Below are 223,208 nucleotides of genomic sequence, written 5' to 3' on the forward strand. Positions count from 1 at the left end.
CGGTCGCCTCCAGCCGCCTCACGCGTTCGCTGGTGGCCGACGCACTCAGTTTGACCCGGCGGCTGAGCTCGGTGATCGGCAGGCGGCCGTCCTTCTGCAGCTCGGTCAGGATCGACCAATCGACGACATCAAGATCCTCGGCCATTCGCCAAAACTACCGGCGGATCCACGGTAGGAGCCATCAAGGTCCGTGAACATGATGTTCACAGCCGGACGCACGCTCACTAGCCTCGAACCTGTGCAGATTGGCGTGAACGTACCGAACTTCGCCCCAGGCACCGACCCCGAGATGCTGCGGCAGTGGGCGCAGACGGTGGAGGGCCTCGGCTTCGACCTGCTGATGGTCTCCGACCACATCGCCGTGACCCCCGACGTGGCCGACCAGTATCCTGCGCCGTTCTACGAGCCGTTCACCACGCTGTCGTGGCTGGCCGGGTTGACCCGCCGGGTCCGGCTGGGCACCACCGTGCTCATCGTCCCGTACCGGCACCCGCTGCTCACCGCCCGGATGGCGGCGAACCTCAACCGGCTCAGCGGGGGCCGGCTCGTCCTCGGCGTCGGCGTCGGCTGGGCCCGGCAGGAGTTCGAGGCGCTCGGCGTGCCGTACCAGCGGCGCGGTGCGCTGACGGACGAGTACCTGCACGCCATGCGGGACGCCTGGCGCAACACCGACGACTACGACACGGAGGCGATCCCGATCTGGGTCGGCGGCAACAGCGACGCCGGCATGCGTCGCGCCGTACGACTCGGTGACGCGTGGCACCCGCTGCGGTTCACGCCCGGATGGCTGACGGAGGCGGTGGGTCGACTCCAGGCCATCGCCGACGAACGGGGGCGCCCGGTGCCCCCGTTGGTGCCGCGTATGGCTCTCCGGCAGACCCGTGAACCGGTCACCGCCCCGGACCGACTCGCCGGTGTCGGCACCATCGAGCAGATCATCGCCGACATCGACCAGATCCGACTGCTCGGCGCGGAGACGGTGGTGCTCGACCCGTTCAACGGCGACCTCACCGAGATCCGCCAGCCCGAACGCGCCTGGCAGACCCTCGCGGCCGTGGCCGCTTACCACACATCCCAGGAGGACCGATGACCCCGGACGACGAGCAGTTTCTCCGCCGTGCCGTGCAGATAGCCGACGAGGCCGGAGCGTCCGGCGAACGGCCGTTCGGCTCGTTGCTCGTCGGCGCGGACGGCACAGTCCTGATCGAGGACCACAACACCGTGGTTTCCGACTCGGACATCACCGCCCACCCGGAACTGAAGCTGGCCCGCTGGGCCGCCCGGGAACTCAGCCCGGACGTGGCGGCCGGCACCACCATGTTCACCAGTTGCCAGCCCTGCCCGATGTGCGCGACCGCGATCGACCGGTCCGGCCTCGGCCGGGTGGTGTACGCCCTGTCCACCGAACAGTTCGAGGAGGTGAAGCCGGCCACTCCGCCGCTGCCCCCGGTGCGGTACGAGGGGCCGGCGCTGTTCGACGAGGCCCGCCGGCCGATCGACAACCACTACTAGTCACCGCAGGCGTCGCCACCGGTGCCGCACAAGATCGAAAAGGCCGTCTCCCACACGGGAAACGGCCTTTTATCTGGGTGGAGCTGAGGGGATTTGAACCCCTGACCCCCTCGATGCGAACGAGGTGCGCTACCAGTCTGCGCCACAGCCCCTCCGCCGGCGAACCGGCTTCGGTCCCACCCGGCTTACACCGGGCGGGCCGGCAGCAAGGCTAACAGGTCGCCGGCCTCCACCGCGAATCCGCCCCCGGCGCGGCGCTCCCCGCGCACGAAGATCCACTCGGCTTCCCGGAAATCGGGGCATCCAGGACGCCGTGACACCCCGAGATCCAGGAAACCGAGTCGATCAAGCGCTGAAGCCGGCAGCGCCGATCAAGCGCCAGCGCCCGCGATCAGGCGCCGCGGCCGGCCTCGTAGGGGCGGCCGCGCAGCCCACCGGACCGCCGGTACGAGACCGACCCGCCGTTGACCGCCGCCGGCAGGTCCCCCGGCCGGTCCAGGCCCATGGCGGCTCGGCGTACCCCCTCGCGCTGGGCTGCCAGGCGGCGCTGTGCCTCCCGGCGGGCCGCTGCCCGGCGGGCCTGCTCGCGGCGGACCTCGGCCTGCCGGGCGGCCAGCCAGGCGGCCTCCCGGGCGCGGGCCCGGCGGCGACGGCGGCCGGCCAGGGCCTGCCCCCGCAGGTGGATCACGTAGACGGCCAGCAGCAGGAAGGTGACCGAGAAGCCGATCCAGAAGCCGGGGCTGACGAACAGCACGCCGATCAGCTCGACGACGTTGAGCAGGAGCAGGGCGGCGAGGACCCGGCGTCGCCGGTACACGGCGGGGGTGTGCTGCCGGCGGGGCGGCGGGCGTCGGCGGGACCGCTTCGGGGCGGGGGGCACGGCGCGCAGGCGGCCGGAGCGGCGGGCTGCCGGGGGTGCGGAGACCGGCGCGGCCAACACCCCGGTAGTCGCGTTCTCGCTGAGCGTGATGGTCAGCGAGCGCGGTGGGTGGACGGGTCGCCGTCCCGGCACAGTGCGGCGTCGCCGGCGGCGCTGGAGCACCCGCGCCGTCGACTGCGCCCGCTCCGCCACCAGCCGCTCGGTGGCGTCGTACCGGCGAACGAGCGCCGGGGCCAGGGCGAGCAGGCCGGCGGCGGCGAGGACGGCGAGGAGCACCGAGGTCGGCACCCTCACCCCTCCCGTCACCGAATTCGGAGCAACCGCCGTCCGACCGCAGGATCTTCCACCGATTGCGCTCGGGTGCGTGGATCGTCCGGACGGGCAGCGCTTGCCGCAGCTTGCAGTTACTTGAGGTTACGGCGCGCCGACCGGGATGCCGCCGCGCCGCGCCGATCCCGTGCGTGGGACGCCTAGCGTGCGGAGGCGCGTACGCGGTGCCACCGGGCCAGCAGGCCACCCTCGGCAGCGATCTCCTCACTGGTCATCGCGTATCCGATGTGGTCCCGCCAGGCACCGTCGATGTGCATGTAGCGCACGTGGTACGACTCCTCGCGGAAGCCCAGCTTCTCCACCACCCGCCGGGACGGCCGGTTCTCCGGCCGGATGTTGACCTCCACGCGGTGCAGCCCGCCCGGACCGAAGGCGTGGTCCACGGCCAGCGCGAGTGCCGTCGGGATCACCCCCTGGCCGGCGACCCGGGCGTCGACCCAGTAGCCGACGTACCCGGAGCAGAACGCCCGCCGCACGATGCTGCCCACGTTGAGGTGCCCGACCAGCCGGTCCCGGTCGGCCTCACGCAGGCAGACGGCGAACGGCATACCCTCACCCTCGCGGGCCGAGCGCCGCTGGTCACGGTGCACCCAGCGGAACGCGGCCGGCGAGTTCAGCTCGTCCCAACTGCCCGGCAGCGACGACTCCCACGGCGCCAGCCAGGCCCGGTTGGCCCGGCGCACCTCCGACCAGGCCGCGGCGTCGGAGCGCCGGTACGGCCGCAGCAGCACCGGACCGTCGACCAGCACCGTCGGCCAGCCGGGTGCCCGGGCGGGTCCGAAGAGGCTCACCCGCACAGTCTCCCGCGCGGGACCGTGTCGTGCGCAAGTGGACCCACCGCACCCATCGCCGGGCGGCTGGACTCTCTGCACGCCCGGGAGGGGACCGACCGGGACAACCTCACCGGCGACGGTCCAGCAGCAGCACGTCCACGGTGGAGCCGGCGGCGGCGGTGGTGACTCGCTCGCCGAGCACGAGCAGCCCGTTCGCCTCGGCGAGCCCCGAGAGGGTGAACGGCCCACCGCTGAGCGGCTGCACCGTGTAACCGCCGCCGCGCCGCTCGGCGACGTGCGCGGGCCGGAACTCGCGCAGCCCGCCCGGGGACGACACGGTCTCCAGCAGGTGTGCCCGCACGCTGGGTCGGAACACCGGCTCGGCGCCGGCGAGCAGTTGGATGGCCGGGCGGGCCAGCACCTCGAAGCCGATCAGCGCGGCGCCGGGATCGCCGGGCAGGCAGACCACCGGCACCTCCTCGGCGCCGACCGTGCCGAACCCGAGCGCGGTGCCGGGGTAGAGCGCCACGTCGGTGAAGGTGACCGGCCCGGCCCGGCCGCCCTCGCGGCGGGACAGGATCCGGCGCACCATGTCGCCGGGGCCGGTGCCGGTCCCCCCGGTGGTGATGATCAGGTCGGCGCGCAGGGTCTGGTCCTCCAGCAGCCCGCGCAGCCCCTCCGGGTCGTCGTCGCAGATGCCCACCCGGTACGCCAGCGCGCCCACCTCGGCCGCGGCGGCGGTCAGCGCGTGCGAGTTCGCGTCCACCACCTGCCCCGGCTGGCTGCCCCGGCCCACGTCGACCAGTTCGTCACCGGTCGCCACGATGACCACCCGCGGGCTGGGCCGGACCACCACGTGCCCGATGCCGGTGGCGGCGAAGACCGCGACCAGCGCCGGTGAGACGTACGTGCCGGCCCGGGCGAGCAGCGTGCCGGCGGGCAGTTCCTCACCGGCGCGGCGGACCCCGTACCCCCGCTTGGGGGTGCGGAAGATCTCCACGGCGGCCATGCCCTGGTCGGTCCACTCGACGGGGACCACCACGTCGGCGGCGACCGGCAGCGGCGCGCCGGCGGCCACCGAGAAGCACGAGCCCGGGGTGAGCCGGACGGGCCGCCAGCTCGCCGCGCCGAGGTCGCCGACCACGTTGAGCCGGATGGTCCGACCACCGGGCGTGCCGGAGGGAGCCGGGACGTAGCTCGGGCCCCGGCCCCCTCCCGAGATGTCCTCCCAGCGGGCCGCGTACCCGTCCACGGCCGCCTGGTCGAAGGCCGGGAAGGCGTGCGGCGCGACGACGTCCTCGGCGAGGACGTTGCCGTGCGCCTGGGTGAGGTCGAGGTCGAGTGGCGGCAGCGCGCGCAACCTGCGCAGCACGCTGCCCAGGTAGTCGGCGAGCGGCGTCAACTCGTTCGCGGCCGCCTCGGCGTCGGCCGTCGCGGTCATGTACCAGATCCGCCTGCCGTGTCGGCGTTGACGAAGTCGGCCAGCCAGGAGCGGAACTCGGCGCCGAGGTCCTCCCGCTCGGCGGCGATCTGCACCACCGTCTGGAGGTAGCCCAGCGGCATCCCGGTGTCGTAGCGGGTGCCCCGGTAGACGATCGCGTGCACGGGGACGCCCTCGGTGCGCAGCAGCTCCATGGCGTCGGTCAGCTGGATCTCGCCGCCGCTGCCCGGCTTCGTGCGCCGGATCGCGTCGAAGATCGCGCCCGGCAGCACGTAGCGGCCGAGCACGGCGAGGTTGCTCGGCGCGTCCTCCGGCTGCGGCTTCTCCACCATGCCGGTCACCTTGACGACCTCACCGATGTCGGTCAGTTCCGACTCGGCGGGCTCGACGGAGGCGATGCCGTAGCGCTTGGTGTCGGCCGGGTCGACCTCGAAGAAGGCGAGCACCACGCCGCCGGTGCGGGCCTGCAGCTCCAGCATCGCCGGCAGCAGCGGCTCGGACGGCTTGACGAACTCGTCGCCGAGCAGCACCGCGAAGGGCTGGTCACCGACGTGCGACTCGGCGTACCCGACGGCGTGGCCGAGCCCGAGCTGCTCCGGCTGCCGCACGGTGTAGATCTCGGCGAGCTCGCTGGGGCGGCGCACGGCGGCGAGCCGCTCGGCGTCACCCTTCTCCTCCAGCCTGGTCTCCAGGTCCGGGCGACGGTCGAAGTGGTCCACCATCGATGTCTTACCCCGACCGGTGATCAGCAACACGTCGCCGATGCCGGCCTGGGTGGCCTCCTCGACGATGTACTGCAACACCGGCCGGTCCACCACCGGCAACAGCTCCTTGGGCACGGCCTTCGTGGCGGGCAGGAACCGGGTGGCGAGTCCGGCGGCCGGGATGACGGCCTTGACCGCCAGGGGACGGCCGGTTGCGGCGACCGTCGATGAGGGGTTCGCTGAGTGCTCCGACATGCCGCGAGACTATCGGCCACGGCTCTGCCGCGGCGGGTGTGGCCCAGAAGACGCGCCGCCGCCCGACCCCGGCGGGGCCGCGTCCGGGCCGGCCCGGGCCGCGTCCGCGGCGGTGTCCGTCGGGTCATCGGCCAGATCGGGCCCGGCCTGCGCCGACCCCGCCGGCGACGATTCCGGTACGCCCACAGCCGGCTCCGACCGGGCGTGCCCGCCCGGCTCCCGGGCGACCTGCACGGGCCGGCCGGCGCGCGGCAGCCCGTCGGGTGGACTCACCGCCCCCGCCGGGACCGGGATCTCCTGCGTGGGCACGTCCGGGCACACCTCGGCTACCCGGTACGTGTCCCGGCCGGCCGCCTTGGCCGCGTAGAGCGCGTCGTCGGCGGCCTCCAGCACCTCCCGCCCGTTGCTGCCGTGGTCCGGGTAGACGGCGATGCCCACCGACACGGTCACCACGATCGGCCCCGCGTACGCCTCGACGGCGATCGGCGTCTCCCGGACCGCGGCGCCCAGCCGCTCCGCCACGATCGCCGCGCCCCGGGCGTCGGTCTCGGGCAGCAGCAGCACGAACTCCTCACCGCCCTGCCGGAAGGCCAGGTCCACCTCACGGATCTCACCGCGCACCCGCCGGGCGAACTCGGCCAGCACGGTGTCTCCCGCCGCGTGCCCGTACGTGTCGTTGACGTCCTTGAACCGGTCCAGGTCGAGGGCGAGGACGCTGAGCATCCGGCCGAAGCGGCTGGCCCGTTCCACCTCCCGCCGGATCGACTCACGCAGGTAGCGGTAGTTCCACAGCCCGGTGAGCGGGTCGGTGAGGGAGAGCCGCTGCGCCTCCTCGTGCACCCGGACGTTGTCCACCGCCACCGCCGCGTGCCCGGCGAAGGTGCGCAGGGTGACCAGGTCGTCGTCGTCGAACTCGTCGGCGCCCAGCCGGTCGTAGAGGGCCAGCACACCGAGCGCGGCCGCCGGCGCGCCAGCCTCGTCGGCGGGACCGGGGGCTGCCCCGACGCCTCCGAGCGGCCCGGCAGGACCGCCCGGGGTGGCCGTCGCGCCACCTGCCGGGGTGGCGAACGGAACGGCGACGTAGGTGTGGCAGCGCGGCTCACCCGTCGGCGCCTCGGTCGGCTCGACGCGCCCCCGCTGAGGCTCCCCGGTGGCGGCCACCGCACCGACCACCCCGACGCCCACCGGTACCCGCAGCTCCTGCGGCCCGTCCGCGTCCCCCTCGGGCCAGCGGCCGTCCAGCCCTTCGCTGCACTGCGCGACGAGCACCCCACCGGCCTCCACCAGCAGCACCGCTCCGGCCCGCGCCCCGGTGGCCGCGATCGCGCTGTGCAGGATCACCCGCAGGATGCGCTGCAGGTCGTGCGTGCTGGCCAGGGTGTCGCCGAGTACCGCGAGGTGCCCCCGGAGCTGGTCCCGGCTGCTGGTCAGCGCCGCGACGTACGAGCCGGTCTCCCGGGTCATCCGGTTGAACGCGGCGGCAAGCCGACCCACCTCGTCGCGGCTGCGCACCGGCACCCGGGCGGTGAGGTCACCGTGCGCCACCCGGTCCACCGCACCGGCCAGCTCCACCAGCGGTCGGGTGGTCACCCGGGCCAGTCGCCAGGCCGTCAGCACGGCGAGCAGCCCGGCCAGCACGACCACGCCGGCCAACGTGGCGTGCAGCCCCGGGGGCCTTTCGCTGGGCACCGAGAGCACCAGTGGCAGCGGCTGCCCGGACGACGGGCCGATCCGCCGCACGTAGCGGCCCTCGCTGGTCTCGGTGACCCGCTCGCTGTCGACGGTGCTGGCGGCGGCCAGCACCGCGTCGCGTACCTCGCGTGATTCGGTGGTGTGGGTGACCCGCGCGGCGCTCGCACCGCCGTCGAGCAGGGTGACCGCCACCCCGGTCACGGCCGCGAGCCGGGCCACGAAGGCCGGGTCGACCAGCTGCGCGGCGGTGACGGTGCCCAGCGGGACGCCGGCCCGGTCGCGCAGGTCGACGCGGGCGGCCAGGGCACGGACCGGGCCGGCCGACGCCGGGGTCGGGCCGGCGCAGTCCCGCCAGGGGGTCGACGGCGCGTCGGGTGAGGCGTAGGTGACCCGGCCGGTCACGTCGGTGATCTGCACCGCGGCGGCCAGCCCCCGACCGACCAGTTGGGCGGCGGCACCGGCCGGGTCGGCGGTGAGGGCCACCGCGTCGGCGGTGGCGCGCAACTGCTGGCAGAGCGCGTCGACCGAGGTACGCACGGTGGACGCCGCCACCGCCAGGCGCTCGGTGGAGCGGCTGCGGTCCACGGCGGTGACGATGGAGGCCACGAAGAACGCGCCGAGCAGGACGGGGCCGAGCACCACCACGAGGAAGGCTGCCGTCAACCGTCCGCGTAGCGTCACTCGGTCCCCCCGGAAGTTCCGCCTCCGTTGCTTGCGATGCTGACACAGAGCGACCGTGGTGGAGGCGTTGCGTCAGGAGTGTTGCGTGCCGGATTTTTCTGATGAAGCGGAAGTGACGCGGGTGGCGAAGCGCGACACCCGCGTTGAGCTGCTCGCCCGCCGCCGGGCGCTGACCGGGCCGGCCCGGGCCGCCGCCGCCGGGCGCGTCCAGGCCGAGCTGGTCGCGCTGGTACGCCGGCTGCGCCCCGGCCGGATGACGGCGTACGTGCCGGTCGGCTCCGAACCGGGCGGGGCTGACCTGCCGGAGGCGCTGCGGGCGGCACTGCCGGCCGACGCCGAGCTGCTGCTGCCGGTGCTCCGCGACGACCTGGATCTGGACTGGGCCGCCTATACCGGGCCGGACGCTTTGATCGCCGCCGGCCGGGGTATCCGGGAGCCGGCCGGGCCGCGACTGGGGGTGGCTGCGGTGACCGGCGCGGAGCTGGTGGTCGTACCGGCCCTGGCCGTCGACCGGCTGGGCCGTCGGCTGGGCCGTGGTGGCGGCTCGTACGACCGGGCGCTGGCCCGGGTGCCCACGGCGACGCTGACCGTGGTGCCGCTGCACGACGGCGAGCTGGTCGAGGCGCTGCCCGCCGAGCCGCACGACCGACCGGTCCGCGCGGTCGTCACCCCCGCCGACGGGATGCGTACGCTTGACGGCGGCCCGGAGGCGGCGCATCGTGTCGCGCCCCACACGTCCGCTGGACGAACCCGGGGCGAATGACGCACCATTGGCACTCGAACAGGTCGAGTGCCAATTGGCCGAGTCCAGATCCGGAGGAGAACGTGCCCACGTACCAGTACGCCTGCACCGCGTGCGGTCACCAGCTCGAGGCGGTCCAGTCCTTCTCTGACGAGCCGTTGACCGAGTGCCCGGCGTGTCAGGGGCGGCTGCGCAAGGTGTTCAACTCCGTCGGCATCGTCTTCAAGGGCTCCGGCTTCTACCGCACCGACTCCCGGGCCTCCGGCTCCGAGACGACGGCCGCCGGCACGGCGACCAAGCCGACCAAGTCCGAGTCGTCCTCGGGTGGGGATTCCGGATCGTCCTCGGGTTCCTCGACCGGTTCCTCCTCGTCGTCGGGGTCGTCGTCCTCGTCGGGATCGTCCTCGTCGGGGTCGTCCTCGTCGGGCGGGTCGAGCGGCGGCAAGGCTCCGGCGGCCAGCTCCGCGTCCTGACCCGCCCGTCCCAGCCCCGCTGGGTCGAGCGTGCCTTGATCCACCCGGCTTCATGGATGTCGGCCTGTCCCCGCTTGGCTGACAGCCCAACATCCTTGACCCCGAGTCGATCAAGGTCGGCGCCATAGCAGGCCGAGCCGACTGGTGGGCGTTGTCCACAGGCCGGCCGGTTGTCCACAGGGCACCGGTCGACGTCCGGCCGGCCAGGCTGGAACGGCCTAACCTGCCGCCACGGGTGTCGCTGCGACGCCCTGGGCGGGAGGCGGCAGACGATGGGTGATCCAGACTCCGCACGGGCGTTGCGTCCGCTGCGCCGGCTCACCCTGCCCGGCGGGCCCACCCTGCTCCGGGCCGGTCTGGTCGCCGTGCTGCTCGGCCTGGCTGCCGCCGTACTGCACATCCCGACCGGCTGCCCGCCGACCACCGCACCATCCGGGGCACCGGCGGGAGCGGCCGGCGAAGGCAGACCGACCGACCCCGACGGGGCCCGCGCCACCGACGGAAGCTCACAGGCCGGGCCGCTGCCCACCGGCGCGGCCGCTGCCCCAGCCGCCACCGACGGAAGCGGCGGGCACGGCACGAACGGAAGAACCACCCCGCTGCCGCTGCCCGCTGGCGCGGTCGGCGTCCCGATCCGACTCGCCGAGCCGGCCGCTCTCGCGGTGGTCCACCCCGGCAGCCGGGTCGACCTGCTCGCGGCACCGCCCGGCGGCACGGGCGCCGAAGCGACGCTGCTCGCACCCCGAGCGCTGGTCCTGGACGTGCTGGGCGCCGACGACGGGTCCGCGGCGCTCTATCTGGCGCTCGACCCCGACCAGGCGCAACGCGCGATCGGCCTCCCCGAGGGCAGCCGGTTCGCCATCGTCGTCCGCGGATGACGGCGGCCACCAGCGAAGTTCGGGACGAACCTGGCGACTCCGCGCCGGGCACTGCCGGTCGCCTCGATCGGGTGCCGGCCGGGCCGATCGGCCGCACGGTTCGAGCCGGGGTCAGTCCCAGTGCGGTGGGCGTTCGGCGAGCAGCCAGTCGTCGTTACCGCCGGGCCGCTCGCCCCAGCCGCGGTCGGTGTCGTCGGCGGTCTGCTCGGGCAGCACCACGAAGTCTTCGCTCAGGTCGACGGTGCGGTCGTCGTCGCCGCGCGCGCCCTGCGTGCCGGGGTCCTCGGTGCTCACGAGCGGCAAGACTAGCGCAGCCGACGGCAGCGGACCGGTCGCGCACGGTGGCGCGCCGGCCAGAAGCGACCGGGCCGCCGGCCGCGTTGGTAGCGTCGGACGGCGTGACGACCCCCAGCGGTGGCAGCACCCCGGACGACTACTGGCGACGACCCGGGACCGGTGGCGACGAGGCGGCGGACCAACCTCCCGCCGCGCCCGGATCCGCCCCGGCCAGCCCGTACGCCGGTCCACCGCCGAGCACGCCACCCCCGGCGGGCTGGCGTCCACCCGTACACCTGCAACCGGCGCCGCCCCGGCGGCTTCCGCCGCAGGACATGGCCGACCTGGACGCGGCCGAGCAGCGCTCGCAGCGGGTCACCTACGGCTTCGGGGCGGTGGCCGCCGTGGTGCTGGTCGTGCTGGTCTGTCTGCTCTGCTCGCGGGTCGTCTTCTGACCCGGGCACGGTCAGAGGGTGGTGCCCCAGACGGTCTCGGCGCCCGAGTGGCCGGTCAGATAGACGTAGACCACCGCGGCGATCGACAGCGCGACGACCGCCACCGACAGCACCGGGGTCACCAGCGCCGGCAGCCGCGGCACCCGGGGATGGCCGCTGGTCGCCACCAGCAGCAGGATCGCCGCGATCCCGAGCGGCCCCACGATCCGGAACAGGATGTCGCCGTAACGGGAGTGCTCGAAGATCTGGTCGAGGATCGGGCCCTGGAAACCCCGGGCGACCAGCGCGTCGGTGAACGCCTCACCCGACTGGACGGCCACGAAGGCGGTCAGTGGCGCGGCCACGGCGAGCAGGCCCAGCGCCCAGTCCAGCCGGTGCCGCCGGCGCGGCAGCCCCACGTACGCGACGGCCACCAGGGCCAGCAGCGGCACGAACATCACCACCGCATGGACCACCAGGACGTGTGCCGGTAGACCCAGGATCTCCTCGAACATCGACACCCTCCAGGTGGATCACGGTCACGGGACCGCCAGCGTACGGCCGGCCGACTGTCCCCAGGCTCTCGACCGGACACACGCAGGCCGCCCCGTTCGGGTTCACCGCGAGGCGGTCCGGGCGCGGTCCTTCCGGCGTGTGTCCGTGGCCACCCCGACCGGACGTCGGTTGTCGGCGCTGGTCGCACGTGCTGTCATTGGCGGCATGTCCGGTGCCGAGGAGCTGCTGCGATCGAGGGGTCTGCGTGTCACGCGACCGCGCCTCGCGGTGCTCGACGTGCTGGCGGGCGGTGGTCACCTGGAGGTCGACGAGATCACCCGGCAGGTCCGCGAACGCCTCGACTCGGTCTCCACCCAGGCCGTCTACGACGTGCTGGGGGCGCTGTCCCGGGCCGGGCTGTCCCGCCGGATCGAGCCTGCCGGCAGTCCCGCCCGCTACGAGGCGCGTACCGGCGACAACCACCACCACGTGGTCTGTCGGGGCTGCGGCGAGATCGCCGACATCGACTGCACGGTGGGCAGCGCACCCTGCCTGGAGCCGAACGTCGCGCACGGCTTCGAGGTGGACGAGGCGGAAGTGACCTTCTGGGGCCTCTGCCCGGGCTGCCAGGCCCGTCGCTCCGCCGACACCTGACCCGGGCCGTGGCACTCTTGGGCGGTGGACTCCGATGACCTCGGTCTCTTCGGTCCGGGTTCGGTCACGTGGAAGGTGCACGACGAGCCGATCCTGATCGTCGCCGGCCTGCGTTCGCTCTACCTCCAGGCGCTGCACCCGCGCGCGATGGCCGGGGTCGCGCAGAACAGCAACTACCGCGCCGACGCCTGGGGCCGCCTGGTCCGCACCGCCACCTACGTGGCGACCACGGTGTACGGCACCACCGCCGAGGCGGAGGCCGCCGGAGCGCGGCTGCGCCGGCTGCACGCCCGGTTGCGGGCCACCGACCCGCTCACCGGCGAGGAGTTCCGGGTCGACGATCCGGACCTGCTGCGCTGGGTGCACGTCACCGAGGTCGAGTCGTTCCTCAGCACGGCCCGGCGGGCGGGCCTGCCGCTCACCGACGACGAGGTGGACGGCTACTACACCGAGCAACGCCGCTCCGCCGCGCTGGTCGGCCTGGACCCGGCCACCGTCCCGGGCACCGCCGCCGAGATCGCCGCCTACTACCGGGCCGTGCGGCCGGAGCTGCGGATGACCCGGGAGGCCGCCGAGACGGCGCTCTTCCTCACCGCCCCGCCGCTGCCGTGGAAGCTCAGCCTGCCGGCCCGGCTGGGGCTCACCCTCGGGCCGCCGCGCTGGGCGTACCTGGGGATCGCCGGGACCGCGCTCGGGCTGCTGCCGGCCTGGGCCCGCCGGATGTACGGCGGGCTCGGGCTGCCCACCACGGCCCTGACGGCGGACCTGACCGTGCGGGCCCTGCGGCTGGCGCTCGCCGCGGTGCCCCGCCGCTACATCGAGGGCCCGCTGTTGCAGGCCGCCAAGCAGCGGGCGGAACGGCTCACCGCCACCCCGCTGGCCGGCTGACCCGACCGGCGTCGAGGGGTCAGCCGTCGGCGGGCCGGTCCACGGCCGCCCACGGCTCCTTGCCCGGCGTCTGCGCGCCCGTCGGGCAGTGGCGCCGGAAGTCGCACCAGCCGCAACGGGGGCCGGGCGCCACCGGGAACGCCTCGTCCGCATCGCCGCCGTCGGCGACCGTCCGCTCGGCCGCCATGATGTCGCGGGCCGTCTCCTCGGCCCGGGTCAACTGCCGGCCCAGCGACTCGACGGTGTGCTCGTGGGCGGCGACGGTGCCGGTCGGCAGGTGGTGCAGCTCCACCCGACGGCATGGTCGGCGGAACACCCGCTCGGCCGCGTACGCGTAGAGCGCCAGCGCCTGCGAACCGCGCGCGTCGTCCGTGTCCAGCCCGGTGCGGCCGGTCTTGTAGTCGACGATGACCAGCTCCGGGCCCTCCGGCCCGGGGCGGGAGTCGATGCGGTCGGTCCGGCCATTGAATGCCAACACCGCCGTCTTGACCGCCACCACCCGCTCCACGCCGAGCGGGTCGGTGTCCGGCTCCAGGGTCTCGACGTACGCCTCCAGCCAGCCCAACGCCCGTCGGTAGGCGGCCCGCTCCTGCTCGTCGTCGCGGTAGCCCTCGCGGACCCAGGTGCCCTTGAGCAGGGCGGCCAGTGCTTCGGGGCGCCGCCGCTCGGTGGGTAGCGCATACCAGTTCTTCAGGGCGGTGTGCACGCTGGCGCCGAGCGAGTTGTGCGCCCACGGCGGGCCCTTGGGCGGGGTCGGCCGGTCGACGTAGGAGTAGCGGTAGCGGCGCGGGCAGTCCGCGTACGCGCCCAGCTTGCTGGGGGTGCAGACGAAGAGACGCTCCGGCATGCCCTCGAAGCCGAGCTGCTCGGCGCCACCGGCGCGCTGCTGGGGGGCCCGGCCGCCAGCGGCGGGTCGTCCGGCTGAAGAGGCTCGTCGCACGCCTGCGATCCTGCCATCCACCCCCGACATCGCGCGTACGCCGGTCAGGTCATGTTCACGTACTGCGTGACGAAGGCGGCCACCGCGTCGGCGATGAGCTGCACGGCGATCGCGGCCAGCAGCAGGCCGGCGATCCGCGTCAGCACCTCGATCCCGCCCGGTCGCAGGATCTTCACGATGCCGCCGGAGAAGCGCAGCACGATCCAGACCGCGACCATCACCGCCAGGATCGCCACGGCGATGGCGCTGAACTCGCCCAGCCCGTCCGCCTGCTGCACGAAGAGCATGGTCGCGACGATGGCGCCGGGGCCGGCCAGCAGCGGGGTGCCCAGCGGCACCAGGGCGATGTTCGAGGTGACCTGCTGGCTGGGGTCGTCGGCCTTGCCGGTCAGCAGTTCCAGGGCGACCAGCACCAGCAGCAGACCACCGGCGGCCTGCAGAGCCGGCAGGTCCACGTGCAGGTAGTCGAGCAGCGTCTGGCCGGCCACCGCGAAGATCACGATCACGCCGAGGGCCAGCGCGACCGCCTGCCAGGCCGCCCGGTTGCGGTCCCGGGCGGGCAGCGGGCCAGTCAGCGCGAGGAAGATCGGCATCATGCCCGGCGGGTCGGTGATCACCAGCAGGGTCACGAAAACCTCGCCGAACAGCTTCAGATCCACGTGATCAACCTAGCCGCGCCACGGCTGGCCGAAATCGGGATCAGCCGGAAGCGACCTCGGTCACCCCGGCGGCGACGATCCGCTCGTACGCCTCGACGCTGGTGCCGAACGCCCCGAGCTGGACGGTCTTGTGGGTGCCGTGGAAGTCCGACGAGCCGGTGACCAGCAGGCCCAGCTCGGCAGCGAGCGCCCGTACGTGCGCCTGCTCGGCCGGGCTGTGGTCCTCGTGGTCGGCCTCCAGGCCGGCCAACCCGGCGGCGGCCAGCTCGGCGATCAGCTCGTCGGGCACCACCCGGCCCCGCCGCGTGGCGCGCGGGTGGGCGAAGACCGGCACGCCGCCGGCCTCCCGCACCAGCCTGATCGCCCGGAACACGTCGATGTCCTCCTTGGGCAGCCGGTACCGCTCGCCCAACCAGTCCGGGCCGAACGCCTCCCGGGTGCTGCGCACCAGGCCGGCCCGGATCAGCGCCTGCGCGATGTGCGGCCGTCCCACGGTGCCGCCGCCCGCCCCGGCCAGGATATCCGGCCAGCTCACGTCGATCCCGTCCGCGCGCAGCAGAGTGACCATCCGTTCGCCCCGCTCCTCGCGGGCGGCCCGCACCCTGGCCAGTTCGGCGACCAGCTCGGGGTGCTCCGGGTCGAACAGGTACGCCAGCAGGTGCAGCGGAATGGCCGGTTGCGCCCCGGACCAGCGACAGGACAGCTCCGCGCCCCGGACGAGGCGCAGCCCGGGCGGCAGTGCTCGCACGGCCGGCGCCCAGCCGGCGGTGGTGTCGTGGTCGGTGATGGCCAGCACGTCCAGCCCGGCGTGCGCGGCGGCGCGGACCAGCTCCGCCGGGCTCAGTGTGCCGTCGCTGGCCGTCGAGTGGGCGTGCAGGTCGATCCGCGGGGAGGGGCCGGTACGCGAGGTCACCGGTCGACGGTATCGAGGGCCACGGGTCCGGGCGCGCCGAGGTCGGCCGGAGCGCGACCGGTGGAGGTCAGCCGGTCACGAGGACCGGCCGGTCGCCGGGCCGCACACCCGGCACCGAGACGGGCTCGGCCACCTTCCCGGTCCGCACCTGGTCGACGTTGACCTGGACCAGCTTGCCGGCGCCGTCGACGTAGGTGGCCTCCGACTCCGTCCTCCAGGCGACCTCGCCGCTCACCGGCGGCCCGGCCGGCACGGCGGTCAGGTCCTGCCCGAGCCGGCGCAGGTCGACCAGCAGGGATCCGCTGGTCTTGCCGACCCATCCGTTCACCAGCAGCCATCGCCCGTCACCGGAGACCGCGCCCGCCCCGTCCGGGCTCAGCTCCGGGCCGCAGCCGGTGAGCACCGGCTTGAGGTCACGCTTCGGGTCAAGCACGGCCAGGCAGGTCTTGGCCGGGTCGTCCGTGGACACCTGACCGACCAGCCGTCCGTCGGGCAGCGCGCCGTAGACGTTCAGCGTGCTCCGGTCGGAACCCGCGGTCAGCTCCCCGACACCCGGCCGCCACAGGGTGTGACCCGGGCCGTCCGGGTCGAGCCGGACCAGCACGTTGTCGCCGATGAACCGGACCGGTTCCGCCTTGCCCGGCACGGGAGTGCGCACCGGCCCGATGAGCTGGGTGCCGACCACCCCCGCCACCAGCAGGCCGGTGCCGTCGCGCCAGGCGACCTGACGGCCGTCGGGTGCCACGACGATCGAGCCCGCACCAGCGAGCAGCACCTGCACCAGCCCGTCATGCTGCGCCACCCAAAGGGAACGGCCGGCGGTGGTCGGCGCGCCGACCACCAACCAACCACCACTGGGAAGCAGGTGCGCGCGCTCGGCCGGACCGACACCGGGCAGTTCCAGCCGCCCACCGCTCACGCCGATCAGCGTCGCGCCGGCGAGCACGTCCACGGGCGTTTCAGAGGTGGGGGCGGCGGCGGTGACGGTGGCCGAGGGGATCGGCCGGCCCGACGGGTTCGGGTCACCGATCACGACGACCGGCTTGCCCTGCCGGCCGGGGTCTCCGCCGAGTTGCGCCATACCGGTGCTGACCAGCACGGTGGCGACCGCCGCGAGCGCGAGGCCGGCACCGGTACGTCGGCGCCGGATCCGCTTCGCCCGGCGGATCGCCTGGCCGGCCGGATCGGCGCTCAGTGGGCGCGCGACAGCGACCTGGTGCGAGAGGGCCTCCCGCACCGCGCCTTCCAACTCGTCACGTCGCACCTGGTAAGGACGCGGCGGGTGGCCCGTCAGGTTGTCGGACCGGTCCGGGAAACCCTTCACCGCTGCTCACCGGAGCCGGTGCCGACGGGCACGGCCGCCGGGGCTGCGGGCAGCTCGACCGGTGGTTCGGCCGGTTGGGGCACGGCCGGCCGGGGCAGCGCGCGCCGGGCCGTCTGGGGGGTCCGACCGGCGGTGGCGCCGCGGGTGACCGGGGCCGACCCGGTCCGGGTGCCCGCGCCGCCGACCCGGTCGGTGCCGGCGGCCGTCCGCGGGTCGGCGCCAGGGGCGGCGGTGGGGCGACCGGCGGCCAGGTCCGGCGCGTCGGCGCCCATCCGCCGGCGCAGCGTGGACAGCGCCCGGGACGCCTGGCTCTTCACCGTGCCCGGCGAGATGTCGAGCATCGCGGCGGTCTGCGCCTCGGACATGTCCTCGTAGTAGCGCAGCACCAGCACCGCCCGCTGCCGGTTGGGCAGCTCCCGCAGGTGCCGCCACAGCAGGTCGCGGTCCAGTTGCTGCTGGATCTCGTCGACACCGGCCCGCTCGGGCAGCACCTCGGTGGGGCGCTCACCGTGCCAGCGGCGCCGCCACCAGCTCGTCGAGGTGTTGACCATCACCCGGCGGGCGTACGGCTCGACGGCCTCGATCCCGCCGAGCCGCTTCCACGCCAGGTACGTCTTGGTCAGGGCCGTCTGGAGCAGGTCCTCGGCCGTGGCCCAGTCGCCGGCGAGGAGGTACGCGGTACGAAGCAGAGCCGCGGAGCGGGCCGCGACGAACTCGCGGAACTCCTCCTCCAACGGGTCCCTGCTCGCCACCATCGCACCTCCGCGCCCCAGCCGTCCTGGCAGAGTGCCACGTCAGAGGCCCTCGGGTCCATGACGAAAGGTGCGCACTTGCTCCGATGTTCGGACGAAAACTTTCACGCCCCGTCGTCGGCCTTGGCCTCGTCGGCCTCCTTGCCCAGCCGGGCCTCGACCGCCTGCGGCTCGTACATCTCCTCGACCACTCGGAGGTAGAGCTCGTTCGGGTTGGGCAGGTTCTTGATCTCGCGCAGCGCCTGCTCCTGGCCGGCGGACTCCAGCACGAAAGTGCCGTAGTTGAGCGCCCGGCCGGTCGGCGTCTGCTCGTACTTCATGTCGGTGACCCGGACCAGCGGCATCATGGCGACCCGGCGGGTGATGATGCCGTTGACCACCATGACCCGCTTGTTGGTCAGGATGAACCGGTCATACCACCAGTCGGCGACCTTCCAGGCCACCCAGCCCATCACCGCGAACCAGAGCAGCACAGCGATGGTGGTCAGCGCGCCAACGTTCTGCCCGGCGAGGAAGCCGGAGAGGTAACCGAGCACGAAGGTCGCCGCGATGCCGATCAACAGCGGGGTGGTGAGGTGGATCCAGTGCCGCTTCCACTCACCCCGGTAGCGCTCGGTGGGGAAGAGGTAGCGGGCGACCAGGGAACTGGGCTCGTCCTCCAGGGGCAGCACCCGTCGGGGAGCCGCTCCGGTGGCGTCGGCGCGCAGCCCGGCCAGCTCGTCCTCGGAGATCTGCGGCGCCTGGTAGCCGGCCTCCGGGTCACGGATCCAGGCACGACCCGAACGACCCTCGCCGGCATAACCGGGCCCGTCGCCGTAGCCGACGTCGTCCGATAGGGACGGACCGTCGGACAGGCCGGGCCCGGCACCGTAGCCCGGGCCGTCATCGGGCCCGATCCGCGGAATCGGCTCGGTGTCGCGCTCCCGGCGGTCCCGGTCAGGATCGTCCGGGTCGAAGGGTGGTCCGGAGGGGCTGCCCATGGACGGTTAGGCGACGAGGCTGGTGAAGAAGTCGCCGAACCCCTGGGCGATGTCGACGATCCCGCCGCCGAGCGACTTGAACACATCCGCCGCCGAGTTTGGCCGGTAGGCGACGAAGAAGATCAAGAATGCGATTCCGGCCCAGGTGAGGACCTTCTTGACCATGGCGGGCCATCCTCTCGCGCGGCGCCGGGTCCCATTACCGCAGCGGCACCCAGAGTATCAGTGTGGTGTCGTACAGTGAATATCTGCGACCGTTCTCCGTCAATCCGGAAGGTTGTCAGCCCTCCCGGGCAGGTACGGGGACGGTGCGCCGTACACGAGTTCGGGTGGAGTCCACTCGGCAAGGTCGTGCAGCACGACTTCTTCCGCGAGCAGGTGACCCGCACTCGCCGGCCAGGCTATCGCATGCAGCCACATTCCCCGAGCCTCGCCGGCGTACGCGCTTCGATCCGTCGGTGAATTCACCAACCACAGTGGAGTGGGGTGCCCGCCGACCCTGATCCGGGCCTGCCCAACGTGCTCGGGATGACCCGGCCCCGGGTCGGTCAACGCGTCGGCCAACTCCGGCCCCGGGTCCGGGCCGGCCAGACCGGCCAGCCGGGTGCCCAGGCCCACGCCCGGTTCCTCGGCCACGAAGACCAGGTCGGCCGGGCCGCCACCGAGCGGCGCCGGGCCCGCGCAGGCCACGGCGGTCGCCCGCACTCCCGTCCGGTCGTCCCCGGCGTACGCCACGCCGGTGAGTGTCCAGCCGGGCGGCAACGGCCACGGGCACCACAGCGGTGTACCCGGTGGGTCAGCGGTCGCGGTGATCCGCTCCACCACGCTCGCCACGATGTCCGCTCCGATGTGTTCGGGCACGTGCAGCGGCGGCACAGGGCCGCACCGCAGGCACCTCGACTCGGTGTGCATCAGATCCGGCGCCCGTACCGGGCCCCCGCATCTCGGACAACTCACCGCGACACTCACATCCCCACCGTCACCCTCGGCCGCCGGCACGTCAAGCCGGACCGTCCGATTCGGCACCGGTCGAGGGTCGGTCCGGCGGCGGGCCGGCGTGGGTACGGATCCAGGCGTGCATGGCGATGCCGCTGGCGACGCCCGCGTTGATGGACCTCGTGGAGCCGTACTGGGCGATCGAGTAGAGCTGGGTGCAGGCGGCACGGGCCGGTTCGGAGAGACCCGGTCCCTCCTGGCCGAACAGCAGCACGCAGTCCCGTGGCAGGGTGCCGGTCTCCAGCGGGCGCGAGCCGGGCAGGTTGTCGATGCCCAGCACCGGCAGCTCCCGCGCGGCCGCCCAGCCGACGAACTCCTCGATCGTCTCGTGGTGACGGACGTGCTGGTACCGATCGGTCACCATGGCGCCACGCCGGTTCCACCGTCGCCGCCCGACGATGTGGACCTCGGCGGCGAGGAAGGCGTTGGCGTTGCGGACGACCGTTCCGATGTTGAAGTCGTGCTGCCAGTTCTCGATGGCGACGTGGAAGCCGTGCCGGTGCAGGTCGAGGTCCGCGACGATCGCCTCGTGCCGCCAGTAGCGGTAGCGGTCGACCACGTTGCGCCGGTCCCCCTCGGCCAGCAGCTGCGGGTCGTAGCGCGGGTCGTCGGGTGGGTGCCCCGGCCAGGGGCCCACGCCCACCTCGAACTGGTCGTCGGTCACGGTCATCAGAGGGTACGGGTCCGCTCGGCACGCGCCACGACGGCCTGCCTGTTCAGCCCAGCCCGAGCGCGCCACCGAGCCGGTCCAGGAAGCGCCGGTCGGCCGGGCTGGTCGACTGGCTTCCCGGATGCCCGCCGGGGCCGGCCGCCGCTCGGCAGACCCGGGCCGCGACCGACTGCACCCACTGCCGGTACGCGGCCGAGTCGGCGGGGTCGGCGCGCCGGTGCAGGACCCGGACCGCCGCCCGGCAGGCTGCCAGGAGGTCCACCAGATCGGTGAGCCGCTCGGTGGGTTCCGGGGTGCCGTCGTGGCGGGCGTAGATGGCGGCGACCACGGCACGCACCAGATCGCTGTCGAACGCCCGGCCGGCGGCCACCGCGTCCAGGCCGGCCAGGCCCGCCTTGACCCCTCGTTGGGGACGGCCGGGCCCGGGTGCGGCGGCGGCCACGAGGACCCGTCCGGGCAGGCTGGTGAGCAGGTCCCACTCGACGGCGGAGTAGACAGCGGTGGTCAAGGGTGCGGCTCGGCGGCCGGCAGAGGGCGGCTCTCCGGCGACGGAGTGGCTCATCGGAACCTCCGGCGCCAGCATATGCCCCGAAACGGGAAGAGGGCCCCTTCCCCATCAGAACCCGATGTGGGGAAGGAGCCCGGGTCGGCGACGGCAGATCCGCCGCCGCGCTCAGCGTGGCTCGGGGAAGCTGGGCCGCTCCGGGTCCACTCCCTCTCCGACGGCGCTGGCCGCGTACTCCCGCTTGGGGACCATGACCTTGCGCCGGAAGACGCAGACCATCGTGCCGTCCTGGTTGTAGCCACGGGTCTCGACCGACACCACGCCCCGGTCGGGCTTGGAACCGGACTCCCGCTTGTCCAGCACGGTGGTCTCGCCGTAGATGGTGTCGCCGTGGAAGGTGGGCGCCACGTGCCGCAGCGACTCGACCTCCAGGTTGGCGATCGCCTTGCCACTGACGTCCGGCACCGACATGCCGAGCAGCAGCGAGTAGATGTAGTTACCGACCACGACATTGCGTTTGAACTGGCTGGCCGTCCCGGCGTAGTGGGCGTCCATGTGCAGCGGGTGGTGGTTCATGGTGAGCAGGCAGAAGAGGTGGTCGTCGTACTCGGTGACGGTCTTGCCCGGCCAGTGCCGGTAGACCGCGCCGACCTCGAACTCCTCGTAGTAACGGCCGAACTGCATCCTGGTCCCCTTCGACGGGCGGCGATGGAGTTCGGCACAGCATGCCTTACCGGTGGTTAAGGCGACCGAGGGGGCGCGACCCCGGCGGAAATGTCACACCGGTCACTCGCACGGGGGGAGACGCAATGAGCGGCGGGGCCCTCCCCGGCACCCGCCGCCCACGCTCTGATGCGGAGAATTCTGCCCTACGCCTACGTAGGTTCGACAGAGACCGGCGTCACATTTATTCTTTTGTAACACTACTCACTGTAATCGGACGCAGGTTGATCAGCGATCTCTGCAGGCCCGATACCTCCTTGTCAAGAGGCAAGTTACCGATTCGTAGTGCTCGATCGCGTGGATCTCCCTGGAAACGCTCCCATCACGGCAGGTTACGCAAGTGCGTCATGCACTTGCGTTCCGCAGCTCGGGACACACAGACGTCAGTCGATGACCGTGGGTGCCACCGGGCAGCCCCGAGCACGTTTCGTGCCCGAGCGCCCGGGAATTCGATACGGTCAGCCCTGGTTCTACGGGACGTAGATAAACCGCGGTGATCGGAGAGTGCAATGGCAACCGTTGAGCTGACCTCGGCGAACTTCGACGAGGTGACCGGCAACGACGGCATCGTCCTGGTCGACTTCTGGGCCGACTGGTGTGGTCCGTGCAAGCGGTTCGCCCCGGTCTACGAGCGCTCCTCGGAGAAGCACCAGAACATCGTCTTCGGCAAGGTCGACACCGAGGCGCAGCAGGAACTGGGCGCCAAGTTCGACATCCGGTCGATCCCGACGATCATGGCGATCCGCGACGGCGTCATCGTCTTCGCCCAGCCGGGCGCCCTTCCCGAGTCCGCGCTGGAGAACCTGATCGAGCAGGTCGAGGCGCTGGACATGGACGACGTCCGCAAGCAGCTGGCCGAGCACAACCACTGAGCCGTCCCACGACGGCACACGAAGGCCGGGCCCCATACGGGCCCGGCCTTCGTCGTACCGGTGGGCGCGCGGAACCCCGGCGGATCCCCGACCCGGGCAACCGGAACTGACCGTCGGAGGGACCCGAGGCGGCCGGTACATCCCGTATCGTCACGACCCGATGGAGAACCTGACCACCCGCGGGCGCGTGACCCGGTTGGGCGCGACCGCACTCGGTCTCGTCCTGCTGCTCGTCGGCACCCTCTGGGGCAACGACGACGACTTTCCGTTCGGCCCGTTCCGGATGTACTCCACCTCCAACCCGCCGAACGCGCCCGCCCCGGACACCCGCGTCGAGGGGGTGAACAGCGACGGCGCCGTCATCGACCTCGACCAGGACGCGACCGGCATCCGCCGCGCCGAGATCGAGGGCCAGCAGGACCGCTACGCCGCCGAGCCGGCGCTGCTCGCCGAGGTCGCCGACGCGTACGCCGAACGCCACCCGGACGCCGCCGCGCTGGTGGAGGTCCGCATCGTCATCCGCTGGCACGGCATCCGCGCCGGCCGGCCGACCGGCCGGCACACCGACGAGACCGTGGTCCGCTGGCAGGCGTCCCGATGATCCGCTGGCTGACCGAAGCGGTGCCGCGAGGCCGGGTGGCCGCCTTCCGGACACTGATCTACCTCTTCGTGGCCGCCGACCTGGTGATCTTCACCCCCTGGGTGCGCACCCGGGTCAGCGTGCCCGGCGATCTGTACCAGCCGCTGCTGATCGGTCGTCTGCTCCCACTGCCGACGCCCACCCCGGCGCTGGTGGCCGCGATCTTCTGGGCACTGCTGCTGCTCGCCCTGCTCGCCGCGACCGGGCGGGCGCCCCGGCTGCTCGGCTGGGCGGTCTGCGCGCTCTACCTCGAGTGGATGATCATCGCGATGAGCTACGGAAAGGTCGACCACGACCGTTTCGGGCTGCTCGTCGCGCTGGCCGTGCTGCCCACCGCCGGTCGGGCCCGGCACGGCGACACGACGCGCACCGAGGCCGGCGGCTGGGCGCTGCGGGTCACCCAGATCGCGGTGATCTGCACGTACTTCCTGGCCGCCTGGGCCAAGCTGCGCTTCGGCGGCCTGGACTGGCTGACCGGCTCGGTGCTGGCCCGGGCCATCATCCGACGCGGCACCGACTTCGCGGACCTGATCGCCCAGGTGCCGTACCTACTGATCGTCGCCCAGTTCGGCATCGTGGCCTTCGAACTGTTCAGCCCGGTGGTCTTCCTGCTGCCGGCCCGCTGGCGGGTGGCCATGGTCGGCTTCTTCTACTCGTTCCACGTGGTCACGATCGCGACCATCACCATCTCGTTCGCCCCGCACCTGGCCGCGATGACCAGCTTCCTCCCCCTGGAGCGGGTCCGCCCGCTGCTCTGGGCACGCCGGCTCGCCGGCCGCCCCACGCCAGGAGGCGGCCCGACCCAGGACCCGCCGGAGCCCGGCGCGGAGCCGGACCCGGTGAGGGCTGTCGACAAGGAATCGGTGCCGCTCGGCGGTCAGCCTCCGGTGGTCGGGCGACCGGCCGGGCCGTAGAGCCGCTCCCGGGCTTCCTGCGGCAGGGCACAGGCCGCCGTGCCGCCGGGGAGCCGGTGCCGGTTGCGCGCCACCCAGCGGTACGCCGGCCACGCGGCGGCGCGCGCCGGCGGGAACCGCAGGCCGGCTCCGGCGACCCGCCAGAGCGGGCCACTCGCGGCGAGCAGTTTCGCGATGGCGTCCGGACCGGCGGCGCGTGACCCGTCCGCACCGACCCACTGCACGGCCTCCTCGCACTCGGCGGCGGTGAGGCCGAGCGCGTCCAGGTCGGCGAACTGCCAGGGCACCACCCGCGCGCCCGTGGGGATGCGGCGTTCGATGAAGTCCGCGCACCGGGTGCAGAACGCGCAGTCCCCGTCGTAGACGAAGGTCGACGTCTCCATGCCGTCCATCCTCCCCCGCACGACCGTCCGACCGGGCACCGGTGTCCGGCGGGTCACTTGCGCTGGGGCTCGTACACGTGTTCGAATAGTGGCCATGCGCTGGGACAACCTCACCGCTCCCCCGGTTGAGGGAGACCCCGAGCGGGCAGCGCCAGCGACGCCACCCCTGCCGCTGGCGCTGCCCGGCGCCGTCGCCCGCACCTTCGACACCCCCGAGTTCGCCGGGATGACCTTCTACGAGGTGCGCGCCAAATCCATCATCAACCGGGTGCCCGGGCAGTCGCGTGTCCCGTTCGAGTGGACCATCAACCCGTACCGGGGCTGCTCCCATGCTTGTGTTTACTGTTTCGCGAGAAATACTCACACTTACTTAGATCTCGACGCCGGGGCGGACTTCGACCGGAAGGTGATCGTCAAGGTCAACGCCGGTGAGCTGGTCCGGCGGGAGCTGGCCGCGCCGAAGTGGCGGGGCGCCCACGTGGCGATGGGCACCAACGTCGACTGCTACCAGCGGGCCGAGGGGCGCTACCGGCTCATGCCGCAGATCATCGCGGCTCTGCGGGACTTCGCCAACCCGTTCTCGATCCTGACCAAGGGCACGCTGATCCTGCGAGACCTGCCCCTGCTGCGCGAGGCCGCCCAGGTGACCAAGGTCGGCATCTCCTACTCGGTGGGCTTCGTCGACGAGCAGCTCTGGCGTGCCGTCGAGCCGGGCACGCCGCACCCGCGTCGCCGGCTGGACGCGGTCCGGGCACTGTCCGACGCCGGTTTCTCCGTCGGGGTGCTGATGGCGCCGATCCTGCCGGGGTTGAGCGACAGCGACGAGTCGATCGACGCGACCGTGTCGGCGATCGCCGCCGCCGGGGCGAGCAGCGTGACGCCGCTGGCCCTGCACCTGCGTCCCGGCGCTCGGGAGTGGTACGCCGGCTGGCTGGCCCGGGAGTACCCGCACCTCGTGCCCCGCTACCAGGAGCTCTACCGGGCCGGCTCCTACGCCCCCCAGGCGTACCAGCGGGAACTGACCGCGCGGGTGCGCATAGCGGCCCGCCGGCACGGGCTGCACCGTGGTGAAGTGGGCGACAACCGCAGCCTGCCCGAGCCGCCGCCACCGCCGGCCAGCGAGCAGCTGACCCTGCTGTGAGGCGGGGGCGGCGCTACAGTCGGCGGGTGCGTACCGCTCAGCAGATCCTCGCCGACTCCGCCGTGATCGCCGTCGTGGGCGCGTCCCGCGACCCGCGCAAGGCCGCCCACGGCGTGCCGTTGCAGATGCAGCAGTACGGCTGGCGGATCATCCCGGTCAACCCGACCGTCGACGAACTCTTCGGCGAGCGGGCGTACGCGACGCTCGCCGACATCCCGCACCCCGTCGACCTGGTGGATGTGTTCCGCCCGGCTGCCGACGCAGTGCAGGTGGTCCGGGACGCGGCGGCGATCGGCGCCCCCGCGGTCTGGTTGCAGCTGGGCATCGTCTCGGCCGAGGCGCGGCGGATCGCCGAGGAGGCGGGAATGGACTACGTCGAGGACCGCTGCCTCATCGTCGAACGTGCTGCCGGCGGCCTGACCCGCCTCGGCTGACCGGCCGAGGGCGTCGCGTTCGCGGCGGTCGAGGGCGATGGTGCGGCGAGCGTGATACCTCAGAGTCATATTCATACCTCTGAGTCATCACGCTCATGACCGACAGGCGGAGGTCAGAGCTTGTACTCCTTGAGCAGGCCACGGGAGATGATGGTCTTCTGGATCTCGGAGGTGCCCTCGCCGATGAGCAGGAACGGGGCCTCCCGCATCAGCCGCTCGATCTCGTACTCCTTGGAGTAGCCGTAGCCGCCGTGGATGCGGAACGCCTCCTGCACGACCTCGGCGCAGTACTCGGAGGCGAGCAGCTTGGCCATGCCGGCCTCGACGTCGTTGCGTTGGCCAGCGTCCTTGAGTCGGGCGGCGTTGACCATGAGGGCGTGCGCGGCCTCGATCTTGGTGCCCATCTCGGCGAGCTTGAACGCGATGGCCTGGTGCTTGGCGAGTGGCTGGCCGAAGGTCTTGCGCTGCTGGGCGTAGCTGACCGCCAATTCGAAGGCGCGGATGGAGATGCCGCAGGCGCGGGCGGCGACGTTGACGCGGCCCACCTCGATGCCGTCCATCATCTGGTAGAAGCCGCGGCCCACCTTGTCGGCGCCACCGAGGATCGCCGAGTCGGGCACGGTCACCCCGTCGAGCACCATCTCGGTGGTCTCGACCCCCTTGTAGCCCATCTTGTCGATCTTGCCCGGGATGGTCAGCCCGGGTGCGGTCTCGCCGAAGCCCGGCTCCTTCTCCAGCAGGAAGGTGCTCATGTTGCCGTACACCGACTCGGCGCCGGTGTCGGTCTTGACGAGGGTGGCCACCACGGAGGAGTACGCGCCGTTGGTCAGCCACATCTTCTGCCCGTTGAGCACGTAGCGGTCGCCGTCACGGACCGCCCGGGACTTGATCGCAGAGACGTCGGAGCCGGTCTCCGGCTCGGACATCGAGAAGGCGCCGCGCACCTCGCCGGTCGCCATCTTCGGCAGCAGCCGGGCCTTCTGCTCGGCGGAGCCGTGCTGGGAGATCAGGTACGCCACGATGAAGTGCGTGTTGACGATGCCGGAGATCGACATCCAGCCCCGGGAGAGCTGCTCCACGACGAGCGCGTAGGTGAGCAGCGACTCGCCGAGCCCGCCGTACTCCTCGTCGATGGTGAGGCCGAACAGCCCCATCTCGCGCATCCCGTCGAGGATGTCGGTGGGGTACTCGTCGGCGTGCTCCAGCCGCTGGGCGTGCGGGATGATCTCCTTGTCGGCGAACTCCCGGACGGTTTCCAGGATCGACCGCTGCACATCGGTGAGGCCGGGCGTCTGGGCGAGTCGGGCCATCTCAGCCTCCGGGGATCAGCGCACTACTCATGGGTAACTGAACGCTGGGTCAGTATCGGTCTCCAGGGCCGGCGAGGCCAAGGTGACCAGTCCACACAACCGCTGTGAAAAGGTTCACCGCTGCGGGTAGCGTCCGGCAAGAGGGACTTTTCCGGCACCGGCAGGAGGAGGACAGCCGTGAGCTACCCGCCGCCGTCGGGACCGCCGGGGGACGAGCAGCCGCCGTCACCCTATGAGCCGCCCGGAGACCAGTCGCCGTACGCGCCGCCACCGCCGGGCCAGTCGCCGTACGGGCCGCCACCGGACCAGTCCTCGTTCGGGCCGCCGGAGCGCTCACCGTACGGGCCACCGGCCGACGACCCATCGCCGTACGAGCAGCAGGGGCCGCACCAACCGGCGCACTGGGGGCAGCAGCCGCCGTACCCGCCGCAGGGCCCCTACGGCCAGTACGGCCCACCGTCCTCGGGACCGGGTCGGGGCACCAACGTGCTGGCGATCCTGTCGCTGGTGTTCGCGTTCGTGTTCCCCCCGGCCGGCGCCGTTCTCGGTCACGTGGCCAAGCGGCAGATCCGCACCAGCGGTGAGGAGGGCGACCAGCTCGCCACCTGGGGGCTGATCCTCGGCTACGTCTTCACCGGGATCACCGTGCTGGCCTGCTGCGGCTGGCTGGCCCTGCTCATCGTCGGCAACAGCGGCGACAGCGGCAGCTACTGACCGGTCCGAGGTGGACCGGTCAGCGGAACCGGGCCTCGCGGACGCTGTTGCCGCCGTCCACCACCAGCATCTGACCGGTGATGTAGGAGGCGGCCGGCGAGCAGAGGAAGCTGATCGCGGCGGCGACCTCGTCCGGAGTGCCCGGTCGACCGACCGGGGTGCCCAGCCCCTGCTTGATCTCCGCCATGGTGGACGCCGCGGTGTAGATGGTGCCCGGTGCCACCGCGTTGACGGTCACTCCGTCGGCGATCATCTCCATGGCCAACGCCCGGGTCAGCCCGACCACGCCGGCCTTGGCCGCCGCGTACGCGGCCTCCGTGGGCAGGGCGTTGACCGGGCCGGCGGTGGCCGCCAGGTTGACGATCCGCCCCCAGCCCCGCTCGGCCATCCCGCTGATGAACGCGCGGCTGCACAGGAAGGCGGTGGTCAGGTTGCGGTCGATCTCACCCTTCCACTCGTCGTAGCTGAGCTGCGCGACCGGCCGCAGGACCTCCGGGCTGGCCCGGCTGGCGAGGCCGGCGTTGTTGACCAGCACCTCGACGTCGCCCAACTGCTCGGCGACCGCGTCGGCCAGCGCGCCGACCTCGGACTCGTCGGTCAGGTCCGCGACGAAACCGGTCACCCCCAGCTCGGTGGCGCGCTCGTGGATGCGCCGGGTCGTGGAGACGATGGCCACCCGGGCTCCCAGATCGGCGAGCCGGCGGGCCGTGGCGTACCCGATGCCGTCCGCGCTGCCCGCCCCCGTCACCAGGGCGACGCGCCCGTCGAGCCGCATGGTCACCGGGTCGGCGAGCGCCACCGGCTCGTCCGGGCCGGGAGTTCCGGCCGGTGTGGCCGCACGGCCGCGTCGGGCCACGCCCGGGCGGCTGGCGTCCCGTCTCGGTCGACTACCGGAACGGTCCGCGGCGCGCGCCTCGATTGCCATGCCTGGATCCTGCCCGTTGCGACCGGCCCGGGCAACGCGGCACCCGGTAGCGGGGGCATCGGGTTTCGCCTGCCCTGACTACCCTGACGGGCGCACCCGACCTGACGGAGAGTTCGCATGACCAATCCCCCACCGCCCGGCGGCTGGACCGATCCCACGTGGTCGGGCCCGCAGTCGAGCCCACCGGTGGACCCGACCCTGGTGGCCGGGTCGCCGGTACCCACCCAACCCGGGCCGCCCGACCCGTACGCGCCTGTCGACCCGTACGCCGGCGGGCAGTTGCCGCCGGGTCAACCCGTGCCCGGATACGCGCCGCACGGGTATGCGCCGCCCGGGTACGCCGCGCCCGGCTATCCGCCGCAGCACCCCGGCTACGGCTACCCGGCGCCGCCGAAGACCAACGGCATGGCCATCGCGGCGTTCGTGCTGTCCCTGATCGGCATCACGTCCTGCATCACCGCGCCGGTCGGCGCGATCCTCGGCCACGTGGCCCGCAAGCAGATCCGGGCCACCGGCGAGAGCGGCGAGGGCATGGCGAAGGCAGCCATCATCATCGGCTGGATCTTCACCGGACTACTGGTGCTGCTGATCGCCTTCTACGTCGCCGCGATCGTCTTCGCGATCGCGACGGGCGACAGCAGCACCAGCACCAGCAGCTACTGATCGGTGGGCGAGCCGGCGTGGCGCCGGTTGTCGGGGCGGGACGACGGCCGGCGGCGGTCGTCGTCCCGGCCGGCCGCGCTCACTCCGCCGGTGGGGTGAACGACGAGGTACGGGTCATCCCGGCCGCCCGGCCCTTGGCGGCGATCACCAGCGCCATCTTGCGGGACGCCTCGTCGATCATCTCGTCGCCGAGCATCACGGCGCCGAGCCGGCCGCCGGCCTCCGAGGTGTAGTGCTGGTAGGCGTCGAGGATCAGCTCGGCGTGGTCGTAGTCGGCCTGCGCCGGCTGGTAGACCTCGTTGGCGGCGTCGATCTGGCCCGGGTGCAGCACCCACTTGCCGTCGAAGCCCAGCGCCGCCGAACGCTTGGCCACCTCGCGGAAGCCGTCCACGTCCCGGATCTGCAGGAACGGGCCGTCGATGGCCTGCTTGTCGTGCATCCGCGCGGCCATCAGGATCCGCATCAGGATGTAGTGGTACGGGTCGCCCGGGTAGTCCGGGATCAGCGCGCCGACGACCAGCGACCTCATGTTGATCGAGGCCATGAAGTCGGCCGGCCCGAAGATGATGGTCTCCACCCGGGGCGACGCGGCGGCGATCGCGTCCACGTTGACCAGACCGGCGGCGTTCTCGATCTGCGCCTCGATGCCGATGCGGCCGACCTCCAGGCCGAGCGTCTTCTCGATCTGGGTGAGCGTCAGGTCCAGCCACTGCACCTGGGCGGCGGTCTGCACCTTCGGCAGCATGATGCAGTCCAGGTTCGCCCCGGCGCCCTCGACGACCTCGATGACGTCCCGGTAGGTCCACGGGGTGGTCAGGTCGTTGACGCGGACCACCCGGGTCTTGCCGGCCCAGTCACCCTCGTTGAGCGCGGCCACGATGTTCTTGCGCGCGTCCGGCTTGGCCAGCGGGGCGACGGCATCCTCCAGGTCGAGGAAGACCTGGTCGGCCGGGAGCCCCTGCGCCTTGCCGAGCATCTTGACGCTGGAACCCGGTACCGCGAGGCAGGACCGGCGGGGACGACCGACAGCGGCCATGGATGCGCTCCTTCCAGCGTCCGGCGGGCACGCCGACGCCACCTGACGACAGATCCGAGAAACTTAACGATCCCAAAGGGCGTGGTGACGCCACGGTAACCTCGCGCCATGACCGGGGTGAATGGACCTGTGGAAGATGTCACTGGGCGTCGACTCGTGGTGGTGACCGGGGCCAGCTCCGGCATCGGGCTGGCCGCCGCCGTGAACCTGGCCTGCCGTGGTGACCGGGTGGTGCTGGTCGGCCGGGATCCGGCCCGACTGCAGGCTGCGGCGGAACGCGTGCGGGAGAACTCGGGTGAGCGTCCGGAGCTGTTCCGGGCGGACTTCGCGGTGCTCGACGACGTACGCCGGCTCGCCGAACGGCTGCGCGACGCGTACGACCGGATCGACGTGCTGGTCAACAACGCGGGCGCGATCGCGCTGCAACCGCTCACCACCGTCGACGGCTTCGAGCTGTCGATCCAGGCCAACCACCTGGCCCCGTTCCTGCTGACCAACCTGCTCGCCGACCGGGTCGGCCGGATGGTGGTCACGGCCTCCGGCGCGCACCGCAGCGGCATGCTGGACCCGGGCGACCTGAACAAGCCACTGCGCCGCTACCGGCCGATGGTCGCGTACGGCACCAGCAAGCAGGCGAACATCCTGTTCACCGCGGAGGCGGCCCGCCGCTGGCCGGGCGTCCCGGCACACAGTTTCCACCCGGGGGTGGTGCGCACCCGGTTCGCCAACGACAGCCGGCTGGTCGCCCTCGGCATGCGGTTCCTGCCGTTCCGCAGCCCCGAGAAGGGCGCCGAGACCCTGGTGTGGCTCGCCAACCAGGACCCGGTCCGGCTGGTCCAGGGGGGCTACTACGCGGACCGTCGGCTGCGTCGGCCGTACCGGAAGGCCGCCGACCCACAGCTCGCCGCGCGGCTCTGGGCGGCGAGCGCCAAGGCCGTCGGCATCGCCGAATAGCGTGGCCACATGCTGAATCTGGTCGCGGTGGTCGACTATCCCGCCGGAGCCGAGGCTGCCGGGCAGCGGTACGAGGACGAGGTGCTGGCCCTGCTCGGGCGGCACGGTGGCCGGCTGGAGCGCCGGCTGCGCGGCAGCGACGGGCGGGCCGAGGTGCACCTGATCCGGTTCGACGCACGGGCGGGGTACGAATCGTTCCTCGGCGACCCGGAGCGGGTTGCGCTGCGCGCCGCCCTCGGCGAATCCGCCCCGACCACCCGTGTCATCGAGGTGCGCGAGAGCTAGCTGGCTAGCTCGCTCAGTCGGTCAGCGGGGCGGCGTCAGCGGGCAGCGGGGTGGGCGGCGGTGTGGCGCGGCGGCCGGCCCGGGCGCCGCCGAGCACCACCACCGCGACTCCGACCAGCAGCAACGCCAGCCCCAGCAGCGCGTACGGGCGGGGCATCTGACCCAGCCAGGCCCAACCGAGCAGAGCGGCGCCGGGCACCTCCAGCAGGATCAGCACGCTCACGGTTGTCGCCGGGATCCGGTGCAGGGCGTAGTTGAACATCGAGTGGCCGAGCAGTTGGGCGCCGGCCACCAGGGCCAGGATGGCCAGCCAGGTCCGCCCGTCGAAGCCGACGGTCCGGACGCCGCCGAGCAGGCAGATGACCAGCAGGATCAGGGCGCAGATCCCGTAGCAGATGGTGGTGTACGTGGTGGTGCTGATGCTGGCCCGGGCCCGCTCGCCGAAGGCGGTGTAGACGGCGGCGAACAGGCCGCCGGTCACCGCCAGCAGGTCACCGAGGACGGCCCGCCCGGAGATCCCGACGTCCGCGCCGGTGGCGATCGCCGCGCCGACGACCGCCACCGCGATGCCGATCCAGACCACCCGGGGCAGCCGGCGGCCCTGGAAGCGGGCGATCAGCCCCTGCCAGACGGGCTGGGTGGCGACCAGGGCGGTGGCCGTGGCGACCGAGGTGAGCTGCGCGCTCGGCATCCAGGTGGCGAAGTGCGCGGCCAGCGCGACCCCGGAGAGCACGCAGAACAACCCCTCCCGGCGACCCACGCCCACGGTCAGGCGGCGGAACTCGGCGCGGCGCCGGGCCAGCGAGAAGGGTCCCAGGACGACCACCGCGAGCAGGTTGCGCCAGAACGCGATGGCCAGGGCGGGAGCGGCGGCGTAGGCGATCAACGGCGCGGACGACGACACGGCGACCACGGCCAGGCCGACAGCGCCGGTGGTCAGCGGATCCAAAGGCGGGCGGGGTGAAGGAGAGGGCACGGGAAGCAATCCTCACACGGCCGCGAAGCACACGGACCGTCAGCACTCCGTTACGATCACGCGGGTCCGCGCCGGCGACCCTCGACCGCCCGGAGGCGCTCCCCCATGCCCAGCTACCAGGCGGTGCTGTTCGACTTCTTCGGCACGCTGACCCGTTCGGTGCAGCGTGGTGCCGCGCACCTCGGCACCGCCGAGCTGCTCGGCTGCCCCACCGACACGCTGACCGAGGTGCTGAACCGTACGTACTACGAACGGGCCACCGGCCGGCTCGGCAACGCGGAGGCGACCCTGCGCTGGGTGTGCGCCCAGGCCGGCGTACACCCCAGCGACCACGCGCTGCGCGCGGCCGTGGCGTCCCGGCACCGTGCGGTGCGCGCGGACACCCGGCTGCGGGGCGACGCGGTGCCCGTGCTGGCGGCACTGCGCCAGCGTGGTCTGAGCACCGGTGTGATCAGCGACTGTACGCACGAGCTGCCGGCATTCCTGCCGCAGCTCGCGATCGCTCCACTGCTCGACGTGCGGGTCTTCTCCGTGCAGGTCGGACTGTGCAAACCGGATCCGGCGCTCTATCTGACCGCCTGCCAGCGGCTCGGGCTGGCGCCGGATGACTGCCTGTACGTGGGCGACGGCGGCAGCCAGGAGCTGACCGGCGCCGAGCGGGCCGGGATGACCGCCGTCCGGCTCGCCGCGCCCGACCTCGGCGAGCACATGGTGTTCAACGCCGACCGGGACTGGCGTGGCCCGACGCTCGGCACGCTGCGCGAGGTGCTCGACGTCGTCGACGCCCAGGTCGTCGGCGCCGGGGCCGGCTGAGGTGTCGGGCCGGGCGTCGGGTCAGCGGCGGCGAACCCGGTGCAGGCGGAACGGCTTGCGGGTGGCCCGGACCGCCGGAGTGTCCCGGGGCACCTCGGCCTGCGCGTCGGCCGGCAGGTCGGTGCCGGCCAGCGGGTCGCCCGCCGGCGCGAGCCGGTTCACCGCGCAGCCGTCGGCGGCCCACCGGGCCACCAGGTCGGCGGTCGGGCCGGGCGCGTTGAGCCGCTTGCCCGCGACCAGCGGCGCGGTGGTGTCCCACGCCTCGGTGCCCGGCTGGACCCGGGTCACCCGGGCGGGCCAGGTGACGATCCGGCCGCCGTGGTCGCCGCGCAGCGTGACCTGCGCTTCGGTCGCGTCGGCCAGCCCCGGTGCGGCCTGCTCGCCGGGCCCGCTGACCACGTACAACGCGCCCTCCAACGGAGCGCACCAGAGCGCGAGCGCCGGGCCGCCGGGCACGCTGACCCAGGCCACGGCGGCCTTCTTCATCGCCTCGTCGACCAGTGGCGTGCCACGGGGGGCATCGTCGTCCGTCACACCCGCATTCTCCCGCATGGGCACCTCCGCGCCGGTCAGCCCACGAAGGGTGGCACGGCGATCTCGCCCTTGGCCACCGGCACCACCTGGCCGGCGACGGTCGCGCCGACCGCCACGCCGTTCGCCGCGGTGACCGTGCACGACAGCGCCGACGGACGGTTCATCTCCACCCCCTGGCTCACCGCGTAGCGGGACATCCCCTCCCCGGGCAGCAGGCCGCTGGCCACCAACCAGACGCCGAGGCCGAGCGCCGCCGAGCCGGTCGCCGGGTCCTCCGGGACGCCGAGGCCCGGCACGAAGACCCGGGCGTGCGCGGTTTGCGTGGCGCCGTCCCAGGAGAAGACGCTGACGTGCGCCACCCCGTACCGCTCCGCCGCCGCCGGGTTCACCCGTGCCCGGGCCACCGACTCCGGCCGCACCGGCAGGTACGGGAACTCCAGCCCGCAGCCGGCGACCCGTGGCGCGGGCCCGGCGTAGTCGTCCGCGACCAGCCCCGCGATCTCCAGCAGCGGCTCCGGGTCCAGCTCGGGGCCGAGGGTGGCGGCGCCACCGGTCAGTGTCGCGCCGGACTCGGTCACCTCGATCGGCAGCACCCCGGCACCGCACTCCTGGGTGATCTGCCCCACATCGAACATCCCGCGCCGACGGGCGGTGACCGCCGCGCCGACGCTGGGATGCCCGGCGAACGGCAACTCCTCGACCGGGGTGAAGATCCGGGCCCGGTAGGTGGCGCCGAACTGGGTCGGGGGCAGCACGAACACCGTCTCGGAGAGGTTGAACTCCAGCGCGAGCGCCTGCATCTGCTCGGTGGCCAACGCCTCCGCGCCGAACACCACGGCCAGCGGGTTGCCGGCGAACGGGCGGTCGGTGAAGACGTCCACGATCTCGTAGGCCAAGGTCGACATGTTGATAAACACTAGGCGCTTAGGCTGGTGCCCGTGAGCACGCCGACCCGGGTCTACATCGCCCGCCTCGCCGGAGTCGCCGTCTTCGACCCGAACGGTGACCAGGTGGGCCGGGTTCGCGACGCCGTGGCCCGGCTGCGGGCGACCAAACGTCCCCCGGAGGTCGTGGGCCTCGTCGCCGAGATGCCGATGCGTCGGCGGATCTTCCTGTCCATCAACCGGATCACCTCCATCGACGCGGACGCGGTCGTGCTCGGCTCCGGCACCCTCAACCTGCGGCGCTTCGAGAAGCGCCCGAACGAGCTGTTGGTGCTCCAGGAGCTGCTGGATCGACGGGTGCAGCTCGACCCGGGCGGGCAGCCCGGAGCGGTGGTGGACGTCGCCATGGAGTGCAGCCGCGGCGGTGAGTGGTCACTCACCCGGGTCGCGGTCCGCGAGCAGACCGGCCGGCTCACCCGCCGCGGCCACCTGCACCAGGTGGAGTGGGACCGGGTGCGCGGGCTCAGCGGCATCGCCGACAACCGGGGTACGGCCAACCTGCTGGCCGTCCTGGAGGACATGCGCCCGGCCGACCTGGCCAACGCCCTGCAGGACCTGCCCGACGCGCGGCGCAACGAGGTCGCGGCGGCGCTGGACGACGAGCGCCTCGCCGACGTGCTCAGTGAGCTGCCCGAGCACGACCAGGTGGAGATCCTCGCCGCGCTGGACCGGGAACGGGCCGCCGACGTGCTGGAGGAGATGGACCCGGACGACGCCGCGGACCTGCTCAACGAGCTGCCCCCGCCGGAGCAGGACGTGCTGCTGGACCTGATGGAGCCCGACGAGGCCGACCCGGTGCGCCAACTGCTCAAGTACACGCCCGGCACGGCCGGCAGCGTGATGACCTCGGAGCCGGTCATCCTGCCGCCGGACGCCACGGTCGCCGAGGCGCTGGCCCGGATCCGGGAGCCGCAGCTCTCCCCCGCCGTCGCCGCCCAGGTCTTCGTGACCCGAGCCCCGCAGAACACGCCGACCGGCCGCTACCTGGGCATGGTCCACTTCCAGTCGCTGCTGCGCGAGCCCCCTGCCGACCTGCTGGGGAAGGTGGTGGTCAACGACATCGATCCGCTGCGCCCGACCACCCCGCTGCCGGAGATCACCCGCCGCATGGCCACCTACGACCTGGTCGCCATGCCGGTGATCGACCGGAACAACCGGCTGGTCGGCGCCGTCACGGTGGACGACGTGCTGGACCACTCGCTGCCACGGGACTGGCGGGACCGTGACGCCCTGGGAGCGGCGGGCGCCACCGACCAGGTGTTGGACGGCTCGGATGGCTGATCAGCGGCGGACCGAACGGCTCGACCAGCCACGTGAGCCGCGGGGGATCAAGCTGCCCCGGTTCGACGCGGAGGCGTTCGGCAGGTGGTCCGAGGGCATCGCCCGCGGCATGGGCACCGCGAACTTCATCGTCGTCATGACGGTGGTGATCGCGATCTGGTTCGGGTGGAACACGCTCGCCCCCGCACACCTGCGCTTCGACCCGTACACCTTCACGTTCCTCACCCTGGTGCTGTCGTTGCAGGCCAGCTACGCGGCCCCGTTGATCCTGCTGGCGCAGAACCGGCAGGCGGACCGGGACCGGCTGGCGCTGGAGGAGGACCGGCGGCGGGCCACCGCGCAGAAGGCCGACACCGAGTACCTGGCGCGGGAGATCGCCTCGCTGCGGATCGCGCTGGGCGAGGTCGCCACCCGGGACTTCCTCCGCTCCGAGCTGACCCGGCTGGCCGAGGAGCTGGACGAGGCGGGGCAGCGCCGCCAGCGGTTGGAGCGCCGCCAGCAGGAGAAGGACAGCCGGCAGGAGAGGCGCGGCCAGCGGCCGACCGACGGCGCAGGGCTGGGTGAGCCCCGCGACGACCTGGACGGCGACTTCACCCACGGCTCCCGGCCGGACGGAGTCGCACCCCGCCCGCAGGACGGCTGACCGGGGGGCCGCGTCCGGCCATCGATTCGCTCACACCGTTCCCGGGCAACGGCCGGAGCGGATGCCCCGCGACGTAGCATTGCGGGCATGTCAGCACCCGTCAGCACCGTCGAGGACGCGATCCAGGCCGCCCTGGCCACCGTCAACGACCCGGAGATCCGCCGGCCCATCACCGAGCTGGGCATGGTCCGCTCCGCCACGATCGGTGCCAGCGGCGTCGTACGGGTCGAGCTGCTGCTCACCGTCGCCGGCTGCCCGCTCAAGGACAAGCTGCGCACCGACATCACGGCCGCCGTCGCCGCGGTGCCCGGGGTGACCGGGGTGGAGATCGACTTTGGTGTGATGAGCCCGGAGCAGCGGCAGTCGTTGCAGTCGCAGCTGCGCGGCGGGGGCGCCAGCGAGGAGCCGGTCATCCCGTTCGCCCAGCCCGGCTCGCGGACCCGCGTGTACGCGGTGGCCAGCGGCAAGGGCGGCGTCGGCAAGTCCAGCGTGACGGTCAACCTGGCGGCGGCACTGGCCGCCCGCGGGCTCTCCGTGGGCGTGGTCGACGCGGACATCTACGGCCACTCGGTGCCCCGGATGCTCGGCGCGGACGGCCGGCCGACCCGGGTCGAAGACATGATCATGCCGCCGCAGGCGCACGGCGTGAAGGTGATCTCCATCGGCATGTTCACCTCGGGCAACGCCGCCGTGGTGTGGCGCGGCCCGATGCTGCACCGGGCGTTGCAGCAGTTCCTGGCCGACGTCTACTGGGGCGACCTGGACGTGCTCCTGCTCGACCTGCCCCCGGGCACCGGCGATGTGGCCATCTCGCTGGCCCAGTTGCTGCCCAACTCGGAGATCCTGGTGGTCACCACCCCGCAGGCCGCCGCCGCCGAGGTGGCGGAGCGGGCCGGTGCGATCGCCCTGCAGACCCACCAGCGGGTGGTCGGCGTCATCGAGAACATGTCCTGGCTGGAGTTGCCGGACGGCTCCCGCATGGAGATCTTCGGTGCGGGCGGCGGCGCGACGGTCGCCGAGTCGCTGAGCCGGACCATCGGCGCACAGGTGCCGCTGCTGGGGCAGATCCCGCTGGACACCCGCGTCCGGGAGGCCGGCGACGCCGGCAACCCGATCGTGCTGGCCGAGCCGGAGTCGCCGGCTGCGCAGGCGCTCGGCAAGATCGCCGACCGGCTGGCGCTGCGTCGTGAGTCGCTGCTCGGCAAGCCGCTCGGCCTCAAGCCCGCCGGACGCTGAGCACCCGTTCCACCGTTCGCCCGCCGGCCCCTGGGTCGGCGGGCTACGTGCCGGTCAGGTGACGGGCGGGTTCCGACGGGTCGATCAGGTGGCGTCGTCGTAGCTGGCCCGGGGGGCCGGCGCCGATGGGGTGCCGGTGGCCGTGCCGGACCGGGTGCCGTTCGAGCGCGGGTCCGCGGCGTTGGCCACGTCCTTCAGCTCGTCGTGCACACCGCCGACGTCCGCGCGCAGGTTGTCGTAGACGCCCTGCAACGGCTTGCGGATCGCGGCCTCGTCCTCCTCGCTGAGGAGGTGCTTGCGGATGAAGGCCTTCGGGTGCAGATCCTCCAGCTGGATGTCGGTGCCCAACTCCCGGCTCAGGTCACCGGTCGCGTTGCGGGCCATGTTGCGCAGGTTGCGCACCAGCCGCAGGCCGTCCGTGATGACTGCGGGCAGCCGGTCACCGAAGATCAACAGCGCCAGGAGCAGCAGCGCACCGATCTCCCACCAGTTCAGGTTGTCGAGCATCCCGCGGGCCTCCTCTCGGCGTCAGCAGCAAGACTACGCACGCCGAACGGCTTTCGGGCAGGGGGTGACCCGCCGCTCACTTCGCATCGGCGGCCAGTGTGACCGACGTGTTCTGCCGGTCGGCGCCGCGCCGGAACTCCACGGTCACCACCGAGCCGGGCGCGAACTTGCGGACCAGGGCGATCAGGTCCGTCGGTTCGGTCATCGGCCGGCCGTTGAGCTTGGTGATCACATCACCGACCCGCAACCCGGCCCCCGCCGCCGGCCCGGACGGCTCGACCGCGGCCAGCCGTACGCCGCCGCCGGCACCCGCGCCCGGGCCGCCGACCTGCGCGCCGATCACCGTCCGCCGGGCCTTGCCGGTGCCGATGATGTCCTGGGTCACCCGCTTGGCCTGGTTGATGGGGATGGCGAAGGCGAGCCCGATGTTGCCGGCCTCCTGCCCCTCGGCGACCAGCGACTTGATGGTGGAGTTGACCCCGACCACCCGCCCGGCGCCGTCGACCAGCGGGCCACCGGAGTTGCCGTGGTTGACGGCGGCGTCGGTCTGGATCGCCGCGTAGTACCGCACCGGACCGCCCGGCTCCCCGGCCTGCATCGTCCGGTCCAGCGCGCTCACGATGCCGGCCGTGACCGTGTTGGCCAGCGAGAGCGGCGAGCCCATGGCGAGCACCGGATCGCCGACGGCCAGCGCGTCGGAGTCGCCGAACTCGACCGGCCGCAGCCCCGTCCGGCTCACCTTGATCACCGCGATGTCGGACTCCGGGTCCTGACCGACCAGGGTCGCGGGGGCCGAGGTGCCGTCGTTGAAGATCACCGAGGCCTTGCCGCTGCCGCCGGCCACCACATGGTCGTTGGTGATCACGTGACCGTCGGCGCTGGCGATGAAGCCGGAGCCCTCACTCGTCCCGCCGAGGCTGCTCACCCGCACGGTCACCACGCTGGGCAGCACCCGTTCGGCGACCCCGGCCAGCGACTCCGGCTTGCGCTGGGCCAGCGCGGGCGCCTGCGCCGGCTCCCCGCCGAGCACCGTCCCGGCGGCGCCACCGCGTACCGCGAAGGCGTAGCCCAGCGCGCCGCCGAGCGTGCCGGCCAGCAACGCGGTGATCATCGGGATGAGCAGCAGGTGGCGCAGCGTCGGCCGGCCCGGTGCGTCCGGGTCGGTGACCGGCTCGGGCTCGGTGCCGGTGACCACCACCCCGGGCACCACCACCGCGGCCGGTGCCGCCGGGTCCCGCCACGGGTCGGCGAGCGCGTCCGACCACCAGGGCGAGGCCGCGGCCGGGCTCGGCGGCGTGGTCGATGCCGGCCAGGTGGCTGGCTGCTGCGTGGTCGATGCCGGCCAGGTGGCCGGCTGCGCGGCGGTCGGCGGACCGGCCACGGGGGTCGCCCCCGGCAGGCTCCCGGCCGTCGATGCGTTGCCGGGCGACGCCGCAGGCGCGCTGCCGGCCGCCGGCGCGGTCGGCGACCCCGCCGGCGGGGTCCCTGCCCCGGACGGGGCCGCCGGAGTCTCACCGCCCCGGCGCCAGTCCCAGCCGTCGGTCACGTAGGTGCCTCCCAGTCCGTCCCCGGATCCCGCGCCGCGTCGCCCGGCCACGGACCGGCGCGGTCGCGGCTGACGGGATACCGCCTCCAGGATTGCACGGATGCGCGCGGTGGAGTCAGCGGTTGCCTCCGGTGATCACGAGGGCGGAGGCGCGGCTGCGCCCCGCAGCGGTCGCCTCTACGCTCACAGTGCCAACCCGCCCCCGCACCACGCACCGTCCCGGAGGTGCCCCATCGCCACGGTCGCCGGTTCCGGCGGTTCGACGACCCAGGCTCAGCAGTTCGCCGAGTCGTACGTGACCGAGGATCTCGTCCTACGTACCGCCCGCAGCCTGGCCCACGAGGTGGGCCTCGAGGCGGTCACCCCCGGCGCGGGAGCGGCACTGCGGCTGCTGGCCGCGGCCGGCAACGCCCGGGCGGTGGTGGAGATCGGCACCGGCACCGGCGTCAGCGGCGTCTGGCTGCTGCGCGGCATGCGCGCCGACGGCGTGCTCACCACCATCGACGTGGAGGTGGAGCACCAGCGGATCGCCCGGCGGATCTTCACCGAGGCGGGCTTCGCCGCCGGCCGCACCCGGATCATCACCGGTCGCGCGCTGGACGTGCTGCCCCGGCTCGCCGACGGTGCGTACGACCTGGTCTTCGTGGACGCCGAAGCGACCGGCTTCCACGCCTGCGTGGAGGCCGCGCTGCGACTGTTGCGCCCCGGGGGTGTGCTGGCGCTCAACGGCATGCTGGCCGGCGGCCGGATCGCTGACCCGGCCGCCCGCGACGCGGAGACGGTGACCGTCCGCGAGACGATCAAGGCGGTCCGGGAGTCGGAGCACTGGATTCCCGCGCTGCTCCCGGTCGGCCACGGGGTGCTCGCGGCGGTGAAGTGCTGACCCCGGTCAGTTGACGCTGGCCAGCCAACGCAGCAGCGAGCGCACGCCCCAGCCGGTCGCGCCGCGGCTGACCTCGGCGTGGTCGCCGTCCGCCCACGACGGTGCCGACATGTCCAGGTGCAGCCAGCGGTCCCGCAGCTCGCCGGTGAACTCGCGCAGGTAGAGCGCGGCCAGCACCGACCCGGCGCCCTGCGTCGGCGCGCTGTACAGGTCGGCGACCTCGCTGCCCAGGTACTCGACGTAGTCGGTGTGCAGCGGCATCCGCCAGGCCGCCTCGCCGGCCGCCTCGGCCGCGGCCAGCACGTCGGCGGCCAGCCTGTCGTTCTCGCTGTACAGGGCGGCGGTGCGCTTGCCCAGTGCCACCGCGTTGGCACCGGTGAGGGTCGCCAGGTCGAGCAGCAGGTCCGGCGCGAGCTGGTCCACCGCGTACGCCAGCGCGTCGGCGAGGACCAGCCGGCCCTCGGCGTCGGAGTTGGTCGTCTCGCTGGTCGTCCCGCCGTAGTGCCGGATGACGTCGCCGGGACGGAACGCCGACCCGCTCACCATGTTCTCGGCGAGCGGGGCCAGCGTGGTGATCCGGACGGGCAGCCGCAACGCGGCGGCGCCGAGGGTGGCGGCGACGACGGCCGCCGCGCCGGCCATGTCCTTGCGCATCAGCTTCATCGCCGGCACCGGCTTGATCGAGATGCCGCCGGTGTCGAACGTGATGCCCTTACCGATCAGCACCACATGGGTACGCGCGTCGGCCGGACGCCAGTCCAGCTCGACGAGGCGTGGGCCGCTGGCCGAGCCACCGCCCACGGCGAGGATCCCGCCGAAGCCCTCGGCGGCCAGCTCGGCCGGACCACGCACCCGCAGGTGCAGGTCGGGCAGGTCCGCCGCGGCGGAGGCCACCTGGTCGGCGAACCACTCCGGGTTCTTCACCGAGGACGGGGTGTTGGTCAGGTCGCGGGCGAGGTGGGTCATCGCGGCGGTCGTCCGAGCCGTGGCGACGGTGCTCTCCTGCGCGGCCGGGTCGGCAAGCAGCAGATCGACCTCGCTGAGCGCGGGCGCGTCTCCGGCCTCGGTCAGGCGGAACCGGTACGAGGCGAGCAGCAGGCCCTCGGTCAGCCCGCGGACGGCGGCCGGGCTCACGTCGACCGGCAGCGCAATAGTGATGTGCGTCTCATCTGCGGCGGAGCGGGCCAGAGCGGCCCCAGCGGTCCGCCAGGCCGCCTCCCCACCGTCGCCGATGCCGAGCAGCACCAGCCGGCCGGGAGTACGCCCGGGGCGCAACTGGGTGCGGATCTCTCCGGCTCGACCGCTCAGCCGGGCGACCGGCGCCAGCGCCGCGGCCTCCTCGGCGGTGCCGTCCGGAGGCGCCACGGCGGTGGGCACCGTCTCGGCCGGGGCGTCGCCGCCGGCTGCCGGATCGGCGGGACGGACAGGCAGGACGAGGACGTCGAGCCGGTCGGGCTCGGCGATCGGGCGGATGGCGAGCACGCGGAACCGTACCTCCAGAAAAGTGTCGCGGAGCGGGACCCGACCCGCGTGTCCGCAGCGATGAAGACCCTGAGCCACCGGCGATGCCGGTGGCTCAGGGACTGAGGAACGGTCCGGGCGGCGCATACCGCCCGGACCACTCCTCGCTCAGCCGGCGGCTGCCTTCAACGCGTCACCGAGCGCGTTGGCCTCGTCGGGAGTCATCTCGACGACGAGCCGGCCACCGCCCTCCAGCGGGACCCGCATGACGATGCCCCGACCCTCCTTGGTGACTTCCAGCGGACCGTCGCCTGTCCGCGGCTTCATCGCCGCCATGTTGTCTCCCCTCAGACCTACACCAGGGTCGGTGGGTTGCCCCACAGCCACTTCGTCACGACCACCCGCAACGGTCGCGGGGGTGTCGACCAACGATTTTCCCTGATGAACACCGCCGGACCCAAACCGGAGCAGCATTGATGTAACAGCATCTAGCTTATCTTGAGAAGGCCTGTCACAATGTGCGGTCATGCAGGCACGGTCGGCACTCTTCGACCTGTACGGCGACCACCTCCGACCGAGGGGTGGCCGGGCACCGGTCGCCGCCCTGGTCAAGCTGCTGGCGCCGTTGGGAATCGCGCCGCCGGCCGTTCGCACCGCCGTGTCCCGGATGGTGCGTCAGGGCTGGCTCGACCCGCTCCGGTTGGCGTCCGGACCGGGATATTCGATCACACCGAAAGCCGCCCGACGACTGGACGAGGCGGCAGCCCGGATCTACCGCACCGGCCGGGTCAGCTGGGATGGGCGGTTCGATCTGCTCGTCCTGGAGGCGCCGGGCTCCCGGCGGGACCGGCAGCGACTCGCCGCGAACCTCAGCTTCCTCGGCTACGGCACCCTCGACGAGCAGACCTGGGTGGCCACCCGGCCCGCCGAGGACGTCGACCTGCTGCTCGCCGAGGCCGGCGTCCGGTTCGAGCGGTTCACCGCCTCACACTTCTCCGGCACCCCGGGGGCGATGGGCGTGGTCCGCCGGGCCTGGAACCTGACCGAGATCGGTCGCGCCTACGAACGGTTCGTCGCCGACCAGCGCCCGCTGCTCGGCGCGGTCACCGTGCGCAGCACCGACGAGGAGGCGTACGCGGCCCGGTTCCGGCTCGTGCACGCGTGGCGTACCTTCCTGTTCCGGGACCCGCAGCTACCTCCGGCGCTGCTGCCCGAGCGCTGGCCCGGCACCGCCGCGGCCAGTTTCTTCGACCGGCACGCGGCCCGCCTGCGTCCGGCCGCCGACCGTTACGTCGAGCAGTGCCTCGACGCCGGTAGCCGCATCGTCCGACAGAAGGGTCGTTAGAACGTGACCGAACCGTTGCTCGTCGACCGGACCGATGCCGTCGTCACCCTCACGCTGAACCGGCCGAAGGCCATGAACGCGCTCGACGTGGCGCTCAAGGAGGCCCTGCGGGACGCGCTGGCCGAGCTGGAGACCGACCGGTCCTGCCGGGCTGTCGTGCTGGCCGGAGCGGGCGGGTCGTTCAGCGCCGGCCAGGACCTGCGCGAGCACGTGGCGACGCTGGAGAGCACCACGGGCAACCCGCTGGACACGGTGCGGGCGCACTACAACCCGATCGCCGCCCGGCTGGCCAACCTGCCCAAGCCCGTGGTGGCGGCCGTCCGCGGGATGGCCGCCGGGGCGGGCGCGTCGCTGGCCTTCCTCGCCGACATCCGGATCGGCGGACCGACCACGAGCTTCCTGATGGCCTTCGCCAAGGTGGGCCTCGCCGCCGACACCGGCGCCTCCTGGACGCTGCCCCGGCTGGTCGGCCACGCCAAGGCGGTGGAACTGCTGATGCTGGCCGAGCCGGTCCGCGCCGAGGAGGCGTGCCGGCTGGGGCTGCTCAACAAGCTGACGGACGACGACGAGAAGGTGCTGCCGGCCGCGCAGGAACTCGCCGCCCGGCTCGCCGCCGGCCCGACCGTCGCGTACGGCGCGATCAAGCGGCAGCTCTCCATCGCCGACGCCGGCACCCTCGCCGACGCGCTGGCCGCCGAGGCGCAGGCGCAGGCGATCTGCGGTGCGACGACCGACCACCGGGCGGCCACCCTCGCCTTCGTCGGCAAGCAGAAACCGGTCTTCGAGGGACACTGAACGCGATTCACACGCCGTCCTGACCGTCCTCGAACACGGGCCGCCTAGCGTCTGCCCACATGAGCGATCGTGAAGCGGTGGCGCACCTGCTGCGCCGGGCCACCTTCGGGCCCACCGCCGACGAGGTGGACGCGGCCGAACGCGCCGGACCGGCGGCGGCCCTGGACAACCTGCTCACCCCGGTCCGCCCCGACCGGGGTGCGGCGGCCACCCCGCCGCCGGCACTGGGCACGGACCCGTACGCCCGGTTGACCGGCGAGTCCACCCGCGAGCAGCGGCAGCAGGCCAACGCCGAGCGCCGGGAACAGCTCCAGCGGCTGACCCTCTGGTGGCTGGACCGGATGGTGGCCGCCGAGGACGGGCTGACCGAGAAGCTCCTCTTCTTCTGGCACGGACACTGGGCAACCAGCGCGCAGAAGGTCAGATCCGCCCACCTGATGCTGGGTCAGTTGGAGACGCTGCGCCGCCACGGGCGCGGGCCACTGGGGCCGCTGATCGCCGCGATGGTGCGCGACCCGGCCCTGATCCTCTGGCTGGACGGGCAGAAGAACACCCGCAAGGCGCCGAACGAGAACCTGGCCCGCGAGCTGATGGAGCTGTTCACCCTCGGCATCGGCGGATACACCGAGGCCGACGTGAAGGCCGGCGCCCGGGCGCTGACCGGCTGGGTGGTGGACCGGCGCAGCGGCGTCGCCCGCTTCGAGACCCGCCGGCACGACCCCGGGGAGAAGACCATCCTCGGGCGCAGTGGCCGGTTCGACGCCGAGGCGTACGCCGGCCTGCTGGCCACTCAACCCGCCGCGGTGGCGTTCGTGGCACGCCGGCTCTGGTTCCGCTACGCCGGCACCGATGTCCCGGCGCCGGCCGACCTGGCCGGCGCGGACACCGCCACCACCCTGCGCGCGCTCTTCTCGTCGACGGCCTTCGTGGCGACCCGGGGAACCCTCGTCAAGCAACCGGTGGAGTGGATGGTCGGCGCGCTGCGGCAGCTCGGCATCCGACCCTCCGCTCTGAACGAGCAGCAACGGAAACAACTGCTGGGTGGCCTGAACGCGCTGGACCAGGTGCCGCTGCGACCGCCCAGCGTGGGCGGCTGGCCGGCCGGGGCCGCCTGGCTGACCACCTCGTCGTTGCAGGCCCGGCTCCGGATGGCCGGGATGCTGGCCGCCACCACGGCACCGGCGGTGCTGGCCCGGCTGACCGCCGCGCCCACTGCCGGCCGGCCGGACGCCCTGGCCCGCCTGCTGGTCGTCGACGGCTGGGGTGCCCGGACCCGGGCGGCCCTGACGCCCCTGGCCGGCGAGCCCCGCAAGCTCCTGGCCGCCGGCCTGGTCAGCCCCGAGTACACCGTCAGCTGAGCGGAGGAGTCGACCGATGGACACCCTGACCCGACGGAGGTTCCTGCTCACCAGTGGGGTGGTCGGCGCGGGCGCGCTGGCCGCCGGGGCTGGCGCGTACAGCCTGCGGGACCTGCTGGACACCGCCGGTGACCGCGATCCGCAGTCCCGCACGCTGGTGCTGGTCACCCTCTACGGCGGCAACGACGGTCTGAACACCGTCATCCCGGACGGCGACCCGGCCTACCGGGCGGCCCGCCCGGAGCTGGCGTACCCGGATGGCGAGGTGCGGCGGTTGGACGACGACTTCGGCCTCAACCCGGCCCTGGCCGGCCTGCACCAGCGCTGGTCCGGCGGCGGGCTGGCGATCGTGCGCGGGGTCGGCTACCCGAAGCCCGACCGCAGTCACTTCCGGTCGATGGACATCTGGCACACCGCGCAGCCGGACCGGCCGGGCAACACCGGCTGGCTGGGTCGCTGGCTGGACCTGGCGGGCGGGGATCCCCGGCTGGCGGTCTCCTTCGAACCGGCGCTCCCGCCGCTGCTGGCGGGCGCGCGCAGCGCAGGCGCGGCGGTGCCCGTGACGGACCGGAAAGCGGCCAGGGGGTTGCCCGCCGAGACGCTGGCCGCGCTCGCCGCCGCCGAGGCGGGTGAGTCCGCCGCCCGGGGCCGGGCCGCCGCCTGCTTCGCCGACCTGCGATCCGTCGACGAGATGATCCGCCAGGTGCGTGACTCCGCCGACGCGGACGCGGCGGACCCGGACGGCGAGCAGGCACCGGCGACGGCCACCGGCGGAGGCCGGACGCCGTTGGACGCGCAGTTGGATCTGGTCGCGCAGTGTGTGGAGGCCGGCGTGTCCACCCGGGTCTTCTCGGTGTCGCTGGGTGGCTTCGACACGCACGCCGACGAGAAGCAGTTGCAGGCCGTCCTGCTGGGTCAGCTGGACCGGGCGCTGACCGGGTTCGCCGACCGGATGAGCCGGACCGAGGCGGGGCGAAAGGTCGTGGTGGCGGTCTACTCGGAGTTCGGCCGCCGGGTCCGGGCCAACGCCTCGGACGGAACCGACCACGGCACCGCGTCGGACATGCTGCTGCTGGGGGCCGGGGTGCGCGGCGGCTGGCACGGAGCGGCACCCAGCCTCACCGACCTCGACGACGGCGACCTGAAGTACACCACCGACTTCCGGGACGTCTACGCCACGCTGCTGGAGCGGGTGCTGGACACCGATCCGGGCCCGGTGCTCGCCGACTGGCGGGGACGGCTGGCCGGGTTGTTCTAGTCGTCCTCCTCCGGGTCCTGGTTGGCCTCGGCACCCAGGACGAACGCCTGCATGGCCAGCTCGTCCCCGGACGGCGACACGAAGGCGGGCAGCTCGCGCGGCCCCAGCTCCTGCACGTAGGACCAGAACAGCCGGACCGCCTCGGCCGGCGTGCCGGCCTCGATGGGCAGGTCGAGGCTGACCAGCCAGGTGCGCCGCGCCGGGGGCGGGCCGAGCCGGTCGGCCAGCGCCCGGAAGGCGGCCGGATCCAGCGCGGTGACCGGCCCGTCGAGCGTCAGCCGCTCGGCCGGCACCGGCTCGTCGAAGGCCCGCCGGGTGTACGCCACGACGAGCGTCCCGGGCTCGTTCGGGGACTGGGGGTCGTCGGGGTCTTCCCGGTGCCGCCGGCCCGGGGCGGTGACCCGGCCGAGCGCCACCAGCCGCAGCGGTGCGTCGGCCAGCACCGCCACCCGGTCACCGGGGCCCGGCCGGCCGACGTCGGTCAGCCCGGTCAACTCCAGCGCGTCGTGGTGCACGAGCCGCTCGGCCTCGTACCGTTCCGCCGGCAGCAGCACGGCCCAGGTGCCCGTCCCGTCGGCGTGGCCGGCCTCGCCGGCCCGGTGCGCGGTCTCGGTCGTCATGCCCGCAATCCCATCACGCCGCCGCCGGGAGCGTGACGTGGCAGCCGACGATGTGATCGTCGACCATGCCGGTGGCCTGCATGAGCGCGTACGCGGTGGTCGGGCCGACGAACCGGAAGCCGCGCTTCTTGAGCGCCTTGGCCATCGCCGTCGACTCGGGGGTGATCGCCGCGAGCTCGGCGAACGAGGCGGGGCGCGCCGGCCGGGGCGCCGGGGCGAACGACCAGAGCAGCGCGGAGAGCCCGTCGGGCAGGTCCAGCGCCGCGCGGGCGTTGGCGATCGCCGCCTCGATCTTGGCCCGGTTGCGGACGATGCCAGCGTCGGCGAGCAGCCGGGTCACGTCGGCGTCGTCGTAGCCTGCGACGGTCGGGATCCGGAACTCGTCGAAGGCCAGCCGGAACGCCGGACGCTTGCGCAGGATGGTCAGCCAGGACAGGCCGGACTGGAACGCCTCCAGGGTCATCCGCTCGTAGAGCGCGTCGTCGCCGCGCAGCGGCCGCCCCCACTCGGTGTCGTGGTAGACGGCGTAGTCCGGGGTGCTCGCCCCCCAGGCGCAGCGGGGCAGCCCGTCGGCGCCGATCACCAGGTCAGTCACCTCGTACACGCTAGGGCATCCCACCGACACGCCACCGGGGTCAGGGCAGCCGGCCCTGCTCGACGAGACGGGCGAACCTCTTCAGCGCCTGGGTGAGGCTGACCTTGGAACCGGGCCAGAGCACCGGCCACGCCAGCTGACCGGCCCGGCCGCCCGGCAGGTGGAACCACTCGTGCCAGACCACCTGGGTGCGGTCCCGGTCCATCTGGGTGCAGCGCAGCACACCCGGGCCGCGAAGGAGCTGGCCGCAGTGCACCACGCCGATCTCGTACGGCTCGTCGACCCGGACGACCCGCATCTCGTCGCGCAGCACGGCCGGGCCGAGCGTGGTCACCGCCTCGATCCGGCTGCCCTCGCGGCCGTCGCCCTCGACCACCCGCACGCGGGTGAACGGGATCCAGTCGGACTGGCGTTCCCAGGCCAGCAGCGCGGCGAAGACCCGCTGCGCCGGGGCTTCGACGATCACCGTGGCGGTCACCTCGCCGGCACCCGGTTGCGCCGCCTCGTGAAGATCGTCGGAGCCCTCCGGGCCGATCACCCGCTCTCCGACCGCACCACCGCGCCGTGCTGGGCGCCGTCGCCGGCCGGCTCTCCGACGATCGGTGCCACGCCGTCGGAATCCGCGGGAGAGGACGTGGCATCGGGCAGCGGGTCGGTGCCGGCGGAGCCGGCATGGGCCGTGGTGGGCTCGCCGGTGGCCGGCGCCACGCCGTCGGAATCCGCAGGAGACGAGGTGGCGTCGGGAAGGGTGCCGGTGCCGGCCGAGCCGACCGGGGTCGCGTCGTCGCCGGTCGTCGCCGCGCCGGCGGACTGCTCACGGGCCTGGCGCAGCGCCTCGGCGTCGGTGGTGCGTCCCTCGCGCAACGCGGTGACCTCCGCCTCCAGCACGCCGATCAACTCGGCCTTGTAGCCGATGTCGTAGGCGGCTCGGCGCATCGCCTGATCGACCTGGGCCATCCGGTACCCGCGCAGCGCGGTGTCGAAACGAACCTCGCCCACATCGGATTCCCGCAACGGCCGGCTGCCGGGCAGCGGCACGGCCTGCGAGTCCGGCTCGGCCGGCACCAGGCCGGGATCGCGGCCGCTGACCAGCACCGTCACGCCGAAGATCACCGCCGCGACGGTCAATGCCACGACCAGGAGGAGCAGAAGCTGACCCATGCACTGATCGTGGCATGGCGGCCGGCCGTGAGCGAGCCCACCACCCCGATCACGATCGGCCTCGACGCCCGACCGGCACACCTGTCGGCGGACCGGCTAGCGTCGGACCGGCCGGCGCTCGCGGCGACGGTGCGGATTCTCAGGAGGCGGGCATGGCCGGGTCGCTTCGGCTGGGTGGGCGGACGTTCGCCCCCGGCGAGCTGGTGGTGATGGCGATCGTCAACCGCACCCCGGACTCGTTCTTCGACCGGGGCGCCACCTTCGCGGCGGACAGCGCGTTGCGCGCGGTCGAGCGGGCGGTGGACGAGGGCGCGGCGATCATCGACATCGGCGGGGTGAAGGCCGGGCCGGGCGTCGAGGTGGACGCCGCCGAGGAGATCCGGCGCACGGTGGACACCATCGCCGCCGTACGCGACGCGTTTCCGGACGTGGTCATCTCCATCGACACCTGGCGTGCCGAGGTGGCGGTGGAGGCCGTGGCGGCCGGCGCCGACCTGCTCAACGACACCTGGTCGGGTGCCGACCCCGCGCTGGCCCGGGTGGCCGCGCAGACCGGCGCCGGGCTGGTCTGCTCGCACGCCGGCGGATTGGTTCCGCGGACCCGACCGCACCGGGCCGCCTTCGACGACGTGGTCGCCGACGTGGTCGCGACGGTGACCGGGCTCGCCGAGCGCGCGGTGGCGGCGGGGGTACGCCCCGACGGGATCCTCATCGACCCGGCGCACGACTTCGGCAAGAACACCCGGCACTCCCTGGAGATCACCCGTCGGCTGGACGAGCTGACCGGCACGGGTTGGCCGCTGCTGGTGGCGCTCTCCAACAAGGACTTCATCGGCGAGACGCTGGACCTGCCGGTGATCGAGCGGCTGGAGGGGACTCTCGCCGCGACAGCGATCTCCGCCTGGCTGGGCGCCCGGGTGTTCCGGGCCCACCAGGTCGGGCCGACCCGCCGGGTGCTGGACATGGTCGCCTCGATCCGCGGTGACCGGCCGCCCGCGGTGGCCCGACGGGGCCTGGCCTGACCGGTCGTCGCCGCAACGGGCCGCGAACGGCCGGGCGGACCGGCACGATCGCCGGAGGCCGCGCCGGTCACGTCCAGCGCAGGATGTTCCTACGCCAGGCATAGAGGATGCCGAGTGCGAGCACCGCCACGAAGATCGCCATCTCCACCACCGTGACCAGGCCGAATCCCGGCCGGTCGAAGACCACGGCCCAGGGGAAGAGGAACACCGCCTCGACCGCGAACAGGACGTACAGGTAGGCGTAGACGTAGTAGCGGATCTGCATCTGCGCCCAGTCCGCCCCGACCGGGTCGAGCCCGCACTCGTAGCTGGTCCGCTTGCCGACCGGATCAGCCGGACGGGCAGGACGTAACACCCGGTTGGCCGAGAACGCCGTAATGAAGAACAGAACGCTGGCGAGCAGCAGGAGCCCGAGCGTGGCGTACGAGCCCAGGTATCCGGTCACGTCCGGAGCCTACCGCCCGCCCGGAAAGGCCGTCTCAAACACGTTACGGATTTGTTTCCGGCTGGGACTAGTGCACCAGGGCAACTGTTATCGAATATTGGACTCTCACCATGTCACCGGAGGACAGATGGCCCGCGTGAAGGCAACGCCCGGTCACCGGGCGGGGTGGCGTCCCACTCCCCTGCTGGCGACCTCGCTCGCGCTCGGCCTGCTCGCGGCACTCGCCGTGGGGCCGGCCTGGGCCAGCGCCGCGCTGCCCGAGGCCACCCCGGTCGCGGGGGTGACCGACCCGGCGACGGAGCCCGAGCCGGACCCCGAGACAACCCCGGCGGAGGAGCCCACCCCGACCGACGAGCCGGGTGGTGATCCAGAGCCGACCGACCCGGCACCGGAGACCACCGCGCCACCGCCGGAGACGACGCCCCCGGCCCCGGTGACCACCGCGCCGGACGTGCCACCGGCACCGACCACCACCGCTCCCGGCCCGGGCGCCACCAGCCGCCCACCCACCCCCCGGCCGCCGGTGCCCCCGGTCCGCCCACCGGCGCCGGGCCCGGAGGCGCCACCGCCGAACCCGCTCGGCGTGCAGGTCACCACCGAGGACGTCACCGTCACCGGCGCGTACTGGAACGCGGCCAGCACGATCACCACGCTGCGGGTCACGGTGACCAACACCGGCATCGCCGCCCAGCGGATCCGACTGTCGTACCGGCTGCCCGAGGGTCTGACCGACGCCGGGACGAAGGGATGCGCCGCCACCGGCCTCCGCGCGTACCGCTGCGGGGCGTGGACAACCGCTCCGGGCGCCCGGTTCAGCAGCCTGCTCCGGCTGCGGGTCGCCGGCAACGCCTGGCGGCAGATGCCGCTCAGCGGATCCGTGCAGGTGGCCGCGGAAGCGCCGGGAGTGGCCGGCGAGGCGACCGACGACCAGGGCTTCGCGGTGCTCTTCCCGCCCGGGCCGCCGGTTTCGGGGATCTCGCTCGACGCCGACGAGGTGGCCTTCGACATCAGCGGCGCACCGAGCACCCTCACGGTCCGGCTGGGCAACACCGGCGAGGCGGACGCGGCCGGCCAGGTCGAGGTGGTCCTGCCGGCCGGCGTGAGCGTGCCGACCCCACCGGCCGGCTGCGTGGCGGTCGACACCACCCGAACCCGCTGCGACGCCGGCTCCGTGGCGGCGGGCAGGACCGTCGAGCTGCGGCTGCCGGTTGAGGCGACGCCGCAGGCCCAGCGGGAGGCGCCGCTGTCCGGTGCCGTGATCGGCCAGCTCGACCCGCGCAGAGGCTCGACCCGGCAGGTCCAGATGAGCTTCCGGATCACCGCGGCGGCCGCGCTGGCCACCCCGGTCGTCTCACCGCCCGCGCCGACCGGCTCCCAGGGCGTGCTGTCCGGAGGGGGTGCCTCCCACGACGGCCCGATGGCCTCCGTGGAACGCACCGCGGCCATCCTGATCGGGGTCTCCGCCCTGCTGGTGGTGCTGGCCCTGGTGCTGGCCACCACCTCGCTGCGTCGCCGGCTCAGCGACCGGGTGGCCGGGCCGACCGCCGCGCCCACCGACTGACCAGTGCGACACCCGCCAGCCGGCCTACAAGGTGGCCGGCGGGACGTCGACGGTGATCTGGATTACGGCGGGCCGGGTGAAACACCGCAATACAGCCCAATTCCCCGCCGGATCCGGTCCCAGTCGGCGGACCTCCAGGGAGGGTCGGGGGCCCATTCGACGTAGGCTCTCAGGTGAGGAACGACAGCGGACCGGACCGGCCTGGGGCGGTGCGTTGCAGCGTTGCGTCAAGGAGGTCCCGTGGCCGGGCAAGGCGAGGTCACCATGATGTTCAGCCGGCCGCGCGACCGCGCGCAGCGGAGCGAGGTGCAGGCGTGAACGCGAGGAGTGAGCCGGTTTTGCGAGCCCCGCAGTCGCGAACGAAGGTGGCACAGTGACCAAGCAGATCCGTCAACTCGACCGGGTGGTCATCCGGTTCGCCGGTGACTCCGGCGACGGCATGCAGCTGACCGGCGACCGGTTCACCTCGGAGACGGCGCAGCTCGGCAACGACATCTCCACGCTGCCCAACTTCCCCGCCGAGATCCGCGCTCCTGCCGGCACCCTGCCCGGCGTGTCGAGCTTCCAGGTGCACTTCGCCGACTACGACATCCTCACCCCGGGCGACGCGCCCAACGTGCTGGTGGCGATGAACCCGGCGGCACTCAAGGCCAACCTGGCCGACCTGCCGCGCGGCGCGGACATCATCGTCAACACCGACGAGTTCACCAAGCGCAGCCTGGCCAAGGTCGGCTACCAGACCAGCCCGCTCGACGACGGCTCGCTGGCCGGCTACGTCGTGCACCCGGTGGCGCTGACCTCGATGACGGTCGGCGCGCTCGCCACCCACGAGGTGTCCAAGAAGGACGCCGAGCGGTCGAAAAACATGTTCGCCCTCGGCCTGCTCTCCTGGATGTACTCCCGGCCGTACGAGTCGACGCTGCGCTTCCTGGAGCGCAAGTTCGCGGCGCGCCCGGAGCTGGTGGCGGCGAACGTGGCCGCCTTCCGGGCCGGCTGGAACTTCGGCGAGACCACCGAGGACTTCGCGGTCCGCTACGAGGTCAAGCCGGCGAAGATGCAGCCGGGCACCTACCGCAACATCACCGGCAACGCGGCACTCTCGCTGGGCCTGGTCGCCGCCGGGGTCCGCTCCGGGCTGCCGGTCTTCCTCGGGGCGTACCCGATCACGCCGGCGTCGGACATCCTGCACGAGCTGAGCAAGCACAAGCGTTTCGGCGTGCTCACCATGCAGGCGGAGGACGAGATCGCCGCGGTCGGCGCCGCGCTGGGGGCGTCGTACGGCGGTTCGCTCGGTGTGACCACCACCAGCGGTCCGGGTGTGGCGCTCAAGAGCGAGACGATCTCCCTGGCGGTGGCGCTGGAGCTGCCCCTGGTGATCGTGGACGTGCAGCGCGCCGGCCCGTCCACGGGCATGCCGACCAAGACCGAGCAGGCCGACCTCAACATGGCGCTCTACGGCCGGCACGGCGAGGCGCCCGTCGCCGTGATCGCGCCCCGGTCACCGTCGGACTGCTTCTTCGCCGCGCTGGAGGCGGCGCGAATCGCGCTGACCTACCGCACGCCGGTCATCCTGCTATCGGACAACTACGTCGCCAACGGCTCCGAGCCCTGGCTGCTGCCCGACGTCGAGTCCCTGCCGGACCTGCGGGTGGAGTTCGCCTCCGAGCCCAACGGCGAGGACGGCACCACCTTCCTGCCCTACCTCCGCGACCCGGAGACGCTGGCCCGACCGTGGGCGATCCCGGGCACGGCGGGCCTGGAGCACCGGATCGGCGGGCTGGAGAAGGCCGACAAGACCGGCGACATCTCCTACGACCCGGCCAACCACGACTTCATGGTGCGCACCCGGGCTGCCCGGATCGAGACCATCCCGGTGCCGGACATCGAGGTGGAGGACCCGGACGGCGACGCCCGGGTGCTGGTGCTCGGCTGGGGCTCGACGTACGGCCCGATCGGTGCGGCGTGCCGAGGGATCCGCCAGCGTGGCCTGTCCATCGCCCAGGCGCACCTGCGGCACCTGGCCCCGATGCCGGCCAACCTCGGTGAGGTTCTGCGCTCCTACGACCGGGTGGTCATTCCGGAGATGAACCTGGGCCAGCTCGCCCACGTCATCCGGGCCCGCTACCTGGTCGACGCGATCAGCTACAACCAGGTCCGCGGCCTGCCGTTCACGTCCACGGAGCTGGAGACGACGCTGGAAGAGGTGCTGAAGAATGTCTGAGCCCGTCGCCCTCAAGCTGACCGCCAAGGACTTCAAGTCCGACCAGGAGGTCCGCTGGTGCCCCGGCTGCGGTGACTACGCCATCCTGGCCGCCATCCAGCAGTTCATGCCCGAGTTGAACATCCCTCGGGAGCGGACGGTCTTCGTCTCCGGGATCGGCTGCTCGTCCCGCTTCCCGTACTACATGAACACGTACGGGATGCACTCGATCCACGGTCGCGCCCCGGCGATCGCCACCGGCCTCTCGGTGTCCCGGCCCGACCTGTCGGTCTGGGTGGTCACCGGTGACGGTGACGCGCTCTCCATCGGCGGCAACCACCTGATCCACGCGCTGCGGCGCAACGTCAACCTCAAGATCCTGCTGTTCAACAACCGGATCTACGGGCTGACGAAGGGGCAGTACTCGCCCACCTCCGAGGTCGGCAAGATCACCAAGTCGACTCCGGCCGGTTCGGCGGACGCCCCGTTCAACCCGCTCTCCCTCGCCCTCGGCGCGGAGGCCAGCTTCGTCGGCCGGACCATCGACTCCGACCGCAAGCACCTGCAGTCGGTGCTGCGGGCGGCCGCCGAGCACCAGGGTTCGGCGTTCGTGGAGATCTACCAGAACTGCAACATCTTCAACGACGGGGCGTTCGACCAGCTCAAGGATCCGGGCACCCGGGACGACTACCTGATCCGCCTGGAGCACGGGCAGCCGATCACCTTCGGCACCGACGGGCGGTTCTGCGTGGTGCACCCGCCGGGCGGGTTCGGCCTGGAGGTCCGGGAGACCAGTTCGGTCCGCCCGGAGGAGATCGTCGTGCACGACGCGACGGTCGCCGACCCGGCGTACGCCTTCGCGCTGTCCCGGCTGCCCGGTCTGGACCTGCGCAACACCCCGATCGGGGTCTTCCGCTCGGTGGACCGGCCCTCGTACGACAGCGTGGTGCAGAGCCAGCTCGCCGCCGCCAAGGCGAAGGTCACGGAGACTCCCGAGCAGCAGCTCGCCGGCCTGTTGGGCAGCGGCGACACCTGGACGATCATCTGACCCGTACGGCATGACGAGAGCGGCCGTCCCCTGGTGGGGGCGGCCGCTCTCGTCGTGTGTGCTGCTGCTCAGCGCTGGGCGGAGGCGGGCAACCAGAGGTTGTCGATCTCCTTCTCGGCCGCCGCGAGGCTCGCCTCGTGCAGCGGGATCAGGTCGGCCATCGCCGGAACCTCGGGGGCGAGGGTCAGCTCGGTGGTGATGAAGCGCGGCTCCAGGCCGGTCATCGAGAGGCCGTGCGGGAGCCATGGCTCGGCGTGGTCCCAGCCGTTGCGGGGCGCGCCCTCGCCGTAGCCGCCACCTCGGGTGGCCAGCACGACGAACTCCCGTCCGCCGAGCAGGCCCTCCTGGCCGGCCGGGTCGTAGGCCAACCCGGGCAGGATCAGGTGGTCGACCCAGGCCTTGACGCTGCTCGGTGGGCCGTAGTTGTAGAGCGGCAGCCCGAGCAGCACCACGTCGGCCTGCTGCACCTCGCGGACCAGCCGCTCGCTGAGTTCCCACGACTCGCGCTGCGCCGGGGTGTGCTGGTCGGTTGGCGTCATCCGGGCCAGGCCACTCGCCGCGTCCAGGTGCGGCAGCGGCTCGGCGCCCAGGTCACGGTAGGTCACCACGCCGTCCGGGTGGGCGGCCCGCCAGGTGGCGACCGCGCGGGCGGTGAGCCGGCGGCTGACCGACCAGTCGCCGCGGATGCTCGAATCGATATGCAGCAGGTTCATCATTACTCCTCCAAGGATCGTCTGTGTAGCACCAACCATTTATAGCAGGCCGATGTTTCGTCGACTGGGTAGACTGGGTCACATGTCCGCCCAGCCGCTCGTTCCGTCGGAGCACCGCTCGGGCGCGCTACTGGACCATCTGGCCCGGCGCATGCGGCTGCGATCGGAGTCGGTGCTGGCGCCACTCGGCCTGCGGCCACGGCATCTGGTTGCGCTCACCGTGCTGCGAGACGGCGACGGAATCAGCCAACAGGCGCTCGCCAGCACCCTGGAGATGGACAGCACCAACATCGTGGGGCTGCTGAACGACCTGGAGGCGAAGCAGCTGATCGAGCGGCGGCGCTCGCCCGAGGACCGTCGCCGGCACGTCGTCGAGCTGACCGAGGATGGGGCGAAACGCCTCAACGAGGCCGAATGTGCCCTCGCCGGTGCCGAAAACGAGGTTTTGGGAGCACTGGAGCCCGCCGACAGGGAGAGGCTCTACCTACTGCTCCGGCAGGCCGCCACCGGGACGACGGTCATCTGCAGCACGGCGATTCACGAGGACGAGACGTCCTCCGACACCTGCTGACGCCGCCGGGGGGCGGCTCAGACCGTGGCGGCAGACTGGGGGCGGTCGTCGCGGACGTGCACCAGCATGTCGCCGGTCTCGATGATCGCGCCGGCCCGGTCGGCCAGAGTGACCACCTTGCCCCGCCGGACCAGGGCGATCACCAGCGAGTCCAGTTCCCGAGGGGAGCGACCCACCTCGTCCCGCTCCGCCGAACGCATCGCCAGCGCCATTCCCTGACCCGGGGTGAGCAGGTCCTCCACCACGTCGATGAGCGGCGGCGCCGACGTGGAGAGGCCGAGCAGCCGGCCGGCGGTGGCGGAGGAGACGATCACGTGGTGGGCGCCGCTCTGCTTGAGCAGCGGGGCGTTCTCGGCCTCCCGGGCGGCCGCGATGATGCGGACCTGCCCGGCGGTGACCTGCCGCACGGTCAGCGCCACCAGCACCGAGGCGTCGTCGCTGTCGGTCGCGATGATCACGGCCTTCGCAGTCCGGACGTGCGCCTCCTCCAAGACCGACGACCGGGTCGCCGAGCCCTCGATGGCGACCAGCCCGGCGGAGGTGGCCTGCCGCAGGGCGGGGCCGCTGCGTTCCACCACCACGATCCTCGACCGGTCCAGACCGTTCTCCATGAGAGCGGAGACCGCGCTGCGGCCCTTGGTGCCGTAGCCGCAGATGATGACGTGGTCCTTCACGGTTCTCCTCCACCGCGACAGGCGACGGCCGGTCCGGTACTGCTCGGTCAGGACTTCCAGGGTGGTGCCGACCAGGATGATCAGGAAGAGCACCCGGGCCGGGGTGACGAAGAGGACGTTGACCAGACGCGCCGACTGTGCGGCGGGCGTGATGTCACCGTAGCCGGTGGTGGAGAGGGAGACGACCGCGTAGTAGAAGCAGTCGAGCAGGGTGAGGCCGTCCTCGTTGACGTCGCGGTAGCCGTCCCGATCCAGGTAGACCGCGGCTACCACGGCGAAGACCAGACCCAGGGCGGCGGCCAGCCGGAGGCTCAGGGCGCTCAGCGGGCCCCGGCGCTGCGCGGGAAAATGGATCACCGTCGAACCTGCTCCACGACCGTCGCCTGCACGACCACAACATAGCGGGTACGCCGCTCACCGCACGTCCGGGTGGCGCACGGACGTGCGCCCGCCGCGCCAAGTCGCCCCAGGGGTCGGCCCGGACGGCCGCAAGCGGGCATGATGGGGCTGTCCCTGGACGACGACCGCGAGAGTGAGGCCCGCATGTCGTTGCTGCGACGAGTGATCGGCGGGGTGCTGCGCCGCCACCGCCAGCGTCAGGGCCGCACGCTGCGCGAGGTGGCCCAGTCGGCCGACGTCTCCGTGCCCTACCTCTCGGAGGTCGAGCGGGGGCGCAAGGAAGCCTCCTCGGAGGTGCTCGCGGCGATCTGCCGGGCGCTCGGCATCAGCCTCTCCGACCTGCTCGGTGAAGCCCGTGACGACATGCGCCGGGTCGAGCCCCGCCTGCCGGCCGCCCCGCGGGCGATGTTGACCAGGCTGGAGCGGGTCGAGGTGACGCGGCACGACAGCGGTAACGCGACGCTGCTGGTGGGCCCGCGTACCGGTGGGCTGGTCCTGCACCGCGGGCCGGGAATGGGCGAGCCGGTCCTGAGCGCGCGGCAACTGACCGCCGCGTAGCCCGCCTCTTTCTGCCGTCGGCGGATCTGCCGGCGGCAGAACCCCTGGGCCGGGCACCGCCGCCGGACGCACGCTGGAGGGGCCGGTCCACCGGGCGGTCCCGCCGCCCGCCGGCACGGCGAAAGGCGGCGGCGAATGATCGGGTACGGCGTGCGGATGCTGGACGGCGGGCAGCCGTCCTTCGGTGACCAGGTGTTCGAGCGGCTACTGCGGGAGCGGATCGTCTTCCTCGGCACGGAGGTGACCGAGGAGTCGGCCAACCAGATCTGCGCGCAGATCCTGCTGCTCGCCGCCGAGGACGCCGATCGGGACATCCACCTCTACATCAACTCGCCGGGCGGCTCGGTGACCGCCGGGATGGCGGTCTACGACACGATGCGCTACGTCCGCAACGACGTGGCGACGCTGGCGCTCGGGTTCGCCGGCTCGATGGGGCAGTTCCTGCTCTGCGCCGGCGCGGCCGGCAAGCGGTACGCGCTGCCCCACTCGCGGATCATGATGCACCAGCCGTCGGGTGGGATGGGCGGTACCGCCTCGGACATCACCATCCAGGCGGAGAACATGCTGCACGTGAAGCGGACCATGCAGGAGCTGATCGCCCAGCACAGTGGACGGACTCTTGACGAGATCCAGCGGGACTGGGACCGGGACCGCTGGTTCACGGCCGAGCAGGCCCGCGAGTACGGCCTCATCGACCAGGTGCTCAGCCGGGCCGAGCAGCTACCGGCGGTCTGAGCAGCGGTGGCGGCCGGCGTGAAGTCCCACCTGCGGTCCAGCTCAGCGGCCTGACCAGCGTCGAAGGTGACCACCGCGATGTCCTGCGAGTCTGCGGAGTTACCGGGGTAGGCCGGGTTGGTGTGCTCGGTGCCCTCGACGGCGACCGCTGCGGCCACCTGCTCGGGACTGAGCCCGGCGGCCCTGGCCTCGGCGAGAGCGGCCTCCACGTCCTGGTCGAGCGAGACGTAGAACCGCGCGCCCGGCGCCCAGTCGGTGGTGCAGTGCGACGCGGTCAGGAAGACGTCACGGTCGATCATCGTGCCGGAGCAGGACCAGTCGACGACATCCGGCGTGGCGGGGTCACCGTCGCGGTCCCACTGCACGATCAAAGCGCCCACCTCGGTGCGTTCCGGCGCGGGCACAGCGTTGTAGGTGTTGATCGCCGACGCCGGTGTGGCGCCGGCGACCGCCACGGCAAGCGCGACGGTGGTCAGGCTGACGAGCAATGGGGTACGACGCACGACTTCCTCCGACAGGTCCAACGGTGACCCGCGCCGAGGTCGGACGCGACCCCCTCGATCCGCGTCCAACCAGGCACGGACAGGCCGCAGCGGTGCCAGCCCTGGATACGTCGAAGCCTATTCCCGGCGGTGGGAATGCGAAGGGCTGGCGAGGCGCAGCGCATTTCGGCGGATTCTCGTTACAGAGACTGCCGTGAATGCGTGCCGCTCACTGGCAGGCCCCTCGGTTGACTGGCCACTGCGGACTGTCGGCGCACGCAGACAGGCACGACGGACCGGCTCCCGGAGCCGGGTGGCACATCGGTTGGCGGTCGACCGTTAGGGTCACGTCTATGCGTCGACTGATCCCTGCCATTTCGATCGCCCTCGCCGCCGCCCTCGTGGCTGGTTGTGGCACCAACTCCGGCGACTCCGCCCAGAACTCAACCGCTCCCGCGACGTCCGCGGCCGACCCGGTCACGGCCGTCCAGCAGGCCATGGATCGCAGCCTCGCCGGCACGGTCAGCATGGACGCCTCGGTGAAGGCCGGCAACCAGTCCATCACCCTCAACGGAAAGATGGACCCGGCCGCCAAGGCGATCCACGTCACCGGCAACGCCCCCGAGCCGATGGAGGCCCGGCTCATCGGGGACGCCGCGTACATCAAGTCGGACTCGCTGGAAGGCGAGAAGCCGTGGATGAAGATCGACCTCAACAAGCTGCGCCCGAACAGCTCGCTGCGCCAGTCCTTCGACCTCAAGTCGCAGACCGGCCTGATCGGCGGCATCGTGACGGCCGAGGCAACCGGCGAGGGCCGCTACAAGGGCACCGCCGACCTCGAGAAGGCGGCCGCCGCCGCCAGCGCCGACGGTGGAATGCGTGAGGGCATCGAGTCGTCCGCCAAGCTGGCGAAGGACCCCAAGGCCATCCCGTTCGAAGCGACCGTCGATGGCGAGGGCCGGCTCACCGCGCTGTCGTACACGATCGCCACGAAGACCCTCGGCGACCTCGTCACCGACATGAAGATGAGCGAGTTCGGCAAGCCGGTGACGGTGACCGCGCCGCCGGCCAGCGAGACCGAGAGCGCCTCCGAGGAGATGTACAAGTTCTTCTGACCGGTCACGTCGTCAGGGGAGCGCCGTCGGATGTCGCCGACGGCGCTCCCCCCTGTCTCAGCCGGCAGACTGACCCCGTGGACGAGGGTTCCGGGGCAGCGGTCGGCGACAGCTCATATAGTCCTGCGGTGCAGATCGAACACGTCCGGCAGGCATACTCGTCCGTCGCAGAGCTCTACATCGGGCTGTTCGGTACCAGCCAGCAGGTACACGCCGACGACCTCGCCTTCATCGGGCGACATCTGGCGGGCCGACCTGGTGCGGTGCTCGATCTGGGCTGCGGGCCGGGCCACATCACCGGGCACCTTCGCTCGCTTGGCGTCGACGCAAGGGGGATCGACATGGTCCCCGAGTTCATCGCCCATGCGCAGGCGACTCACCCCGACGGTAGCTACCAACTCGGGTCGATAGAGCACCTCGACGTCGCCAACCACTCCATCGCCGGCATCCTGGCCTGGTATTCGTTGATCCATTTCCCGCCGCACCGTCTCGACGGCATGCTCGCTGAGTTCCGGCGGGCAATGGCGCCGGGCGGTGCGCTGGTGCTCGGTCTCTTCGTCGGTGACGAGGTCGCCGCCTTCGACCACAAAGTTGTGACGGCGTATCGCTGGCCCCTCGACGAGGTCTCCGAGCGATTGACTCGAGCCGGCTTCGCGGAGGTTGAGCGCCTGCAGCGGCCCAGCGACGGCACTCATCGACCGCACGCCGCCATCGCGGCAGTCGCAACCGCATGACCTGAGCAGCCATCCCTGCCCGTCGCACCGGGCGTGAGCCTGGTGAGGCTCCGTCGGGTATGTATGGCCCTACGGAGGGCAGTGGCGGCGTGACCCTCGTTGGTACCTTCGGCGGGCATGAGCAGGCGCCCGAGGTCGGGTAGCCGTAACGCGTACCAGAAGATGACCCCAAGGGAGCGCGACGACCTCGCGTCCCGATCCTGGCTGCCGGAGTGACGCCTCTGCGGGCTACCCGTACGAGCTGATGATCGGTGGTGATCGGAACTCTGACCTGGTGCCCCCGGCAGGATTCGAACCTGCGACACACGGTTTAGGAAACCGATGCTCTATCCCCTGAGCTACGAGGGCGCGAGCGCCTAGTCTAACGACCTGGGCGCTCACCTGGGTGGCAGGGAGTGGGCCACGTTCGCCCACGTCACCTGAACCCCTGTTCTCCCAGCCCAGGGCCACACCCCGAGCAGACGACCCGGTGTACGTACGCGGTCGGCCACGCTCAACCACGCTGGCCTGTTGACCCCGATTGGGCATCCGATGGGGAGCACGCACCGCGCACACCACCAAGATCGCGGTGTGCCGGCCGGGTTGTTGACGGCCGACAGGAGGGCGCTGCCTGCGGTGCTGCTGGTGACGGTCCTGTTCGTCCGGATTAAGCGGTTGTGGCCCCGCGCGGGGTCGTCGTCCGGTGCGATGTGACGGTGGACATGAGTCCGGCTTACTTGCTTGACGAAGCAATTTGTTGACGTACCGTTGCCCCGCCAGCAAGGACCTCTACTTCAGCGCAGGAGGAAGTGCCATGACCAGGATCGGAATCATCATCGGCAGCACCCGGCCGGGGCGTAACGGCGCGGCGGTGGGCCAGTGGGTGTACGAGGTGGCCCAGCAGCGCACGGACGCCGAGTTCGAGCTCGTCGACCTGCTCGACTACAAGCTGCCGCACCTGGACGAGGTGTACCCGCCGTCGATGGGCCAGTACCAGCAGACACACACGCTGGAGTGGGCGAGCAAGATCGCTTCGTTCGACGGTTTCATCATCGTGACGCCCGAGTACAACCACTCGACCTCCGGGGCCCTGAAGAACGCCATCGACTTCCTCTACGCCGAGTGGAACAACAAGGCCGTCGGGTTCGTCAGCTACGGCTCTGTCGGCGGTGCCCGCGCGGTCGAGCACCTGCGGCTGATCTCCGGTGAGCTGCAGATGGCCGACGTCCGCTCCCAGGTGGCGCTGTCGCTCTTCACCGACTTCGAGAACTTCAGCGTCTTCAAGCCCAACGACTTCCAGCGGGACGCGCTGAACGCCACCTTCGACCAGGTCGTGACGTGGAGCAAGGCGCTCGCGCCGCTGCGTACCAGGTAACGACCTTACTGAGCCACCTGATCGCCGTCCGGACGCCGGGATGCGCGCTCATCCCGCGGCCGAGGTCGGGGCCACGGCCGCAGCGGTCGGGCCGCCCAGTCCGCGGCCACCTCCTGCGGATCACCGGTACGGAACAGCGGCGGCTCGTGCAGCAGGAAGTCGCGGTGGCTGATGTTCCAGGCGTACGCCCCGGCCATGGCGAAGGCCAGCACGTCTCCCACGCCGATCGGCCCGGCGGTGGCCGAGCGGGACAGCACGTCCTTCGGGGTGCAGAGCTGCCCGACCACGGTGACCGGCCCTCCGTCGGTACGCGGGCCGTCGGCCTGCCGCCGCCGGTGCACGGTGAACGGCTGCGGGTGCCCCTTCGCGGCGGGTGTGCGCAGGTGGTGGGTGCCGCCGGCCACCACCACGAACCACTCGCCGTAGGAGCGCTTCACGTCGACGACCTCCGTCAGGTACGCCCCACAGTAGGCGGTGACCGACCGGCCCGGCTCGATGCGCAGCCGCAGACGGGGGTACGTGTCGAGGACCTTCGCCAGCGCTCGACCGTAGCCCGCCCAGTCGAACCGTGCCGCCGGGTCGGTGTAGTCGACGGCCATGCCCCCGCCCACGTCGACCTCGGCGGCACCGACCTCGGTGACCGACCAGCGGGCCACGGCGGCGGCGACCTCCCCGGCGAGCGGCGCGTCCAGCCCGCTGGCCAGGTGGGCGTGGATCCCGCGTACCTCGATGCCGGCTGGTGGGCGGCGGGCACACTCCACCGCGTCAGCCGGATCCATCCCGAAAGGGCTGGGTCCACCGCCCATGACCAGGCTCGCGCCGGGAGCGTCCACCGGCAGGTTCACGCGCAGCAGCACCCGGGCCGGGCGGCCGGAGGCGACGGCCAGCGCGCCGAGGCGCCGCAGCTCGGCCGGGGACTCGACGTGGATGCGACGCACCCCGGCGTCCAGGGCGGCGGCGAGGTCCTCGTCGGTCTTGCCGGGGCCGGCGTACGCGGCCGGCGCCTGCCCCGGTAGCACCTCGGCCAGTCTGCGCAGCTCACCGCGACTGGCGGCCTCGAAGCCGTCGACGACGGGGGCGAGGGTGCGCAGCACACCCGGGTCGGGGTTCGCCTTGACCGCGTACAGCAACTCGACCCGCCGTGGCAGCGCCGCGCGGATGGTGCGGGCCTGCGCGGCCAGCCCGTCGAGGTCGTGGACGTAGACCGGTCGGGTCATCGTGGCCCGCCCATCGGGTTCGGCACCGGCACGAACGGCGCGGCACGGTCGGCGTCGCGTCGCCACCGAACCAGCAGGTTCGCCTTGGCCACCAGCGGCTCCCCGCTCAGCAGCGCGCGCAGCTCGGCCGGGTCACCGAGGTCGGCGGCCACCGCCGCGACGACGGCACGCAGCTCCTGCCACAGCCGCCGCTCGACCCCCGGCCGCGCGTCGGCGAGCGCACCGCAGATGCCGGCCAGGTGGTTGACGAAGAGGCAGTAGACGATCCGCCGGCGAGCGTCCCGAGGGCCGTAGCCAACCTGCGGTGGGACGCCGTCCGGCCAGGTGGTCCACCGATCGGTGTCCAGCTTGACCCCCTCCAGGTCCCGCAGCAGCATCCGTACCGGATGGCGGTTCCGGTCGAGCACCACGACCACGTTCTGCAGGTGCGCCTCGTGCACGACGCCGTGGCTGAGCCAGGAGCGCAGCACCGCCGGCACCAGCAGTTCGGCGTACGCCCGCCACCAGGCCACCGGATCCGGTACGGCCAGCGGCGCGGCGGCCAGCGCCGCCGCCAGGATCGGGGTGTCCCCCGGTCGCAGGTGCGGGCGGAGCCCGGTGCGCAGGATCGTCCCGTACGCCTCGTCCGCGCCCGGGGCGTCGACGGTCCGGTAGGCGGGCTCGGCGAGCAGCCCGACCCCGGCCGGCATCGGCACCCTGGCCAACAGGTCGGTGAGGGCGACCGCGCCGGTGAGTTCGTACCGCGCGTTCTTGCGCAGGCAGTTGGTGATCCGTACGTGCAGGCTGGCCTTGACGAACAGGTCGGCGTCGGGGGCGTAGAGGGTGCGGACACTCGCCGTCGGCCGGACCGGGACACCGGCCGCGCCCAGGTGGCGCAGTCGTGGGTCGGCGGGCGGAATCAGCGAGAGCTGCCACGGGTGCACCGGCAGCACCCGGTGCCCGGCCGGGGGCCGCGGCGGGTCGAGGGCGGCGATCAGCGGGTCGAACGGCCCGGCGCCGGCGACGAGATCGTCCGGCACGGCGAGCCAGTGCAGTCGGAACGCGGTACGCAGCTCCGGCGCGTACTCCCGCCAGGTGTCCGGATCGCCGCTGCGCCACTTCGGGGCGGGATGGTGCGGGTGACCGAAGACCAGCGACTGTTCCGAGTCGACGTACGCGTCGATGGCCGGCTCACCGGTGGGGGTGGGGTCCTGTGCCGGGCGCTCGGCGAGCAGCCGGGCCATGGTGTCGCGGCTGGCCCGGACCTGCCCGACGAACTCGTCGTTCACCAGGCCGGTACGGGCGGCCAGTTCGGCAGCGACCAGGCCGGCCAGCCCGTCCGCGTCCAGGTCTTCCCACCGGCCGCCGCCGGTCATCCGCTGCACCGGGCCGGTGTAGCGGTGCGCGCCCAGTGGTGAGGTTCGCGCGACGGCGCAGCGCAGCGTCACGTCGAGGTGCCGCAGCAGCAGACGCGCCGTGCCGCCGACCACCGTCGTGTCGCCGTCGGGCAGGGCGATCTCGCGCATCACGCAGCCGAACACGGCATGCGCGGCGGCCAGGTCGGCGGGTTGACCGGTCTCGACGCCCGGCCGGGAGCGCAACTGTGCCCCCGTCATCGTGTCTCCCGGAGGTAGTTCGGGCCGGTGCGCCGGTAGTACTTGTTGATGTCGGCGCAGCCCAGCCGCTGCTTGGGCAGCAGGGTGCCGGCGGTGAGCATCGCCTTGATGGGTAGTCGGGACGCCTGCAGGACATGCTCGGTAAAGGAGCGTGCTGCCGGCCCGTCGCCCCAGCGGTCACGGGCCTCGGCCAGCCGGGGCGCCAGCGCCTCGGCCGGTGACGGCACGCGCAACCCTCGGGCGGCCAGTGCGATCAGGGGCGCCGCCGCGGCCAGGTGCAGGGTGATGGTGATGAACACGTCGGCCAGTTCCTGCGGGTGACGTACCCACATCCGCTCGTCCCGCAGTGGGAGCCCGCCGGGGCCGCCGTGCCGGAGGTCCAGACGGGCGCCGTCGTTGTCCTTGTAGAGCAGGCCGACCGTGCCGTCGGGGTGTACCAGCAGGTGGATGTTCTGCGGGTGCGCCTCAAGGGCGACGCCGTGGCGCAGCCAGAGGTGGACGTGCCAGTCGAGCAGGATGTCCAGGTAGGACCCCAGCAACGCCGCGGGCCGCCCGGCGCTGATCCGTTCGAGGACCGTACCCGCGACCGGGTCGGGTGCGGCGAGGGCCGCGACCGGCACCACGTGGACGGCGGCCAGGTCGCGCGGGAACCGGCGCAGCAGAAAGCTGCGGCGCTCGTCGCCGTCGACGTGGGCGTAGGTGCCCTCGTCGGCGTGCCGGATCCGGCCGGCGAAGGCCGGCTCCCCGGTGGCGATCCGATCGAGCAGCCCGGCGACCGTCGCACCGTCGGCGAGGGAGCCGGGTTGCAGTGTCCGCCGGTTGCGGGCGCCGAGGCTCGCCGTCGGCAACGGCAGCTTCAGATGCAGGTACGGGTCGTGGTCGAGCGCCACCGTCCGCATGGAGAGGGTGGGCCGCGCGGAGAACGTCGGCACGTCCGCCACCGGCAGCGCGTCGCGTGCCGCGATGAGCGGATGCACCGGCATCAGCATCTGGTCCATACGCTGCGCCCGTGGCCACCAGGAGGGAAGGTCACCGGTGAGCCGCACCGCCTCGGCGGGAGCGGCGAACCAGCTCAGCCGGAGACGCGGCGCGTGCTCGGGGGCGTAGCGGAGCAGCTCGTCGTCGCTGAGCCCCTGCCGGGAGCGGTCGGTGGGATAGACGGGATGACCGTGGTGCGCCGCGAGCACGTCGTCCAGGAGTGCTCCCGGCAGGCCCGTGGGGCTGATCGTCCGCTCGGCCGCCACCTGGGCGAACACCCGTGGCCCGGCCGCAGCGGCCAGCCGCCGTGCCCGAAGGTCGGCCCGGCACTCGGCACCGAAGTCCCGCCAGCCCGCCTCGGCCTCGAGGTCTCCGTGCGGACCCAGGACGCTCAGCAGGCCGTCGACGGTGTCCGTCCGACGGGTGACTCCGTCCACGACGACGAGCATCATCGGTGCGGCGCTGCTCAGGGCCTGCTGGAAGCCGTCCGCGCGGACCGGGATCCGCAGCAGCCCGCCGTGGTGCGGCACCTCCCACCAGTCGGGGCCGTCCGGCCGACCCCTGCTGAGCAGACCGAGGTGGTCCTCGCGCAGCAGGGCGTCGAGCACCCGCACGAACACGTCCCGCTCGCAGTCGTCACTCACTCGACGATGGTCCAGTGCAGGTCACGGCGGAAGGCGGCCAGCGACGCCCGGACGCCTTCCCGGTCGGGGCCGATCCCGTGCAGCGCGGCGAGGTAGTCACGGTTGGTGCCGGTGCGCTCGGCGGTGCGACCCACCTCGCGCAGGGGACGGCAGCCCAGCCGGACTCCACCGTCGACAGTGTCCAGTGGGCCGGGTGCGGCGGCGAGCCGGCCCGACCGGTCCGCGCAGACGTACTCCACCCGGGCGTACCGATCGACGCTGGTGGGCAGGCCGAGGGCGGCCAGTGGTTCGCCGAGGTGCAGCCGGATGACGTACTCGAACAGAGGCACACCGAGCAACTCGGCGAGGATCAGGTCCATCCGGTCGCCGATCAGTCGGTAGTTCACCTCGATCAGCCGGATCCGGCCGTCCTGGACGACGTACTCCGTGTGGCAGGCGCCGAAGCTGACCCCGAGGGCGTCGAGGCACGCCCGAAGCTGGGCGCTGGTGTGCCCCGGTGGGGGCGACCAGTCGAGGGACTCCTCGGTGAAGGTCGGTGGCGGGCCGAGGTGGGTACGCCACCCGCCGAGGACGGCCAGCGCCGTACCGTCGCCGAGGGTCTCGTGTGTCCGCAGTTCCCCGGCGAGATACTCCTCGACCACCAGTGCGACCTCCGGCCGCCGGCCGCGGATCTCGGCCACCCGGGCAGCCAACTCCCGGTGGTCGGTGACCAGATAGGCGTCCTCGCTGGCCACCCCCTCGCGGGGTTTGACCACCGCCGGGAACATCTCGGCCGGCACGGCGGGTGGGACACCGGGGTCGACGGCGACGGTGCGGACCAGGTCGAGCCCGGCAGCGGCGATCGCCCGGCGGGCGGCGGCCTTGTCCTTGCAGAGGCGGGCGGCGTCGGGGTCCTTGCCGGGCAGGCCGAGCTTGCGGGCGGCGATCGCGGTGACCTCCTGAAGGTGGTCGCTGTTGGACAGTAGCGCCGCCGGTGGGTCCGCCGCCGCCGCCGCGACCACCGCTGCCGCGTCCCGGATCGCGCACCGCGCCACCGGCAGGCCGGCCGGCCACTGCTCTGGCCGGTCGGTCAGCACGGTGACCGGCAGTCCGAGCGAGGCCGCCGCGGGAAGGAAGCCCTCCAGGACGGCGTCGGTGGGATTGAGCGCGGTCATGTACAGCCGCATACGGCCTCCGTCGACGGCGACGATCGTCGCGATTAGGATAGCCTACCCTTATTGTCAGGATATGTGGCGACTCGGCCGGTTCTCCCTGCCGTTGGCCGCGCACGGATCGACTAACGCACCGCCTCCGAGCGCTGGGCCCGATGCAGCAGGCCCGCGGCGACCAGGCCGCCGACGAGTACCGCCACGGCGCCCACCATCTGTCCGGTTTCCAGCGCAGAGGCGAAGGCCGCGGTGACCGCCTCCCGCTCCGGCCCGTCACCGGCAGCGGCCAGCGCTGCGGGGAACGATCCGGCGCCGGCCAGAGCGGCGGGCAGCAGGGCGGCGAACCGGGCGTTCAACACGGCGCCCAGCACGGCTATGCCGAGACTGCTGCCGACCTCGGTCATGGTGCCGTCGACACCGGCGCCAGCGCCGGCCTTCTCCGCCGGAATCGCGCTCATCACCGCCTCGACGATCGCCGGGTTGGCCAGCGCGCAGCCGACACCCATGACGAGCAACCCGCCCAGCAGCACCCCGTAGCCGTCGGAGGGAACGAGGGTGACCACCGCGAGGCCACCCGCGAGCAGCGTCATGCCGAGGGCGATGGCGGCCGCCAGGCCGAGCCGTCGGATCAGGACGGTGGCGACGCCACTGACGTTCAGCAGCACGATGGACAGGGCGAACGGCGCCATCCGCAGACCGGCCTCCCAGGCGGGGTAGCCGCGAACGAACTGCAGGTGCTGGGTGAGCAGGAACAGCGCGCCGGTGGCGCCGAACGTGATCAGGACGACCCCGGAGATCGCCCCGACGAAGCGCCGGTCCCGGAAGAAGTGCATGTCCAGCATCGGGTCGGCGATGCGTCGCTCCCACTGCACGAACAGCCCGAGCAGGAACGCGCCGACGACTGCCGCGCCCAGCACCTCGACCGACGCCCACCCCCGGTCCGGCCCGGAGATGATCGACCAGACGACCGCGGTCAGGCCGGCGGTGGAGAGCACCGCGCCCGCCACGTCGAGGCGGCCACCGGCAGGATCGCGGGACTCGGGTACCAGGGCACGGCCGGCGAGCAGGCAGACCAGCACGATGGGGACGTTCATCAGGAAGATGGCGCCCCACGGCAGGTGGGCGAGGATGGTGCCACCGATCGGTGGTCCGACGGCGAAGCCCAACGCGCTGGTGGCGGCCCAGATGCCGATCGCTCGGGACCGTTCGGCGCCGTCGAAGACCTGCATGGCGACCGCGAGCGTGGCGGTGACCAGCAGCGCACCGCCGACGCCCATCCCGGCGCGGGCGGCGATCAGCTGCCCGCTGGTGGCGGCGAGCCCGGCGGCCAGCGAGCCGAGCCCGAACAGGACGAGCCCGGCGAGCAGCATGCGGCGGCGCCCGTACCGGTCGGCGGCGCTGCCGGCGGTGAGCAGCAGACCCGACAGCACCAGCGCGTACGCGTTGATCATCCACTGCACGTCGGCGGTGCTGGCGCCCAACTCGGTGGTGAGCACCGGCACCGCCACGGTCAGCACCGTGTTGTCGAGCACCACGACCAGTTGGGCGACGCAGAGCACGGCCAGGATCAGCCACCGTTGCGGGAGCCGCGTCGATACCGGGGTATCGGCCGGTTGGACGGTGGCCGATGGCGTGTCGACGGCCGCTCCGTGCCGGCTATCGGAGGTCACGCCACGGCCTTCACGCCGTCCGACGATGGGCTCTCACTGGCCGGTTGCGCCACGGGACCGGGGGTGCGGGGGAACCGCCGCTGGTGGGTGAGGCCGAGGGCGACCCCGGCGGCCACCAGCAGGATGGCGGCGACCGCGACCGCCGGGTAGCCGACCCGGTCGGCGGCCGCCAGCCCGACGGAGGCGGCCACGAACGAGCAGACCAGCCCGAACGACGACAGGACGGTGAAGTCCGTGCCGCCGGTGCCCGGTCGCGAATAGTCCATGTTGACCGTGTAGAGCACGACGTTGGCGATCGTGTAGGCCACCATGAAACAGCAGAGCGCGGCGACGGTTCCGGCCAGCGGTGCACGGCCGTTCATCAACGGCAGCAGCATCATCGTCGACAACGCGAGAGCCACGCCGCCGGCCACCAGCACGCCACCGCGCCCGAACCGCCCGATCCCGAGACCCGCCACCAGACCAGCCACGATGGCCGGTGCACTGGTCACCACGCCCGTCACCACGCCGATCCGGCCCAACGACCAGCCCGCGTCGACCAGGGCCGGCGTCACCAGGGCGTACGCCATCCCGGCACCGACGTAGACCAACGGCACCACGCCGAAGGTCCACCAGCGGCACCCGGGCTGACCGAACACGGACAGCAGCGCCCGGTATGCCTCGCCGACCCGGGCCACCCGATCGGTACGGGCCGGCTCCCGGAAACGCCAGACCACCAGCAGGCCGACGGCCGTCAGCGCGGCCAGCAGGCCGATCGCCGGCACCCAGCCGAACCGGTCGTAGACCAGCACGCAGGCGCCCCCACCGAGCAGGTTGCCGAGGTAGCTCGCCGCCACCTGGATGCCGTTGCCGGTCCCCCGATCCGAGTCGGTGAGCAGCCGGACGGCGACCGCGTCCACGGCGATGTCCTGTGTGGCGGAGAAGAAGACGTAGACGGCGCAGATGGCGATGACCGGGCCGAGCGCGTCGGCCGGGCGGGAGAACGGCAGCAGCGCCAGCAGGGCCAGCACCAGCGCACCCTGGAGCACGAGCAGCCAGGACCGGTAGTGGCCGCGGTGGCGGGAGCCGTACCTGTCGAGGATCGGCGCCCAGAGGAACTTGATGGGCCAGATCAGGCCGACGATCTGCAGCAACGCCAGGGTGTCCAGCGAGGTGCCGCCGTCACGCAGGATGGCGGTCAGCCCGACGGTGATGAAGCCGATGCCGAGGTACTGGGTGACGTACAGCGCGGTCAGGGTGCCGAGCCGACCCCTCATGGGGCTTTCCAGTAGCCGAGGGAGGTCAGCCTGCCCTTGTCGACGCCCAGGGTTCGGCGGATGTGCCGGGTGATGCCGCGGGTGCTGGCCGCCTCGCAGGCCACCCAGTAGTGGGCGGTGTCGCTGGCCGGCAGGGCGGCGCACACCGTGTCGACCAGGTGTTGACCGGCGTCCTGGCGGGGCACCCAGGTGACGTCGTGGTGGGCGCGGGCGCGCGGAGTGAGCGCCTTTTCGCCCTCGTGGGCGTACTCCAGCCAGACCGTCGCCGGAATGTCGGCGCCGGCGTCGAGCAGGCTGTTCACCGCGGGCAGGGACGCCGCGTCGCCGATGAGGTAGAGGTGCTCGGGCGCGGGGTCGGGCAGTTCGTAGGCGCTGCCCTGGACGGTGGCGCCGATGGTGTCGCCGACCTGTGCGGTGGTGGCCCAGCGGGCGGCGCAGCCGTCGTGGATGGCGAATTCGAGGCTGAACCGACCGGTGGCGGGATCGGGGTCCACCAGCGTGTACGCGCGCTGGTGCGCCCGGCCGTCGTTGTCGAACCACAGCCGGATCCACATGGTGGGGTGGACCCCGCACGCCTCCAGCAGCCCGCCGCCGTCCAGGAGCAGCCGCTGGTAGTGCCCGTCGACCGACTCGGTGCCCAGCACGGTCAACCGAAAGTCCCGGCCTCCCATGGCCTTGAGGACCAGGGCCTCCCAGTTCCGTTTCACGCACCCCTCCAGGTAAGGTCAGCCTTCGTTAGGGGAGGGTAACCTAACTTGGCCGCTCGACGGAACACGCAACCCCCTCACTTTCGCGCCGCAGGCCCACCCACCAATCCGCAGCGAAGGACGGCGCCACATGACATACCAGGAGAAGATCGCGGGCCTCGGCGAGTTGTCGCTGGTGACCGTGGAACCCGACCGGCACGCCGAGCTGCTGCACAGCTGGGTGACCCTGCCCCGCAACTCCTTCTGGGGCATGGGGTCACACACCCTGGAAGAGGTACGCGAGATCTACGCGTTCGTCGACAGCCTGCCGACGCACCACGCGTACCTCATCCTGATCGACGCGGAGCCGGTCGGCCTCTTCCAGACGTACCAGCCCGAGGCGGATCCGGTCGGCGAGCGCTACGCGGTCCAACCCGGTGATGTCGGGATGCACCTGCTGCTCAGCCCGGCCCAGCGCCTCGCCCAGAGCCTCACCACCGCCGTCGGCCCCGCCCTCGCCCGCTTCCTGTTCCGTGATCCCGCCGCCCAGCGGATCGTGGTCGAGCCGGACGTCCGCAATCAGCTCGCGCTTCGTCGGCTGGAGAGGGAGGGCTTCACCTTCGGGTCCGAGATCGACATGCCGGACAAGCGCGCCCAGCTCGCGTTCCTGACGCGCGCCCGGTTCGAGGCGGACCACCCGGCCTGACGCGGTGTCCCGCACTCAGCGGGCGGCCTGGAACGCTCGCCCCACCAGCGTCGCCTTGGTGCCGTCGCTGAACAGCCCGGACCGGTCCCTGTCGGTGGCGGGTAGGCCGAACCAGGCGTAGCGCTGCACGTAGGAGAGCTGGCCCAGCATGGTGGTGGCGGCGGTGAGGAAGGCCGCCTGCTGCTCCTGGCTGGGGAACTGCTGGCTACCGCCGTCGAAGCGGATCAGCGCGAACTCGGTCAGCCAGATCGGTTTCCCGTACCGCTGGTACACGGCCTGCAGGTACTGCCTGAGCTGGGCCACCGCCGTGGCGGTGGTGAAGTCGGCACCGAACCAGTGCAGGGTGATGAAGTCCACCCGGTGGCCGCGGGCCTTGGCCCCCGTCATGAACCTGTCCAGCCAGCCCTGCGCGTCGGCGGCGCCCCAGGCGACCGCTGGGCTGCCCAGCCTGCTGCCGGTCGCCATGAGTTGCGGCCACAGGTCCAGCGCCCGCTCGACCGTCATGTTCGACTGCTCGGGCAGGTCCGGCTCGTTGAAGGTGAGCAGGTACGGCCCGGCCGCCCTGGCCCGGGCCAGATCGGCGGCGGTGACGTTCTCCGCGCCACGGATCATCGGTACGAACGTCGCGCCCTGCGGAGTGGTGATCCCGGAGTGCTGGGTGCCCCAGGTGTAATACCAGCCGGCCTTCGAGTTCGCCAGCGCCTGACTGGCCCCGGCGAAGTTCCACACCCCGACGCCCTTCCGCGCCGAGCTGACCGCCGGCGCGACCGGAGCCCTCGACGAGGGTCGCGCGCTCGGCGACGGTGCTCGGGTCGCCGAGGGGACGGCGGCGGGTGTCGCAGCCGGCGGCACGGCCCACGAGGGTGCGGGGGGATCGTCCGGTCGGACCACCACCAACGCGGTGATGGCGAGGGCAACGGCGGCGACACCGCCGACGAGCGACGGGAGCAGGCCGCGGGGCCGGCTCACCACCAGATCGACAAGCTTGTTTCCGCCACCGGCGTCTGCGGGCACACCGCCGGGAGGGGTGGTCCCGGCGGTGTGCCCGGCCGTCAGGCCCGGGGGCTGGTACCCGACGGCCTGCGAGGCGGCCGGGGGAACGGCCGCGCTCGGGAAGTGGGCGCTGAGGCTGGCCGGCAGCGGCAGCAGTGCCATGCCGGCGAGCAGCCGGTCGATCGGTACGAGGGTGCCCAGGCTGCCGCAGGACGCGCAGTCCCGGACGTGCCGGGCCAGCCGTTTGCGCCACAGCGGATTGGGGGTGCCGTCCCACCCGGCGGCCGCGGCGCGCAGGTCCGGGCAGCCGGGTTGTGCCCGCAGCGCGCGGACGACCGCCCGGGCGCTCTGGATCTGCTCCTTCATCCGGTGGATCCGCACGGCGAGGTGCCCCGGGGAGAGGCCGAGCGCGTCGGCGACCTCGCTCCGCGCGAGCACGCCGGTCTCCTCCAGCCACCAGAGCGAGAGCAGTTCCTGGTCGTCCGGGTCGAGCCAGCGGGTCGCCTCGGCGACCTCACGTCGCTGGTCGGTGAGACCGAGCCGGAGGATGGTGACCCCCGCGAAGTCCGAGGCGGGGTCGGGCACGTTGTGGATGGCGTCGAGCCCGGCGTCGCGGTTGAGCGCGGCGCGTCGGCGCTGTTCCCAGTCACGTACCTGACGGATGGTGATCGCCACCAGCCAGGACCGGTACGCCGCCGGGTCGTTGAGCGCGGGCAGGTACCGGATCACCCGTACCAACGTCTCCTGGACCACGTCGTCGACGTCGGCGTGGCCGCGGAGCGCCCGCCCGACGATGTTGTAGACCAGCGGGAGGGAGGCCGCCACGACATCGTTGAGCGCGCGCTGGTCGCCCTGTCGGGCCGCGACGACCAACCCGACGTCGGGTAGTCCTCGACCGGTTGGCGACATGGGTCTCACTCCCTTTGCACTCATCCTCGGGCGCTCGCGCTGTGCGCCCTGACCGCCTCCTGATCGGAGACCGTTGGCAGCGGAATGGATTACGGAAATCGACGCCGGGTATGGTGCGGCGTGTTGGTGTCGCCGGGCGCTCGCCCGAGATCGGGACACCGTGCTCTGGCGCCAGTGTGAGCGCCGGGACTATCGCGAGGTTGTGCGGCAGGAGTTGCCGACGGCCTGATGCGCCCCTCTGCTCAAGACAGGACTCACGCATGACATCGAACAACAGTGATCGACCGGTGTTGTTTCTCGCCACCGCCACCGCCGACGCGCCCGACGGCCAGGGCGCGACCTTCGACGGCAGCGAGGAGGCCATGCGGCGGCTACGCCACCCGTTCGCGGTGACGGCGTCCAGGCCGACGGCGCAGGACAGCGACAACGGGGATCAGCGCGACTGATCCGGTGGGCCTCCGCACAGCACCCTGGCCCATCCGTGCCGTCACGTCCCGTGCTGCCGCTGCTCGTTCTGCCGAAGGGCTTCCTCGAGCTGGTCTTCGAGGATGATGATCCGGCAGGCGGCCTCCAGGGCGGTGCCCTGGTCGACCATCTCCCGGGCCCGCGCGGCCAGCCGCAGTTGATAGCGGGAGTAGCGGCGGTGCCCGCCCGCTGAGCGGTGCGGGTCGATCAGTTTCGCCTCGTCCACACGGCGCAGGAAGTCCTGCGTGGTGCCGAGCATCTCCGCGGCCTGCCCGATGGTGTAGGCCGGAGTGTCGTCGTCGCCGAACATGTCATCGGGGTTCAGCCCCATGTCACCTCCACGTCGAGGGCCCCGGCGCTTACGCGCCGGGGCCCAGGGCTTACGGGTCAGAACACCATCTGCCGACAGGAACGTCGGCTTGTCGTATCCGCACCGGCCCACAGAACAGGCATCGGGTGCGAGGATCGCATATGCGTGACCGGAGACCACCTCTCGTTCGATGGAGACTGCGGTGTCCGCCCGGCCTGGAATGACGGCCGACGGGCGGGCGATCCAACGGTGTACGGGCCCTCCCTTTCCTCTGCTTGCTGTTTCCTCTGCTGACGTGCGGTCCACCGGCGTCAGGGCCCACGCGACTTCATGGCCCCACGTCTACGGCGAACATCAGGCGAAGCCCTGAAAAATGCTCTGGCCTCACCTGCGGTATCCGTCGCCCGTCGTGACCTCACGGCCGGGCGGTCCGTCTGCGTCTTTGTAGCTCTGTTCTCGACTCGAAGAAGACTAACCCACGCCGCCGAGAATATCTAGGCGAATCGGCAGAGGTTTTCTGGCTGCCCGGTGTTGGGATGTGCCCGACTCAGGCTGCCGGTGCAAGCCGGCACCGTTACGGTCGAATCTGCCGGAAGCGGTTCCCCGACCCGGGTGGCCTCGCAGGCGCGACGAACAGGACAGCCATGACCGTGCACATCGATCTCGCGGGCAGGACCGCGCTGGTCACCGGTTCGACCCAGGGCATCGGCGCCGCCATCGCCGTCGCGCTCGCCCGCGCCGGGGCGCGGGTGGCGGTCAACGGTCGTACCGCCGCCAGCGTGGAGCGGGCGGCGATGGCGTTGCGGAGCGAGGTTCCCGACGCCGAGGTGATCGAGGTCGATGCCGACGTGTCCAGCGACGAGGGCACCGCGCGAACCCTCGACCTGTTGCCCACCGTCGACATTCTGATCAACAATCTCGGCATCTTCGGGCCCACGCCGGCGCTGGAGATCACCGATGACGAGTGGCGTCGCTACTTCGAGGTGAACGTGCTGGCCGGCGTCCGGCTGACCCGCGCCTACCTGCCCGCGATGATGGAACGCGGCTGGGGGCGCGTGCAGTACATCGGTAGCGACTCGGCGGTCGTGACCCCCGCCGAGATGATCCACTACGGCGTCTCCAAGACGGCCCTGCTCGGCGTCTCGCGCGGGTTCGCGAAGGCCGCCGCCGGCACCGGCGTGACCGTCAACTCGGTGCTCGCCGGGCCGACCCACACGGCAGGCATCGAGGACTTCATCTCCGGGCTCATGGGCGACAGCCTGCCGTGGGACGAGGCGCAGCGGGAGTTCATGCGCCTGCACCGGCCGCAGTCCCTGCTTCAGCGGCTGATCGAGCCCGAGGAGATCGCCAACATGGTCACCTACCTCGCCTCTCCCCTCGCCTCCGCCACGACCGGCGCCGCCGTACGAGTCGACGGCGGCTACGTGGACGCGATCGTCCCGTAGCCGGCACGGGCGCCCGTGCCGTAGCGGATCGCTGAATGCGGCGCGTCCGGTTCAGGCGGCCGGACGCCGCTCACCGGGTTCCACCATCGCGGCGATGAGGGCAGGGACCGGCACGGTGGCAAAGCCGACCCGGGCGTCACTGGCCCCGTACGGCAGCCACAGCTCGCCGTCGTGGATGAGCCCCCCGCAGGAGTAGACGACGTTGGGCACGTACCCGTCCCGGTCGGCATCGTCGGGTGACAGGAGCGCACCGGGAAGCCGCCCGATGACCCGTTCCGGTCGGTTCAGGTCGAGCAGGATCGCGCCGATCGCATACCGACGCATCGGACCGACACCGTGGGTGAGCACGAGCCAGCCGGCATCGGTTTCGATGGGGGATCCGCAGTTGCCGACCTGAATCAACTCCCAACTGTCGCCGGGAGCGTGCAGTGGGACCGAGGGCTGCCACCGGTTCTCGCCGTCCAGGGCCGTGAGACCGATGGTCTCGCCGTCGGCGCGGCACAGTGCCAGGTGTCGGCCGCCGACGGTACGAGGAAACAGCGCGATCCCCTTGTTACGGGCGCCCGGGCCGCGCATCGGGGTCATCTCGAAACTGCGCAGGTCGTTGCTGACCAGCGCGCGGGTGGCGATGCTCCGGCCGTCGTAGGCGGTGTACGTGGCCCGGTACACCGGCCCGGACTCGTCCTCGAACCTGACGAACCGGGCGTCCTCCATGCCGTTGCTCTCCGCTGGCGTGGCCGGCCAGAGAACCCGTTGGTGCAGGGCCGTGTCGGCGAGGAACGCGGTGGCGTAGCTGTCGGCGTTGGTGCGACGAAGTTGTTCGAGGGTGCCCATTCCGGTGGTGCGGGAGAGGAGGTCCGCCGGCAGGTTGCCGAGCACCCGCTCGAAGGTGGCCTCGTCGTACCGGTCGGGCAGGGCGTCCAGGACCGTGGCGGTGACCTCGTTGTCGCAGTCCTCCTCGGCCAGGCCGGCGGCGAGCAGGTCCCGGCGGTGCCGTACGCGCGTCCGCTGCCCCACAGCCAGGGGGCCGGACCGGTCGGTGACGGCGAGCCGATGCCCGGGTCCGACAACCGCGGTGGCGAACCCGATCGACGACAGGTGACCCTCACCGATCTGACGCAGGCTGACCGCGACGCGCAACTGCCCGGCGTCCAGGTTGGTCTGGTCGGGGTGGGCCACCATCGACGGGTTGCACAGGGCGGCGGATTCGACCGCGTACTCGTGGCTGAAGTAGGCGCCGACCAGGAGCCGGCTGGTCGGCGAGAGATCCCCGGCCCGGGCGGCACGGTGCCGGACGAGGTCGTAGTGGTGGTGGAACGTGCCGGCCAGGTCGCGGTGCCGGCCGCCGAAACGATCGAAGGTGTCCCGCAGCAGCCGACCGGTCTCGTCGTCGTCGAGGCGCGCGACGCGGTCGATGAGCGCCCGCGCGCGGGTGCGTACCACCGCGGCGTCCTCACCAGGGACGAAGAGCTTGACGATGACCCGGCGTGGATCCGGGGTGAGGGTGACGCTCTGCCGGACGGCCAGGTTCTCGGTCACGACCACCGCCGGGCGTGCTGCAGGGTGGAGATGAGCGCGAGGGTCGATTCGGCGCCCTGGTTGAGGTTCGGTCCGTGCGCGGTCAGCCCGTCGTAGCCGCCGCCGGTCGCCGGATCCCACATCGGCGTGCCGATGTCGTTGTCGCCGAGGAACCACCCGATCGCCTGCCGGATCCCGGTCTCCCAGTCGGCGTCGCCGGTGACCGTGGCGGCCGTCGCGCAGGCATCGGCGAGCGCTGCGACCTCGATCGGCTGCTGGTCGTGGTGGAACCGTACCGTGCCGTGCCGCCATCCCTTGGCGGGCACAACCGACAGCCGTCCGTCGCGGAGCTGGACGTCGCGCAGCCAGGTCAGCATCCGCAGACCGTCGCCGAGGGGCGGGCCGCCGTGGCGCAGCTGACTGGCGACGATGACCACCTCGGCAAGGGCCGCGTTGGCGTAGGTCAGCTGCGCCCGAGGCCAGGGCCACCTCGGGTCGGACGCCGGGACGCCGACGGTGGTGGCCGCGTCCGCCAGCAGCGTGGCCGCGCTGGCGTGGCCCGGGTGGCGGCGCAGCACCTCGGCCGCGCCGAGCCCGGCGAAGGCCATCGCGTGCGGCGCCGGGGACCGCCGGGTGGCGCCCTTGCTGAAGGCCACCAGCGCCTCCTCCCGTATCCAGGCGGCGGGGCTGCGGGCGACAGCCGTACCCAGCCCCCACAGCGCCCGGCCCCACCAGTCGCCGAGCCCCGGCTCGTCGGTCCACCGCCGGTCGTACCCGAGCCGGTTGTGGAAGGCACCGCTGGCGTCCTGTGCGTGGGTCAGGAAGGCGAGGTAGCGCTCCGCGAGCCGGAGCACCTCCTCGGTCGGCTCCGGCTCGCGACTGGTGACGACCAGGCCACGGGCCACGTCGTCGGTGCAGTATCCGTGCTCGCGGCGAACGATGGCGTGCCGAGCGTGCTCGAACAGACCGGTGTCGTCGCTCAGCCGGATCAGGTGCGCGAAGCTCGGGGCGGGTGCCGTCGCCCAACGCGCGCCGGACGGCGTGCGAGGGCGGCCGGTTGTCGCCGTCATACCGACGCCGCGCTGACCGCGGGCGGGCGGACCTCGATGAGCTGCTCGGCGAGCGTGCCGTAGCGGGCGGCGACCGCCGGCCAACGCAGGTGCGCGGCCAGCGGTCGGACTCGGCCGGCCAGCCGGGCGGTCAGCCCCGGTTCGATCAGGATCCGCCGGATCGCCGCGGCCAGCGCCGTCGGATCCCGGTGGGGTACGACGAGACCGGGTCCGCCGGTGAGCAGTTCGACGGCGTGCGGGAACGCCGTGGCCACGACGGGCACTCCGGCGGCCACGGCCTCGATGAGCACACCGGAGGTGACCTGTTCACGGGAGTCGTAGGGCAGGACGACCACGTCGGCGGAGCGGATCAACCGACCGAGTGCGTCATGGTCGTGGTAGACGTCCTGGTAGTCCATGGCGTGCGCGATGCCCAACTGGGCGCCGAGCCGGTGCAGCCCTGACCGGTACGTCTCACCCTGGTGCTCGATCACCTTCGGATGGGTCCGGCCCGCGACGGTGTAGGTGGGTGTCGGTTCCAGGTCCTGCAACCGCGCAAGCGCCCGCAACGACCACTCGATGCCCTTGCCGGGGCCGAGCAGCCCCCAGGTCAGCAGGTGCGGGCGGGCACGTCGGTCGACGGGTACGCCGGCGTGGTCGACGGCGCCGTGCGGGATGACGGTCACCTTGTCCGGCGTCACGGCGTAGCCGACGAGCAGCCGGTCGCGGGCGGTGTCGGTCATCGTGACGACCGCCCCTGCGGTGGCGACGATCTGCTCCAGCAGGGACCTCTGCCGGGCGGAGGGCTGGCGGAGCACGGTGTGCAGGACCACGATGCTCGGCACGGTCAGCCGGCGCATCAATGGCAGGACGTCCTCGCCGTCGTTGCCGGGGTAGATGCCGTACTCGTGCTGGATGATGGCCACGTCGAAGGTGTTCAAAGCCGCGGCGGCGTCCCGCCAGCCGGCCGGGGTCTGCGCCGACCACGTGTGCACGACGCCGGGCCCGGGTCGCGGCTCATCGCCGTGGTCGGTGACCCGCACGATGCCGCCGCGCGTGCCGTCGGCGGTCAGCTGCGCGGCGAGGGCGGAGTTGAAGGTGGCCAGACCGCACCGGGTCGGTGGGTGGGTGCTGAGGAATCCGTAGCTGGGCATGGGTGTGTCGGGCCTTCCGGTTGTCGGCCGCCCATCCAGTACGGGGGCGAACCTCACGCGGTGACGGCGTACGCCGGCCAGCGTGTGTGGCCGGCGGAACGGATCGGGGGCGGTCAGCTACGGACGGGACCTGACCAGGCCTGCCTGGTCAGGAACGGTCAGTCGCTCAGCGGGTTCGGCGTTGCGGCGAATGACCTGGTCGTAGACGGAGAGATAGTCGGTGACCATCCTGTCCGCGCTGAAGCGCTGCCGCGCCCGCGCCCGGCAGCCGGCCCGGTCGAGGCGGGCGACCCGGGTCACCGCTTCGACGGCCTGCTCGACGGTGTGGACGAGGAATCCCGTCACCCCTTCGTCGACGACCTCCGGCATGGACCCCCGCGCGTACGCGACGACCGGCGTGCCGCAGACCATCGACTCCACCACCGACAGTCCGAACGGCTCGTCGAAGGCGATCGGGTGCAGCAGGGCGGTGCTGGCGCCCAACACCTCCGCACGCCGTCGGGGACCCACCGATCCGAGGAACACGACCTGGTCACCATCGATGTGCGGGGCAACCTGCTCGGCGAAGTAGCGCTCGTCCTGCACGATGCCACAGATGGTCAGGGGACGGCCGGCGCGGCGGGCGATCTCGATGGCGGTGTGGGTGCCCTTGTCGGGGTGGATCCGGCCGAACGCGGCCAGTCCGGGGCCGGCGTCGCGGGTGAACGGCAGCCCGGTGAGATCGACGCCGTGCTGCACCGTAGCGAGGTAGTCGAGCTCAGGGGCCCGGTCGGCGTCCGAGATCGACACATAGGACGAGCGGGCTCGGGCGTACGCGGGCAGGATCCCCGCGCCAGAGAAACCGTGGACGGTGGTGAGCAGCGGAGCCTGACAGTGGTCGGCGAAGGCCAGCGGCAGCCAGTCGAGGTGGCTGTGGACCAGGTCGAACTGCGCCGAGCGGGCCAACGCATGGGAGACGTGCATCGCCTCCCACACCCGGCCGTCCATGTTCGGATCTTCCGCGTACCCCCGGGGGCAGATGCCGTCGAGCTGGGCGGAGGTGACGGAGTCCAACGTCGCGAAGAGGGTCACGTCCACGCCGCGACTGACCAGCCCTTCAGCAAGCAGGCCGGTCACCTGCTCCCACGGGCCGTAGTGGTGTGGGGGTGTGCGCCAGGCGACCGGGCCGAGCAGCGCAACCCTCACGGGGACGGCGCGTCGGCGAGCTGCGCAGGATCGAGGTGCAGGGTGGCGAGCAGCCCGCTGTGCTTGGCCGGGTCGACCCGCTCGGGAAGTTCGCGCTCGACCCAGTCGGCCCTGGCGTGCTGACCCCGGTCGCGAAGGGCGTTGGCGATCTTGCTTCGGGCGATCCTCATCTGGCGCTCCCTGATAGTGCCATCCGGAACGATCATGGACGGCGGTGTGAACGCGGGTCGGGTCTCACCACCGGCCATCGCGGCGAACCCGAGTGGGCGGTAGTCGGTGAATCCGACGGCCGGGACGCGGTCGGCGAATCACCGACACGATCAGCACATCGCGGTGATGAGGATCGATAACGCCCCTTGCGGGCTGGCGGCGACGGCATCTGGCGGCCACCGGAGGTCCCGGGCGACACGTCCACCGTACGCCCTCACCGTGTGGGGCTGCACCTGCACCGGTGGTCGGGCTCGTCGGAAACCACCTGCACAGCGGTACCAGCTGCGGGGGCGTACGCTGGGATCGCCCGCCGCCGCACATCCATCGGCCAGGACGCCGACTCTCCGTGGCGCCGATGGCCCGCACTCCCCCGCATCGGCACGCCCGAGCCGCGACGGTCTGTCGCCGGCCCGCCCTCACCCCGCCCCGCGCTGGCGCACACAGAGCCAGCCTTGCCGGGCACCCATCGGAAGGCGGCGGTTCGTCATGACCGCCTCGGCCCGTTCTCGCCACCGCCCAACGCCGTACGAGGTCTGGGACAACGAGGGTGGCAGCAATGGCGTCGCCACGAAGAGCCGGGATCATCGAACCGGCCCGGCGCGCTAGCAGCGATCCGACCGAAAGGGGACAGCCTGCCGGCTTTGCCCTAATCGGAGGTGGTGTTTCACTACGATCAAGAGCCCGGAATCACTAGACGGGCACCTGATGACGATCGAGCGAGCGGTGAGGCCGTCCCGCGAGGATGAGGGGCCCCAGCGGGCAACCCTGCTGGAGCTGTTTCTCGATCTGGTGTTCGTCGCTGCGCTCGCCCTGACGTCCCGAACCCTGGCTCAGCGTCTCGACTGGGTCGGCGCCTTCCAGGCCGTGCTGCTGCTGATGGCGATCTGGTGGGTCTGGTCCGCCACCGCGCTGGCAACCGACCTCTACCGCAAGCAGCGACCCCCCATCTTCGTCACGACGCTCTGGGTCATGCTCGGGACCATCCTGCTGGCCGGATCGCTGCCCGGAGCCTTCGCCGAGCACGCTCTGCTCTTCGCGAGCGCGTACGTGGCGATCCAGGTGGGACGTGGCATCTTTCTCGTCGCCGCGCTGCGCGGCCGCCGTGCGGCGCAACTACCCGCCCGCCGGTTCATCTTCTGGTTCGTGGTGTCCGCCGTGCCGTGGCTGGCCGGCGGTCTCGTGGCAGGCCCGGCGCGGGGCCTGCTGTGGGCCGCTGCGCTCGCGGTCGACTACGGGTCAGCCTGGCTCCGCTACCCGACGCCGCGAGTCGGCCGGCTACCCATGCCCCAGTACGCGGTGGCAGCCGACCACCTGGCGGAGCGCTACCAGCAGTTCTTCACTCTCGCCCTCGGGGATCTCATCCTCGTCACCACGCTGGCCTTCGCGGACAACGAAGTGACGCCCATCCGTACGGCGGCGCTCCTGGTCGGCTTCGCCGCCACCGTGCTGCTGTGGCAGATCTACGTCCACCGCGCCGGCGCCCTGCTGGAGGCCGCCATCGAGGCCTCCCGGGATCCGGGCGGATTCGTGCGGTCTGCGCCCTACACCCACCTGCTCATGGTGGCCGGAGTGGTCGCCACCGCCGCCGGTTTCGAAGTGGTCATCCTCCACCCCACCGAGCAGACGCCGCCCTGGTTGGCCGCCGTCATTCTCGGCGGACCCGCGTTGTTCCTGGTCGGACGCGCCAGATTCGAGTACGAGGTGTTCAGCCGGGTGTCACCGTCCCGGGTGGTCGCACTGCTCGTGCTGGTGCTCGCGGGACCCGCCCTGGTGCTCACGCCCGCGCTGGTGGCCGGTCTCGCCGCCGCCCTCGTACTGGCCGGGGTCGCCGTCTCGGACGGCATCCGCGCCTACGGAAACCCACCCGAGCCGCCAGCGCCCTCCGTGTAGTGACGAGCCCGCCGCACCGCCCGCTCGTCAGGGCGCGATACGCAGGACCCAGATCGAGCTGTCGTCGTAGTCGCTGAAGCGGTACCGGAGCCCGGCGAACGGGCTGCCGGGGAAGTCGCCGGTGATCGTCACGGTCACGATGGTGCCGGCGGCGGTGTCCTCGATGTCGGTGATCTCGTACGACACCAGTGGCACCTCGCGACGCCACCGCCGGATGGCCTCGATGCCGCGGTACTCGGTCGACTCGTCCTCGACGACGGCGTCAGCGGCGAAGAGGGCGAAGTAGTCCTCGTGATCCGGCTGGCCGGCGAGCTCGAAGTAGCGGCGGACGATGGCCGGGGCGCTCTGGCTGACGGTCATGGTGAATGTCCTTTCCGAGGGGGACGGTCAGACGGTCGGGATGGTGCCGCCGTCGATGACGTGTTCCGCGCCGACGATGGCCGAGGCGCGGTCGGAGACCAGGAAGGCCACCAGGTCGGCCACCTCGGCCGGCCGCGCCGGACGCCCCAGCGGGATTCCGCCCAGGGAGTCCATCAACTGCCCGAGGGCGGTGTCGCGGTCGACGCCGTTGCCGGCGGCGAGGCGGTCGACCAGCGCGTCGGCGGCAGCGGTCTGGATGAAGCCCGGCGCGACGCTGTTGACCCGGACGCCGTGCGGTGCGACCTCGTTGGCCAGACCCTTGCTGTACGCGGTCAGCGCCGCCTTGGCGGCCGCGTACCCCAGGGTGGCCCCGTACATCGGCTTGCGGCGCTGGATCGAGGTGACGTGCACGACGATGTCGGCGCCACCCGCGTCGAGCAGCCGTTCCGCCACCGCTTCGGCGCCGTCGGGGGTGGACGTGTTGGCGGCGATGAACCGGTCGGCGGAATCCATACCGTCGGGCGCTGTGCGGGCGCTGACCCACACGTCCCCGCCGGCCTCACGCAGCCGGGCGGCGATCGCCGCACCGGCACCCTTCGTTCCGCCCGTCACAAGGGCACGACGCCCCTGCAGCGAGTCCCGCGCGGACGATGTTCCGGACATCCGTCACCCCTGTCTGGGCAGCACGAAGCGGGCATCGTGAGGACGCCGTATAGTTGCTTCTGAAACAGAACCTACTGACTTCGACACTAGCACCGACTCGGGAGAGGGCAACTCCGTGGCAGGGAAGATCCGGCTGGAGGACCGCGAATGCCCGCTGTCCACGGCACTGGGCTACGTCGGCGAGTGGTGGACGCTGCTGATCTTGCACGACGCTTTCGACGGGTACACCCGGTTCGACCAGTTCCAGGCCAACCTGGGCGTCTCATCCAGCATCCTGACCAGCCGGCTCAAGACCCTCACCACGCAGGGGCTGCTCGAACGGCGCCGCTACCAGACCAGGCCGGACCGCTACGAGTACGTCCTCACCGACCTCGGCCGCAGCCTGCGTCCCGTCGTGGTCGCCCTCGCCGGTTGGGGAAACTCCCGCCTGGACCCGAGCGAGCGCAGCATGATCCTGGTCGACCGGAACACCGGCGTGGAGGCCGACCCGGTCATCGTCGACCGGGTCACCGGGCGTCCGCTCGACGACAGTAACTTCGTCTTCGCCGCCGGCCCGGCCGCCAGCGAGGCGATGCGCAAGCGCTACGAGCACATCCCCACCCACGTCGTCCCGAACCAGCACCAGCCCTGAGCGGTCGCCGACGCGGCACCTCGCCCGACCCGCCGGTGACTGGCCGTGCCACTACCAGGAACACCTCGACCTGCCAGCCGACTGGATGTCGACGCACAGTCGTCAGTGCGCGCTGAACGGGGATCTCCCGGTCAGCCGCATATCCCTCCACAGACTGGATAGAGGACGACATGAGCGAGACTCTTCCCGGCGGCGCCCTGACCCTTGCCGAGGGCCTCACCCTGAGCCGGATGGGCTACGGCGGCATGCAGCTGGCCGGCCCGCACGTCTTCGGCCCGCCCCGTGACCGCGAGCAGGCGCTGGCCGTGCTCCGCGAGGCCGTCGACCTGGGCATCCGGCACATCGACACCAGCGACTTCTACGGCCCGGTAGTGGTCAACGAGCTGATCCGCGAGGCGTTGCACCCGTACCCCGCCGACCTGCACATCGTCACCAAGGTCGGAGCGCGCCGCGGCGACGACGGCTCCTGGATCATGTCGTTGGAGCCGGACGACCTCAAGGCCCAGGTGCGGGAGAACCTCGAGCACCTCGGCCTGGACGTCCTCGACGTGGTCAACCTTCGGGTGGGCTCGGCGCACGGCCCGGACGAGGCGCCCATCGCGGAGCAGTTCGGTGCCCTGGCGGAGCTGCGCGAGGAGGGCCTCATCCGGCACCTCGGGCTCAGCACCGTCACCTCCGAGCAGCTCACCGAGGCTCAGGCCATCGCACCGGTGGTCACGGTGCAGAACCTCTACAACCTCGCCAACCGGCAGGACGACGCTCTGGTCGAACGCTGCGCGGCGGAGAACATCGCGTTCGCCTCGTACTTCCCTCTGGGTGGGTTCACTCCGCTGCAGTCCGACACGCTCAACGCCGTGGCCGACCGGTTGGGTGCCTCGCCCCAGCAGGTCGCGCTCGCCTGGCTGCTCCAGCGCTCGCCCACCACGGTGCTGATCCCCGGCACCTCGACCCTGGCGCACCTGCGGGAGAACGTCGCCGCGGCGGACCTGAAGCTGCCCGCCGACGCGATCGAGGACCTGAACACCATCGGCGGGTGACCCGCCGATCGGTCCGGCTAGTGCTGGTGCGGCCGGTTGCGGACCAGGGCGAGCGCGAGGACGGCGGTGGCGAGGAAGACGATGCCGTTGACCCACAGCCCGGCCTGCACGCCAGCGGTCAGGGCCTCGGCGAGCGCCGACCGCACGGGTTCGGGCAACTGCTGGCCGCCGGTGGCGCCGGCGGCCACCGCCGACTGCACGGCGGTACGGGTGGGTTCGTCCACCTGGTGGGCGGCGAGCCGCTCGGGCAGGTCGGCCAGCATCGTGGTGGTGAGCAGCGTGCCCAGCAGGGACGCGCCGAGCACCGAACCGAGCTGGCGGGCGGCGTTGACCGCGCCGGAGGCCATGCCGGCCTGGGCGGGCGCGACGCTGGCGAGCGCCGCCGCGGTCGCCGGGGCCACCACCAGGGCGCTGGCGGCACCGAACAGCGCGAGCAACGGCCAACGGTGGCCGAACGGGGTGGTCGGGCCCTGAGCGGCGAGACCGAAGCTGGCCAGGGCACCGAGGACGAGACCGGCGGTCAGCGGAGCCTTGAACCCGGTACGCCGGATCGCCCGCCCGGCGGCGAAGGCGACGAGCACGTAGACACCGAAGAGCACGAGCATCCGCCAGCCCGTGTCGAGCGGGCTGAGCGCCTGGGCGCGTTCGTGGAACATGACGAGCAGGATCGCGACGCCGGTGAAGCCGAACAGGGACACCGCGCCGACGACCATGACGGCGCTGAACGACGCGGACCGGAACAGCCGCACGTCGAGCATCGGCGCACCGGTGCGCAGCTCGACCAGCACGAACCCGACCAGCGCGGCGGCGGAGACGAGCCACGTCGTGGCCACCAGCGGGCTGGTGTAGCCGTCCCGGCCGCCCTGGATCAGGGCGTAGACGGCGGCGGCGATCGCGACGGTGCCGAGGAGCAGGCCGGGCACGTCGAGTCGGCCGGCGCTCGGTCGTGACTCGACCACCCCGATCGCGGCGACGACGAGGGTGATCACGCCCAGCACGATCGTGGACACGTAGACGCTGTGCCACTGGTGGTGGCGCAGCAGGGCACCCGCGATGAGCGGGCCGACCGCGAGGCCGATGCCGGAGGCGGCGGACCAGGCGGTGATGACCTCGGTGCGTCGGTGCGGGTCGGTGAAGGTCGCGCCGAGGATCGCCAGGCTGTTCGGCAGGATCAGGGCCCCGCCGAGGCCCGCGAGCAGCTGGCCGACGATGACCCAGGCCACGGTGGGGGCGCCGGCCACGACGGCGCCGCCAACGATCATGGCGACGACGCCGGCGCCGAACATGCGCTTGCGCCCGTACCGGTTGCCGAGTGTGGCGGCGGACAGCACCAGGCTCGCCACCACCAGGGTGTAGGCGCTGGGGATCCAGATGACGGTGGTCGGGTCGACGCGCAGGTCCCGCTGGATGGTGGTCAGGGCGGACACGGTCGCGGTGATCTGGAGGAACGTGATCATCGCTCCCAGGCACATCGCGATCAGGGTCACCGCGGGAGAGCCGCGCAGGGGTGTGCGCGCGGCGGGCACGGGCGCGCCCGCGTGCGGCGGGCGTGCCGGTGTGGTCGGGGCCGTGGTGCGCTGGTTGGTCACGAGGCGTCCTCGGGGTCGGTCCACGCGGGTGCCGGGAGGTCCAGCACCGGCGGCGGGCGGGGAAACGGAGGCATCGGTCGCGGTCACCGCCGGCACCGACAGGCTGACTTGCGGATAGCTAAGTCAGCCGTGCCCCAGTGAAGCACCTGACTAGCCGCCGCGCAAGTCAGGTCGTACGCTGGTGGTCATGGATGACCTCCTGGACGACCGCGACTCCTGGTCACCGGCGAACTGCTCCATCGGCCGCGCGATGGACATCGTGGGCAGCAGGTCGACGATGCTGATCATGCGCGAGGCTCTGCTCGGAACGCGCCGGTTCGACGACTTCGTCCGCCGTGTCGGGGTCGGCGAGCCGGCCATGGCGGCGCGGCTCAAGGAGCTGGTCGGCGCCGGCGTGCTCGAACGGATTCCCTACCGGGAGCCGGGGCAGCGCACCCGCCATGAGTACCAACTCACCCGCAAGGGCCGCGAGCTGTTGCCCGTCGTCACCGCGCTGCGCAACTGGGGTGACACCTGGGCCGCCGACGACGCCGGCCCGTCCCTGCTCGCCACCCACCGTGACTGTGGCCACCCGATCCGGGCCGTACTGCGCTGCGAGGCCGGGCACGACATCAGCGACGGCGAGATCGACATTGCCGCCGGGCCTGGCCTCATCCGGCTCGGCTGACGACCGAGATCACCCCGCGGGCTCGGAGAACCGCAGGTCTGGCGTTCAGCCGGGCTGCTGCCACACGGGTGCCTCCCCTCACTGTTGGCCCAGGTTGGTCACGAGGTTGACGGCGACCGCCAGCACGCCGGTGCCGAAGGCGTAGGAGAGCAACGCGTGCCCCAGGGCCACCCTCCGGATCGCCGTGCAGGTGGGCTCGCTCTCCGACACGGCGAAGGACATGCCGACCGTGAACGCGAGGTACGCGAAGTCGCCGTAGCAGGGCGGCTCCCGCTGCTTGAAGTCGATGCCGCCGTTGACGTCGAGGTAGTACAGGCGGGCGTACTTGAACGCGAAAACGGTGTTGACCAGCGCCCAGGACAGGGCCACGGCGGCGACGCTGAGGACCACGATGGTGACCGCCACCCCGTCGTTGTCCGACGAGCGGACCAGGGCCACGGCCACGGCCACCAGACTGATCACCGAGGCGATCAGGATCTCGGAGTCGGTCGACCGGGTGCCCGGCTCGGCCTCCGCGAGCCGTTCGGTTTCCGCCGGTCCCATCGGCCAGCAGGAGACCCACACCCAGACCAGGAGGACGGTCACGGCGACCGTCCAGGTGATCAGCGGGCTCAGTTCCGGTATCCCCAAACCTGCCACGACGGCGCCGGCCACCGCTCCGATGCCGAGGGACGACAGCGCCCGCCGGGACGAGAGGACCCGCTCCGGTGCTGGCGGTCTGCTCCGGTTCATCCACACAGCCTGCGGTGCCGGTGTCCGGCAGAACGGTGATCACCGCAGCACCACCGGAACGGGTGGGGGTCGCGGCCCGGCTCCTGGTCTGCCGCGACGACGTGATGGCGACGTGCCACGACCGAACGCACCGTCGTGTCGGGAACTCATCCCGGCCTGAGCGGACCCGATGGTGCGGTGGCGGGCCGCCAGCCGGCGGCCCGCCACCTTTGATCACAGGACGATCTGGTGCACCCGGTTGTCCACGCCGCGTACGGCCAGCCAGGCGCTGCCGTTGGCACCGGCGGCAGCGGCCGGCGCGCCCCGGAACGCGTCGGTGGCGAACTCGCCACGGCGGAACCAGCCGCCCCACACCCCGTCGACCAGGTTGCGCTGCCAGAGCCGGTTGTCGGCGGCCAGCGCGAACAGGTAGACCCGGCCGGCGGTGGCGAGCAGGGTCGGGCTGCCGCTGGTGGTGCCGCCCACACTGGTCCAGGCCGACCAGGTGGTGCCGGTGCGGCTGCGCCACCACACCTCGTCGGTCCGGCTGCGGACCGCCACGTGCAGCACGCCGGCGTCATCGACGACCGCGCTCGGCCGACCGTAGAAAGGACGGTCCTCGGGTGCGCCGATCCCGGTCCAGCCGGTGCTCGGGGTCCGCGACCAGAGCTTGCCGTCGGCGCCGCGGACGACGAGCGTCCACTGCGTCGGGCTGGTCCAGGCCACCGTGGGTCCGTCGGTCACCGTGCCGCCGAGGCTGCGCCACGGCCCCCACGCGCCGGCGACGAAACTGCGCTGCCAGGCCGCGTTGTCGGTGCCCCGGACGAAGACGTCGAGACGGCCACCGGGCGAGGCGTAGGCCGCCGGCTGGCCGAGGATCCGGCCGCCGACCGGGCCGCCGAGCGACGTCCAGCCGGTCCCCCACGTCGCGCCGGAGCGGGTGTTGACCGCCAGGGCGCCCTGCGCGTTGCGGACGAAGGCGGCCGCGTGCGTGTCGTCCACCCGGACCAGCGCCGGGCTGGCGCTGGCGGTGCCGCCGAGGCTGGCGCCGGCGACCTGGTCGGTGCCGGTCAGGCCGAGCATGGCCACCCCGTGCGCCGGGACCTCGACGGTGTACGAGCCGGTGAACGGCTGGACACCGGCGGTGGCCGGTGCGGCGTCGACGTCGGTACGGGACCACAGGTCACGGACCCGCACCGACTCGCCGAGCGCGACGTCGGCGAAGTTCACGGTGATCGTCTGCGCGGTGTCGTGGCGGTTGAGCAGCGCGACGGCCCGCCGGCCGGAGCCGGTCAGCACCTTGCTCCAGACCTGAGCGTCGACCCCGGTGTCGGCGACCTTGACGCCCTGACGGACCAGCGGGTCCTGGTTGACCGCGATGATCTCCGGGTTGGTCAGTGCCGAGATCATCTCGCCGGGCAGGCCGCGCGGGTCGGAGCCGATCACCAGCGGTGCGGCCATGATGGACCACATGCCGAGCTGCGTCTTGGACTCCTCGAGGCTCAGCTCGTACCCGCCGCCGGGCAGCGGGCGCATCGGCAGCAGGTAGTCCGGGTCGTTGTAGTGCCCCGGCCCGGTGGCCGCCGGGTGGTACGCGTTGACGTCCATGTTGCGCAGCACCCACGGGAACGCCCACTGCGGCGTCGGGTCGGTGAGCCCCACGTCGGTGTAGGTCCGCCAGGAGTCAGCGATGGTGGGCGCGTAGGTGTAGGTCCAGGTGGAGAGCTGTTCCGGGGTGTACGGCCCGCCGCCCCAGTCGGAGCTGACCGGGTTGCAGATGTTGAGCAGCATCGGTCGGGGCGACTGGCGTACCGCCTCGGCGAGCTGGCGGAAGGTGGCCTCCGGGTCCAGGCCGGCGGCCCGGCCGCAGAGCCAGTCGGCCTTCAGGGCGTCGAAGCCCCAGCCGGCGAACTGGGCCACGTCAGCCTTGTAGTGGCCGTTGCTGCCCAGCCCACACTGGCCCGGCAGGTACGGCCCGGCGTCGGTGTAGATGCCGGCCTTCATCCCCTTGCTGTGGATGTACGCGGCCAGCGCGCCCATCCCGCCGGGGAACCGGGCCGGGTCGGCGACCAGCCGGCCGGCCTCGTCACGCGGGGTGGGCGCGGCCCAGTTGCCGTCGATCCAGACGTAGGTGTAGCCGGCGTCGCGCAGGCCACTGCTGACCATGAAGTCGGTGACCGACCTGACCTCGGCCTCGGTGGGATCGCCACCGAGACCGAAGTAGGTGTTCCAGCCCTGGTAGGGCGTCGGCGCGAGCCCACTGTTGAAGAAGGTCGGCGCGCCCTGGTCCTCCGCGCCGGTGGTGGCCGGGGCGTGACCGGGTCTACCCGGCCCACCATGGCCGGCCGTGGGTGGGTGGGCCTGCGGTGGGCCGGCCATTGCCGGCATCGGGCTGGCCAGGCCCAGGCCGAGAACGGCCAGGGCAGCGGTCAGCGGTCGGATCAGGCGCATGGGGGTACTCCTGTCCCTCGGAGGGTGGGGTGTGGTGGTGCTCCGACCTCAGTCGCGGTGCAGCACGATGAGGTCGGCGTCATGGGTCGGGCTCCACTGCACCGGCAGACCCAACGCGCTGAGGTGGCTGCCGGAGTAGTGCCGGTCGCCGTGCCGGTACCGGGCGGACGGGTCCAGGCCGCGCAGTGGCAGCCGCACCGGGCGGGACGGCAGCAGGCCGGCACCGTCGAGCCGGCCGGTGTGCCAGGCCAGCACGACCACCCGGCGCTGGTCCGGCGCGGTGTACTGCACCGCGCAACGGGCCTGGTCGGGGCCGCCGATCAGGTGCACCTCGCCGTGCGTGACGACGTCCCGGATCTCCTTGTACCGGGCGATCCAGCCGGCCGCCTCGGCCCGCTGCGCCGGTGTCCAGGCCCGGATGTCCGCGCCGATGCCCAGCACCCCGGCCATCGCGAGCACGAACCGGAACGCCAGCGAGCGTGGACGCGGGTCGAACAGGCCGGGCGCGTCGGTGACCCAGGAGCTGAGCAGGTGCGGGGCGTTGGCGTGCAGGAACCCGTACTGGATGGCCAGTCGGTCCAGCGGGCCGGTGTTGTCACTGGGCCAGAAGACGTCGGCCCGCGCGGCCATCGCCAGGTCGGTCCGCGCGCCCCCGCCGGCACACGCCTCGATCAGCACGCCGGGGTGGTCCCGGCGCAGCCGCTCGTAGATCCGGTGCAGGTTGGCCACGTGCGCGCCGTCCAGGTCGAGCGGGCCGACCCCGTCCGGCCGCCCCGGCTCGGTACGCGGGCGGTTGAAGTCCCACTTCAGGTAGTCGATGTCGTACCGGCGGAGCAGACCATCCACCGTGGAGTGGACGAACTCGGCGACCTCCGGCCGGCCCAGGTCGAGCAGGTACTGGTTGCGGACCGGGGTGAGCGGCCGGCCGTCGACGGAGTAGACCCACTCCGGGTGCTCGGCGTAGAGCGAGGACCGCGGGTTGACGCACTCCGGCTCGACCCAGAGCCCGAAGTTGAGCCCGAGTGCGCGGACGTCGGCGATGAACGCGTCGAACCCGCAGGGGAACTTCGCCGGGTCGGGCGTCCAGTCGCCCAGCCCGGCGGTGTCGTCGTCGCGGCCGACGAACCAGCCGTCGTCCACCACGAACGTCTCCACGCCCAGGTCGGCGGCGATCCTGGCCAGCGCCAACTGGCTCTCCGCCTCGACGGCGAAGTAGGTGGCCTCCCACGAGTTGTAGAGCACCGGGCGTGGCGTGAGCCGTTCCCCGGCGAGCAGCCGCTGGTGGGTGTGCCAGACCCGGGCCAGCCCGTCCAGGCCGTCCGGGCTGTACGCCCCGGTGACCACCGGCAGGGTCAGCACCTCGCCGGGGGCCAGTTCCAGCGGGCCGTCGACCAACTGACGGCCGACCCGGACCCGGGTCAGCCCGCCGGTGTCCCGCTCGGCGCTGATCTCCCACGAACCGGTCCAGGCCAACGCCATCCCCCAGGCCGGGCCGGCCGGCTCGGCGGTGTCGCGCACGGCCAGCCAGGGCACGTGCAGGTGCCCGGGTACGCCCTGGGAGCTGCCGATGCTGAACGTGCCGTGACCCAACTCGACGTGGGAGAGCTGGAACTCCTGCTCCCACTGCCCCCACTGGTGGCTGAGCAGCGCGCCGTGCGGCGTCGGTACGCAGAAGCCTGCCGACCCGGCCCGGACCACCCGCAGTGGCCCGGTGCCGTCGTTGGTCAGCTCGACCCACCGCTGCACCACGTCGGTGTCGGCGGGCACCCGGTAGTGCACGGTGGCGCGCAGCCCGGTGACCGGGTCGGCGAACCCGACCGCCAGCTCCCGCTGGTCGGCGTCGGCCCGTACGTCGGTGTGCGCGAAGCCCACCCGGCGCTGCCCGTTCGAGGTCTCGATCACCAGGTCGGCGCCGGTGAACGGGCGGTCGGCGTCGGTGGCGTACTCGATGGGGGCGGCGTCTCCGGCGGTGAGGAACGGCACCGGGCCGTCGTAGGCGACCGGGGACGGCCCGTCGGAGACACCGTGCGGACCCCACGCGACCAGTTCCAGCCAGCGGCCGTGCGCGGGCACCGTCACGGTGTACTCGGTGTGGGCGCCGCGCAGCGTCCAGCGCCGCGGGGTCGCGGCGGTCACTTGACCGCTCCGAGCGCCAGACCGGAGACGAAGTGCCGCTGGAAGCGCAGGAAGACCGCGACCGTGGGCACCGCGGCGATGACCGTTCCGGCGGCGATGACGTTCCAGGACGACACGAACTGGCCCTGGAGTGCGAGCAGCGCCGGGGTGACCGGCATGTTGTCGTCGGTACGTAGCACGGTGATCGCCCAGAGTAGGTCGTTGAAAATCCACGTGAAGGAGAGCGCGCCGAGAGCGGCCAGCGCGGGCCGGGTCAGCGGCAGCATCACCCGGGTGAAGATCTGCGCGGTGCCGGCGCCGTCGATCGTCGCCGCCTCCTGGATCTCGCCCGGCAGGTCCCGCATGAAGCCGTGCAGGACGAAGGTGTAGAAACCGAGCCCGAAGCCGACCTGCACCGCGATCAGTGCCCAGAGCGTGTCGTACAGGCCGGTCAGCTCGCTGAACTTGGCCACCGGGATGAGCAGGATCTGCGGTGGCAGCAGGTTGCCGGCGAGCATCAGCAGCAGGATCGTCCGCCGGCCGGGGATCCGGAAGCGGCTCAGCGCGAACGCGGCCATCGCGGCCAGCCCCAGGCTCAATGCCACCGACGGGACGGTGACCAGCATGCTGTTGATCAGCGCGCGCAGCTCGCCGCCGTCGGTCCACGCCTGTCGGTAGGTGTCCAGGGTGAACGACCGGGGCAGGCTGCCGACGCCGTGCGCGGCGATGTCGTCGAACGACCGGGTGGACATCACCACGACCCAGAGCACCGGGCCCAGCCAGAGCAGCGAGAGCAGGATCATGCCGGTGTGGAAGGTCCCGGTGCGGAGCTTGTTCATCACGCTTCCTCCCGGAACGCGCGGACCAGGTAGCCGAGGATGACGGCCAGCGCGAGCACGAAGATGACGACGGCGATCGCGGAGGCGTAGCCGAGTCGCAGGCTCTGGAACGCGGTCGAGTACATGTAGGTGCTGAGCAGCTCCGACGAGTGGTACGGACCGCCCTTGGTGAGCGACCAGACGATGTCGAACGAGCGCAGCGAGTCGATCACGATGACCGACAGCACGACGGCGTTGACCCCCTTGAGCTGGGGAATCGTGACGTGCCGCAGCCGCTGCCAGGCGTTGGCGCCGTCCATCCGGGCCGCCTCGTGCAGCGCCGGGTCGATCGCCTTCAGCCCGGCCAGGAACAGCACCATCACGTAGCCGATCTGCCGCCACAGGGCGGGCAGGATCACCGCGTACAGGGCGGTCTGCGGGTCGGCGAGCCAGGGCCGGATCAGGTGCTCCAGGCCGACGGCCCGCAGCAGCGTGTCGGCGATGCCGTCGGGCTGGTAGAAGACCCGCCAGACCAGCGCGGTCACCACCAGCGAGAACACCACCGGGGTGAACAACGCGGCCCGGTAGAAGCCGACCCCGCGCCGCTCCTTCTGCAGGACCAGCGCCATGCCGAAGCCACCCAGCACCGAGAGGCCGCCGAAGAGCACCAGCCAGATCACCGTGTTGAGCAGCGCGCCCCGGAAGGTGGCGTCACCGGCCATCTCGACGTAGTTGTCGACGCCGACGAAGGTCGGCGGCGACATCCCGTCCCATCGGGTGAGCGAGAACCAGAAGCCCTGGAGCGCCGGCCAGAAGACCCAGACGCTCTCGACGGCGAACGGCACGAGGACGAACGCCACCAGCAGCGGCGACAGTCGGGCCGACCGTCGCCGCCGCCGGGTGGGGGTGACCGGAGTCGTGGAGATCGTTGCTGTCACGTCAGCCCTTGAAGACCTTCTCGGCGCCGGCCTGCCACTCCCGCAGGATCGCGTCGATCTGGTCCGGCTTGTCGATGAACTTGGTCAGCGCGGTGTCCGCGGTCGGCTGGAGCGCGTCGCTGGAGTCGCGGTTGAAGAACTGGGTCAGCTCCTTGGCCTCGTCCAGCATCGCCTTGCCCTTGACCACCAGCGGCGAGTCGGACGCCTTGGCCCTGGGGTTGGCCGGCAGCACGATGCCGGAGCTGGCCTTGACGTACGCCTCCTGGGCCTCGACCCCGGAGAGGTAGGTGAGCAGGGCCTTGGTGCCGGTCGGGTTGGCGGTCTTCGCGCTGGCGAAGAAGCCGTCGGTCGGGGCCTCCTCGGCCAGCGGTACCGCCGGGTCGATGATCGGGAAGCGGAAGAAGTCCAGGTCGCCGAGGGCGTCCTTCGGTGCCGCGTCGGCGAAGAAGGTGCCGATCAGGAACATGCCGGTCTTGCCGGCCAGCAGGGCGGTGGTCGCCTCCTGGAACGGGTACGCCTTGCCCTTGGGGTCGAAGTAGGGCAGGGCCTCGCGCCAGCGGGTGAAGACCGCCTTGACCCTGGCGTCGTCGAAGCGCTGCTTGCCGGCGAGCAGCTCCCGGTGGAACGGGGCGCCGTTGATCCGGATGTTGAGGTAGTCGAACCAGGCCGAGGCCACCCACGGGGTGTCACCGAGACCGATGCCGATCGGCGGGACGCCCTTGCTCTTCAGCGTCTCGCACAGGGCCAGGAACTCGGTCCAGGTCTTCGGCTCCTGCACGCCCCACTTGGCGAAGTTGGACTTGCGGTAGAAGAAGCCCCACCAGTAGTTGTTCATCGGCACGAAGATCTGCTTGCCGCTGGCGTCGGTGGAGAGGGTGCGCAGCGACTGGGGGTAGTCGCCCAGCGACTTCCAGACGTCGGAGACGTCCAGCAGCAGGTTGCGGCTGGCGTAGTCGTTGGCGACCGAGCCTGCGTACCAGGTGTAGAGGTCCGGCGGGTTGGCCGAGGTCAGGTAGGTCGGGAGCTGGGTGCGGAAGGTCTCCGAGGCGATCGTGTTGAGGCTCGCGGTGCCCTTGCCCTGCGCGTTGAAGTTCGCGATCAGCTTCTCCATCGCCGCCTTGGCCTGCGGCGAGGAGAGATTGGACTGAATGGTGACCGCGCCGGAGCCGTTGCCCGTCGTCGGCCCGCTGGCGGAGCTGGCGCACGCGCTGAGGAACGAGCTGGCGCCGAGCGCGCCCAGGCCGGCGAGCCCGAGGTGGCCAAGGAATCGCCGGCGACCGGGGTCGAAGTCGCTCACGGAGGTGTCCTTCCTCTACGACACGTAGCGTCACGACGCGATGTGTCGGCCAGGTGAATGTGTGTGACGAGAAGGTTGCATCGGCCCTCGCCGGCTGTCAAGATATCTTCGTAATTAATGATTAGATGAGATCAGGGGCGAGGTCAGGTGGATCAGCCTATGCGCCGGCTTGAAGGCAGGAACGCGCTGGTCACGGGCGCAATGGGTGGCATCGGTGCGGCCACCGCCCGGCGGCTCGCCGCCGAGGGAGCGGCGGTCGCGCTGCTGGACGTCTGCGACCCGACCCCGCTGGCCGAGGAGCTGACCGCCCAGGGCGCGCAAGCACTGTCCGTAGTGGGCGATGTCAGCGACGAGGCCGACTGGACGGCCGCCGTGTCGGCGGTACGGGGCAACCTCGGCCCGGTGGACATCCTGGTCAGCAACGCGTACGCCGTGCAGGTCGCGCCCGCCCACGAGACCAGCAGGCAGTCCTGGGACCACCAGATCGGGGTCAGCCTCACCGGCTCCTTCCTCGGCGTCCGCGCCTGCATCGACGACCTGCGGGCGCGCGCGGGCGCGGTCGTGCTGGTCTCCTCGGTGCACGCCCTCGTCGGGCTGCCCGGCCGGCCCGCGTACGCCGCGGCCAAGGGCGGCCTGGTCGCACTCGGCCGCCAACTCGCCGTGGAGTACGGCCCCCAGGTGCGCGTCAACACCGTGCTGCCCGGGCCGATCCTCACCGGCGCCTGGGCCGACGTGTCCGAAGAGGACCGCCAGCGCAGCGTCGCGGAGACCGTGGCGAAGCGGTTCGGCACGCCGGACGAGGTGGCCGCGACCGTCGCCTTCCTCGCCTCAGCGGACGCCGCCTACGTCACCGGCGCGAGCCTGGTGGTGGACGGTGGCTGGACCGCGGTGAAAGCCTCGGCCTGAGAGATCGATACCGACCAGCGAGAAGGCCAGGAGAGCATTGGCACAGTACGCACGCCGAGGCGTCCACGGGCAGACCGTCGAAGCCATCGCCCGACGCATCCTCACCGGTGAGATCGCCGCCGGGGCGACCCTCAACATCGCCGCGTTGCAGGAGGAGTTCGACGTCAGCCTGACGGCGCTGCGCGAGGCGCTCAAGGTGCTCTCCGCCAAGGGCATCGTCGACGCCCGGCAGAAGCGCGGCACGTTCGTCCGGCCCCGGGCGGACTGGAACCTGCTCGACGGCGACGTGATCCGCTGGCAGTTCGCGGAGGGCCCAGACGAGCGCCTGCTGGAGAAGCTGCACGAGGTCCGCGCCATCATCGAGCCGGCCGCCGCGCGACTGGCCGCCAGTCGGGCCACCGACGACGACGTGGCCGCCCTCGACCGGGCGCTGGCCGAGATGGCCGAGGCCAACGGCGATCCGGCCGCCGCCGTCGCCGCCGACCTCTCCTTCCACCGCGCGCTGCTCGCCGCCACCCACAACGAGCTGCTGGAGCGGATGGAGGTGGTGATGGAGACCGGGCTCGCCGAGCGGGACCGGCTGGTGCACGGCGGCGCCGCGCACGACGACCCGGTGCCCAGCCACCGCGCGGTGGTCGACGCGCTGCGCGCCCGGGACGAGACGGCGGCCGAGACCGCCATGCGTGAGTTGCTGGACAAGGCCGTCCGGGACGTGGAAAAGGCACGGGGACAGAGGGGCAGTCGGTGAAGATCGAGCGGATCGAGACCTTCCTGGTCGCGCCACGGTGGTTGTTCTGCCGGGTGGAGACCGACGACGGGCTGGTCGGGTGGGGTGAACCGGTGGTCGAGGGGCGCGCCGAGGTGGTGCGCAGCGCCGTCGAGGTGCTCTCCGAATATCTGATCGGTGAGGATCCGCTCCGGATCGAGCAGCACTGGCAGATCCTCACCAAGGGCGGCTTCTACCGTGGCGGCCCGATCCTCTCCAGCGCGGTCGCCGGCCTCGACCAGGCACTCTGGGACATCGCCGGGCAGGCGTACGGGGCACCGGTGCACGCCCTGCTCGGCGGTGCCGTCCGCGACCGGGTGCGGGTCTACTCCTGGATCGGCGGCGACGAGCCCGACGAGGTCGCCGACAGCGCCGCCGCGCAGGTCGCCGCCGGTCTCACCGGGGTCAAGATGAACGCCTGCGGACGGCTTTCCGCCATCCCCACCCCCGCCGAGGTGGACGCGGTGATCGGCCGGGTCGCCGCGGCCCGGGAGGTGCTGGGCGCCGACCGGGACATCGCGCTGGACTTCCACGGCAGGGCCGGGCTGGCCGCGATCCGCCGGATCCTGCCCGAGCTGGCCCCCCTGCGTCCGTTCTTCGTGGAGGAACCGGTCCTGCCCGACCAGGCCCACCACCTGCGCGACATCGTCGCCGCAACGCCGATCCCGGTGGCCACCGGCGAACGGCTCTACGGCCGCACCGAGTTCCTCGCTCCGTTGCAGGCCGGCGTCGCCGTCGTCCAGCCGGACCTGTCGCACGCCGGGGGGATCTCCGAGGTCCGCCGGATCGCCGCGCTGGCCGAGACGTACGGCGCGCTGCTCGCCCCACACTGCCCCCTCGGCCCGATCTCCCTGGCGGCCAGCCTCCAGGTGGCCTTCGCGACGCCGAACTTCCTGATCCAGGAGCAGAGCATCGGCATCCACTACCACTCCGGCTCCGAGCTGCTGGACTACGTCGTCGACCCGGAGCCCTTCCGGTTCGTGGACGGGCACATCGCCCGGCCCGACCGGCCCGGTCTGGGCATCACCGTGGACGAGGCGGCGGTCCGTCAGGCCGCCCGTACCCCGCACGCCTGGCGCAACCCGGTCTGGCAGCACCGCGACGGGTCGTTCGCCGAATGGTGACCGGGGTGGCCGTGCCCGTGCCGCTGCGGGCGGCGTACGACGCGGCGCACGGCGGCCGGTGGACCAGCCTGCGCGGCGGCGGCCGGGAATGGCTCTGGCACGGCCCGGAGCCCGGCCGACACGAGGTACGCCCCGACGACGCGTTCGTCGACACTGGCGGGCTGGAGGAGTGCCTGCCCACGGTGCGTGGCCGCCCCGACCACGGCGAGGTGTGGTGCCGGCCGTGGCGGGTGGCCGGGCCGGACACCCTGGTCGTCGAGCGCCCGACGTTCACCCTGACCCGCCGGATCACCGACCGGGAGGGCGTGGTGGTGGCCGACTACCGTGTGGCCGCCGACCCCGGTCACCGGTTCGTCTGGGCAGCACACGCCCTGCTCGACCTCTCCCCCGCGGCCCGCCTCGACGCGCCCGCCGGCACCCCGACCCGCCTGCACCCGGAGGCTGCCACGCTGCTGCCCCCGGACGCGTGGCCCGCCGGCAGTCCCTGGCTGACCGGGTCGTGGCCGGCACCGGCCGGCCTGCGGCTCGACACCCTCGGCCCGGACGACGGCACGGCGCTCGGCGCGGTGCTGCTCGACTGCCCCCGGGTCCAGGTGACCGACGGCGCCGACCGGCTGACCCTGGAGCTGGAGTGCGCCGACCAGCCCCGCAGCACCGCCCTCTGGCGCAACCTCAACGGCTGGCCCGCCGCCGCCCCCTACCGCAGCATCGGAGTCGAACCGATGCTCGGCGCCGCCTTCGACCTGACCGACGCCGGCCCGGCCGACGCGGCGGTCGTCCCGCCCGCCGGCGAGGTCGCCTGGCGACTCACCGTCTCCGCCCACCGACTCCACTGAGGACACTCTCGATGAACCTGCTCGACGAGCTGCGCACGCACCGGCTGCTGGCCATCGTGCGCGGCCCCGACCCGGCCGCCGCGCTGGCCGCCGTACTCACCCTGGCCGAGAGCGGCGTCGCGCTCGTCGAGGTCTCGCTGACCAGCGCTGACGCGCTCGGCACCATCCGGCGGGCCCGGGCCGCCCTCGGGCCCGGCTTCGGCCTGGGCGCGGGCACCGTGCTCAGCGCCGAGGACGCCCGGGCGGCGGCCGACGCCGGCGCCGGCTTCCTGGTCACCCCTGCACTGGCACCGAGCCTCGCCGAGGCTGGCCGGCTCGGGCTGTCGGTGCTCGCCGGCGCGCTCACCCCCACCGAGGTGGTGCAGGCCACCGACGGCGGGGCCGCCGCGGTCAAGCTCTTCCCGGCCTCCCTCGGCGGACCCGACTATCTCGGTGCGTTGCGCGACCCGTTCCCCGGCACCGCGTTCGTGCCGGTCGGCGGTGTCGACGCGGACGGCGCGCGGCGCTACCTCGACCGGGGAGCGGTCGCGGTCGGCGTCGGCTCCCCGCTGCTCGGCGACGCCGTCCGCGGTGGCGACCCGGCGGAGCTGCGGGAGCGTGCCGCCGCCTTCCTCTCGGCGGTCCGGCCGTGACCGACCTGCTCACCCTTGGCGAGACGATGGCGGCATTCCGCACCACCGGCCCGCTGCGGCTGGGCGGCACCGCCGGTATCTCCGTCGCCGGGTCCGAGTCGACGGTGGCGATCGGGCTGGCCCGGCTCGGCCACCGGGCCGCCTGGGTCGGGGTCACCGGCGCCGACGAGCCCGGTGAGCTGGTCCGCCGTACCCTGCGCGCCGAAGGCGTCGACCTGACCTGGTCCCGGGTCGACCCGGCGGCCCCCACCGGGCTGATCCTCTTCGAAGCCCGGGTCGCCGACATCAACCGGGTCACCTACCACCGCACCGGGTCGGCCGGCTCCCGGCTGCGGCCCGCAGACGTTCTCGCCGCGTTCGACGCGCCCGGGCCACCGCCCCGGCTGCTGCACGTCACCGGCATCACCTGCGCGCTGGGCGCCGAGCCGTACCAGGCGGTGGTGGCGGCGGTCCGTCTCGCCCGCGAGGCCGGCAGCACCGTCTGCCTGGACGTCAACCACCGCAACCGGCTCTGGACCGTCGCCGCGGCCGCCGACGCGCTGCGGCCGCTGCTGCCCTCGATCGACCTGGTGGTCGCCTCCGACGACGAACTGGCCGTGCTGACCGACGCGGCCGACCCGGCCGCGGCGCTTCTTGCCGCCGGGGTGGGCGAGGTCGTGGTGAAGCACGGCGCCGGTGGAGCGACCAGCCACAGCGCGCTCGGCACGGTGCACCGCCCGGCCCGGACGGTGCCGGTGGTGGACACGGTCGGCGCCGGCGACGCCTTCGTGGCCGGGCTGCTCTCCGGCTGGCTGGACGGGGCCGACGCGGCGGCCCGGCTGGACCGGGCGGTCACCACCGGCGCGTTCGCGGTGGCGACCCGGGGCGACTGGGAGGGCCTGCCCGACCGGGCGGAGCTGGCGCTGCTCGACCACGGGCCCGGCGGGACCGTGCGCTGACCACTGGGCGGCGACCGCCGCGCCGATCGTTGGAGGAGCGAGATGGAGCTGACCGAACCGACCGTGTGGAGCGCGGACCGGTTGGAGCTGGGCGAAGGGCTGCGGTGGGTGGCCGACCGGCTCGTCCTGGTCGATTTGCTGGCCGGGCGACTGCTGGAGACCGGCGGCGACCGGCCGGGCCCGCTGGGGGAGCTGCGCCGGCTGGCCGTACCGCTGGGTGCGGTCGCCCCGGTGTCCGACAGTCCGGGCGACTGGTTGGCCGCCGCCGGGACCGGCGTCGCCCTGCTGCCCGCGGCCGGTGATCCCCGGCCGGTCGTCGATCTCGTCGGCGAGGCTTCCGAGCCGACCCGGATGAACGACGCGGTCGCCGATCCACACGGTCGGTTCTGGGCCGGCAGCATGACGTACGCCGGGGTGCCCGGCGGGGGCACGCTGTACCGGCTGGCTCCGGGCGCGGCGCCGGTGCCGGCGGTGACCGGGCTGACCGTGCCGAACGGCCCGGCGTTCGACGCCGCCGGCACCACCATGTACCTGGCCGACTCGCCGCGCGGCGAGGTCGACCGTTTCACCGTCGACCCACGTACCGGTGACCTGCACGCGCGGGAGCCGTTCCTGCGGCTGGCCGCCGGCGAGGGCGGCCCGGACGGGATGACGGTCGACGCGGCGGGCCACCTCTGGGTCGCGCTGTGGGGCGGTTCGGCGGTGCGCCGCTACCGGCCGGACGGCACGCTGGACCGGGAGATCCGCCTGCCGGCGACCCAGCCGGCCGGCATCTGCCTGGGCGGCCCCGACCTGCGCCGGCTCTTCGTCGGCACCGCCCGGTACGGGCTGACGCCGGCGGGACCGGCGGACGGCGCCCTGCTCGCCGTGGACGTCCCGGTCCCCGGTCTGCCCACCGCGTCAGCCGCCGCCGACCCCGCGACCTGACGAGCGGTGCGGCCTGTCGGGCCCGGCACCCACCGTGGTCCCGTCGACGGGACGAAACCCGCGCGAATGGTGCGGCGACCGGAGCAGCGGAGTACGGTCGGGACGGGTCAAGACATGCGCCCTCCGCCGGCCGTCCCGCCACAGCCTCGCTGAGGCCGGGAAAGCCGTCCGTCGTCATGCCGGAGGCGCGATGTCACCCCACCAGCTTCCGTGCGGCTCTTCCCACCCGGGGACAGGGCCGGAGGCGACCTCGTCCATCATGTCGCTGACCTGCGCCAGACAAGGTCCGACCACCCAGATCCGCGTCGCCGGCGAGATCGACATGAGCAACGCCCACCTGCTCGTCGAGTTGGTCGGCCGCCTGCCGGGCAGGCCGCCGCCCCGGATCGCACTGGACCTCTCGGAGGTCACCTACTTCGGCGCCCACGGGATCACCGCGCTGCTCCGTGCCCGTCACCTGGCGCTGCACCGGGGCGGTCAGTTCACCCTGCGGGACCTGTCGCCGGCCGTACGTCACATCCTGGCCCTGGCCGGAGTGCGGCAGGAGCTGGGTGTCGCCGACCCGCCCGCCGCACGCGACGGGCGGCGGGCACGCGAGGCCGGAGTCGTCGCAGGGTCGGCTCTCAGCTACCCGGGCTGACCCGCCGGACGAGCGTTGCCGCCACGTCCCGTAGCTTCGAATTGGTCTCCTGCGACGTCTTCGCGAGCATCGCGAACGCCTCGTCGGCGCTGCACCGCCGCTGGCCCATGATGATCCCCTTGGCCTGCTCGATGACGGCCCTGCTCGACATCGCCGCCTGCATCTGTCGAGCCAGCGCGGCGGTGCTGTCGTACAGGTGGGCGTTGGCCAGCGCGACGGCCGCGTAGCCGGCGAACGTTCCCGCGAGGCTGACGGCTTCGTCGTCGAACGCGTGCGGGCGTTCGGCGTAGAGATTGAGGGCGCCGACCACCGCCTGCTGGATCGGCAGGCCCATGGAGAGCGAGCTGCCCACCCCGGCCGCCCGGGCGCGCTCAGCCCACACCGGCCAGCGCTCCTCGACGGTCACGTCGCGCACCCGCAGGTTGCCTCCACTGGTGGCAGCGTCGAGGCAGGGACCCCGATCCTGTACGTACTGCCACTCGTCGAGTTCGCGGGCCAGCTCCCCGGTGAAGGCGGCGGTCTGCGCCCCGTCGGCACGGACCAGGGTGACCGACACCTCCAGGGCGTCCGGAACGGTCTGCTTCGCAAGGTCGGCCACCCGCTGGAGCACGTCGGCCAGGTCGACCTCGCCGAGACGGATCCGGCCGAGTTCGGCGAACGCGTCAGCGGGGTCCATCGGCGGATGCGCCACGGCGTCGAGGTCCTTTGCGGAGCGGCGTTCCCGACCATGCCGGGGCACGCGCGTTGGCAGCCCACGGTCGCGGACCGCTGCACGGCCACCACCGGCGGCACCGGGACCGGCGCCCACGCCGGCGCCGGCTCGCCACCCCCCGCGCGGGTGTGGGCTACAGGGGCCCCACCCTACGCTCCGGATCGAGATCGGCATCGGCCGTGCGGCACGCGGTGCGGCCGGCTCAGGGCGCCTCGGGGAGGAGCTGGTCGGCGGTCGAGATCTCACACCAGACGACCTTGCCGGGTGGGCGGTCAAACCATCCCCACTTCGCGGCCAACGTGTCGATCAGCCACAGGCCCCGTCCGCCCAGTTCCCGGGCTTGCGGGCGCCGCAGCACGGGCGGCACCAGGCTGGAGTCGGTGACCTCCAGCCGGACCCGGTCCGCGTGCAGGCTGAGTTCGAGGCACACCGGCGGCGGCCCGTGTCGCACCGCGTTGGCGATGATCTCGCTGGCCAGCAGCACCAAGGTGTCCGCAGCCCGGATCGGCACCCGCCACCGCCACAGCTGCTCCTCGGCGAACTGCCGGCCCTCCGCGCAGGCGGTACCGGCGTTGGGTAGATCGTTCAGGACTGCCACACGACCACCCGACGGTGGCCGGGACATCGGCTGCGAAGGATCTGGCGACAACGTCGGTCCAGAGGCGGGACACCGCGGTGAACGGCTAGCCTCGGGGGCGCCCACCGGCCTGCCGCCGAACGGCGGCACACCCGGCAAGTGTGGCACGCGGGGCGAACGGCCGCCGGAGACGAGCGGCAGGCGGCCCGCCCTGTCAACCCGCGCACGGATCGGGTCGTAGAGTATTGCTCCTGTAGCTGACGCCCCGATCGGGGCGTCTGGAGCGAGCGTCAAGCAGCGGCGCCGGTTCCCGATCCCCCGGGATCGGCACAGCGGTCCGCGAACGCAGGCCGCCCCGCCCCGCGCTGTCCAGCTCCACCGGAGGTCGACCGCGCCGGTTCCGCAAGGATGTCAGACCGCATGCCGCAGACACCCCTGGACCTCACCGAAGCCCTGATCAGGCTTGGTGGGATCAAGCTCGACGAAGCTGATCTGGACACCGTGCTCACCAACGTCGTCGAGGTCGCCAAGCAGACCGTCCCCGGCGCCGAGGAGGTGTCGGTGACCCTGGTCCAGGGCAGCGAGGCCTACACCGCCGCGTACACCGGTGAGCTGGCGCTCACCCTGGACACCTGGCAGTACGAGCAGGGGCGCGGTCCCTGCCTCGACGCGGCCACCACCGGTACGGCCATGCTGGCGCCGGACCTGACGGTCGAGGGGCGCTGGCCGGAGTGGGCCAGCCGGGCCAGCGGGGCCGGGGTGACCAGCTCGCTCTCCATCGGGCTGCCGATCCAGGACGCCGTGGTCGGGGCGTTGAACTTCTACGGCACCGACCGGTCGGCGTTCGACGAGGTGATCGGCCTCGCGCAGGCACTGGCCGGGTACGCCGCCGTCGCGTTGGCCAACGCCCACCTCTACGAGAGCACCGCCACCCTCGCCCAGCAGATGCAGGCAGCGCTGCGCAGCCGGGCGGTGATCGAGCAGGCCAAGGGAATCATCATGGGCCAGCAGCGGTGCACCGCCGACGAGGCGTTCGCCATCCTGGCCCGGGTCTCCCAGGATTCCAACCGCAAGCTCCGCGAGGTCGCCGAGTCGCTCGTCGAGCGGGCCGCGTACGGCCCCGGGGTCGGCCGCCCGCACACCTGACAGGCGTACCGGGCGTCCGGGTGGGAATAGCGACACCGACGGTCACCCGCGACAGGCGCGGGCCCGACCGATCGGCGGGAGGCGAGACGATGCGGGTGCGGGCGTCATGAACGGGCCGGTCGGCGACGAGCCGCTCGGCGAGCTGGAGCTGGTGCACACCTTCACCGGCCCGATGCCGACCGGAGTGAGCGTCTCGCACCGGGGCCGGATCTTCGTCAATTTCCCCAAGTGGGGCGACGAGGTGCCGGCGACTGTCGTCGAGCTGCGCGACGGCCGGGAGGTGCCCTACCCGGACCAGGCGTGGAACGACCCGTCGGGCGACGACGACGCCGGAGCGTTCGTCTCGGTGCAGAGCATCGTGGTGGACCCGGCCGACCGGCTGTGGGTGCTGGACACCGGGAGCCCCATGTTCCAGCCGACGAAGCCGGGCGGGCCGAAACTGGTGCGGGTCGACCTGGACACCGACAGGGTCGCGCAGGTGATCACCTTTCCGGCGGACGTGGCGCTGCCGACGACGTACCTCAACGACGTCCGCTTCGACCTCCGGCGAGGCGAGGCGGGCGTCGCGTACATCACCGACTCGGCGAACTCGGGGCCGAACGGGATCATCGTGGTGGACCTGGCCAGTGGGGCGTCCTGGCGGCGGCTGCACGACCACCCGTCCACGAAGGCGGAACCGCTGACGACGTTCCGCCCGGTGGTCGAGGGCCGGCCGTTCCTGGAGCGGCCGGCGGACGGGCCGCCGAAGCCGGTGTCGATGGGCTCCGACGGCATCGCCATCTCCGCCGACGGCACCCGGCTGCACTACTGCCCGTTGGCGTCCCGCCGCTGGTACAGCGTCTCCGCCGAGGCGCTGACCGACCCGGCGGTCACCCAGGAGGCGGTCGCGGCGACCGTCGTCGACGAGGGGGACAAGGGCACCGGGTCGGACGGGCTGGAGTCCGACGACGCCGGGCGGCTCTACCTCACCGCCTACGAGCACAACGCGGTGCTGCGTCGGCGGCCGGACGGCGAGTACGAGACGGTGGTCCACGACCCGCGGCTGCTCTGGCCGGACACCATGTCGGTGGCGACCGACGGGCACCTCTACGTGACCGCCAACCAGCTGCACCGGCAGTCGCAGTACCAGCGGGGTCAGGACCTGCGGCGCAAGCCGTACGCGCTGTTCCGCACCCGGATCGACGCCGGGCCGGTGCTGCTGCGCCGCTGACCCGAGTGCCGACCGTGGCGCGGGCCGGCAGGCATGGTGGGGCGACCGGCGGGTAGCCCCTCAGGTGGCCGACTGGGAGAAGCTGTTCGTCCCGGACACCCCGCTGTTGGAGATCGTGGTCCGGGGAAGCGTCATGTACCTGGCGCTCTTCGCCCTGTTGCGGGTCATCCTCAAGCGGGAGAGCGGCACCACCGGCGTCACCGACCTGCTGGTGATCGTGCTGCTCGCGGACGCCGCCCAGAACGGCATGTCGGGCGGGTACACCACGATCACCGACGGGGTGCTGCTGGTCGCGGTCATCATCGGCTGGTCGTACGTGCTGAACGCCGTCGCCTACCGCTGGTCGGTCGCCGCCCGGCTGATCCGGCCCGGGTCGCTGGTGCTGGTGCGCGACGGGCGGATCCTGCGGCGCAACATGCGTCGGGAGCTGATCACCGACGAGGAACTGCACACCCAGCTCAGGGAGCAGGGCATCAGCAGTCTCGGGGACGTCCACGAGGTGCGGATGGAGTCCGACGGTCGGTTCAGTGTCACCACCCGGACGCCCGGCCGGTCCGGCACCGGCGGCAGCTCGCCGGGCTGACGACCGCCCGGACGGGTTTCCTCAGCTCGCCGGCAGGGTCCGGTCCAGCAGGTCGAACAGGGCGGCCCAGTGTCGTTCGGTGGCCCGCTCGTCGTAGACGGCCGAGTCGGCCATGGTGAAGCCGTGGTGCGCGCCCGCGTACACCTCGGAGCGGTAGCGCACACCGGCCGCGTCGAGCGCCTTCTCCAGCGTCGCGATCTGCTCGGGCGTCATCGACTGGTCCTCGTCGGCGTGCCCGAAGTACACCTCGCCGGTGATCGAGCCCACGCCCAGGTGCGGGCTGTCCGGAGCGTCGGTGACGATCCGCCCGCCGTGGAAGCTGGCCACCGCGGCGATCCGGTCCGGGTGCGCCTCGATGGCCCGCAGCGCGTTCGTACCGCCCATGCAGTAGCCGGTGATCACGACCGGACCCGGCCGGACGTCCCCACGGGCCGCCAGGAAGTCGAGGTACGCGGCGGTGTCCCGGCCGACCACGTCGGCCGTCAGCGAGGCGACCAACGGCATGATCTTCTGGAAGATCGCGCCGCGCTGGTCGGCCTCGCCGAGTCGGGACAGGTCGAACAGGGGTGCCCGGCCGGCCCGGTAGAACAGGTGGGGCGTGAGCACGAGGTAGCCCCGGGCGGCGATCCGCTCGGCCATCTCCACGAGGCGGGGACGCGGGCCGAAGGCGTCCTGGAAAAGCAGCACCGCCGGGAACGGGCCGTCCCCGTCGGGCCGGGTGAGGGACGCGTCCGCCACTCCGTCACTGGTCGGGATGTCCACCGTCGTCGTCTGCACCGGAGCCTCCTCGTACGCCGATCTTGGTCCGTCCGGAACGTTACCCGCCGTGTCGGCGCGCACGGCCGGCACCGCGTGAACGCGGCGTCAAGAATTGGTGGTGGCCCGTCGAAACGGCGTATCAACGGGTGCACCGCCGTCGTCAGGTGATGACGATGGGCCCATGAGTCCTTGGCGGATGACACGCTGGGAACGCGGAGACCTGCCACCCGGCACCGATACAGACAGCGGCCCCGGTGAGCCCGCGACGGGGGCCGACGAGCCGGAGCGGCGACACGAGGCGCTGGTCAGCGTTCGGCTCGGCCCGTCCGCGCCGGGCAGTCACCTGGTGGAGTACCTGCGGCACGAGCCGTGCGCCGTCGCCGCGTGGTGGATCGCCGCCGATGTCGACGCCGTGGTGCGGCTCTCCGCCGACAGCATGACCGTGCTGCACCGCGCCGTGGCCGACCTACGCCTGCGCGCCGGAGTGGAGGTGGCCGTGGCCAACTACGTCCTCCGGGCGCTCGACCTGACCTCGCCGGCGGACCCGCGGACCGCGAAGGACGCCCCGGCGTGGGTGGTGTCCGTCGCATGAGCCGCACAGCGGGTGCCCCACAGCAGACAAATGTCGCCTCCGCGGCAGGAATGAAGAGGACGAACCCATGGACGAGGGCCCGGAAATCTATGCCGTTCCGGTGCGCGATCTGCCGGGACGGCTGGTGCGGACGGTGCGGACCGGCCGTTCGCCGCAGGGGGTGCGGCTGGGCATCGCCTTCACGCGACCCGAGCTGCTGGTCGCCGCCATGGGTGCCGAGCAGCCGTGGGAGGAGCTGTGCGAGTCGGCACTGCGCGGCATGCTGCGCCCGCTCGGCATCGACGTGATCCAGGTCGACCCGCTGCTGGTGGCGCCGCCACTCGCGCGGGTCGACCCGGCACCCGCCCTCGGTCAGGCACAGACGAAGCGCACCGCGTCCGCGACCACGTGGCCGTCGGTGTCCTCGGTACGGATCAGCACGCTTCCGTCGCTGCCCGCCGTGAAGGGGTAGGTGCCCAGCGGCACCCACTGGCCCCCGGACTGTCGCTGGTTGACCGTCCGAGTGATCAACCCTCCGGAGTACGCGATGTCCACCGGCACGTTCGTCGCGCGGTTCGGATCGGCGGTCCAGCGCAACTGCACGGTCCACGACCCGGCGGCCGGCAGCGTCGGACGGAACCGCAGCCGGTTGACGCCCTTGGCGGTGTTGCCATCGTGCTCGTAGTCGGGGCCGTAGTAGCCGCCGATGCTGGTGCTGCGCAACCACGTCCCGGCCCGGGTGATCCCGCTGGCCGCCGCGTTGTCCAGGATCACCTCACCGGCGGGCGCCCAGTCCAGCACCGCGCCGTCCTGACGCAGCCGACCCTGCAGGGCGGGTACGGACACCGCCTGCACGGCGACGTTCCCGGTCAGCGCCAGCGACGCGGCGGTGGCGGCGGCCTGCCCGAGGATCATGAACACCGGTTCCATCCGGATCGAGCCGTACGCGATGTGGCTCGCCGAGAGACAGACCGGCACCAGCAGGTTCGGGCACTGGGCCTGGTGCGGCACGATCGCGCGATAGCTCACCGGGTACGGCGCGGGCACCCCGATCTGCACGTCCCCCTCGTTGCGCACCCGGCCGTCGACCACCACCCGCTGGCAGTTGTGCGAGTCCATCGTGTAGCTGGCCAGCCCGACGGAGTCGGCGGCGCGTACCCGGCCCCGGCAGTCGGCCTCGGTCATCACATAGGCGGAGACCATCCGGCGTGCCTCACGGATGTAGAGCATCGGCGGCCATCCACCCGTGGTGGTGAACTCGTCGACCGGCAGCCCCCACCGGGCGGTCGAGTCGCGTACCGACGCCGGCAGGCGGGGGTCGTTGGCCAGGAACCACATCAGCCCCTGCTGGTAGGTGCGGTGCTCGGCGATGATGCCCTCCCGCGCCGCCCAGCTCGCCGTCGGGTACGAGTGGTTGAAGCCGATGTGGTCGGTGGAGACCGCCCCGTTGTTGTTGGAGTCGGTCTTGCCGCCGCCGATGGAGTGGGTGGTGAAGTACGGCCCGGTGTAGCCGGCCTGGATGTGCCGCAACAGCAGCTCGTACCGGATCGGGTCGTAGCCGGTCGGCCTGGCGAACCGGATCCGGTTGGACGCCTGGGTCAGGCACATCCGGAAGCAGTACGCCTGGATCCGGTCGTCACCGCTGCCCTGCGGGGCGAGCGGCGTGGCGGAGATTCCCGGCAGCAGACCGCTGGCGGGCGAACCGGCCGTCACGTACGGGTCGACCGGGTAGGCGAACTGGTGGGTGTTGCGGGACTGCACCCCGTTGATCGTCTCGCCGTAGGTGTCGTTGGACTCCCGTCCGACGGTGAACCCCACCCCGGCCATGGCCAGCAGGTCACCCTCGTAGGTGGCGTCGACGAACACGCCACCGCGGTAGATCGACCCGTCCTCGGTGCGCAGCTCGGTGATGCGGTTGCCGCTGCGGCCGAGGCCGGACAGCCGGGCGTTGACGACCACCGGGACGCCCGCCTCGGCCAGCAGGTCGGCGAAGACGTCGGCGGCGACGTGCGGTTCGAACGTCATCCGCAGCGGCGAGGTCGGCGTGAGGGTTCCGCCGTGGTACTTGACGTACACCCGGCGGTAGAACTCGGCGGCCAGGCCGCCGATGGACGCCTGGACTCCGGTGTCGGTGGCGCCCAGCCCGGCGGTGCTCAACCCGCCGACGTGGCTGGTGGGCTCGACCACCACGGCGGTGCGGCCGAGACGGCGCATGGTGATCGCGGCGGCCAACCCGCCGGAGGTGGCGCCGTAGACGACCAGGTCGGCGGTGGTGACGGCGGCGAGGGCGGGGCCGGCACGGAACGGGTCGGCGAGACCGGCCAGGACGAGGCCGGCACCGCCGGCGGTCAGCAGGCGGCGGCGGGACAGGGGCAGGGACACGGCGGGCTCCCGAGGGGTAACCGGTGAGGGGGACGGTTACAGAAGCACGCCGCTGCCGCTGCGAACGAAATTCTTCAATCTCTGCCGACAGGTGTCAACGGGTCAGGGGCGGTAGCGGTAACCCATTCCCGGCTCGGTGATGAGGTGCCGGGGGCGTGCCGGGTCGTCCTCCAGCTTGCGCCGGAGCTGCGCCAGGTACTGGCGCAGGTAGTTGGTCTCGTTCTGGTACTCCGGGCCCCACACGTCCTGGAGGAGCTGACGCTGGCTGACCAGCTTGCCGGGGTGGCGCAGCAGCTTCTCCAGCACACTCCACTGGGTGGGGGTCAGCTTGACCTCGGTGCCGTCGTCCCGCCGCACGCTGTGGTCGGCCAGGTCGACGGTGTGCTGGCCGATCCGCAGCGCGGGCACCGCCTCGCTGGGCGTGCCGAGGCGCCGGGTGACCGCCCGGATGCGGGCCAGCAGTTCCTCCACCCCGAACGGCTTGGTGACGTAGTCGTCCGCGCCGGCGTCGAGTGCGGCGACCTTGTCCTCGCTGCCGGCCCGCCCGGAGAGCACGATGATCGGTACGTCCGTCCAGCCGCGCAGGCCGCGGATGACCTCCACCCCGTCGATGTCCGGAAGGCCGAGGTCGAGCACCACCAGATCGGGTGGGTGGCTGGCGGCGGCCTTCAGCGCGGCGGCTCCGGTGCCGGCGACGTCCACGTCGTACCGGCGGGCGCGCAGGTTGATCCGCAGGGCACGCAGGATCTGCGGCTCGTCGTCGACGACCAGGATGCGGGTCATTCCTGCGGCCCTTCCGAGCTGCTCTGCGTGGCGGCGGGCAGCCGCAGCACCATCGTGAGCCCACCGCCGGGGGTGGTCTCGGGGGTGATGCTGCCACCCATCGCCTCGGCCAGACCCCGGGACAGGGCAAGCCCGAGGCCGACGCCGGTCTGGTTGTCCCGGTCGCCGAGGCGCTGGAACGGCAGGAAGACGTGCTCCCACTGGTCCTCCGGGATGCCCGGTCCACGGTCGATGATCCGCAGCTCCACCTGGCCGGCGTGGGCGCTCGCGGTGACCGTGGGCGGCTGCTCCGGCGGGCTGTAGCGCAGCGCGTTCGCGATGACGTTGACCAGGACCCGTTCCAGCAGGCCCGGGTCGGCGGTGGCGGCGGGCAGATCGGCCGGGATGTCGGTGCCGACGGCGGCGGCGGGTGGCCCGATCTCGTCCAGCGCCCGGGGTACGGCGTCCTCCAGGCCGACCGCGGTCGCCGCGATGCCCAGGACGCCGGCCTGGAGCCGACTCATGTCCAGCAGGTTGCCGACCAGCCGCGCGAGCCGGTCCAGCGACTCCTCGGCGGTCTCCAGCAGCTCCTCGCGGTCCTGCTCGTCGAACTCGATGTCGTGGCTGCGCAGACTGGTCACGGCCGCCTTCGCCGAGGCCAGCGGGGTACGCAGGTCGTGGCTGACCGCGGCGAGCAGCGCGGTACGCATCCGGTCCGCCGCGGCGAGGGGCCGGGCGGTGGCCGCCTCCTCGGCGAGCCGTTCCTGGCGCAGCGCGACGGCGGCCTGAGCGGCGAACGCCTCGACGATCCGCCGGTCGGCGGCCTCCAGCCGGCGGCCGCTGAGCACGACGGTGATCCGTTCGTCGACCGGCACCGCCGTCTCGCCCTCGTCGGGCGTGCAGGCCGGACGCTCGCCGACGCTGGCCACCACACACCAGGCGTGCTCCTCGCGGGCCCGCTCCGGGCGCCCACTGGCCTCCTCGGCCAACTCCAGCACGCTCACCGCGCGCAGCCCGAAGGTCTCCCGGAGCTGATCCAACAGGGCGGGCAGGGGACGTTCGCCGCGCAGCACACCACCGGCCACGGCGGCGAGGGTCTGCGCGTCGGCGGCGGCCCGCGCGGCCTCCCGGGTACGCCGGGCCGCCACGTCGACGATCCAGCTCACCGCCAGCGCCACGCCGACGAAGACGGCCAGGGCGAGCAGGTTGTCCGCCTCGGCGATGGTCAACGTGCGGTACGGCGGGGTGAAGAACCAGTTGAGCAGCAGTGAGCCGCCGAGCGCGGCGACCAGGGCCGGCCAGAGCCCGCCGACCAGCGCGACGCCGACGACCCCGGCGAGGAAGAGCAGGATGTCGTTGGTCAGCGTCAGGTCGGGCAGCGTCCTCAGCAGCAGGGTGAGCAGTGGCATGCCGAGCACGGCCAGGGCGAACCCGAGCAGCCGCCGGCGCCGGGACAGGGCCGCCGGCACCGCCGCCGCCCGGCGACCCTTGCCGGCCTGCTTGTGGGTGACCAGGTGCACGTCGATCGACCCGGAGAGCGCGGTGGTGGTCACCCCGACGCCCCGGGCGAAGATCTGCGCGAGGCGGCCCCGCCGGCTGGCGCCGAGCACCAACTGGGTGGCGTTCACCCCCTGGGCGAAGTCCAGCAGCGCGGCCGGCACGTCGGTGCCGAGCACCTGGTGGTATGTGCCGCCCAGACTCTCGACCAGCACCCGCTGGCGGGCCAGTTGCGCCGGGTCGGCGCCGGCCAGGCCGTCGCTGCGCGCCACGTGCACGGCGAGCAGGTCGGCGCCCTTGCTGCGGGCCGCGACCCGGGCCGCGCGCCGGATCAGCGTCTCGCCCTCCGGGCCACCGGTCAGTGCCACCACGACCCGCTCCCGGGCCTCCCAGGTGGCGGCGATGCCCTGCTGGCTGCGGTACCGGTCGAGCTGCTCGTCGACCTTGTCGGCCAGCCAGAGCAGCGCCAGCTCGCGCAGCGCGGTGAGGTTGCCGACCCGGAAGTAGTTGCCCAGCGCGGCGTCGATCTTGTCGGGGCGGTAGATGTTGCCGTGCGCCATCCGCCGGCGCAGCGCCTCGGGCGTCATGTCGACCAGCTCGACCTGCTCGGCCGCGCGGACGATCTCGTCCGGCAGGGTCTCCCGCTGGGTGGTGCCGGTGATCTGGGCGACTACGTCGTTGACCGATTCCAGGTGCTGCACGTTGACCGTGGACAGCACGTCGATCCCCGCGTCGAGCAGCTCCTGGACGTCCTGCCAGCGCTTGTCGTGCCGGGATCCGGGCACGTTGGTGTGCGCCAGCTCGTCGACCACCGCGATCTCCGGCCGGCGGGCCAGCACCGCGTCCAGGTCCATCTCGGTGAACTCGACGCCGCGGTAGGTCATCGTGCGGCGAGGCACCTGCTCCAGGTCGCCGAGCATGGCCGCGGTGTGCTGGCGGCCGTGGGTCTCGACGAAACCGATCACCACGTCTGCGCCGCGCGCGGCCCGCCGCTGGGCCTCCTCCAACATGGCGTACGTCTTACCGACGCCGGGGGCGGCCCCGAGATAGATGCGCAGTTCTCCGCGTGGCACGGGGACCATCCTCCCTGGTCAGATCGGCGGGCGGGGCCGCGCCCGGATGGCACGGCCCCGCCCGAGGTGCGCTCAGCGTGCGGCGAACTGCTTGTCGAGGGCGATGTTCAGCTCCAGCACGTTGACCCCCGGCTCGCCCATGAAGCCGAGCCCGCGCCCGTCGGTGTGCTCCCTGACCAACTTGCGGACCGCCGCCGGGTCCGCGCCGCGCTCGCGCACGACCCGGTTCACCTGCAACTCGGCGTACGCCGGGCTGATCTGCGGGTCGAGGCCGCTGCCGCTGGCGGTGACCGCGTCGGCGGGCACGGCCGGCTCCGCGGGCGCGTCGCCGCGGATCGGGGTGACCACCCCGCCGGCGGCCACGTAGTCCTCGCCGGGCTGGGCCGGCTCCACCGCGACACCCTGGTACTCGGTGACGAACGGAGTGGCCGGGGCGGCCTGGTTGACACTGACCACCCGGGTGACCGGGCCGGTCAGACCGTCGGCGCGGAAGACGGCGAGCACGGCGCCCACACCGTCGTCGGTGCAGTAGGGGCGTCGGCCGTCGACGCCGTTGAGCTCGCCGACCTCCCTGCTTCGCCCGCACACCTGGGTGAGCAGGCTCTCGCTGGACTCCTCCGGATCGGTGGCGATGGTGTCGACCACGCTCTCCGGTCCCAGGTTGCTGGCCGAGGTGGAGGTCGGGTCGTAGCCGTCGCCGGCGGCGGACGGGCGGGACTGGAAGTACCGCGGGACGGGGTTGCCGTCGGCGTCGGTGAAGGACTGGCCGATCAGCGCGCTGCCGACCGTCGTGCCGCCGGCGTCGATCAGCGAGCCGTCGGCCTTGTGGTTGAGGCCGGGCAATTGGCCGACGGCGACCAGGGCCAGCGGGTAGACCAGCCCGAGCAGCACCGTGAAGACGAGCAGGGCGCGCAGGGCGGCGAGGTGTTGGGCGAGCCAGGTGGGTAGGCGCATCACGAAATCCCCGGGATGAACTGGATGAGCAGGTCGATGATCTTGATCCCGATGAACGGCACGATGATGCCGCCCAGTCCGTACAGCAACAGGTTGCGGCTGAGCAGCTTCGACGCGGCCGCCGGCCGGTACCGCACGCCGCGAAGGGCGAGCGGGATCAGCGCGATGATCACCAGGGCGTTGAAGATGACGGCGGCCAGGATCGCCGACTCCGGGCTGGACAGCCGCATGATGTTCAGCGCGTCCAGGCTCGGGTAGAGGCCGGCGAACATGGCCGGGATGATCGCGAAATATTTCGCGATGTCGTTGGAGATGCTGAACGTCGTCAGGGCACCACGGGTGATCAGCAACTGCTTGCCGATCTCCACGATCTCGATCAGCTTGGTCGGGTCGGAATCGAGGTCGACCATGTTGCCGGCCTCCTTGGCGGCCGACGTGCCGGTGTTCATCGCCACGCCGACGTCGGCCTGCGCGAGCGCCGGAGCGTCGTTGGTGCCGTCGCCGGTCATCGCGACCAGCCGGCCACCCTCCTGCTCCCGCTTGATCAGCGCGAGCTTGTCCTCCGGCGTCGCCTCGGCCAGGAAGTCGTCCACCCCGGCCTCGTCCGCGATCGCCTTCGCGGTACGCGGGTTGTCGCCGGTGATCATCACGGTCCGGATGCCCATCCGGCGCATCTCGTCGAAGCGCTCCCGCATGCCGGACTTGACGACGTCCTTGAGGTGGATGACGCCGAGCGCACGGGCCGGTTCGCCGTCGACGTGCTCGGCGACGACCAGCGGGGTGCCGCCGGTGCCACTGATGGCGTCCACGATCTCGCCGACCTGCTCGGTCGGGTGCCCGCCGTTCTCCCGTACCCACTTCATCACGGCGGCGGCTGCGCCCTTGCGGACCCGGCGTGCCGTGTCGACCGCGCCGCCGTCCACGCTGGCGTCCGGGGTCATATCGACGCCGCTCATCCGCGTCTGCGCGGTGAACGGCACGAAGGTGGCGTGCGGCATCACGCCGGGCTCGCGCTCGCGCAGCCCGAACTCGTTCTTCGCCAGCACCACCACCGAGCGCCCCTCGGGGGTCTCGTCGGCGAGGCTGGACAGTTGTGCGGCGTCGGCCAGGGTCGCGGCGGTGACCCCTTCGACGGGTACGAACTCGGCGGCCTGCCGATTGCCCAGTGTGATGGTGCCGGTCTTGTCCAGCAGGAGCGTGTTCACGTCACCGGCCGCCTCGACGGCCCGGCCGCTCATGGCCAGCACGTTGCGCTGCACGAGCCGGTCCATACCGGCGATGCCGATGGCGGAGAGCAACGCGCCGATCGTGGTGGGGATGAGACACACCAGCAGCGAGATCAGCACGATCCCGCTGACACCGGCGTCGGTGATCGCACCGCTGTCGGGCGCCGCGGCCTGGTACGCCTTGGAGAAGATGGCCAGCGGCTGGAGGGTGACCACGGCCAGCAGGAAGATGATCGTGAGCGCGGCGAGCAGGATGTTCAGCGCGATCTCGTTCGGCGTCTTCTGCCGGTTGGCACCCTCGACAAGGGCGATCATCCGGTCGATGAAGCTCTCCCCCGGCTTCTGGGTGATCTTCACGATGATCCGGTCGGAGAGCACCTTCGTGCCACCCGTGACCGCGCTGCGGTCGCCGCCGGACTCCCGGATGACCGGGGCCGACTCGCCGGTGATGGCCGACTCGTCGACGCTGGCGATGCCCTCGACGATGTCGCCGTCACCGGGGATGATGCCGCCGGCCTCGACCAGCACGATGTCGCCCTGGCGCAGTTGCGGCGCCGGCACCGCCTCGTCGGTGTAGGCGTTGGCCCGGGCACCCGGCGTCCAGCCGATCAGCCGGGTGGCGATGGTGTCCTGCTTGGCCTGCCGCAACGCGGCGGCCTGGGCCTTGCCCCGGCCCTCGGCGACCGCCTCGGCCAGGTTGGCGAAGAGCACGGTCAGCCAGAGCCAGACGGTGATCGCCCAGGCGAACACCGACGGGTCGGTCACCGCCAGGACGGTGGTGAAGGCCGCTCCGACCTCCACGATCAGCATCACCGGGTTGCGCCACAGGGTGGTCGGGTTGAGCTTGCGCAGGGCGTCCGGCAGGGACCGGATCAGCTGCTGGGGGTCGAGCAGTCCCCCACCGACCCGGTTGCCGTGGGTGGCTGGGGTACCGGGGAGTTGCTCTGTTGGGGCGGACGTGACGGACATGTCCTCGTTCCTCATGGTGGTCAGAGCCCTTCTGCCAGCGGGCCGAGCGCGAGTGCGGGCAGGAAGGTCAGCGCGACGAGGACCACCGTGACGCCGACGACCATGCCGATGAACAGCGGTCGGTGGGTCGGCAGGGTGCCCTCGGACGCGGGGGTGGGTGCCTGGCGGGCCAGTGAGCCGGCCAACGCGAGCACGAAGATGATCGGGAGGAATCGGCCGAACAGCATGCACAACCCGAGCGCGGTGTCCCACCAGGTGGTGTTGACCGTGATTCCGCCGAAGGCGGAGCCGTTGTTGTTGCTGGCCGAGGTGAACGCGTAGAGCACCTCGGAGAGGCCGTGCGGCCCGACGTTGAGCGCGGTGGAGTTGTTGCCGGTGGCGAACGCGGCGGCCGTACCGACGAGCACCAGGATCGGCGTGATCAGGAAGTAGAGCGAGGCGAACTTGATCTCTCGCGAGCCGATCTTCTTGCCCAGGTACTCCGGGGTCCGGCCGACCATCAGGCCGGCCACGAAGACGGTGATCACCGCGAGGATGAGCAGGCCGTAGAGACCGGAACCCGTACCGCCCGGGGCGACCTCGCCGAGCATCATGTTGACCATCGTCATCATGCCGCCGAGCGGGGTGAACGAGTCGTGGAACGAGTTCACCGCCCCGGTCGAGGTCAGCGTCGTGGCGGCGGCGAAGGTGGCCGAGTTCGACACGTCGAACCGCACCTCCTTGCCCTCCAGGGCGGCGCCGACCGCCTGCGGCACGGTGCCGTGCCCGGTCAGCTCGAAGATGTTGGTGATGACCACACTGGCGAACGCCAGGATCCCCATCACCGCGGCGATGGCGTAGCCCTGCCGGTTCTGCCCGACCATCCGGCCGAAGACCCGGGGCATGCTGAACGGGATCAGGAAGATCAGGAAGATCTGCAGCCAGTTCGTCCACGTGGTCGGGTTCTCGAACGGGTGGGCGCTGTTGACGTTGTAGAAGCCGCCACCGTTGGTACCCAGCTCCTTGATCACTTCCTGGCTGGCGACCGGACCACCGGTGATGGTCTGCGAGCCGCCGGTCAGCGTCGTCACGTCGGTGCCGGCGGAAAGGTTCTGCACCACCCCGCCGAGCATCAGCGCGAGGGCGCCGAGCACCGCGATCGGCAGCAGGATCCGCAGCGTGATCCGGGTCAGGTCGACCCAGAAGTTGCCCAACTGCCCGGTACGGCTGCGGGCGAAGCCACGCACCAGCGCGACCGCCACCGCGATGCCGACCGCCGCGGAGACGAAGTTCTGCACCGCCAGGCCGGCCATCTGCACCAGGTGACCCATGGTCGACTCACCCGAGTACGACTGCCAGTTGGTGTTGGTCACGAAGGAGACGGCGGTGTTCCACGCGCCGTGCGGCACGACCGGGTCGAAGCCCAGCGACAGCCAGAGGTGGTTCTGCACCCGCTGGAACAGGTAGAGGAACAGGATCGAGACCGCGGAGAACGCCAGCACGCTGCGGGCGTACACACCCCAGGTCTGCTCGGCGGCCGGATTGACCCCGACCAGGCGGAAGATTCCCCGCTCGACCCGGGACTGCCGGGTGCCGGAGACCGCCCGGAACATGTAGTCGCCGAACGGCTTGTAGACGGCTACCAGGGCCGCCATCAGCGTCAACACGAAGATGACGCCCGCTGTCGTCATGGTCATCAGAAGCGCTCCGGAAACAACAGGGCGAACACCAGGAACGCGCCCAGGACGATCGCGAGCACCAGGCCGACGGCATTGACCGCGTTCACAGCTTCTCCACCGCCCGGACCACCAGGGCGAGCACTGCGAACAGCGCCACCGTCAGGATCACGAACACCACGTCAGACACGCTGACTCCTCATACCGGAAAGGTTCGTCGCGACCGCCTCCCGGTCGCGCCGGGCAATCAAAGCCCCGTCACCCAGCCAGCGACAGGGGTCATAACGCGACCATGACGGCGGCGAACCTTTTCTTGACGTGGTTTTCACACCTGCCCCTGAACAGGTGAAACGCGGCACAGAGCAGGGCTGAGGGCACGCGGAAATGACCGTCGGCGACCCGGCTGGGTTGGCTGCCGCGGAGTGGTACGGGTGGAGGCGCTAGGCCGGGCGGCGGGCCACCAGCACGTCCCGCATGATCGACTGGTCCACCCGGTGCCGCAGCGCGCGGTAGGGCTCGGAGTCGACCACGGTCAGGCCGGCGTCGGCCAACGCCGCCGCCGCGTCGTCCCGGCTGGCGACGTGGGTGTTCCAGGAGATCCCGAGCGCGCCGCCGGGGCGCAACAACCGGGCCCAGACCGGCACGGCGTCCGCGAGCAACGCCAGCGGGTCGCGGGCCAACCCCTGCCCAGCGGTACGACTGCCGTGCTGGACGCCGTACGGGGCGTCCGCGACGACCAGGTCGACGGTCTCCGGCCGGAAGAACTCCCCGGCCCGCGTGGTGTCGGCGTTGACCACGTCCAGCAGTTGCAGGTTGCCGGCCTTGTGCTCCTCGCGGGTCGGCGCCAGCTCGATCCGTACCCGCCGGCCGACCACCTTGCGCTCCCGACGCACCGGCCCCGACTCCAGCACCCGGTGCTTGATCCGCTTCTGCTTCAGCCACGTAGTGACGAACGCCCGGTACGCCTCGACGTCCTTCTGGTCACGCTCGATCCCGGCGGCGTCGAAGCCGTACATCAGCGCCTGGTTCAGGGTGGTGCCCCGACCACAGAGCGGGTCGAGCACCCGAAACCGGCGGCTGGTCATCTCGGCGGCCCAGTCCGAGGCGAGCAGCGTGACGTTGAGCAGCAGCTTGGTGAACTGCTCGTTGGTCTTGCCCGGGTACTTCTGAATGGTGATCAGGTCGTCGTCGTAGCGGTCCAACCGGCTCCACTCGATAGGCCGCAGCAGCTCGCCGACGATCTCGAACAGCGCGTACCCGGCCGAAAGATTGCCCAGGACGCCCAGATCCCGCTCGGTCAGCCCGTCGCCCGCGAAGGTGAGGTAGGTGGCCCCACCGACGGTCGTCGTGTCCAGCTCGCCGATCCGGCCGTCGAGCGCGGACCGACCGAAGATCTCCAGCTCGGCCCGGGTGAGGTCGATGGCGGAGCGGGCGTACACCCGGTTGGTGGAGGGCAGGATGAGCAGGCCGTAGCGGTTCATGATCGGCCGAGTATTCCACAACCGGCCGCTGCCGCCGGGAACCGGAGTGGCGGCCGGACCGACTACCCGTACATGGGGTGTGAGCAGTGGCGGGAGGTCCTGTCGGCGCAGTTGGACGGCGAGGAGACCGCCGAGGAACGGGCGGCGGCGCAGGGGCACCTCGACGGGTGCGCCGAGTGCCGAGGCTGGTTCACGGCGGCGGCCGCGGTGACGCGCCGGGCGCGTACCCGGTTGGTCACCGAACCGCCCGACCGGACCGAGATGATCCTCGCGGCCGTCGCTACCGCGCCGCCGGCCCGCCGGTCACGGTGGCGGTGGCGGCCGGGGGCGGCCCAGCGCAGCCGGCTGGTCGTCGGGCTGCGCGCGGCGCTCGGCCTGCTCGGCGCCGTGCAGCTGGTTCTCGGCCTGGCTCAGGTGGGCCGGGGCGCGGCCTCCGATCACCTGCACCCGGCCGGCCAGCACCTGTGGCACGAGTCGGCCGCCTGGAACGTGGCGGTGGGTGCCGGCTTCCTCTTCGTGGCGGTACGCCGCAGCCCGCCGGCCGGCCTGCTGCCGATGCTCAGCGCGTTCGTCGGCACTCTGCTGCTGCTCTCGGTCAACGACCTGGCCACCGGGACGGTGAGCGGGGAACGGCTGGTCAGCCACGGGTTCCTGGTGGTCGGCTATCTGATCACCGTGCTGCTGTCCCGGCCCGGCCTGCGTCCCGGAGGCCCCGCTCCACAGCGGCAGTCGATGCCGTCGCGCTGGCGGTTCCGCGCCGACGAGGTCGACCCGCCTCTGCGGGTGGTCCGTTCCGAGCCCCACCCGGCGCAGGCCGCCGATCGCCACGCCCCGGCAGCGCGTACCGGTCCTGCCGGCAACCGCCGCGCCGCCTGAGCGGGCTCCCTCAGCCCTGCGGCCGACTCGTGCCGTCGCCGGCGATGACCTGCGGGATGACCTGTTCGACGATGGTCAGCAGGGTGGTGGTGAGCAGCACGTGCACCTGGGCGCGGGTCAGCGCGCCACGCTGGAGCCACTCGCGGGCGGTCGACGTGGCCAGCCCGCCGTACGCCCGGACCATGCCGCGCAGCTCCTCGCGGTGCTCCGCCTCGTCGGCCAGGCCGACGGCGACCAGCATCCGGTCCGCGGCCACCTCCTCGGCCTCGGCGAGCACCCGCTCCACGTCGGCGTCGCCGCCCATCCCCCGCGCGGTGACGGCCGCCAGCCAGGAGGTGCTGTGCCGGGACACCACGTCGAGAAACCAGGTGACGCTGGCGTCGACCCGGGTCCGTAGATCACCCTTGGGCAGTCGCTCCAGGGCGACCTCGGGGATGGTCACCATGACCCGGACGACCTCCAGGTAGAGGTCCTTCTTGGTGCCGAAGTAGTGGTTGACCAGGCCGCGCGCGACGCCGGCCTCCCGCGCGATGTCGGTGGTCGAGACGTCCGGGTACGCGCGCTCGCCGAACAGCCGGACCGCGCAGGCAAGGATCTGCCCACGCCGGGCATCCGGCTCCAGCCGGCGGCGGCGCGGCGCGGTCTCGACACTCATCTGCCCGACCCTATCGGCAGCTCACCGTCGCGGCCCAGGTTCGGGCGCCGACAGAGGACCCGGACAGGGGCGTCGACCTGCGACCCCGTGCGGGACGAGGTGACCGGCGAACGAACGGGAAGCGATGCCATGGCTGTTGATCGAGACTTATTGACATGCCGTCAACAGAGCGCCAGGGTGGTGCACATGCCGACGCTCCCATCCGACGGTCCCCCCTCGCCCTGGCGCGAACCGGAGCACGACGACCTGGCCGACCTGGCGCGCACCTTCTTCACCAAGGAGGTGCTGCCGCACGCCGAACGCCTGCTGGCGCAGGGCCACCCGGACCGCGAGCACTACCGGCGCGCCGGGGAGCTTGGCCTGCTCGGCCTGTCCGTCCCGGAGGAGTACGGCGGTGGTGGCGGCGGGTTCACCCACGAGGCGGTGATGCTGCACGAGCAGGCGTACACCGGGGAGAGCAGCCTCGGACTGGCCGTCCACAGTGGCATCGTCACCGGCTACCTTGTGGCGTACGGCAGCGAGGAGCAGAAGCGGCGCTGGCTGCCCGGCCTGTGCAGCGGTGAGCTGGTCGGCGCGATCGCGATGACCGAGCCGGACGGCGGCTCGGACCTCCAGGCGATGCGCACGCGGGCGGTCCGCGACGGCGACGACTACCTGGTCACCGGCGCGAAGACGTTCATCACCAACGGCGGTCTGGCCGACCTCATCATCGTGGCCGTGAAGACCGACCCCGAGCAGCGGGCGGCCGGTGTCTCGTTGCTGGTCTGCGAGGTGGGCGACGACCCGGAGGGCTTCCGCCGGGGCCGACTGCTGTCCAAGATCGGGCTGCACGCCAACGACACGGCCGAGCTGTTCTTCGACGAGTTCCGGGTGCCGGCGGCCAACCTGCTCGGCGGGGCCGAAGGACTGGGTTTCATCCAGCTCATGCAGCAACTCCCGCAGGAACGGCTGGTGATCGGCGTCGGCGCGGTCGCCGCCATGGAACGGGCGGTCGAGCTGACCGTCGCGTACGCCAAGGAGCGCACCGCCTTCGGCAAGCCGCTGATGGGCCACCAGAACACCCGGATGGTGCTCGCGGAGTGCGCCACCCGCACCCGGGTCAGCCGGGTCTTCCTGGACGACTGCATCGTCCGGCACACGCGCGGCGACCTGGACGTGGCCACCGCGGCGATGGCGAAGTCGTGGCTCACCGACGGGCAGTGCGAGGTCGTCGACCGGTGCCTGCAACTCTTCGGCGGCTACGGCTACACCACCGAGTACCCGATCGCCCGGATGTACGCCGACGCCCGCGTCCAGAAGATCTACGGCGGCACCAACGAGATCATGAAGGAGCTGATCGCCCGTGCCCTCTGAGGCGTACGTCTATGACGCGGTCCGCACCCCGCGCGGACGCGGCCGGGACACCGGTGCGCTGCACGGGGTCAAGCCGATCTCCCTGGTGGTCGGCCTGATCGACGCGCTGCGGGAGCGCAACCCCGGCCTGGACGTCAACCGGCTGGAGGACCTGCTGCTCGGCATCGTCACCCCGGTGGGCGAGCAGGGCGGCGACCTGGCACGCGCGGCGGCACTGCTGGCCGGGCTGCCCGACGAGGTGGGCGGGGTGCAGCTCAACCGGTTCTGCGCCTCCGGGCTGGAGGCGGTCAACTCCGCCGCCGCGCGGATCCGCTCCGGCTGGGAACACCTGCTGCTGGCCGGCGGGGTCGAGTCGATGTCCCGGGTGCCGATGGGCTCCGACGGCGCGGCCTGGGCCACCGACCCGCAGACCGCGCTGGCCACCTCGTTCGTGCCGCAGGGCGTCAGCGCCGACCTCATCGCCACACTGGAGGGGTTCACCCGCGACGACGTGGACGGCTACGCCCTGCGCTCGCAGGAGCGGGCCGCCAAGGCGTGGGCCGGCGGGCACTTCGCCCGCTCGGTGGTGCCGGTCCGCGACGGGAACGGGCTGGACATCCTCACGGTGGACGAGCACCCCCGCCCGGAGACCACCCGGGAGGCGCTGGCCCGGCTCACCCCGTCCTTCGCCACCATGGGCGAGGCCGCCGGGTTCGACGCCGTCGCGTTGCAGAAGTTCCACTGGCTGGAGGCGATCGAGCACGTCCACCACGCCGGCAACTCGTCCGGCATCGTGGACGGCGCCGCGCTGGTACTGATCGGCTCGGCCGACGTCGGCCGGGACCTCGGCCTCACCCCGCGCGCCCGCATCGTCGGCGCGGCGGTCACCGGTGCCGACCCGACATTGATGCTGACCGGCCCGATCCCCGCCACCCACAAGGCCCTCGCCGTCGCAGGGCTGACCCTCGCCGACATCGACCTGTTCGAGATCAACGAGGCGTTCGCCGCGGTGGTGCTCAAGTACGTCCGCGACCTGGGCCTGGACCCGGACCGGGTGAATGTCAACGGCGGCGCGATCGCTCTCGGCCACCCGCTCGGCGCCACCGGCGCCATGCTGCTCGGCACCGCGTTGGACGAGTTGGAGCGGCGCGACCTGAGCCGCGCCGTGGTGACCCTCTGCATCGGCGGCGGCATGGGCGTCGCCACCGTTCTCGAGCGCTGCTGACCCGGAGGACGACCATGACCCACATCCGGTACGACCGCGGCGCCGACGGCATCGTCACGCTCACCCTGGACGACCCCGACCAGTCCGCCAACACCATGAACCGGGCGTACGCCGCGTCGATGAGTGCCGTACTCGATCGGCTGGAAGCCGAGCGCGACGAGCTGACCGGTGTCATCGTGACCAGCGCGAAGTCCACCTTCTTCGCCGGCGGCGACCTGCCGGAGATGGCCCGCGCGACCCGCGAGGACGCTCCCGCGCTGGTCGAGCTGCTCGGCACCATCAAACGGGACCTGCGCCGTCTGGAGACGCTCGGCCGGCCGGTGGTCGCCGCGGTCAACGGCTCGGCGCTCGGAGGCGGCCTGGAGATCGCACTCGCCTGCCACCACCGGATCGCGCTGGACGCGCCCGGCAGTCGCCTCGGCCTGCCCGAGGTGACCCTGGGCCTGCTACCCGGCGCCGGCGGCGTCACCCGGACCGTACGGATGCTCGGCCTTGCCGGGGCGCTGACCACGGTGCTGCTCACCGGCCGGCGGATGCGCCCGACCGACGCCCTGGCCGCCGGACTGGTCGACGAGGTGGTGGCCACCCCGACGGAGCTGCTGGACCGGGCCCGGGCGTGGATCTCCGCCAACCCGCGCCCGAGCCAGCCGTGGGACCGGCCGGACTACCGGATGCCCGGGGGCACCCCGGCCAGCCGGTCACTGGCCGCTCAGCTGCCGGCCTTCCCGGCGACCCTGCGCAAGCAGCTCAAGGGTGCCCGGCTGCCCGCGCCGGAGGCGATCCTGGCCACCGCCGTCGAGGGTGCCCAGGTCGACCTGGAGACCGCGTTCACCGTGGAGACCCGGCACCTGATCGGCCTGCTCACCGGCCAGGTCGCCAAGAACATGATCGGGGCGTTCTTCTTCGACCTGAAGGCCGTCAACGGCGGTGCCGCCCGACCGTCAGGAGTGGACGTGGCGCCGGTGCGCCGGGTGGCGGTGCTCGGCGCCGGCATGATGGGCGCGGGCATCGCGTACGCCTGCGCCAGCGCCGGTCTGGATGTGGTGGTCAGGGACGTCTCGCCGGACGCCGCGGGCCGGGCACGGGAGCACGCCCAGCGGCTGCTGGCCCGCAAGGTCCGCAAGGGCCGCGCGACGGAGGCGGACGCCCGGGCCGTGCTCGACCGGATCACCACCACCGACCAGGTGGACGCGCTGGCCGGCTGCGACGCGGTGATCGAGGCGGTCTTCGAGGACCCGGACCTCAAGCGGACCGTCTTCGCCGAGGTGCTGCCGGTGCTGGCGCCGGACGCGCTGCTCGCCTCCAACACCTCCACCCTGCCGATCACCGGGCTGGCCGCCGGGGTGGACCGGCCGGCCAATTTCATCGGCATGCACTTCTTCTCCCCCGTGGACCGGATGCCGCTGCTGGAGATCGTGGTCGGAGAACAGACCAGCGACGCCGCGCTGGCAAGGGCGTTCGACCTGGGTCGGCGGATCGGCAAGACCCCGATCGTGGTCAACGACGGCCGGGGCTTCTTCACCAGCCGGGTCATCGGCCGGTTCATCGACGAGGCGGTCGGCATGGTCGCCGAGGGTGTGCCGGCCGCGTCGGTGGAGCAGGCCGCCCTGCAGGCCGGCTACCCTACCGGGCCGCTCGCGCTGGCCGACGAGGTGAGCCTCACCCTGATCCAGCGGATCCGCCGGCAGTTCGAGGCCGCCGGCGAGGGCTTCCTGCCGCTGCCCGCGCACCGGCTGGTGGACGAGCTGGTCGACGCGTACGACCGGACGGGGCGTGCCGCCGGGCGCGGGTTCTACTCCTACGACGACGGCACCCGGGGCCGACTGTGGACCGGTTTGGCCGACCTGGTCACCGACGCGGGCCGCGCGGTGCCGTTCACCGACCTGCAGGAGCGGATGCTCTTCGCCGAGGCCCTCGACGCGCTGCGCTGCCTGGACGAGGGGGTGCTGCGCACCGAGACCGACGCGAACATCGGCTCGATCTTCGGCATCGGCTTCCCGGCCTGGACCGGCGGGGTGATCCGCTACGTCCGGCAGTACGCGGGCGGTCCGGCCGGGTTCGCGGCCCGCGCCACCGAGCTGGCCGCCCGTTACGGCGACCGGTTCACGCCCCCCGCCGACCTCGCCGACCGGCTCGCCCCCCGCACCACCGAGCCGGCGAGCGCCGCGTGACGGCCGACGAGCCGGCGCGCGTCGGGCCGCTGGCCGGGGTACGCGTGGTCGAGCTGGCCAGCCTGGCCCCCGCGCCGTTCGGCTGCATGGTCCTCGCCGACCTCGGCGCGGACGTGGTGCGGGTGGACCGGCCGGGTGGCCCGGGTGCGGGGCGGTTGGCCGCGCCGACCGGCGGTCCGTTGCAGCGCGGCCGGCGGGTCACCACGCTGGACCTGAAGTCCCCGACCGGGGTGGCCGACCTGCTGCGCCTGGTCGACCGGGCGGACGTGCTGGTCGAGGCGTACCGGCCGGGCGTGGCCGAGCGGCTGGGTTTCGGGCCGGAGATCTGCCGCGCCCGCAACCCCCGGCTGGTGTACGCGCGGATGACCGGCTGGGGTCAGGACGGGCCGCTGGCACACCGGGCCGGGCACGACATCGACTACATCGCGGTCGCCGGTGCGCTGGAGCCCCTGGGCCGCGCCGGCGAACGCCCGTACGCGCCGATGAACCTGCTCGGCGACTTCGGCGGGGGCGGAATGCTGCTCGCCGTGGGAGTGCTGGCCGCGCTGTTGGAACGGGAACGCTCCGGTGCCGGTCAGGTCGTCGACGCGGCGATGGTGGACGGTTCCGCGCTGCTCACCTCGTTCCTGCACGGGCTGCTCGGCACCGGCCTGTGGGCCGCCCCGCGTGGGGGCAACATGTTCGACGGCGGTGCGCCGTTCTACGACACGTACCGCACGGCCGACGGTGGCTTCATGGCCGTCGGCGCGATGGAACCGGCCTTCTACGCCGTGCTGCTGACCGGCCTCGGCCTCGCCGACGAGCCGGACCTGCCCGCCCAGTACGACCCGAGCGGCTGGGACGAGCTGCGCCGGCGGTTCACCGAGCGCTTCGCCGAACGGAGCCGGGACGAGTGGACGGCCGTCTTCGCCGACCTGGACGCCTGCGTCGCGCCGGTGCTCGCCCCCCGCGAGGCACACCGGCATCCGCACAACGCCGCCCGAGGCACCTTCGTCGACGTGGGCGGCGAGATCCAGCCGGCCCCGGCGCCCCGCTTCGACCGGACACCCACCGGCCGACCAGCCCCGGCGCCGGACCCGGAGCGGGACGTCCTGCCGGTCGACACGATCCTCACCGACTGGCAGTGACCCGCAGCGGGGACGGCCGCCACCCGCCACCCCATTCGAGGCGCGACGGCCGTCGATTCGATCCACGCAGGACTTCGAGGGCCGCGACGGCGGGTGCCGCGTTGGTACTGTCGCTCACCCGGGAAGAGGACTGCGAGTCGTAGGGGGACGAACATGGCGAGCGGGATCGATCCGTCGGGCCTGAGTCGCTCGCTGGAAGAGGCGATGCGCCTGCTGAGCCAGGCCACGGGTTCCGCGGTGGCACAGCCGGGCGGGGCCGACGAGCAGAGCGAACCCGCCGTGCCGGTTGCCGAGCAGATGGTGGGGCGGGGCACCGGCGGTGACGGTCTCGTCCAGGCCGAGGTGTCCGCCTTCGGCGGCCTGGAGACTCTGGTGATCGACGCGAGCCTGTCCCGCGCCGGCACCAGCGCGATCGCCGAGTACGTCCTGGAGGCGGTCAGGGCGGCACAGGCCAACGAGCGCGCCCGGCGCGCCGAGCTGACGGCCGCCGCCGGCGCCGACAGCGCGGCCCTGACCCGGCAGCTCGAACGTGTCTCGGCGGACGCGTTCCGCGGGTTCGAGCAGATGATCGGCGACCTGGACGCGGTCACCCGCCGGATGGATCGACGCTGAGCTTATGTCCGACGGGATTGAGGTCGACGTCGACGCCCTCCATGCCGCGGCGGGGTCGCTCGCGGCCACCGGCCAGCAGTTCGGCGCGGAGATCGCCAGCCTCGAGTCGACGGTGAACGGCGCGGGTAATCCCTGGGGCGCGGACGAGGCGGGCTCGCTCTTCGGAGCTGTGTACGTCGAGGTCCTGACGCACGCGCTCGACGTCTACCGGTCGATGGCGGATCAGTTGCTGGAGGCCGCCGGGAACCTCGACCTCAGTGCCGACGCACACGAGGCGACCGAGACGGCCAACGCGGAACTCTTCACGAGGATGGAGCTGCCCGGTGGGTATGCAGCTACCTCCTGAGCTCGTCGAGGCTCTGGGCTGGGTCGGCTTCACCTGGCCGACCGCCGACGAGGAGCTGCTGTTCGAGGCGTCGCAGCTGTGGTTCGCGTTCGCCGGCCGGCTGCGTACGACGCTCGCGGAGGCGGAGGCCGGCGCGGCGAAGGTCGGCGCGACCAACAGTGGGGACGACGTCCGCGCCTTCGAGCAGGTGTGGCGTGGCGAGGAGGGTGCGCCGCGCCGGATGGAGGACGGCGCGCAGGCGGCCGAGCTGATCGGCATGGCGTTGCTGGTGATGGCCATCATCACCCTCACGCAGAAGATCCTCGTCATCGTCCAGCTGACGATCCTCGTGGTGCAGGTGGCGATCGCGCTGGCGGCGGCGGCTCCCACCCTCGGCGCCTCGCTGGCCCAGATCCCCGTCTCGATCGGCCTGGCCCGGATGGCGATCCAACGGATCATCAAGGAGGTCGTCGAACGGGTCGTCAAGGAGATCATTCCCCGGTTGCTGAAGCGGGCGAAGACGCTGCTGCGCCGGTTCACCCGCAAGGGCCCGGGACGGGGCGGCCCGGGACGACCGGGGGTGCCCGGCCCGCACACCACGCCCCGCTACCACAACACGAAGCCGATGCTCGACAAGTACCGGAACGAGCACCTGCCGGGAGGGCACTTCCCGACGGCGGTGCGCCGGCTCAGTCCCGAGGAGCTGGAACAGCACCGGGTGTTCTTCGATGGCAACGGCGTCCTGCGCAGCGCACGCAACGGCGAGCCGTTCGACACCTCGAGCGCCCAGACCGTGTTCAGCGGAAACGGCCAGGCGATCTTCGTGATGGACCGGAACGGCAACCTGTACGCGTCGAATTACCAGAAGGTTGGCGACTTCCACCACTCGACGCTGGGTAACGGGCAGCCGGTCGCGGCGGCGGGCGAGCTGGTCGTCAAGGACGGTATGGTCCAGTACGCGACGGCGCGCAGCGGTCATTACCAGCCCGACGTCAGCCACATGGGCAATCTCGACGCCGAGTTCAAGCGCAACGGCCTCGGCGGCGTCCCAATCCTGGGCTGGAACGGCAGCCGGATCTTCTAGGAGAGTCGACGAGCATGGGTACGAGCAGTTGGAAGGGCCACGTCAACGGAATCCTCTACGGGGTCCAGTTCGACGGGGCGCTCGACGACACGGTGGTGACCCGGGTCGCCGACGGGGTGGTCGGCGGGCTCTACCCGGGGGACCGGGCCGAGACGCTGGACGCGCTCGACCAGGCGCTGCGCTACTCGGGCCCTCTCAACGACCAGGCCGAGACGCACCACAGCGAGGAGACCATCCGCGCCTTCCTCGGTCGGCTCTCCACCGCCCTCGCGGCGCGCGGCTGAGCGACGAGCGCACCGGTCCCCGAGTCGAGCGGGATCAGGCCCGCGTGGGCGGGGATGGGGTCGGCGCCGGGCCGAGCGTTCGGGACCTCGTGGCCGGGTGGAGGGTGCGCGGTGTCCGGCGGTGGTACCAGGTGGCGAAGAGGGCAACGGCGAGCAGCAGCTCGGCAACGTCGCCGCCGTAGTACATGAGCTGGGCGGCGGACCGGAACGCCGCCGGGTCGGGGTCGGTCAGCCCGGGCGGCAGGGTGTCGGCGTGCGCGTAGAGGTACTTGGCGAGCGCGGCGTGCCCGGCCGCCGCGCCCAGCAGCGCGCCGACCCGAACGGCCAGCCCGGGGCGTCGTGGTGCCGGGTCCGGCCCGGCCAGCGACCAGGCGAACAGGTACCCGGCGGCCAGGTAGTGCAGGTGCAGCGCGTGGTGCAGGGCGGGTTGGCGCTCCGCCGCGGCGTACAGCGGGGTGAGCAGTACCAACGCCAGCCCACCGGTACTCAGCAGGGCCGCCGTGATCGGATGCGCGAGCAGGTGCAGCGGGCGAGCACGCAGCAACCGGCCGACCAACCGACGCGTGCGCGTGGTCGAGATCCGCAGCAGCAGGGTCACCGGGGCGCCGAGCACCAGCCCGAGCGGGGCCACCATGCCGAGCAGCAGGTGCTGCGCCATGTGTCCGCGCGGGTCGTCGGGGAGCTGTGCGAGCGGCCCGACCGCGACCGCCAGCACAGCACACCCGGCCAGCCAGGCGGCGCTGCGCCGATGGTCCCAGCCCCGTCGGTCGCGCGCGGTGGCCAGCAGGTACGCGCCGGCCAGCAGGCCGACCACCGCCAGCGGATACCAGACCCGACCATCCGCCGCGTGCCCTCCGTGCGCGACCACGTGGGCGGCGGGGACGAGCGTCAACGGCGGCCGCCGGCCCTGGCGCGCCTGACGAGCGCGGCGCCGGCGAGCAGCAGTACGGCACCGCCCACATTCCAGAGCACGTCGTACGGCACCAGGTGCACGCCGTAGCGGATCTGGTGCAGCCGGAGCACCTTGTGGTCGACCAGCCCGTCGAAGACCTGGAATCCCCCGGCGCCGAGCAGGAAGCCACCCCAGGCGTGCCGGGTCGCCAGAGCCGCCCTCCGGCGCAGGTCGGCGAACCAGAAGAACCCGGCGACCAGGCCGATCAGCTCGGCGGCGTGCAGCAGCCCGTCGGAGAGCAGTGCCACCGACGGGGTGGACCGGTCGTAGAAGTGGTGCCAGGCCAGTAGCTGGTGGAAGACGATCTCGTCCACCGCGGCCATCACCGCGACCCCGATCAGGGCACCGGCGAGGAGGGAGGAGCGGACGTCCGGCACGGCGGCGGTGCGCGCGTCCGGAAGGCGGGGACCGGCCATCTCACACCTCGCATCGCCTGGGCCTGTTCCGAAACTACCCTGATAGGAACGAAAGGTGCACATGGTGCGACGACATCCCCGTTCGACGCCCCGGAGGCGGCTACCGGCATGATCATGGAACGGGGTTGCCGGAGCCACGCCCGGTAGCGGGATCCGCCCGACCCACGCCGGCAGCGGAAGCCACAGGAGGAGGTGCCCGTGCCGGACGCGGACGAACTGGTCGCCGAGGCGCTCGCGGCGGTGCGCGGCACCGACGTACGCCAGGCCGAACGACAGCTGGACCGTCTGATGGTCGGCACCGGTACGGCGGACGGCACCGCGGCGGTGGACCTGGCGCTGCTGCGTCGCCTGGTCCGCGGCGTGGGGCGACTCTGGCCACGCGGCTGGCAACCCGCCGACCTGGACCGCCTCACCACCCGGCGGCTCGGCCCCCGCCACGCCCGGCTGGTCCGAGACGCGATGGCCGGCCAGCGGCGCGAGCAGCCCGGGCCGGTCCCGGCCTGGTGGGACGAGCAGCTACGCGAGCTGGCCGCCGAGGTCTGGTGGGACGACGACCGGGCCGTGCTGGCCGGCTGGTCCGCCCGGGAAGGGCTGGACCGGGTCGACGCGCTGCGCGCGGCGGTGGACGCCCTCGTGCTGGTGGAGAGCCTGCCGCCGATCGCGGTACTGCGCCCGCCACCCGGCACGGCGGGTGCGGCGACCGCCCGCCGACCGGCCGGCGGTGCCAGTCGCAGCGGGTCGGGGATGCTCGACCGCGTACGGGCGCTGCTGGCCAAGGCCGAGTCGACGACCTTCCCGGCCGAGGCGGAGGCGTTGACCGGCAAGGCGCAGGAGCTGATCGCCCGGCACAGCATCGACGAGGCGCTGCTCGCCGCCGGGGCCGAGCGCGGCGACGTGCCCGGCGGGGTGCGCCTGGGCACCGACGCCCCGTACGCGGGGGCCAAGGCCCTGCTGGTGCAGGAGGTGGCGACGGCGAACCGATGCGAGGCGGTCTGGTCCGACGACCTCGGTTTCGCCACCGTGCTGGGCTGGCCGGCCGACCTGGTGGCCGTGGAGCTGCTGTACACCTCTCTGCTGGTCCAGGCCACCGCCGCGATGCTGCGCGGACGCGCCGAGCGGCGGCCGGGGGCCGGCCGGCGGACCCGGGTCTGGGACGAGTCGTTCCTCAACGCGTTCGCGCTGCGGATCGGCGAGCGGCTGCGGGCGACCACCGAGGCGGCGGACCAGGCGGCGGCCGAGACGGCCGGTCCCGAGCGGCTGCTGCCGGTGCTCGCGGCGCGCGGCGAGGCGGTCCGGGAGCGGCTGGACACGCTCTTTCCCGGTGTCACCCGGCACCGGCTCAGCGTCCGCGACGCCGAGGGCTGGTCGTCCGGCACCTCGGCGGCGGACCGGGCGTCACTGGACGTCGGCGGGAAGCGGCCGCCACCCCGACAGGTGCCCGGCCGGCCGGACCCGCGCTGACCGACCCGGCGTGGGACCGCCACGACCCGGGAATTTCTGCGATTTTCTTCGGTACACGGTAGGGAACGGGGTTCTGGCTCCGACCCTCCGGTGGAACCGCACCCCGACCGGGGTGCGACCAGGACCCGAGGAGCATCGCCGTGAAGTACATGCTGCTGATCTGGAACCGCCCGGGCTTCACCGAGGAGCTGACCGAGCGGGAGCGCACCGCCCTGTTCGGCGAGGTCGACGAGATCATGAAGGAGCTGACCGAGACCGGCGAGCTGGTCGGCGGCCAGGCACTGGCCAACCCGTCGCAGACGCTGACTGTCCGGCTCGCGGGCGGCCACCCGGAGGTCGTCGACGGGCCGTTCATGGAGAGCAAGGAGCAGTTCGCCGGCTATCTGACCGTCGACTGCGCCAGCCCGCAGCGGGCCGCGGAGATCGCCGCCCGCTGGCCCGACGTGCGCTTCGGCGGCGCCATGGAGGTCCGCCCGATCATGGATGACGCCGGGACGGAGATGTGACCGACGACCGGACGGTCGAGGACCTGCTGCGCACACTCGCGCCGCAGGTCCTCGGCCTGCTGGTCCGCCGGCACGGGCAGTTCGACCGGTGCGAGGACGCCGTCCAGGAGGCCCTGCTGGCTGCCGCGACGCAGTGGCCCGGGCAGGGCGTGCCGGACAACCCCCGCGCGTGGCTGCTCACCGTCGCCACCCGCCGCCTCACCGACGAGTGGCGCAGCGAGCGCGCCCGCCGGGACCGCGAGGTGGCGGTGGCGCTGCGCGAGCCGGCGTACGCCGGGGTGGCACCGGCGGCCGACGCGGAGCCGGCAGTGGCGGACGCCGACGACACGCTCACCCTGCTCTTCCTCTGCTGCCACCCGGCGCTGGCCCCCGAGGCGCAGGTGGCGCTCACCCTGCGCGCGGTCGGCGGTCTCAGCACCGCCCAGATCGCCCGGGCCCACCTGGTGCCGGAGGCGACGATGAGCCAGCGGATCCGCCGGGCCAAACAGCGGATCGAGGTCGCCGGCGCCCGTTTCACCATGCCCGCACCCGGCGAGCGCAACGAGCGGTTGCGGACGGTGCTTCGGGTGCTCTACCTGATCTTCAACGAGGGGTACACCGCGTCCAGCGGTCCGGACCTGCACCGGGCGGAGCTGACCGGCGAGGCGATCCGACTGGCCCGCATCCTGCACGGACTGCTGCCCGACGAGGGCGAGGTCGCCGGGCTGCTGGCGCTGATGCTGCTCACCGACGCCCACCGGGCCGCCCGGGTGGGTGCGGACGGCGAATTGGTGCCGCTGACCGAGCAGGACCGCGGCCGGTGGGACCGGACGGCCATCGCGGCCGGGATCACGCTGATCACCGAGGCGCTGACCTGGTCGCCGCCCGGCCCGTACCAGCTCCAGGCGGCGATCGCCGCGGTGCACGCCGAGGCGCCGACGGCGGCGGCCACGGACTGGCCGCAGATCGTCGCGCTGTACCGGCTGCTCGCCCGGATCGCGCCGAACCCGATGGTCACCCTCAACCAGGCGGTGGCGGTCGCCATGGTGGACGGGCCACGGGCCGGGCTCGCCCTCCTCACGCCCCTGGACGCCGACGAGCGCACCGCCGGGCACCACCGGCTCGCCGCGGTCCGGGCCCACCTGCTGGAGCTGGCCGGGGAGTTCGGGGCGGCGCGGGACGCGTACCTGGCGGCGGCGCGGGGCACCACCAGCCTGCCCGAGCAGCGGTACCTGGAGTTGCGGGCCGCCCGACTGGCGGCGCAGCGATGAGCTCGGGCGGTCGCCGGAGTCGACCTGGCATGGGAATGGTGAGCAGTCAGTTGTCGATCTCGCTGGACGGGTACGTGGCCGGGCCGGACCAGAGCCGGCAGGATCCGCTGGGCCGCGGCGGGCTGCGGTTGCACGAGTGGTTCTTGGGCCTGGACAGCTGGCGGGCGCAGCACGGGTTGTCCGGCGGCGAGCGGGGTGTCGACGCCGACCTGGTCGACGAGCTGACCCGTGACGTGGGGGCGTACGTGATGGGCCGACGGATGTTCGGCGGCGGGGACGGCGACTGGGACGAGAGCTGGCACGGCTGGTGGGGCGACGACCCACCGTTCCACACCCCTGTCTTCGTGCTCAGCCACCATCGCCGGGCGCCGCTGCTGATGCGGGGCGGCACCGAGTTCCGGTTCGTCAGCGACGGGATCGAGTCGGCGCTGCGGCAGGCCCGGGAGGCCGCGGGTGACCGGCAGGTGTCGATCGCGGGCGGCGCGAGCACGGTCCGGCAGTACCTGGCCGCCGAGCTGATCGACACCCTGGATCTGCACCTGGTGCCTGTCGTGCTCGGGGCCGGTGAACGGCTCTTCGACGGGATCGCGCCGCGGCTGGAGCAGGTGGCGGTGGTGGCCGGACCGACCGTGGCCCACCTGCGCTACCGCGTCCTGCGCTGACCGGGTCACCGGCCCCGGTCGCCGCGAGACGACCGGGGCCGGCACTGGGCCAACGGTCGGTCAGACCGGCGGGTCGACGGCCGCGCAGGTGGTGCCCGGCCGGGGCACCACCACGCTGGTCAGGTAGCGGTCGACGGCGCCGCCCACGCACGGGCTGGTGGTGTAGCTGCCGTGCCCCCATCCCTCGTAAGTGAGCAGCAGGCCGTGGTCGCCCAACTGCCGCGCCACGTTCGTGGCCCAGTTGTAGCCGCTGGCCGGGTCGTGCCGGGTGGCCGCGAGCAGCAGCGGCACATCGGTGCGGACCCGGAGGCGGTGCTGCGGGTTGGCGACCGGCGTCGGGGTGCCCAGGCAGGTGACGAGAGCGAACAGGGCCGGTGCGTAGCGCAGGTCGGGCGCGAGGCGGGCCACTCGGCGCAGGTGTCCGGCGTACTCACGGTAGTCGCGGACGGGCAGGCTCCAGTCCTGGCAGAAGACCGCGAACGGGTACGGCGCCACGGCGTCGCCCGTTGACCGTTCGACCGGTGCGACGGCGCTCGGCGTTGCGGCGGCGTCCAGGGAGGCGATCCACCCCGCCAGCTTCGGCCACCGTGGATCGTAGAGCTCCCGGTGGGCGAGCCGACTCAGCTCGAAGGGCGTCAGCACGACCGAGGGTCGGGCCGGGTCGGTGAGCAAGCCACGCTCGGCGCGGGCGTGCAGCCCGGCCCACACGGAACGGACGTCCCGCCCGTGCAGCGCGCAGGCGGCGGTCCGGTCGCACCACGCGACGAACTCGTCGAACGAGTCCTCGCCGGTGACGGCCTGGGTGTCCAGGAAGGCGCTGGTGCCGAGGCTGTGGTCCACCGTCGACTCCAGCACCATGGCCCGGACGCGGTGCGGGTACAGCTCGGCGTACCGGGTGCCGAGCAGCGTCCCGTACGAGCTGCCGTGGAAGGTCAGCCGCCGCTCACCGAGCGCGGCGCGGACCGCGTCGAGGTCGCGGGCGGCGCTGGTCGTGTCGACGTGGTCGTAGAGCGGGCCGGTGCGGGCCCGGCAGTCGGCCCGCAGCAGCGCGTTGCCGGCCAGCGTGGTGTCGAACTGGGCCTGGTCGGTCAGCAGTTGTGGTTGCCGGGCGAGCAGGTCCTTCGAGCAGACCACGGGGTGGCTACGCCCGGTGCCGCGCGGGTCGAAGCTGACGATGTCGAACTGTCGGCGCAGGTCGGCGCTGAACCGGGAACTGCCGGCCACCACCCGGTCGACGCCGCTGTCGCCCGGCCCACCGGGGCCGAACACCAGCGTTCCGGTCCGGGCGGACGGGTCGGTGGCGACCCGGCGGGCCAGCGCCAGGTCGAACCGCTCACCCCCGGGCCGGCGCCAGTCGATTGGGAGCGACAGGGTGCCGCACTCGGCGGTGGCGTCGCCGGCGCAGGGCTGCCAGTCGATGCTCGGGAGCGGTCGTGGTCGGGCGTTGGCCGGGCTCGCCGGCGTCAGTCCGGTGGCCGCGACGGCCAGGGCGACCGCCCACCCGACGGCGGATTTGCGTACGCGCAGCATGAGGTGCTGTCCTCTCCTCGAAGGAGCGTCACGGGAGAAACTCGCCCATCGGGCGAGGTGGTGCTGCTTCCACCCGGGCCGTCGAGTAGCCGCTCGACGGCCCGGGGTCTCTGGCCCACGGGGATCAGTCGACCTCGCGCAGGACGCGTTCGAGCGTGGTCATCCGGGTCTCCATTCCGCCGAGCCGGCCGTCGAGCGCGGCGAGCAGGCGGGCGTTCTCCGCCTGCGCCTGCGCGGCCGTCTCGGCGAGCCGGCGGTAGTCGTCGGCGCGGGCTCCGTCGAACCGGGCCCGTCGGGTCTTGGCCAGCTGGACGACGGTCACCGCGAACACGGTGATCAGCAGGGCGAAGATGCCGATCGCGCCGACCACCTCGGTCCAGTCGTGTTCGCTCATTCCGGTCACCGGTCCGCTCCGGGCTGCTCGGCCGAGTCGGGGACGGTCAGTGTCTCGACCGCCTCCGCGATGACCTGGGGGGTGAGTGTGAGCACGAACGGCTCCACCTCGTAGTAGTTCATGGCCTTTCCGTCCTCCGACAACTCCAGGCGGGCGGTGACCAGCCCGGCCGCCGCCAGCTTCCGTAGGTGGACCTGCAACAGCGCCCGGCTGATGCCCAGTTGCCGGGCCAGCCCGCTGACGTAGGCACGCTCCCGGGCCAGCGCGGCGACGACCCGCAGCCGGTGCGGGTTGGCCAGGGTGGCCAGCACCCGGACCAGGTCGTCGCCGGTCGGCGGCGGAGCGCCACTCATAACCAGCCCTTGCACATGCCAACAGAAGTTAGCGGGTGGCGCACAGGGAGGCCAGGGATGCCGGGCCGGATCAGGGGGATCTCAGGGTCGCCGGACGGATGCGGACAGACAGCACGCCGGGCCGGTGATCGATCACCGGCCCGGCGTGGGAGTGCGTCGTACGTCAGCTCTTGAAGGCGTCCTTGATCTTCTCGCCTGCCTGCTTGAGCTTGGCGCCAGCCTGGTCGTTGCGACCCTCGGCCTCGAGGCGCTCGTTGTCGGTGGCCCGACCGGCGCCTTCCTTGATCTTGCCGGCCGCGTCCTCGCTGGCATTGTTGATCTTGTCGTCGATACCCATGTGCCAACCTCCATTGCGAGTGTCGCTACAGGATCAGCAGTACCCCCACGGTCGGCCGCTCAACCATTTCCAGGGGACTCCGACCTCACCGTGGGTCACCGTCTCCACAACGGTCCGGTTGCTGGCTGTACCGACCAGGGCGAGAGTTCGGGCAGGTCAGGCGGCCGGGCGGAACCGGCGCAGGCGCAGGCTGTTGGCCACCACGAAGACCGAGGAGAGGGCCATCGTGGCGCCGGCGATCATCGGGTTGAGCAGCCCGGCGGCGGCCAGCGGCAGGGCCGCCACGTTGTATCCGAACGCCCAGAACAGGTTGCCCCGGATGATGCCGAGCGTGCGTCGGGACAACCGGATGGCGTCCACCGCGGCGTCCAGATCGCCGCGGACCAGCGTGAGGTCGGACGCCTCGATCGCCACATCGGTGCCGGTACCCATGGCGAGACCCAGGTCGGCCTGGGCCAGCGCCGGAGCGTCGTTGACCCCGTCGCCGACCATCGCCACCGACCGGCCCTCGGCCTGGAGCCGCTTGACCACGTCGACCTTGCCGGCCGGCAGCACCTCGGCGATCACCTCGTCCACGCCCACCTCGGCGGCGACCGCCCGGGCCACGGTGGTGTTGTCCCCGGTCAGCAGCACCGGGGTGAGCCCCAGGGCGCGCAGCCGGGCCACGGCCGCCCGGCTGGTCGGCCGAACCACGTCGGCGACCGCGAGCACGCCCCGCGCCCGCCCGTCCCAGCCGGCGACGATCGCCGTCCGGCCGCCGGCCTCCGCGTCGGCGACGGCCCGCTGGACCTCCGGCGGCACGTCGAGCCCGCGCTCCCGCAGCAGCCGGAGCCGGCCGACCAGCACGGACCGCCCCTCGACCGTGCCGGTGACACCCAGCCCTTCGAGGTTGGCGAAGCCGGTCACCGGGGGCAACGTCTCCGTCTCGGCGGCGCCCGCGGCGACCGCCCGGGCGATCGGGTGCTCGGAGGCTGCCTCCACCGCCCCGGCGAGCCGGAGCAGCTCGGCGCGGTCCGCACCGGCCGCCGGCAGCACGTCCACCAGCGTCATCCGGCCCGTCGTCACGGTGCCGGTCTTGTCCAGCACCACCGTGTCCACCCGGCGGGTCGACTCCAGCACCTCAGGTCCCTTGATCAGCACGCCGAGCTGGGCGCCCCTGCCGGTCCCGACGAGCAGCGCGGTCGGCGTGGCCAGGCCGAGTGCGCACGGGCAGGCGATGATCAGCACGGCCACCGCGGCGGTGAACGCGGCGGTCGGCCCGGCACCGGTGCCGAGCCACCAGCCGAGGGTGCCCACGGCCAGCGTGATCACGATCGGCACGAAGACGCCCGAGATCCGGTCCGCCAGCCGCTGCACGGCCGCCTTGCCGCTCTGCGCCTGCTCCACCAGGTCGGCCATCCGGGCGAGCTGGGTGTCCGCTCCGACCCGGGTGGCGGTGACGACCAGCCGGCCACCCGCGTTGATCGTGGCGCCCACCACCCCGTCGCCCGGGCCGACCTCGACCGGCACCGACTCGCCGGTGAGCATGCTGGCGTCGACGGCCGAGGTGCCCTCGTCCACCACCCCGTCGGTCGCGATCTTCTCGCCGGGGCGGACCACGAACCGGTCACCGACGGCGAGCCGATCCACCGGGATCCGGGTCTCCACTCCGTCCCGCAGCACCGCCACCTCCTTGGCGCCGAGTTCGAGCAGGGCGCGCAGGGCGGCGCCGGCGGTCCGCTTGGATCGGGCCTCGAAGTAGCGGCCGGCCAGGATGAACACCGTCACCCCGGCGGCCGCCTCCAGGTAGATGTTGCCGGCGCCGTCGGTGCGGGTGATGTCGAAGCGGAACGGGTGCGTCATCCCGGGCATCCCGGCGTCGCCGAGGAAGAGCGCCCAGAGCGACCACCCGAAGGCGGCGAGCGTGCCCAGCGACACCAGGGTGTCCATGGTCGCCGCGCCGTGCCGCAGGTTGGTCCAGGCCGCCCGGTGGAAGGGCAGCCCGCCCCAGACCACCACCGGGGCGGCCAGGGTCAGCGACAGCCACTGCCAGTAGTCGAACTGCCAGGCCGGCACCATGGCCAGCAGGACCACCGGCACGCTGAGCGCCACCGACACCCAGAGCCGGGTACGCGGCCCGCGCAGCGCGTCCACCGGCTCCTCGGCGGCGGCCGGCGGGGACGGCAGCGCGGCCGTGTAGCCGGTCTTCTGCACCGTGTCGATCAGGTCGTCGGGCGTGACGCCGGCGTCGTACCGGACGGTGGCCTTCTCGGTGGCGTAGTTGACCGTGGCGCTGACCCCGTCCATCCGGTTCAGCTTCTTCTCGATCCGGGCGGCACAGGCGGCGCAGGTCATCCCGCTGATCGCCAGCTCGATGCGGTTCGGTGCCTCGGGCAGCGGTCTGCTGCTGGTGGTGGTCATCGTCACGTCCCGTCAGTTGTGCCCGTGCCCGGGCGTGCCGTGGTCGGCGCCGCCGGTCGGTGCGGGTCCGCTCTGGGTGGGCGCGGTCGTCGGCGTACCGGCCGTTGGCGTGCCGGCCACGACGGTGAACTCGGCGGTGTGCACCGCTCCGCCGTGCCGGAAGTCGAGATAGAGCCGGTAGCTGCCGGCCGAGGGCACCTCGGCGAGGAAGGTGACGGCCGGGCCGGGGCGGGTGCGCCCGTCGCCGGGTGTCCCGTCCGGGTGCACGTGCAGGTACGCGAGGTCGCCCCGGCGCAGCGCCACCAGGTGCCCGTACGCGCCCAGGTAGGGCTCCAGGTCGGTGACCGGCTGCCCGTCCCGGCTGATGGTCAGGGTGAGCGGTGAGGTGCGGCCCGGCTGCGGCGTGCCGGTCAGGGTGACCGTGTAGCCGTCGACGGTGGTGCTGCTCGCCGGGGCGGGCAGCGGTCGCTCGGTCAGCGCTCCGGGAACGGTCACGTCCACCCCGAGGGTCAGCGGCTCACCCCCGGTCGGGGTGAAGTCGGCGAACGCCCGCCACTGCCCGGGGCCGACCAGCGGGCTGGCGACCCGCCAGGTGCCGTCCGGGGCGAGGTCGGGGTGCACGTGCCGGAAACCGGAGAGGTCCCGCCGGGCGACGATGAGGTGCATCCGCTTGTCGTGCGCCACGTCGTAGCGGGTCACCGGGCGGCCGTCCGGCCCGCCGATCCGGAAGGCGAACTCGCCGGCCGGCGCGGCGACCGGTTCGAGGGTGTAGCCCCGGTCGGAGACGAGCAAGCCACCGGGGATCCGGTCGACCGACTCGTCGTGCTCCCCGGGATCGCTCGCGCCCGGCTCGTGGGCGGCTCCGCCGTCGTGCCGGCTCTCGGCGACCGGGGCGGCGGGACCGGCCACCTGGCCGATCCCGTACGCCGCGCCGAAGACCGCCGCGAGGCCGAGGGCGAACCCGCCGAGTCTGGTCACCGTGTTCATGCCGGCCTCCCGTGCTCAGGCGTCGACGAGGTCGTAGCCGGCCTCGTCGACGGCGGCCCGGACGCTGTCCACGTCCAGCGGCTGGTCGCTGGTGACGGTGACCCGGCCGCTGGCCAGGTCGACCTGGACGTCGCTGACCCCGGCGATGGCGCCCACCTCGGCGCTGACCGCGCTGACGCAGTGCCCACAGGTCATGCCCTGCACCTGGTACGTCGTGTTGACCATCGGACTGATCTCCCCTCTGCCACCTCCGAGCCTATACCCCCGGGGGGTAACTCGGAGACGAACCTCTGCCCATGTCACTTACCGGTACCCGGTGGGGGTATCCCGGCAGAGACGACCGTACCATACCCCCTAGGGGTAAGCTATCCTGGTTCTCATGACCGCACCCACCCCGATCCGCGGGTACACCGCCAGCAAGGACCAGCTGCTCACGCGGCTCCGCCGTGTCGAGGGGCAGGTCCGGGGCATCGAGAAGATGGTCGACGAGGACCGCTACTGCATCGACGTGCTCACCCAGATCTCCGCGATCCAGGCCGCACTCGACAAGGTGGCGTTGGGCCTGCTCGACGGGCACGCCCGGCACTGCATGCACGAGGGAGCGGCCGAGGGCCGGGCCGACGAGATGGCCACCGAGATGATGGCGGCGGTCGGCCGGCTGATGAAGCGCGGCTGAGGGCTCTCAGTCGCGCCCCGGGTCGAGGCGCACCCGGCGCAGCAACTGGGCGTTGAGCGCCACCACGATGGTGGACGCGGACATCAGCACGGCCGCCAGCGCCGGGCTCAACGCCACCCCGGCCCAGGCGAACACCCCGGCGGCCAGCGGCAGCGCCACCACGTTGTAGCCCGCCGCCCAGGCCAGGTTCTGCCGCATCTTGCCGTACGACGCCCGCGACAGCCGGACCACGGCGGCGACCCCGCGCGGATCCGACGACGCCAGCACCACCCCGGCGGACTCGATCGCCACATCGGTGCCCGCCCCGATCGCGATACCCACGTCGGCGCGGGCCAACGCCGGCGCGTCGTTCACCCCGTCGCCGACCATCGCCACCGACAGCCCGCGCCGCTGCAGTTCGGTCACCCGGTCGTCCTTCTCCGCCGGCAGCACCTCGGCGAAGACCTCGTCGACGCCCGCACGGAAGCCGAGGTCGGCGGCGACCGACTCCGCCACCGAGCGGGCATCCCCAGTGATCATGGCGATGGTCCGGACGCCCTCGGCGCGCAGCTCGGCAATCGCCTGGCGAGCCTCCGGACGCACCTCGTCGGTCAGCGCGAACGCGGCGAGCACCGCGTCCGGCAGCCGCACCAGGTGCAGCACGGCGGCACCCCGCGCCGACCACGGCCCGGTCGCCGCGTCCAACCCGGCCGGCAGCGGCAGGTCCAACTCCCGTAGCAGCGCCGGCCCGCCCACCGCGTACTCCGTACCGTCGACGGTGGCCTGCACACCCCGGCCGGGCATCGACCGGAACCCGGCGGCCCGGGCCGGGCCGGCGTCACCGGCCGCCGCCACGATCGCCCGGGCCAGGGGATGCTCGCTGTCGGACTCCACGCCGGCCGCGATCCGCAGCACCTCGTCCCGCTCGACGCCGGGCACCGTCGCCACGTCGGTGACCACGTGCTCGCCCCGGGTCAGCGTGCCGGTCTTGTCGAAGAGCACGGCGGCCACGGTCCGCATCCGCTCCAGCGCCAGCCGGTCCTTGACCAGGATCCCGGACCGCGCGGCCAGCGCGGTGGAGAGCGCCACGACGAGCGGGATGGCCAGACCCAGCGCGTGCGGGCAGGCGATCACCAGGACGGTCACCGCACGGACCACGGCCTCGTCCGGCTCGCCCAGCGCGGTCCAGACCAGCACGGTCAGCACCGCGGTGCCCGTGGCCAGGTAGAACAGCGCGGCGGCGAACCGGTCGGCCAGCAACTGCGCCCGCCCGCCGGAGCGCTGCGCCTGCGCGACCATCCGCTGGATGCCGGCGAGCGCGGTCTGCTCACCGAGCGCCTCGACGCGGACCCGGACCGCCGAGTCGGTGACCACGGTGCCGGCCACCACCCGGTCCCCTGCCGATCGGGCGACCGGACGCGACTCCCCAGTGATCATCGACTCGTCCAGCTCGGCGCTGCCGTCGACGATCCGGCCGTCGGCCGGCACCCGGCCCCCCGGCCGGACCAGCACCACATCGCCGACCCTCAGTCCGGTCACCGGTACGGCCTCGACCCGCCTCTCCGCCGTCACCCGCTCCGCCTCGTCCGGCAGCAGCGCGGCGAGCGCCGCCAGCGCACCCCGGGCCTGCCCGATGGCCTTCATCTCCTGCCAGTGCCCGAGCAGCATGATGGTGACCAGCGCGGCCAGCTCCCACCAGAAGTCCAGGTCGAAGGCGCCCAGGCTGGTGGCCAGCGACGCAGCGTAGGCGACGGATATCGCCATCGCGACCAGCAGCATCATCCCCGGCGCGCGGTCCCGCACCTCGCGGACAGCACCGACCAGGAACGGCCAACCGCCCCACCAGAACACCACCGATCCGAGTACCGGCCCGACCCAGGAGCGCCCCGGAGCGTCCAGCCGAAGGCCGAGCCGGTCCAGCACCAGGTGGCTCGTCAGCACCACCGGCACGGTGAGCACCAGGCAGACCCAGAACCGACGGCGGAACATCGCCGGATCGTGCCCGGCGTGCTTGTCATGCCCGGCGTGCCCCGCGTGCGACTTCGGGCCGGCGGAGTCGGTGTGCTGCTGGTGGCCGCCGTGGCGGTCGGGGTCGGGCGGTGACGGAGCGGACATGGCTCCAACATGCCGGTCCGGTCACCGCCGCGCGGGCGGTTCGACCGCGCGACACTCCGCCACGACCTGCGTCCACGGGTCGGGCTGGTTAGCATCTCCCACGATGGCCCTCCGGACATTGCCGCGCAGTCGGGCATCGGTGTCGCCGAGACATGGCGTCACCGCCAGCCGGCCGAGCCCGGCACTCACCGTCGGTGATCAGGCCGTCGCGCTCCAGCGATCCGTCGTGTCCGTCGCCGCGTTCCCGCGGCGACGGTGAACCGACCGGCCCGCCGGCACGTACCCCGCACCGGATCGTTGGGAGTCTCACATTGGGTTCCGACCACAGCCGTTCGGCTCCGTCCGCCCCACCCCGGGTACGACGGATCCTCATCGCGACGGTGGTACCGCTCTTCGTCGCCACCGTGCTCGCCGCGGTGGTGCTCTGGCCACGCGACGGGTCACCGCAGACCTCCGCCGGCACCGACGTGCCGCGCTACCACGGCACGGTCACCCGCGTGGTTACCGAGCCGTGCCCGCCGGCGGCACCGGGCCCGGAGGGCACCCCGGATGTCGGGGACGGGCCGTGCGGCACGGTCGACATCCGGGTGGCCGACGGGCCGGCCGCCGGCCAGCAGGTCCAGACCCCGGTGCCGGACGGACCGGGCGCACCGCGCGTCGAGGTCGGCGACGAGATCGTCCTGGTCGAGCTGACCGATCCCACCGATCCGACCGCCAGCAGTTGGAACATCGCCGAGCACCAGCGGGGCACGTCACTGATCTGGCTGGCGGTGGTGTTCGCCGCCGCGATCGTCGCGTTCGGCAGGTGGCGGGGCCTGGCCGCGCTGGGCGGGCTGGCCGCCAGCTTCGCCATCCTGCTCACCTTCGTGCTGCCGGGGATCGGCGCCGGCCGATCACCCCTGCTGGTGGCGGTGGTCGGTGCCGCCCTGATCATGTTCGTGGTGCTCTACCTGACACACGGGGTCACCGCGCAGACCTCGGTCGCGGTGCTCGGCACCCTGGGCAGCCTGGTGCTGACCGGCGTGCTCGCCACCATCGCCACCGCCGCCACCCACCTCACCGGTTTCGGCAGCGAGGACGCCACCACCCTGTCGATGTTCCAGGCCAACGTCGATCTGCACGGGCTGCTGCTCGCCGGGATCATCATCGGCTCGCTCGGGGTGCTCGACGACGTGACGGTCACCCAGGCGGCCACCGTCACCGAGCTGGCGAACGCCAACCCGGAGCTGACCCGGTTGCAGCTCTACCGGGCGGCCACCCGGGTGGGCCGGGCGCACATCGCCTCCACCGTCAACACCATCGTGCTGGCGTACGCGGGCGCCTCGCTGCCGCTGTTGCTCCTGCTGACCGCCGACACGCGGCCGATCGAACAGATCCTCACCAGCGAGTTCCTCGCACAGGAGATCGTCCGCAGCGCGGTCGCCACGCTCGGCCTGATCGCCGCCGTACCGCTGACCACCGGCCTGGCCGCCGTGGTGACCGCGGCCGGCGCGGCCGGTAACACGCCGGTCGCCGACCCGCCCGCCGGACGACCCAGGCCCGATCGCGCGGAGGCACTGGCGGCACTCAGCTCCCCCCGCACGGGTCGACAGGACCCGACCGGACCGGATCCGGCGGGGGCCACACCCTCATCCACCGCCACCGACCGGTGGCCCGAGCCCGACAGGAGCACGGATACGGCATGGTGACACTCCTCAGCGTGACGAGGTGGGGCATCCGCCCTGAGAACCGCGTCACTGGTCACTCAACGCCATGGCGAAATGACGCTTTTAGTCGGCATCAGGACGTAGCTCAGCCGGTCGCCTCTCGGGTAACCTCGCTGCCGGTCACCGCCGAAGGCGCGACGCAGCGCCTGCGGTGCCACCGCCCAATCGCCAGCCGGCGAGCCGGGGACCCAGGTATGTGGGGTGAATCCGCGTCAGCGGTAGGGGCCACTTCCGCCCCGAACCCGTCAGCTAACCCGGTCGGCGGTCGACGGAAGGGAATACTGTGACGGCACCCCTACGCCGCTGGTTGACGCCCGTGGTGGCCGTGATCGCCGCACTGACCGTGCTCGCCGGCCCCCTCCCGGCCCACGCCGCCCCGACGACCCCCACCCCGTCCGGGCACGAAGAGGACGGCGAGCCCAAGCTGCTCAACGACGTCATCGAGAAGGCCAACCGCGACTACTCCGCCGCCAAGTCCAAACTGGACAAGTCCAAGAAGCGGCAGCTGGAGCTGGCGCTGGAGGTCGACAAGGCCAATGCCGAGCTGGAGGCGCTTGCCCCCCAGGTCGGGCAGATCGCCTCCCAGTCGTACCGGACCGGCCGGATCGGCGCCATTGCCATGTTGCTGGAGAGCGACGCCCCGGACTCGTTCGTCCAGCGCGCGGCGGTGCTCGACGAGATGAACATGGTCAACGAGAAGAAGCTCTCCGAGGTCAACGCGGTGAAGTCGCGCGCCGAGCAGGCCAAGCTGGCCCTCGACGCGGAGGTCCGCGAGCAGCAGAAGCAGACGGCCCTCATGGCGAAGGAAAAGCGCGACGCCGACAAGGCGCTCGCCCTGGTCGGTGGGAAGGGTTTCACCGGCGGGCTGGTGTCGGCGACCTCGCCGGTCGCCCGGCTCGGCCCGGGCCGGACCTCCGACGGTGACTGGAAGTCCGAGTCGTGCAGCGAGAACGACCCCACCACCTCCGGCTGCGTCACGCCGCGCACGCTGCACGCGTACAAGGAGGTCAAGCGGGCCGGCTTCAACCGGTTCGTCGGCTGCTACCGCTCCGGCGGGCCGTGGGAGCACCCGAAGGGTCGCGCCTGCGACTGGTCGTTGCAGAAGAGCGGCTTCAGCCCCTGGCACAACGAGGACACCCGGACGTACGGCAACAACGTGGCCGCGTTCCTCATCCGCAACGCCGACCGACTCGGCATCTACTACGTGATCTGGAACCGGCAGATCTGGTTCCCGGCGACCGGCTGGAAGTCGTACAGCGGGCCGTCGAATCACACTGACCACGTACACATGTCGATGCTCTGACCCGCGTGCCCAACCGTCGAAGGGCCGTCCCGCGTCGCGGGGCGGCCCTCGTCGCGTCAGGCGGCGGCCGGGCCGGGTGCGGTCGGTACGTCGAGCGGCGTGGCGCCGGCCGGCACCGCGGTCACCGGGCGCACCGCTCCGGCGGCGAGCCGGTACGACATCCCCACGACCGCGCACCGGCCCCGCACCACCTCGGCCGCCAGCACGGGCGACTGGGCCAGCAGCGTCTCGACGGTCTGTGCGATGTGGATGTCGACGATGCCGTCGACGTCGTCGATCCCGTCGGCGGCGGCGCGGCGCAGACTGGGCAGCACGGCGTCGACCACGGCACCCAGGTGCCCCTGGGGCGACGTGCCTGTGGTGACCGCTTCCCGGGCCGCCTGGACCGCACCGCACGAGTCATGGCCGAGCACCACCACCAGTGGGGTGCCGAGCACGGTCACGGCGTACTCCACGCTGCCCAGGACCTCGGGGCCGGCCGTGTGCCCGGCCGTGCGGACCACGAAGAGATCGCCCAGCCCCCGGTCGAAGATGATCTCGGCGGCCAACCGGGAGTCGGAGCAGCCTACGATCACCGCGAACGGGTGCTGTCCGTCGGCGACCGCAGCGCGGTGCCCGGCGTCCTGGTTGGGGTGGCGCGGGGCGCCGTTGACGAAGCGCCGGTTACCGGCGGCCAGCTCGGCGTACGCCCGAGCCGGCTCGCTGATCGCCGGCGCCCGGCCGGTGGTCCGCTGCGGCCCCGGCTGTCCGCCGGGTGTACCGGTACGATCCATCCCCGCACCTCGTCTCACGCGTTTGACCTGCTCAACAGGGCTTTCAGCCGGGCCGGCGGTGGGCGGCGGCTCGGCTCCACCGTCACACGCAGCGCAAGACGCGTCAAGATATGCGTGATATAGATTTCATACGTTGGCCCCGCTCCGGCGCTCCGGCGACGCCCGGCGGCGGGGTGGACAACCCGGAGAGGCGGTCAGACGATGGCGGGCACGACGGCAGGTGACACCGGCGGCGGCCGGAACTGGACGTTCCTCACCAACCACGGGCACGTCCTGCTGGCCATCGCCCGCGACCCCACCGCACGGCTGCGCGACGTGGCCGCCGAGGTGGGCGTGACCGAGCGGGCGGCACAGGCGATCGTCGCGGACCTGGAGGCGGGGGGCTACCTGCACCGCACCCGGGTCGGGCGGCGCAACGAATACACCCTCAACCCGGCCGGCCGGTTCCGGCACCCCGCCGAAGCCGACCGTCAGGTCGGCGATCTCCTCGCGCTCTTCGCCGACACACCCGCCGAGGCGGCCGCCCGCCCGTCCTGAGCGGGTCGCCGGGCCGCAGCGCGCGGCGGCACAGCGGTAATCTCTGCGGGTGCGCGAATGCCTGCCGTCGAGCGCGACCGATCCGTCCCGCCACACCCGGCGAGCCGTCCGAGCGGTCCTCAGTGGAACGCTGGCGGCTCTGCTCGGCGGCGCCCTGGTGGTCCCGTCCCCGGCGGCCGCGGCACCACCCACCTGCGGCCCACCCGGCGAGGACATCCTGACGGAGATGCCGTGGGCACTGCGCCGGCTGGAACCGTCCTCGGCGTGGCCGCTGTCCCGAGGATCCGGGGTGACCGTGGCCGTGATCGACTCCGGGGTCTCCGCCATCCACCCACTGCTCAAGGGCCAGGTGGCCGAGGGCCGCGACTTCAACGGCCTGCCGGCCAACCAGGGCCAGTGTGACCTGGTCGGGCACGGCACGATGGTGGCCGGCATCATCGCGGGCCGGGAGGGCACCGGCGTCCCGTACAGCGGCGTCGCCCCGGCGGCCCGCATCCTGCCGATCCGCGTCCTGCCCGACACCAAGGACACCAGGGACGAGGCCCTGCCCGGGCAGATCGCCGCCGCCATCGACTGGGCGGTCGACAACGGCGCCGACGTGATCAACCTGTCCCTGATGACCCTGCCCCGCCCCGAGCTCGCCCTGGCAGTCGAGAACGCGCTCGCCAAGGGTGTCGTGGTCGTCGCCGCCGCCGGCAACCGGCAGGAGCAGCAGGAGAACAGGCCCGCCTACCCGGCCGCGTACCCCGGGGTCATCGCGGTCGCCGGCGTGGACGAGCTGGGCGGCCACGTGGGCACCTCCGTCAGCGGCTCGTACGTCGACGTCGCCGCCCCGGGACTGACCATCGTCGGCCCGGCCCCCGGCGGGAGCGGCTACCGCGCCGAGCCGACGGGCGGCACCAGCTTCGCCGCCGCGTACGTCTCGGGGGTGGCCGCGCTGGTCAGGTCGGCCTACCCGGACCTCAGCCCCCAGCAGGTCGCCGAGCGGCTGGAGAAGACGGCGGACGCCCCGCCGGACGGGCACAACGCGGAGGTCGGTTACGGGGTGGTCAACCCGTACCGGGCACTGTCGAGCCTGCTGGGCACCCGGACGGACCCGCCCGCCGGCGCGCTCGCGCCGCCCACCAGATCGGACGACCCGCTGAGCTGGCAGCGCACCGTCGCGATCTGGGTGGCAGCCGTCGGCGGCCTGCTCACCGCACTGCTGCTGGCCGCCCGGCCGATCATTACCCGGGGTCGTCGGCGCGGCTGGCGCCCCGGCCGGCGCACCGACACACCGGTCACCGGCTGACAGCGTCGAGCGGCACAACGCAATGCGGCTCCGGCCCGGTGGAACCGGACCGGAGCCGCACTGACGTCAGGCTCAGCCCCACACCTTGGCGTTGCTCATCTCGGTGGAGACGTAGTTCTCGCGGGCGATGCCGACGGCACCGCCGATCTCGTTGAGGATCCGGTTGATGTCCCGGACCGACGTGTCCCACTTGGCCTGGTGCTGCTCGTAGGCCGCCCGGTCCTCGCCGTCCCACTGGAGCTTGGACAGCATCGACCGCAGCGTGTCCAGCTTCTCGTCGATCGTCTTCGAGATGGCCTGCATCTGCTGGTTGCTGCTCTCGAGGACCGCGTAGTCAACCTTGATCGTCACGATTTCCTCCTCTGCTGGCTACGGATCACGGGTTGAGAGCAGAGTGGAACTTGTCCAGCATCTGCTGCTGCTCTTCGTCGTTGACCTGGTGCGTCGTACCCGACTTGTCGAGCAGGTCAGCGATGCTGTCCATCGCCGTCAGCAGGTTGACGGTGTCCTCGTTCCACCGCTGCATCAGCGACTGGAAGCCCGTGGACGCCTGACCCTTCCACGCCATGGCCAGGTCGTCGACTACGTTCCACAGCTTCTTCAGCTCGCCGTCGACCTCGCTGCGCGTGGACCGCACGTCACTCGCGGCAGTATGCAGAGTCGCAGCTTCGACCTCGAACGCCATGCTTCACACCCTTCCGTCATGTTGTGGCGGCGGCTTTGCCGCACCCCTCCCCCGCGGCAAGGCAGCAACACCCCACCGACGGACACTCCAGTGAAGACCGTAGCGGAAGCGGTCCAGCCCGCGCAGCCCTGACCGGCCACCTTCGATGGATGGTGGTGAATCGGGTCAGGCGGATCGGGACGGGAATCCGACACAGGCACGAAGCCGTCCCGGGCGACGGACGTGCGGCCACCGTCGACCGGCACGATCCGGGCCGAGCCGATACCCGTCACGACGGCTCGGACCACGCGGTCTGGATCAGCTGCTGACCGTCACGACGGCGGACCAACGTGCCGCGGCCCGGCGGCTGCGGGCTCGGCCGCAACGTGCCGAAGACCGCCCCCTCCTCCCGGTTGCCGGACATCAGCAGACCGGGGGAATCCAGCTCCCGCAGCCTCTGCAGCACCGGCTCGTAGAGCGCCCGGGACACCCCGCCGACCCGGCGCGTGATGATCAGGTGCAGGCCGATGTCGCGGGCCTGCGGCAACAGCTCGTGCAGAGCGCTGAGCGGGTTGCTGCCGCCCGAGGCCACCAGGTCGTAGTCGTCCACCAGGATGTACAGGTCCGGGCCCTTCCACCAGCTGCGGTCACGCAACTGGGCGGTGGTCACGTCCGGGCCGGGCAACCGGTTGTTCAGCGCACTGCGGATCGAGCCGAGCCCCTGGGCGAACGCCTGGTTGGACGGTGCGTAGTCGAGCAGGTGGTCGCCCTCCACCGCGCCCAGCAGCCCGCGCCGGTAGTCGGCGATCACCAGCCGGGCCTGGGCCGGCGTGTACCGCTCGGTGATGCCCCGGGCGATCAGCCGCAGCAGGTTCGTCTTGCCGCACTCGGCGTCACCGAAGACCGTCAGGTGCGGCTCGTTGGCCAGGTCCAGGTAGACCGGCGCCAGCGCCGACTCGTTCACCCCGATCGGCAGGCCGGGCGCCGACCGGTCGATGATCCGGGCGAGCTCGGCCACCGGCAGCCGGCGTGGCAGCAGCCGCACCTTCGGCGCCGGCCGGCCCGGCCAGTTGGCTGCCACGTGCCCGGCCAGGGCGATCGACGCCTCGCTCAGGTCGTCGATGTCCCGGCGGCCGTCGATCCGCGAGATCGCGGTGAGGAAGTGCAGCTTGTCGCGGGTCAGACCGCGACCGGGCGACTTCTCCGGCACGTTCATCGCCGACCGACGGTCGATTTCGGACTCCGAGGCGTCACCCAGGCGCAGCTCCAGCTTGGTGCCGAGCAGGTCCCGCATGTTGATCCGGATCTCCGCCCAGCGCACCGCCGTGAGCACCACGTGCACGCCGAAGCCGAGACCCCGGTTGGCCAGCGTGGTGATGGTCTGCTCCAGCTCCTCGTACTCCTGGCGCAGCGTGTTCCAGCCGTCCACCACCAGGAACACGTCACCGAACGGGTCGTCGGCGAACTCACCGGCGGCCCGGCGACGGCGGTAGCTGGCCACCGAGTCGATGCCGTGCTGGGCGAACCGCGTCTCCCGGTCGTCCAGGACGGCGACCACCTCGGCCACCGTCCGGCGCACCGCCTCCACGTCCCGCCGACCGGCCACCCCCGCCATGTGCGGCAGCCGCTCCAGGCTGCGCAGCGCGCCGCCGCCGAAGTCGAGGCAGAAGAACTGCACCTCACGCGGCGTGTGGGTGAGCGCCAGCGAGGCGAGCAGCGAGCGCAGCATGGTGCTCTTGCCGCTGAGCGAGCGGCCGACGATGACCACGTTTCCGCCGGCACCGGCCAGCTCGACCATCATCGGGTCACGGCGCTGCTCGTACGGACGGTCCACCACGCCCACCGGCACGGTGAGCCGCCCCCGGCCCGGCCAGGACGCGGTGCACAGCCCGTAGGTCGGGTCGACCGCCAGCGGGCCGAGCAGCTCACCCAGACCCGGAGGGTCGGCGAGCGGCGGCAGCCACACCTGGTGCGCCGGACGGCCCCGGCCCTTGAGCTGCTCGATCAGCACGTCGAGCATCGCCACGGCCTTGCCGTCGGCCGGCTGCTCCGGCTCCGGAGCGGTGTCCACCGGCATCTGCGGAAGCTGCGCCGGGATGAAGTCGAGGCCGTACGGCACGATCCGTCGCTGCACCAGGGCCTGCGACGCGGACGCCTGCTGCCCCGGCGCCCGGTACGGCCCGGACACGTACGCGGCCCGGAACCGCAGCATCGTGCTGGTGTCGGTCTTCAGATAGCCGTGGCCCGGCGCGTTCGGCAGCTCGTACGCGTCCGGTACGCCGAGCACGATCCGGCTCTCCACCGCGGAGAAGGTACGCAGACCGATCCGGTACGACAGGTGGGTGTCCAGGCCGCGCAGCTTGCCCTCTTCCAGCCGCTGGCTGGCCAGCAGCAGGTGCACGCCGAGCGACCGGCCCAACCGGCCGATCATCACGAACAGGTCGATGAAGTCGGGCTTCGCGGCGAGCAGCTCGCTGAACTCGTCACAGATGATCAGCAGGCTGGGCATCGGCGCCAGCGGTTCGCCGGCCGCCCGGGCCTTCTCGTACTCGAAGCGGGACACGTAGTTTCCGGCCGCCCGCAGCAGCTCCTGCCGGCGCACCATCTCGCCGGCGAGCGCGTCGCGCATCCGGTCGACCAGAGGCAGCTCGTCGGCCAGGTTGGTGATCACGGCACTGGTGTGTGGCAGCGCCTCCAGCGAGGCGAACGTCGCGCCGCCCTTGAAGTCCACCAGGACGAAGTTCAGCTCCTCCGACGAGTGGGTCACCGCCAGCGCGGCCACCACCGTCCGCAGCAACTCGCTCTTGCCGGACCCGGTCGCACCGATCACCAGGCCGTGCGGGCCCATGCCCTCGTGCGCCGACTCCTTGAAGTCCAGTTCGACCACGTTGCCGTCCGGGCCGACGCCGAGCGGGATACGCAGCCGGTCGCGGTGACCGCGCGGGCGCCAGGTCTGGTGGACGTCGACCGCCGCGGCGTCGCCGACGCCGAGCAGGTCCGGCAGCTCCATGCTGCGGGCCAGCGGCTCCTCGCTGCTGGTCTGCTGCTGGGAGAGCCGGAAGGGCGCGATCTGCCGGGCCAGCCCCTCGGCGGCCTCGGCGCTGAGCCGGTCGGGTCGGCCGAGCTGCGAGGACGAGGTGCCACGCACCAGGTCGAGGGTGCTTCCGTCGCCCACGTCGAGGCAGAGCAGCCAACGGCCGGCGTCGCGCGGCACCGTACCGGAGAGGTCGATCATGGTGGCGCCGAGCAGCCCCTGGCCGACCAGCTGGCAGGTCGGTGAGATCTCGCCGCCGTCGACGACCACGACCAGGTGCGGCGCGGTCGTCAGGGGCTTGGCCTCCGGCGCGAACCGGGGCCGCCCGGCCAGCTCGCCGGCGAGCGACTCCTCGGCCTCGGCCAGGCTGGCGAAGACCAGCCGGCGGGCGCCGGCGGCGTCGGTACGTCCACTGTGGTGCGCGTGGGGCAGCCACTTGACCCAGCCCCAGGCGGACTGCCGGTCGGGCGCGGCGACCACCGCGATCACCAGGTCCTCCGGGGCGTGGAACGTGGCCAGCTGACCGAGCGCCGCCCGGGTCAGGTCGAGCACGGGCTCCCGGTCACCGCGCAGCACGACCCGGCTGAACGCGCGCACCGACAGCGCGGTCGGCAGGTCGGGAACGGTGGAGTGTGCGCGGACGAACCGGCGCAGCGCGATGGCGCTCATCGGCTCCAGGTCCTCGACCGGCTTGGTCTCGGGCGGGACGATCTCCACCGCCAGCCGCTGCGGGCCGAGCGCGATGCGGGTCTCGCCGAAGTCGTCCTCGGTGATCCGCCGTTCCCAGAGCCGCCGGGACGCGGCGATCGACCAGAGCGCGTCGGGCTCCGGGTGCCGCCAGGCCATCGCCGCCCGCTGCTGCTCGGCGGCGCGCCGGGTGCGCTTGCGCATCTGGGCCAGGTAACGCATGTAGTCGCGGCGGTCGGCGTTCAGCTCGGCCTTGTCCTTGCCACCACTGTTGCTCAGCGAACCGATCGCCATCCCGAGCATCGAGACGCCGAACAGGCCGCCGGCGACGTACGTCATCATGCCGCCGCCCCTGCCGGCGTAGAGGAAGGCCATCGCGCCGACCCCGCAGAACATCGGCAGGATCATGAGCAGCTGCCCCATCCCGCGGGGCGTCGGCTCGGGCAGCTCAGGCGGGGATTCCAGCAGCACCTCACCGCGCGGCAGAGCAGGCCCCGGCTGACGCGGAAGCCGACGGAACACGACCGTGCTCACGGCTGTCTCCTCCCCAGAAGCGGCCCTGATGACGTGCCGTCGCGAACCGAAGTCCGCGGGTGGGCATCGTACGTGCCCGTCATCGTAGGTAATCTCCCGTGGGCGCGGTGGACCCGCACCGCGGCACCGCGGCCCGCTGATCGTAGACGGACACCTGGAGGCCACTGTGGCGACGAAGACGGCGACCGGTGGTCTGAGCCGGATCACCATCGTGGCTCCCCGTACCCGAATGGATCTGGCCCTCCCGTCGGACGTACCGATGGCCGACCTGCTGCCCACCCTGCTGCGCTACGCCGGGGAGGACCTGGCCGACGACGGGGTGCGGCACGGCGGCTGGGCACTGTCCCGGTTGGGCGGTGCTCCCCTGGACGGCGGGCGCACCGCCGCGCAGCTCGGCGTCCGTGACGGCGAGGTCCTGTACTTCAATCCCCGTTCGGCCGCCGCGCCGGAGATCGTCTTCGACGACGTGGTGGACGCGGTCGCCACCGCCACCAACCAGCGTCCCGGCGCCTGGCAGGTCGCCTCGACCCGGTCCTTCGCGGTGTTGTTCGCGGCGGCCGCGCTCAGTGCCGGAGCAGTCGCCGCGCTCTTCGCCGGCCCGCCACACCTGCCGGGCGCGCTGGCCGCCCTGCTCGTCACGGTGGCGCTGCTGGTGGGCGCGGCGGTCCTGTCCCGGGCCGCCGGTGACAGCCGGACCGGGGCGGTGCTGGCCGTCGTCGGCCTGGTGCACGCCGGCACCGGCGGTCTGCTGCTGCTCGCCGGCGACCGGTCGCTGACCGACCTGGCCAGTCCGCACGTCCTGCTCGCGGCCACCGCCGTGGTGGTCGCCGGAGCGGTGGCCGCGCTGGCCGTCGGTGACCGCTACCCGCTCTTCTTCGCCGCGATCGGGGTGGGTGCCGCGACCGGCCTGGGCGCGGTGCTCTGCCTGGTCTTCGGCATCGACGCGCCGGCAGCGGCGGCGGTGGTGGCGGCCGTCGCGTTCGGGGCGGTGCCCGCGCTGCCGATGGCGGCCTACCGGCTGGCCCGGCTGCCGGTGCCGTCGATCCCCACCGGTCCGGAGGACCTGAAGACCGACAGCGAGTCGGTCGACGGCCGGCAGGTGCTCCAGCTCAGCGATCGGGCCGACCAGTTCCTCACCGGTCTGCTGTGGACGGTGTCGCTGCTGGTGCTCGGCGCACAGCTGGTGCTGGCCCTGGACGGCCGACTGCCGGCGGTGCTGTTCTGCCTGGTGCTGGCCCTGCTCTCGCTGCTGCGGGCCCGCCCGCTGCTGGGCCGCGCCCAGCGCACCCCGGTGCTGCTCGCCGGCACCGTCGGGCTGGGCCTGGCCGCGGCGGCCACCTACGCCGGCGGATCGCTGCCGGTCCGGCTTGGCCTGGTTCTGGGCGGTCTACTGCTGGCCGCCGTGGTCAGCCTGATCTACGGCCTGACCGTGGCCGGCAAGCGCATCTCCCCGGTGTGGGGCCGGCTGCTCGACATCGTCGAGATCCTGCTGATCATCTCGCTGGTGCCGCTCGCCGTCTGGGTCTGCGGCCTGTACGGCTGGATCGTCAACCTGCGCCCCTGACCCGACGGGGCTTCCGCCGCGTCGACCGGCCCGTTCAACGGCCGGTCGACGGGCGGACGGTCAGCGGGGTTGCGGACGGGGAGAGCCGCCCAGCGTCGACGCGACCGGCGCGCTGGCGTACACCCCGGGGGCGTGCTGCCCGTCCACCGGCCGGGCCGACGCGCCGGCCCGGTGCGCGACGTCCTGGACCACCTTGACCAGCGCCTCCACGTGGTTGTCCATGGCCGCGACGCGCAGCAGTGGCGCCGCCACCCGCCCGTCCGGCGACACCGCCGCCGCCACGGTGTGCGACGGCGCCGACGTCGCGGTGATCGCCTCCACCAGCGGGCCGAGCGGGGCGTCCGACCCGCCCCGCAGGGCCAGGCAGCGGTGCGTCCAGCCGCCGCCGCGCAACCCCCGCCAGGTCTCCGTCGGCGGCTCCGGCACGAGGTCCAGCCCGGCCGCCGAGACCACGGCCGCGCGCAGCTCGTCGCGGCCCAGTGGCCGGTGGGCCAGCCCGGCGGCGGTCAGAGCCTTGCCCAGCCGGCCGATTCCGGCGGCCAACGTCCGGTGTACGCCGGGCAGCCCGCCGCCCCGGCTCACCGCCTCCACCCGCGCGTCGCGCACGGTGAGCCGCAGCGCCACCCAGACGGTCCGGTGCGCCGCCGGCGGAGCACCGGGCGCCGGATACCAGACCAGGGTGTGCGCCACGACCTGTGCCCGGGAGACCGGCGCGGCGAAGTCCGTGAGCACCCGCAGCGCCCGGTCCACCGCCGACGCGTCCATCGAGCCGACCGTCGTGCCGGGAGCGGGTTGCAGGGCGACCGCGGCGAACCAGCCCAGGGCGTCCTGCCCGATGCCCAGGCGCGTACCCCGGTCGGTCAGCTCGATGACGCTCAGCTCGGGGGCGAGCGCGGCCAGCCGGGGATCCACCGCCGTGCCGTCGGCCAGCGCCGCCGTGGCACGCTCGCCGCGGAGCCGCAGCCGCCGGCGCAGCAGCAGGTCCTCGAACCACCAGCGGCCACCACGACGGGCGAACGCGGCGAGGACGACCAGCGCCGCCACCGTGCCCACCGCGGCGAGCAGCCAACTGGGCCCGGCCGTCGCGGCCCAGACGGCGACCGCGCACAGCTCCAGCACGACGAGCTGCCCCACCAGCATCGGACCGACCCGCCCCCGACCGGGACGCTCGGCCGGCGGCGTCGCCCTCGCCGGGACGTCGGACGGGTTCGTGGTCACTCGGGCGGGTGGCGCCTGAACCTGCGTCATGGGTGACTGTCCCTCCTGCACGGTACGGCTCTGCGCCGGGTCGTTCCGGCGCCGGCCACGGGCGGTGGTCCCAAAGACCCGCCGTCGGCCCCTTATCGTAGGGAAGCCCGCGACGGCGTTCCGACCTGATCGTCGCGGATCCACCCCGCCGGAGGTAAGTCATGCGGACCCGCCGCGATCAGGTGCAGGCGTACCGCTTCGTCACCCGCCGGATCGTCTCCGCCTTGCTGTCGGGCGATCCGGAGACCACCAACCTGCCGATGCGACGGCTCGGCATGGCCATCTTCGGCAGCGTGATCGCCGCGGCCGTGGTGCTGGGCGGGGTGGGCGCGTACGGCCAGCTGACCGGGAACACCGCGCCGCTGGAGGACAACACGCTGGTCATCGAGCGGGAGAGCGGCGCGACGTACGTGTTCATGGAGGGCAGGCTGCTTCCGACGCTCAACTACACGTCGGCCCGGCTGGTCCTGGACACCCCTGACCCGACGGTGCGGACGATGTCCCAGGCGTCGCTGCGGGACCGGCCGCGCGGGCGCACCGTCGGCATCGTCGGCGCACCGGACGCGCTGCCGGACCGCAAGTCGCTGACCGGTCTGCCCTGGTCGGTCTGCGACGTGCCCGACCCGGCCGACCCGCGTCGCTCCAGCACCCGCCTGGTCATCGACCGTGCGCTGCCCGGCGGCACGCCGCTGGGCGACCGCGCGGTACTGGTCACCGTGGACGGTCAGCGGTACCTGCTCACCGGTGGTTCCCGGCTCCAGGTGGTCGGCGGCGACCAGGCGATCGCCGCCCTGCGGATGACCGGCACGGCACCGCTGCCGGTCGGGCAGCAACTGCTCAACGCGGTGCCGGCCGGGCCGCCGTTGCGGAAGCCGTCGCTGCCCGGCGAGGGCGAGCGCAGCGGCCTGGCCGTGGCCGACCAGCCGGCCAACATCGGTCAGGTGTTCCAGGCGGCCGGGCAGCACTACGTGCTGACCCGTGAAGGGCTCGTCTCAATCACTGAGATAACCGCGCTTCTGATGATCGGCGGCGGCGGTCAGATCACCGACATCACGCCGGATCAGGCCGGGCGGCTGCTGACCGAGCAGCGGGTCGACGAGGAGGGCCTGCCCCTGAGGCTGCCCGAGCTGTACGCGGCCCGCTCCGGGCAGACCGTGCTGTGCGCGACGTACCGGGCGGGCAGCGGAGGCGGCCCGCCGACCACGACCGTCGAGGTCTTCGACCGGGCGCCTGCGGAGCTGACCGCGAACGCCTCGGGCCCGGTTCCGGTGCGACAGACCGCCCGCGATTCGGTGCGGACGGCCGAGGCGGTGCTGCTGCCCGGCGGCAAGGGTGTGCTCGCGCAGGCCGCTCCCGGCGCCGGGACCAGCGGATCTGCCGCCGCCGGGTCGACGATCTACCTGATCAGCCCGCAGGGCGTCCGCTACCCGCTCGGGTCGGCCGAGACGATGGCCGTCCTCGGCTACGGAGGGGTCACCCCGCTGGCGGTGCCCGGCTCACTGCTCTCGTTGATCCCGACCGGGCCCAACCTGAACCGGAAGGACGCGTCGGTCTTCTTCTCGCCCGGCGGCTCGTCGCCGGCCGCGCCAGCGCCGGAGGCGACCTCGCCCGCCTCACCCAGCGCCACTCCGGAGACCGGCGGGGCTGGCGGTGGGGTGGCCACGGCATCGACCGGAGCCGACGACTGAGCGGTCCGGACGGGTCGCCCCGCGTCGCACCCGTGGACTAACCTGAGAGCTGCTGACGGTTGTCAACCAGAACGACGGGGATGTTGCCATGACCGGGCGTACGGAAGTCGACCTGTTGTCCCTTGAGGACTTCCAGCAGCATCTGGCCGCACGGCTGACCGAGGCCGAGTCGGTGCTGCGCAAGCTCAACACCGAGATGCAGTGCCGTCCTCCGGCGTTGGGCTCGTTCACCGACGCCACCGACAACGCCCGCCGCTACAGCGACGTCCACCAGTCCTATGTGGTCCAGGCCGAGCGACTCCGGCAGGCGGTGCAGGCGGCGCAGCAGGCGACCAGCACGATCCTGACCAACTACCGCACCGCCGAGGCGCGCAACGCGGCCAACGCCACCGACATCACCGCCGCGCTGACGGGGGTCGACCGGGCGCTGGCCCCGAAGGGGGATGGGCGTGTCTGAGTACACCCAGCGCTACCAGGGCAACACGCACCAGCAGCTCTACGACGGCGTGATGGCCGGCAAGCCGGAGCAGATCGAGGACGTGGCTGCCCAGTGGGCCGCCCTCAAGGGCATCCTGGACGGTCTCGCCCGCGAGCTGAGCGGCGACCTGGAGAAGCTCGGCAACACCTGGACGGGTTCGGCGGGCCGGGAGTTCCAGCGGCGGCTGTCGCTGATCGTCGCCCACACCACGGCGCTGGGCGAGGGGATGGCCGGTGTCAAGCAGGGGCTGACCATGATGGCCGGCCAGTTGCGCACCGCCCACAAGCAGGCCGAGAGCCCCGAGGCGACCGACGACAACGACCAGGCGATCTCCGGTGCGCTCCGGGGTGCCGCCACCTTCGGCCTGCCCGGCGCGGTGGTCGGCGGCATCATGGGTCACCAGCAGGACAAGGCAGAGCAGGAGAAGGCCCACCAGCGGATGGTGAACGTGGTGGCCGAGCTGGCAGCCGGCTACGACCTCTCCGCGTACGACCGGGTGGTCGACCCGCCGCCTCCGGACCCGGAGACGCCGAAGACGGCCCGCGAGGACCCGACGACGCCCCGCAGCGCTCCGCCCACCGACACCCCGAGCGCCGCGCCCACCGCCACCAGGCTCACCGCACACACCGGCGACGCCACCATCACGACGCCTGACCGTGTCACCCCACCCCCGGTTGTCGGCGGCGGGTCCGGCACCGGCCAGGACGGCGCGGGCACCGGTGGCACGCCGGGTGTCGTCACGGGCCCGGGCAGTGGCTCCGCCACCGAGGGCGGCACCTCCCTGGCCAGCGCGGACCCGGTGCTCGGCGGGGCGCTGCTCGCCGGCGGGGCCGCCGGTCTGGCCGGCCTGTCCGGGCCGACCACCGTGACCGCCAGCGCCGGCGCCGGGCCGGGTCTGCTCTTCGGGGCGCAGGGCGGGGCTCCGGCCGGCGGGGTGCTTCGCACCGCCGCGCTCGCCGGTTCGGGCAGCACGCCCACCGCCTCGGTCCGGCCGGCCGCTGGCCCGCCCGCAGCCGACAACCGCCCCGCCGCCGGCGTCGGGCGCAGCATCGACGGTCGGCGTGGTGAGACCCCGGGTCGCGCGGCGGCCGGCGGCGCGGGCGCGAAACGCCCCGGTGTGCTCGGCGGGCACGGCCGACCGACCGACGACGAGTCCGACGAGCGGCTGACCTGGCTGACCGAGGACGAGATGGTGTGGCGCGACAGCGGGGACGCCCCGCCGCCGGTGCTCGGCACCGCCGACTGACCGATCCACCGCCGACGCGCGACAGCGTCGGTGGCGCCGAACGTACCGTGGCCCCGGCCGGACCCGATCCGACCGGGGCCACCGTCATGTCGCGGGGGGTGCCGTCAGTCCGTCCGTCCACAGTGTGCGGCGTGGCGACGGTCACCCTCGAACGGTCCTCCGCCGAGCTGCGCCGCCACGGGACGGGCGTTAGGTTGGTCCTGTGTCCTCTGCAGCGCTCGTCCGCCCAGCCCGGTGGGCTGCGCTGCGGTCGGTGCGTGAGCTGACCCGGCTGGCATTCACCGCGCTGGTGCTCGCGGTCGGCATCGGAGGAGCGCTCGCCGCGACCCCACCTCCCGCACCGACGCAGCTGCGGCCCAGCGCCGTGAGCAGCCGGGTGGACACCCTCCGACCCGAGGCCGCCGCGGCCACCGAGCGGGCGAGCCAGCCCGCCCCATCCCGACCGGTCAGCACCGTCGCCACCGTGGCGACCGGTCCGGTCACCGCCGGTCCGCAGCACGCGGCGGCCATCGAGCCAGGCCGCGGCACTCCGGCCCGACGCGGCCCGCCCACCCGCTGACCTCGGCCGACCACCGGCGCCCGCGACCCACGCGGTCCGGTGCGGGGCGCCAGTCCCGCTACCGGAGTCGTCGCCGTGACCACGCCGGCCGAAGAGCACCCGAACGCTGACCCCACCGGCAGACGCCGCACAGCGGTGACCGCCCGAGGTTCGGCAGTTCACCCGGCCCGTGCCGCCGGGACACCCGTCCGTCGCCACCGTCGATACCCGTCGTTCGACCGCGAGGTGCTGATCATGCAGACCGTCCTCTCCGCCTTCCTGCCCGACGTGCCCCGGGCCGCCGCCATCTGGCTGGGCCTGCTCGGGGTGGTCGTGGTCGCTGTCGCCGCCCTGCTGCTGCGTCCCGGCAGGTTCCGCATCGACCCGGGTTCCCGGATCCGTCGCGCCGCCATGCCCAGCCAGCTCGAACAGGCGCACGAGGAACGGGAGCAGAGCCGCTACGCGCAGGAGGTCGCGGTGGCCGCCGAGCGGGCCACCACCACCGCCCAACGCCGCCGCTCGGAGTGGCTGGCCGCGCAGGAGGCCGTGGAGACCGCCTGGCAGGCGTACGAGGCGGCCGAGGCGGCCGTCCGACGGCTCGGTGCCGCTGCCGCGATGCCGCTGCCGCACACCGCCCGGACCCCGGCCGAGTACGCCGACCGCGAGCGCTACCTGCACCGGGCCGCGCTGGACGCGTACTGGCGGCGGGAGCTGTCGGTGGAGCAGCTCAGTGACGTCTTCGCGCATCGTGGCGGCTGGGACCCCCGGCTGCACCCGGTCGAGCAGGAGTTGGTGCTGCAGCGGGCGATCCGGGACAATCTCGCGGCTCGACACGCTGCCGCCGTGGAGCGGGAGCAGGCCGCCTGGCGGGCTGCGGAGATGGCCGTGGCGGCGGCCCGCAGCCTGCGCGAGGAGGCCCACGCGGCGACCGGACGGCGGGTGGCGGAGTCGGCGTCGGTGCTGCCGCTGAGTGAGGTCGTCCGGCCCGCGGTCGAGCAGACCCGGGAGAACGCGGTGGTCGCCCGCGGTCGCGCGACCGTACCCGCCTTCTGATCCCTTGGCGCGCCGGTTCCCGCACCGGCGCGGGTGGGTTAGCGTGACGCCATGTCCCGACAGGCGTGGGTCCTCGTGGTGGTCGCCGGCATTCTGGCCATCGCCACACTGGTCGGCGCGGTGGTGCTGGCGGTGCGGGTGGTGCGGACCCGCCGCCTGCTGACCGGGCTCGGCGCGGGGGGCAAGGTCGCCTTCTACGGCGCGCTGATCTACACGATCTTTCCGGTCGACCTGCTTCCGGACCCGATCTACCTGGACGACATGGGCGTCCTGGCCGGCGCACTGATCTACCTGACCCGGCTGGTGCAGCAGCGCCGGGCGGCCGAGCGGCGGCTGCCAGGACAGCCGGACGCGCCGCCGGACCGCGTACGCCGCCGCGTGAAATGATCGAGGTCGGTTCGGTGGACGGGGGACGGGCATGGCGGGCGATCATCGGCTGGACGTGCACGACGACCGCGTCGCCGCCTTCTGCGCCGAACGGCACCTCGCCACGCTGACGACCCTGCGTGCCGACGGCACCCCGCACGTGGTGCCCGTCGGGGTCACCCTCGACGCGGCCGCCGGGCTGGCCCGGGTGATCACCTCCAACACCTCCCACAAGGCCCGTCAGGTGGCCGCTGCCGGCGCGGCAGGCACCCCGGTGGCCGTGTGTCACGTCGACGGCCGCCGCTGGCTGACGATCGAGGGCCGCGCGGTGCTCAGGTCGGATCGGGCCGCCGTTGCGGAGGCGGAACGCCGCTACGCCGAGCGGTATCGCACCCCGCGCCCGAATCCGGAACGGGTGGTCATCGAGATCACCGTGACGGGCCTGCTGGGCAGCCTCTGACCCGTCGGCATCCTCTCGCCGGTCGCACGAGCCGGGGTGTTTGTCCGGTTGATGCCCGAATTATCCGTTTTCATGGTCGCTGTCGGAGCCGTGAGCAGCGGCACGTCGGGCCCGGAATCGCGCCCGACCGGCAGCCGTTGCACCAGGTCGCGACGTTCGTAGCGACAACCGGTGGCGGAATGCACGCCGGAGCAGAGCCGTTACGTCCCCGGTACGCCCCACGGCCGAGCCGCCGAGGGTCGTCGCCCACCTGATGAGCCGAGCGCCCTTCCCGGTGCTGCTGCCCTCCGCCCGTCGGAGGCCCCAACCCCCGAACGGAGACTCGACCATGAACCCGATCATCCAGAAGAGCGGTCTGTCCGTCGCCGGCCTGCTGGTCGCGGGCGGTTGCGCCCTCGGCCCCGCTGTGGCCGCGCAGGCCGCGCCGGTGCAGGGCGTCGGCGCCCCGACCTCGTCGAGCCAGAGCGACCGGGGCAACCAGCGTTCCGCCGAGCGGATCCTCGGCATCGACTACCAGGCCCAGCCGAACTTCTACTACTGCGGCCCGGCAGCCACCCGGATCGCGCTGTCCGCGCAGGGTAAGGCCGTCTCCCAGGACGAGGTCGCCAAGCTCCTCGGCACCACCGAGGCCGGCACCCCCTCGGCCCTGGACACCACCCGGGTGCTGAACGAGCTGACCGGCGGCACGTACCGGACCACCGAGATCCGCGACTCGGTGGCTCGCCCCGAGCAGGTCGATCAGCTGCGCCGGGACGTGCTGGCCGCGGTGGACGCGGGCCGGCCGGTGGTGGCCAACATCAAGGGCACGGCCGTGGACACCGACGGCAACCCGCACTCGTACGAGGGCGGCCACTACCTGACCCTGGTCGGCTACCGCGACGGCGGGGACCTGATCCGGGTCGCCGACCCGGCCAACCCGGCGCTGGGCGAGTACTGGATGAGCCTGCCGAAGGTCGCCAACTGGATCGCCGAGCGGGGCTACTCCTCCTGACCCCGACGGTTTTCACCGGGCCGGTTTCCCCCTGTCGGGGAGGCCGGCCCGGTCGCCGTTCCGGTACCGGGCGCTGAGCCGTGTCCGTCGGCGGACCCGGGCGGCGCGGTTGGGCGGGGCCCGGTGCATCTGCCGGTGAGGTGGCGGATGTATCTCCTTCTCACCAGCTCCGGCCGCTCGGCGCGCCATCCGGTTGGCGTCGTCCGGTTCACAACCGGTGGCCCGGAGCAGGTCGCTGCACGCCGTACGCAGGCCGGTAACCAGCGCGTCGCCGAACTCGCGCACCCCGATCGCAGCGGACCGGCCAGCCAGTTCGGCGCACTCCCGGACGAACCGGCGAGTCCGCTCGGGGTCCTCGCCGGACCGGTGCTCGGAGTGCAGCTCAGCCACCGCCTGGCCCAGCCGGGCCACCGCATCCGGCAGCTCGTCCGGGATCGGCTCACCGTACTGCAGGGCGGTCGCCGACCAGCGGGCCAGCGCCCGGCTGTCCAGCGTCAACCGCTCCAGGTGCTCGGCTGCGTGGGCGTACCGGCGGTACTGCTCACGCCGGTGCCAGCGGGCCGGCGCGATCGTCACCACCTCCTCCGCACCGCTGAGCGACTCGTGCAGCCGACCCAGGTCGCCCTCGGTGGCGCGCAGCCGCTCCAGGACCCGCACCGCCCGGTCGGCGTCGCGCTCCCGCAGCGCCTGCGCCAGTTCGGCGAGCTGCTCACGGAGGACCGTGACGATCGGTGCCACGGCGCGATCCAGTACGCGCATCGGGTTGATCGGCAACAGCAGCGCGACGACCACCAGGCCGACCACCCCGCCGACGAGCGCGTCGAAGATCCGGGGCAGCTCCAGGCCGCGTTCCATCGGGGCCAGCGTGGCGATCAGCACCGCCGTACCACCGGCCTGACCGACCAGCGGACCGCCCCTTCCGGCCACCAGCAGCGCGCTGGCGATGGCGAGCGTGACCACCGCGCCGGTCTGCCACGGGCCCGAGCCGAGCAGGTAGCGCAGCGCGTCGCCGATGACGATGCCGATGCCCACCCCGCCCAGCAGCTCGAAGGTGCGCCGCGCCCGCTGCCCGATGGCGGTGGCGATCGTGGCGACGGCGGCGGCCGGGGCGAAGACGTGCGCTCCGGGGCCGAGCAGGTGCTGGGCGATCAGGGCGGCGAGCGCCGCGGCCAGCCCGGCCTGGATCGCGATCACCAGGGTGATCTCCCACTGCCGGGCCCGGATCCGACCAGCCTGCCCTCCCCGGCGTCGCACCCGTTCGACCGCCTGGCCGCTGCGCTCGGCGGCCTGGCCGAGCCGCGACCGGTCACTGTCGGCAGGTGGGCGGTCATCGGCCATGGCGGCGCTTACCCCGGCGTCGGCCGGACAATCGTGCCCATCCGCCCCGCTCGCCACGGCAACACCATCGGCCTCCCTGGATTTGCCCAGCCCCTGGGGGGTACCAGGGCCGCACACACCTACCGATCCGCAACCGGTAAGGGGCCGCGACATGACCAATCCACAGACCACCGACGGCCAGGACGTCATCGACATCCTGACCGCCGACCACCGTGAGGTCGAGACACTGTTCGTCGAGCTGGAGACCCGGCAGGGCACCCCCGAGCACCGCCGCCAGCTCGTCGACGTGGTGATCGCCGAGCTCGTCCGCCACGCGGTGGCCGAGGAGACGTACGTCTATCCGCTCGCCCGCAAGGCACTGCCCGACGGCGACGAGATCGCCGAGCACGAGATCACCGAGCACGCCGACGCCGAGCGGACCATGAAGGACCTGGAGGCCCTCGACCCGTCCGATCCGCGCTTCGACGAGCTGCTCGCCCACCTGACCAGCACCATTCGGCACCATGTGGAGGACGAGGAGAGCGAGCTCTTCCCCCGGTTGCGTGCCGCGGTGGCCGGGGAGGAACTGGCCGAGCTGGCCGGCAAGGTCACGGCGATCAAGAAGAGCGCGCCGACCAGGCCGCACCCGGCGGCGCCGGACCGTCCGCCGGCCAACAAGATCGTCAACCCCGGCACCGGTCTGGTCGACCGGCTCCGCGACGCGCTGGACGGCCGCCCGACCTCGATGAGCGAGCTGCGCGACAAGCAGCAAACCTGACCCAGCGGGAGTCAGGCGCGAACGTCGGGTGACGAACAGTCCGCACAGGACGATCCCGGGTCGCCACGTCCGTGGCGACCCGGGATCACGTCCGGTGCGTCAGCGAACCTGGTCGCCTTCGCCGGTACGCGCCTGAGCCTGGTCCACACCCTTGTCGATCTGGTCGTCGTACTTTCCACCGGTGCGCTTGTCAGCCATGTCGCCGGCCTTGTCCAACCCCTGGTCGACCTGCTTGTCGTGCTTGTCGGCGAAATCCTTGGCCTTGTCCATGAAGTCACCCACGGCGGTCCTCCTCCAGTCAGATGCACTCCCGTTCGGGTTCCCTGTGCCGGAGGGTGCAAACCGGTTGATCTCGCCCCACGACTCGTCGCTCGGACCGTCCCCTGTACACCGGTGTCGAGGCGGCACGGGTGTCGGCGCGCCGCTGGCCGGGTACGACGTCGCGGAGATCGAGGAGGACCGACATGGCGGTAGACGAACCCGGGCCGGGCACCGGGGCGACGACGGGCGGCTCCGGGCCGCGTCAGGCGTGGGCCGCCCTGCCCTGGCTGGTCCGGACCGCGGTGCTGTGGAGCGCCTGCCTGGTGGTGGTCGTCGCCGGTCTCTATCTGCTGGGCCGGATCGCCGTACTGCTGGCGCCCCTGGCCATCGCGCTGGCCGCCACCATCTTCCTCACCGCGCTGCTCGACCCGGTGCTGCTGCGGCTGCGCCGCCTGCGGCTGCCGGCGGCGCTGGCCGCGCTGCTCACCGTGCTGCTGCTCCTCGGCATCCTGGTGGGGGTCGGCGCCTTGGTGTGGAACCTGACCGCCAGCCAGTTCGACCAGCTCAGCCAGGAGCTGACCCAGGGGCTGGACCGCAGCCGGGACTTCGTCACCTCCACCCTGCCGGTCACCGACGCCCAACTCGACAAGCTCGTCGACCAGGCCCGGCAGGGGCTGAGCGGCAGCTCGCCGGACCCGGTCGCGGGTGCCCGGACGGCCAGCGAGGTGGTCGGCTCCGCGCTGCTCGCCCTGGTGCTGCTCTTCTTCCTGCTCAAGGACGGCCGGTCCATGTGGCACTGGGTGCTGTCCCGGATGACCGGCCCGAACCGGCCCGTGGTGACCGAGGCCGGCCGCGCCGGGTGGCAGACGTTGGGTGCCTACAGCCGGGGCACCATGCTGATCGCCGCGATCGACGCGATCGGCATCGGCCTGGCCCTGGTGGTGCTCCGGGTGCCGCTCGCCCTGCCGCTGGCGCTGATCACCTTCCTCGGCGGTTTCGTGCCCATCATCGGGGCCACGGTGGCCGGCGCGGTGGCGGTGCTCGTGGCGCTGGCCGCCAACGGGCCGACCACCGCGCTGCTCACCCTCGCCGCGGTGATCGCCGTCCAGCAGATCGAGGGCAACCTGCTGGAACCGCTGGTCATGAAGCGGCAGGTCCGGCTGCACCCGGCGGTCATCCTGGTGGCGGTCACCGCCGGCACCCTGATCGCGGGCATCGCCGGAGCTTTCGTCAGCGTCCCGATCACCGCCGTCCTCTGGCGCATCATCGACACCGTCCAACGTCACCACTCCACCCCCGCCACCACGGACGTGGCGGGGGCCCCGTCGGCCTCATGAGCGACGCGACGGTGCAGGCGCACGGGTGAGATGGGTGGTGAACCAGGTGCCGGCATGCTCGGCGACCTGCTCGAGGGTGCCGGGCTCCTCGAAGAGGTGGGTGGCACCCGGGACGATCCGCAGCTCGCCGACCTCCCCCATCTCGGCCAACGCCTGCTCGTTGAGCGCGATCACTTCCTCGTCCAGCCCACCGACCAGCAGCAACGTCGGCGTACGCACCTGCGCCAGAGCGGCACCGGCCAGGTCCGGTCGACCGCCCCGGGAGACGACGGCGCCCACCCGGTCGGCGCGGTACGCCGCCGCGACCAGGGCGGCGGCGGCACCCGTACTGGCCCCGAAGAGACCGATCGGCACGTCACCGGCGGGACGCTCGGCCGCCAACCAGTCGACGATGCCGGCCAGCCGGCTGGCCAGGAGCCCGATGTCGAACCGCAGTTCGGCGGTGCGGGCGTCCACCTGGTCCTCGGCCGGGGTCAGCAGGTCCACGAGCACCGTGCCGAGGCCGCGCCCGTTCAGCGTCCGGGCCACCGCCACGTTGCGGGGGCTGTGGCGGGAGCTGCCGCTGCCGTGTGCGAACAGCACCACGCCGACGGGCTGGGCGGGCACCATCAGGTCGGCGGGGAGCTGGGCGTCCCCGATCTGGATCGTCACCGTGCTGCGCTGCTCGTCCATACCCCACCTCCGCGTGCTGGCCGTCCGTCCCGGGTACCCCGCCCGCCGCACCCCACGCCCGGAGCCGCCCGCCGGACCGCTCCGCGTTTGCCGGGTAGGTCCCCGGGTACGCGACGAGCGACCGCAGACCGTGTCGGCGCAGCCGCGCCCCGACGGATCGCGAGGATCGCCATGGCTGAGCAGCAGTCGCCCCGGCAACAGCAGATGAGCGAGCGTGACCGGCGCCAACAGGACGCCGAGCGCAACCGGGACTGGGCGGACGACGCCGCGCAGGCCCGCCTGCCCGATGATCCCCGGGCGATGGCGCCCCGGGACGCGATCGGGCGCCCGTCGACCGGCGAGCCCATCTGATCTCGTAGTCGACAAACCGGGCGGGCGCAGGTTCGCTCGTCGGCGGCCGGGGCGGGGATCACTCCCGCCCCGGCCGTCACTGGTCGTGTTCGGGCAACCGCAGCAGTGGCGAGCGGCCCGGCGGCTGCTCCGGCGGTGGCCCGGACGGGTCGGCCGGTGGGACGGGTACGGTCACCGGCTCGTCGCAGGTGACCCGCAGCAACTGGTCGTGGTGGCGCAGCTCCACCACGTCCTCCGGGCCGCCGTGGCGCAGCGAGTACGTCGTCTGGTGCGGTCGGACGTCCACCCGCAGGGCCAGCCCGCGCCACTGGAGCGAGAACTCCAGCCGGCTGAGCCGGCTGGAGAGCCGGGGCGCGAACGACAGTTGGCCGTCGTGGTCCCGCAAACCGCCGAGCCCGCCGACAAGGGCGAGCCACGCACCGGCCAGCGAGGCCATGTGCACGCCGTCGCGGGTGTTCTCGTTGAGGTCGTGCAGGTCCATCAGCGCGGCCTCGCGCAGGTAGGTGTGTGCCAGCTCCGGAAAGCCCACCTCGGCGGCGAGCACCGCCTGGGTGCAGGCCGACAGCGACGAGTCGCGCACGGTGCGGCGCTCGTAGTAGAGGAAGTTGCGGACCTTCTGTTCGGAGGTGAACGCGTCCCCCCGCCAGTGCATGGCCAGGACCAGGTCGGCCTGCTTGATCACCTGTTTGCGGTACAGCTGGAAGTACGGGTAGTGCAGCAGCAGCGGGTACTTCTCCGCGGGTGTGTGCGCGAATTCCCACTCCTGGAGACGGGTGAACCCCTCCACCTGCTGGTGGACGTCGAGCTCGTCGTCGTACGGGACGTGCATCGAGATGGCCGCGTCCCGCCAGCTCGCCGCCTCCTCGTCGGTGACCCCGAGGTGGAACGCCTCGTCCCGGTAGCGCATCACCACCTCGGCAGCGGTGAGCAGGTTCCGCTGCGCCATCAGATTGGTGTAGATGTTGTCGTTCTTCACCGCCGTGTACTCGTCCGGGCCGGTGACCCCGTCGATGTGGAACTGCCCGTGCCGGTCGTGGTGGCCGATCGAGCGCCACAGCCGGGCGGTCTCCACCAGCAGGTCCAGCCCGATCTCCCGCTCGGCCTCGGTGTCCCCGGTGACCAGCACGTAGCGGCGCAGCGCGTCGGCGACGTCGGCGGCGATGTGGAAGGCCGCCGTGCCGGCCGGCCAGTACCCGGATGATTCCGGGCCCTCGATGGTTCGCCAGGGGAAGGCGGCGCCCTTGAGACTCAGCGTCTCCGCCCGTTCACGGGCCAGCTCCAGGGTGCTGTGCCGCCAGTACAGCGCGTTGCGCACCGCGCTCGGCTGGGTGTAGGTGAGCACCGGCAGGACGAACATCTCGGTGTCCCAGAACGCGTGCCCGTCGTAGCCGGGGCCGGTCAGCCCTTTCGCCGAGATCGGCCGTCGCTCGGCCCGGGCACCGGCCTGGAGCACGTGGAAGAGGCCGAACCGGACGGCCTGCTGCACCTCCGGGTCTCCTTCGACCCGCACGTCGGCGGCGTCCCAGAACTCGTCGAGGTAGCCGCGCTGCTCCCGGCAGAGCCCGTCCCAGCCGTCCAGCCGGGCGCCGGCCAGCGCCGCGCCGACCTGGTCGCGCAGGGCGGGCAGGGATCGCCGGCTCGACCAGCCGTACGTCAGGTACTTGACCACCCGTAGCTTCTCGCCGGGCTTGAGTACGCAACCGATGGTGGTGCGGACCCAGTCCTCGTAGCCCTCGGACTCGATGGTGGTGTGGTCCGGGCCGTGCACCTCGTGTTCCATCGCGGCGGCCACTCGCAGGCCGGAGACCTTGGTGCGGTGGATCAGCTGTCCACCGTCGGGGGTGGTGAGTTCCTCCTCGGCCTGCAACGGCGACTCGAGCACCGCCGCGACCCGGGGGTCCTTGCTCTGCGGGGGGAGCGTCTCGTTGGCCACCAGCTCGGACTGCACGATCAGCCGCAGCGGGCCGTCGACGGCCTCCACCTCGTAGTTGATGGCGGCGACCGACCGTTGGGTGAACGACACCAGCCGGGTGCTGCGGACCTTGACCTCCCGGCCGGCCGGTGACCGCCAGTGCAGCTCCCGGTGCAGGGTGCCAGCCCGCATGTCGAGGATGCGCTCGTGGCTGAGCAGCTCGCCGTAGCGCACGTCGAGCGGTTCGTCGTCGACCAGCAGCCGCACCAGTTTGCCGTTGGTGACGTTGACGATCGTCTGCCCCGACTCGGGGAAGCCGTAGCCGGCCTCCGCGTACGGCAGCGGGCGCAGCTCGTAGAACGAGTTGAGGTAGGTGCCGGGCAGGCCGTGCGGCTCGCCCTCGTCGAGGTTGCCGCGCAGCCCGACGTGCCCGTTGGACAGCGCGAAGACCGACTCCGACTGGGCCAGCACGTCCATGTCCAGCCGGGTCTCCCGGACGTGCCACGGCTCGACCGGATAGGCCCGCTCCCTGATCACGCGGAACCCCGTTCGGTGGTCGGGTGCGTCGCCACCGGCGGGGCGTCGGGCGCTTCGAGCAGGTCGGCGAGGTCCTTGACGACGATGTCGGCGCCGTGCGCGCGCAGCTCGTCGGCCTGCCCGACCCGGTCGACGCCGATCACGTAACCGAAGCCTCCGGCACGGCCGGCCGCGACCCCGGACAGCGCGTCCTCGAAGACGGCGGCCTGGGCCGGATCGACGCCGAGCATGGTGGCCCCGGCCAGGAACGTGTCGGGGTGCGGCTTGCCGCGCAGCCCCTGCGCCCGGGCGACGAGCCCGTCGACCCGCGCCTCCAGCAGGGGCTCCAGCCCGGCGGCCGCCACCACCTCGTGCCCGTTGGCGCTCGCGGTCACCACGGCCCGACGCAACCCGGCGGCGGCAGCCGCCTGTAGGTACAGCACCGAACCCGGGTAGACCTCGACACCGGAGGTGCGCAGGCGCTCCAGGAGCAGGACGTTCTTGCGGTTGCCGATGCCGTTGACCGTGTCGGCGTCCGGTGGGTCGTCGGGGCTGCCCTCCGGCAGCACGATCCCCCGGGAGGCGAGGAAGGACCGGACGCCGTCGGCCCGGGGCCGGCCGTCGACGTAGCGGTTGTAGTCGGGGCCGGGGTCGAACGGCTGGAACGGCTGGCCGGTCGCCGTGGCGCGCTGCCGCAGGAACTCGTCGAACGTCTGCGTCCAGGCGGCGTTGTGCACCCGGGCGGTCTGCGTCAGCACACCGTCCAGATCGAAGAGACAGGCGGTCACGTGAGCAGGTAGGCCCAGCACGCTACGAATCTAACCACCCCGCCGGGCCGCGAAACCTCGTTTCCGCCGCCGTCGGCGCGGCTCAGTTCGGCCGCAGCGTCCAGATCACGGTCATGGCCGAGGTGGGCGTGCCGTCCTCGGTGGTGATCTCCACCTCGACCGGGAACTCGGGCCGCCGGCCGGCCTCCAGTTCGTCGATGACCTCGAGAGCCGGCCGGCCGAGTCGCGCGGTGGCCAGCACCGAACCCCGGGCCAGCTTGCGGTAGGCGATCTCGGCGCGGACGGCGAGCGGAACGGCGCGGTCGAACAGCTGCCCGAAGGCGGCCACCACCACCGCGCCGGAGGCCGTCTCACCGAGGGTGAACATGGCCCCGGCGTGCGGGCCGCCGACGTGGTTGTGGGTGGCCGGAGAGTCGGGGAGCCGGACGACCGCCCGCACCCCGCCCTCCGCCTCGGGTGCCACCTCGACGAATTCGAAGCCGAGCGTGCGGGCGAACGGCACGGCTTCCAGCATGCCGGCCGCCACCTGGCGGGAGTCGATGGTCATGGCCCGACGTTACTAGCCGGTAACCACCCCTGCAACCAGGCATTTCCCAGGTTGCGCCACTGCTCAGAGGTTGGCGATGGTCCGCAGGATCTCCGCGTAGAAGTTGCCGTCGATGCTGCGGAACAGGGCGAAATCCTGCTCGGGGTCACCGAAGAACGGACGAAGGGTCCAGGCCAACTGGGTGCCGACGAACCCGAACAGCAGGATCCAGATGTAGAGCAGCGTCATGCTGGCCGGCCGCTCCGCCAGCTGGGCGGACCGCGTCGGCCGGGCACCCCACGGGTGCTGCGACGCCGGGTGGCCGGGCGGCAGCATGCCGGGCGGGAACGAGACACCGGCGGGCTGCCCGGGCCACTGCGCCGGAACCTGCCCCTGGGCCTGCGCAGGAACCTGGGCCGGGGCCGCCACGGCGGGCGACGCGGCGTCGGGGGCGGCGCCGTTCGGGGCCGTACCGGCCGACCCGGCCACCGCCGCTCCGACCGGCACGGCGACCGGCTCGGCGACCTGGGCGGAAACCGGCACGGCGGCCGGAGCCGCCTGGGCCTGGGCCGCCTCCGGCGCGAGCAGGCCGTGATCGTTGAGCACCTGCATCCCCCCGGTCAGGAAGCGCAGCCCGACCACCGCCGACAGGGTCAGGATCGCCACGTTGAGCAGCTTGAAGAAGCCGTAGTCGGGCGCGGTGATCAGGAAGAAGAGGCTGATCGGTGCGAACGCCACCGCGAGCATCGAGGTGACCGTGATCGCCACCATCACCAGCGCCAGCGACTGGCGCACCGAGAGCCGGGCGCCGAAGACCAGGTTGAACAGGTAGAGGGTGGGCAGGCAGATCGCCAGCGTGACCAGGAACAGCAGCGGCAGCTTCAACGCGGAGGTCAGCGCCATCAACGGGCTGTGGAACGCGCCCAGCACCGCGCCGTAGCAGGCGAGCGCGATGGCGGAGCTGGCCAGCATCCGCCCGGTCAACGCGTTCAGGTCACGTTCGGCCACGATCTGCTGCCAGATGCCCTGCCGATCGCGGAGGATCCGCTCGATGACGAGCGGGCTGGGACGGTCACCCGACACGGGTGGACCCCTCTCGGTGGTGTTTCACAGTGGACTGGGTGCGCAGACGGTAGGACACCGGCGGCGTCGCCGCCACCCCGCTCCGGCGTGGTGTCAACGCCACCCCACGTCGATCCGGGCTCCGCGCTCGTCGAAGAAGTGCAGCGCGTCCATCCGGACCGAGACGGCGAGCGGATGGCCGGCGGCGACCGCCGGGTACGGCGCCAGCCGCACCGCCAGCTCCGCCGGGCGGCGGTGGTGCCGGCCCGGGTCGGGAAGCACGCTCGTCCGGGTGCCGCCACCCTGCGAGTCGTCCGCCTCCACCGGCCGGCCGGTGAGTCGCTGCATGACCGAGCCGAACCGGCGCAGGCCGCGCTGGCCCAGCGGTGGCGGCTCCAGCGGTGCGCCCATCTCGTCGACCACGATCGCCGTGGCCCCGATGTCGAGGAACGCCAGTGACTCGTGCCCGTGGTGCTCCAGGTAGCGGATCCGGCCGCGCAGCACGTCCCCGGGGCTGTCCGGGCTGACCGGGGTCAGCGCCTCGGCCCGCATGCCGACCACGATCCGCTCACCGTGGTAGTGCGCCACCACCCGGCTGCGGATGTCGTCCCAGGGCAGGTAGAGCGACTGCTCGCCGAGGTTGAGCGTGACGTACCGGTCGAGGTGGACGTAGACCGACGCCTCCAGCAGGTTCATCCGCGGGCTGCCCAGGAAGGCGGCCACGTAGAGCGTCGCCGGCCGGCCGTACACCTGGGTGGGGGTGCCCACGTCCTGGAGCACGCCCCTGCGCATGATCGCCACCCGGTCCGCCATGGTGAGCGCCTCGGCCTGGTCGTGGGTGACGTAGACGGTGGTGACGCCCAACTCCCGGGTCAGGCCCGAGATCTCCGCGCGCAGCTCGGCGCGCAGCCCACTGTCAAGGTTGGACAACGGCTCGTCCATCAGGAACAGCCCCGGCCGGCGGACGATCGCCCGGCCCATCGCGACCCGCTGCCGCTGCCCGCCGGAGAGCTGGCCGGGCTTGCGGGCGAGCACGTCGCCGATGCCCAGCGCGCTGGCCACGTCGCCGACCCGCTCACCCCGCGGCGTCGGCTCCACCCCCGCCAGCCGCAGCGGGAAGGCGATGTTGTCGCCGACGGTCATGTGCGGATAGAGCGCGAAGTCCTGGAAGACCATCGCGATCTTCCGATCGCGCGGCGGCAGGTCGTTGGCGAGTTCCCCGTCGAGCAGCACGGCGCCCTGGGTCGGATCCTCCAGACCCGCGATCATTCGCAGCACCGTGGATTTGCCGCAGCCCGACGGGCCGAGCAGCACCATGAACTCGCCGTCGTTCACGTCCAGGTTGATGCTGTCGACGGCCAGTGTGCCGTCCTTGAAGATCTTGCTGACATCCTTGAGCGCGACGGTGGTCACCGTCTCCTCCCCCAGCTCGTCGGCCGAACCCCACAAGACTGTGACCAGGATCATTCGATAAGCACATCGGGTGAACGTCTCATGTTCGATCGATGACGCCGCTATTAATCGACACACGCCGGTGCCCGGCGCGATCAGCAGCGCGGCGACAGCCCGATCGGCTCGTCCAGGAACACCCGACGCACCACCCGCTCCGCCGCGTGCCCGTCCTCCAGCGCACAGAACCGACCCCGGAAGTGCTCGCGGGCCTTCACCGCCGCGTCCGAGCGCACCGCATCGGTACGGAACAGGTCGAGCAGGTCGGCGAAGGTGGTCGCCACCGCGCCCGGCGGTTCCGCCGTGACGTCGAAGTAGACCCCCCGCGCCAGCCGGTACGCCTCCCAGTCCGGGGTGTAGAGCACGATCGGCCGATCCAGGACCGCGTAGTCGAACATCGCCGAGGAGTAGTCGGTGACCAGCACGTCGGCGATCAGGTAGAGATCCTCGACCCGCTGGTGGCCGCTGACGTCACGGACCCGCTCCCGGTCCACCTGCCGTCCCGGGCGGCGATCCCGGTCGTGGAAGTAGTGGCTGCGCATCAGCAGCCGGCCGGACTCACCCACGGCGTCGACGAACCGGTCCGGGTCGAACGGTGGACGGTAGCCGGGCAGGTGCTCGCGGTGCGTCGGGGCGTACAACACGACCTGCTCGTCGGGGCCGATGCCGAAGTCCGCGCGCAGCCGGCGCACCTCGTCCGGGCCGGCGGTGACCAGCCGGTCGTTGCGCGGGTAGCCCACCTCCAGCGTGGTGTACGTGGCCGGGTAGGCCCGATCCCACATCTGGGTGGAGAAGCTGTTCGCGCTGACGCTGTAGTCCCAGCGGTCCACCCGGCGCAGCAGCCCCGGAAAGTCCATCCGGCCCGCCCCGATCGGGTAGCGCTGCTGGTCCAACCCCATTACCTTGACCGGCGTGCCGTGGTGGGTCTGCACGTGCACCTGCTCCGGCCGCTTACGGACGAAGTCCGGGAAGTTGACGTTGTTGACCAGCCACCGGGCGCGGGCCAGCGCCCGGTAGTACGCCGGGGTGCCGGCGACGACGTACTCCGCCCCGGCCGGCACGGTGTCCACCCGGTCCCGGCGCACGATCCACACACCCCGCACCCCCGGAGCCAGCCGGCGGGCCACCTCGTAGATCGCCGCCGGGTTGCAGGCGTAGCCCCGGTACCAGTAGGCCGCGTACACCGCGAGCGTCGGGTCCACCGGCCGGCGCAGCTCCGCCCGGTAGTACTCGCGCAGCAGGCCGTCCCGGGTCAGCCGGGCGCCGCGCCGGGCTGCCGGAGCGACCCGGCGCCGCGCGGTACGGGCCTGTCGGCGGGCCACGTCGCGGGCCCGGCTGGCGGTCCGCAACGCGCTGAACGTCCGCCAGCGGCCGGTGGCGACCAGTCGGTGTTTGATCCCCTCCACCCCGTCCGGCACGGGATAGCCGCCCTCCGGCAGCCACCGCGCGTAGTCGGCGGTGATCTGCGCGAAGAAGGCCGGCCGCAGCTCCGGGGCGATCCGCTGGCCGTTGCCGAGCACGGTCAGGTAGTGCCAGATCATCCGCTCGAAGACCGCCGGCCGCAGATCGCCCACCGCCGGCCCCCAGGAATCCATCAGGTGGAAGACCCGGTGCCACTGCGGGAACACCTCGAAATGCCGGTCACCGCGGGTCCGGGTGATCGCACCGGCACGGCGCTGCCGGTAGTTGACGCAGACCAGGTCGAGTACGCCGATCCGCTGCGCCGCCATCAGCACCGGGTAGCTGAACGAGACGTCCTCGTACCAGCCGGGCGCGAAGCGCAGCCCCATCTCGACCAGGAACTCCCGGCGGACCACCCGGTTCCACGCGGTGTGCAGCAGCCGCATCGCCTCCGGCCGCTCCCGCAGCCGGAAGGTGGTCGCGCCGGGCGGCTCCGGGAACACCTCGGCCATGGCGCTGCGGGTGGCGGTGTCGTTCCAGTGCGTCCGGACGTGGTCGACCAGCAGCACGTCCGGTCGGGTGTCCCGCAGCCGCTCGGCCACGCCTGGCAGGCACTCCGGCGCCAGCCAGTCGTCGCCGTCGAGGAACCACACGTACTCGCCGACGGCCCGGTCCAGCCCGATGTTGCGGGCTGGACCGAGGCCGACGTTCTCCGACAGCCGGACCGAGCGGACCCGCTGGTCACGGGCCGCGTACTCGTCGATGATCTCGCCGCTCGAGTCCGGTGAGCAGTCGTCGACGGCGATCACTTCGAGGTCGGTCTCCGGCTGGCCGAGGATCGAGTCGAGACACTCGCGCAGGTATCCCTGCACCCGGAAGGCCGGTACCACGAAACTGATCAGGGTCATCCGGCCGTCCCTCCGTCAGCGCGGCGCGGCCCCTCCCGCGCCCGCCGGCGCGGCCGACGCCCGCGCGCTACGGGCCGGCCGGACGAACCAGGCCAGGACGACGCTCGCCACGAAAACCACGAGAAGGTACGCACCGAGTGTAGCCATGCCGATACTCACGATTCCGGCAATCGCCGCGAGGGCCACCAGCACGGAGCGACCCTCCCAACCCAGCGTGGCCGGGTGCAGTGGGGGCGCCGCCTGCCGCTTCTCGAGACGCGCCGTCAGGTCGTAGTGGTGCACCGTCAGCACGAAGACGTAGCCGAAGATCAGCCACCCCGGCGCACCGCCGACCACACCGACCGCGATCGCGAACAGGTACTCGGCGGCCCGCAGTGCGGCGGGCACCAGCCAGTCCAGCGGACCGTTGTGCGCGGCCCCGGAACCCAGGCCCCCGACCAGCAGCACCAGCAACGTCACCGGCACCGCCCAGCGCAGCCCACCGGGCGCGTCGGTCAGCAGCGCCGCGACCAGGAGAACCGCCGGGCCGAGCGCGGCGATCACCGCCAGGGTCAGCGGCCCCATCGGGCGGACCACCGGAAGCCGGCGGGCCAGCGGGCCGTCGTCGCGGTGCAGGGTCGCATCGACGGTGTCCAGCACCGGCACCCACATCCAGCGCGCCCGCAACGTCCGCAACGCCCCGGTGTACGCGAACGCCAGCGCACCCCAGACCAGCACCGCGATCAGGCTGACCAGCGGGTTGAACAGCGCCACGGTCAGCGCGATCAGCGCCCACCGCTCGCCGATCGGGAAGACCACGGTCCGCTTCAGCCAGTACGACACCGAACCCGTGTCCGCCTGCACCCGGGTCGACGCCGCGTTCAGCCGGTCACCGATCCCACCGCTGGCACCCGTCGCCGTCCGTGGACGGCGGGCGGCCTCGTCGTGCAGCACCCCGTACCAGGTGTCGGTCATGTGCCGGACGGTCTGCAACGTCATCGCGGCGATCGCCAACGCCCAGCCGTTGCCCAGCCCGGCGTGGCTCACCCCGAAACCCAACCCGGCGTAGACCAGATACTCCTTGGCCCGGTCCGCCATCGTGTCCAACCAGCCACCCCAGGCGCTGAAGTGCCGGGTGTAGCGGGCCAGTTGGCCGTCCACGCAGTCCAGGACGAAACCGAGGTAGAGCAGCACCGCGCCGCTGACCAGCGCGACCCGACCACCGACCCCGAACAGCACCGCGGCGGCCACCGCGAAGAGCACCGAGATCACCGTCACCCCGGTCGGGGTGAGGCGGAGCCGGGCCGCCAGCCGGACCACGTACGGCGACCAGGTGCTGACGAAGTAGGTGGAGAAGAAGTCGTCCTTCTCCTTCACCGACAGCCGCAACTCGGCCCGGTCCTCGTCGACCGCCGTCACCGCCGCCTCGGCGGCCGCCAGCCCGGCGGTGTCGTCCACCCGGTGCGCCACGAGCAGGCGTACCCGCTGGGCGAAGATCAGGGTGCCGAGCGCGGCGAGACCCGCGACGAGCCGGTCCACGGCGGACCCGGGGCCACCGGCCGCGACCGACGCGCCGGGCCCCGCCCCGACGGTCGGTGACAGCGGCGCCACGTCACCGGTGGGGCCGACGGGAGCGGCGATGGGCAGCACGCCGGAGGCCGCGGCCCGGGCGGCGGCGGCGAGGGTCGGCAGGTCGTCCACGCCCACCCGCAGCGCACCGCCGAACACGCCCGTGGCCGCACCGTCGAGGGCGTCCAGCCCGCCGGCGTCCACGATCTGGCCGCGCTCCTCGCGCACGGCGGTACGCCCCGGCACGGGCGGGTCGGCGAGCACCAGCGCCACCGTCGGCCCGACCGGGCTGGTGGCCAGGTGCCGCAGCACGGCGGTGTGTGCCACCAGGTCGGTGCCCGTCACCAGCAGCGGGCCGGTGGCGGAGTCGGCCAGCGCGGCCAGCTCGTCGAGGTTGGCGGCGAAGCGCACCTCGTCCGCCCCGGCCCGACGCAGCTGGGCGGCGAGCCGGTCGGCCAGCGGCTCCCCGGTCGCGGTGGTCAGGCCCGCCGCGGGCGTCCCGGCGGCGAGCACGATCGCGAGCGTCACCGCGGGACCGCGGCGTGGTACGCGTCGAGCGCCTCGGCGATGGTGCCGTCGAGCGTCAACCGGCCCGCGTCGAGGTACAACCCCCGACGGCAGAACCGGGTCAGGTCCTTTTCGTTGTGTGACACCAACACGAGCGTGCGCCCCTCCCCGAGCAGACGATCAATCGTCGCGTAACACTTCTTGCGGAACTCCGCGTCGCCGACCGCGGTCACCTCGTCCATCAGCAGGATCGGGTGCGGCAGGTGCGAGATGATCGCGAAGCCGAGGCGCACCTTCATGCCCGACGAGTAGTGCCGCACCGACGTGTCGATGGCCCGTTCCACCTGCTCACCGGCGAACTCGACGATCTCGTCGAAGTGCCGCTTCAGGTAGCCCGTCGACAGCCCGTGCAGGCCACCCACCAGGTGCAGGTTCTCCCGCCCGGTCAGATCGTTGGAGAAACCGGCGGAGAGTTCCAACAGCGGGGCCACGGCACCGTGGACCCGGATGCTGCCCTCGTCCGGTATGAGCACCCCGGCGATCAGCCGCAGCAGGGTGCTCTTACCGGTGCCGTTGCGGCCGATCACCCCGACGGTCTCGCCCGGCTCGACGGTGAACGACACGTCGCGCAGTGGCCAGAACTGGCCCGGCAGGGCACCACGGGCACCCCGGTGGATGAACAACTCGCGCAGCCGCAACTGGCGGCGGCGGTTGCGGACGAACCGGATGCCCAGGCCGTCGGCCTCGATGATCGGCGCGGCCATCAGAGTTCCTTGAGCACGGCGGGTTCCAACCGGCGGAACGACCACCAGCCGGCGGCCAGCACCAGCAGGCTGCCGACGACCGTGGTCGTGAGCAGCCGGGCGTCCGGGAACTCGTCCGGGTACCAGATCGCGTGGTGCAGCTGGAAGATCCCGACCAGCGGGTTCAGCTCGTACACGACCTTCAGCCAGCCGGGCAGGCCCGACTCGCGGACCAGGCTGAGCGGGTAGATGATCGGCGTGGCGTAGAAGAGCACCCGGATGATCAGCCGCATGAGCCGTTCCACGTCGCGCATCAGCACGTTCCACGCGGAGAGCAGCAGCGCGAGCCCGGTCAGCAGGACCGCCTGGACGGCCACCGCGAGCGGCAGGGAGAGCAACGACCAGCCCGGGTGGATCCGGCCGTGCACCACGTAGATCACCGCGATGGCGATCAGGATCGGCAGGCCGGCCGCGTACTCGGCGAACCGGCCGGTGACGCGGCCGATCGGAAAGACCTGGCGTGGCACGTTCATCGTGGTGATCAGCCGCGACTGGCCGGTCAGGGCGTTGGTCGCCTCACTCAGCGCCGAACTGGTCCACATCCAGGCGAAGATGCCGGTGATCAAAAACAACGGGTACGACCCGGCCGCCTCGCCCAGGTGCCTCCCGGTGTCCCGGGAGTAGAGCACGCCGAAGACGAACCAGTAGATGGCGCCCATACCGAGCGGCTCGATCAGCGACCAGAAATAACCCAGCACCGACTGCTGGTACTTGACCGCCAGGTCCCGCCTGACCAGGATGCGCAGCGAGTTGCGGTGCGACCACAACGCCGCGACGCCAGAGGTCACCGCAGCCTCCCGCCTCCTGAAACGGACGACAGGTTAGCAGTCGGTGAACGAATGCCCCGAATCGGCCGGACTCAGCACTCGATCACGTTGACGGCCAGACCGCCGCGCGCCGTCTCCTTGTACTTGACCTTCATGTCGGCGCCCGTCTCCCGCATGGTCTTGATGACCTTGTCCAGCGACACCTTGTGCACACCGTCGCCGCGCAGCGCCAGCCGGGCGGCCGTGATCGCCTTGATGCTAGCCACGGCGTTCCGCTCGATGCAGGGGATCTGCACCAGGCCACCCACCGGGTCACAGGTCAGGCCGAGGTTGTGCTCCATCCCGATCTCGGCTGCATTCTCCACCTGTTCCGGGGTGCCTCCGAGCGCCTCGGCGAGCCCCGCCGCGGCCATCGAACAGGCCGAGCCGACCTCACCCTGGCAGCCGACCTCCGCGCCGGAGATCGACGCGTTCTCCTTGAACAGCACGCCGATGGCGCCGGCCGCCAGCAGGAACCGCACCACGCCGTCCTCGGAGGCGTCCGGCACGAACCGCGTGTAGTAGTGCAGCACCGCCGGGATGATCCCGGCCGCGCCGTTGGTCGGCGCGGTGACCACCCGACCGCCGGCGGCGTTCTCCTCGTTGACCGCGAGGGCGAACAGCGTCACCCAGTCCATCGCGTGCAGCGGGTCGGTGGTGCCGGCGTCCGCCTCCAGGCTGCGCCGCAGCTCGGCCGCGCGCCGCCGGACCTTCAACCCACCCGGGAGTACGCCGTCCCGCTCACAGCCGCGCTCCACGCACTCCCGCATCACCCGCCAGATCTCCAGCAGGTCGGCCCGGATCTCCGCCTCACTCCGCCAGGAGCGCTCGTTGGCGAGCATCACCTCGCTGATCGACAGGCCCGTGCTGGTGGTGACCTCCAGCAACTGCGCCCCCGTCAGGAACGGGTACCGCACGCGGGTGCTGTCCGGCTTGATCCGGTCCGCGCCGGCAGCCGCCTCGTCGACCACGAAACCGCCACCGACGGAGTAGTAGGTGCGGCTGCGCAGCTCCACGCCCGCCCCGTCGTACGCCACGAAGGTCATCCCGTTCGGGTGGTACGGCAGCGACCGGCGGCGGTGCAGCGTCAGGTCCCGGCCCGGGTCGAAGTCGATCTCGTGCGCGTCCAGCAGGCTGATCCGCCGCTCGGCCCTGATCCGCTCCACCCGAGGGCCGACGGTGTCCGTGTCGACCGTCTCCGGCGCCTCGCCGGCCAACCCCAGCAGCACGGCCCGGTCGCTTCCGTGACCGTGGCCCGTGGCACCCAGCGAGCCGAACAGCTCGGCCTGCACCCGTGCCGTGTCGGCGAGCAGCCCGTCGGCCTTGAGCCCCGCCACGAAGGTGCGAGCGGCCCGCATCGGCCCCACGGTGTGCGAGCTGGACGGCCCGATGCCGACGCTGAAGAGATCGAAAACACTGATCATGGCTGCGCTTCCTCGCCGTCGTCCCGTGGTACGGGATCCGGCCCTGTCGTGGCCACCGGTCAGGCGGCCCCGCTCGTGGCCGCCCGGTCGGGTGGCCGCCGGTCACCCGGGGTGTGGGTGCCCAACCAGCGAGCCTACCCGCCCAGTTCACGCCCAACCCGGCCACCGGCACGTGGACACCTGCCCGCCGCCTCAAGATCACGGACGATCCACGATCCGGTGGCCTCCCCTCGACCTGAGGCCACGACTTCGAGGATCGAGCACGATCTCCCACGTACCGGCCTGCGCCCGCCCGCGGAAGGCGTCGGGGAGGGGTCCCCCGGGTAATGCACCTACGGGTCCACGGTCCGCCGATCGTCCTCGGGACCGAGGGCGAGCTGGTCATCCCTTTCTACCGTGGATTGCAGACGCGGCGTACCGCCGCAGAGTGGGAGTACGACGATGAGTCGCAAACTGGTTCGGCCCCGCGAGGGGCGCATGATCGCCGGTGTCTGCGCCGGCCTCGGTCAGCGGTTCGGCATGTCCGCCGGGATGGTCCGGCTGCTGTTCCTGCTGTCGTTGCTGCTGCCCGGCACCCAGGTGATCGTCTACGTGATCCTCTGGTTCCTCATGCCGAACGAGGACCGCTACCTCGCCTCCACCGGGCACTGACCCTTCCCCTCCGGACACCGCGCGGCGTGAGGCAGCAACTTCAGGGAACGTGCTGCCTCACGACCGCCGGAGACCTCACCATCCCTGACGTTGCGTGGATCTTGCCCGGCGCGGCGCGGGGGGGGGCGTCAGCACGGAAGCGCCCGCCCCGACGGCTGTCGGCGCGGGCGCTTCCGTGTGAGGTCGTGGATCAGGGTGCGGTGTAGGTGACCGTCACCTGCTGGTAGCCGAGGGAGCGCAGCAGCCCCTCCAGCATCTTGCGGGTGTTCTCCTCGGCCCGGGCGGACAGCCCGCTGTCCCGGGCGGCGGCGGTGATCCGTTCCTCGGCGAGCTGGTAGACCTGCTGCTGCCGGTTGGGGTCGTTGCCGACCAGGTCGCCGAGTCGGTTGAGCAGACCCCGCTGCTCGGCGAAGACGTAGCTCTTTTCCAGGTCGAGGTTGGTCTCGCCGAGCTGCGGTGCCGGCAGCTTGATCTCGACCGACGTGCCGTCGGCGGACTCGACGACGGCGCCCTCACCGATCTTGCCGAAGTCGACGTACGCCTCGACGCTGCCCGCCCCGACGAACAGGGTGCGCTCGTTGAGCAGGAAGTCGGGAACGTTGCGCCGGTCGTTCTGGGTGTCGACCACGACCTGGAAGTTGCCCTCGGCGGCCACGTAGCGGCTGAGGTCCTGGATCGACTTCAGCAGCGGCGGCTGGCTGCGGTCGGTCTGCTCCTTGGCGAACGGGTTGCGGAACTCCGGCAGGAGCCCGGTCGCCTGCACGCCGAGCAGCACCACCACGGCCAGCGCGGCGGCGCCGAGCAGCACGAGCAGGCCGCGCACCGGCCCACCGGCGCCGCCGGTCGTCGGGCCGCCGGAGCCGCCCGGTGTGTCCGAGGTCGGCTCGGATGTCGAGGCCGACCGCTCCTTGAGGTCGTCGCCGGTCGGGTAACCGGGGAACTCCCTCGTGGGCTCGTTGATGCCAGCGTCGCGGGCCATCACCCTCACCGTCCTCGTCAGACACGTCGTCTGGCATTGACGGTACGGCCCCCGTACGACAGCCGCGCGTCGAGCGCCCGGAATGCACAAACGGGCAGGTCAGGCGAAGGCGGAGACCCCTGTGAGCCGCTGCCCGACGACCAGCTGGTGAATCTCGGAGGTGCCCTCGTACGTCAGGACGCTCTCCAGGTTGTTCGCGTGCCGCATCACCGGGTACTCACCGGAGACGCCGTTGGCACCGAGGATGGTGCGGCACTGCCGGGCGATGGCCAGGGCCTCCCGCACGTTGTTGAGCTTGCCCACGCTGACCTGCTCCGGCTTCAGTCGGCCGGCGTCGGCGAGCCGGCCAAGGTGCAACGCGAGCAGCTGCCCCTTCACCAGCTCGACGGCCATGTCGGCGAGCTTGGCCTGGGTGAGCTGGAAACCGGCCAGCGGGCGACCGAACTGGGTGCGGGTCGTGGCGTACGCCAGCGCGGTCTCCAGGCAGTCGCGGGCGGCACCGACCGAGCCCCAGACGATGCCGTAGCGGGCCTCGGTGAGGCAGCTCAGCGGGGCCTTGAGGCCGACCGCCTCGGGCAGTTGGGCGTCCGCCGGCAGCCGGACGTCGTCGAGCACGATCTCGCCGGTCACCGACGCGCGCAGCGACATCTTGCGGTGGATCTCCCGGGCCGTGACACCGGGCGTGTCCATGGGTACGGCGAAGCCCCGCACGCCCTCGTCGGTGCGCGCCCAGATCACCCCGACGTCGGCGATCGGCGCGTTGGTGATCCACATCTTTCCGCCGGTGAGCACCCAGTCGTCGCCGTCGCGGCGCGCCCGGGTGGCCATCGACGCCGGGTCGGAGCCGTGGTCCGGCTCGGTCAGGCCGAAGCAGCCGATCGCCTCGCCGGTCGCCATCGACGGCAGCCAGCGTTGCTTCTGCTCCTCGCTGCCGTAGCGCCAGATGGCGTACATGGCCAGTGAACCCTGCACCGAGACCAGGGAACGGACGCCGGAGTCGCCGGCCTCCAACTCCTGGCAGGCCAGCCCGTAGGCGACCGCGGAGGCGCCGGCGCAGCCGTAGCCGGTCAGGTGCATGCCGAGCAGCCCGAGCTTGCCGAACTCCCGGGCCAGCTCGCGGGCCGGCACCCGGCCCTCCTCGTACCAGTCGGCGACGTGCGGGCGTACCCGGTCGTCGATGAGCTGGCGTACGACGTCGCGGATCTGCCGCTCCTCCTCGGTGAGCGACGGATCGAGGTCGAGCAGGTCCAGTGGAGCGGTCATGGACGCCACCTTAACGAAGACTCAGGCCGGTGGGCGGTGTCGCGTCACTCGATCGGTTCGGAGAGCACCAGCACCCGGGCGTGGATCTGGTTGCGCTGCTGCAGCGCGGCCCGCAACGCCCGGTGCAGCCCGTCCTCCAGGTAGAGCCCGCCGTTCCACTGCACCACGTGCGGGAAGAGGTCGCCGTAGAAGGTCGAGTCCTCGGCGAGGAGCTTGTCGAGCGCCAACTCACGCTTGGTGGTGATCAACTGGTCCAGACGCAGCGGTCGCGGCGGGATCTCCGCCCACTGCTTGAGCGTCAGGTTGTGCTCCGGATAGGGACGCCCGTCCCGGACCGCTCTGAAGATCACGACGGCACGCTCCCCTCCCCGTGGCCGGGCCGACCGACGGCGCCGAGCCGGGCCGCGGCGGGCACCGCGCGGCGCGGCACCGATGACCGTGCCAGCCTAGCGGCCCAGCGCACCCTACGTTCTGCTCCCTGATGTCAGTTTCGCTACCGCTCGTCCGATCCTCAACTGGACAAACAGGATTGCACGCTCAACTCCACCTGCCCCGCCGCACCACCTCGTCCACCGGACGCCGCCCACGGCGCAACGACGGTGACCGATGGTCGGGTGCCCGGTAACCGATTGTGACGGCACCGACGGGTTGGTACTCCGCCGGCACGCCGAACGCGTCGCGGTAGGCGGACAACCGTTGCGGCGGGATGCCGAAGAAACACGCTCCCAGCCCCTCGTCCACGGCGGTGAGCAGCATCAGCAGGGCGGCGAAGCCGGTGTCCACATGCCAGTACGGCACCGGCCAGCGGTCGGTGGACCGGTCCGTCCAGCCCTTGTCCGGCTCCGCGTACCGCTGCAGGTAGGCCGACTCGTTGGCGTGCGGCACCACGATCAGCGGTGCCCGGCGCATCCCGGCCAGCCAGCGCTCCCGCCCACCACCCTCCGGGGTGGTGGCGGCCCAGAACCGCTCCCGGTCGGCTGCCTCCTCCAGTACCAGGAAACCCCAGCCCTGCGCGAACCCGGCCGACGGCGCGCGGACCGCGTGGTCGAGCAGCCGGTCCACCACGTCGGGCGGGACCGGACGGTCGGGGTCGTAGTTGCGCACCATGCGCCGACGGCGGACGACCTCGGCGAACTCCATCGCGCTCCCCCCGGCCGGCCCGGTCAGGCCCCGGGCCGGATGCCCCAGGCACCCCGCCAGGTCGTGCCGGGCTTGAGCGTGAGCAGGTCCTTGCCGGAGCGGAACGCGTCCGGCGGGCAGGTCATCGGCTCGATCGCCACCGAGCGGCGGTGTCGTTCGCCCGTCAGCGCGTCGCCGGTGAACACCTGCCACCAGCCGAACTCCTGGTCCGCCCAGATGCTCACACCGGCCGAGCCGTCCGGCGCGGCCAGGCTCACCGACGATCCACCGTCGGCGTCGGCGATCACCTGACCGAAGCAGAGGTCCAGCTTGGCGGCGCCGATCCGGCGCGGGCTGGTCCAGTCGTACTCGGTGCCGGCCACCGGGGTCACCCCGACCGGCAGCAGCCGCCCGTCCACCAGCAGCCGGCCACGGGTCGGCAGCCGCATGACCAGGTCGTCCACCGCGACGCCCGGCACCTGCAGGTACGGGTGCACGGAAAAACCGAACGGCGCCAGCTCACCGCCGGTGTTGGTCACCTCGTGCTCGGCCCGCAGCCCGTCCTCGCTGACGCTCCACCGGCTGCGCAGCCGCAGCGGCCACGGGTAGCCGGGCTGCGGCGGCAGGTCGTAGCCCACCGTCACCGCGTCCGCCGACTGCTCCAGCAGCCGCCACGGCACCCAGTTGACCAGCCCGTGAATGGCCACGTGCCGCTCCGGCTCGGTCAACGGGAGCTGGTGCGTACGGTCCCCGAACGCGTAGCGGCCATCCCGGATCCGGTTCGGCCAGGGCGCCAGCACCTGCCCGGCGCAGCCGGGGCAGACCTCGTCCGGCTGGTAGCCGTCGACCAGGTCGACACCGTCGTGCCGGTACGTCCGCAGCCCGCCGCCGACCTCCACGATGACGGCCTCGTGGCCGGCGGCGGAGATGGTCCACTGGGCGCCGGAGAACGGGCGCTGATCGGGGCTTTCCATGCCGGCGACCCTAACCGGTCACGTCCGGTCACCGCTCGATGCCGTCGCCGCGCGGTAGCGCAGCAGCGCCGGGAAGGCGACCGCGAGCACCACCACGAGCACCGCCGAGGCGAGCCCGCCGGCCACCCAGGCCACGCCGCCGCCGAACCCGGCGGCCATGGTGCCGGCGCGCAGGTCGCCGAGGCGCGGGCCACCGGCCACCACCACCGTGTTGACGCCCTGGAGCCGGCCACGCATCCGGTCCGGCGCGTACACCAGCAGCATCGACTGTCGCAGCACGGCGCTGACCAGGTCGGCGGCACCGGCCACGGCGAGCAGCAGGACCATCAGCCAGAGCTGGTGGGCCAGCCCGGCGGCGGCGATCGCGAGGCCCCAGGCGACCACCGCGACCACCAGGCCGAGGCCCTGCCGGCGGAGCCGACCGATCCAGCCGGAGGTCAGCCCGCCGATCATCGACCCGATCGCGATGGCGCTGTAGAGCAGGCCGACCGCGCCGCCTCCGCCGAACCGTTCGTTGGCGATCTCCGGGAACAGCGCTCGCGGCATGGCCAGGATCATGGCGATCAGGTCCACCCCGAAGGAGAGCAGCAGCACCGGCGTCGTGGCCAGGTAGCGGAACCCGTCGACCACGCTGGCCAGGCCGGCGCGGCGGGCCTGGCCGTCCTCGGTCGGCTCGGGTGGCAGCGCGGGCAGGCGCAGCGCGGCCCAGAGCATCGCGGTGAACAGGACCGCGTCCAGCCCGTACGCGATCGGCAGGACGACCGCGACGTTCGGCGAGGCCGCGAGGATCAGGCCCGCGGCGAGCGGACCGGCGACCGAGGCGGCGGTGAACGTGGTGTAGTTCAGGGTGCTGGCGGCCGGGACCAGGTCGTCCGGGACCAGCCGGGGCAGCATCGCGCTGCGAGCCGGCGAGCTGATCGCGAACGCCACCGACTGCACCGCCATCAGCACCAGCAGCAGCACCGGGCTGCGCACGTCCAGCAGTGCCTGGACCAGCAGCCCGAGGGTGGACGCCCAGAGCAGCAACGACCCGCCGAGCAGCACCACCCGGCGGTCTCGGGCGTCGGCGATCGCGCCGCCCCAGAGCCCGAAGACCAGCAGCGGTACGAAGGCCGCCACGCCCAGCAGGCCGACCCAGAACGAGTCCCTGGTCAGGGCGTACATCTCCACGGGTACCGCGACGGCCGTGAACTGGAAGCCGAACATCGCCACGGTGTTGCCGAGCCAGAGCCGCCGGTACGCCGGCACCCGAAGCGGACGCACGTCGATCGCCCAGCGGCGCGCTCCACGCGGCCGGGCCTCCTGCACACCGGTCACGGTGCCAACCGCTCGACGACCCAGCTCGCCGACCCGGTGGGCGCGCCACCGGGACCGTCGTCGGCGGTGCGGCGGAAGCGGAGCCGGTCGTGCAACCGGCTGGCCCGGCCCTGCCAGAACTCCACCGACTCGGGCCGGACCCGCAGGCCGCCCCAGTTGGGCGGCGTCGGGATGACCGGTTCGCCGTCGAACCGCTCGGCAGCCGCCCGGTAGCTCTCCTCCAGCGCCGCCCGGTCCGGCACGACCTGCGACTGAGGGCTGGCCCAGGCGCCCAACTGGGAGCCGCGCGGGCGGCTGGCGAAGTACGACTCGCTCGTCGCGCGGTCGACCGGCGCGATCCGCCCGCTGACCACCACCTGACGCTGCATCGGGAACCACGGGAAGACGAGGCTGGCGTACGGGTTCGCGGACGCCTCGACGCCCTTGCGGGAGAGGTGGTTGGTGAAGAAGACGAAGCCCTCCGGGTCGTACCCCTTCAGCAGCACCGTCCGGCCGCTCGGCCGGCCGGCGGCGTCGGCGGTGCCCACCACCATCGCGTTCGGTTCGGGCAGCCCGAAGGCCACCGCGTCGGCGAACCAGCGGTCGAACTGGGTGTGCCAGTCGGCGGCCAGATCGGCTTCGGTCAGGCCCAGGTCCGCGGCGTACTCGTTACGCATCGCGGCCGGGCCGGGTGTGTCGCCCGTCACGTACCCACTCCTTCTCGGCGGCCCCGCCGGCGCCCTCCCGCGCTGGCCAGCCCGCACCGCCCAGTCTCACCGAGCGGCGCGCAGAATGCGCGTCCGGGGATGTCGTGTGCAGCACAGTCGCAGCGGGTCGCGTATCCGGTTACTCAGCAGGCAAGATGTTCCGAACACATCCCTGAGGGTCGCCTAAGGCGCTCGGCCGACCGGGCCGGATGAGCTGATCGGGCGCACCGAGCAGATCCAGGAGAGCGACATGGCCGATTTCAAACCCGGGCTGGAGGGCGTGGTCGCCTTCGAGACCGAGATCGCCGAACCTGACCGTGAGGGTGGCGCGCTGCGCTATCGCGGAGTCGACATCGAGGATCTGATCGGCCAGGTCTCGTTCGGCAACGTGTGGGCCCTGCTGGTCGACGGTCGGTTCGGGCCGGGCCTGCCGCCGGCGGAGCCGTTCCCGGTGCCGGTGCACTCCGGCGACATCCGCGTCGACGTGCAGTCCGCGGTCGCCATGCTGGCCCCGTACTGGGGGCTCAGCCAGCTGCTGGACATCTCCGACGAGCAGGCCCGCGAGGATCTCGCCCGGGTGTCGGTGACCGCGCTCTCCTTCGTCGCCCAGTCCGCCCGGGGCCTCGGCCTGCCGGCGGTACCGCAGAAGGAGATCGACAAGGCGCAGACCATCGTCGAGCGGTTCATGAAGCGCTGGCGGGGCGAGCCCGACCCGCGGCACGTCAAGGCCGTCGACGCGTACTTCATCTCGGCCGCCGAGCACGGCCTGAACGCCTCCACCTTCACCGCCCGCATCGTCGCCTCCACCGGCGCGGACGCGGCGGCCTGCATCTCGTCGGGCATCGGCGCCCTCTCCGGCCCGCTGCACGGCGGCGCACCGTCCCGGGTGCTCAGCATGTTGGAGGCGGTGGAGCGCAGCGGTGACGCCGAGGGCTACGTCAAGGGCGTACTGGACCGCGGCGAGCGGCTGATGGGCTTCGGCCACCGGGTCTACCGGGCCGAGGACCCGCGCGCCCGAGTGCTCCGGCGCACCGCCAAGGAGCTGGGCGCGCCCCGCTTCGAGATCGCCGAGGCGCTGGAGAAGGCGGCACTGGCCGAGTTGCAGGCCCGCCGCCCGGACCGGGTGCTGGCCACCAACGTCGAGTTCTGGTCGGCCGTCGTGCTGGACTTCGCCGAGGTGCCCGCGCACATGTTCACCTCCATGTTCACCTGCGCCCGGATGGGCGGCTGGAGCGCGCACATCCTGGAGCAGAAGCGCCTGCAGCGGCTGGTCCGCCCGTCGGCCCGCTACGTGGGCCCGAACACCCGCAAGCCCAGCGACGTCGAAGGCTGGAGCGCCATCCCGCACGGCGTCTGAGGTGTGCGAAGGGCCCCTCCCGACGGCTGCCGTTCGGGAGGGGCCCTTTTCTGTCCACCGTCGGGCGGGCGGGCACCCGGGTGTGGCGAACGACTCAGGCCGGCCGGCGGGACCCCCACATCCGCCGCCGGCCCAGGGTGCAAGGATGAGGGCCGGCAGTGTCGCCGGATCACCGGTACGGATACCGGCCCGCGTGCGCGCCCACCGTCGGTCCGCACCGGGCCCCCTGACCGGGCCCGCCCTCGCCCATGCGGAAGGACCTTCAGAACCGTGGCTGACGCACCGACCATCCGGATTCCCGACGAGATCAAGCCCGCCGACGGACGCTTCGGCTGCGGCCCGTCCAAGGTCCGTCCGGCGGCCGTGTCCGCCCTCGCCGAGGTGGCCACCAGCTACCTGGGCACCTCCCACCGGCAGAAGACGGTCCGCGACCAGGTGGCCCGCCTGCGCGCCGGCATCGCCGAGTTCTTCTCGCTGCCCGAGGGCTACGAGGTGGTGATCGGCAACGGTGGCACGACCGCGTTCTGGGAGGTCGCCACCTTCGGCCTGATCCGGGACCGGGCGCAGTTCGCCAGCTTCGGGGAGTTCGGCGCCAAGTTCGCCAAGTCGGTCAAGGACGCCCCGTTCCTGGGTGAGCCGACCGTCCGTAAGTCGGACGCGGGCAGCGCACCCGCCCTGGTCGCCGAGGCCGGCGTGGACGTCTACGCGACGCCGCAGAACGAGACCTCGACCGGCGTCGCCGTGCCGATCAGCCGGGTGGCCGGGGCCGACGAGGGCTCCCTCCTGCTGGTCGACGCCACCTCCGGCGCCGGCGGCCTGGAGGTCAACGTCGGCGAGACCGACGTCTACTACTTCGCGCCGCAGAAGTGCTTCGGCTCCGACGGCGGCCTCTGGCTGGCGCTGATGTCGCCGGCCGCGCTGGACCGGGCCGCCGAGATCAAGGCGTCCGGGCGGTACATCCCGGCCTTCCTCGACCTGGTCACCGCGATCGACAACTCGCGGCTGGAGCAGACGTACAACACCCCGGCGCTGGCCACCATCTTCCTGGCCGCCGAGCAGACCGACTGGATGAACGCGCAGGGCGGCCTGTCCTGGGCCGCGAAGCGCACCGCGGAGAGCGCCGCGACGGTGTACGGCTGGGCGGAGCGGTCCGCAGTGGCCAACCCGTTCGTCACCGACCCGGCGCTGCGGTCCAACGTGGTCGCCACGATCGACTTCGTCGACGGGGTGGACGCCACCGCGATCGCCAGGGCGCTGCGCGCCAACGGCATCGTGGACACGGAGCCGTACCGCAAGCTCGGCCGCAACCAGTTGCGGGTGGCGCTCTTCCCGGCCGTCGAGCCGGCCGACGTCGAGGCCCTGACGGCGTCCATCGACTACGTGGTCGAACGACTCTGAAGATCGTCACGGTCGGTGTTCGTCGGGGCCCCGACGGACACCGACCGTGATCATCGTTGCAGCTCAGTCGCGACATGCGGGGTGTCGCTTCCCCCACCCCGAAGCAGATGCGCGTACGGTGGTCCGAGACGCCTGGGTGGCCGACTCGTGGCGTGCGGCCAGCGAAGCGGGACGGAGGCAACGCAATGCGCCCAGTACGCTTCGTCGCCCTCTCCGAGGACGGCCATGCTCTGGTTCTCGCCGACGAGGTGGGGCGACTGCTCGCCCTGCCGATCGACGACCGGATCGCCGGCGCGTTGCACGCCGAGCCGGGTGCCCCGCCGCTCGCGGTGGCGCCTGCCGCCGCCGACCCGATCCCCTCACTGTCCCCTCGGGACATCCAGGCCCGCATCCGCTCCGGTGAGTCCGCCGAGGACGTCGCCCGGATCGCCGGGGTGCCGGTCGACCGTGTGCTGCGCTACGCCGGCCCGGTCCTCCAGGAGCGGGCGATGCTCGCCCAGCACGCCCGCCGCACCCGGCTCAAGGGTGCGGAGAAGCCCACCCCGCTCGCCGAGGTGGTCAACGGCCGGCTGAGCCAGCACGGCATCGACACCGAGAAGATCTCCTGGGACGCGTACCGCCGCGACGACGGCACCTGGCGGATCATCGCCACCTGGCCGTCCGGCAAGGCCACCGCGCAGGCGATCTGGGATCTCGACAAGACCCGCCAGGCGGTCACCCCGCACGACGACATGGCGCAGTACCTGTGCGCCGAGCGGCCCACGCCGATCCTCGGTCAGGAGCCGGCGCCGGAGCGGGGCGGGCACGCCCTGCCCGGTCCGTCGCGGGGCGAGCCGAGCCGCGGTGGGCACGGGCTGCCGGCGGCGTCCGAGCACCCGCGCCCCGGCCGGGACCCGATCCGGGCCGGCAGGGACGCGCTGCTCGCCTCGCTGGACCGCCCGCTCGGGGCCTCGTCGGGTCGCGGCCTGGAGCCGCGTACCCCGGCTGCCCTTGCCGGTTCGGACGCGCCCCGGCAGCGTCCGGTCGGCGGTGGCGCCGCGGCGCTGCTCGGCGGCGGCCAGGGGTCGGCCTTCGACGACGACTCGGACGCGCCCAAGGAGGTGCCGGCCGTGCCGTCGCTGGCGGTGCTGCGGCCCCGCCGGACCGGTGCCGCGGCGGCCGCCGCCGGCGGCGAGTCCACCGATGCCAACGGCAAGCCGCGCAAGCGGCTGCCGAGCTGGGACGACGTGCTCTTCGGCAGTGGTCCGGCCGCGCGCGAGTCCTCCTGACGCTTCGCGTTGACGGGTGGCGGTTCGCCACCCGTCGGCGCGAGGCACGCGAAGTGACGCCGCGGCAGTGTGGGGCTTCCTGCGCTCCCCCCGCTGAGCGAGTCAGAGTGGCCAGGCGGCGAGGCGGTCGTACCGGGGCTGAGGGCCGAGGTGACTGCGCACCAGCAGCAGCTCGGTCGCCGGCCACGATGGACCCTGGTAGGCGTCCAGGGTGGCCTGGTCGGCCTCGACGTCGGCCGGGTCCACCCGGTCACCGGGCCGCGCCACGGTCAGGTGCGGGCGGAACGGCTTGTCGTCGTGCGGCACCCGGGCGTGCCGCAGCCGGGACCGGATCAGCCGGGCCAGCATGTGCAGCGCCTCGACGTCTCCCCGGAGATCCACCCAGAGCACGGTGAAGCGGCCCCGGCCGAACCGGCCGCCCCCGCCGAGGCTCAGTCGCGGCGAGGCGTCCCGGCTCTCTCGGAACCACTCGGCGGCCAGCCCGAGCGCGCTCTCCACCTCGACCAGCCGGGCAGTCTCGACCTCACCGAGAAAGGCCAGGGTGAGGTGCAACTGGGCCGGGTCGGCGAGCCGGACGTTGGTGCCGGCGGCGGCCGCCGCGCCGACCCGCAGCCGGGCGACCTGCACGCCAAGGTGGGTCACCGCCTCGATGGGCGGGTAGACCGCCACGAAGAGCCGCAAGCGTCGTGCCGCTCAGTGGTGCCGTTGCCGGTGCCCGGCCCGCGCCGCCGGCAGGGCCAGCCCGGCCGCGTGCAGCACACCCTCCACCCGCACCCGCTCGATCTCCTGGTCGACGCCGGTCAACTCGCCGAGGTGCTCGGTGATACCGAGGGCGCGGCAGGCCAGCCGCAGCCGGTCGTCGTACGCCTGGAGCACCGCGCCGTGCCAGACCATCGACCGGCCGGTGCCGCCGATCCGCTGGCCGCCGAGGCGGCGCAGGTCGGCGGCGAGCTGTTCGAGAGGGCGCCGGTCGGTGCGGTCGAAATCGCTGAGATCGATGTCCCGGGTCAGGGCGTCGGCCTCGATGGCGCGGTCCAGACGGGCGATGGTGCGTCTTTCCCGCCGGCGCTCACGCCACTCGGACCAGCCGCAGACCACCCGGTCCAGGATCTCGTCGGCGCAGAAGAGCAGGGCGAATGCCGCCGGGAGACTGGCCACGGCGAGGAACGCCAGGGCCAGCATCAGCGCGCGTCCGACACCCACGTATCGACGCTAAGCCCCGTCGTGCCGCCCCGCCACCGAATTGGCCGCATCCGCGCCATCCGCTCAACGGGACGCCCGCCGGTGGGGGTGCGGCGGCCCCCCGCCCAGGAAGGGCGAGGGGCCGGTTCAGCGGTCTCAGCAGTCGGTGGAGGTGACGTAGAAGCGGGGCATCGGCAGCACCCGGAAGCGCAGCCGGGCACCGGAGCGGCGCAGCTGCCAGGTGAGCGCGATCAGCGCGGTCGCCAGCGAGATCAGCCCGCCCATCCAGATGCTGGCGCCGGCGCCGAAGTGCTCCGCGACCCAGCCGATCAGCGGCGCGCCGACCGGGTTGGTACCCAGGAACACCAGCACCCACAGGGCCATCACGCGCCCCCGGAAGGCCGCGTCCACGCCCAACTGGACCCGCTGGTTGGCGGCCTGCGCGAAGAACACCATGAAGAAGCCGGTGGGCACCAGCAGCGTCACGACCAGCCAGTACGTCGACGCGAAGCCGACCAGGGTGCCGAAGCTGGCGCAGGCGATCGCGGCACCGAGCACCAGCCACACCGACGGCCGGCTGCGCCGACCGGTGCCGCTGAGCGCGCCGCCCAGCGCGCCGACCGCCAGCGCGGTGCTGAACAGGCCGAACGAGGCGGCGCCGGTGTGGAAGACCGTCTTGGCGAGCGCTGCCAGGGTGAGCTGGAAGTTGAACAGCGACATGCCGATCACCGACATCACCGCCATCGGCAGCAGCAGGTCCGGGCGGCGCCACACGTACCGCAGCCCGTCGACCACCCGGGCCGATGCCCGCTCGTCGCGGGGCAGCAGGGCGTCGCGGTGCAGCTCTGCCGTACGCATCCGGACCACGTTGACCAGGGGCGCGACCGAGCTGAGCGCGGTGAAGAGGAAGACCGGCCCCACGTCGAAGGCCGCGATGGCCAGACCGGCGACGGCCGGGCCGACGATCCGGGCGGAGTTGAACACGGCCGCGTTGAGCGACAGCGCGTTGGGCAGCAGTGGCGTGCCGACCAGCTCGGAGACGAACGCCTGGCGGACCGGGGTCTCCACGGCGTTGGCCGTGCCGAGCAGCGCGGCGAAGGCGAAGACGTGCCAGAGCTGCACCAGGTCGGTGAGGACCAGCAGGGACATGCCGAGTGCCAGCACGGTCCAGAAGGCGTTGGCGGCGAAGAGCAGTACCCGCTTGTCGTACCGGTCGGCGAGGCGGCCGGAGAGCAGGGTGAGCAGCAGCACCGGGGTGAACTGCAGCGCGGTGACCACGCCGAGCGCGGTGGCCGAGTTGTCGGAGAGCTCGAGGACGAGCCAGTCCTGGGCGATGAACATCATCCAGACGCCGATCAGTTTGATCAGCTGCCCGGATGCGAAGAGCCGGTAGTTGCGGACCTGCAGGGACTGGAACATCGTGCTCAACTTGGCCTGCACTCTTGGTGCGCCTCCTCCGGACGTACGCGTCATCGACACGTGACGGCACGGCCCGGTGGCGCGGGCGCGGCTCAGGCGCGAGCGAGCTGCTGGAGAATCTCGGCGGCCCTGTGCAGGGTCTCCCGTTGGTCCTCGTCGAGCGCGGCCAGCCGGTGGGCCAGCCACTCATCGCGGGCCCGCTCGAACTGGTCGAGCACGGCCTGCCCTCCTTCGGTAGCCGCGAGGATGACCTGCCGACCGTCGGTCGGATGGGGTGTGCGCTGCACGAGGCCGCGCTCCTCCAACTTCGCGACGATCTTGGTCATCGTCGGCGGCTGCACCCGCTCCACGTCGGCCAGTTCCCGGGGCGTCAGCGCGCCCGCCAGCCGCAGGCTGGTGAGCGCGGAGACCTGGGTGACCGTGAGGTCGCCGACCGGTCGGGCCTGGCGGACCCGCCGGTTGAGTCGGGTGATCGCATCACGCAACTGGGGAGCCAGTTGCGCCGGTGGCACGCGTTCCGCCGTCACCGTCCGCTCCGTCACGATAGTTAGCTTAACTAATGAGCCTGGCTAACGACATCCGTTATGACCAGGCTCACGAGGAGGTTTGTGCTGGTCCGGGCGGGGAATCCGATTCGGTCTCCCCGCCCGGACGTGCATCAGAGCACCAGGGACTCGATCGGCCCGCGCAGGAAGTACAGCACGAACAGCGCGGCCACCCCGTACAGCAGCGGGTGGACCTCCCGGGCCTTACCCCGCGCCAGCTTGACCACCACGAAGGTGATCAGACCCGCGCCGATCCCGTTGGAGATCGAGTAGGTGAACGGCATCAGCACGATGGTGAGGAACGCCGGGATGGCGATCTCGTAGTCGGACCAGTCGATCGTCCGCACCGCGGTCATCATCAGGAAGCCGACCACCACCAGCGCCGTCGAGGCCGCCTCGAACGGCACGACCACCACCAGCGGCGCCAGGAACATCGCCAGCAGGAAGAGCACACCGGTGACCAGGTTGGCCGCACCGGTCCGGGCACCCTCCGCGACACCGGCGGCGCTCTCGATGTACGACGTGTTGCTGGAGGTGCTGGCCGCACCGCCGGCCGCGGCGGCGATCGAGTCGACCAGAAGGATCTCCTTGGCCTTCGGCGGAGTGCCCTTCTCGTCGAGCAGGCCGCCCTCCTGGCCGACCGCCACCATCGTGCCCATGGTGTCGAAGAAGTCCGTGATCAGCAGGGTGAAGACGAACATCAGCACGACCAGCCAACCGGCCCTGCCCCACGAGTCGAGCACGTTGAACTTGCCGAGCAGCGACAGGTCCGGCAGGTCCACCACCGTCTTCGGCAGCTCCGGCACGTTCAGCGCCCAGCCCTTCGGGTTGGGCTTCCCATCGACGAACGACGGGCCGATGTTGGCGACCGCCTCCACGATCACCGCCAGCACCGTCGAGGCGAGGATCCCGATCAGGATCGCGCCCTTCACCCGGCGGACCACCAGCACCAGCGTGAGCAGCAGACCCACCACGAAGACCAGCAGCGGCCAGCTCACCAGCTTGCCGCCGATGCCCAGGCTGACCGGGACGGTGGTGTTCTGGACGTCCGGGACGCGCCGGACGAAGCCGGCGTCCACCAGGCCGATGATGGTCAGGAAGAGACCGATGCCGACGCCGATCGCGGTCTTCATCTGGGTCGGCACCGAGCGGAACACGGCGGTCCGCAGGCCGGTGAGGACCAGCACCGCGATGATCACACCTTCGATCACCACCAGACCCATGGCGTCGGCCCAGGTCATCTCGGGGGCGATCTCGTACGCCACCAGCGCGTTGACGCCGAGACCGGCGGCGAGCGCCAACGGGAACCGGCCGACCACACCCATCAGGATGGTCATCAGGCCGGCGACCAGCGCGGTCGCCGCGGCCAGCGCGGGGATGGGAAGGGTCTTGCCGTCACCGTCGACGGCACCGCCCAGGATCAGCGGGTTCAACACCACGATGTACGCCATCGTGAAGAAGGTCGCCAGGCCACCACGTACCTCACGGCTCAGCGTCGAGCCGCGGGCGGAGATCTCGAAGAACCGGTCGAAGCCGTTACGTGGGTGAGCGGGGTCGGGTGGTGTGCCGTTCTCGGGCGGCGCTACTGCCATCAGGTCCTCGCAGGTGATCTTCCGGTTGTCGCGCGCATCGTCCCAGATCACCGGTGGGCAGGGGAAGTGGATCGCGTACGCTTGCCCCGTGCCGAACGAGCAGCCCCCGCGGCCCGCACCGCTGGACCCGCCGATGGTGCCGTTCGCCGTCGCCGGGCTGATCGCGTGGGCGGTGGCCGGGCTGGTCCTGCTGATCTTCTTCCGTGGCTGGCTCACCGACCACGATCACGAGAACTGGCTGTGGACCTGCCTCGCTGGTTTCCTCTGGGGTTTCCCCGGCCTCGCCGTGATGATGCGGCACGACGCCAACCGACGCCGCCGCCGCGCGAGCTGACCCGGACGGCCGCGCCGGGACAGCCGGGGCGGAAGGTCAGGGGTGCCCGTACGGCTCCGCCGGCTCGGCGGCCTCCACCGAGCCCGGGGCGCGGCTGACCGACATGGCCTCCACCGCGCTGTCGTCGTACACCGTCGGCAACTCCTCGACGGCGGTCTCGGCCGCCTCGATCAGCGTCTCGGAGTGGGCGCCGCAACCGTGGTCGGCACTCACCACCCGGCCGTCGTCGGGAGCGTAGAAGTTGCCACACGCGCCGAAGGCCTGCCGCATGGCGCCGGCCAGCGGCAGGTAGAACCCGCAGGTGCCGCAGCGGGCGGCGGCCGGAGCGGCGGCGGAGATGGCCGCGGTGGGACCGTGGTCGCCGTCGTACCAGCGCTGCGCCGCCTCGGCGCGACCCTCCCGGGAGAGCACCCGCGCTCGGCCGAGGCCCAGCTCCCAGGCCGTCTCCTCGACCGCCGGGTCGTCGGAGAGCAGGTAGCCGGGGGCGAGCCGGTCGTCGTCGGGCGGGGTCGGCAGCAGGTCGCCCGGGCCGAGGTCGCCCGGCTTGAGCCGCTCCTGCCACGGCAGCCAGCCGGGCGCGAGCAGCGCGTCCGGGCCGGGCAGCAGCACCGTCTCGCAGATGGTCACCGTGCGGCTGCGCGGCACCCGGGTGACGGTGACCGCCCACCGCCAGCCCCGGTAGCCGGCGAGACGACATTCGAAGTAGTGGGTGACCAGCCGATCGCCCTCGGCCACGACCTGCAGGTGGTCGCCGACATCGTCGGCGTCCACCTCGGTGATGCCAGCGCGGGCCACCTCGACGGCGGCGGCGCAGACCTGGTCGAGACGGGCGGCGCGGGTGGAGGCGGGCCTGGTCACCTCACCATTGTTCCCCATGCTCCCCGCAGAGGTGACAGGGACTCCCGGGGAAGCTTTCGCGCAGTGGTGCGGCGTAGCCGGATCAGATGGGCGAGGATGGTGCACATGCCGTCGTACTCCCGCTCCGGGCGTTCCGTCCTCGGGCGGACCGTCGGCACCGGCATCCGCGCCATCCGGCTGCTGTTGCGTGGCTCGATGGGCGGCGGGCGTTGGATGACCCGCAGTGCCGGCCGGGCACGGGCCCGGGGCGCCGGCGGCGAGGTCGGCATGGTCCGCCTGTTCGACCTGCACGCCCTCTCCTGCGCCGGCGACACCCTGATCGCCATCGGCCTGGCCGGGACGATCTTCTTCAACGTGCCGCTGGGCGAGGCCCGCAGCAAGGTCGCGCTCTACCTGCTGGTGACCATGGTGCCGTTCGCGATGCTCGCCCCCGTGGTGGGCCCGCTGCTGGACCACTTCCGGCACGGCCGGCGGTACGCGCTGGCCGCCACCATGCTCGGCCGCGCGTTCCTGGCCTGGTTGATCTCCGACTACATCCACGGCTTCGGGCTCTATCCGGCCGCGTTCGGGGTGCTCGCGCTGTCCCGGGCGTACGGCGTGGCCCGGTCGGCGGCCGTGCCCCGACTGCTGCCCGAAGGGCTGGGCCTCTCCCAGGTGGGTGCCCGGGCCAGCGTCTACGGCACGGTGGCGGGCGCACTGGTGGCGCCGATCGGGCTGGCGGCGTTCTGGTTCGGGCCGCAGTGGCCGCTGCGGGTCGCGTCGGTGATCTTCCTGGTCGGCATGGTGATCTCGCTGCGCCTGCCACCGAAGGCCGACTCCGAGCCACCGGAGCGGGTCCCCCGGGCGCTGCGCGCGCTGGGCCGACGCCGCGGGGACCGCCCGCTGGGCCGGGGCCGCCCCGCGGGCCGGCTGGTGATCGCCACCCTGATCGGTGCCGCGACGCTGCGCGCGGTGTACGGGTTCCTGCTGCTCTTCCTCGCTTTCGCGATCAAGAAGGGCGACCTGACGACCGTCGTGTTCGGCCGGGACCTGGGTGCCGAGTGGGCGCTGGGCCTGGTCGGCGGCGCCCTGGCGGTCGGCAGCTTCCTGGCCACCGCCGTCGGCACCCGTCTGCGCATCCATCGGCCGGCCACCATCCAGTCCAGCAGCATGGTCATCGTGGCCGGGGTGGCCGTGCTCGCCGTCATCCAGTTCTCGCTGCCGATGGTGGCCCTGCTCTGCCTGGTCAGCGCGCTGGCCAGCGGTGTGGCCAAGCTGGCCGTGGACGCCTCGATCCAGGAACGCATCCCGGAGCGGCTGCGGGCCAGTTCCTTCGCCCACTCCGAGACGGCGCTGATGCTCGCCTTCGTCGCCGGCGGCGGGCTGGGGCTGGTCCCGTTCGACGGCCGCATGGGCATCGCGGTCGCCGCCGGGGCGGGCGTACTGGCGGCCACCCGGGGTGTGCTGGTCGCCGCCCGGCTGCGCGGGGAGAAGCTGGCCGGCAGGCCGCTGGGTGACGACGAGTTGGCCGAAGACGAGGCGGCCGACGAGGCGGCCGACCCGACGCCCACCTCGCCGGCGCCCAGCCAGGCCGGCTCACCGCACTACGACGACCCGGGGCTCGCCCCACCGGGCTACCACATCTACCGTCCCTCGTCCGCGGTCGGCGGGCCGGGTGGCGGCGCGGACGACGACACCCGCCGGGAGTCCCCCGGCTCCCTCTCGTGACCGGTCTGCTGGTGGTGACGGCGGTGCCCGCGGAGGCGGACGCGGTCCGGGCCGGGTTGACCGACGCCACCGTGACGGTGGCTCCGGTCGGGGTGGGCCCGGCCGTGGCCGGTGCCGCCACCGCACGGCTGCTGGCGCTGGCCGAGGCGGCCGGCCGCCCGTACCGCGCGGTGGTCAGCGCTGGCGTGGCCGGCGGCTTCGCCGGTCAGGCCGCCGTCGGCGACACCGTGGTCGGCACCGCCAGCATCGCCGCCGACCTGGGCGCCGAGTCACCGGACGGCTTCATCCCGATCGACGAGCTGGGCATGCCGCCCGCGCTGCTCGGCGGAGGCAGCGTCGTGCCGGCTGACCCACGGTTGGTGGCGACGCTGCGGGCCGCCCTACCGCGGGCCACGAGCGGCCCGGTGCTCACGGTCAGCACGGTCACCGGCACCGCCGCCAGCACCGAGGCGCTGCGCCGGCGGCATCCGGAGGCGGTCGCCGAAGCCATGGAGGGGTACGGGGTGGCGGTGGCCGCGGCGCAGGCCGGGGTGCCCTTCGCCGAGCTGCGCACCATCTCCAACCCCATCGGCCCCCGCGACCGGGACGCCTGGCGGCTGCGCGAGGCCCTGACCGCCCTGACCACGGCCGCCTCGGCGCTGCGCTGACACCAGTCGCCGCCTCGACGCGGCGCTGGTGTCGACCCGGCGGGCACTCAGCCGTACCGCCGCCGGCCCGAACTCAGCCGTAGCGCCGCCGGCCGGCGTGCCTCGATCTCGAACCCGCAGGCGAGCAGCAACTCGATGCCGAAGTTCTCGGCGAGCGCAGCCGCCTCGTCGATCCCCGCCTGGCGCATCTCGGTGACGAGTGCCGTCACGAGCCGACGCCCGAGCCCCAACCGCCGGTACCGTGCGGCGACGAGCACTCCGTCGAGGACCATCTCCCGCTCCGGCTCGCCCGGGTACCACTCCCCGTGATCGAGGTGCGGGCTGCGCTCGTGGGCCCGCAGTTCACCGACCAGCTCGCCGTCGGGCAACTCGGCGACGAACCGCCAGCACGTACCCGGCAGATCGCCGCCGGTGACCCGCCGTACCCGGGCCGTCCGGCGCACCTCGGCACCCCAGCGTCGGTTGTCCCGGTACCGCCGGTTCAGCTCGTACGCGGCCGGCGGCAACGGGAGCGGATACCGTTCGGGTGGCAGCCGGTACCACTCCGCCCACCAGGCGCCCGGCCAGTCCCGCGGCTCGTGGACCGGCCAGACGTCCAGGTGAGCCGGGTACCGTCGTCCTGCCTCGTCCCGCATGTCGTCGTGCGGAACCGGCGCCGCGGCCGCGGTCGGCGGTGACACACCGATGGTCACCTCCCCACCCGCTGCCCGGACCAGCCGCTCCACCGTTCGGAACCTGGGATCGACCGCCCGCCCCGACTCGATCCGGGCGATTGTCGCCTGCGGTACCTCGGATCTCTCGGCCAGTTGCCGCTGACTCAGGTCGGCCCGGCGGCGGAGTGCCCGAAGCACCCTGCCGAGATCGGCCCCGCCACTCTCGTCGGTGAGGTCGGTGACGCCGTCCGTCTCCGGCGCAGCGGTCTGCTCCGTGCCGTAGGTCGCTTCGGTCACAGGCCGATGCTCCAGCCCCGCCGTCGAGCTATCAACACCCTCGCTGGAGCTGTGGATAACCCTGTGGACAATCCCGGGCCGGTGGACGACCCGCTCCGCACAGTCCCTTTGGAGCTGAATCGTTTACGACATCACCCGGAATATGACGATCAGCCGGAACATTGACGCGCCACGGTTCCGCTCGCTGAATCGTTTGCGACATCAGCTCCAAAGGGAGTCCGGGGTGGTCGCGCAACGCCGATGGAGGGGCACCCGGCAGCGCCCGCTGGGAGCGGCGTCTGCTGGACCGTGATGCCGGGTCGCGATGGCGACCGCTCCAGCAATCGCGCCGGCCCGGTCGGCTTACGGCGGGACGAAGGCCGCGCGGGTGGTCGTGGGCGTTCGTGGGCGTTCGTTGGGTTTCCCGCCTCGCTTCGGGTCCGGGTCACAGTCGGTGGGTGAGCGCGAGTGCCGGGCGGGGGCGGGGCTACCGTGGGGACGTGGCGCTCTCCCTGGCGATCTCGCCCTGCCCCAACGACACGTTCGTCTTCCACGCCCTGGTGCACGGTCGCGTGCCCGGCGCGCCCCCGGTCGAGGTGACGTACGCCGACGTGGACGTCACCAACACGGCCGCCGAGCGAGGTGCGTTCGACCTGGTGAAGGTGAGCTTCGCGGCGCTGCCCTGGCTGCTCGACGACTACCACCTGCTGCCGTGCGGCGGCGCGCTCGGGCGCGGGTGCGGGCCCCTGGTGCTGACCAGGGGCGACCGCACCGGCGGGCCGGACCGCACCGACCTGACCGGCGCAACGGTGGCGGTGCCGGGCGACCGCACGACCGCCTACCTGCTGTTCCGGCTCTGGTCGGCGGGACGGCCGCCCGCCCGGATCGAGGTGGTCCCGTTCCACGAGATCATGCCCGGCGTCGCAGCCGGCCGTTACGACGCTGGGCTGGTCATCCATGAGGCCCGGTTCACCTACCACCGGCACGGCCTGACCGCGCTGGTCGACCTCGGCGAGTGGTGGGAGGCCGACACCGGCCTACCCATCCCCCTCGGTGCGATCCTGGCCCGGAAAGGCGCGGTGGACCCGGAGGCAGCGGCCGGCTGGGTCCGCGAGTCGGTCCGGCAGGCCTGGGCGGACCCGGCCGCCAGCCGGGAGTACGTGCTCGCGCACGCCCAGGAGATGGAACTGGACGTCGTCGACCGGCACATCGGTCTCTACGTCAACGAGTTCACCGCCGACCTGGGCGAGGCCGGGTTCGCAGCCGTCACTGCCCTGCTCGACCGGGCCGCCGACGCCGGGCTGGTGCCTCAGACCTCCAGCTCGCGCGCCACCGCGTGGACCAGCTGAGCGATCTTCTGCGCGGCCTTCTTGTCCGGGTACCGGCCACGGCGCAGATCCGGCTGGACCTTCGCCTCCAACACCTTGATCATGTCTTCGACGAGGCCGTGCAGCTCCTCGGCCGGCCGCCGGCGCAGCTCCGCCATCGACGGCGGCGCGTCCAACAGCTTGACGCCCATGGCCTGCGCGCCCCGGCGGCTGTCCACCACGCTGAAGTCGACCCGCTGGCCACCCTTGAGTTCGGTGACACCCGCCGGCAACGCGCCCTTGGGCAGGAACACGTCGCCGCCCTCGTCACTGGTGACGAAGCCGTATCCCTTGGCCGTGTCGTACCACTTCACTCGACCCGTAGGCACCTGAGATCCCCTGCTTCACTTGAGCCGTCTACTGCTCCAAGGCTAGCTGGATCATGCCGTCGAGCGCCGCTGGGAATCCGGTGAGATCGTCCAGCACCACGTCCGCCCCGGCCGCGAGTAGCTCGTCCGCGGAGCAAGGGCCGGTCGCGACGCCGATCCCGGGCACCCCGGCCACCCCCGCCGCCACCATGTCCGCCACGTGGTCCCCCACGTAGTGGGTGGCCCCGTGCTCCCGCAGGGCCGTCGCCTTCTCCTCGGCGAACAGGTCGCCGGCCAACTCGTCGACGACCAGGCCGAGGTGGTCCAGGTGCAGGCGGGCCAGTCGCCCGATCTTGGAAGTGACGACCAACACCCGGCCACCCCGGGCGCGGATGGCCTCGATCGCCTCCCGGGCGCCGGGCAGCGGAATGGTGGGGGTGATCGCGTACGCCGGGTACAGCTCGCGGTAGACCTGCACGGCGGACTCGACCTCCTCCGGCGGGAACCAGTGCGCGATCTCGGTGCGCAGCGGCGGGCCGAGCCGGGACACCGCCAGGTCCGCGTCCACCGGCACCCCGGTCCTCGCCGTCAGCGCCCGGTAGGCCGCCGCGATGCCGGGGCGGGAGTCGACCAGGGTCATGTCGAGATCGAATCCGACGGTCAGTGCGGGCATGTCGAGAAACGTACCCGGGGACTCCGGCCGGGCGGACGTCCGAGGGGCGCGACGGGCCGATGCCGGGCTAGCGTGGGAAGACGATGACCACCTCACTCGCCGACCACCTGCGGTCGCTGCCCGACGAGTCGCTGGCCGCCCTCCTCCAGTTGCGGCCCGACCTCGTCGTGCCCGTGCCGGCCGACATCTCCGCCCTGGCCATCCGCGCCCAGTCCCGGGTCTCGGTGGCCCGCGCGCTGGACGGGCTGGACCAGTTCACCCTCCAGATCCTCGACGCCGCCCGACTCACCAGGGACCCGGACGAGGGCACCACGGCCACCGAGGCTGTGCTCGCCATGGCGACCGCCGGGCCCCGCCCACCGGCGCCGACGGCCATCCGGGCCGCCGTCGGCCGGCTGCGCGCGCTCTTCCTGCTGTACGGCCCGGAGCACGCGCTCCAGGTCGTGCCCGCCGTCGACGAGGTCTCCCCGTACCCCGCCGGGCTCGGTCACCCCGCCGCGGAGCTGGACCCGCGCACGGCCGCGCTCTGCGCGGACCCGGCGAAACTGCGTCGGACGCTGCTCGCCGCACCCCCCTCGGCCCGGGCGATCCTGGACCGGTTGGCGGCCGGGCCGCCAGTGGGCAGCGTGCCCCCGGGCGCGTTGCAGGCCCCGCCGGTCGGCGCGGAGGACCCCGTTCTCTCGGACCCGACCAACGGCGGTGCACCCGCCGGATCCCCGGTGCGCTGGCTGGTCGACAACCGGCTGCTCGTCCCCGTGTCGAACGGCTCGTCGACGGCCAGCGGCACGGTGGAGCTGCCCCGCGAGGTCGGCCTGCTGCTGCGCCGCGACAGCGGCCCGCTCGGGCCGCTGCGCACCAGCCCGCCGCCGGTGGCCGCCGCACCTCGCGAGGCGAAGGCGGTCGACTCCGCCGGAGCCGGGCAGACCATGGAGGTGGTGCGGCAGACCGAAGGGCTGTTGGAGCAGCTCGCCGCCGAGCCCGCACCGGTGCTGCGCTCGGGCGGCATTGGCGTCCGCGACCTGCGCCGGCTGGCCCGCACGGCCGGGTTGGACGAGCCGAACACGGCGCTGCTGCTGGAGGTCGCGTACGCGGCGGGGCTCGCCGGCGAGCTGGAGATGCCCGGCGCGACCACCACCCGGTACGGGGCGGACCAACAGGTGTTGCCGACCGGCGGGTACGAGGTGTGGCGTGCCGCCTCCCTGGCCCAGCGCTGGGAGCAGCTGGCCCGCGCATGGCTGACGATGAGCCGGCAGGTGGGGCTGGTCGGCCGTCGTGACGACCGGGACCGGCCGATCACCGCGCTCTCGGCCGAGGCCGAACGGGCCGGCGCGCCGGCCACCCGGCGGGCGGTGCTCGGCGTACTCGCCGATCTGGAGCCGGCGACCGCGCCCACCCCCGAGGAGGTGCAGGACCTGCTGGACTGGCGGGCGCCGCGACGCAGCCGGGGTCGGGAGGCCGCCCACCGGGAGGTGCTGGCCGAGGCGGCGCAGCTCGGCGTCACCGGTCTGGGGGCGCTCACCTCGTACGGGCGGCTGCTGCTGGCCGACCTGACCTCTGCCGACGAGCGAGGCGGCGACGACCCGCTGGGGTTGCACGCGGACGTCGAGAGCGGCGATCCGTCGGGCGCGGCTCGGGCGCTGGACGCGCTGCTACCCGCCCCGGTCGACCACTTCCTGGTGCAGGCAGACCTGACCGTGGTGGTGCCCGGGCCGCCCGAGCCGGCGCTCGCCGTCGAGTTGGAGGCGATGACCGAACCGGAGTCGGCCGGCGGGGCCAGCGTGCACCGGGTGACCACGGCGAGCGTGCGGCGGGCGTTGGACGCCGGCTACTCGGCCGACGACCTGCACGAGCTGTTCCGGCGACGGTCCCGTACACCGGTGCCGCAGGGCCTGAGCTACCTGATCGACGACGTGGCCCGCAAGCACGGCGGGCTGCGGGTCGGCTCGGCCGGGGCGTACCTGCGCAGCGACGACGAGGCGCTGCTCACGGAGGTGCTGGCCGACCGGCGGTTGGAGTCGCTGACGCTGCGCCGGCTCGCGCCGACGGTGCTGAGCACCCCGTACCAGGTGGGTCGACTGCTGGGCGCTCTGCGCGACGCCGGGTACGCCCCGGTGCCCGAGGACTCCAGCGGCAGCACGGTGCTGTCCCGGCCACGGGTCCGGCGAGCACCGGCCCGGGTGCCGATGACCACCCGGACGCTGGACCCGCTGGCCGTTCAGAAGCTGCCCATGCCGAAGCTGCTGGGTGTGGTGGAACAGATCCGTCGGGGTGAGGCGGCAGCGCGGGCGGCCCGACGGGCACCGGCGGTGGTGCGCGGCGGCGCGGCGGGGCTGGGCGGCGGCCCGGTGCCGGCGCACACCCACAGCGAGGCGCTGGCCGTGCTCCAGCAGGCGGTCCGCGACCGGGCGCTGGTCTGGGTGGGCTATGTCGACGCGCACGGGGCGACCGCGTCGCGGCTGGTCAAGCCGGTCTCGATCGGCGCCGGCTACCTGCGGGCCGAGGACGAGCGAACCGAGATGCTGCACACCTTCGCTCTGCACCGGATCACCGCTGCGGTGCTGGCGGACTGACCGTGGGCGTCGCCGGCAGCCGCGGCGGGCCGGTCAGCGGCGACTGCGGCGTACGGTGCCGACGACCGAGATGATCAGCAGCAGTGCGAAGCCGGCGCCGGCGGACTCCCCCACCGAGTCGACGAAACCCTGCCGCAGCACGAGCCAACCGAAGAGGAACCACCCGACGAGGAGTGCCGCCGCGACGGCGTACGCGACAACGGTCGCGCGGGAAACCTCGTCGGGTGATGCCTGCTCGTGCGCTTCGATCACGTCCCGGTCGACCGTCATACCCAGCCTCCCCGCCCGGTCCGGTCCTGGACTCCCAGGGTGACACTCGCAGGACCGGTCGGACAGGGGGTTATCCCCGCGTTTCGCGGCGTGGCTCAGGTGCCGGGACGGCGGCCGATCAGCACCACCCGGGTGCCCACCTTCCCCAACTCCCACATCCGGACGGCGTCGGCGTGCAACAGGTTGACGCACCCGTGCGAGCCGATCGACTTCTCGTGCAGGTAGGTGGTGGTCTCGTGGAAGCCCATCCCCTGGGTAAAGTGCTGCCAGTACGGCAGCCACACCTCGTACGGGTCGGACCACTCCTTGGGGTTGCGGTAGTTGACGGTGTACGTGCCGGCGGGGGTGCGGTAGCCGGACATTCCGGTCCGGGTCACGGTCGGCGCCATGATCACCTTGCCGTCGCGGACCGCCCAGACGGTCTGCCGGGTCAGGTCCACGCAGAACGTGGTGCCCTTGCCGGTCTTGCAGCGCGCCGGATCGGTGGTGGCGAGCCGCTGGGCCACGTCGTGGGTGGTCGGCCCGGCGCGCCCCTCGACGGGGCGGATGCCGTACCGGCGCTGGAACTTCTTGATGGCGGCGCAGTCGGCGGCGGACTGGCGGCCGTCGACGGTCACCGACCCGAACCCGCCCAACCGGGCCAGGTAGGTCTCCACCGCGCGCTGGTGCTCGCCCTGCGGGCACCCGGCGACCGGTGCGACGGTGCTGGTGGTCGGCTTCGGCGTGGCGCTGCGGGTCGGTTTCGGCGTGACGCTGGCCGTCGGTTTCGGCGTGGCGCTCCGGGTCGGCTTCGGCGTCGACGCGGTCGGCGTGGGCCGGCCGCGCTGGTCCGGCCCGGACGTGCCGCTCGCCCCCGTTGTCTGTTCCGCCGCACCCGCAGGGGCGGCTCCCCCGCCGCCACCCCCGCCGGCCTGCGGATCGAACGCGCACGCACCGGCGCCGACCAGCGTGACCACCATCAGGGCGACGAGCCGGGAAGTGATCCGGACATGCTTCATGGTGCCTCCCCTGGACAGTCGTCCCTTTCCTAGACGTTCGTGAGTGCCATCTCGGTTGCGCCCGGTGAGCATCTTTCTTCCGACATCCCGCACCGTGCAACACTGGATGGTCGGCCGGCGGCGGGTAAGCAGACGCCACGACCGGACGGCCAACCGGAGGAGAGGACGCTGGCGTGAGCGGTGGACCACTGATCGTTCAGTCGGACAAGACCCTGCTGCTGGAGATCGACCACCCGGACGCGCAGGCCTGCCGAATGGCGATCGCGCCCTTCGCCGAGCTGGAGCGCTCTCCCGAGCACGTGCACACCTACCGGCTGACCCCGCTCGGGCTGTGGAACGCCCGGGCCGCGGGGCACGACGCCGAGGGCGTGGTCGACTCCCTGATCAAGTACTCGCGCTACCCGGTGCCGCACGCGTTGCTGGTGGACGTGGCCGACACGATGGACCGCTACGGCCGACTTCAGCTCGCCAACGACCCGGCGTACGGCCTGGTGCTGCGGGCGCTCGACCGGCTGGTGCTGATCGAGGTGGCCAAGAGCAAGAAGCTCGCCGGCATGCTCGGCAACAAGATCGACGACGACACGATCCAGGTGCACCCGTCCGAGCGGGGCCGGCTCAAGCAGGCGCTGCTGAAGCTGGGCTGGCCAGCGGAGGACCTGGCCGGCTACGTCGACGGTGAGGCGCACCCGATCGAGCTGGCCGAGGCCGGCAAGGACGGCCGCAAGCCGTGGACGCTGCGGTCGTACCAGCGGGAGGCCGTGGAGGCGTTCTGGGCCGGCGGGTCGGGCGTCGTGGTGCTGCCCTGCGGCGCCGGCAAGACCCTGGTGGGCGCGGCGGCGATGGCCGAGGCGAAGGCGACCACGCTGATCCTGGTCACCAACACGGTGGCTGGCCGGCAGTGGAAGCGGGAGTTGATCGCGCGCACGTCGCTGACCGAGGAGGAGATCGGGGAGTACTCGGGCGACCGCAAGGAGATCCGGCCGGTCACCATCGCCACGTACCAGGTGCTCACCTCGCGGCGCGGTGGCGCGTTCACCCACCTGGACCTGTTCGGGGCGCGCGACTGGGGCCTGGTCGTCTACGACGAGGTCCACCTGCTGCCCGCGCCGATCTTCCGGTTCACCGCGGATCTCCAGGCCCGCCGCCGGCTCGGCCTGACGGCCACTCTGGTCCGCGAGGACGGCCGGGAGGGCGACGTGTTCAGCCTGATCGGCCCGAAGCGGTACGACGCGCCGTGGAAGGACATCGAGTCGCAGGGCTGGATCGCCCCGGCCGAGTGCACCGAGGTCCGGGTGACGCTGACCGACGCGGAGCGGATGTCGTACGCGACGGCGGAGGCCGAGGAGCGCTACCGGATGGCGGCGACCGCGCGCACCAAGCTGCCGGTGGTGAAGGCACTGGTCGAGCGACACCCCGAGGACCAGGTGCTGGTGATCGGCGCCTACATCGACCAGTTGCACCAGCTCGGCGAATACCTGGATGCGCCGATCATCCAGGGCTCGACGACCAACAAGGAGCGGGAACGGCTCTTCGACGCGTTCCGGTCCGGGGAGATCCGCACGCTGGTCATCTCCAAGGTCGGCAACTTCTCCATCGACCTGCCCGAGGCGGCGGTGGCGATCCAGGTGTCGGGGACGTTCGGCTCCCGGCAGGAGGAGGCGCAGCGGCTGGGCCGGGTGCTGCGCCCGAAGGCCGACGGTCGGCAGGCGCACTTCTACACGGTGGTCTCGCGGGACACGATCGACACCGAGTACGCCGCGCACCGGCAGCGCTTCCTCGCCGAGCAGGGTTACGCGTACACGATCATCGACGCCGACGACGTCCTCGGCCCGAAGCTGCCCAGCGTGGACTGAAGCTGACTGCCCGGACGCCCGCGTCGAGGGCTGACGCAGCGTGACGCGGTGGGCCGTCCCGGACGGGACAGCCCACCGCGTCGACGCCCGGTCAGGAGTAGTTGACCAGGAAGTAGTAGTTCGTCGTGTCGGTCCATGCCCCGTCGGCCGTGCGTCCGCGCACCCTCATGGTGTGCGAGCTGGCCGATGTCGGCGTGTAGCTCGCGGTGGCGACGCCGGCGGGGTTTGCCGCCACCGTCACCGGCTGCCCGTCGTCGACCGTGTACTCGAACTCCACCACACCCGGACTGCCCTGGGTGAAGGTGAAGTCACCCGGTACGCCCACGCCACCGGCCCACTGGTTGTCCGGGTAGGTGCTCGACGACACCAGCGGCGCCGTGCCGACCAGGAACGGGTAGTCCGTCTGTGGCGTGTACTCGCCCGCCCCGGTCCGACCCCGCACCGAGAACACGTTCGCGCCGTTGCGATCCATGGTCACCGAGATGTCGGTCACCAGCGCGTCGGGAGTCTTCGGCACGCTCTGCCAGGCGCCGCCGTTGAGCTGGTACTCGAAGGTCGTCACCTCGCCGATCTCGGTGTATACCCCGAACCCGCCGATCGCGCCGATCCCGCCCCGGGGGGTGTACTCGTCGTAGGCGCTGTTCACGTTCACCCGCGGGTCGCGTACGCGGAAGAAGTACCGCCGTTCCGCGCTGACCGTGCCATCGGCCGCCCGGCTGGTGACCGTCAGCAGGGTGTACCCGGGATGCGTCGGCGTGACCTCGATCGTGGCCCTACCGTCCGTTCCGGCGGCCACGACCTGCTCCTCACCGCTGTACTCCAGCACGTAGCGGTACTCGACCACGTCGGAGCGGCCCGGGTTGAAGGTGACCCTGCCCGTCTGGCCTGGCTGGCCGGCGGAGTCGCTCTCGGGGTAGTCGCTGGAGGTCACCACCGGTGCGTCGCTGACCTCGAACGTGTACGTCCGGGTCGGCGAGAAGGTCCCGTCGAGGAAGCGCGTACGCACCGTCAACGTGTTCCTGCCGGAGTGATCAGGGGCGAGCGTCACCCGAGCCCAGCTGTACTCCGGGTCGACGGTCTGCTCAGGCCCGTCGTTGAGCCGGTAGAGGTAGGCGTCCACGTCCGGCATCGCGGTGTCGAAGTTGAACTCACCGGGGATGCCCACGCCGCCCCACACGCCGCCCTCGTAGTACGTGCTCGAGTAGACGGTCGGCTTGATGTCGATGACATTGAACTGATACTGCACGACCTCCGAAACGGTGCCGTCGGCGCTGATGCTGCGCACGTTCAGCACGTACCAGTTCGGCTCCGTCGGCGTCCAGCGCAGCACCGCGGTGCCGTCCGCTGCCGCTTCGACGCGTTGCATCTCGTCGTAGAGGAACCCGTACTCGTACGCCACCACTCCGACTCGGCCCGGGCGGAAGGTAAAGCTGCCGGGACGATCCACCACACCGTCGTGGTCCGGGAAGGCGAAGTCGGCGGACTCCACGATCGGGGTGTCACGGACCGACAGGTCCTCGGTGTGTGCGCCGACGAACTCGGTGCCGGCGTAGCTGCGCACCTGGAGCTTGATGACACCAGCCTGCGTGAACACCACGGGGACGTCGGTTGTGCCGTCGACCTTCGCCGGGACCCTGACCTCGTCGCCGTCACCGATCCGGTAGCCGAACTCCGTGACCCCCTCGACATTGGTCGAGATCGCCAGTTGGCTCGGCAGGCCGACACCACCCATCGTCACCCGCACCTGCGGTGCCGTGGATTTCACGAGGAACCGGTACTCGGTCACCTCGGAGGAGTTCGACGCGCTGTCCACACTGCGGACGCTCAGGTACTCGACGAACGAGGTCGGAGTGTATTCAAGGGTGACGTCCGCGCCGGGTGCGGGCGCGGGGAGGTAGTTGTACGTCTCGCCGAAGCGCCCCCAGTAGTAGCCGACCACGTCCGGCGTGCCGTTGGCCTTGAAGGTGAACGTCCCCGGTACTCCCGAACCACCGTGCGACTCACCGTCATCCGGGTACTTCGCCGAGGTGACCACGGGTGCGGCCGGCCGCTGCCCGTCCACCTTCACGTAGCACGGCTTGGCCCACGGCGAGTAGTCGTGACCGTCGTAGGCGCGGGCGGTCCAGGCAACCACTGTTCCGTGCGGGTACTGCCCCATCTCCCAGGCGACCTTGGAGAGATGGCCTCCGTAACTCGAACCGAACCGTTCGGAACGCTGGTCCTTCTGGCCGACCGGCCAGGCGGCGAACTGTCCGTTGTAGTTCGAATCGTTGCTGTTCGCATCCGCGCCCCGGACCATGAAGGTGTAGCTGCGCGCCCCCACCGGCTGCGGGTTCTCCTTGGTGCCGCAGGACCACGACGGAAACTCGAGCCCGATCTGCGCCACCGTCGGTGCGTGGTTGGCCTCGCTGCGGATAGCCGGGAACGGGCGGAGCTTACGGCCGTGGGAGAGGTTGCCCTCGTGGACCTGCGGCACGCGGATTTCGACGGTGAGAGTCTGTTGGTCCTGATTCGCCAGCTTCTGCAAGGCGGGCATGATGTCCCAGACCAGATAGCCGGGGCATGTGGCTTCGCCACCGGCCTGGACGGTGCCGAGCAACTCACGTCGGCGCGGCGTTGCCTGCCAGCTCGTGGTCGCCTTGATCGGATCGGTGCGCCAGAGCTCGACCGGCTGGGCCGATGCGCAGTCAGCGGCCGATCGCTCCGCGATGACCAGGTCCGCCTTGTGGATGATGGCTTTACGGAAGCGCGAGATGTCGAAGGTGAAGTAGGACCGGGATTTGTGCTTGTTTCCGGCCTCGTCCGCCCAGGCGCCGATCGGCGCGTCACCGGAAGGGTTGACGAACGACTGTTTCGGCAGGTGAGAGTCGGTGTACGCCCAGCCGGACCTGGTTACGTCCCACTGCTCGTAGGCCTGTGCAGGCGTGGCGGTGACGCTGACGAACCCCGCACCGAGCACGATCCCGAGTGATGCGGCCAGTAATCTTCGTGCGCGCGCGATCAATGTGTCCCCCCGTTGACGATGGCGTGCGTCGCCATGGCGGGGCCGAGCATATCGAGGTGCGGCAACGCGCCACGTACCCGATTTCACGTCGTCTCCGGCCGTGAACGGGCGAGGTCGAGGAATGAAGGGTGCGCCTCAACCGGCGATCTGAGTGAGCAGGAAATCGAGGACCGCTCCACCGGGACACCGGACCGATCGCCGCGGTTGTGCTCGACTCCGGCCTGACTCCGCGACGAAGACGCCGCGACCCGGTCGGCCCCCCAGCAGCGCACGGGGTAGGACCGCGGCTTTCGGCTGACTAGTATCGATCCGATCACCCGCCCGGTGTACACGCAGGAGGCAGAGCCGTGATTGTGCTGTCGCGCTTCACGCATCTGCTGTTCGGGCCGATGTTCGTCTTCGCAGGCGGCCTGCTCATCTGGCTGCGTGAACCTGTCGGGCTCGTCGTCTTCGGGGTGGTTCTCCTCCTCGTCGGCCTGTACAGCCTGTGGCAGTCGTATCTGGGCTTCAGAGCCGGCCTACCGTGGTTCGAACCGGAGACGACGGACCCGCTGGCGAAGGGTTCCTGTCGACGATGTGCAGGCAGTGGCTGGGTTCGTGGCCGCGTCAACGGTGAACGCTGCGCCTGCGTACAAAAGATCGATTTCTAGACCGCGAGGTCGACCGGTCACGAGGTTGGCGGTGGGCACCGGTCGGGGAGCGTGACCTCGCCCGGCCGGTGGTCGAACGTGGTCATCGTGAACCACTCGTCCAGCTCCGGGTCGAAGAGGTTCTGCAGGCCGAACTGCAACACCTGCCACCACCGGCTCGGGTCCCGCTGGTCGACGTAGATGTCACCGAGCGCGATCGGGAACCGGAAGAACTCGCCCGGTACCGTGGACCCCCCGACGACACCAACCCGCCAGTGGTCGACGTACCGATCCTTCTCCCCCTGCAGGATCTCCCGTCCCACGAAGCGCGCGGTCTTCAGCCTGTCGTTGAAGATCTGGCGGTTGAAGAACCCCGGGACCTTGCTGCACGCGCGTGGCGGGTGGAGCGGGATGTTCGGCCACCTGTAGGTGAGCGTGTAGAGCGTGTTCTCGTAGATCAGGTTCGTGAACCAGATCGGATGCTCCGGGCCACCAGCGATCATCTGGCTGTTGCCGCCCCTGCCCTGCCAGGTGAACGGAACGTCGATGCCCAGGTCACGGACGATGTACCGGCCGGTGCCCTGGAAGTCGGCGGGAAGCAGCGGCGGGCGCGGCTCGCGCGCTTCGGGGGCCACCGAACCGTCGGCCTGGGCGGCGCGGGGCAGCGGCGCCGCCGCCGGACCGGGCGCGATCACCCCGAGGGCGAACAGTCCGCCGGCCACGGCCGACACCACCATCCGACGTGTATGCCTCGACGCCACCATTGCCCTCCGCCGGGTGTGAGAGTGCCACCTGCCTTCCGCGCAGCGTATGAGCAGGCAAAACGTGAGAGATGACGGAACGCGTCGGCTCCACCGGACGGGTGAGGCGACGCGCATCGGCCCGGCACAGGTGTCTGTCTCACGCGCTGTCGACCTGATGGCGTCAACGAATCAGCCGACCGCGCGTCCGCCCCCGACTCAGCGGCTCAGGGCGGTCTCCCGCTCCATGTGCGACAGCTTCTCGGGATTGCGCACCGCGTAGAGGCCGGTGATGAGGCCGTCGTCGATGCGCACGGCCAGGACGGTGTCGAGCTCTCCGTTGAGCCGGACAATCAGCGCCGGGTAGCCATTGACCTGCGCCGGCCGCAGCGACGAGATGTCGACGATCCGGCCCCAGCCGCCAGCCAGCAGGCGGGCGACCTTGTCGGCCCCCACGATGGGCCGCGGGACGGCCTGCTTGACTCCGCCACCGTCGCCGAGCAGGACGACATCCGGGGCGAGGATGTCGAGCAGCCTCTGCAGATCGCCGGTCTCGACCGCCCGCTGGAACGCGTCGAGCGCGTACCGCGTCTCTGCCGCCGACACGACCCGGCGCGGCCGGCGCGCCGCGACGTGCGCCCGGGCCCGGTGGGCGATCTGACGGACCGCGGCGGGGCTCTTGTCGACGGCTTCGGCGATCTCGTCGTACCCGATGTCGAACACCTCGCGCAGCACGAACACCGCCCGTTCGGTCGGCCCGAGCGTCTCCAGCACCAGCAGCATCGCCATCGAGACGCTGTCGGCCAGCGCGACGTCCTCGGCCACGTCGGGCGCGGTGAGCAGCGGCTCGGGCAGCCAGGAGCCGACGTAGGACTCTCTGCGGCGGCCGAGCGTCCGCAGCCGGGTGAGTGACTGCCGGGTGGTGATGCGGACCAGGTAGGCGCGCTGGTCCCGGACCGCGCCGAGGTCGACGCCGGCCCACCGCAGCCAGGTTTCCTGGAGTACGTCCTCCGCGTCGGCGGCCGAGCCGAGCATTTCGTACGCGACGGTGAAGAGCAGGTTGCGGTGGGCGAGGAACGCCTCGGTGGCCCGGTCCGGGCGGTCGTCGGCGGTCTGCGGCGTGCCCACCATGCGTGACTCCTGTTCGCTCTCGACTGCGTCACCCATCAGATGCCGGACCCGGCCGCCCTGTGACACGTGCGGCCTGTGGCGGTCGTCACCTGGCCGCGCCGTCACAGACCGAGGCAGGCCGGCATCTCATGGTCGTCCGATCGGACAACGCGAGTGGAGGACGGAACCATGGACGCCCGATTCAACATGTTCGACAACGAAACTGCCATGAAGTTCGCCAAGCGGTTCGCGAACGCCGGCCAGGTGATCCAGCGATCGTCGCTGCCGACGTCCACGCAGGAGCTGGTGTCGCTACGGGCCAGCCAGATCAACGGCTGCGGCTGGTGCATCGACATGCACACCAAGGAGGCCGTGGCGGCCGGTGAGAGCGCGGTACGGCTCAACCTGGTGGCCGCCTGGCGTGAGTCGACCGTCTTCACCGAGGCCGAGCAGGCCGCGCTGGCGCTCGCCGAGGAGGGCACCCGGCTCGCCGACGCCCACCGGGGCGTGTCCGACGAGACGTGGGCTCAGGTGCGCAAGCACTACGACGACGACCAGATCGCCGCGCTGGTCGCGCTGGTCGCCCTGATCAACGCGGCCAACCGGCTCGCCGTGATCGTGCACCAGCGCGGCGGTTCCTACCAGCCGGGCATGTTCGCCGCCGCGTTCGACTGAGTCGGAACCAGCCCCGGCCCCCGATCCAGGGGTGGACGGGCCGCTGAGCGCGGCCCGTCCACCCGGCAATGCTCAGTTACCCGGCGCCGCCGGCCCGGAACGCCACCCAGGCGTCGCTCATCCGGTCGGCCTGTCCCGCGGTGAACATGTTCATGCAGGAGTCCTGCGTGTAGTCCATGAAGTTGTGGATCGGGTCGAGCCCGGGTGCGGTGCAGGTGTCCGCGCCCACCGGGCAGTTGAACTGGGGCATCGCCTCGCGGGGAGTGTCCGCGACGAAGTCGCCGGAGGCGGAGCAGCCGTGCGCGAAGGTGTGCTCCAGCATCAGCCAGTGCCCGACCTCGTGCGTCAGCGTGTCACCGAGGGCGTACTTGCCGGCCGTGCCGCCGGGCATCGACTCGTCGAGCATCACGACGCCGTCGATGTAGTCACGGCCGTTGTTGTAACCCTTCGGGAAGTACGCCCAGCCGAGGAGCCCGCCGCCGATGTTGGCCGCGTACACGTTCAGGGTGCGGGAGTCACCGGTGTACAGCGCCTTCTTCATGTCCCGCTCGTTCTTGCCCGGTTCGACGGTGTACCAGGCGCTGTTCACCGTCCACGTGGTGTCGACGAGCGAGAACCGGAACGGCGTGTTGGAGGCGTTCGCCGCCGTGCGGCCCGCGAACGAGTCGTTCAGCACCGTCATCTGCGCCGCGATGAGGCTCTTCCACCTGGCCGTCTCGGCTGCGCTGAGGGCGTGGTCGGAGACCATGTGGAAGACGGTCGGCACGGTGACGCTGCCGTCGGCGAGGCGCGGGGCGTCCTTGATCACGCCGTAGGCGTTCGCCTCGTTCTTGGAATACAGCTCCGGCTCCTGCGCGGTGGCGCCCTCGGCGACGCGGGCCGCGCTGTGCTCGTCGGCACCCGGCTCACAGGCCGCGACACCCGGGGAGACGGTCGCGGGCGCTGCCGTGCCCACCGCACCGTAGGCGCCCCCGGACGCCAGGAACGTCGCAGCGGTGGCGGTGAGAACCGCCAGTCGGAAAGTCGATCTCCTGTGCATCGTTGCACCTTTCAGGGAGGCGGTGCGGGTCGACGCATGGTTGTCATGACCGGGTCGATGACGTCGTCGTTTGGGTATGAGACCACGTCGATGACATCGACAAAAGACCCTCTGAGCAGGGCTGATGCCGATGTAACGGAAGAGGGTCGCCCAGCGCTGTTTCGGCTCAGAGGACCCGGGTGACCTGCTCGGCGGCGATCAGCGCCTCGCGCCCCGCCGGGTCGAGGTTGGCGCTGATCACCACGGACGCGCCAGCGGAGAGCGGCGCCAGCAACCACTTCAACGGCTGCTCGTGCTCGGCGGCGTCCACCAGCAGCCGGTCCCCGGCACGCAGGTCCAGCATCGTTGCGATTTCCTGGGCGAGCGCGCCCCACTGGCCGTAGGTGGTGCCGTCCGCGCTCGCCGGGTCCGACGGGTGGATGGCGGTGTGGTCGGGCGTGACGTCCGGGTGCCGGAGCACCTCGGCGGACCAGTCGAGCCAGCCCAACGGCACGTCGGCCAGCGACCCAGGCCCGGTGCCGACGAGGTAGCGGTGCGGTGCGTCGGGCACGTCCTCCAGCCAGTCGTCCTGCCGCTCGGGGGTCGCGAAGACCGCGTCGAAAGGCCGGTCACCGCCCGGTTCGAGCACCGGCAGGCCCGCGGTGGCGCGAGGCCGGAACGACACCGCCAGGCCGGAGGCCCAGGCCCCCAACAACACCGCGGCGGTACGCCAGTGCGGCGGCAGCAGCACCGCGACGCGGCTGCCGGGGCCGAGCCCGCAGCCGTCCCGCAGCAGACCCGCGCTGCGTGCCGCCCAGGATCCGACCTGGTGGGCGGTCAGGTCGACGCGCTCGCCGGTCGCCTCGTCGCGGTAGCTGAGCAGCGGGCGCTCGGCGTCGGCGGGCCGGGCCGCCAGGTCGGCCGTGACGGTTGGCTGCATCTCCACGCTCCCCGGTGACGACGTCGGAACCACCCTACTCAACGACTTTGGTCGTGCTCGTCGTCGGCCGATGGCCGTAGCGGCCGTCCGGGTGGCCGGCGCACGGTGCGGATGACCCCGAAGGAGCAGCCATGCCGACCGAGCCCCGCCGACCCCTCACCGACCCCGTGCGTCGCCGGCTCGTACCCGTGGTCGCGTTGCTCCTGCTCGCGCCCTGGGCCGCCGAGTGCTCGTGGGGTGGGTTCACCCTCGACGACTTCCTCCCGGTGCTGGTCTTCCTCGGACCGATGTACGGAGGAGCGGCGATCCTGATCCGGGAGACCGCCCGGCACCTCGGCGCGGGTTGGCCGACGATCGTGCTGCTCGCCGCCGCGTTCGGCGTGCTCCAGGCCGGCCTGGTCGACCAGTCGCTGTTCAATCCCGGCTACCTCGACGACACGGAGTACGCCGACACCCGCGCCGCCGCCGAGGCGACGCTGGTGCCGGGGCTCGGGTTCAGCCTCCGGCAGGCCTTCGACTACGTTGGCAACCACATCGTGCTGACCATCTGCGCCCCGATCGTGCTCGTCGAGTCGTTCCTCGGGTCGGACCGCCGGCTGCGGCCGTGGCTCGGCCGGCCAGGGCTTGCCGTGGTCGCCGTGCTCTACCTGCTGGGCAGTCTGCTCATCTTCTCGGACAGCGGCCGGAAGGGATTCCTGGCCAGCCCGCTCCAGTTGACCTTCGCCGCCGCGCTGGTCCTCGCACTCGTCGCGGTGGCCCTGCTGCCCCGCTGGCGTCGCCCCCGTCCGCGACGCACCCGCCGGGCACCGCATCCGCTCTGGGTGGGCCTGGTGGTCGTCCTCGTCCACTTCGGTACCGATCTGACACCCGGCTGGCCGGGGGTGGGCATCGCGCTGGCGCTCGCCGCCACCGTCGGGGGCCTGGTGGCGTACTGGTCGTCCCGCGCCGGCTGGGGGCAGCGGCACGTGCTCGTCGCCGGCTCGGCGAGCCTGGTCACCGCCGCCGCGTTCGCGTACCTGGTGCCGCCGTACTCCCCGGCGTCCCCAGCGGTGGCCCTGGCCGGCGACGTCGCGGTCACCGTGGTCACCGTGGCCCTGACAGGTGGTGCCTGGTGGCGACTGGGCCGCACGTCGTCCGATGTTCACGTCGCCCCGAGCTGATGCTGCCCAGCGGATGACCGGCGAATCAGCCCGGCAGCTCCGGGCCGCCTTCGAGCAGTGGAGCCAGCAGGTCGCCGTACTCCTCGACCCGATCCAGGGCCTCGGCGGCGGTGAACTGGCGGACGGCCGGCTTGCGGCCGCGAGCGCCGGCCTCGACCTCGTCCCAGGTCAGCGGGGTGGAGGCGGACGGCACTCGCTGCGCCCGCAGCGAGTACGGCGCCACGGTGGTCTTCGCCGCGTTGTTCTGGCTCCAGTCGATGAAGACCTTTCCGGGGCGCAGGTTCTTCGCCATCTTCGACACGATCAGCTTCGGGTGCGCCTTCTCCAACTCCTGGGCGATGCGCTTGGCGTAGTCGGAGACGACATCAGCGGACTGGGTGCCCGCGATCGGGCAGCAGAGCTGCATGCCCTTCTTGCCGGAGGTCTTCGGGTAGCTGTCGATGCCGTCGTCGGCGAGCCGGTCGCGCATCAGCACCGCCACCGGGCAGCACTCGGCGAGCCCCGCCGGCGGCCCCGGGTCCAGGTCGACGACCATCATGTCCGGGTGCGTGCCGACCCTCCACTGCGGCGTGTGCAGCTCCAGCGCGGCCAGGTTGGCCAGCCAGACCAGGGTGGGCAGGTCGTCGGCGACGACGTAGTCGATGGTCTCCCGGCCCTTCGTCGACCCGGGTGCCGGCAGCGTCTCCACCCGCACCCAGTCCGGCGTCGCCGCCGGCTTGTTCTTCTCGAAGAAGGACTTGTCGTCCACGCCGTTGGGGAACCGGATCCTGGTCAGCGCCCGGTCCCGCAGGTGCGGCAGCAGCACCGGGGAGACGCGGGTGTAGTAGTCGATCACTTCGCCCTTGGTGAAGCCGGCCGCCGGATAGAGCACCTTGTCCAGGTTGGACAGCTCCAGCGCGCGACCCTCGACGTCCACCCGCAGCCGGTCAGCCGGCATCGTCGACCTCCTCCGGCGGCTTGTCCGGGCGCAACCGCAGCACCCGGGGGAAGCGCAGCCGGCCGTCCGGGGTGCGCTGGCCGTACTTCACCTCCACCACCACCCGGGGAGTTACCCAGATGGCGCCCCGGGCATCCTCGCGCGGCACACCCGGCGCGAAAGGTGACACGCCGGAGCGCAGCGGCTCGAGCTCGGCGAGGAGTTGCCGTTCGATGGCGGCACCGATGCCGCCGCCGACCCGACCCCGGTAGATGAGCCGGCCGTCCGGGCCGGGCACGCCGACCAGCAGGCCACCGATCCGGCGGGCGCCCGGCCGCCAGCCGCCGATGACGAAGTCGCCGGTGACCTCCAGCTTGACCTTCAACCAGTCCGGTGAGCGCACGCCGGGGCGGTAGACCGCGCCGATCCGCTTGGCCATCACCCCCTCCAGACCGTGCTCACCGGCTGCCTCGTAGG

General features: G+C 72.5%; 223 protein-coding genes, 2 tRNA genes, 2 pseudogenes and 1 riboswitch (2 of these 228 only partly in view). Of the genes and pseudogenes, 99 read left to right on the forward strand and 128 right to left on the reverse strand.

Annotation, left to right across the window (positions count from 1 at the left end; all coding sequences use genetic code 11):
* Nucleotides 1-145, reverse strand: partial view of an Lrp/AsnC family transcriptional regulator gene (locus M8C17_RS08785; RefSeq protein WP_252415911.1) — the beginning only. 299 nt of this gene lie to the left of the window's left edge; the window shows 145 of its 444 coding nt (coding positions 1-145); its start codon is at nucleotides 143-145; its stop codon lies off the left edge, out of view.
* A 93-nt stretch (nucleotides 146-238) separates the two neighbouring features.
* Between M8C17_RS08785 and M8C17_RS08790 the strand changes: the two genes are divergently transcribed.
* Both M8C17_RS08790 and M8C17_RS08795 read left to right on the forward strand, forming a co-directional pair.
* A complete protein-coding gene (locus M8C17_RS08790) occupies nucleotides 239-1,090 on the forward strand; it encodes an LLM class flavin-dependent oxidoreductase (protein WP_252415912.1) in 852 nt (283 codons plus the stop codon).
* Entirely contained in the window at nucleotides 1,087-1,512 is a 426-nt protein-coding gene (locus M8C17_RS08795) for a nucleoside deaminase (protein ID WP_252415913.1), read from the forward strand. Before M8C17_RS08790 ends, M8C17_RS08795 begins: the two co-directional genes overlap by 4 nt.
* Before the next feature lie 78 nt (nucleotides 1,513-1,590).
* On the opposite strand, the gene M8C17_RS08800 is transcribed toward M8C17_RS08795, so the two are convergent.
* The 6 genes from M8C17_RS08800 to M8C17_RS08825 form a co-directional block, all read right to left on the reverse strand.
* Nucleotides 1,591-1,664: transfer RNA gene (locus M8C17_RS08800), tRNA-Ala, on the reverse strand.
* A gap of 239 nt (nucleotides 1,665-1,903) precedes the next feature.
* Nucleotides 1,904-2,686, reverse strand: coding sequence for a hypothetical protein (locus M8C17_RS08805; RefSeq protein ID WP_252415914.1), 783 nt, complete (start codon nucleotides 2,684-2,686; stop codon nucleotides 1,904-1,906).
* A 176-nt stretch (nucleotides 2,687-2,862) separates the two neighbouring features.
* The gene (locus tag M8C17_RS08810; protein WP_109820724.1) at nucleotides 2,863-3,513 is read right to left on the reverse strand and encodes a GNAT family N-acetyltransferase; all 651 of its coding nucleotides are present in this window, start codon (nucleotides 3,511-3,513) and stop codon (nucleotides 2,863-2,865) included.
* 109 nt (nucleotides 3,514-3,622) lie between these two features.
* Nucleotides 3,623-4,936, reverse strand: a complete 1,314-nt coding sequence (gene glp, locus M8C17_RS08815) for a gephyrin-like molybdotransferase Glp (protein WP_089017844.1) — start codon at nucleotides 4,934-4,936, stop codon at nucleotides 3,623-3,625.
* Nucleotides 4,933-5,895, reverse strand: coding sequence for a UTP--glucose-1-phosphate uridylyltransferase (locus M8C17_RS08820; protein ID WP_252415915.1), 963 nt, complete (start codon nucleotides 5,893-5,895; stop codon nucleotides 4,933-4,935). The genes glp and M8C17_RS08820 overlap by 4 nt, the downstream gene beginning before the upstream one ends.
* Before the next feature lie 9 nt (nucleotides 5,896-5,904).
* A complete protein-coding gene (locus M8C17_RS08825; RefSeq protein WP_252415916.1) occupies nucleotides 5,905-8,268 on the reverse strand; it encodes a diguanylate cyclase in 2,364 nt (787 codons plus the stop codon).
* Nucleotides 8,269-8,353: 85 nt separating this feature from the next.
* On the opposite strand from M8C17_RS08825, the gene M8C17_RS08830 reads away from it, so the two are divergent.
* Together M8C17_RS08830 and M8C17_RS32135 are read left to right on the forward strand one after the other, a co-directional pair.
* Nucleotides 8,354-9,031, forward strand: a complete 678-nt coding sequence (locus M8C17_RS08830) for a 5-formyltetrahydrofolate cyclo-ligase (RefSeq protein WP_252415917.1) — start codon at nucleotides 8,354-8,356, stop codon at nucleotides 9,029-9,031.
* Nucleotides 9,028-9,234, forward strand: a pseudogene (locus M8C17_RS32135) (FmdB family zinc ribbon protein); the annotation flags it as partial. The gene M8C17_RS08830 and the pseudogene M8C17_RS32135, both read left to right, overlap by 4 nt.
* Nucleotides 9,235-9,248: 14 nt before the next feature.
* Here the strand turns inward: M8C17_RS32135 and M8C17_RS32140 are convergent.
* A complete protein-coding gene (locus tag M8C17_RS32140) occupies nucleotides 9,249-9,527 on the reverse strand; it encodes a hypothetical protein (RefSeq protein ID WP_252416358.1) in 279 nt (92 codons plus the stop codon).
* Between the two features lie 228 nt (nucleotides 9,528-9,755).
* On the opposite strand from M8C17_RS32140, the gene M8C17_RS08845 reads away from it, so the two are divergent.
* Nucleotides 9,756-10,361 carry a flagellar biosynthesis protein FlgA gene (locus M8C17_RS08845; RefSeq protein ID WP_252415918.1) on the forward strand — a complete coding sequence of 202 codons (606 nt, stop codon included), beginning with the start codon at nucleotides 9,756-9,758 and terminating at the stop codon, nucleotides 10,359-10,361.
* A gap of 111 nt (nucleotides 10,362-10,472) precedes the next feature.
* On the opposite strand, the gene M8C17_RS08850 is transcribed toward M8C17_RS08845, so the two are convergent.
* The gene (locus tag M8C17_RS08850) at nucleotides 10,473-10,655 is read right to left on the reverse strand and encodes a hypothetical protein (RefSeq protein ID WP_252415919.1); all 183 of its coding nucleotides are present in this window, start codon (nucleotides 10,653-10,655) and stop codon (nucleotides 10,473-10,475) included.
* A gap of 104 nt (nucleotides 10,656-10,759) precedes the next feature.
* On the opposite strand from M8C17_RS08850, the gene M8C17_RS08855 reads away from it, so the two are divergent.
* A complete protein-coding gene (locus tag M8C17_RS08855) occupies nucleotides 10,760-11,092 on the forward strand; it encodes a hypothetical protein (RefSeq protein WP_252415920.1) in 333 nt (110 codons plus the stop codon).
* Nucleotides 11,093-11,103: 11 nt separating this feature from the next.
* Here M8C17_RS08855 and M8C17_RS08860 read toward each other — a convergent pair whose 3' ends face one another.
* Complete coding sequence (locus M8C17_RS08860) at nucleotides 11,104-11,586, reverse strand: DUF2231 domain-containing protein (protein ID WP_252415921.1); 483 nt, start codon at nucleotides 11,584-11,586, stop codon at nucleotides 11,104-11,106.
* Nucleotides 11,587-11,791: 205 nt separating this feature from the next.
* Here M8C17_RS08860 and M8C17_RS08865 point away from each other — a divergent pair, with 205 nt between their 5' ends.
* Complete coding sequence (locus M8C17_RS08865) at nucleotides 11,792-12,220, forward strand: Fur family transcriptional regulator (protein WP_252415922.1); 429 nt, start codon at nucleotides 11,792-11,794, stop codon at nucleotides 12,218-12,220.
* Nucleotides 12,221-12,244: 24 nt separating this feature from the next.
* Nucleotides 12,245-13,108 (forward strand): oxygenase MpaB family protein, encoded by an 864-nt coding sequence (locus M8C17_RS08870; RefSeq protein ID WP_252415923.1) that lies wholly within the window; start codon nucleotides 12,245-12,247, stop codon nucleotides 13,106-13,108.
* Between the two features lie 19 nt (nucleotides 13,109-13,127).
* Here the strand turns inward: M8C17_RS08870 and M8C17_RS08875 are convergent, their stop codons facing one another.
* The 11 genes from M8C17_RS08875 to M8C17_RS08925 form a co-directional block, all read right to left on the reverse strand.
* Complete coding sequence (locus M8C17_RS08875; RefSeq protein WP_374558023.1) at nucleotides 13,128-13,955, reverse strand: RecB family exonuclease; 828 nt, start codon at nucleotides 13,953-13,955, stop codon at nucleotides 13,128-13,130.
* A gap of 137 nt (nucleotides 13,956-14,092) precedes the next feature.
* Nucleotides 14,093-14,707 carry a MarC family protein gene (locus tag M8C17_RS08880; protein ID WP_030329175.1) on the reverse strand — a complete coding sequence of 205 codons (615 nt, stop codon included), beginning with the start codon at nucleotides 14,705-14,707 and terminating at the stop codon, nucleotides 14,093-14,095.
* A gap of 40 nt (nucleotides 14,708-14,747) precedes the next feature.
* A complete protein-coding gene (locus M8C17_RS08885; RefSeq protein WP_252415925.1) occupies nucleotides 14,748-15,620 on the reverse strand; it encodes a PHP domain-containing protein in 873 nt (290 codons plus the stop codon).
* Between the two features lie 67 nt (nucleotides 15,621-15,687).
* The gene (locus M8C17_RS08890) at nucleotides 15,688-16,884 is read right to left on the reverse strand and encodes a hypothetical protein (RefSeq protein WP_252415926.1); all 1,197 of its coding nucleotides are present in this window, start codon (nucleotides 16,882-16,884) and stop codon (nucleotides 15,688-15,690) included.
* A 56-nt stretch (nucleotides 16,885-16,940) separates the two neighbouring features.
* On the reverse strand, nucleotides 16,941-17,699 hold the full coding sequence (locus M8C17_RS08895) for a SigE family RNA polymerase sigma factor (RefSeq protein ID WP_256482357.1): 759 nt from the start codon (nucleotides 17,697-17,699) through the stop codon (nucleotides 16,941-16,943).
* Nucleotides 17,700-17,800: 101 nt separating this feature from the next.
* Nucleotides 17,801-18,676, reverse strand: a complete 876-nt coding sequence (locus M8C17_RS08900; protein WP_252415927.1) for a PH domain-containing protein — start codon at nucleotides 18,674-18,676, stop codon at nucleotides 17,801-17,803.
* Nucleotides 18,677-18,682: 6 nt separating this feature from the next.
* On the reverse strand, nucleotides 18,683-18,841 hold the full coding sequence (locus tag M8C17_RS08905; protein WP_165942702.1) for a hypothetical protein: 159 nt from the start codon (nucleotides 18,839-18,841) through the stop codon (nucleotides 18,683-18,685).
* A 99-nt stretch (nucleotides 18,842-18,940) separates the two neighbouring features.
* On the reverse strand, nucleotides 18,941-19,702 hold the full coding sequence (locus M8C17_RS08910) for a DUF6758 family protein (protein WP_374557741.1): 762 nt from the start codon (nucleotides 19,700-19,702) through the stop codon (nucleotides 18,941-18,943).
* A complete protein-coding gene (locus M8C17_RS08915) occupies nucleotides 19,677-20,336 on the reverse strand; it encodes an RNA methyltransferase (RefSeq protein ID WP_252415929.1) in 660 nt (219 codons plus the stop codon). The genes M8C17_RS08910 and M8C17_RS08915 overlap by 26 nt, the downstream gene beginning before the upstream one ends.
* Nucleotides 20,337-20,388: 52 nt before the next feature.
* A complete protein-coding gene (locus tag M8C17_RS08920) occupies nucleotides 20,389-20,925 on the reverse strand; it encodes a hypothetical protein (RefSeq protein WP_252415930.1) in 537 nt (178 codons plus the stop codon).
* Between the two features lie 90 nt (nucleotides 20,926-21,015).
* Nucleotides 21,016-21,531, reverse strand: coding sequence for a MaoC family dehydratase (locus tag M8C17_RS08925; RefSeq protein ID WP_252415931.1), 516 nt, complete (start codon nucleotides 21,529-21,531; stop codon nucleotides 21,016-21,018).
* Between the two features lie 548 nt (nucleotides 21,532-22,079).
* Between M8C17_RS08925 and trxA the strand changes: the two genes are divergently transcribed.
* From trxA to M8C17_RS08940, 3 genes are all read left to right on the forward strand, one after another.
* Entirely contained in the window at nucleotides 22,080-22,442 is a 363-nt protein-coding gene (gene trxA / locus M8C17_RS08930; protein WP_030329190.1) for a thioredoxin, read from the forward strand.
* A 160-nt stretch (nucleotides 22,443-22,602) separates the two neighbouring features.
* Nucleotides 22,603-23,043 carry a hypothetical protein gene (locus tag M8C17_RS08935; RefSeq protein WP_252415932.1) on the forward strand — a complete coding sequence of 147 codons (441 nt, stop codon included), beginning with the start codon at nucleotides 22,603-22,605 and terminating at the stop codon, nucleotides 23,041-23,043.
* Nucleotides 23,040-23,996, forward strand: a complete 957-nt coding sequence (locus M8C17_RS08940; RefSeq protein WP_252415933.1) for an HTTM domain-containing protein — start codon at nucleotides 23,040-23,042, stop codon at nucleotides 23,994-23,996. The genes M8C17_RS08935 and M8C17_RS08940 overlap by 4 nt, the downstream gene beginning before the upstream one ends.
* Here the strand turns inward: M8C17_RS08940 and M8C17_RS08945 are convergent.
* The gene (locus M8C17_RS08945; RefSeq protein ID WP_252415934.1) at nucleotides 23,960-24,379 is read right to left on the reverse strand and encodes a thiol-disulfide oxidoreductase DCC family protein; all 420 of its coding nucleotides are present in this window, start codon (nucleotides 24,377-24,379) and stop codon (nucleotides 23,960-23,962) included. The genes M8C17_RS08940 and M8C17_RS08945 overlap by 37 nt on opposite strands.
* A 94-nt stretch (nucleotides 24,380-24,473) precedes the next feature.
* Here M8C17_RS08945 and M8C17_RS08950 point away from each other — a divergent pair, with 94 nt between their 5' ends.
* Together M8C17_RS08950 and M8C17_RS08955 are read left to right on the forward strand one after the other, a co-directional pair.
* The gene (locus M8C17_RS08950) at nucleotides 24,474-25,520 is read left to right on the forward strand and encodes an Rv2578c family radical SAM protein (RefSeq protein WP_252415935.1); all 1,047 of its coding nucleotides are present in this window, start codon (nucleotides 24,474-24,476) and stop codon (nucleotides 25,518-25,520) included.
* A 26-nt stretch (nucleotides 25,521-25,546) separates the two neighbouring features.
* A complete protein-coding gene (locus M8C17_RS08955; protein ID WP_252415936.1) occupies nucleotides 25,547-25,954 on the forward strand; it encodes a CoA-binding protein in 408 nt (135 codons plus the stop codon).
* Between the two features lie 113 nt (nucleotides 25,955-26,067).
* On the opposite strand, the gene M8C17_RS08960 is transcribed toward M8C17_RS08955, so the two are convergent.
* Complete coding sequence (locus tag M8C17_RS08960) at nucleotides 26,068-27,264, reverse strand: acyl-CoA dehydrogenase family protein (protein WP_089017864.1); 1,197 nt, start codon at nucleotides 27,262-27,264, stop codon at nucleotides 26,068-26,070.
* Nucleotides 27,265-27,441: 177 nt separating this feature from the next.
* Here M8C17_RS08960 and M8C17_RS08965 point away from each other — a divergent pair, with 177 nt between their 5' ends.
* The gene (locus M8C17_RS08965; RefSeq protein WP_252415937.1) at nucleotides 27,442-27,978 is read left to right on the forward strand and encodes a DUF4190 domain-containing protein; all 537 of its coding nucleotides are present in this window, start codon (nucleotides 27,442-27,444) and stop codon (nucleotides 27,976-27,978) included.
* A 19-nt stretch (nucleotides 27,979-27,997) separates the two neighbouring features.
* Here M8C17_RS08965 and M8C17_RS08970 read toward each other — a convergent pair whose 3' ends face one another.
* Nucleotides 27,998-28,834 (reverse strand): SDR family NAD(P)-dependent oxidoreductase, encoded by an 837-nt coding sequence (locus M8C17_RS08970; protein WP_252416329.1) that lies wholly within the window; start codon nucleotides 28,832-28,834, stop codon nucleotides 27,998-28,000.
* Between the two features lie 186 nt (nucleotides 28,835-29,020).
* Here M8C17_RS08970 and M8C17_RS08975 point away from each other — a divergent pair, with 186 nt between their 5' ends.
* Entirely contained in the window at nucleotides 29,021-29,566 is a 546-nt protein-coding gene (locus M8C17_RS08975) for a DUF4190 domain-containing protein (RefSeq protein ID WP_252415938.1), read from the forward strand.
* A 79-nt stretch (nucleotides 29,567-29,645) separates the two neighbouring features.
* Here M8C17_RS08975 and M8C17_RS08980 read toward each other — a convergent pair whose 3' ends face one another.
* The gene (locus tag M8C17_RS08980) at nucleotides 29,646-30,602 is read right to left on the reverse strand and encodes a CoA ester lyase (protein WP_252415939.1); all 957 of its coding nucleotides are present in this window, start codon (nucleotides 30,600-30,602) and stop codon (nucleotides 29,646-29,648) included.
* A 129-nt stretch (nucleotides 30,603-30,731) separates the two neighbouring features.
* Between M8C17_RS08980 and M8C17_RS08985 the strand changes: the two genes are divergently transcribed.
* Both M8C17_RS08985 and M8C17_RS08990 read left to right on the forward strand, forming a co-directional pair.
* Entirely contained in the window at nucleotides 30,732-31,556 is an 825-nt protein-coding gene (locus M8C17_RS08985; protein WP_252416330.1) for an SDR family NAD(P)-dependent oxidoreductase, read from the forward strand.
* A 9-nt stretch (nucleotides 31,557-31,565) separates the two neighbouring features.
* A complete protein-coding gene (locus M8C17_RS08990; RefSeq protein ID WP_252415940.1) occupies nucleotides 31,566-31,841 on the forward strand; it encodes a hypothetical protein in 276 nt (91 codons plus the stop codon).
* A gap of 13 nt (nucleotides 31,842-31,854) precedes the next feature.
* Here the strand turns inward: M8C17_RS08990 and M8C17_RS08995 are convergent, their stop codons facing one another.
* Nucleotides 31,855-32,817, reverse strand: a complete 963-nt coding sequence (locus tag M8C17_RS08995; protein WP_252415941.1) for a DMT family transporter — start codon at nucleotides 32,815-32,817, stop codon at nucleotides 31,855-31,857.
* 105 nt (nucleotides 32,818-32,922) lie between these two features.
* Between M8C17_RS08995 and M8C17_RS09000 the strand changes: the two genes are divergently transcribed.
* Entirely contained in the window at nucleotides 32,923-33,630 is a 708-nt protein-coding gene (locus M8C17_RS09000; protein WP_252415942.1) for an HAD family hydrolase, read from the forward strand.
* A 21-nt stretch (nucleotides 33,631-33,651) separates the two neighbouring features.
* Here M8C17_RS09000 and M8C17_RS09005 read toward each other — a convergent pair whose 3' ends face one another.
* Both M8C17_RS09005 and M8C17_RS09010 read right to left on the reverse strand, forming a co-directional pair.
* Nucleotides 33,652-34,182, reverse strand: a complete 531-nt coding sequence (locus tag M8C17_RS09005; protein ID WP_252415943.1) for a hypothetical protein — start codon at nucleotides 34,180-34,182, stop codon at nucleotides 33,652-33,654.
* Between the two features lie 17 nt (nucleotides 34,183-34,199).
* Nucleotides 34,200-35,069 (reverse strand): PhzF family phenazine biosynthesis protein, encoded by an 870-nt coding sequence (locus M8C17_RS09010; protein WP_252415944.1) that lies wholly within the window; start codon nucleotides 35,067-35,069, stop codon nucleotides 34,200-34,202.
* A gap of 33 nt (nucleotides 35,070-35,102) precedes the next feature.
* Here M8C17_RS09010 and M8C17_RS09015 point away from each other — a divergent pair, with 33 nt between their 5' ends.
* The 3 genes from M8C17_RS09015 to M8C17_RS09025 all read left to right on the forward strand — a co-directional run bounded on the left by M8C17_RS09015 (nucleotide 35,103) and on the right by M8C17_RS09025 (nucleotide 38,268).
* A complete protein-coding gene (locus tag M8C17_RS09015) occupies nucleotides 35,103-36,389 on the forward strand; it encodes a magnesium transporter MgtE N-terminal domain-containing protein (RefSeq protein ID WP_252415945.1) in 1,287 nt (428 codons plus the stop codon).
* Nucleotides 36,382-37,032 carry a DUF1003 domain-containing protein gene (locus tag M8C17_RS09020; protein WP_252415946.1) on the forward strand — a complete coding sequence of 217 codons (651 nt, stop codon included), beginning with the start codon at nucleotides 36,382-36,384 and terminating at the stop codon, nucleotides 37,030-37,032. The genes M8C17_RS09015 and M8C17_RS09020 overlap by 8 nt, the downstream gene beginning before the upstream one ends.
* An 87-nt stretch (nucleotides 37,033-37,119) precedes the next feature.
* A complete protein-coding gene (locus M8C17_RS09025) occupies nucleotides 37,120-38,268 on the forward strand; it encodes an Mrp/NBP35 family ATP-binding protein (RefSeq protein ID WP_252415947.1) in 1,149 nt (382 codons plus the stop codon).
* 84 nt (nucleotides 38,269-38,352) lie between these two features.
* On the opposite strand, the gene M8C17_RS09030 is transcribed toward M8C17_RS09025, so the two are convergent.
* Both M8C17_RS09030 and M8C17_RS09035 read right to left on the reverse strand, forming a co-directional pair.
* Complete coding sequence (locus M8C17_RS09030; RefSeq protein ID WP_252415948.1) at nucleotides 38,353-38,775, reverse strand: preprotein translocase subunit TatB; 423 nt, start codon at nucleotides 38,773-38,775, stop codon at nucleotides 38,353-38,355.
* 76 nt (nucleotides 38,776-38,851) lie between these two features.
* Nucleotides 38,852-40,336: a trypsin-like peptidase domain-containing protein gene (locus tag M8C17_RS09035; protein ID WP_374558027.1), complete on the reverse strand. Its 1,485-nt coding sequence runs from the start codon at nucleotides 40,334-40,336 to the stop codon at nucleotides 38,852-38,854.
* 280 nt (nucleotides 40,337-40,616) lie between these two features.
* Here M8C17_RS09035 and M8C17_RS09040 point away from each other — a divergent pair, with 280 nt between their 5' ends.
* Entirely contained in the window at nucleotides 40,617-41,204 is a 588-nt protein-coding gene (locus M8C17_RS09040) for an O-methyltransferase (RefSeq protein ID WP_252415950.1), read from the forward strand.
* A 6-nt stretch (nucleotides 41,205-41,210) separates the two neighbouring features.
* Here M8C17_RS09040 and M8C17_RS09045 read toward each other — a convergent pair whose 3' ends face one another.
* Nucleotides 41,211-42,686 (reverse strand): M17 family metallopeptidase, encoded by a 1,476-nt coding sequence (locus M8C17_RS09045; RefSeq protein ID WP_252415951.1) that lies wholly within the window; start codon nucleotides 42,684-42,686, stop codon nucleotides 41,211-41,213.
* A gap of 147 nt (nucleotides 42,687-42,833) precedes the next feature.
* Nucleotides 42,834-43,001 (reverse strand): DUF3117 domain-containing protein, encoded by a 168-nt coding sequence (locus M8C17_RS09050; protein ID WP_007455245.1) that lies wholly within the window; start codon nucleotides 42,999-43,001, stop codon nucleotides 42,834-42,836.
* Nucleotides 43,002-43,191: 190 nt separating this feature from the next.
* Between M8C17_RS09050 and M8C17_RS09055 the strand changes: the two genes are divergently transcribed.
* From M8C17_RS09055 to M8C17_RS09070, 4 genes are read left to right on the forward strand one after another with little or no spacing between them, the layout of a single operon-like run.
* The gene (locus tag M8C17_RS09055) at nucleotides 43,192-44,010 is read left to right on the forward strand and encodes a PaaX family transcriptional regulator C-terminal domain-containing protein (protein WP_252415952.1); all 819 of its coding nucleotides are present in this window, start codon (nucleotides 43,192-43,194) and stop codon (nucleotides 44,008-44,010) included.
* A gap of 3 nt (nucleotides 44,011-44,013) precedes the next feature.
* On the forward strand, nucleotides 44,014-44,805 hold the full coding sequence (locus M8C17_RS09060; RefSeq protein WP_252415953.1) for an enoyl-CoA hydratase/isomerase family protein: 792 nt from the start codon (nucleotides 44,014-44,016) through the stop codon (nucleotides 44,803-44,805).
* A gap of 59 nt (nucleotides 44,806-44,864) precedes the next feature.
* On the forward strand, nucleotides 44,865-46,163 hold the full coding sequence (locus M8C17_RS09065) for a DUF1800 family protein (RefSeq protein WP_252415954.1): 1,299 nt from the start codon (nucleotides 44,865-44,867) through the stop codon (nucleotides 46,161-46,163).
* A gap of 16 nt (nucleotides 46,164-46,179) precedes the next feature.
* Nucleotides 46,180-47,421: a DUF1501 domain-containing protein gene (locus tag M8C17_RS09070; protein ID WP_252415955.1), complete on the forward strand. Its 1,242-nt coding sequence runs from the start codon at nucleotides 46,180-46,182 to the stop codon at nucleotides 47,419-47,421.
* Here the strand turns inward: M8C17_RS09070 and M8C17_RS09075 are convergent.
* The 4 genes from M8C17_RS09075 to M8C17_RS09090 are packed head-to-tail and all read right to left on the reverse strand — an operon-like array spanning nucleotide 47,418 to nucleotide 49,797.
* The gene (locus tag M8C17_RS09075) at nucleotides 47,418-48,041 is read right to left on the reverse strand and encodes a hypothetical protein (RefSeq protein WP_252415956.1); all 624 of its coding nucleotides are present in this window, start codon (nucleotides 48,039-48,041) and stop codon (nucleotides 47,418-47,420) included. The two genes, M8C17_RS09070 and M8C17_RS09075, sit on opposite strands and share 4 nt — an antisense overlap.
* A 13-nt stretch (nucleotides 48,042-48,054) precedes the next feature.
* Nucleotides 48,055-48,636: a DNA-3-methyladenine glycosylase I gene (locus M8C17_RS09080; RefSeq protein ID WP_308209393.1), complete on the reverse strand. Its 582-nt coding sequence runs from the start codon at nucleotides 48,634-48,636 to the stop codon at nucleotides 48,055-48,057.
* 40 nt (nucleotides 48,637-48,676) lie between these two features.
* Nucleotides 48,677-49,174 carry an SRPBCC family protein gene (locus tag M8C17_RS09085; protein WP_252415957.1) on the reverse strand — a complete coding sequence of 166 codons (498 nt, stop codon included), beginning with the start codon at nucleotides 49,172-49,174 and terminating at the stop codon, nucleotides 48,677-48,679.
* Nucleotides 49,171-49,797: a DivIVA domain-containing protein gene (locus tag M8C17_RS09090; RefSeq protein ID WP_252415958.1), complete on the reverse strand. Its 627-nt coding sequence runs from the start codon at nucleotides 49,795-49,797 to the stop codon at nucleotides 49,171-49,173. The genes M8C17_RS09085 and M8C17_RS09090 overlap by 4 nt, the downstream gene beginning before the upstream one ends.
* A gap of 152 nt (nucleotides 49,798-49,949) precedes the next feature.
* Between M8C17_RS09090 and folP the strand changes: the two genes are divergently transcribed.
* On the forward strand, nucleotides 49,950-50,819 hold the full coding sequence (gene folP, locus M8C17_RS09095) for a dihydropteroate synthase (protein ID WP_252415959.1): 870 nt from the start codon (nucleotides 49,950-49,952) through the stop codon (nucleotides 50,817-50,819).
* 67 nt (nucleotides 50,820-50,886) lie between these two features.
* On the opposite strand, the gene ndhC is transcribed toward folP, so the two are convergent.
* Nucleotides 50,887-51,264: an NADH-quinone oxidoreductase subunit A gene (ndhC, locus tag M8C17_RS09100; protein WP_252415960.1), complete on the reverse strand. Its 378-nt coding sequence runs from the start codon at nucleotides 51,262-51,264 to the stop codon at nucleotides 50,887-50,889.
* Between the two features lie 127 nt (nucleotides 51,265-51,391).
* On the opposite strand from ndhC, the gene M8C17_RS09105 reads away from it, so the two are divergent.
* The 3 genes from M8C17_RS09105 to M8C17_RS09115 all read left to right on the forward strand — a co-directional run bounded on the left by M8C17_RS09105 (nucleotide 51,392) and on the right by M8C17_RS09115 (nucleotide 56,073).
* Nucleotides 51,392-52,825, forward strand: a complete 1,434-nt coding sequence (locus tag M8C17_RS09105) for a hypothetical protein (RefSeq protein WP_252415961.1) — start codon at nucleotides 51,392-51,394, stop codon at nucleotides 52,823-52,825.
* A 373-nt stretch (nucleotides 52,826-53,198) separates the two neighbouring features.
* Complete coding sequence (locus M8C17_RS09110) at nucleotides 53,199-55,046, forward strand: 2-oxoacid:acceptor oxidoreductase subunit alpha (RefSeq protein WP_252415962.1); 1,848 nt, start codon at nucleotides 53,199-53,201, stop codon at nucleotides 55,044-55,046.
* Nucleotides 55,039-56,073, forward strand: coding sequence for a 2-oxoacid:ferredoxin oxidoreductase subunit beta (locus M8C17_RS09115; RefSeq protein WP_252415963.1), 1,035 nt, complete (start codon nucleotides 55,039-55,041; stop codon nucleotides 56,071-56,073). The genes M8C17_RS09110 and M8C17_RS09115 overlap by 8 nt, the downstream gene beginning before the upstream one ends.
* Before the next feature lie 68 nt (nucleotides 56,074-56,141).
* Here M8C17_RS09115 and M8C17_RS09120 read toward each other — a convergent pair whose 3' ends face one another.
* Nucleotides 56,142-56,786, reverse strand: a complete 645-nt coding sequence (locus M8C17_RS09120) for an FMN-dependent NADH-azoreductase (RefSeq protein WP_252415964.1) — start codon at nucleotides 56,784-56,786, stop codon at nucleotides 56,142-56,144.
* 82 nt (nucleotides 56,787-56,868) lie between these two features.
* Between M8C17_RS09120 and M8C17_RS09125 the strand changes: the two genes are divergently transcribed.
* The gene (locus M8C17_RS09125) at nucleotides 56,869-57,357 is read left to right on the forward strand and encodes a MarR family winged helix-turn-helix transcriptional regulator (protein WP_252415965.1); all 489 of its coding nucleotides are present in this window, start codon (nucleotides 56,869-56,871) and stop codon (nucleotides 57,355-57,357) included.
* A gap of 17 nt (nucleotides 57,358-57,374) precedes the next feature.
* Here the strand turns inward: M8C17_RS09125 and M8C17_RS09130 are convergent, their stop codons facing one another.
* Nucleotides 57,375-58,388 carry an NAD-binding protein gene (locus tag M8C17_RS09130; protein ID WP_252415966.1) on the reverse strand — a complete coding sequence of 338 codons (1,014 nt, stop codon included), beginning with the start codon at nucleotides 58,386-58,388 and terminating at the stop codon, nucleotides 57,375-57,377.
* A gap of 186 nt (nucleotides 58,389-58,574) precedes the next feature.
* Between M8C17_RS09130 and M8C17_RS32280 the strand changes: the two are divergent.
* The 4 genes and pseudogenes from M8C17_RS32280 to M8C17_RS09150 all read left to right on the forward strand — a co-directional run bounded on the left by M8C17_RS32280 (nucleotide 58,575) and on the right by M8C17_RS09150 (nucleotide 62,054).
* Nucleotides 58,575-59,176: pseudogene (locus M8C17_RS32280) on the forward strand (helix-turn-helix domain-containing protein).
* Nucleotides 59,124-59,723 carry a ClpP family protease gene (locus M8C17_RS09140; RefSeq protein WP_252415967.1) on the forward strand — a complete coding sequence of 200 codons (600 nt, stop codon included), beginning with the start codon at nucleotides 59,124-59,126 and terminating at the stop codon, nucleotides 59,721-59,723. The pseudogene M8C17_RS32280 and the gene M8C17_RS09140 overlap by 53 nt, the downstream one beginning before the upstream one ends.
* A gap of 835 nt (nucleotides 59,724-60,558) precedes the next feature.
* Complete coding sequence (locus tag M8C17_RS09145; protein ID WP_252415968.1) at nucleotides 60,559-61,320, forward strand: hypothetical protein; 762 nt, start codon at nucleotides 60,559-60,561, stop codon at nucleotides 61,318-61,320.
* 128 nt (nucleotides 61,321-61,448) lie between these two features.
* Nucleotides 61,449-62,054 carry a class I SAM-dependent methyltransferase gene (locus M8C17_RS09150; protein ID WP_252415969.1) on the forward strand — a complete coding sequence of 202 codons (606 nt, stop codon included), beginning with the start codon at nucleotides 61,449-61,451 and terminating at the stop codon, nucleotides 62,052-62,054.
* A gap of 272 nt (nucleotides 62,055-62,326) precedes the next feature.
* Here the strand turns inward: M8C17_RS09150 and M8C17_RS09155 are convergent.
* Nucleotides 62,327-62,402: transfer RNA gene (locus tag M8C17_RS09155), tRNA-Arg, on the reverse strand.
* Nucleotides 62,403-62,847: 445 nt separating this feature from the next.
* On the opposite strand from M8C17_RS09155, the gene M8C17_RS09160 reads away from it, so the two are divergent.
* Nucleotides 62,848-63,408, forward strand: a complete 561-nt coding sequence (locus M8C17_RS09160) for an NADPH-dependent FMN reductase (RefSeq protein WP_252415970.1) — start codon at nucleotides 62,848-62,850, stop codon at nucleotides 63,406-63,408.
* A gap of 5 nt (nucleotides 63,409-63,413) precedes the next feature.
* Here the strand turns inward: M8C17_RS09160 and M8C17_RS09165 are convergent, their stop codons facing one another.
* The 7 genes from M8C17_RS09165 to M8C17_RS09195 form a co-directional block, all read right to left on the reverse strand.
* Nucleotides 63,414-64,625 (reverse strand): alanine racemase, encoded by a 1,212-nt coding sequence (locus M8C17_RS09165; protein ID WP_252415971.1) that lies wholly within the window; start codon nucleotides 64,623-64,625, stop codon nucleotides 63,414-63,416.
* A complete protein-coding gene (locus M8C17_RS09170; protein ID WP_252415972.1) occupies nucleotides 64,622-66,220 on the reverse strand; it encodes an IucA/IucC family siderophore biosynthesis protein in 1,599 nt (532 codons plus the stop codon). The genes M8C17_RS09165 and M8C17_RS09170 overlap by 4 nt, the downstream gene beginning before the upstream one ends.
* A complete protein-coding gene (locus tag M8C17_RS09175) occupies nucleotides 66,217-67,842 on the reverse strand; it encodes an IucA/IucC family siderophore biosynthesis protein (protein ID WP_252415973.1) in 1,626 nt (541 codons plus the stop codon). Before M8C17_RS09175 ends, M8C17_RS09170 begins: the two co-directional genes overlap by 4 nt.
* Complete coding sequence (locus tag M8C17_RS09180) at nucleotides 67,839-69,008, reverse strand: acetyl-CoA carboxylase biotin carboxylase subunit family protein (protein ID WP_252415974.1); 1,170 nt, start codon at nucleotides 69,006-69,008, stop codon at nucleotides 67,839-67,841. The genes M8C17_RS09175 and M8C17_RS09180 overlap by 4 nt, the downstream gene beginning before the upstream one ends.
* Nucleotides 69,009-69,118: 110 nt before the next feature.
* Complete coding sequence (locus M8C17_RS09185) at nucleotides 69,119-70,660, reverse strand: MFS transporter (RefSeq protein ID WP_374557783.1); 1,542 nt, start codon at nucleotides 70,658-70,660, stop codon at nucleotides 69,119-69,121.
* Entirely contained in the window at nucleotides 70,657-71,916 is a 1,260-nt protein-coding gene (locus M8C17_RS09190) for an MFS transporter (RefSeq protein WP_252415975.1), read from the reverse strand. Before M8C17_RS09190 ends, M8C17_RS09185 begins: the two co-directional genes overlap by 4 nt.
* The gene (locus M8C17_RS09195; protein WP_252415976.1) at nucleotides 71,913-72,623 is read right to left on the reverse strand and encodes a siderophore-interacting protein; all 711 of its coding nucleotides are present in this window, start codon (nucleotides 72,621-72,623) and stop codon (nucleotides 71,913-71,915) included. Before M8C17_RS09195 ends, M8C17_RS09190 begins: the two co-directional genes overlap by 4 nt.
* 130 nt (nucleotides 72,624-72,753) lie before the next feature.
* Between M8C17_RS09195 and M8C17_RS09200 the strand changes: the two genes are divergently transcribed.
* A complete protein-coding gene (locus M8C17_RS09200) occupies nucleotides 72,754-73,308 on the forward strand; it encodes a GNAT family N-acetyltransferase (RefSeq protein WP_252415977.1) in 555 nt (184 codons plus the stop codon).
* A 15-nt stretch (nucleotides 73,309-73,323) separates the two neighbouring features.
* Here the strand turns inward: M8C17_RS09200 and M8C17_RS09205 are convergent, their stop codons facing one another.
* Nucleotides 73,324-75,210 (reverse strand): sigma-70 family RNA polymerase sigma factor, encoded by a 1,887-nt coding sequence (locus M8C17_RS09205; protein ID WP_252415978.1) that lies wholly within the window; start codon nucleotides 75,208-75,210, stop codon nucleotides 73,324-73,326.
* Nucleotides 75,211-75,470: 260 nt separating this feature from the next.
* Between M8C17_RS09205 and M8C17_RS09210 the strand changes: the two genes are divergently transcribed.
* Nucleotides 75,471-75,656 carry a hypothetical protein gene (locus M8C17_RS09210; RefSeq protein WP_252415979.1) on the forward strand — a complete coding sequence of 62 codons (186 nt, stop codon included), beginning with the start codon at nucleotides 75,471-75,473 and terminating at the stop codon, nucleotides 75,654-75,656.
* Nucleotides 75,657-75,697: 41 nt separating this feature from the next.
* Here M8C17_RS09210 and M8C17_RS09215 read toward each other — a convergent pair whose 3' ends face one another.
* Nucleotides 75,698-76,006 carry a helix-turn-helix domain-containing protein gene (locus M8C17_RS09215; RefSeq protein WP_252415980.1) on the reverse strand — a complete coding sequence of 103 codons (309 nt, stop codon included), beginning with the start codon at nucleotides 76,004-76,006 and terminating at the stop codon, nucleotides 75,698-75,700.
* Between the two features lie 623 nt (nucleotides 76,007-76,629).
* Here M8C17_RS09215 and M8C17_RS09220 point away from each other — a divergent pair.
* Nucleotides 76,630-77,430 carry an SDR family NAD(P)-dependent oxidoreductase gene (locus M8C17_RS09220; protein ID WP_252415981.1) on the forward strand — a complete coding sequence of 267 codons (801 nt, stop codon included), beginning with the start codon at nucleotides 76,630-76,632 and terminating at the stop codon, nucleotides 77,428-77,430.
* A 51-nt stretch (nucleotides 77,431-77,481) separates the two neighbouring features.
* Here M8C17_RS09220 and M8C17_RS09225 read toward each other — a convergent pair whose 3' ends face one another.
* From M8C17_RS09225 to M8C17_RS09245, 5 genes are all read right to left on the reverse strand, one after another.
* Nucleotides 77,482-78,969, reverse strand: a complete 1,488-nt coding sequence (locus M8C17_RS09225) for a glycoside hydrolase family 130 protein (RefSeq protein ID WP_252415982.1) — start codon at nucleotides 78,967-78,969, stop codon at nucleotides 77,482-77,484.
* Nucleotides 78,966-80,018, reverse strand: coding sequence for a glycosyltransferase (locus M8C17_RS09230; RefSeq protein WP_252415983.1), 1,053 nt, complete (start codon nucleotides 80,016-80,018; stop codon nucleotides 78,966-78,968). Before M8C17_RS09230 ends, M8C17_RS09225 begins: the two co-directional genes overlap by 4 nt.
* The gene (locus M8C17_RS09235) at nucleotides 80,015-81,151 is read right to left on the reverse strand and encodes a glycosyltransferase (protein ID WP_252415984.1); all 1,137 of its coding nucleotides are present in this window, start codon (nucleotides 81,149-81,151) and stop codon (nucleotides 80,015-80,017) included. Before M8C17_RS09235 ends, M8C17_RS09230 begins: the two co-directional genes overlap by 4 nt.
* Before the next feature lie 117 nt (nucleotides 81,152-81,268).
* Nucleotides 81,269-82,336, reverse strand: coding sequence for a glycosyltransferase family 4 protein (locus M8C17_RS09240; RefSeq protein ID WP_252415985.1), 1,068 nt, complete (start codon nucleotides 82,334-82,336; stop codon nucleotides 81,269-81,271).
* A complete protein-coding gene (locus M8C17_RS09245; protein WP_252415986.1) occupies nucleotides 82,333-82,506 on the reverse strand; it encodes a hypothetical protein in 174 nt (57 codons plus the stop codon). The genes M8C17_RS09240 and M8C17_RS09245 overlap by 4 nt, the downstream gene beginning before the upstream one ends.
* 745 nt (nucleotides 82,507-83,251) lie before the next feature.
* On the opposite strand from M8C17_RS09245, the gene M8C17_RS09250 reads away from it, so the two are divergent.
* Entirely contained in the window at nucleotides 83,252-84,436 is a 1,185-nt protein-coding gene (locus M8C17_RS09250; RefSeq protein WP_252415987.1) for a low temperature requirement protein A, read from the forward strand.
* 27 nt (nucleotides 84,437-84,463) lie between these two features.
* Here M8C17_RS09250 and M8C17_RS09255 read toward each other — a convergent pair whose 3' ends face one another.
* Together M8C17_RS09255 and M8C17_RS09260 are read right to left on the reverse strand one after the other, a co-directional pair.
* Nucleotides 84,464-84,796 (reverse strand): nuclear transport factor 2 family protein, encoded by a 333-nt coding sequence (locus M8C17_RS09255; RefSeq protein WP_252415988.1) that lies wholly within the window; start codon nucleotides 84,794-84,796, stop codon nucleotides 84,464-84,466.
* A 27-nt stretch (nucleotides 84,797-84,823) separates the two neighbouring features.
* On the reverse strand, nucleotides 84,824-85,459 hold the full coding sequence (locus M8C17_RS09260; RefSeq protein ID WP_252415989.1) for an SDR family oxidoreductase: 636 nt from the start codon (nucleotides 85,457-85,459) through the stop codon (nucleotides 84,824-84,826).
* Between the two features lie 115 nt (nucleotides 85,460-85,574).
* Here M8C17_RS09260 and M8C17_RS09265 point away from each other — a divergent pair, with 115 nt between their 5' ends.
* Nucleotides 85,575-86,090, forward strand: a complete 516-nt coding sequence (locus M8C17_RS09265) for a helix-turn-helix domain-containing protein (RefSeq protein ID WP_252415990.1) — start codon at nucleotides 85,575-85,577, stop codon at nucleotides 86,088-86,090.
* Nucleotides 86,091-86,260: 170 nt separating this feature from the next.
* A complete protein-coding gene (locus tag M8C17_RS09270; RefSeq protein WP_252415991.1) occupies nucleotides 86,261-87,127 on the forward strand; it encodes an oxidoreductase in 867 nt (288 codons plus the stop codon).
* A 17-nt stretch (nucleotides 87,128-87,144) separates the two neighbouring features.
* Here the strand turns inward: M8C17_RS09270 and M8C17_RS09275 are convergent, their stop codons facing one another.
* Nucleotides 87,145-88,716, reverse strand: coding sequence for an MFS transporter (locus M8C17_RS09275; RefSeq protein ID WP_252415992.1), 1,572 nt, complete (start codon nucleotides 88,714-88,716; stop codon nucleotides 87,145-87,147).
* Nucleotides 88,717-88,903: 187 nt separating this feature from the next.
* On the opposite strand from M8C17_RS09275, the gene M8C17_RS09280 reads away from it, so the two are divergent.
* Nucleotides 88,904-89,383, forward strand: coding sequence for a helix-turn-helix domain-containing protein (locus tag M8C17_RS09280; RefSeq protein WP_252415993.1), 480 nt, complete (start codon nucleotides 88,904-88,906; stop codon nucleotides 89,381-89,383).
* Nucleotides 89,384-89,461: 78 nt separating this feature from the next.
* On the opposite strand, the gene M8C17_RS09285 is transcribed toward M8C17_RS09280, so the two are convergent.
* The 6 genes from M8C17_RS09285 to M8C17_RS09310 all read right to left on the reverse strand — a co-directional run bounded on the left by M8C17_RS09285 (nucleotide 89,462) and on the right by M8C17_RS09310 (nucleotide 97,713).
* On the reverse strand, nucleotides 89,462-90,115 hold the full coding sequence (locus M8C17_RS09285) for a DUF1345 domain-containing protein (protein WP_252415994.1): 654 nt from the start codon (nucleotides 90,113-90,115) through the stop codon (nucleotides 89,462-89,464).
* 213 nt (nucleotides 90,116-90,328) lie between these two features.
* Nucleotides 90,329-92,545, reverse strand: a complete 2,217-nt coding sequence (locus M8C17_RS09290) for a glycoside hydrolase family 27 protein (RefSeq protein WP_252415995.1) — start codon at nucleotides 92,543-92,545, stop codon at nucleotides 90,329-90,331.
* A 48-nt stretch (nucleotides 92,546-92,593) separates the two neighbouring features.
* On the reverse strand, nucleotides 92,594-94,681 hold the full coding sequence (locus tag M8C17_RS09295; protein ID WP_252415996.1) for an alpha-galactosidase: 2,088 nt from the start codon (nucleotides 94,679-94,681) through the stop codon (nucleotides 92,594-92,596).
* Nucleotides 94,678-95,499: a carbohydrate ABC transporter permease gene (locus M8C17_RS09300; protein ID WP_252415997.1), complete on the reverse strand. Its 822-nt coding sequence runs from the start codon at nucleotides 95,497-95,499 to the stop codon at nucleotides 94,678-94,680. The genes M8C17_RS09295 and M8C17_RS09300 overlap by 4 nt, the downstream gene beginning before the upstream one ends.
* The gene (locus tag M8C17_RS09305; RefSeq protein ID WP_252415998.1) at nucleotides 95,499-96,416 is read right to left on the reverse strand and encodes a carbohydrate ABC transporter permease; all 918 of its coding nucleotides are present in this window, start codon (nucleotides 96,414-96,416) and stop codon (nucleotides 95,499-95,501) included. Before M8C17_RS09305 ends, M8C17_RS09300 begins: the two co-directional genes overlap by 1 nt.
* A gap of 1 nt (nucleotide 96,417) precedes the next feature.
* Nucleotides 96,418-97,713, reverse strand: coding sequence for an extracellular solute-binding protein (locus M8C17_RS09310; RefSeq protein ID WP_252415999.1), 1,296 nt, complete (start codon nucleotides 97,711-97,713; stop codon nucleotides 96,418-96,420).
* Between the two features lie 159 nt (nucleotides 97,714-97,872).
* Between M8C17_RS09310 and M8C17_RS09315 the strand changes: the two genes are divergently transcribed.
* The 8 genes from M8C17_RS09315 to M8C17_RS09350 all read left to right on the forward strand — a co-directional run bounded on the left by M8C17_RS09315 (nucleotide 97,873) and on the right by M8C17_RS09350 (nucleotide 104,482).
* The gene (locus M8C17_RS09315; RefSeq protein WP_252416000.1) at nucleotides 97,873-98,619 is read left to right on the forward strand and encodes an SDR family NAD(P)-dependent oxidoreductase; all 747 of its coding nucleotides are present in this window, start codon (nucleotides 97,873-97,875) and stop codon (nucleotides 98,617-98,619) included.
* A 37-nt stretch (nucleotides 98,620-98,656) separates the two neighbouring features.
* The gene (locus M8C17_RS09320) at nucleotides 98,657-99,367 is read left to right on the forward strand and encodes a FadR/GntR family transcriptional regulator (protein ID WP_252416001.1); all 711 of its coding nucleotides are present in this window, start codon (nucleotides 98,657-98,659) and stop codon (nucleotides 99,365-99,367) included.
* Nucleotides 99,364-100,509, forward strand: coding sequence for a galactonate dehydratase (dgoD, locus tag M8C17_RS09325; RefSeq protein WP_252416002.1), 1,146 nt, complete (start codon nucleotides 99,364-99,366; stop codon nucleotides 100,507-100,509). The genes M8C17_RS09320 and dgoD overlap by 4 nt, the downstream gene beginning before the upstream one ends.
* Before the next feature lie 5 nt (nucleotides 100,510-100,514).
* Nucleotides 100,515-101,345, forward strand: a complete 831-nt coding sequence (locus M8C17_RS09330) for a hypothetical protein (protein WP_252416003.1) — start codon at nucleotides 100,515-100,517, stop codon at nucleotides 101,343-101,345.
* An 11-nt stretch (nucleotides 101,346-101,356) separates the two neighbouring features.
* Entirely contained in the window at nucleotides 101,357-101,977 is a 621-nt protein-coding gene (locus tag M8C17_RS09335) for a bifunctional 4-hydroxy-2-oxoglutarate aldolase/2-dehydro-3-deoxy-phosphogluconate aldolase (RefSeq protein WP_252416004.1), read from the forward strand.
* On the forward strand, nucleotides 101,974-102,915 hold the full coding sequence (locus tag M8C17_RS09340) for a PfkB family carbohydrate kinase (RefSeq protein ID WP_252416005.1): 942 nt from the start codon (nucleotides 101,974-101,976) through the stop codon (nucleotides 102,913-102,915). Before M8C17_RS09335 ends, M8C17_RS09340 begins: the two co-directional genes overlap by 4 nt.
* 42 nt (nucleotides 102,916-102,957) lie before the next feature.
* Nucleotides 102,958-103,842 (forward strand): SMP-30/gluconolactonase/LRE family protein, encoded by an 885-nt coding sequence (locus M8C17_RS09345; RefSeq protein ID WP_252416006.1) that lies wholly within the window; start codon nucleotides 102,958-102,960, stop codon nucleotides 103,840-103,842.
* Between the two features lie 259 nt (nucleotides 103,843-104,101).
* A complete protein-coding gene (locus M8C17_RS09350; RefSeq protein ID WP_252416007.1) occupies nucleotides 104,102-104,482 on the forward strand; it encodes an STAS domain-containing protein in 381 nt (126 codons plus the stop codon).
* On the opposite strand, the gene M8C17_RS09355 is transcribed toward M8C17_RS09350, so the two are convergent.
* Nucleotides 104,466-105,158: a GAF and ANTAR domain-containing protein gene (locus tag M8C17_RS09355; protein WP_252416008.1), complete on the reverse strand. Its 693-nt coding sequence runs from the start codon at nucleotides 105,156-105,158 to the stop codon at nucleotides 104,466-104,468. The genes M8C17_RS09350 and M8C17_RS09355 overlap by 17 nt on opposite strands.
* Before the next feature lie 238 nt (nucleotides 105,159-105,396).
* Nucleotides 105,397-105,792 carry an ATP-binding protein gene (locus M8C17_RS09360; RefSeq protein WP_252416009.1) on the reverse strand — a complete coding sequence of 132 codons (396 nt, stop codon included), beginning with the start codon at nucleotides 105,790-105,792 and terminating at the stop codon, nucleotides 105,397-105,399.
* 399 nt (nucleotides 105,793-106,191) lie between these two features.
* Between M8C17_RS09360 and M8C17_RS09365 the strand changes: the two genes are divergently transcribed.
* From M8C17_RS09365 to M8C17_RS09375, 3 genes are all read left to right on the forward strand, one after another.
* Nucleotides 106,192-106,917: a GAF and ANTAR domain-containing protein gene (locus tag M8C17_RS09365; protein ID WP_252416010.1), complete on the forward strand. Its 726-nt coding sequence runs from the start codon at nucleotides 106,192-106,194 to the stop codon at nucleotides 106,915-106,917.
* Between the two features lie 106 nt (nucleotides 106,918-107,023).
* Nucleotides 107,024-108,127 (forward strand): major royal jelly family protein, encoded by a 1,104-nt coding sequence (locus tag M8C17_RS09370; RefSeq protein ID WP_252416011.1) that lies wholly within the window; start codon nucleotides 107,024-107,026, stop codon nucleotides 108,125-108,127.
* A gap of 64 nt (nucleotides 108,128-108,191) precedes the next feature.
* A complete protein-coding gene (locus M8C17_RS09375) occupies nucleotides 108,192-108,710 on the forward strand; it encodes a DUF421 domain-containing protein (RefSeq protein ID WP_252416012.1) in 519 nt (172 codons plus the stop codon).
* 21 nt (nucleotides 108,711-108,731) lie between these two features.
* Here M8C17_RS09375 and M8C17_RS09380 read toward each other — a convergent pair whose 3' ends face one another.
* Entirely contained in the window at nucleotides 108,732-109,487 is a 756-nt protein-coding gene (locus tag M8C17_RS09380) for a dienelactone hydrolase family protein (protein ID WP_252416013.1), read from the reverse strand.
* 163 nt (nucleotides 109,488-109,650) lie between these two features.
* Here M8C17_RS09380 and M8C17_RS09385 point away from each other — a divergent pair, with 163 nt between their 5' ends.
* Both M8C17_RS09385 and M8C17_RS09390 read left to right on the forward strand, forming a co-directional pair.
* Nucleotides 109,651-110,061 (forward strand): hypothetical protein, encoded by a 411-nt coding sequence (locus tag M8C17_RS09385; protein ID WP_252416014.1) that lies wholly within the window; start codon nucleotides 109,651-109,653, stop codon nucleotides 110,059-110,061.
* Nucleotides 110,062-110,161: 100 nt separating this feature from the next.
* Nucleotides 110,162-110,512: an SAV_915 family protein gene (locus M8C17_RS09390; RefSeq protein WP_252416015.1), complete on the forward strand. Its 351-nt coding sequence runs from the start codon at nucleotides 110,162-110,164 to the stop codon at nucleotides 110,510-110,512.
* Here M8C17_RS09390 and M8C17_RS09395 read toward each other — a convergent pair.
* The 8 genes from M8C17_RS09395 to M8C17_RS09430 form a co-directional block, all read right to left on the reverse strand.
* On the reverse strand, nucleotides 110,413-112,422 hold the full coding sequence (locus M8C17_RS09395; protein ID WP_252416016.1) for an FAD-dependent oxidoreductase: 2,010 nt from the start codon (nucleotides 112,420-112,422) through the stop codon (nucleotides 110,413-110,415). The genes M8C17_RS09390 and M8C17_RS09395 overlap by 100 nt on opposite strands.
* Nucleotides 112,423-112,524: 102 nt before the next feature.
* Nucleotides 112,525-113,205, reverse strand: a complete 681-nt coding sequence (locus tag M8C17_RS09400; RefSeq protein WP_252416017.1) for a response regulator — start codon at nucleotides 113,203-113,205, stop codon at nucleotides 112,525-112,527.
* Complete coding sequence (locus tag M8C17_RS09405) at nucleotides 113,202-115,754, reverse strand: DUF4118 domain-containing protein (RefSeq protein ID WP_252416018.1); 2,553 nt, start codon at nucleotides 115,752-115,754, stop codon at nucleotides 113,202-113,204. The genes M8C17_RS09400 and M8C17_RS09405 overlap by 4 nt, the downstream gene beginning before the upstream one ends.
* A 72-nt stretch (nucleotides 115,755-115,826) precedes the next feature.
* A complete protein-coding gene (locus M8C17_RS09410) occupies nucleotides 115,827-116,708 on the reverse strand; it encodes a potassium-transporting ATPase subunit C (RefSeq protein WP_252416019.1) in 882 nt (293 codons plus the stop codon).
* The gene (kdpB, locus tag M8C17_RS09415; RefSeq protein ID WP_252416020.1) at nucleotides 116,708-118,903 is read right to left on the reverse strand and encodes a potassium-transporting ATPase subunit KdpB; all 2,196 of its coding nucleotides are present in this window, start codon (nucleotides 118,901-118,903) and stop codon (nucleotides 116,708-116,710) included. The genes M8C17_RS09410 and kdpB overlap by 1 nt, the downstream gene beginning before the upstream one ends.
* A gap of 20 nt (nucleotides 118,904-118,923) precedes the next feature.
* Nucleotides 118,924-120,579 (reverse strand): potassium-transporting ATPase subunit KdpA, encoded by a 1,656-nt coding sequence (gene kdpA, locus M8C17_RS09420; RefSeq protein WP_252416021.1) that lies wholly within the window; start codon nucleotides 120,577-120,579, stop codon nucleotides 118,924-118,926.
* Nucleotides 120,579-120,668: a K(+)-transporting ATPase subunit F gene (gene kdpF / locus M8C17_RS09425; protein WP_036390805.1), complete on the reverse strand. Its 90-nt coding sequence runs from the start codon at nucleotides 120,666-120,668 to the stop codon at nucleotides 120,579-120,581. Before kdpF ends, kdpA begins: the two co-directional genes overlap by 1 nt.
* A gap of 330 nt (nucleotides 120,669-120,998) precedes the next feature.
* Nucleotides 120,999-122,039, reverse strand: coding sequence for a TRM11 family methyltransferase (locus M8C17_RS09430; protein ID WP_252416022.1), 1,041 nt, complete (start codon nucleotides 122,037-122,039; stop codon nucleotides 120,999-121,001).
* Nucleotides 122,040-122,111: 72 nt separating this feature from the next.
* Here M8C17_RS09430 and M8C17_RS09435 point away from each other — a divergent pair, with 72 nt between their 5' ends.
* Nucleotides 122,112-122,915 (forward strand): zf-HC2 domain-containing protein, encoded by an 804-nt coding sequence (locus tag M8C17_RS09435; RefSeq protein ID WP_252416023.1) that lies wholly within the window; start codon nucleotides 122,112-122,114, stop codon nucleotides 122,913-122,915.
* Nucleotides 122,916-122,925: 10 nt separating this feature from the next.
* Here the strand turns inward: M8C17_RS09435 and M8C17_RS09440 are convergent, their stop codons facing one another.
* Entirely contained in the window at nucleotides 122,926-123,570 is a 645-nt protein-coding gene (locus M8C17_RS09440) for a TetR/AcrR family transcriptional regulator (RefSeq protein WP_252416024.1), read from the reverse strand.
* A gap of 186 nt (nucleotides 123,571-123,756) precedes the next feature.
* Here M8C17_RS09440 and M8C17_RS09445 point away from each other — a divergent pair, with 186 nt between their 5' ends.
* The 8 genes from M8C17_RS09445 to M8C17_RS09480 all read left to right on the forward strand — a co-directional run bounded on the left by M8C17_RS09445 (nucleotide 123,757) and on the right by M8C17_RS09480 (nucleotide 131,730).
* The gene (locus tag M8C17_RS09445) at nucleotides 123,757-124,923 is read left to right on the forward strand and encodes an acyl-CoA dehydrogenase family protein (RefSeq protein ID WP_252416025.1); all 1,167 of its coding nucleotides are present in this window, start codon (nucleotides 123,757-123,759) and stop codon (nucleotides 124,921-124,923) included.
* Nucleotides 124,913-126,127 (forward strand): acetyl-CoA C-acetyltransferase, encoded by a 1,215-nt coding sequence (locus M8C17_RS09450; protein WP_252416026.1) that lies wholly within the window; start codon nucleotides 124,913-124,915, stop codon nucleotides 126,125-126,127. The genes M8C17_RS09445 and M8C17_RS09450 overlap by 11 nt, the downstream gene beginning before the upstream one ends.
* A 14-nt stretch (nucleotides 126,128-126,141) precedes the next feature.
* Complete coding sequence (locus M8C17_RS09455; RefSeq protein WP_252416027.1) at nucleotides 126,142-128,298, forward strand: 3-hydroxyacyl-CoA dehydrogenase NAD-binding domain-containing protein; 2,157 nt, start codon at nucleotides 126,142-126,144, stop codon at nucleotides 128,296-128,298.
* Nucleotides 128,295-129,425: a CaiB/BaiF CoA-transferase family protein gene (locus M8C17_RS09460; RefSeq protein WP_252416028.1), complete on the forward strand. Its 1,131-nt coding sequence runs from the start codon at nucleotides 128,295-128,297 to the stop codon at nucleotides 129,423-129,425. Before M8C17_RS09455 ends, M8C17_RS09460 begins: the two co-directional genes overlap by 4 nt.
* 153 nt (nucleotides 129,426-129,578) lie before the next feature.
* On the forward strand, nucleotides 129,579-130,037 hold the full coding sequence (locus M8C17_RS09465; RefSeq protein WP_252416029.1) for a YbaB/EbfC family nucleoid-associated protein: 459 nt from the start codon (nucleotides 129,579-129,581) through the stop codon (nucleotides 130,035-130,037).
* A 4-nt stretch (nucleotides 130,038-130,041) separates the two neighbouring features.
* Entirely contained in the window at nucleotides 130,042-130,383 is a 342-nt protein-coding gene (locus tag M8C17_RS09470) for a WXG100 family type VII secretion target (protein ID WP_252416030.1), read from the forward strand.
* The gene (locus M8C17_RS09475) at nucleotides 130,361-131,446 is read left to right on the forward strand and encodes a hypothetical protein (protein WP_252416031.1); all 1,086 of its coding nucleotides are present in this window, start codon (nucleotides 130,361-130,363) and stop codon (nucleotides 131,444-131,446) included. The genes M8C17_RS09470 and M8C17_RS09475 overlap by 23 nt, the downstream gene beginning before the upstream one ends.
* 14 nt (nucleotides 131,447-131,460) lie before the next feature.
* A complete protein-coding gene (locus tag M8C17_RS09480; protein ID WP_252416032.1) occupies nucleotides 131,461-131,730 on the forward strand; it encodes a hypothetical protein in 270 nt (89 codons plus the stop codon).
* A gap of 34 nt (nucleotides 131,731-131,764) precedes the next feature.
* Here the strand turns inward: M8C17_RS09480 and M8C17_RS09485 are convergent, their stop codons facing one another.
* Both M8C17_RS09485 and M8C17_RS09490 read right to left on the reverse strand, forming a co-directional pair.
* Nucleotides 131,765-132,622, reverse strand: a complete 858-nt coding sequence (locus M8C17_RS09485; protein WP_252416033.1) for a cytochrome c oxidase assembly protein — start codon at nucleotides 132,620-132,622, stop codon at nucleotides 131,765-131,767.
* Nucleotides 132,619-133,098, reverse strand: coding sequence for a DUF2243 domain-containing protein (locus tag M8C17_RS09490; protein ID WP_252416034.1), 480 nt, complete (start codon nucleotides 133,096-133,098; stop codon nucleotides 132,619-132,621). Before M8C17_RS09490 ends, M8C17_RS09485 begins: the two co-directional genes overlap by 4 nt.
* Nucleotides 133,099-133,296: 198 nt before the next feature.
* Here M8C17_RS09490 and M8C17_RS09495 point away from each other — a divergent pair, with 198 nt between their 5' ends.
* From M8C17_RS09495 to M8C17_RS09510, 4 genes are all read left to right on the forward strand, one after another.
* Nucleotides 133,297-134,559, forward strand: coding sequence for a DUF2786 domain-containing protein (locus M8C17_RS09495; RefSeq protein ID WP_252416035.1), 1,263 nt, complete (start codon nucleotides 133,297-133,299; stop codon nucleotides 134,557-134,559).
* Between the two features lie 149 nt (nucleotides 134,560-134,708).
* Nucleotides 134,709-135,065 (forward strand): YciI family protein, encoded by a 357-nt coding sequence (locus M8C17_RS09500; protein ID WP_252416333.1) that lies wholly within the window; start codon nucleotides 134,709-134,711, stop codon nucleotides 135,063-135,065.
* Complete coding sequence (locus M8C17_RS09505) at nucleotides 135,062-136,315, forward strand: RNA polymerase sigma factor (protein ID WP_252416036.1); 1,254 nt, start codon at nucleotides 135,062-135,064, stop codon at nucleotides 136,313-136,315. Before M8C17_RS09500 ends, M8C17_RS09505 begins: the two co-directional genes overlap by 4 nt.
* Before the next feature lie 35 nt (nucleotides 136,316-136,350).
* Nucleotides 136,351-136,977, forward strand: coding sequence for a dihydrofolate reductase family protein (locus M8C17_RS09510; protein ID WP_252416334.1), 627 nt, complete (start codon nucleotides 136,351-136,353; stop codon nucleotides 136,975-136,977).
* Between the two features lie 60 nt (nucleotides 136,978-137,037).
* Here the strand turns inward: M8C17_RS09510 and M8C17_RS09515 are convergent, their stop codons facing one another.
* The 7 genes from M8C17_RS09515 to M8C17_RS09545 form a co-directional block, all read right to left on the reverse strand.
* Nucleotides 137,038-138,507 (reverse strand): alpha/beta hydrolase, encoded by a 1,470-nt coding sequence (locus tag M8C17_RS09515; protein ID WP_252416037.1) that lies wholly within the window; start codon nucleotides 138,505-138,507, stop codon nucleotides 137,038-137,040.
* 124 nt (nucleotides 138,508-138,631) lie between these two features.
* Nucleotides 138,632-138,901 (reverse strand): hypothetical protein, encoded by a 270-nt coding sequence (locus M8C17_RS09520; RefSeq protein ID WP_252416038.1) that lies wholly within the window; start codon nucleotides 138,899-138,901, stop codon nucleotides 138,632-138,634.
* Between the two features lie 5 nt (nucleotides 138,902-138,906).
* Nucleotides 138,907-139,254, reverse strand: coding sequence for an ArsR family transcriptional regulator (locus M8C17_RS09525; protein ID WP_252416039.1), 348 nt, complete (start codon nucleotides 139,252-139,254; stop codon nucleotides 138,907-138,909).
* Between the two features lie 163 nt (nucleotides 139,255-139,417).
* Nucleotides 139,418-139,591: a CsbD family protein gene (locus tag M8C17_RS09530; protein ID WP_252416040.1), complete on the reverse strand. Its 174-nt coding sequence runs from the start codon at nucleotides 139,589-139,591 to the stop codon at nucleotides 139,418-139,420.
* 156 nt (nucleotides 139,592-139,747) lie between these two features.
* Nucleotides 139,748-141,991, reverse strand: a complete 2,244-nt coding sequence (locus M8C17_RS09535) for a cation-translocating P-type ATPase (RefSeq protein ID WP_252416041.1) — start codon at nucleotides 141,989-141,991, stop codon at nucleotides 139,748-139,750.
* Between the two features lie 12 nt (nucleotides 141,992-142,003).
* Complete coding sequence (locus M8C17_RS09540; protein ID WP_252416042.1) at nucleotides 142,004-142,978, reverse strand: DUF748 domain-containing protein; 975 nt, start codon at nucleotides 142,976-142,978, stop codon at nucleotides 142,004-142,006.
* Nucleotides 142,979-142,993: 15 nt separating this feature from the next.
* Nucleotides 142,994-143,203 carry a heavy-metal-associated domain-containing protein gene (locus tag M8C17_RS09545; protein WP_252416043.1) on the reverse strand — a complete coding sequence of 70 codons (210 nt, stop codon included), beginning with the start codon at nucleotides 143,201-143,203 and terminating at the stop codon, nucleotides 142,994-142,996.
* A 154-nt stretch (nucleotides 143,204-143,357) separates the two neighbouring features.
* Between M8C17_RS09545 and M8C17_RS09550 the strand changes: the two genes are divergently transcribed.
* Nucleotides 143,358-143,654 (forward strand): metal-sensitive transcriptional regulator, encoded by a 297-nt coding sequence (locus M8C17_RS09550; protein WP_252416044.1) that lies wholly within the window; start codon nucleotides 143,358-143,360, stop codon nucleotides 143,652-143,654.
* 6 nt (nucleotides 143,655-143,660) lie between these two features.
* Here M8C17_RS09550 and M8C17_RS09555 read toward each other — a convergent pair whose 3' ends face one another.
* On the reverse strand, nucleotides 143,661-145,748 hold the full coding sequence (locus tag M8C17_RS09555; protein WP_252416045.1) for a copper-translocating P-type ATPase: 2,088 nt from the start codon (nucleotides 145,746-145,748) through the stop codon (nucleotides 143,661-143,663).
* Nucleotides 145,749-146,059: 311 nt separating this feature from the next.
* On the opposite strand from M8C17_RS09555, the gene M8C17_RS09560 reads away from it, so the two are divergent.
* The gene (locus M8C17_RS09560) at nucleotides 146,060-147,436 is read left to right on the forward strand and encodes a YibE/F family protein (RefSeq protein ID WP_252416046.1); all 1,377 of its coding nucleotides are present in this window, start codon (nucleotides 146,060-146,062) and stop codon (nucleotides 147,434-147,436) included.
* 166 nt (nucleotides 147,437-147,602) lie between these two features.
* Nucleotides 147,603-147,734, forward strand: a riboswitch (cyclic di-AMP (ydaO/yuaA leader).
* Between the two features lie 3 nt (nucleotides 147,735-147,737).
* Complete coding sequence (locus tag M8C17_RS09565) at nucleotides 147,738-148,757, forward strand: hypothetical protein (protein ID WP_252416047.1); 1,020 nt, start codon at nucleotides 147,738-147,740, stop codon at nucleotides 148,755-148,757.
* Nucleotides 148,758-148,813: 56 nt separating this feature from the next.
* On the opposite strand, the gene M8C17_RS09570 is transcribed toward M8C17_RS09565, so the two are convergent.
* Nucleotides 148,814-149,530 (reverse strand): carbonic anhydrase, encoded by a 717-nt coding sequence (locus M8C17_RS09570; protein ID WP_252416048.1) that lies wholly within the window; start codon nucleotides 149,528-149,530, stop codon nucleotides 148,814-148,816.
* Between the two features lie 201 nt (nucleotides 149,531-149,731).
* Between M8C17_RS09570 and M8C17_RS09575 the strand changes: the two genes are divergently transcribed.
* Nucleotides 149,732-150,067, forward strand: a complete 336-nt coding sequence (locus tag M8C17_RS09575; RefSeq protein WP_252416049.1) for a helix-turn-helix domain-containing protein — start codon at nucleotides 149,732-149,734, stop codon at nucleotides 150,065-150,067.
* A 49-nt stretch (nucleotides 150,068-150,116) separates the two neighbouring features.
* A complete protein-coding gene (gene mycP, locus M8C17_RS09580; protein ID WP_252416050.1) occupies nucleotides 150,117-151,358 on the forward strand; it encodes a type VII secretion-associated serine protease mycosin in 1,242 nt (413 codons plus the stop codon).
* 72 nt (nucleotides 151,359-151,430) lie between these two features.
* Here the strand turns inward: mycP and M8C17_RS09585 are convergent, their stop codons facing one another.
* The 3 genes from M8C17_RS09585 to eccCa all read right to left on the reverse strand — a co-directional run bounded on the left by M8C17_RS09585 (nucleotide 151,431) and on the right by eccCa (nucleotide 156,277).
* Nucleotides 151,431-151,709, reverse strand: a complete 279-nt coding sequence (locus tag M8C17_RS09585; RefSeq protein ID WP_252416051.1) for a WXG100 family type VII secretion target — start codon at nucleotides 151,707-151,709, stop codon at nucleotides 151,431-151,433.
* Nucleotides 151,710-151,734: 25 nt separating this feature from the next.
* A complete protein-coding gene (locus tag M8C17_RS09590) occupies nucleotides 151,735-152,043 on the reverse strand; it encodes a WXG100 family type VII secretion target (protein WP_074316322.1) in 309 nt (102 codons plus the stop codon).
* 268 nt (nucleotides 152,044-152,311) lie between these two features.
* Nucleotides 152,312-156,277, reverse strand: a complete 3,966-nt coding sequence (gene eccCa, locus M8C17_RS09595; protein ID WP_252416052.1) for a type VII secretion protein EccCa — start codon at nucleotides 156,275-156,277, stop codon at nucleotides 152,312-152,314.
* 166 nt (nucleotides 156,278-156,443) lie between these two features.
* Between eccCa and eccD the strand changes: the two genes are divergently transcribed.
* Nucleotides 156,444-157,841 (forward strand): type VII secretion integral membrane protein EccD, encoded by a 1,398-nt coding sequence (gene eccD, locus M8C17_RS09600; protein WP_252416053.1) that lies wholly within the window; start codon nucleotides 156,444-156,446, stop codon nucleotides 157,839-157,841.
* 60 nt (nucleotides 157,842-157,901) lie between these two features.
* Here the strand turns inward: eccD and M8C17_RS09605 are convergent, their stop codons facing one another.
* Nucleotides 157,902-159,089 carry a type VII secretion protein EccE gene (locus M8C17_RS09605; RefSeq protein WP_252416054.1) on the reverse strand — a complete coding sequence of 396 codons (1,188 nt, stop codon included), beginning with the start codon at nucleotides 159,087-159,089 and terminating at the stop codon, nucleotides 157,902-157,904.
* 161 nt (nucleotides 159,090-159,250) lie between these two features.
* On the opposite strand from M8C17_RS09605, the gene eccB reads away from it, so the two are divergent.
* The 8 genes from eccB to M8C17_RS09645 all read left to right on the forward strand — a co-directional run bounded on the left by eccB (nucleotide 159,251) and on the right by M8C17_RS09645 (nucleotide 165,909).
* Nucleotides 159,251-160,777 carry a type VII secretion protein EccB gene (gene eccB / locus M8C17_RS09610; RefSeq protein ID WP_252416055.1) on the forward strand — a complete coding sequence of 509 codons (1,527 nt, stop codon included), beginning with the start codon at nucleotides 159,251-159,253 and terminating at the stop codon, nucleotides 160,775-160,777.
* Nucleotides 160,778-160,865: 88 nt separating this feature from the next.
* The gene (locus M8C17_RS09615; RefSeq protein ID WP_252416056.1) at nucleotides 160,866-161,234 is read left to right on the forward strand and encodes a hypothetical protein; all 369 of its coding nucleotides are present in this window, start codon (nucleotides 160,866-160,868) and stop codon (nucleotides 161,232-161,234) included.
* Nucleotides 161,227-162,501 carry a WXG100 family type VII secretion target gene (locus M8C17_RS09620; RefSeq protein ID WP_252416057.1) on the forward strand — a complete coding sequence of 425 codons (1,275 nt, stop codon included), beginning with the start codon at nucleotides 161,227-161,229 and terminating at the stop codon, nucleotides 162,499-162,501. Before M8C17_RS09615 ends, M8C17_RS09620 begins: the two co-directional genes overlap by 8 nt.
* A gap of 202 nt (nucleotides 162,502-162,703) precedes the next feature.
* Nucleotides 162,704-163,060 carry a hypothetical protein gene (locus tag M8C17_RS09625; RefSeq protein ID WP_252416058.1) on the forward strand — a complete coding sequence of 119 codons (357 nt, stop codon included), beginning with the start codon at nucleotides 162,704-162,706 and terminating at the stop codon, nucleotides 163,058-163,060.
* Between the two features lie 234 nt (nucleotides 163,061-163,294).
* Entirely contained in the window at nucleotides 163,295-164,092 is a 798-nt protein-coding gene (locus M8C17_RS09630; protein ID WP_252416059.1) for a hypothetical protein, read from the forward strand.
* Between the two features lie 51 nt (nucleotides 164,093-164,143).
* Nucleotides 164,144-164,479, forward strand: coding sequence for a YkvA family protein (locus M8C17_RS09635; protein ID WP_252416060.1), 336 nt, complete (start codon nucleotides 164,144-164,146; stop codon nucleotides 164,477-164,479).
* A 31-nt stretch (nucleotides 164,480-164,510) separates the two neighbouring features.
* Complete coding sequence (locus M8C17_RS09640) at nucleotides 164,511-164,918, forward strand: pyridoxamine 5'-phosphate oxidase family protein (protein WP_252416061.1); 408 nt, start codon at nucleotides 164,511-164,513, stop codon at nucleotides 164,916-164,918.
* 328 nt (nucleotides 164,919-165,246) lie between these two features.
* Complete coding sequence (locus M8C17_RS09645; protein ID WP_252416062.1) at nucleotides 165,247-165,909, forward strand: C39 family peptidase; 663 nt, start codon at nucleotides 165,247-165,249, stop codon at nucleotides 165,907-165,909.
* Between the two features lie 12 nt (nucleotides 165,910-165,921).
* On the opposite strand, the gene M8C17_RS09650 is transcribed toward M8C17_RS09645, so the two are convergent.
* Nucleotides 165,922-167,247, reverse strand: coding sequence for an FUSC family protein (locus M8C17_RS09650; RefSeq protein WP_252416063.1), 1,326 nt, complete (start codon nucleotides 167,245-167,247; stop codon nucleotides 165,922-165,924).
* A gap of 151 nt (nucleotides 167,248-167,398) precedes the next feature.
* Between M8C17_RS09650 and M8C17_RS09655 the strand changes: the two genes are divergently transcribed.
* On the forward strand, nucleotides 167,399-168,004 hold the full coding sequence (locus M8C17_RS09655; protein WP_252416064.1) for a hemerythrin domain-containing protein: 606 nt from the start codon (nucleotides 167,399-167,401) through the stop codon (nucleotides 168,002-168,004).
* Between the two features lie 99 nt (nucleotides 168,005-168,103).
* On the opposite strand, the gene M8C17_RS09660 is transcribed toward M8C17_RS09655, so the two are convergent.
* Nucleotides 168,104-168,274 (reverse strand): antitoxin, encoded by a 171-nt coding sequence (locus tag M8C17_RS09660; protein WP_256482448.1) that lies wholly within the window; start codon nucleotides 168,272-168,274, stop codon nucleotides 168,104-168,106.
* Nucleotides 168,275-168,468: 194 nt separating this feature from the next.
* Between M8C17_RS09660 and M8C17_RS09665 the strand changes: the two genes are divergently transcribed.
* The gene (locus tag M8C17_RS09665) at nucleotides 168,469-169,602 is read left to right on the forward strand and encodes an AI-2E family transporter (protein WP_252416065.1); all 1,134 of its coding nucleotides are present in this window, start codon (nucleotides 168,469-168,471) and stop codon (nucleotides 169,600-169,602) included.
* Here the strand turns inward: M8C17_RS09665 and M8C17_RS09670 are convergent.
* The gene (locus M8C17_RS09670) at nucleotides 169,597-170,274 is read right to left on the reverse strand and encodes a dienelactone hydrolase family protein (protein WP_252416066.1); all 678 of its coding nucleotides are present in this window, start codon (nucleotides 170,272-170,274) and stop codon (nucleotides 169,597-169,599) included. The genes M8C17_RS09665 and M8C17_RS09670 overlap by 6 nt on opposite strands.
* Nucleotides 170,275-170,445: 171 nt before the next feature.
* Between M8C17_RS09670 and M8C17_RS09675 the strand changes: the two genes are divergently transcribed.
* On the forward strand, nucleotides 170,446-170,625 hold the full coding sequence (locus M8C17_RS09675) for a hypothetical protein (RefSeq protein ID WP_252416067.1): 180 nt from the start codon (nucleotides 170,446-170,448) through the stop codon (nucleotides 170,623-170,625).
* A gap of 76 nt (nucleotides 170,626-170,701) precedes the next feature.
* Here the strand turns inward: M8C17_RS09675 and M8C17_RS09680 are convergent, their stop codons facing one another.
* From M8C17_RS09680 to M8C17_RS09725, 10 genes are all read right to left on the reverse strand, one after another.
* Entirely contained in the window at nucleotides 170,702-173,074 is a 2,373-nt protein-coding gene (locus M8C17_RS09680) for a glycoside hydrolase family 65 protein (RefSeq protein ID WP_252416068.1), read from the reverse strand.
* A complete protein-coding gene (locus M8C17_RS09685) occupies nucleotides 173,071-173,862 on the reverse strand; it encodes an HAD family phosphatase (protein ID WP_252416069.1) in 792 nt (263 codons plus the stop codon). Before M8C17_RS09685 ends, M8C17_RS09680 begins: the two co-directional genes overlap by 4 nt.
* 61 nt (nucleotides 173,863-173,923) lie before the next feature.
* Nucleotides 173,924-174,388 carry a DUF4442 domain-containing protein gene (locus tag M8C17_RS09690; protein ID WP_252416070.1) on the reverse strand — a complete coding sequence of 155 codons (465 nt, stop codon included), beginning with the start codon at nucleotides 174,386-174,388 and terminating at the stop codon, nucleotides 173,924-173,926.
* A 63-nt stretch (nucleotides 174,389-174,451) separates the two neighbouring features.
* Nucleotides 174,452-175,450 carry a hypothetical protein gene (locus tag M8C17_RS09695; RefSeq protein ID WP_252416071.1) on the reverse strand — a complete coding sequence of 333 codons (999 nt, stop codon included), beginning with the start codon at nucleotides 175,448-175,450 and terminating at the stop codon, nucleotides 174,452-174,454.
* A gap of 93 nt (nucleotides 175,451-175,543) precedes the next feature.
* Nucleotides 175,544-176,896: an ABC transporter ATP-binding protein gene (locus tag M8C17_RS09700; RefSeq protein WP_256482362.1), complete on the reverse strand. Its 1,353-nt coding sequence runs from the start codon at nucleotides 176,894-176,896 to the stop codon at nucleotides 175,544-175,546.
* Between the two features lie 80 nt (nucleotides 176,897-176,976).
* The gene (locus tag M8C17_RS09705) at nucleotides 176,977-179,187 is read right to left on the reverse strand and encodes a bifunctional glycosyltransferase family 2 protein/CDP-glycerol:glycerophosphate glycerophosphotransferase (RefSeq protein WP_252416072.1); all 2,211 of its coding nucleotides are present in this window, start codon (nucleotides 179,185-179,187) and stop codon (nucleotides 176,977-176,979) included.
* A gap of 15 nt (nucleotides 179,188-179,202) precedes the next feature.
* On the reverse strand, nucleotides 179,203-181,263 hold the full coding sequence (locus M8C17_RS09710) for a DUF5941 domain-containing protein (protein WP_374557854.1): 2,061 nt from the start codon (nucleotides 181,261-181,263) through the stop codon (nucleotides 179,203-179,205).
* The gene (locus M8C17_RS09715; RefSeq protein ID WP_252416073.1) at nucleotides 181,260-182,006 is read right to left on the reverse strand and encodes an ABC transporter ATP-binding protein; all 747 of its coding nucleotides are present in this window, start codon (nucleotides 182,004-182,006) and stop codon (nucleotides 181,260-181,262) included. Before M8C17_RS09715 ends, M8C17_RS09710 begins: the two co-directional genes overlap by 4 nt.
* Nucleotides 182,006-182,833 carry an ABC transporter permease gene (locus M8C17_RS09720; protein WP_252416074.1) on the reverse strand — a complete coding sequence of 276 codons (828 nt, stop codon included), beginning with the start codon at nucleotides 182,831-182,833 and terminating at the stop codon, nucleotides 182,006-182,008. The genes M8C17_RS09715 and M8C17_RS09720 overlap by 1 nt, the downstream gene beginning before the upstream one ends.
* Nucleotides 182,834-182,904: 71 nt before the next feature.
* On the reverse strand, nucleotides 182,905-184,275 hold the full coding sequence (locus M8C17_RS09725; protein ID WP_252416075.1) for an L-serine ammonia-lyase: 1,371 nt from the start codon (nucleotides 184,273-184,275) through the stop codon (nucleotides 182,905-182,907).
* A 441-nt stretch (nucleotides 184,276-184,716) separates the two neighbouring features.
* Here M8C17_RS09725 and M8C17_RS09730 point away from each other — a divergent pair, with 441 nt between their 5' ends.
* A complete protein-coding gene (locus tag M8C17_RS09730; protein WP_252416076.1) occupies nucleotides 184,717-184,926 on the forward strand; it encodes a PspC domain-containing protein in 210 nt (69 codons plus the stop codon).
* A gap of 190 nt (nucleotides 184,927-185,116) precedes the next feature.
* Here M8C17_RS09730 and M8C17_RS09735 read toward each other — a convergent pair whose 3' ends face one another.
* The 7 genes from M8C17_RS09735 to pdxH all read right to left on the reverse strand — a co-directional run bounded on the left by M8C17_RS09735 (nucleotide 185,117) and on the right by pdxH (nucleotide 191,234).
* Nucleotides 185,117-185,905 carry a DUF4230 domain-containing protein gene (locus M8C17_RS09735; RefSeq protein ID WP_252416077.1) on the reverse strand — a complete coding sequence of 263 codons (789 nt, stop codon included), beginning with the start codon at nucleotides 185,903-185,905 and terminating at the stop codon, nucleotides 185,117-185,119.
* 99 nt (nucleotides 185,906-186,004) lie between these two features.
* Nucleotides 186,005-187,168, reverse strand: coding sequence for an acyl-CoA dehydrogenase family protein (locus tag M8C17_RS09740; RefSeq protein WP_252416078.1), 1,164 nt, complete (start codon nucleotides 187,166-187,168; stop codon nucleotides 186,005-186,007).
* 44 nt (nucleotides 187,169-187,212) lie between these two features.
* A complete protein-coding gene (locus tag M8C17_RS09745; RefSeq protein ID WP_007454850.1) occupies nucleotides 187,213-187,518 on the reverse strand; it encodes a type II toxin-antitoxin system VapB family antitoxin in 306 nt (101 codons plus the stop codon).
* A 187-nt stretch (nucleotides 187,519-187,705) separates the two neighbouring features.
* Nucleotides 187,706-188,308, reverse strand: coding sequence for a nitroreductase family protein (locus tag M8C17_RS09750; RefSeq protein WP_252416079.1), 603 nt, complete (start codon nucleotides 188,306-188,308; stop codon nucleotides 187,706-187,708).
* A gap of 23 nt (nucleotides 188,309-188,331) precedes the next feature.
* Nucleotides 188,332-189,261 (reverse strand): aldose 1-epimerase family protein, encoded by a 930-nt coding sequence (locus tag M8C17_RS09755; protein WP_252416080.1) that lies wholly within the window; start codon nucleotides 189,259-189,261, stop codon nucleotides 188,332-188,334.
* Between the two features lie 18 nt (nucleotides 189,262-189,279).
* Complete coding sequence (locus M8C17_RS09760) at nucleotides 189,280-190,578, reverse strand: MFS transporter (protein ID WP_252416081.1); 1,299 nt, start codon at nucleotides 190,576-190,578, stop codon at nucleotides 189,280-189,282.
* Nucleotides 190,575-191,234 (reverse strand): pyridoxamine 5'-phosphate oxidase, encoded by a 660-nt coding sequence (pdxH, locus tag M8C17_RS09765; protein ID WP_252416337.1) that lies wholly within the window; start codon nucleotides 191,232-191,234, stop codon nucleotides 190,575-190,577. The genes M8C17_RS09760 and pdxH overlap by 4 nt, the downstream gene beginning before the upstream one ends.
* Before the next feature lie 280 nt (nucleotides 191,235-191,514).
* Between pdxH and M8C17_RS09770 the strand changes: the two genes are divergently transcribed.
* The 3 genes from M8C17_RS09770 (at nucleotide 191,515) to sepH (ending at nucleotide 195,287) form a co-directional block, all read left to right on the forward strand.
* Entirely contained in the window at nucleotides 191,515-192,621 is a 1,107-nt protein-coding gene (locus tag M8C17_RS09770) for a citrate synthase 2 (RefSeq protein ID WP_234589034.1), read from the forward strand.
* A 270-nt stretch (nucleotides 192,622-192,891) separates the two neighbouring features.
* Nucleotides 192,892-194,019, forward strand: a complete 1,128-nt coding sequence (gene serC / locus M8C17_RS09775) for a phosphoserine transaminase (protein WP_252416082.1) — start codon at nucleotides 192,892-192,894, stop codon at nucleotides 194,017-194,019.
* 185 nt (nucleotides 194,020-194,204) lie between these two features.
* Nucleotides 194,205-195,287, forward strand: a complete 1,083-nt coding sequence (gene sepH, locus M8C17_RS09780; RefSeq protein WP_252416083.1) for a septation protein SepH — start codon at nucleotides 194,205-194,207, stop codon at nucleotides 195,285-195,287.
* A gap of 102 nt (nucleotides 195,288-195,389) precedes the next feature.
* On the opposite strand, the gene thpR is transcribed toward sepH, so the two are convergent.
* The 5 genes from thpR to M8C17_RS09805 form a co-directional block, all read right to left on the reverse strand.
* Nucleotides 195,390-195,968, reverse strand: a complete 579-nt coding sequence (gene thpR / locus M8C17_RS09785; protein WP_252416084.1) for an RNA 2',3'-cyclic phosphodiesterase — start codon at nucleotides 195,966-195,968, stop codon at nucleotides 195,390-195,392.
* Between the two features lie 12 nt (nucleotides 195,969-195,980).
* Nucleotides 195,981-196,490, reverse strand: a complete 510-nt coding sequence (locus M8C17_RS09790; RefSeq protein ID WP_252416085.1) for a hypothetical protein — start codon at nucleotides 196,488-196,490, stop codon at nucleotides 195,981-195,983.
* Nucleotides 196,491-196,625: 135 nt separating this feature from the next.
* Nucleotides 196,626-197,909: an MFS transporter gene (locus tag M8C17_RS09795; RefSeq protein WP_252416086.1), complete on the reverse strand. Its 1,284-nt coding sequence runs from the start codon at nucleotides 197,907-197,909 to the stop codon at nucleotides 196,626-196,628.
* A gap of 71 nt (nucleotides 197,910-197,980) precedes the next feature.
* Nucleotides 197,981-198,430: a MarR family transcriptional regulator gene (locus M8C17_RS09800; RefSeq protein WP_252416087.1), complete on the reverse strand. Its 450-nt coding sequence runs from the start codon at nucleotides 198,428-198,430 to the stop codon at nucleotides 197,981-197,983.
* Nucleotides 198,431-198,546: 116 nt separating this feature from the next.
* The gene (locus M8C17_RS09805) at nucleotides 198,547-200,025 is read right to left on the reverse strand and encodes an NCS2 family permease (protein WP_252416338.1); all 1,479 of its coding nucleotides are present in this window, start codon (nucleotides 200,023-200,025) and stop codon (nucleotides 198,547-198,549) included.
* Between the two features lie 88 nt (nucleotides 200,026-200,113).
* On the opposite strand from M8C17_RS09805, the gene M8C17_RS09810 reads away from it, so the two are divergent.
* A complete protein-coding gene (locus tag M8C17_RS09810; protein ID WP_252416088.1) occupies nucleotides 200,114-200,359 on the forward strand; it encodes a DUF2530 domain-containing protein in 246 nt (81 codons plus the stop codon).
* Between the two features lie 36 nt (nucleotides 200,360-200,395).
* Here the strand turns inward: M8C17_RS09810 and M8C17_RS09815 are convergent, their stop codons facing one another.
* Nucleotides 200,396-201,235 carry a DUF3027 domain-containing protein gene (locus M8C17_RS09815; protein WP_252416089.1) on the reverse strand — a complete coding sequence of 280 codons (840 nt, stop codon included), beginning with the start codon at nucleotides 201,233-201,235 and terminating at the stop codon, nucleotides 200,396-200,398.
* A gap of 87 nt (nucleotides 201,236-201,322) precedes the next feature.
* Here M8C17_RS09815 and M8C17_RS09820 point away from each other — a divergent pair, with 87 nt between their 5' ends.
* Together M8C17_RS09820 and M8C17_RS09825 are read left to right on the forward strand one after the other, a co-directional pair.
* Nucleotides 201,323-202,924, forward strand: a complete 1,602-nt coding sequence (locus M8C17_RS09820) for an MFS transporter (protein WP_252416090.1) — start codon at nucleotides 201,323-201,325, stop codon at nucleotides 202,922-202,924.
* Entirely contained in the window at nucleotides 202,921-203,571 is a 651-nt protein-coding gene (locus tag M8C17_RS09825) for a futalosine hydrolase (RefSeq protein ID WP_252416091.1), read from the forward strand. The genes M8C17_RS09820 and M8C17_RS09825 overlap by 4 nt, the downstream gene beginning before the upstream one ends.
* 47 nt (nucleotides 203,572-203,618) lie before the next feature.
* Here M8C17_RS09825 and M8C17_RS09830 read toward each other — a convergent pair whose 3' ends face one another.
* A complete protein-coding gene (locus tag M8C17_RS09830) occupies nucleotides 203,619-204,521 on the reverse strand; it encodes a GNAT family N-acetyltransferase (RefSeq protein WP_252416092.1) in 903 nt (300 codons plus the stop codon).
* A 479-nt stretch (nucleotides 204,522-205,000) separates the two neighbouring features.
* Here M8C17_RS09830 and M8C17_RS09835 point away from each other — a divergent pair, with 479 nt between their 5' ends.
* A complete protein-coding gene (locus tag M8C17_RS09835) occupies nucleotides 205,001-205,849 on the forward strand; it encodes a 1,4-dihydroxy-6-naphthoate synthase (protein ID WP_252416339.1) in 849 nt (282 codons plus the stop codon).
* Here M8C17_RS09835 and M8C17_RS09840 read toward each other — a convergent pair.
* Both M8C17_RS09840 and M8C17_RS09845 read right to left on the reverse strand, forming a co-directional pair.
* Entirely contained in the window at nucleotides 205,810-206,196 is a 387-nt protein-coding gene (locus M8C17_RS09840) for a cold-shock protein (RefSeq protein WP_252416093.1), read from the reverse strand. The two genes, M8C17_RS09835 and M8C17_RS09840, sit on opposite strands and share 40 nt — an antisense overlap.
* Nucleotides 206,197-206,224: 28 nt before the next feature.
* Nucleotides 206,225-206,848 carry an HAD family hydrolase gene (locus tag M8C17_RS09845; protein WP_252416094.1) on the reverse strand — a complete coding sequence of 208 codons (624 nt, stop codon included), beginning with the start codon at nucleotides 206,846-206,848 and terminating at the stop codon, nucleotides 206,225-206,227.
* 83 nt (nucleotides 206,849-206,931) lie between these two features.
* Between M8C17_RS09845 and M8C17_RS09850 the strand changes: the two genes are divergently transcribed.
* On the forward strand, nucleotides 206,932-209,418 hold the full coding sequence (locus M8C17_RS09850; RefSeq protein ID WP_252416095.1) for a helicase-associated domain-containing protein: 2,487 nt from the start codon (nucleotides 206,932-206,934) through the stop codon (nucleotides 209,416-209,418).
* Between the two features lie 33 nt (nucleotides 209,419-209,451).
* On the opposite strand, the gene M8C17_RS09855 is transcribed toward M8C17_RS09850, so the two are convergent.
* Nucleotides 209,452-209,688 (reverse strand): hypothetical protein, encoded by a 237-nt coding sequence (locus tag M8C17_RS09855; protein WP_252416096.1) that lies wholly within the window; start codon nucleotides 209,686-209,688, stop codon nucleotides 209,452-209,454.
* A 95-nt stretch (nucleotides 209,689-209,783) separates the two neighbouring features.
* Nucleotides 209,784-210,686 (reverse strand): L,D-transpeptidase family protein, encoded by a 903-nt coding sequence (locus M8C17_RS09860; protein WP_252416097.1) that lies wholly within the window; start codon nucleotides 210,684-210,686, stop codon nucleotides 209,784-209,786.
* Nucleotides 210,687-210,859: 173 nt separating this feature from the next.
* Between M8C17_RS09860 and M8C17_RS09865 the strand changes: the two genes are divergently transcribed.
* On the forward strand, nucleotides 210,860-212,539 hold the full coding sequence (locus tag M8C17_RS09865; protein WP_252416098.1) for a DNA repair helicase XPB: 1,680 nt from the start codon (nucleotides 210,860-210,862) through the stop codon (nucleotides 212,537-212,539).
* A 91-nt stretch (nucleotides 212,540-212,630) separates the two neighbouring features.
* Here the strand turns inward: M8C17_RS09865 and M8C17_RS09870 are convergent, their stop codons facing one another.
* The gene (locus tag M8C17_RS09870) at nucleotides 212,631-215,498 is read right to left on the reverse strand and encodes a hypothetical protein (RefSeq protein ID WP_252416099.1); all 2,868 of its coding nucleotides are present in this window, start codon (nucleotides 215,496-215,498) and stop codon (nucleotides 212,631-212,633) included.
* A 392-nt stretch (nucleotides 215,499-215,890) separates the two neighbouring features.
* Here M8C17_RS09870 and M8C17_RS09875 point away from each other — a divergent pair, with 392 nt between their 5' ends.
* Nucleotides 215,891-216,193 (forward strand): hypothetical protein, encoded by a 303-nt coding sequence (locus tag M8C17_RS09875; protein WP_252416100.1) that lies wholly within the window; start codon nucleotides 215,891-215,893, stop codon nucleotides 216,191-216,193.
* Between the two features lie 17 nt (nucleotides 216,194-216,210).
* On the opposite strand, the gene M8C17_RS09880 is transcribed toward M8C17_RS09875, so the two are convergent.
* A complete protein-coding gene (locus tag M8C17_RS09880) occupies nucleotides 216,211-216,894 on the reverse strand; it encodes a hypothetical protein (RefSeq protein ID WP_252416101.1) in 684 nt (227 codons plus the stop codon).
* Between the two features lie 237 nt (nucleotides 216,895-217,131).
* On the reverse strand, nucleotides 217,132-218,043 hold the full coding sequence (locus M8C17_RS09885; RefSeq protein WP_252416102.1) for an RNA polymerase sigma-70 factor: 912 nt from the start codon (nucleotides 218,041-218,043) through the stop codon (nucleotides 217,132-217,134).
* 168 nt (nucleotides 218,044-218,211) lie between these two features.
* On the opposite strand from M8C17_RS09885, the gene M8C17_RS09890 reads away from it, so the two are divergent.
* The gene (locus tag M8C17_RS09890) at nucleotides 218,212-218,697 is read left to right on the forward strand and encodes a carboxymuconolactone decarboxylase family protein (protein ID WP_252416103.1); all 486 of its coding nucleotides are present in this window, start codon (nucleotides 218,212-218,214) and stop codon (nucleotides 218,695-218,697) included.
* Nucleotides 218,698-218,773: 76 nt separating this feature from the next.
* Here the strand turns inward: M8C17_RS09890 and M8C17_RS09895 are convergent, their stop codons facing one another.
* Both M8C17_RS09895 and M8C17_RS09900 read right to left on the reverse strand, forming a co-directional pair.
* Nucleotides 218,774-219,736, reverse strand: a complete 963-nt coding sequence (locus tag M8C17_RS09895; protein WP_252416104.1) for a zinc metalloprotease — start codon at nucleotides 219,734-219,736, stop codon at nucleotides 218,774-218,776.
* 166 nt (nucleotides 219,737-219,902) lie between these two features.
* Nucleotides 219,903-220,655 carry a TIGR03089 family protein gene (locus M8C17_RS09900; protein ID WP_252416105.1) on the reverse strand — a complete coding sequence of 251 codons (753 nt, stop codon included), beginning with the start codon at nucleotides 220,653-220,655 and terminating at the stop codon, nucleotides 219,903-219,905.
* A gap of 131 nt (nucleotides 220,656-220,786) precedes the next feature.
* Between M8C17_RS09900 and M8C17_RS09905 the strand changes: the two genes are divergently transcribed.
* Complete coding sequence (locus tag M8C17_RS09905; protein ID WP_252416106.1) at nucleotides 220,787-221,815, forward strand: hypothetical protein; 1,029 nt, start codon at nucleotides 220,787-220,789, stop codon at nucleotides 221,813-221,815.
* Nucleotides 221,816-221,840: 25 nt separating this feature from the next.
* On the opposite strand, the gene ligD (M8C17_RS09910) is transcribed toward M8C17_RS09905, so the two are convergent.
* Together ligD (M8C17_RS09910) and ligD (M8C17_RS09915) are read right to left on the reverse strand one after the other, a co-directional pair.
* On the reverse strand, nucleotides 221,841-222,752 hold the full coding sequence (gene ligD / locus M8C17_RS09910) for a non-homologous end-joining DNA ligase (protein ID WP_252416107.1): 912 nt from the start codon (nucleotides 222,750-222,752) through the stop codon (nucleotides 221,841-221,843).
* Nucleotides 222,742-223,208: the 3' portion of a non-homologous end-joining DNA ligase gene (ligD, locus tag M8C17_RS09915; protein ID WP_252416108.1), read on the reverse strand. 475 nt of this gene lie beyond the right edge of the window; the window shows 467 of its 942 coding nt (coding positions 476-942); its start codon lies off the right edge, out of view — the gene reads right to left on this strand; its stop codon occupies nucleotides 222,742-222,744. The genes ligD (M8C17_RS09910) and ligD (M8C17_RS09915) overlap by 11 nt, the downstream gene beginning before the upstream one ends.

Source organism: Micromonospora sp. RHAY321, assembly GCF_023896955.1.
Lineage (GTDB): Bacteria > Actinomycetota > Actinomycetes > Mycobacteriales > Micromonosporaceae > Micromonospora.

Coding starts and splice junctions, on each gene's coding strand:
- M8C17_RS08795 (WP_252415913.1), top strand. CDS start 1,087: ATGACCCCGGACGACGAGCAGTTTCTCCGCCGTGCCGTGCAGATAGCC.
- glp (WP_089017844.1), bottom strand. CDS start 4,936: ATGACCGCGACGGCCGACGCCGAGGCGGCCGCGAACGAGTTGACGCCG.
- M8C17_RS08820 (WP_252415915.1), bottom strand. CDS start 5,895: ATGTCGGAGCACTCAGCGAACCCCTCATCGACGGTCGCCGCAACCGGC.
- M8C17_RS08845 (WP_252415918.1), top strand. CDS start 9,756: ATGGGTGATCCAGACTCCGCACGGGCGTTGCGTCCGCTGCGCCGGCTC.
- M8C17_RS08860 (WP_252415921.1), bottom strand. CDS start 11,586: ATGTTCGAGGAGATCCTGGGTCTACCGGCACACGTCCTGGTGGTCCAT.
- M8C17_RS08865 (WP_252415922.1), top strand. CDS start 11,792: ATGTCCGGTGCCGAGGAGCTGCTGCGATCGAGGGGTCTGCGTGTCACG.
- M8C17_RS08875 (WP_374558023.1), bottom strand. CDS start 13,955: ATGCCGGAGCGTCTCTTCGTCTGCACCCCCAGCAAGCTGGGCGCGTAC.
- M8C17_RS08895 (WP_256482357.1), bottom strand. CDS start 17,699: ATGGTGGCGAGCAGGGACCCGTTGGAGGAGGAGTTCCGCGAGTTCGTC.
- M8C17_RS08900 (WP_252415927.1), bottom strand. CDS start 18,676: ATGGGCAGCCCCTCCGGACCACCCTTCGACCCGGACGATCCTGACCGG.
- M8C17_RS08905 (WP_165942702.1), bottom strand. CDS start 18,841: ATGGTCAAGAAGGTCCTCACCTGGGCCGGAATCGCATTCTTGATCTTC.
- M8C17_RS08920 (WP_252415930.1), bottom strand. CDS start 20,925: ATGCTGGCGCCGGAGGTTCCGATGAGCCACTCCGTCGCCGGAGAGCCG.
- M8C17_RS08925 (WP_252415931.1), bottom strand. CDS start 21,531: ATGCAGTTCGGCCGTTACTACGAGGAGTTCGAGGTCGGCGCGGTCTAC.
- trxA (WP_030329190.1), top strand. CDS start 22,080: ATGGCAACCGTTGAGCTGACCTCGGCGAACTTCGACGAGGTGACCGGC.
- M8C17_RS08935 (WP_252415932.1), top strand. CDS start 22,603: ATGGAGAACCTGACCACCCGCGGGCGCGTGACCCGGTTGGGCGCGACC.
- M8C17_RS08940 (WP_252415933.1), top strand. CDS start 23,040: ATGATCCGCTGGCTGACCGAAGCGGTGCCGCGAGGCCGGGTGGCCGCC.
- M8C17_RS08945 (WP_252415934.1), bottom strand. CDS start 24,379: ATGGAGACGTCGACCTTCGTCTACGACGGGGACTGCGCGTTCTGCACC.
- M8C17_RS08950 (WP_252415935.1), top strand. CDS start 24,474: ATGCGCTGGGACAACCTCACCGCTCCCCCGGTTGAGGGAGACCCCGAG.
- M8C17_RS08960 (WP_089017864.1), bottom strand. CDS start 27,264: ATGGCCCGACTCGCCCAGACGCCCGGCCTCACCGATGTGCAGCGGTCG.
- M8C17_RS08975 (WP_252415938.1), top strand. CDS start 29,021: ATGACCAATCCCCCACCGCCCGGCGGCTGGACCGATCCCACGTGGTCG.
- M8C17_RS08980 (WP_252415939.1), bottom strand. CDS start 30,602: ATGGCCGCTGTCGGTCGTCCCCGCCGGTCCTGCCTCGCGGTACCGGGT.
- M8C17_RS08990 (WP_252415940.1), top strand. CDS start 31,566: ATGCTGAATCTGGTCGCGGTGGTCGACTATCCCGCCGGAGCCGAGGCT.
- M8C17_RS09000 (WP_252415942.1), top strand. CDS start 32,923: ATGCCCAGCTACCAGGCGGTGCTGTTCGACTTCTTCGGCACGCTGACC.
- M8C17_RS09005 (WP_252415943.1), bottom strand. CDS start 34,182: ATGCGGGAGAATGCGGGTGTGACGGACGACGATGCCCCCCGTGGCACG.
- M8C17_RS09010 (WP_252415944.1), bottom strand. CDS start 35,069: ATGTCGACCTTGGCCTACGAGATCGTGGACGTCTTCACCGACCGCCCG.
- M8C17_RS09020 (WP_252415946.1), top strand. CDS start 36,382: ATGGCTGATCAGCGGCGGACCGAACGGCTCGACCAGCCACGTGAGCCG.
- M8C17_RS09025 (WP_252415947.1), top strand. CDS start 37,120: ATGTCAGCACCCGTCAGCACCGTCGAGGACGCGATCCAGGCCGCCCTG.
- M8C17_RS09030 (WP_252415948.1), bottom strand. CDS start 38,775: ATGCTCGACAACCTGAACTGGTGGGAGATCGGTGCGCTGCTGCTCCTG.
- M8C17_RS09050 (WP_007455245.1), bottom strand. CDS start 43,001: ATGGCGGCGATGAAGCCGCGGACAGGCGACGGTCCGCTGGAAGTCACC.
- M8C17_RS09055 (WP_252415952.1), top strand. CDS start 43,192: ATGCAGGCACGGTCGGCACTCTTCGACCTGTACGGCGACCACCTCCGA.
- M8C17_RS09065 (WP_252415954.1), top strand. CDS start 44,865: ATGAGCGATCGTGAAGCGGTGGCGCACCTGCTGCGCCGGGCCACCTTC.
- M8C17_RS09070 (WP_252415955.1), top strand. CDS start 46,180: ATGGACACCCTGACCCGACGGAGGTTCCTGCTCACCAGTGGGGTGGTC.
- M8C17_RS09075 (WP_252415956.1), bottom strand. CDS start 48,041: ATGACGACCGAGACCGCGCACCGGGCCGGCGAGGCCGGCCACGCCGAC.
- M8C17_RS09090 (WP_252415958.1), bottom strand. CDS start 49,797: ATGGGTCAGCTTCTGCTCCTCCTGGTCGTGGCATTGACCGTCGCGGCG.
- folP (WP_252415959.1), top strand. CDS start 49,950: ATGGCCGGGTCGCTTCGGCTGGGTGGGCGGACGTTCGCCCCCGGCGAG.
- M8C17_RS09105 (WP_252415961.1), top strand. CDS start 51,392: ATGGCCCGCGTGAAGGCAACGCCCGGTCACCGGGCGGGGTGGCGTCCC.
- M8C17_RS09115 (WP_252415963.1), top strand. CDS start 55,039: ATGTCTGAGCCCGTCGCCCTCAAGCTGACCGCCAAGGACTTCAAGTCC.
- M8C17_RS09120 (WP_252415964.1), bottom strand. CDS start 56,786: ATGAACCTGCTGCATATCGATTCGAGCATCCGCGGCGACTGGTCGGTC.
- M8C17_RS09125 (WP_252415965.1), top strand. CDS start 56,869: ATGTCCGCCCAGCCGCTCGTTCCGTCGGAGCACCGCTCGGGCGCGCTA.
- M8C17_RS09140 (WP_252415967.1), top strand. CDS start 59,124: ATGATCGGGTACGGCGTGCGGATGCTGGACGGCGGGCAGCCGTCCTTC.
- M8C17_RS09145 (WP_252415968.1), top strand. CDS start 60,559: ATGCGTCGACTGATCCCTGCCATTTCGATCGCCCTCGCCGCCGCCCTC.
- M8C17_RS09160 (WP_252415970.1), top strand. CDS start 62,848: ATGACCAGGATCGGAATCATCATCGGCAGCACCCGGCCGGGGCGTAAC.
- M8C17_RS09165 (WP_252415971.1), bottom strand. CDS start 64,625: ATGACCCGACCGGTCTACGTCCACGACCTCGACGGGCTGGCCGCGCAG.
- M8C17_RS09170 (WP_252415972.1), bottom strand. CDS start 66,220: ATGACGGGGGCACAGTTGCGCTCCCGGCCGGGCGTCGAGACCGGTCAA.
- M8C17_RS09180 (WP_252415974.1), bottom strand. CDS start 69,008: ATGCGGCTGTACATGACCGCGCTCAATCCCACCGACGCCGTCCTGGAG.
- M8C17_RS09190 (WP_252415975.1), bottom strand. CDS start 71,916: ATGAGGGGTCGGCTCGGCACCCTGACCGCGCTGTACGTCACCCAGTAC.
- M8C17_RS09200 (WP_252415977.1), top strand. CDS start 72,754: ATGACATACCAGGAGAAGATCGCGGGCCTCGGCGAGTTGTCGCTGGTG.
- M8C17_RS09205 (WP_252415978.1), bottom strand. CDS start 75,210: ATGTCGCCAACCGGTCGAGGACTACCCGACGTCGGGTTGGTCGTCGCG.
- M8C17_RS09210 (WP_252415979.1), top strand. CDS start 75,471: ATGACATCGAACAACAGTGATCGACCGGTGTTGTTTCTCGCCACCGCC.
- M8C17_RS09215 (WP_252415980.1), bottom strand. CDS start 76,006: ATGGGGCTGAACCCCGATGACATGTTCGGCGACGACGACACTCCGGCC.
- M8C17_RS09220 (WP_252415981.1), top strand. CDS start 76,630: ATGACCGTGCACATCGATCTCGCGGGCAGGACCGCGCTGGTCACCGGT.
- M8C17_RS09230 (WP_252415983.1), bottom strand. CDS start 80,018: ATGACGGCGACAACCGGCCGCCCTCGCACGCCGTCCGGCGCGCGTTGG.
- M8C17_RS09235 (WP_252415984.1), bottom strand. CDS start 81,151: ATGCCCAGCTACGGATTCCTCAGCACCCACCCACCGACCCGGTGCGGT.
- M8C17_RS09245 (WP_252415986.1), bottom strand. CDS start 82,506: ATGAGGATCGCCCGAAGCAAGATCGCCAACGCCCTTCGCGACCGGGGT.
- M8C17_RS09250 (WP_252415987.1), top strand. CDS start 83,252: ATGACGATCGAGCGAGCGGTGAGGCCGTCCCGCGAGGATGAGGGGCCC.
- M8C17_RS09255 (WP_252415988.1), bottom strand. CDS start 84,796: ATGACCGTCAGCCAGAGCGCCCCGGCCATCGTCCGCCGCTACTTCGAG.
- M8C17_RS09260 (WP_252415989.1), bottom strand. CDS start 85,459: ATGTCCGGAACATCGTCCGCGCGGGACTCGCTGCAGGGGCGTCGTGCC.
- M8C17_RS09270 (WP_252415991.1), top strand. CDS start 86,261: ATGAGCGAGACTCTTCCCGGCGGCGCCCTGACCCTTGCCGAGGGCCTC.
- M8C17_RS09280 (WP_252415993.1), top strand. CDS start 88,904: ATGGATGACCTCCTGGACGACCGCGACTCCTGGTCACCGGCGAACTGC.
- M8C17_RS09285 (WP_252415994.1), bottom strand. CDS start 90,115: ATGAACCGGAGCAGACCGCCAGCACCGGAGCGGGTCCTCTCGTCCCGG.
- M8C17_RS09290 (WP_252415995.1), bottom strand. CDS start 92,545: ATGCGCCTGATCCGACCGCTGACCGCTGCCCTGGCCGTTCTCGGCCTG.
- M8C17_RS09300 (WP_252415997.1), bottom strand. CDS start 95,499: ATGAACAAGCTCCGCACCGGGACCTTCCACACCGGCATGATCCTGCTC.
- M8C17_RS09315 (WP_252416000.1), top strand. CDS start 97,873: ATGCGCCGGCTTGAAGGCAGGAACGCGCTGGTCACGGGCGCAATGGGT.
- M8C17_RS09335 (WP_252416004.1), top strand. CDS start 101,357: ATGAACCTGCTCGACGAGCTGCGCACGCACCGGCTGCTGGCCATCGTG.
- M8C17_RS09345 (WP_252416006.1), top strand. CDS start 102,958: ATGGAGCTGACCGAACCGACCGTGTGGAGCGCGGACCGGTTGGAGCTG.
- M8C17_RS09350 (WP_252416007.1), top strand. CDS start 104,102: ATGTCGCTGACCTGCGCCAGACAAGGTCCGACCACCCAGATCCGCGTC.
- M8C17_RS09355 (WP_252416008.1), bottom strand. CDS start 105,158: ATGGACCCCGCTGACGCGTTCGCCGAACTCGGCCGGATCCGTCTCGGC.
- M8C17_RS09365 (WP_252416010.1), top strand. CDS start 106,192: ATGCCGCAGACACCCCTGGACCTCACCGAAGCCCTGATCAGGCTTGGT.
- M8C17_RS09370 (WP_252416011.1), top strand. CDS start 107,024: ATGAACGGGCCGGTCGGCGACGAGCCGCTCGGCGAGCTGGAGCTGGTG.
- M8C17_RS09385 (WP_252416014.1), top strand. CDS start 109,651: ATGAGTCCTTGGCGGATGACACGCTGGGAACGCGGAGACCTGCCACCC.
- M8C17_RS09400 (WP_252416017.1), bottom strand. CDS start 113,205: ATGACCCGCATCCTGGTCGTCGACGACGAGCCGCAGATCCTGCGTGCC.
- M8C17_RS09410 (WP_252416019.1), bottom strand. CDS start 116,708: ATGCGCCTACCCACCTGGCTCGCCCAACACCTCGCCGCCCTGCGCGCC.
- kdpB (WP_252416020.1), bottom strand. CDS start 118,903: ATGTCCGTCACGTCCGCCCCAACAGAGCAACTCCCCGGTACCCCAGCC.
- kdpA (WP_252416021.1), bottom strand. CDS start 120,579: ATGACCATGACGACAGCGGGCGTCATCTTCGTGTTGACGCTGATGGCG.
- M8C17_RS09430 (WP_252416022.1), bottom strand. CDS start 122,039: ATGAACCGCTACGGCCTGCTCATCCTGCCCTCCACCAACCGGGTGTAC.
- M8C17_RS09435 (WP_252416023.1), top strand. CDS start 122,112: ATGGGGTGTGAGCAGTGGCGGGAGGTCCTGTCGGCGCAGTTGGACGGC.
- M8C17_RS09440 (WP_252416024.1), bottom strand. CDS start 123,570: ATGAGTGTCGAGACCGCGCCGCGCCGCCGCCGGCTGGAGCCGGATGCC.
- M8C17_RS09445 (WP_252416025.1), top strand. CDS start 123,757: ATGCCGACGCTCCCATCCGACGGTCCCCCCTCGCCCTGGCGCGAACCG.
- M8C17_RS09455 (WP_252416027.1), top strand. CDS start 126,142: ATGACCCACATCCGGTACGACCGCGGCGCCGACGGCATCGTCACGCTC.
- M8C17_RS09465 (WP_252416029.1), top strand. CDS start 129,579: ATGGCGAGCGGGATCGATCCGTCGGGCCTGAGTCGCTCGCTGGAAGAG.
- M8C17_RS09470 (WP_252416030.1), top strand. CDS start 130,042: ATGTCCGACGGGATTGAGGTCGACGTCGACGCCCTCCATGCCGCGGCG.
- M8C17_RS09480 (WP_252416032.1), top strand. CDS start 131,461: ATGGGTACGAGCAGTTGGAAGGGCCACGTCAACGGAATCCTCTACGGG.
- M8C17_RS09490 (WP_252416034.1), bottom strand. CDS start 133,098: ATGGCCGGTCCCCGCCTTCCGGACGCGCGCACCGCCGCCGTGCCGGAC.
- M8C17_RS09500 (WP_252416333.1), top strand. CDS start 134,709: ATGCTGCTGATCTGGAACCGCCCGGGCTTCACCGAGGAGCTGACCGAG.
- M8C17_RS09510 (WP_252416334.1), top strand. CDS start 136,351: ATGGTGAGCAGTCAGTTGTCGATCTCGCTGGACGGGTACGTGGCCGGG.
- M8C17_RS09515 (WP_252416037.1), bottom strand. CDS start 138,507: ATGCTGCGCGTACGCAAATCCGCCGTCGGGTGGGCGGTCGCCCTGGCC.
- M8C17_RS09520 (WP_252416038.1), bottom strand. CDS start 138,901: ATGAGCGAACACGACTGGACCGAGGTGGTCGGCGCGATCGGCATCTTC.
- M8C17_RS09525 (WP_252416039.1), bottom strand. CDS start 139,254: ATGAGTGGCGCTCCGCCGCCGACCGGCGACGACCTGGTCCGGGTGCTG.
- M8C17_RS09530 (WP_252416040.1), bottom strand. CDS start 139,591: ATGGGTATCGACGACAAGATCAACAATGCCAGCGAGGACGCGGCCGGC.
- M8C17_RS09535 (WP_252416041.1), bottom strand. CDS start 141,991: ATGACCACCACCAGCAGCAGACCGCTGCCCGAGGCACCGAACCGCATC.
- M8C17_RS09540 (WP_252416042.1), bottom strand. CDS start 142,978: ATGAACACGGTGACCAGACTCGGCGGGTTCGCCCTCGGCCTCGCGGCG.
- M8C17_RS09545 (WP_252416043.1), bottom strand. CDS start 143,203: ATGGTCAACACGACGTACCAGGTGCAGGGCATGACCTGTGGGCACTGC.
- M8C17_RS09550 (WP_252416044.1), top strand. CDS start 143,358: ATGACCGCACCCACCCCGATCCGCGGGTACACCGCCAGCAAGGACCAG.
- M8C17_RS09555 (WP_252416045.1), bottom strand. CDS start 145,748: ATGTCCGCTCCGTCACCGCCCGACCCCGACCGCCACGGCGGCCACCAG.
- M8C17_RS09570 (WP_252416048.1), bottom strand. CDS start 149,530: ATGGATCGTACCGGTACACCCGGCGGACAGCCGGGGCCGCAGCGGACC.
- M8C17_RS09575 (WP_252416049.1), top strand. CDS start 149,732: ATGGCGGGCACGACGGCAGGTGACACCGGCGGCGGCCGGAACTGGACG.
- M8C17_RS09590 (WP_074316322.1), bottom strand. CDS start 152,043: ATGGCGTTCGAGGTCGAAGCTGCGACTCTGCATACTGCCGCGAGTGAC.
- M8C17_RS09605 (WP_252416054.1), bottom strand. CDS start 159,089: ATGACGCAGGTTCAGGCGCCACCCGCCCGAGTGACCACGAACCCGTCC.
- eccB (WP_252416055.1), top strand. CDS start 159,251: ATGCGGACCCGCCGCGATCAGGTGCAGGCGTACCGCTTCGTCACCCGC.
- M8C17_RS09615 (WP_252416056.1), top strand. CDS start 160,866: ATGACCGGGCGTACGGAAGTCGACCTGTTGTCCCTTGAGGACTTCCAG.
- M8C17_RS09630 (WP_252416059.1), top strand. CDS start 163,295: ATGCAGACCGTCCTCTCCGCCTTCCTGCCCGACGTGCCCCGGGCCGCC.
- M8C17_RS09635 (WP_252416060.1), top strand. CDS start 164,144: ATGTCCCGACAGGCGTGGGTCCTCGTGGTGGTCGCCGGCATTCTGGCC.
- M8C17_RS09640 (WP_252416061.1), top strand. CDS start 164,511: ATGGCGGGCGATCATCGGCTGGACGTGCACGACGACCGCGTCGCCGCC.
- M8C17_RS09645 (WP_252416062.1), top strand. CDS start 165,247: ATGAACCCGATCATCCAGAAGAGCGGTCTGTCCGTCGCCGGCCTGCTG.
- M8C17_RS09650 (WP_252416063.1), bottom strand. CDS start 167,247: ATGGCCGATGACCGCCCACCTGCCGACAGTGACCGGTCGCGGCTCGGC.
- M8C17_RS09655 (WP_252416064.1), top strand. CDS start 167,399: ATGACCAATCCACAGACCACCGACGGCCAGGACGTCATCGACATCCTG.
- M8C17_RS09660 (WP_256482448.1), bottom strand. CDS start 168,274: ATGGACAAGGCCAAGGATTTCGCCGACAAGCACGACAAGCAGGTCGAC.
- M8C17_RS09665 (WP_252416065.1), top strand. CDS start 168,469: ATGGCGGTAGACGAACCCGGGCCGGGCACCGGGGCGACGACGGGCGGC.
- M8C17_RS09670 (WP_252416066.1), bottom strand. CDS start 170,274: ATGGACGAGCAGCGCAGCACGGTGACGATCCAGATCGGGGACGCCCAG.
- M8C17_RS09675 (WP_252416067.1), top strand. CDS start 170,446: ATGGCTGAGCAGCAGTCGCCCCGGCAACAGCAGATGAGCGAGCGTGAC.
- M8C17_RS09690 (WP_252416070.1), bottom strand. CDS start 174,388: ATGACCATCGACTCCCGCCAGGTGGCGGCCGGCATGCTGGAAGCCGTG.
- M8C17_RS09700 (WP_256482362.1), bottom strand. CDS start 176,896: ATGATCCTGGTCACAGTCTTGTGGGGTTCGGCCGACGAGCTGGGGGAG.
- M8C17_RS09705 (WP_252416072.1), bottom strand. CDS start 179,187: ATGACCCTGATCAGTTTCGTGGTACCGGCCTTCCGGGTGCAGGGATAC.
- M8C17_RS09715 (WP_252416073.1), bottom strand. CDS start 182,006: ATGGCCGCGCCGATCATCGAGGCCGACGGCCTGGGCATCCGGTTCGTC.
- M8C17_RS09725 (WP_252416075.1), bottom strand. CDS start 184,275: ATGATCAGTGTTTTCGATCTCTTCAGCGTCGGCATCGGGCCGTCCAGC.
- M8C17_RS09730 (WP_252416076.1), top strand. CDS start 184,717: ATGAGTCGCAAACTGGTTCGGCCCCGCGAGGGGCGCATGATCGCCGGT.
- M8C17_RS09735 (WP_252416077.1), bottom strand. CDS start 185,905: ATGGCCCGCGACGCTGGCATCAACGAGCCCACGAGGGAGTTCCCCGGT.
- M8C17_RS09740 (WP_252416078.1), bottom strand. CDS start 187,168: ATGACCGCTCCACTGGACCTGCTCGACCTCGATCCGTCGCTCACCGAG.
- M8C17_RS09750 (WP_252416079.1), bottom strand. CDS start 188,308: ATGGAGTTCGCCGAGGTCGTCCGCCGTCGGCGCATGGTGCGCAACTAC.
- M8C17_RS09755 (WP_252416080.1), bottom strand. CDS start 189,261: ATGGAAAGCCCCGATCAGCGCCCGTTCTCCGGCGCCCAGTGGACCATC.
- pdxH (WP_252416337.1), bottom strand. CDS start 191,234: ATGCGTAACGAGTACGCCGCGGACCTGGGCCTGACCGAAGCCGATCTG.
- M8C17_RS09770 (WP_234589034.1), top strand. CDS start 191,515: ATGGCCGATTTCAAACCCGGGCTGGAGGGCGTGGTCGCCTTCGAGACC.
- sepH (WP_252416083.1), top strand. CDS start 194,205: ATGCGCCCAGTACGCTTCGTCGCCCTCTCCGAGGACGGCCATGCTCTG.
- M8C17_RS09805 (WP_252416338.1), bottom strand. CDS start 200,025: ATGGCAGTAGCGCCGCCCGAGAACGGCACACCACCCGACCCCGCTCAC.
- M8C17_RS09815 (WP_252416089.1), bottom strand. CDS start 201,235: ATGGGGAACAATGGTGAGGTGACCAGGCCCGCCTCCACCCGCGCCGCC.
- M8C17_RS09820 (WP_252416090.1), top strand. CDS start 201,323: ATGCCGTCGTACTCCCGCTCCGGGCGTTCCGTCCTCGGGCGGACCGTC.
- M8C17_RS09845 (WP_252416094.1), bottom strand. CDS start 206,848: ATGCCCGCACTGACCGTCGGATTCGATCTCGACATGACCCTGGTCGAC.
- M8C17_RS09850 (WP_252416095.1), top strand. CDS start 206,932: ATGACCACCTCACTCGCCGACCACCTGCGGTCGCTGCCCGACGAGTCG.
- M8C17_RS09855 (WP_252416096.1), bottom strand. CDS start 209,688: ATGACGGTCGACCGGGACGTGATCGAAGCGCACGAGCAGGCATCACCC.
- M8C17_RS09860 (WP_252416097.1), bottom strand. CDS start 210,686: ATGAAGCATGTCCGGATCACTTCCCGGCTCGTCGCCCTGATGGTGGTC.
- M8C17_RS09885 (WP_252416102.1), bottom strand. CDS start 218,043: ATGGTGGGCACGCCGCAGACCGCCGACGACCGCCCGGACCGGGCCACC.
- M8C17_RS09890 (WP_252416103.1), top strand. CDS start 218,212: ATGGACGCCCGATTCAACATGTTCGACAACGAAACTGCCATGAAGTTC.
- M8C17_RS09895 (WP_252416104.1), bottom strand. CDS start 219,736: ATGCACAGGAGATCGACTTTCCGACTGGCGGTTCTCACCGCCACCGCT.
- M8C17_RS09900 (WP_252416105.1), bottom strand. CDS start 220,655: ATGCAGCCAACCGTCACGGCCGACCTGGCGGCCCGGCCCGCCGACGCC.
- M8C17_RS09905 (WP_252416106.1), top strand. CDS start 220,787: ATGCCGACCGAGCCCCGCCGACCCCTCACCGACCCCGTGCGTCGCCGG.
- ligD (WP_252416107.1), bottom strand. CDS start 222,752: ATGCCGGCTGACCGGCTGCGGGTGGACGTCGAGGGTCGCGCGCTGGAG.